This is a genomic window from Actinoplanes oblitus (genome assembly GCF_030252345.1).
GTDB classification, from domain to species: domain Bacteria; phylum Actinomycetota; class Actinomycetes; order Mycobacteriales; family Micromonosporaceae; genus Actinoplanes; species Actinoplanes oblitus.
The window spans coordinates 1,317,501-1,539,572 of record NZ_CP126980.1; the positions used below are offsets into that span (position 1 = coordinate 1,317,501).

Here is a 222,072-nt window from a genome sequence, read left to right on the forward strand (position 1 = left end):
GATCTAGCCTAAACCTTGCGTGTGTGATACCTGTCAGGGGTTGCACGTGGGGGGTCGTGGGACCTGCTTGAGGTTACTGACATGGCCTCGAAGAGTTACAAAGTTTGGTGTTAGTCGAATGGTGTGGGAAAGCCAGCCGTAGACGGTGAGAGCCCGGTAGACGAAAATTCCAAGCCTCTTTGCAGTGTTCCCGAGTAGCAGCGGACTCCTAGAATCTGCTGTGAATTTGCCAGGACCACCTGGTAAGGCTGAATACTTCCTGGTGACCGATAGCGGACAAGTACCGTGAGGGAATGGTGAAAAGTACCCCGGGAGGGGAGTGAAATAGTACCTGAAACCGTTCGCCTACAATCCGTCAGAGCCTTTCGGGGTGATGGCGTGCCTTTTGAAGAATGAGCCTGCGAGTTAGTGGCATGTGGCGAGGTTAACCCGTGTGGGGTAGCCGTAGCGAAAGCGAGTCTGAATAGGGCGTTTTTAGTCGCATGTTCTAGACCCGAAGCGGGGTGATCTAGCCATGGGCAGGTTGAAGCGTGGGTAAGACTGCGTGGAGGACCGAACCCACCAACGTTGAAAAGTTGGGGGATGACCTGTGGTTAGGGGTGAAAGGCCAATCAAACTCCGTGATAGCTGGTTCTCCCCGAAATGCATTTAGGTGCAGCGTCGTGTGTTTCTTGCCGGAGGTAGAGCACTGGATGGTCTAGGGGGCCCACAAGCTTACTGAAATCAGCCAAACTCCGAATGCCGGTAAGTGAGAGCGCGGCAGTGAGACTGCGGGGGATAAGCTTCGTAGTCGAGAGGGAAACAGCCCAGATCGCCAGCTAAGGCCCCTAAGCGTGTGCTAAGTGGAAAAGGATGTGGGATCGCATGGACAACCAGGAGGTTGGCTTAGAAGCAGCCACCCTTTAAAGAGTGCGTAATAGCTCACTGGTCAAGTGGTTCCGCGCCGACAATGTAGCGGGGCTCAAGCACACCGCCGAAGCTGTGGCATTCACACTTTGTGTGGATGGGTAGGGGAGCGTCGTGCAGCGGGTGAAGCGGCGGAGTGATCCAGCCGTGGACGCTGTACGAGTGAGAATGCAGGCATGAGTAGCGAATGAAGGGTGAGAACCCCTTCCGCCGGATGACCAAGGGTTCCAGGGCCAGGCTAATCCGCCCTGGGTGAGTCGGGGCCTAAGGCGAGGCCGAGAGGCGTAGTCGATGGATAACGGGTTGATATTCCCGTACCCGCAAAGAAACGCCCAAGACGAACCCATCTGTACTAACCACGCAAAGCAGTGGCGGTCTTCGGACCAAGACTGTGGAGTCTGGGACCTTGGGTGGTAGTAGTTTAGTGATGGGGTGACGCAGGAAGGTAGATGATCCCGGCCGGTGGTTGTGCCGGGGTAAGCGTGTAGGCCGTCATGTAGGCAAATCCGCATGGCTATAGGCTGAGACGTGATGCCGAGCCGTTCTGGTGAAGTCATTGATCCTATGCTGCCGAGAAAAGCCTCTAGCGATGTTTCGAGCGGCCCGTACCCTAAACCGACACAGGTGGTCAGGTAGAGAATACCGAGGCGACGGGTGAACTGTGGTTAAGGAACTCGGCAAATTGCCCCCGTAACTTAGGGAGAAGGGGGGCCGGACGCGTGAAGCCCCTTGCGGGTGGAGCGTGGTATGGCCGCAGAGAGCAGGGGGAAGCGACTGTTTACTAAAAACACAGGTCCATGCCAAGTCGTAAGACGATGTATATGGACTGACGCCTGCCCGGTGCTGGAACGTTAAGGGGACCTGTTAGCTCTTCGGGGCGAAGCGGAGAACTTAAGCGCCAGTAAACGGCGGTGGTAACTATAACCATCCTAAGGTAGCGAAATTCCTTGTCGGGTAAGTTCCGACCTGCACGAATGGCGTAACGACTTCCCCACTGTCTCAACCACAGGCCCGGCGAAATTGCAGTACGAGTAAAGATGCTCGTTACGCGCGGCAGGACGGAAAGACCCCGGGACCTTTACTATAGCTTGACATTGGTATCTGAATTCGATTGTGTAGGATAGGTGGGAGCCGGTGAAGCTCGGACGCCAGTTCGGGTGGAGGCGTTGTTGAAATACCACTCTGTTGGGTTTGGGTATCTAACTTGCGGCCCTGATCGGGTCGAGGGACAGTGTCTGGTGGGTAGTTTAACTGGGGCGGTTGCCTCCTAAAGGGTAACGGAGGCGCCCAAAGGTTCCCTCAGCCTGGTTGGCAATCAGGTGTTGAGTGTAAGTGCACAAGGGAGCTTGACTGTGAGACTGACGGGTCGAGCAGGGACGAAAGTCGGGACTAGTGATCCGGCACTTGCGTGTGGAAGCGGTGTCGCTCAACGGATAAAAGGTACCCCGGGGATAACAGGCTGATCTTCCCCAAGAGTCCATATCGACGGGATGGTTTGGCACCTCGATGTCGGCTCGTCGCATCCTGGGGCTGTAGCAGGTCCCAAGGGTTGGGCTGTTCGCCCATTAAAGCGGTACGCGAGCTGGGTTTAGAACGTCGTGAGACAGTTCGGTCCCTATCCGCCGTGCGCGTTGGATACTTGAGAAGGGCTGTCCCTAGTACGAGAGGACCGGGACGGACGAACCTCTGGTGTGCCAGTTGTTCCGCCAGGAGCATGGCTGGTTGGCTACGTTCGGAAGGGATAACCGCTGAAAGCATCTAAGCGGGAAGCTCGCTTCGAGATGAGGTATCCCACCACCTTGAGTGGGTAAGGCCCCCAAGAGACTATTGGGTTGATAGGCCGGAGATGTAAGCACGGTAACGTGTTGAGTTGACCGGTACTAATAGGCCGAGGGCTTAACCACCCTAAATTTTCTGCTTGCGTCCACTGTGTGATTCACAGCAAACGAACAACCACCCTGATATGCCGGTGACGGTATGACAGGTTGCTGGTTGGTTCTGCTGATGGCTGTTTCGGTGGTCATAGCGGAGGGGAAACGCCCGGTTACATTCCGAACCCGGTAGCTAAGCCCTCCAGCGCCGATGGTACTGCACTCGGGAGGGTGTGGGAGAGTAGGACGCCGCCGGACTCAACGTAAGAAAAGGCCCACCCCGTCATGGGGTGGGCCTTTTCTTTTTGTACCTGGAGAAAGGAAACACCCCGCCCGGGGAACGGGTGGGGTGTTTTTGTTTCGGGAGCTGATGGGCGTACGTCAATTGCGGGTTTGAATGGCGTTTCGCATTTGGCGCATCAGCGGGGCGGCTTCGGATTCGGGGCGGTTCGGGAACATCGCCAGGGCCAGGCTTCCGTGGTCGGCCCAGCCACAGACGGAGAGATCGCCGGTCTCGGTTTTGGTGGTGCCGCATTTCATGGTGCCGCCCAGGGGGCCGGCATCCACCTCGTGCAGGCCGGTGACCGCGCCCTGCTCGTCCGAGATCAGGCCGAACGACGTGTCCAGGTCTTTGTCGGGCGACCAGAACAGGGTGGTGCCGCCGAAGAACAGGACGTTCCTTTCCGGCGCGGCGGTGTAGACGGCGCCGACGGTCTCGTCGAGATCCACCTCGGCGGAGAGGGCGGTCCGCAAGTAGTCCGCGGTGTCCTGGGCGTTCTGGCCGCTGTCGAGGGTGAGGTCGCCGATCTTCGCGGGCAGGGTCAGTGTGGTGTCGCGCTGGGAGTGGATCTGCCAGTAGAACGTCGCCAGGGCGGCGGCGCCGGCCAGGCCGACGGCCAGCAGCGAGGCGAGCACGACGGTGCGGGTCCGCTTGCGGCGCGGACCGGGCGGGGCGGCCTCCGACTCCTCGGGGATGTCGTCACCGAGGAGGTTGAACGGCGCGTCCTGGATCTCGATCGGCTCGGCAGCCGCCGGCTCCGGCTCGAGGCCGGGGACAGGGGCGGCAGGCGGGGGATTCTGGGGGCCGCGGTCCGACATCCCGCGAGCCTACCGTTATCCACAGGTGGCAGTGCGAATGCCGGGGACCGCCGGGGAATCCGTAGACTTGCCGGGTGACCGATGCAACCGATACCCGCACTCGCGACAGCCGGCCCACCGGTGGCCTATCCGCTCAGTACCAGCCGGGCGACGTAGAGCAGTCGCGGTACGAGCGGTGGGTATCGGAGGGCCGTTTCACCGCCGACCCGAAAAGCGACAAGCCGCCGTTCACCATCGTCATCCCGCCGCCGAACGTGACGGGCTCGCTGCACGTCGGGCACGCGCTCGACCACACCATCCAGGACACCCTGGTCCGCCTCAAGCGCATGCAGGGCTACGAGGTGCTCTGGCTGCCCGGCATGGACCACGCCGGCATCGCCACGCAGAACGTGGTGGAGCGCAAGCTCGCCGAGCAGCAGCTCTCCCGGCACGACCTGGGCCGCGAGGCGTTCGTGGCCAAGGTGTGGGAGTGGAAGGCCGAGTCCGGCGGCGCGATCCTCGGCCAGATGCGCCGGCTGGGCGACTCCGTCGACTGGTCCCGTGAGCGCTTCACCATGGACGAGGGGCTCTCCCGGGCCGTCCAGACGATCTTCAAGCGGCTGTACGACGACGACCTGATCTACCGGGCCAACCGGATCATCAACTGGTGTCCGCGCTGCCTCACCGCGCTCAGCGACATCGAGGTGGAGCACACCAACGACGAGGGCGAGCTGGTCTCGATCCGGTACGGCGAGGGTGCCGACTCGATCGTCGTCGCCACCACCCGCGCCGAGACGATGCTCGGTGACACCGCGGTGGCCGTGCACCCCGACGACGAGCGGTACAAGCACCTGGTCGGCACCGAGGTCGAGCTCCCGCTGACCGGCCGGCGGATCCCGATCGTGGCCGACGAGCACGTCGACCCGGCGTTCGGCACCGGCGCGGTCAAGGTGACCCCGGCGCACGACCCGAACGACTTCGAGATCGGCCAGCGGCACCAGCTGCCCAGCATCACCGTGATGGACGAGCGCGCGGTGATCACGGTGCCCGGGCCGTTCGAGGGACTGGACCGTTACGAGGCCCGGCCGGCGGTGGTCGCCGCGCTGCGTGAGCAGGGCCGGATCGTCGCCGAGAAGCGGCCGTACGAGCACTCGGTGGGGCACTGCTCCCGGTGCAAGACCACTGTCGAGCCGCGGCTGTCGCTGCAGTGGTTCGTCAACACCGGCCCGCTGGCCAAGGCGGCCGGCGACGCGGTCCGCGACGGCCGGGTGAAGATCGAGCCGGCCGAGCTGTCGAAGCGGTACTTCGCCTGGGTCGACAACATGCACGACTGGTGCATCTCCCGCCAGCTGTGGTGGGGCCACCGCATCCCGGTGTGGTACGGGCCGAACGACGAGGTCGTCTGCGTCGGGCCGGACGAGGAGCCGCCGACCGGCGAGGGCTGGCGCCAGGACGAGGACGTCCTGGACACCTGGTTCTCCTCCGGCCTGTGGCCGTTCTCCACGCTGGGCTGGCCGGAGCAGACCGCCGAGCTGGAGAAGTTCTACCCGACCAGCGTGCTGGTCACCGGCTACGACATCCTGTTCTTCTGGGTGGCCCGGATGATGATGTTCGGGCTCTACGCGATGGACGGCAAGCAGCCGTTCGACGTGGTCAACCTGCACGGCATGGTGCGTGACCAGTTCGGCAAGAAGATGTCGAAGTCGTTCGGCAACGTGGTCGACCCGCTGGACTGGATCAACCGGTACGGCGCCGACGCCACCCGCTTCACGCTGGCCCGCGGCGCCAACCCCGGCTCCGACGTGCCGATCAGCGAGGAGTGGTGCCAGGGCTCCCGCAACTTCTGCAACAAGCTGTGGAACGCCACCCGGTTCGCGCTGATGAACGGCGCGACGGTCGAGGGCGACCTGCCCGCGGCGAGCGAGCTCAGCGCCATCGACAAGTGGATCCTGTCCCGCCTGCAGCACACCGTGGCCGAGGTCAACGAGCAGTTCGACTCGTACGAGTACGCCAAGGTCTGCGACACGCTGTACCACTTCGCGTGGGACGACGTCTGCGACTGGTACGTCGAGCTCAGCAAGCCGGTGCTGGCCCAGGACACCGCCGAGGCGGCCCGCAGCCGGCGGGTGCTCGGGCACGTCCTCGACCAGCTGCTGCGCCTGCTGCACCCGGTCATCCCGTTCGTCACCGAGGAGCTGTGGATCGCGCTCACCGGCGGCGAGACGGTGATGACCGCGGCCTGGCCCGCCGTCGACCACGCGTTGGTCGACGACGCCGCCGAGGAGGAGCTGGCCGCCCTGCAGAAGGTGGTCACCGAGGTCCGGCGGTTCCGTTCCGACCAGGGGCTCAAGCCGAGCCAGCGGGTCTCCGCCGCGCTGACCGGCCTGGGGAACGTCGGTATCGACACGCACGAGCCGCTGATTCGTTCGCTGGCCCGGCTGGACGCGCCGGCCGCCGGCTTCACCGCTACCGCCACCCTGGCGGTGACCGGTGGGATCACCGTCGACCTGGACACCCGCGGGGCGATCGACGTGGCCGCCGAGCGGGCCCGGCTGGAGAAGGACCGCGCCGCCGCCGAGAAGGAGGCCGCGCAGTGCCGGGCCAAGCTGGGCAACGAGGCGTTCGTCGGCAAGGCGCCGGAGGCCGTGGTCGCCAAGATCAAGGACCGGCTGGCCGCCGCTGAGGCGGACCTGGTCCGGATCGCCGCCGCGCTCGAGGCGTTGCCGGCAGCATGAGTTCAGCTGAGTACACCGAGGTGGAGGCCGCGCTCAACGAGCGCGGTTTCACCCGCATGGTCTTCGACATGCAGAAGATCCGGGACCTGATGGACGTGCTGGGCAGCCCGCAGCGGGCGTACCCGGCGATCCACCTGACCGGGACCAACGGCAAGACCAGCACGGCCCGCATGATCGACGCGCTGCTGCGGGCGTGTGGCCTGCACACCGGGCGATACACGAGTCCACACCTGGAAACCGTGCGGGAGCGCATCAGCCTGGACGGGGAGCCGGTCTCGGAGGAGCGGCTGGTCACCACCTATCAGGAGATCGCGCCGCTGGCCGAGCTGATCGACGCGCGCAACACCGAACCGCTCACCTACTTCGACATGACCACGGCGATGGCCTATGCGGCGTTCGCGGACGCCCCGGTGGACATCGCGGTGGTCGAGGTCGGGCTGGGCGGTGAGGAGGACGCGACCAACGTCATCGAGGCGGGCGTCTGCGTGCTGACCCCGATCGGGCTCGACCACACCGAGTGGCTCGGCGACACCATCGAGGACATCGCCTGGGCCAAGGCCGGGATCATCCACAAGGGCGCCACCGTGATCACCGCGGTGCAGGACGAGGAGGCCATGCGGCCGATCCTGGAGCGCTGCGCCCAGATGGGCGCCACCCTGGCCCGGGAGGGCAGCGAGTTCGGGGTGGTTCAGCGGACTCAGGCCGTCGGCGGCCAGGTGCTGGTCCTGCAGGGGCTCGGCGGCGTCTACGAGGAGATCTTCCTGCCGCTGTTCGGGGCGCACCAGGCGCAGAACGCCGCGCTCGCGCTCGCCGCTGTCGAGGCGTTCCTCGGCGCCGGGCCGAACAAGCAGATCGACATCGACCTGATCCGCGAGGGGTTCGCCCAGGTCGACTCGCCGGGCCGGCTGGAACGGGTGCGCAGCGCACCGGCCATCCTGCTGGACGGCGCGCACAACCCGCACGGGATGGCCGCCACGGTGACCGCGCTGGAGGAGGAGTTCAGCTTCCGGCACCTGGTCGTGGTGCTCGCGGTGCTCGGCGACAAGGACGTGACAGGGCTGCTCGACCTGCTCGAGCCGGTGGCCGCCCGGATCGTGGTGACGCAGAACAGCTCGCCGCGGTCGATGCCGGTGACCGAGCTCGCGCAGCTGGCGGCCAACGTGTTCGGCGAGGACCGGGTGAGTGTCGCGGAAACCATGCCGGACGCCATCGAGGAGGCCGTGGTGCTCGCCGAGGAGGACGCGTCCGGCGAGATGAGCGGCGTCGGGGTGCTGATCACCGGCTCGGTGGTGACCGTCGCCGACGCGCGGAAACTGCTGAAGCGATGACCGGTCCGGAGGAGGGCGCGATGCCCGCTGAGGGTGAGGCGGGTGCCGCGCCGCGGCGTTCCGGACTGAAGAATCCAGAAGCCGCCGTACGCGGTCTCGGCGCCGGAACACTGGCCCTCGAGGCGATCGTGCTGCTCCTGGCGATCCAGCCGATCCGCATCCTCGGGGTCGACCTGAGCGGCTGGCAGATCGGGCTGGTGATCGGGCTGGCGGTGCTGGCCGCGCTGCTCGCCGGATGCATGCGGCGGCGGTGGGGCTGGGGCGCCGGGACGGCGTTGCAGGTGGCGTTGCTGGCGAGCGGGCTGGTGGTGCACTGGTCGCTCACCGCGCTCGGCGTGATCTTCGGGCTGGCCTGGGCCTACGCGACGTACGTGCGGCGGTCGATCCTCGGCTGACGCCGGGGCGGCGGTCGAGCGGCGTGCGCCTGTGGTGCGTGGGTTGCCGGGCCGGGCTGGATGGGTGAGGCGTGACTGAGGGGGAGCCACCGACGTGGCTCCCCTCAGTCGTTTCAGGCTTCCGGGTCCGGGCGGACGGCTCGCCACTGGGTGATGGCGATGTTGTGGTTGTCCGGGTCGCGGAAGGTGGCGGACCAGAGTTCCAGCTTGTCGCCGCGGTTGACCGGGCGGGGGGAGTGGACGAACTTGACGCCCTTGGCCTTCAGCTCGTCGTGCACCGCCTCGATGTCGCCGACCTCCAGGTTGAGGTAGATCTGCCGGCCGGCTTCCGTCGAGAGATTGGGTACGGCGCGCAGTACCACCCGGGTGTCGCCGGACGCCAGCACCGAGGAACCGTCACCCGAGTCGATCTCGAAGAAGCCGAGCGTGTCGCGGTAGAAGACGATCGACCGGGCGAGCTCGGTGACCAGGATGGTGATGCCCACGCCGTGGATGGCGCCGGCCGGGCCGGGCCGGGCACTCGGGTAGGCGGTGATCACCTCGGCGGCTTGTTCGTCGGGCTCCGGACGACCGGAGAAGTCGCCCCATGGGCTGCCGGTGGGCCTCGGGGCCGGCTGACCCGGCGTCGGTTGAGCGGTCCGCGGATCCGTAGGAGCGTCGTCCGCCACCGGCTCGCCGGCCGTGGATGCGGCGGTCGGTGTGTTGTCGGCCGGGAGTACGGCGGTCGGTGTGTTGTCGGCCGATGGCTCGCCGGCCGGGGAAGCGGCGGGCGGCGCGCTGTCGGTCGGCGCCTGGCCGGCGGGGAACGCGGCGGCTGGTGCGCTGTCGGCCGGCGCCTCGCCGGCGGGAAACGCGGCAGCTGGCGCGGTGCCGGTCGGCGCCGGGCCGGCCGGGGAGGCGGCGGCTGGCTTGTTTCCGGCCGGTGGCATGTCGGCGGCCGACGTTTTGCTGGCCTGTGGCACGTCGGTCGATCGCTGGCCGGCCACGGGTTCCGCCACGGGGGGCTCCTCGGCCGGGCGTTCCGCAGCCGGGGGTTCGGCTGTCGGCGGTTTCTCGGTCGAGGGTTCGGCGTTCGGCGGGTCGGTGGGCGGGATCTCCTCGGCGGGAGGAGCGACGATGCCGGCGGCTACGGCCGGGGCGGCGGCCGAGGTCGACTCGGGCGGGGTGATCGGGCTGTCGTCGAGCGGGATGTCGATGTCGTCCGCAGGCGGTGTGGGGCCCGCTGGGCGCCCGGTGGTCGGCGCGGGTGCGGTGGGGAGCGGCCGGTCCGGGGCCGGCGCGGCAGGAGGTGGCGCGACCGGGGTCGGGGCCGCGGAACTGGTGGGTTCCGGACGCGGCTCGGCTCGGTGGGTGGTCGAGGTGGGCTCCGGCCGGGCGGCCGGCATCGGGATGGGGCCGGCCGCGGCGGACGCCGCCGGCACCTCGGGGCCGCCGGTGGCCGGGGTGGGCTCGTCCGGATCGGGATGCGGGTCGCCGGTGTCAGCTGCCGGGTACGCGCTGGTGGGGAACGCGATCGTCGGGTAGTCGGCGTCGCCCTGGTCGGCGGAAGTGCGTTGCATGGGCGCGGCCGGCCGGTACTCGGTGTCGCTCTGCTCAGGCGCTACCGACGCACGGCCGCCGGCGGTGGCGGGCTGGGCGGTCTCGGTGGGCTGGGCGACCTGGCTGGGCTGGGCGGCCTGGGTGGGCTGCGTGGGCTGCGTGGTCTGGGCAGTGTCAGTGGGCTGGGTGGCCTGGTTGGGCTGGGCGGTCTCGGTGGGCTGGGCGACCTGGCTGGGCTGGGCGGTCCCGGCGGGCTGGGTGGACTCGCTGGGCTGGGTGGACTCGCTGGGCTGGGTGACGAAGCGGGTGCGGCCGGAGTGGGTGGAGGCAGGCTCCGGGGTGGGGGCTTCCGGGGTGGTCACCGCGACGGCGGGCTTTGCGGGGGCCGGGTCGTCGAGGGGGATGTCGATCAGCGGGTCGCTGTCGTGGTCGTCGGCAGGGGTTCGCTGGGTGGGCGGGCGGCCGTAGCCCGCCGGAGTCTCGGTCACCGGTGGTGCGGAGACCGGCGTGGTGGCTTCCGGCTCGACCGTTGCCGTTGTCGCGGTGGTGCGTCGCTTCGGGCTGGGGCGGGAGCCGGGTGGCCGGGAGCCGGCGGTGCGTGCGGCGGACGTGGTGGTGCCGGTGGAGGCCGCAGTGGTGTGTGCGGCCGATGTGGTGGTGCCGGCGGGGGCCGCAGTGGTGTGTGCGGCTGATGTGGTGGTGCCGGTGGAGGCCGCAGCGGTGCGTGTGGCCGGGTCGGCGGCCGTGCGGGGAGCTGGTGTGACCGTGTCGGCGGTGGGGGCGGCCGGGCGGGAGGGCGAACCGGTGCCCGCGGTGGCAGCCGCGGCGCCGGCGGTCGCGGCAGCGGCCCCGGCGGTGGCGTAGGCGGCTGTCGGGCCGGTGCCGGACGAGGGCTGGTAGCCGGCGGTTTCGGAAGGGGCCGGGCGGGAGTAGTCGGCGGCGGCCCTCGGCGGTGGCGGGAAGTCCGAACCGGTTGGTGTCGAGGTGGCGTAGCCGGTGCTGCCGGGTCCCGGGGGAGGCGGGTAGTCGAAGCCGGCCGAGTAGTCGCCGGCCCCCGGGGGCGGGGGAGGCGGGAAGTCCTCGATGGCGGTGGTGGCCGAAGGGGCCGGTGGCGGCGGGAAGTCGTAGGAGTCCGCTCCGCCGGCCGCCGAGCTGGGTGTGGACGGGCCGGGCGGCGGTGGGTAGCTGGCCGAGGGCCAGGTCTCGGAGGAGGCGCCCGAGCCGGGCCGGTTGGTGGCGGTGCCGGGGCCGCGCTCCTTGGCGATGGCCCCGGCCTGGTCGGCGAGGTCAGCGGCGGGGCCCCCCGCCGCCGGCGCCCGCGACCCGGTGGCAGCGGACGAAGGTGTGGCCGCCGAGAAAGAGGGCGGCGGCGAGGCCGGGGCAGGGGAGGTGGGCGCGGAGGAGGCGGCCGCGGAAGACGAGGGTGCTGCCGAGGCGGGCGCCGGTGAGGTGGGGGTGGAAGCGGGCGGCGGCGAGGTGGGCGCGGCGGAGGAATCCGCGAAGGAAGCGGGCGCCGGGGAGGTGGGTGCCGAGGTCGCGGGGGAGGCGGTGGACGCCGGGCCGGTGGCGCCCCGGCCCGCGGCGGCGCGGCGGGGGAGGGTGGTGGCCTGGTCCTCGCCGCCGACCAGCTGGCCCTCGACGACCTTGCCGTGCGGGGTGTCGCGGACCACTACCGGGGTGGTGACGTGGTCCTCGGCGAACGCCGGCTCCTCGAGCGGGCTGAAGTCGGTGTCCTCGCGGCTCTCCCACGGACCGGGGGCGACCGCGCCGAGCACGTCGTCGTCAGCCTCCTCCTCGAGGTCGTCGCCCAGGTCGGGCTGGACCGGCGGGGGCGGGTCGCCGGCCGGGCCGACGTCCGCCGCCTCCTTCCAGTTGACCCGGACGCGGCGGGTGTCGTCGACGTCGACGGTGATCGGCACTGTCGTGTTGATCGCCGGCCATTTCGCGACCGGCACCCGGCCGTCCCGGATCACCTTGTCGAACGTGCCCAGGCCGGGGGCCACCACGATGGCCCTGATCTCGGCGCGGCCGTAGGCGCCGGCCACCGGTGGCGGGGTGATGTCGACGATCTCGGCGGTGCCGGCCACGGTGGCCCGGCCGCCGCGGCGCACGTTGCTCACCATGGCGAGCGCGATGGCGATCGCGAGCACGACGAGGCCGAAGATCGCTACTGGCCAGCTCGACATGCCGAGCCCGAAAACGATCACAAAGACCGCGAGCGTGCCCATGACCGCCGCCACCAACTTGCGTGCCGGGGCGATGGGCCGGCCGGTCTGGTTCGCCACTGTGGACCTCCCGTTGTTCCCGTCAGGTTATGGCCCGCCGGTCACTGAGCGAAAGTGCGGTAGTACCGACATCGTCGCTCGCCGTGTCGGAGGTACCGATAGGCTGAACCTCAGGCGTGTCGGCCTGTCGTCTTCCCGGAGGAACCACGTGTCCAGCAACACCGCACCAGCCAGTACCGAGCGTTCGCTCGTGCTCATCAAGCCTGACGCGGTACGCCGCGGTCTGCTCGGCGAGATTCTGTCGCGTTTCGAGCGTAAGGGGCTGGTCATCGAGGCGCTGGAGTTGCGCACGATGGACGCCGAGCTGGCCGACCAGCACTACGCCGAGCATGTGGACAAGGCGTTCTACCCGCCGCTGAAGGGCTTCATGACCAGCGGCCCGCTCGCCGCCGTGGTGCTCTCCGGGGACCAGGCGATCGAGGTGATCCGCGCCATGATCGGCGCGACCGACGGGCGCAAGGCGGCGGCCGGCACCATCCGTGGTGACCTGGCCCTGTCCAACCGGGAGAACCTGGTGCACGCCTCGGACTCGCCGGACAGCGCCAAGCGCGAGCTGGCGCTCTGGTTCCCCAAGCTCTGAGCTGAGCGGGCTGTCCGCCGCTGATCATTGGCAGCGGCGGACCGGCCCGATGTTCAGGACCCGTCCACCTCGGGGTCAACTGGGATCGATAGGCATCAGGGCATGACTTCGATCTCACGACGCAACCTGCTGCGAGCCGGGGTGGCCGGTGGCGTGGCCGGCGCCCTCGTCGAGGCTCCGGCGTTCTCCAGCGCCGGCAGCCGGCCGGTGCTCACCCACGGCGTGCAGAGCGGTGACGCCACCGCCGACTCGGCGGTGGTCTGGACCCGGGCGGACCGGCCCGGCCGGCTCTGGGTGCAGGCCAGCCGCCGCCCCGACTTCCGTGGCTCGCGAGTGGTCCGTGGCCCGCTCGTCACCCCGGACACCGACCTCACCGGCAAGGTGCGGCTGCGCGGGCTGCCGGCCGGCGAGAAGGTCTACTACCGGGCCCGGGTGGAGAGCCTGGAGCGGCCGGGACTGTTCAGCCAGCCGGTGGACGGCACCTTCCGTACCGCGCCGACCCGGCGTGGCGACATCAGGTTCGTCTGGACCGGGGACGTGGTGGGGCAGGGCTGGGGCATCGACCCGGCCTTCGGCGGGCTCGAGTTGTTCGACTCGGCGCGGCTGCGCGAGCCGGACTTCCTCCTGCACAGCGGCGACACGGTGTACGCCGACGGCCCGCTGGCGGAGACCGTCACGCTGCCGGACGGCCGGATCTGGCGCAACCGGCTCACCGACGCGAAGCTCAAGGTCGCCGAGACCCTCGACGAGTACCGCGGGCAGTACGCCTACAACCTGCTCGACGACGCGTACAAGCGGTTCACGGCGGCGGTCCCGCAGATCAACCAGTGGGACGACCACGAGGTGCTGAACAACTGGTACCCCGGGGAGATCCTGGAGGACGCCCGGTACACCGAGAAGCGGGTGGACGTGCTGGCCGCCCGGGCGCACCGGGCCTACCACGAGTGGGTGCCCGTCCCGTCGCGCAGCGGGCCGGTCCACCGGAAGATCTCGTACGGGCCGCTGCTCGACATCTTCGTGCTGGACATGCGCACGTTCAAGGACCCGAACACCGACGACACCTACGCCGACCCGAAGCGCGGGCTGCTCGGGCGGGAGCAGCGGCAGTGGCTGATCGACGGCCTGCGGCACAGCCGGGCGACCTGGAAGATCATCGCCAACGACCTGCCGCTCGGCCTGATCGTGCCGGACTCCCCGGCCGGCCAGGAGGGTGTGGCGCAGGGCGACAACGGCGTGCCGCGGGGCCGGGAACTGGAGTTCGCCGAGGTGCTGCGGGCGGCGCACCGGCACGGCGTGACGGGCATCGTGTTCCTGACCGCCGACGTGCACTACACCGCGGCGCACCACTACGACCCGAAGCGGGCCGCGGTGCAGGACTTCGCGCCGTTCTGGGAGTTCGTGTCCGGGCCGGCGCACGCCGGCGCGTTCGGGCCGAACACGCTGGACGGGACGTTCGGGCCGGAGGCGGTCTTCGTGCACGCGCCGCCGGTCGCCAACACCTCGCCGGCGCTGGGCTATCAGCACTTCGGTGAGGTGGAGATCGACGGGCACTCCGGAGCGCTCACCGTGCACCTGCGGGACCGCCAGGGCGCCTCGCTCTGGTCGACCACGCTGCACCCCTGACCGGCCACGGGGTCCGGGCGCACCGCGCCCGGACCCCGCGCCGGTGTGCCGGGGAGCGGCCCGGACCGGCCGGGATGGGCGGCGGTCCGTAGCCGGGACACGGCCCGGATGCCCGCCGGGCGGTCCGGACCGGCGGCGGACCTCGCGGGCCGCCACGGGACTTCGCCCAGCCGTACCGGATCAGGTTTTTGATCTTGATTTTCGGGGGACCGGAATGCGGATGAGGGAAGCCTTCCGGGGCCGGTATCGTTGAGCGGACGCAGGCGACGAACCGGCCATCACCGGGGAGCCTCCGGAAGAACCGGCTTTCGCGAGAAACGCCGTAGTAGAACCGGGCGGATCGGCACGCGCAGCAGCCGGCGAATGAGCGGGCGGGTGACAAACCCGCCAAGCGAGGTGGTACCGCGGGCGTGGAAATGACGCGCTCGTCCTCGCAGTCAGGTCATGACTGTTTGAGGAGCACCATGTATCCGAAGCACACCGACGCGTCGGGCGTTCCGGCCTCGCCGGACCTGCCGGCGGTCGAGCGCGCCGTCCTGAAGCACTGGGCCGAGGACAAGACCTTCGAGGCGTCCGTCGAGCGGCGGCCGGCCGGGGAGAACGGCGCCAACGAGTACGTCTTCTACGACGGGCCGCCCTTCGCGAACGGGCTGCCGCACTACGGGCACCTGTTCACCGGGTACGTGAAGGACGTGGTCCCGCGCTACCAGACGATGCGCGGCAAGCACGTGGAGCGCCGGTTCGGCTGGGACACCCACGGCATGCCGGCCGAGATCGAGGCGGAGAAGCAGCTCGGCATCACCACCAAGGCGCAGATCGTCGAACTCGGCATCGACAAGTTCAACGAGGCCTGCCGCACGTCGGTGCTCGCCTACACCAAGGACTGGGAGGGGTACGTCACCCGCCAGGCCCGCTGGGTGGACTTCGCGAACGACTACAAGACCCTCGACCCCAGTTACATGGAGTCGGTCATGTGGGCGTTCAAGACCCTCCATGACAAAGGCCTGGTGTACGAGGGTTTCCGCGTCCTGGCCTACTGCTACCGGTGTGAGACGCCGCTGTCGAACACCGAGACGCGGATGGACGACGTCTACCGGGACCGGACCGATCCCGCTCTGACGGTGAAGTTCCGGCTCTCCACCGGTGAGGACATCGCGGTGTGGACGACCACGCCGTGGACCCTGCCCTCCAACCTGGCGCTCGCCGTCGGACCCGACATCGAGTACGCGGTGTTGTCCGACGAGTCCGGGCAGAAGCTCATCATGGGTGCCGGGCGGGTGGCCGCCTACGCCAAGGAGCTCGAGGGGTACGAGCCGGTCGGCACGGTGCTGGGCAGCGAGCTCGTCGGCCGCCGGTACACCCCGCTCTTCGACTACCTGCGGGAGCCGGCCGGCGAGAACGCCTTCCAGGTGCTCGGCGCCGACTTCGTCACCACCGAGGACGGCACCGGCGTGGTGCACATGGCGCCCGCGTTCGGTGAGGACGACCAGAACGCCTGCACCGCGGCCGGCATCCCGACGGTGGTCACCGTGGACGAGCAGACCCGGTTCACCTCGCTGGTCCCGGACTTCCAGGGGGTGCAGGTCTTCGACGCGAACAAGCCGGTGATCGCCACGCTCAAGGAGCGCGGCGTGGTGGTGCGGCACGACGGGTACACGCACTCGTACCCGCACTGCTGGCGCTGCGACACCCCGCTGGTCTACAAGGCGGTGTCGTCCTGGTTCGTGGCGGTGACCAGGTTCCGGGACCGGATGGTCGAGCTGAACCAGGAGATCACCTGGACGCCGGCGCACATCAAGGACGGCTCGTTCGGCAAGTGGCTGGCGAACGCGCGGGACTGGTCGATCTCCCGGAACCGGTTCTGGGGCTCGCCGATCCCGGTGTGGAAGTCGGACGACCCGCAGTACCCGCGGGTGGACGTCTACGGGTCCTTCGAGGAGATCTCGCGGGACTTCGGGGTGGCGGTGACCGATCTGCACCGGCCCGGCGTGGACGAGCTGACCCGGCCGAACCCGGACGACCCGACCGGGAAGTCGACGATGCGCCGGGTTCCCGAGGTGCTGGACTGCTGGTTCGAGTCCGGGTCGATGCCGTTCGCCCAGGTGCACTACCCGTTCGAGAACAAGGACTGGTTCGAGCACCACTACCCGGGTGACTTCATCGTGGAGTACATCGGGCAGACGCGCGGCTGGTTCTACACCATGCACGTGCTGGCCACGGCGCTCTTCGACCGGCCGGCGTTCCGGAACTGCCTGAGCCACGGCATCCTGCTGGGCGAGGACGGGCGCAAGATGTCGAAGTCGCTGCGCAACTATCCGGACGTGTACCGGGTGTTCGACACCTACGGGTCGGACGCGATGCGCTGGATGCTGATGTCGTCCCCGGTGCTGCGGGGCGGGGACATGCCGGTCACCGAGACGGCGATCCGGGACTCGGTGCGGCAGGTGCTGTTGCCGCTGTGGAACGTCTGGTACTTCTTCAGCTTGTACGCCAATGCCTCGTCCTACGAGGCGACGTTCCGGACTTCGTCCGAGCACCTGCTCGACCGCTACATCCTCGCCAAGACGGGGGAGCTGGTCACCGAGGTGCGGCGCCAGATGGACGACTACGACATCTCCGGTGCGGCCGGAAGTGTGCGGACCTATCTGGACGCGCTGACCAACTGGTACGTCCGCCGCTCCCGGGACCGCTTCTGGGCGGGCGACGTCGACGCGTTCGACACGCTGGCCACCGTGCTGGAGACCCTCTGCCGGGTGGTGGCCCCGCTGGCTCCGCTCACCGCCGAGGAGGTCTGGCGCGGCCTGACCGGCGAGCGGTCGGTGCACCTGACCGACTGGCCGTCGGCCGACGCGTTCCCGGCCGACCACGACCTGGTCGCCTCGATGGACGCGATCCGGGACGTGGCCTCGGCGGCGCTGTCGCTGCGCAAGGCGAAGGCGCTCCGGGTCCGGCTGCCGCTGGCCAAACTGACGGTGGCGTCGCCGGCCGGCTCGCTCAGCGGGTTCGCCGATCTGCTCAAGGACGAGGTCAACGTCAAGGACGTGGTCTTCACCGACGACGTCGCGGCGTACTGCCAGCAGGTGCTCACCGTGGTGCCCCGGGCGCTCGGCCCGCGCGTCGGCAAGCAGGTCCAGCAGGTCATCAAGGCGGTCAAGTCCGGTGACTGGGAGCTCGTCGACGGCGCCCCGGTCGCGGCCGGGATCACCCTGGCCGAGGGCGAGTACGAGCTGAAGCTGGTCGCCGCGGACGCGGAGAACTCCGCACCGCTGCCGGCCGGTGCCGGCGTCGTCGTGCTGGACGCCGAGGTCACCCCGGAACTGGCCGCCGAGGGACTGGCCCGGGACGTGATCCGGGTGGTCCAGCAGGCCCGCCGGGACGCCGACCTGGACGTCTCGGACCGGATCACGCTGGTGGTGTCCGCGTCGCCGGCGGTCCGCGAGGCGGTCGAGGCGCACCGCGACTTCGTCGCGGGGGAGACCCTGGCCACGTCGCTGACCTTCGGCGAGACCGCCGGGTTCGCCGGCGAGGTCGGCGACGGGGAACAGATCACTGTCGCCGTCACCGCGGTGTGACATAACCGACTGGCCCGGATGTTCGCCTGACGCGGCGAATGTCCGGGCCGGCTTCAAGATCAATAGTCCATCGCGGCCCCGCGTCCGATAACCTCTCCTCACCCCTTGAACTTTGTTTGCCATGGTCTATCGGAGGATGAGTTGCCGCTGCTCTACTCGATCGGCAAGCTCACCGTCGGCAATGCGCTGATGGTGGGTTGGAAGCCGCGCATCGAGGGCCTCGAGCATGTGCCGAAGACCGGCGGCGCGATCTTCGCCGGTAACCACCTCTCGGTCGCCGACGAACTCTTCCTCGGCGCCGCGGTGCCGCGTCACCTGGCGTTCTGGGCCAAGTCCGACTACTTCGTCGGTAAAGGTGTGAAGGGTTTCTTCTCGCGGAAGCTGATGGAGGGCCTGGGCGCGATCCGGGTCGAGCGGGCCGGCGGGCGCGCCGCGCTCACCGCGTTCGACGCCGCCATCCCGGCGCTCAAGTCCGGCGACCTGGTCGCCGTCTACCCCGAGGGCACCCGCTCGCCGGACGGCCGGCTCTACCGCGGGCGCACCGGCGTGGCCCGGCTGGCCGTCGCGGCCGGTGTCCCGATCATCCCGGTCGGCATGCTCGGCACCGAGATCGTGCAGCCGATCGGCCGGCTCGCCCCCAAGCTGATGCGCGGGGTGGTGACCGTCAAGTTCGGCAAGCCGATCGAGACGATCGGCAGGTCCGACGACCGGACCTCGCTGCGCGAGCTCACCGACCAGGTGATGGGCGAGATCCAGAAGCTCACCGGCCAGGAGTACGTGTCACGGTACGCGCCCAAGCGCGCGGAGTGATCACGCTCCGAACTTCGGGGCGAGCAGCTCCCCGCGCAGGCGGGCGACCAGCTCGGCGCTGTCCGCGATCGAGCGCCGGGTGAGCAGGACGGTGGCCATGCTGCCGTGGTCGGCCCAGGTGCAGACCACGGTGGAGGTGCCGTTCAGCCGGCCGGTGCCGCAGCGTTCGTAGGCGCCGGACTCGTCCAGCGGGTAGTCCTGGACGTCGGTGAGCCCGACCTCGTCGGAGACCCGGTCGAGCTGGCGGGTGACGTCCGCGTCCGGGGTGAACCGCCAGCCGGTCACGCCGTACAGGGTGACGCGTTTGCCGTTGCCGTCGCCGTAGACGCCGGCGAACGCGGCGCCACCGGCCCCGGCGGCGCTCAGCTGGTCGGTCAGCCGGTCGAGGGCGCGCTTACTGGCCTGGTCGGCGCGGAGCCGGAGGTCGCCGACGCGGTCGGGCAGCTCGGCGGAGACCGGGAACTGGGCCAGGGCGGGCCAGCGGTCGTAGGCGAACGGGGCGCCGAACCAGAGGCCGGCCAGGATCGCGATGATCAGCAGCAGACGGCGCAGGCGCCGCCCGCGCCGACGTGGACGCGGTGGCCGGCCGGGACGGGCGCCCTCCGGCGGGCGCGGTGGCCATCCGGGGCGGGCGGCCTCCGGCGGGCGTGGCTGGATCGGGACGCGGTTCGGGGTCGCGGCGGGCGGGTTCGCTGCCGGCGTCCTCGCTGCCGGCGTCCTCGTTTTCGGCGTCCTCGTTTTCGGGCGGCGGAACCAGCCGGCTGCCTTCGGCGGGCCGCTCTCTTGCGGTACGGCCGGCAGCGTTCCGTTGAGCGGCGGGCTCTCCCTGGCCTTGGCCGCGATATCGTTCAGCAGTGCCCGGATCTTCCGCTCTTTTTCCGGCAACACCGCCGCGGGTCGCGTGCTCGTCGACGCGTCCAGCCGGGTCGGCGGCATCTCCACCGGGGGGAGCTGCTCGGTCGTCCAGACCGGGGTGTCCTGGCCGGCCCACGGATCCACCGCCGGCATCGTGGCCCAGTGCTCCGGTTCCGGCTCCCCGCTCACCCGCTCGACCAGCCGCTCCCACATCGACCTGCGCGGCACGGTGGCCGGCACCGGAGCCGCCCCGCTCCATCGGTCCGGGACGTGGCTGGTTGGTGGCTCGTCGGAGGAATCGGCCACGCGGGTCGGATCCGTCATTGCTTTCGATCTCCTTCCGCCGTCCGGTGGCGAGCGTCTTCACCCAGGTTAGGGACGGTGTGCCAACGGGACGACGGGCCCGAATCCACCCAGCACGCACGAATGCCGGACAACGAGGGCGATGTGCGGAACGCTGCGGAGTCGTATGGTTACCCGGATCCGACATCTCGGCACCCGGGTGATACCTCTCACCACGGTCCCACCACTCTGTGCACTGGGGAGGGCGCGTACCGCATGAGCAGCACGCAGCGAAACGCCGTCACGATGTCCGGCAACCAGTCCGGGCAGCCGATGCTGTTCGCCCACGGCTACGGGTGCGACCAGAACATGTGGCGGCTGGTCACGCCGGCCTTCGCCGACACCCACAAGCTGGTGCTCTTCGATCACGTGGGGAACGGGAAGTCCGATCTGTCGGCGTACGACGACGCCAAGTACGCCAGCCTGGACGGGTACGCCACCGACGTACTGGAGATCGTCGAGGAGCACGACCTGCGGGACGTGCTGTTCGTCGGGCACTCGGTGAGCTCGATGATCGGCCTGCTGGCGGCGGTCCGGGAACCGGAGCGGTTCGCCGGCGTGGTGATGGTCGGCCCGTCGCCGCGGTACATCGACGACGAGGTGGCCGGTTACGTCGGCGGGTTCGGCCGGGCCGACATCGAGCAGATGCTGGAGTCGCTGGACAGCAACTTCCTCGGCTGGTCCAGCGCGATGGCCCCGGTGATCATGGGTAACCCGGACCGCCCCGAGCTGGGCGAGGAACTGACCAACTCGTTCTGCCGGACCGACCCGGCGATCGCCAAGAAGTTCGCCCGGGTCACCTTCCTCTCGGACAACCGGCGGGACCTGCCGCGGATGCCCGTACCGTCGCTGATCCTGCAGTGTTCGGACGACGTGATCGCGCCCACCGTGGTCGGTGAGTACGTTCACGAGCACACCCCGCACAGCACGTTCGCCGCCCTGAACGCGACGGGGCACTGCCCGAACCTGAGCGCTCCGCAGGAGACGGTTGACGCCATCAAGTCCTGGTTGTAGACAGCGGGCATGATCGGCGGAGCACTGGCGTGAGTGAATCCGGTAGGCCGGACGTGACACAGGAGCTGCGATTGCCCTGGGACGACGATCCCGAGGAGCTGTACGAGCACGCGCCCTGCGGTTACCTGACGACGCTCCCGGACGGCACCGTCGTCCGGGTCAACCAGACGTTCCTGTCCTGGACCGGCTACCACCGTTCCGACCTGATCGGGCACCGGCGGTTCCGTGACCTGCTCACCCCGGGTTGCCAGATCTACCACGAGACCCACTACGCGCCGTTGCTGACGATGCAGGGCGAGGTGCACGAGATCGCCCTGGACGTGGTCTGCGCGGACGGCTCCCGGGTGCCCGTGCTGGTCAACTCGGTGCTGGAACGCGGCCCGGGCGGGGCGCCGCGGGTGATCCGGACCATGGTCTTCAACGCCACCGAGCGGCGCAGCTACGAGAACGAGCTGCTGGCCGCCCGGAACGTCGCGGAGGCCGCGGAGAAGCGGATCCGGGTCCTGCAGCGGATAGTGGCCGACCTGGCCGCCGCGCCCACCGAGGCGGAGGTGGCCGAGGCCGTGGTCCGGGCGCCGGAACAGGCGTTCGAGGCCACCAGCAGCAGCATCTACCTGGTCGATCAGGAGCGCGACCAGCTGATCGCGGTGTCCTCCACCGATCCGATGACCGGCAACTGGGACGACATGCCGCGCTCGTCCCGCCGCGCGGTGGCCGAGGTGGCCCGGCGCGGCGACCTGCACGTGGTGCACAACCTGGCCGAGGCGGCCGAGCACTTCCCGGACCTGGCCGAGACGATGACCCGGTCCGGCCGGCGCACCGTGGTGCTGCTGCCGCTGACCACCGGCCCGATCGAGGACCAGGCCGGGGTGGTGGTGCTCGGCGTGCTGGCGTTCAGCTTCGCCGACGAGCGGGTGCTGAGCCCCGGCGAGCTGCGGGTGATCCGGCTGCTCGGCCAGCAGGCCGGCCAGGCGCTGGACCGGGCCCGGCTCTACGACGACGTCCGCCGCCGCGAGGAGCGGGCGGCCTTCCTGGCCGGTGTCACCCGGGCGCTGGACGAGGAGCACCGGCTGTTGCAGCGCAGCCGCCGGCTGGTCGAGCAGGTGGTACCGGACATCGCGGACTGGGCCGCGGTGCGGTTGCACGTCGGCCCGGCCGGGCTGCGCGAGGAGGCCGGCGGCCCGCCGCCGGACCAGGAGCTGCTGGCCGAACGGATCGCCGGCGCCACCCACGCGGCGGCGCCGGTCTTCGCCACCGAGGGGGACCGGCTGGACTGCACGGTGCTGCCGCTGACCGCGCGCGGGCGGGTGCTGGGCACCCTGTCGCTGCGGATGGCGCCGGACCGGCGCGGCGCCGAGGCGGAGCGGGCGTTCCTGGCCGATCTGGCCGACCGGGCCGGCCTGGCGCTCGAGAACGCCCGGCTCTACGAGCAGGAACGCGCGATCGCCCAGTCCCTGCAGCGCAGCCTGCTCGCCACCGATCTGCCCTCCGGCGACCCGCGGTTCGCGGTGGAGACCCACTACCAGGCCGGCGGGCTCGACCTGGAGGTCGGCGGCGACTGGTTCGACGCCTTCCTGATCACCCCGAACCGGCTGGCCGTGGTGGTCGGCGACGTGGTCGGCAGGGGTCTCGAGGCGGCCAGCACGATGGGCCAGCTGCGCAGCGCGATCCGGGCCCTGGCGACCCAGGAGAGCGGTCCGGCCCGGCTGCTGGAGGGGCTGGACCGGTTCTGCCAGCGGGTCGAGTCGGCGCGGATGGCCACCGTGGTCTACGCCGAGGTCGACCTGGAGGCGTGCGAGCTGGTCTACGCCTGCGCCGGGCACCTGCCGCCGCTGCTGCACCAGCCGGCCGGCTCCGCCGAGTTCCTGCTGCAGGCCCGCTCCGGCCCGCTCGGCTCGCGTGCCGCCGACCTGCGCCGCACCGAGCACCGGGTGAGCCTGTCACCGGGCAGCCGCCTGCTGCTCTACACCGACGGCCTGGTGGAGCGCCGGGACCGGCCGATCGACAGGGGCTTCGAGGTGCTCAACCGGGCGTTCAGCCGGCTGCGTGGCGCCCCGCTGAAAGGCCTCACCGCCGGCCTGGCCGACACCATGGTGGGCCGCGAGAACGCCGACGACGTCTGCCTGCTCTGCCTGACGCTGGGCGTCGAGGAGCGGCTGGAGCGCTCGCTCGGCGCCGACCCGCTGCAGATCGCGCTGCTCCGCTCCGACCTGCGGGCCTGGATGATCGGGCAGGGCGTGGACGAGGATTGTCTGAACGCGGTGCTGCTGGGCTGTTCCGAGGCGGTGGCGAACGCCATCGAGCACGGGTACCGCAACGATCCGTTCGGCGTGGTGGACGTGTCCGCCACGATCACCGCGGACGCGGTGGAGGTCCGGGTCTTCGACCGCGGCAGCTGGCGCGGCCCCGGCCACTCGCGCGGGCGCGGCCTGAGGCTGATCGAGGAATCGATGGACGAGGTGTTGTTCGACAGGGCTGACGGGACCACGGTGACCATGCGCCGGCATCGGGGAGATGGGCTCTCATGACGGATCAGTGGGTGACGTTCTCCAAGATCGGGCCCGCCGAGGCGGTCCATCTGAAGGGTGAGATCGACCTGGCGAACGCCCACGCCATCGGCCGGGCGATAGTGGCCCGCACCACGGCGGCCGACGCCGTGCTGATCGACCTGACCGCCGTCTCGTTCCTGGACAGCGCCGGGGTGCGGCTGCTCGACCTGATCGTCGGCGAGCTGGACGAACGCGGCAAACCGATCCGGCTGGTGGTCGGCGAGCGCGGTGCGGCCCGGATGACGCTGCAGCTCTGCGCGTTCCGTACCGATCTGTTCGCCGTCGATCTGGACCATGCCGCTGCGGAACTGGCTGGCTAGACCCTCGCGTACGCTGGACACCCATGAGCGTGAGTTCCGTCTTCCCGCAGCTCGAGCAGCTACTGCCCCGGGTCAGCAAACCGATCCAGTACGTGGGCGGCGAGCTCGGCGCCGTTGTCAAGGACTGGGACGCCACCGTCGTCCGGTGGGCGCTGATGTACCCCGACGCCTATGAGGTCGGCCTGCCCAACCAGGGCGTGCAGATCCTCTACGAGGTGCTCAACGAGCAGCCGGACGTGCTGGCCGAGCGGACCTACTCGGTCTGGCCCGACCTCGAGGCGCTGATGAAGGAGAACGGGGTTCCCCAGTTCACCGTCGACGCGCATCGTCCGGTCCGGGCGTTCGACGTCCTCGGTCTGTCGTTCGCCACCGAGCTCGGCTACACCAACATGCTCAGCGCCCTCGACCTGGCCGGGATCCCGCTGGAGAGCAAGGACCGTACGGTCGAGGACCCGATCGTGCTGGCCGGTGGCCACGCCAGCTTCAACCCGGAGCCGATCGCCGACTTCATCGACGCCGCGGTGCTGGGCGACGGCGAGGAGGCCGTCCTGGAGATCACCGGGATCATCCGGGAGTGGAAGGCCGAGGGCTGCCCCGGCGGGCGGGACGAGATCCTGCTGCGCCTGGCGCGGACCGAGAGCATCTACGTGCCGCGGTTCTACGACGTCGACTACCTGCCCGACGGCCGGATCCAGCGTGTCGTGCCGAACCGTCCGGATGTCCCGTTCCGGGTGGCCAAGCGGACGACGATGGACCTGGACGCCTGGCCGTACCCGAAGAAGCCGCTGGTCCCGCTCGCCGAGACGGTGCACGAGCGGTACGCCGTGGAGATCTTCCGGGGCTGCACCCGGGGTTGCCGGTTCTGCCAGGCCGGCATGATCACCCGCCCGGTGCGGGAGCGGTCGATCACCACCGTCGGCCAGATGGTCAAGGAGGGCCTGGAGTTCTCCGGGTACAGCGAGGTCGGCCTGCTCTCGCTCTCCAGCGCCGACCACTCGGAGATCGGCGACATGTGCTCCGGGCTGGCCGAGCAGTACAAGGACACCAACGTCTCGCTGTCGCTGCCGTCCACCCGGGTCGACGCGTTCAACATCGATCTGGCCCAGGAGCTGTCCCGCAACGGGCGGCGCACCGGCCTCACCTTCGCGCCGGAGGGCGGCTCGGAACGGATCCGCAAGGTCATCAACAAGATGGTGACCAAGGAGGACCTGATCCGGACCGTGGTCACGGCGTACTCGAACGGCTGGCGCCAGGTGAAGCTGTACTTCATGTGCGGCCTGCCCAGCGAGACCGACGAGGACGTGCTGGAGATCGCCGAGATGGCGCACGAGGTGATCCGGGCCGGCCGCGAGGCCGCCGGCACCAAGGACATCCGGTGCACGGTGTCGATCGGCGGTTTCGTGCCGAAACCGCACACCCCGTTCCAGTGGGCGAAAATGGACACGCCCGAGGTCATCGACGGCCGCCTCAAGATGCTCAAGCAGGCGATCAACAGTGACCGTTCGCTGGGCCGGGCGATCGGTTTCCGCTATCACGACGGCGAGCCGTCGCTGATCGAGGGCCTGCTGTCCCGCGGCGACCGCCGGGTCGGCGCGGTCATCCGCACGGTCTGGGAGAAGGGCGGCCGGTTCGACGGCTGGTCCGAGCACTTCTCCTACGCCCGATGGGTCGAGGCCGCCGCGGAGGCTCTCGCGCCGTTCGGCGTCGACCTCGACTGGTACACCACCCGCGAGCGCGAGGAGGCCGAGGTCCTGCCCTGGGACCACCTCGACTCCGGCCTCGACAAGGACTGGCTCTGGCAGGACTGGCAGGACTCGATGAGCGAGTTCGAGCAGGACGACTGCCGCTGGACCCCGTGCTTCGACTGCGGCGTGTGCCCGTCGATGGACACCGAGATCCAGATCGGCCCGACCGGTAAGAAGCTGCTTCCCCTGACCCCGGTGAACGGACTGCGGGTCCCCGCTTAGGAGTTCGAGATTCCCCCGAAGAACCAGCCCGTGGGCGGTCAGGCCCCGGTCGTGCAGCGGATCCGCCTTCGCTATGCGAAGCGCGGACCGCTGCGCTTCACCTCGCACCGCGACTTCGCCCGCGCCTTCGAGCGCGCGCTGCGCCGCGCCGGTGTGCCGATCGCCTTCTCCCAGGGTTTCACCCCACACCCCAAGATTTCGTACGCCAGTGCCGCGCCCACCGGCGTCGGCAGCGAGGCCGAGTACCTCGAGATCGGCCTGCAAGCCGAGGTCGACCCGGAGCAGCTGAGGGTCGCCCTGGACGCGGCCCTCTCGCCGGGCCTGGACGTGCTGGAGGCGGTCCGGGCCGGCGAGGGCAGCCTGGCCGACCGGATCGACGCCTCCCGCTGGCGCCTGGAGCTGTTCGAGGTCGATCCGGCCGCCGCGCGCGACGCGGTGGCCGCCTTCCTCGCCGCCGACGAGGTGCTGGTCGAACGCATGACCAAACAGGGTCGCCGGTCGTTCGACGCGCGCGCGGCGGTGAATCGGTGCATGGTGGTAGGAGAGCCGGACCTACCTTCCGGGGCCGGTGGAGTACCGTGTGCGATAATCGACCTTGTCGTACGGCAGGTAACGCCCGCTGTACGGCCCGATGACGTCCTTTCCGGCCTGCGCGTGGTGGCTGGCCTGGAGCCGCCGGTTCCCCCTCGGGTAACCCGGCTGGCCCAGGGCACACTCACCGCGCAGGGGGAGATCGTCGATCCGTTGGAGGCGGATCGCGAGGCCGTCGGCATCGGCGAGCGCTGACCGGATTCCGGCCGGCGTTCATTGACAGACTTCGGCAGCCCGTCCGGCTCGGACGGGCCCGAAACACTTGCAGCGACCCTGCGTGGCAGCGCTCACCCGCGCCCGGGGCCGCCAGAACTGGAGAGCGCCCATGCTCGATAACGAGCCCCCAGCCAACCTGGGAGAACAGGGCGGCGAACGGGACGGGGCGGTCACGCCGCCCGCCGATGCCGCCACCGCTACCACCCCGGCCCGCCGCGCGCGGACCACGCGGCGAAAAGCGGCCGCGCCGCCGGCGGAGGCCGAGCCGGCCGCTGCCACCGCGCAGGGGGACGCGGGCGCCGAGCCCGCTGACACTCCGGCCCCGGTGAAAAAGGCCACTCGCAGCCGCCGCAAGGCGGTGCCCGCGGCGGCCCCCGCCGAGGAACCGGCTGCTTCCACCTCCGACGACTCCTCCTCCGTCGGTGCCGCCGCTTCCGTTCCCGCCTCCGCCTCCGCCTCCGCCGCGGAGCCGGTCGCGGAGCCCGCTCCGGCGCCGGTGAAAAAGGCCACTCGCAGCCGCCGCAAGGCGGTGCCCGCGGCGGCCCCGGTCGAGGAGCCGGTCGCGCCCGCCCCGGTCGGGGAGCTCGCCGCGGCCACCCCGGCGGAGGAGCCGGTCGTGCCCGCCCCGGTCGAGGAGCCGGTCGCGGCCGAGGAGCCGGCCGAGGCCGAGGAGGAGAAGCCCGCCGACGTTCCGGTGGTCGGCATCCTCCCGCTGGACGACGACTTCGTCGAGGAGCAGCCCGCCGGGCCCCGCCGGGCCCGCCGCGCCGCGCTGCCCCCGGCCGTGCTGTTCATGCCGCCCGAGGCGGAGACCCCGCCCGCGCCCGCGCCGGTGAGCCGGCGCCGCCGCCCGGTCGCCGACCCGCTCGCGCCGGTCGCCGCCGCCGAGCCCGCCGCGACCCAGGCCGCCGAGGTTGCGGCGGAGGCCGTGGCCGAGGTCACCGACGAGGCAGTGACCGAGGAGCCCGCCGAGGGCACCCGGCGCAGCCGCCGCCGTCGCCGGGGTGCCGCCGAGGAGCCGGTGGCCGAGCCGGCCGCCGTCGAGCCGGCCGAGCAGCCGGTGCTGGACGAGATCGACGAGGGCGCCGACGACGTCGAGGACGGCGCCGAGGACGACGACGACGAGGCCGGTGGCCGCCGTCGCCGCCGGCGTGGCCGCCGCGGCCGGGGCCGGGGCAAGGGCCCGTCCGACGAGGCCGAGGACGGCGACGCGGAGTCCGAGGACGAGGGCGACGCCGAGGCGTCCGCCGACGACGAGGCCGAGGACGAGGAGACCGAGGACGGCGAGGGTGGCGTGACCCGCCGGCGCCGCCGTCGTCGCCGCAAGGGTTCCGGCGGGGACGCCGAGACCGGCGGCATCGAGGACGGCGTGCACACCGTCGTCCGGGTTCGTGAGCCGCGCCGCACCGACGAGGTGCAGGGCGTCTCCGGGTCGACCCGGCTGGAGGCCAAGCGCCAGCGCCGCCGGGACGGCCGTGAGCAGCGCCGTACCCGCCCGCCGATCCTGAGCGAGTCGGAGTTCCTGGCTCGCCGTGAGGCGGTGGACCGCGTCATGGTGGTCCGGCAGAAGGCCGACCGCACCCAGATCGCGGTGCTCGAGGACGGCATCCTGGTCGAGCACTACGTCGCCCGGGCCACCTCCGGCACCATGGTCGGCAACGTGTACCTGGGCAAGGTGCAGAACGTGCTGCCCAGCATGGAGGCCGCCTTCGTCGACGTCGGCCGGGGCCGCAACGCGGTGCTGTACGCCGGCGAGGTGAACTGGGACGCCACCGGGCTGGAGGGCCGGGCCCGCTCGATCGAGCAGGCGCTGCGCTCCGGCGACTCGGTGCTGGTGCAGGTCACCAAGGACCCGCTCGGTCACAAGGGTGCCCGGCTGACCAGCCACATCGCGCTCTCCGGCCGGCACCTGGTCTACGTGCCGAACGGCAACGCCTCCGGGATCAGCCGCAAGCTGCCGGACACCGAGCGCAAGCGGCTCCGGGACATCCTGAAGAAGCTGGTACCGGACGGCGCGGGCGTGATCGTCCGGACCGCCGCCGAGGGTGCCAGCGAGGACGAGCTGGCCCGCGACGTGAAGCGGCTGCAGGCGCAGTGGGAGGACATCCAGGCCAAGGCCGCCGACGGTAACGCCCCGCGGGCCCTCTCCGAGGAGCCCGACCTGGTGATCCGGGTGGTCCGGGACCTCTTCAACGAGGACTTCCGCGAGCTGGTGGTGCAGGGCGAGCAGGCGTACGCCGAGGTGGAGAGCTACCTCCACTCGGTCTCGCCGGACCTGGTCGAGCGGCTGCACCGGCACACCGGGATGGCCGACGTCTTCGCCGAGCACCGGATCGACGAGCAGATCCTCAAGGGCCTGGACCGCAAGGTCTTCCTGCCGTCCGGCGGTCACCTGGTGATCGACCGGACCGAGGCGATGACGGTGGTCGACGTCAACACCGGTAAGTACACCGGCGCGGGCGGCAACCTCGAGGAGACGGTCACCCGCAACAACCTGGAGGCGGCCGAGGAGATCGTGCGTCAGCTGCGGCTGCGCGACCTCGGCGGCATCGTGGTGATCGACTTCATCGACATGGTGCTGGAGAGCAACCGGGAGCTGGTGCTGCGCCGGCTGACCGAGTGCCTGGGCCGGGACCGGACCAAGCACCAGGTCACCGAGATCACCTCGCTCGGCCTGGTGCAGATGACCCGCAAGCGGATCGGTGCCGGCCTGCTCGAGGCGTTCAGCGAGACCTGCGACCACTGCAAGGGCCGGGGCGTGCTGATCCACCCCGAGCCGGTGCCGGAGAAGCGGTCCAACGGTGGCGGCGGCGGCAACGGTGGCGGCGGCGCGAGCACCCAGGTGAAGGCGGTGGCGGCGGCCGCGCGTACCGAGGCCCCGGCACAGCCGGCGGCGGCCACCGGCCGGTCGCGGCGGCGCCGTGGCGGCGAGCCCGCGCCGGTGGAGCAGCCGGTTCAGGCCGAGCCGCTGGTCCAGGCCGAGCCTCCGGTGATCGAGCCGGCGCCGGCCCTGGAGGCCGAGGCCGAGCAGGCGGGTCCGGCGGCGGAGGTGGCCGAGATGCCACCGGCGCCGGAGGCTCCGGTCGCTCCGGTGGCCGGTTCCGGCGTGATCCGCTCCGGGGTGATCCGTGCGGCGCGGCCGGCGCTGACCACGTCGGACGACGACGAATACGACATGAGCGGTTACGACCTGTCCCGGTACGAGACGGCGGAGGCCGACGACGCGGATCTCCCGGACGACCAGGAGCCGATGCGGCTGGTCGGCGCGGACGACCCGGACGCCGCCGAGGAGGACGAGGACGACGACGGGGTGGGCGCCGGTACCGGCCGTCGCCGGTCCCGCCGTGGTGGGGCTCGTCGCCGCACCCGTCCCTGAGCTGAGGAAACCCGCCCGGGAAGTTAGCTGTAAAGAAGGTTAACTACCTGGGCGGGTTTTCCGTTACCCTCGGCGGGCCGATCCCCGTCCCCCGAGGAGATCCCTGTGCGACGTCACCTCGCGGCCGTTGCCGCTCTGTCCTTCGCCCTGCTCGCCGCCGGCTGTTCCGATGACGGCGAGCCGGGAACCACCACCACGGCTCCGCCGCGGGCCGCCACCGCGGCGGCGACCACTGCCGCGGCCGACCCCGCGGTGGCCGCCTCCGCCGACGCGGCGCTGGCGAGCGACACCAAGGCCATCTGCGCCCAGGCCGCCCGGACCGGGGAGAGCTTCGGCACCAACTTCGCCGCCGACTACCGGGTGTTCCTCGGCGCCAAGGCGCAGGGGGCCGAGGCGAGGGCCCGGGCCAAGGAGAAGGTCACCCGGACCGTGGACGGGTATGCGTACGCCCTGCTGGACATGTCGAAGCTCACCTCCGACCCGGGCCTGAAGAAGGCGCTCGCGTCGATGGGCGGCCAGGTGACCGCCCTGAAGGGTGATTTCGCCAGGATTGACGACAAGCGGCTCGCCGAGATCGACGCCAAGCTGGCCAAGGCCTGCGGCGAGAGCTAACCCCGTTTTGGCTCTCGGCTCGCCGATGAAGTAGGCTTGCCGACGGCGCTTTTTCGGCGCCTGTCTCGTGCGCCCGGCTCGGTCACCCCAATGACCGGCCATCCGCGCCGAGACCCCAGCAGTATCCGCCAGCAGCTTATGTTTCCGGCTGCGTAAGTCTCAGGGAGTCCGCGTCCTATGTACGCGATCGTCAAGACCGGCGGCAAGCAGTACAAGGTTGCCGAGGGCGACGTGATCGAGGTCGAGAAGCTCGTGGGCGAGCCCGGCGACGCTCTGACGCTCGCCGCGGTCCTCCTCGTCGACGGTGACAACCTGGTGACCGACGCGGCCAAGCTTGCCAACGTTACGGTGTCCGGCGAGATCGCCGAGCACACCAAGGGTCCGAAGATCCGGATCCACAAGTTCAAGAACAAGACTGGCTACCACAAGCGCCAGGGTCACCGCCAGCCGCTGACCCGCGTCAAGGTGACCGGCATCAAGAGCGGGAAGTAGGCGTAGACATGGCTCATAAAAAGGGTGCATCCAGCTCGCGCAACGGCCGTGACTCCGCCGCTCAGCGGCTCGGTGTCAAGCGCTTCGGCGGCCAGCTCGTCAAGGCCGGCGAGATCCTGATCCGCCAGCGTGGCACCAAGTTCCACCCGGGCGACCTGGTGGGCCGGGGCGCTGACGACACGCTGTTCGCGCTCTCCGCGGGCAACGTGCTGTTCGGCACCGCGCGTGGCCGCAAGACCGTCAGCATCGTGCCGGTCGCGGAGTAATACTGCCGAAGCGGGCCGCGGACCTCTCGAGGTCCACGGCCCGCTTTTGTTTGTGCCACAGCCGCCGATCAAGGGCGTGGGAAGACGGTGACCCTGGCCGGCGTTGGGCGAACAGGGACCATGCGGTCGCGAGCGGAGAAGCCGCGGGCCGGAAAAACGAGGAGTTGAGCCGTGACCACGTTCGTCGACCGGGTCGTGCTGCACCTGCAGGCGGGTGACGGCGGGCACGGCTGTGTCTCCGTGCACCGGGAGAAGTTCAAGCCGCTCGGGGGCCCGGACGGCGGTAACGGCGGCCACGGCGGCAGCATCACGCTTGTCGTCGACCCGCAGCAGCACACCCTGCTGGACTTCCACTTCCACCCGCACGTCAAGGCGAGCAACGGCGGCGGTGGCGCGGGCGCCAACCGGGACGGGGCGAACGGCAAGGACCTGGTCCTCAAGGTGCCGGACGGCACCGTGGTGCTGACCACCGACGGCGAGGTGCTGGCCGACCTGGTCGGCGCCGGCACCGAGTTCGAGGTGGCCCGCGGTGGCCGCGGCGGCCGGGGCAACCGGTCGCTGGCCAACACCCGCCGCAAGGTCCCGGGCTTCGCCGAGCTGGGCGAGCCGGGTGACCAGCTGGACGTGGTGCTGGAGCTGAAGAGCGTCGCCGACGTCGGCCTGGTCGGTTTCCCGTCGGCCGGCAAGTCGTCGCTGATCTCGGTGCTCTCGGCGGCCAAGCCGAAGATCGCCGACTACCCGTTCACCACGCTGGTGCCGAACCTGGGTGTGGTGCAGGCCGGCGAGGAGACGTTCGTCATCGCCGACGTGCCCGGGCTGATCCCCGGCGCGGCCACCGGCAAGGGCCTGGGCATGCAGTTCCTCCGGCACATCGAGCGCACCTCGGTGCTGGTGCACGTGCTGGACGCGGCGACCCCGGAGATCGAGCGGGACCCGCTGGCCGACCTCGACGCGATCGAGGCCGAGCTGAGCGCCTACGGCGGCCTGGAGGACCGGCCCCGGCTCGTGGTGCTCAACAAGATCGACATTCCGGACGGGCGTGACCTGGCCGACATCGTCCGGCCCGACCTGGAGGCCCGCGGCTTCCAGGTGTTCGAGGTGAGCGCGGTGACCCGGGAGGGTCTCAAGGAGTTCGGCTACGCGCTGGCCAAGGCGGTCGCCGAGTTCCGCGCCGCCAAGCCGGTGGTCGAGGCGACCCGGCTGGTGCTGCGCCCGCGCGCGGTGGACGACACCGGCTTCACCATCGAGCGGGACGAGGAGGGCGTCTTCGTGATCCGTGGCGCTCAGGTGGAGCGCTGGATCAAGCAGACCAACTTCGACAACGACGAGGCGATCGGCTACCTGGCCGACCGGCTGGAGCGGCTCGGCGTCGAGGAGAAGCTCGGCAAGCTGGGCGCCCAGGCCGGCGACCCGGTCCGGATCGGCACCCGCGAGTTCGACTGGCAGCCGAACGCGGGGGAGTACGTCTCCGGCCCGCGCGGCACCGACGCCCGCCTGGAGGAGCTGGACACCCGGCCCTCCGCGGCACAGCGGCTCGCCGCCCGCAAGGCCCGCCGGGTGCGCGCCGAGGACGAGATCGCCCACATGGCCGCCGACGGCACCGTCACCAGCGTCGCCAACTCGCAGGTTCCGGTGCTGGTCACCGACGAGGACGACACCGACGAATAGCGGACCGGCCAGTTCCGCGCAACCCGCAGGAAACGGTCATCACCTAGAGTCACCTGGGTGCTGATCGAATCGCGACCCGCCCTGGACCCCGAACTCGCCGCTCTCGTGGCTGCTCAGCAGCGCGAACTGGCCGAGGCCGGGGCCGGCGCGGGCGCGATATTCGAGCCGGACGATGACGTGGCGTATCTGCTGGGTGTGGTGAACGGCCGGGCGGTGGCCTGCGCCGCCTGGCGGGCCCGCGAGCACGGGACCGCCGAGCTGCTGCGCATGTACGTCCGCCCGGCGTACCGCGGCCGCGGCCTGGCCCGGCAGCTGATCGTGGCCGTCGAGGAGGAGGTCCTCGCCGCGGGCCGCCCGGTCATCCGGCTGGAGACCGACCTGCCCGCGGCGATCGCCCTGTGCCAGTCCTCCGGATACCGGCAGGTCGGCGCCGGCACCCGCTTCGAGAAGAGCCTCCCGGCGGTAGCGCCGGTTTCCTGACCGGACGGCGCTAGTCCGCCAGCAGGCCGATGGCGGCGCGTGCCCGGTGCACCGTCGCCGCGGCGATCGGGCGTACCCGCTCGGCGCCGGCCGTGAGCACCCGCCGTACGAAAGCCGGGTCTGCCGCGAGCTCGGCGTGCCGCGCGCGGATCGGCGCGAGCAGCGCCTCCACCGCGTCGGTGACCTCCCGTTTGAGCGCCGCGTAGGAGGTCGGGTCGGCCGGCGGCCGGCCGGTGCACGCGGCCAGGATGTCGATCAGGTTGCTCACCCCGGGCTGGTTCGCCCGGTCCCGGCGAACCAGCCCGAGGGTGTCGGTGGCGGCCCGCGCGACGGTCCTGCGGATCACTTCGGGCGGGTCCAGCAGGCCGATCCGGCCGGTCCCGCTGCTCTTGCTCATCTTGGCTGTCGGTTCGGCCAGATCCATGATCCGGGCCGCGGAGTCCGGGCGGATCCCGTCGGGCACCCGGAAGGTCTCGCCGTACTTCGTGTTGAACCTGACCGCGAGCGTGCGGGTGAGTTCCAGGTGCTGGGTCTGGTCCTCGCCGACCGGCACCTGGTCGACGTCGTAGAGCAGGATGTCCGCGGCCATCAGCACCGGGTAGGTGAGCAGGCTGAGCCGGACCGGACCGCCGGCCGCCGACTTCTCCTTGAACTGGATCATCCGGGCCGCCTCGCCGTGGCCGGCCACGCACTCCAGCAGGTAGTGCAACTCGGTGTGCTCCCGGACCTGGGACTGCAGCACGATCGGGGTGCGCTCCGGGTCGACGCCGGCAGCCAGCATGATCGTTGCCTGCTCCAGCGCGCAGGCACGGACCCGCGCCGGGTCGTGCTCGACGGTCATCGCGTGCAGGTCCGCGATCAGCGCGATGGAATCCGCGGCGTCCTGCGCCGCGATCAGCGGGCGCAGCGCGCCCAGCAGGTTGCCCAGATGCAGCTCGCCGGTCGACTGGAAGCCGGTGAGGCGGCGGGTCCGGGCCGGCGCCGCGGTCACGGTGGTGGTCATGCGAGGTCTCCGATCTTTACGGTACGAAGACCGCCCGTCCCCGGAGACACACCCGTCACACGAAAAACGGCCGCCCCGGAGTGGGCGGCCGCGAATGAGTCACATGCGCGTCGTGGTGAGCCGCCCGGTCAGGGCCGCCACCAGTTGTTCACGAACGCGCGCATGTACCGAAGCTAGCGCGGCGGCGGTGCCCCGGGCAAGTGATCGCCGACGTGCCCGCACGGGCGGACACGGGTACCGGCATGATTGTCGACATGCCGACCCTGACCCGTGCCGAGGCCGCCGAGCGGGCGTCCGTCGTCGACGTCGAGAGCTACCACGTCGATCTGGACCTCACCGGGGACGGTGACACCTTCCGATCCCGCACCGTGGTCCGTTTCCGGGCCCGGCCCGGCGCCGCGACCTTCCTGGAGTTCGAGCCGGTCGAGGTCGCCTCGATGACGCTGAACGGCAAGCCGGTCCCGGCCACGGCGGCCGACGGGGCCCGGCTCGCGCTGACCGGCCTGGCCGAGGCGAACGAGCTGGTCGTCGACGCGACGATGCGGTACTCGAACAACGGCGAGGGCCTGCACCGGTACACCGACCCGGCCGACGGCGCGGTCTACCTCTACCAGCACCTGTTCATCAACAACGCGGGCCGGGTGCTGCCCAGTTTCGACCAGCCCGACCTGAAGGCGTCGTTCCGGGTCAGCGTCACCGCGCCGGCGGAGTGGACGGTCGCCACCAACGGCCGGCTGGTCTCCCGCGACGGCGGCCGCTGGGAGTTCGCGGCCACCGAGCGGATCTCCACCTACCTGGCGAGCCTGATCGCCGGCCCGTGGCACGTGTGCGTCGACGAGCACGACGGCATCCCGCTGGCGCTGTACGCCCGGGCCGCGCTCGCCGAGCAGCTGGACGCCCAGGCCGGGGAGATCTTCGAGATCACCAAGCAGTGCCTGGACCGGTTCCACGAGATGTTCGAGATCCGCTATCCGTTCGGGCACTACCAGCAGGCCTTCGCCCCGGAGTTCAACTTCGGCGCGATGGAGTACCCGGGTCTCGTGGTGTTCCGGGACGACCTGGTGCCGCGCTCCGCGATGACGTACACCGAGCGGGAGTACCGGGCCAGCGTCATCGCCCACGAGATGGCCCACCAGTGGTTCGGTGACCTGGTCACTATGGCCTGGTGGGACGACCTGTGGCTGAACGAGTCGTTCGCCGAGTACCTGGGCTCCCGGGTGGCCGCCGAGGCGACCCGGTACACCGGCACCTGGACCACCTTCGCCCTGCACCGCAAGGCCTGGGGGCTGCGCGCCGACCAGCGGCCGTCCACCCACCCGGTGGCGCCGTCCGAGGTGGCCGACACCGACCAGGCGCTGCTCAACTTCGACGGCATCTCGTACGCCAAGGGCGCCTCGGTGCTCAAGCAGCTGGTCGCCTGGCTCGGCGACGAGGCGTTCCTGGCCGGGGTGAACGCGCACTTCGCGGCGCACGCGTACGGCAACGCCACGCTCGCCGACCTGCTCGGCGCGCTGGCCGAGGCCGGTGGACGGGATCTGTCCGGCTGGGCCGAGCTGTGGCTGCGCCGGGCGCAGGTGAACACCCTGCGGGTCGAGACCCGGCGCGACGGCGGGACCTACGCCGAGGTGGCGATCGTGCAGACCGCGCCGGACGGGTTCCCCACGCTGCGCCCGCACCGGGTCGGGATCGGGCTCTACGACCACCGGGACGGCGCCGTCGTCCGCCGGGAGCTGATCGAGGCGGAGCTGGACGCGACCGGACGGACCGTGCTGCCGGCGCTGGCCGGGCAGCCGGTGGCCGACCTGCTGCTGCTCAACGACGGGGATCTGGCGTACGGAAAGATCCGTCTCGACGAGGACTCGGCGGCTGCCGTGCCGCTGCTGCTGCCGCTGCTCACCGACTCGCTGGCTCGCGCGGTCATCTGGGCCTCGACGCTGGACGCCGTGGTCGACGGCGAGCGCCCGGTGGCCGAGCTGGTCGCCCAGGTGCTCACCGCGCTGCCGGTGGAGACCGAGACGGTGATCGTCGAGGACGTGCTGCGCGCCACCCGGGGGCTGGTCGACAGGTATGCCACGGCGGAGACCCGGCCGGCCGCCCTGGAACTGGTCGCCCAGGCCGCCGACCGGCTGCTCGCCGCCTCGCCGGCCGGCGGCTCCCGGCAGCTGGCCGCGGCGCGCGGGCTGATCGGCGCCACCGCCGACACCGCCCGGCTGCACGGCTGGCTGGCCGGCGACGGGGTGCCGGAGGGGCTGGCGGTCGACGCCGACCTGCGCTGGCTGATCCGCTACCGGCTGGCCGTGCTGGGCGCGACAGACCCGGCGGCGATCGAGGCCGAGCTGGCCGCCGACCGCAGCGCCAGCGGCGAGCAGTGGGCCGCCCGGTGCCGGGCCGCGCTGCCCGATCCGGCGGCCAAGGCGGCGGCGTGGGCGGCTGTCGTCGGCGACGCCACGCTGTCCAACCGGCTGGCCGAGCTGACCGCCATCGGGTTCTGGCAGGCCGAGCAGCGGGACCTGCTGGAGCCGTACGTGACGCGGTACTTCGCCGAGATGCCGGAGATGATGCGGATCCGCTCGGGGATGAGCGCCGAGAAGATCGCGATCGCGGCGTACCCGGCGGTGATGGTCGCCGAGCCGACCCGGGAGCTGGCCGCCGGCCTGCTGGCCGCGCCGGACCTGAACCCGATCCTGCGCCGGGTGGTGCAGGACCACGACGACGACATGCGCCGCGCGCTGCTGGCCCGGGGCCTCGGTATCTGACCGGAATTCCGGTTTTGTAGGCATGAACCCCGTAGCCTGGTGCTGCGGGGGTGAATGCGTGGAATGGTCCGCTGAATTGTCGCGCGGCCTGCTGCAGGCCGCGCCGGACGCGATCCTGGTCCTCGACGGCATGCGGATCGTGCTTGCCAACGATCGGGTCGCGCAGATGTACGGCTGGGACAGCGCCGACCTGGTCGGCCAGTCCGTCGACGTGCTGCTCACCGACGAGTCCCGGGCCCTGGTGGCGGGACGCCGGGAGCTGATCGGGTCGGCCCGGCCCGGCTCCATCAGCACCGTGGTGACCAGCGCCCGCCGGCGCGACGGCACCGAGTTCCCGGTCGAGTCGTCCGCCACCGTCGTCGAGGCGCCGCAGGGCCGGTTCACCGTCGCGGTGGTCCGGGACATCAGCGAACGGCTGCGCTCGGAGGAGGAGAAGGACCGGCTGCGCGCCGAGGCGCACGCCCACCGCAGCCAGCGGCTGGAGAGCCTGGGCCAGCTGGCCGGCGGCATCGCGCACGACTTCAACAACATGCTCGGGGTGATCCTCAACTACGCGAACTTCGTGATCGAGGAGGCCGAGGGCTCCGAGCCGGACCTCGCCGCGATAGCCGCCGACGCCCGGCAGGTGGTCCGGGCCGGCACCCGCGGCACCGACCTCACCCAGCAGCTGCTCGCCTTCGCCCGCCGGGATGTGGCCCGCCCGCAGCCGCTCGACCTGAACGCGGTGATCGGCGGCCTGGAGGAGACGCTGCGCGCCTCGCTCGGCGACCAGATCACCCTGCTCTACCGGCCCGGCCCGGATCTGCCCTCGGTCACCTGGGACGCCGGGCAGGTCGAGCGCCTGCTGGTCAGCCTGGCGGCCAACGCCCGGGACGCGATGCCCAACGGCGGCAACCTGGTGATCGACACCGGCAGCCTGGGTGACCGGGTCCGGTTGCGGGTCAGCGACTCCGGCCGGGGCATGCCGCCGGACGTGGTGGACCGCGCGTTCGACCCGTTCTTCACCACCAAGCCCAAGGGCGAGGCGACCGGGCTCGGGCTGGCCACCGTCTATGGCATCGTCACCCAGGCCGGTGGCGAGGTGAGCCTGACCAGTGAGCCGGGCCTGGGTACCACGGTCACGGTGGTGCTGCCGGCCGGTGAGCCGGTGCCGGCGCAGGCGGCCGAGGAGACGCCGGCCGCCACCCGCGGGCACGGCGAGACCGTGCTGGTGGCCGAGGACGAGGACGCGCTGCGGGACGTGGCGGGCCGGATCCTGACCGGAGCGGGCTATCAGGTGCTCGCCGCGGACTGCGGGCAGAAGGCTCTGGAGGTGGCCGCCCGGCACGGCGGCGAGATCGATCTGCTGCTCAGTGACGTGGTGATGCCCGGGATGCTGGGCAAGGAGCTGGCGGAGCGGCTGACCGACGTACGGCCGGCGACACGGGTGCTCTACATGTCCGGTTATGCCCAGCCGGTGCTGGCCTCGCAGGGCAACCTGGACCCCGGTGTGGTCCTGTTGGAGAAGCCGTTCTCCGCCAAAGATCTGCTGACCGCCGTCCGGAAACGCCTAGACGGCTGAGCCGCTCCCGGCGCTATTCTTCTGCGATGTCCAACAGGCGCGTCGGGATCATGGGTGGGACGTTCGATCCGATCCACCACGGCCACCTGGTCGCGGCGAGCGAGGTGCAGGCCCGGTTCGAGCTGGACGAGGTGACCTTCGTCCCGACCGGCCAGCCGTACCAGAAGGGCCGGGTCTCGCCGGCCGAGGACCGTTACCTGATGACGGTCATCGCCACCGCCTCCAACCCGCGCTTCCACGTGAGCCGGGCGGACATGGACCGGGACGGGCCGACCTACACCGTCGACACCCTGCGGGACATGCGGGCGGTCTACGGCCAGTCCGCCGAGCTGTACTTCATCACCGGCGCCGACGCCCTGTCCCGGATCATGTCGTGGCGGGACGCGCTCACCATGTTCGGGCTGGCGCACTTCGTCGGCGTGACCCGGCCGGGCTTCGAGCTCTCCGCGGCGAACCTGCCCGAGGACCGGGTGACGCTGGTCGAGGTGCCCGCCATGGCCATCTCGTCGAGCGACTGCCGGCAGCGGGTGGCGTCCGGTCTGCCGGTCTGGTATCTGGTCCCGGATGGTGTCGTGCAGTACATCAACAAGCGAGGGCTCTATCGGGACTCGGGGATTGTCGGACCCGCGTGAGAGACTTGACCTGTTGTTGAACCCGACCGAGTCGGACCTTTTGGCAGGAAGGGCCTCTTTTGCCCATTAATGAGCGCGCTTATGAGCTGGCGATGGCGGCCGCGCAGGCCGCCGCCGACAAGAAGGCGCAGGACATCTCCATCATCGACGTGGGCGACCAGCTCGCCATCACCGACGCGTTCGTGATCGCCTCCGCGTCGAACGAGCGTCAGGTGGTCGCGATCGTCGACGCCATCGAGGAAGCCCTGGTCAACCTGCCGGAGAAGGCGAAACCGGTGCGTCGCGAGGGCGAGCGGCAGGGCCGCTGGGTGCTGCTGGACTACATCGACATCGTGGTCCACGTGCAGCACACCGAGGAGCGCGAGTTCTACGCCCTGGACAAGCTGTGGAAGGACTGCCCGACCCTCGCGTTCGTGGACCGCGACATGGTCGACGCGGGTGCCGCCGGCGCCGAGATTCCGTGACCACCCGCCTGCTGGTCTGGCGGCACGGCAACACCGACTGGAACGCGGGCAGCCGCGTCCAGGGGCAGACCGACGTGCCGCTCAACGATCTCGGTCGCCGGCAGGCGGCGGAGGCGGCCGCCCTGCTGGCGGCGATGCGGCCGGACGCGATCGTCTCCAGCGATCTGCGTCGTGCCGCCGACACCGCCGCCGCGCTGGCCGCTCGTACCGGGCACCTGGTGACCCACGACGAGCGGCTGCGCGAGCGCTACTTCGGCGCCTGGCAGGGCCTCACCATGGCCGAGGTGGCCGAGCAGCGCCCGGCGGAGTATGCGCGCTGGACCGCGGGCGAGGACGTCGGCGGCGACGTGGAGGCCCTCGACGTGATGGGCAAACGGGTCGGCGAGGCGCTGCGCGACGCGGCCACCCTCGGTGACACGGTGGTGGTCGCCACGCACGGGGCGGCGGCCCGGCAGGGTATCGCGTACCTGCTCGGCTGGCCCCGCGAGCAGATCCGGACGCTGCGCGCGCTGCAGAACTGCCACTGGGTCGAGCTGTCCCACGACGAGTCCCGCGGGTGGCAGCTGGGGGCGTACAACGTGGGCGTCTTCGCCGAGCGGCCGGTCCCCCCACCGGTCTGACGGAACCGTTCATCACCCCGGAGCGTCTCACTGCCATGATCCGTCGCATCGTCCTTCCCACGGTCCTGTTCTCGCTGCTTCTCGGCGGTTGCGCGCAGCCGCGGGAGGAGGCCGGCTCGGCCGGCACGGCGCCGTCCGCGGCCGTGCCGTCGGCGGCCGTGCCGTCCACGGCGCCGGCCAGCCCCCGTCCGGAGCTCACCACCACCGGGAAACCGGCCGGCGGCACGACCACCACGATCACCGGCACGGTGGTCGCCGGGGTGGAGCCGGGGTGCCTGCTCCTGCAGGCCGCGTCGGCGACCCACCTGCTGGTCTTCGACGACGAGTCGCTCCGCGCCGCCGCTCCGGTGGGCAGCGAGGTGCGGGTCACCGGCACCCCGAAACCCGGCATGATGTCCACCTGCCAGCAGGGTGAGCCGTTCATCGTGTCCTCGGTCACGCCACGCTGAGGCCCGGCGGGCACACAATCAGTAGAGTTCGGGCATGACCATCGCGGTCGTCACCGATTCCACCGCCTATCTGCCCGCCGAGCTCGACGGGCGGTATGAGCTGACCATCGTGCCGCTCACCGTCGTGATCAACGGCTGGGACGGCCTGGAGGGCCTGGAGATCTCCCCGGCCGAGGTGGCGCGGGCACTCGGCGCGCGCCGCTCCGCGGTCAGCACCTCCCGGCCCGCTCCCTCCCAGTTCGTCGAGCAGTACCGGCGGCTGCTCGACGCCGGCGCCGACGGGGTCGTCTCGGTGCACCTGTCCGCCAAGCTCTCCGGCACCTTCGAGGCCGCCGAACTGGCCGCCGCCGAGGTCGGCCCGCGGGTGCGGGTGGTGGACAGCGGCACCGCGGCGATGGGGCTGGGCTTCCCGGCGCTGGCCGCCGCCGCGGTCGCGGCCCGGGGCGGGGACCTGGACGCGGTGCACCGGGCCGCCGTCGAGCACGCGGCCCGGGTCAGCACCTTCTTCTACGTCGACACGCTGGAGTTCCTGCGCCGTGGTGGCCGGATCGGGGCCGCGTCGGCGCTGGTCGGTACCGCCCTCTCGGTCAAGCCGATCCTGCACGTGGCGGACGGCGCGGTGGTGGTCAGGGACAAGGTGCGGACCGCCGGGCGGGCGCTGAGCCGTCTCGTCGACCTGGCGGTGGAGGCCGCCGGGCCGGGTGAGGCCGACGTCGCGGTCCATCACCTGGGCACCCCGGAGCGGGCGAACGCGCTGGTCGACGCGATCTCCATGCGCCTCGGTGACCGGCTGCGGGACTGTTACCTGACCGAGGTGGGCGCGGTGGTGGCCGCACACACCGGCCCGGGACTGGCCGGCGTCGTCGTGCACCGGCGCGCTTGACGCCCGAGGTCCGCTCCGGTCCGGCTTCGAGCCGTTCGACGGTACGGGTGGGCGTACCGGAAGCGGACGAGCGGCGAGCACGGACCGCCTCGCGCCGGACAGCGGTCAGCCGGGGTGGCCCTCGGCCAGGATCCGCGTGGCGCGGGCCACCACCTGGTGCAGCGGGTGATCGGGCGGCGCCGGATAGGGCACCGTGCACCCGTCCGGATCGCTGACGTAGGCCATCGGGGTCAGCGATCGCGGCGACCTCGCGTAGATCTCCTCGGCCTGCTCGAACAGCACCCGCAGCAGGTCGATGTCGTCCGCGGTGACCAGCAGCGTCCCGCGCTCCGGCGCGAAGGCCACCGGACGGCCGCCGACCTGCCCGGCGAGCCGCTCCAGCCAGCCGGGCAGCAGCAGGTGCGAGGTCCAGTAGGCGTTCCCGTCGTCGACGAACCGGACCACCACCGGCTTGTCCGCCGGGGTGCCGTGCAGCACCGCGCCGGAGAGGTTGGCCCGGGCCGTCGCGAACACCTGATCGACGCTGACGCCCCAGGTCAGCAGCTGCGCCGGAGTGACGTAGGTGATCGTCTCCGGATGATCGACCACCACGAACTCGGACAGCTCCGGCAACGCCGGGCGGCGCAACGCCGCCCCCGGCGCACCGCCGCGCAACACCGGACGCAGCCGCGGCGCGGCGTCCGCCCACGCCTCCGGCACGTCTCCGGTACGCAGGACGCCCGCCAGATAGTCGTCCAGCTCCCGGCGAGCGCGGCCGAGCAGCGGCGTCAGCGGCAGGATGGTCGGCTCGGTATCACCCGGAAGGGTGCAGCGGACCTCGAAACCGGCGCGGTGGTAACGGGCGCCGGGCACTCCGGCACGACGCAACCGCCGGATGACCCGGGCGGCCAGCCGGGCGCGGACGAGCCTGCGGAGGAGCCCCACGGCACTGCCTATCGTCTCGCGGTGATCACACGGGCGTCGAGATCATCGTCGGTGCTGACGGCGGACGTCAATCCATTCTCGTCGACGGCCGCGACGGCGGCGCCGGCCTGCGCCCCGGTGATCTCGGACAGCAGCAGGCCGTGCGGGGCCAGCCAGGTGCGCGCCCCGGCGAGCACCGCCCGGAACACGGCCAGCCCGTCGTCGCCGCCGTCCAGGGCGGTGACCGGTTCGTGGTCGCGGGCCTCGGCCGGCAGGAACGGGAGGTGCCGGGTCGCGACGTACGGGACGTTGGCCAGCAGCACGGTGATCCGGCCGCGCAGCTCCGCGGGCAGCGCGTCGAAGAGGTCGCCCTGGTGGACGTTCCCGCCCAGGTTGTCCCGCGCGCAGGCGACGGCGACCGGGTCCAGGTCGGCGGCGTGCAGCGTGATGCCGGGAAGCCGGTGCCGGACCGCCAGGCCGAGCGCGCCGGAGCCGCAGCAGAGGTCGACCACCAGCGGGTCGGGCCGGCCGCCGGCCTCGGCGACGGCGAGGCGGACCAGCAGCTCGCTGCGGATCCGGGGGACGAAGACGCCGGGGCGCAGCCGGACCCGGACACCGCAGAAGTCGGCATGGCCGACCACCTGCTCCAGGGGCTCGCCGGCGCAGCGGCGGCCGACCAGCCGGCGCATCGCGGCGTCGTCGGCTGCGGCCTCGGCCAGCACCGCCGCCTCGTCCTCGGCGAAGACGCAGCCGGCCGCGCGGAGCTGAAGGATCGCCTGTTCTCGGGTCACGCGCCGTCCTCGGGGTTGTCCACAGTGCCGGCTTGTCCACAGCGAAGCCGGTCTCGTGCGTGCGGAAGTCGCAGACTTCAGCGCCGTGCGAGAGGCGAAGGATACCGACGACGTCGTGGCGGCCCGGATGCGGGCGCTGCGAGACGAGGGGCCGTTGCGCTGGTCGGACATCGTGCCGGCCTGGTCCGAGTTCGACGATCCGGAAGGTGGTACAGCAAGTGACGGTCGTGGCCTGCCTGGCGGATCTGCGGCGGCCGGTGGGGTTCCGCTGCCTGCCGGGGGTGCTGCCGGTCCGGGTGCGGCGATGCCTGAGCCGCTGGCGCCGCCGGACTGGCTCGGCCCGTCCGGCGAGGAGTACGCCTGGCGGGTCGAGCGGGAACCGCCGGCCCTTCCGGGCAAGGGCGCGTTCGGCGGGGACGACGCGGAGCCACGGAGCTGGCTGCGGGCACTCGACCCGGGCCGGGCCGGGGTCCGGGCGCTGGCCGCTGTCGCCGTGGTGGTCGTCCTGGTCGCGGCGTTCCTGGCGTGGCGGGCGCGGCCCCGGGTGGAGCCGGTCGCGCCGGTGACCCCGGTCAGCAGCACGGCCGCCGCCGTCAGCGCGCCGGCCGAGGTGGTGGTCGCGGTCGGCGGCAAGGTCCGCGAGCCCGGGCTGGTCCGGCTCGCGCCGGGTGCCCGGGTGGCCGACGCGCTGACCGCGGCGGGCGGTGCCCTGCCGGGCGTCGACGTGGCGGCGCTCAATCCGGCCCGCAAGGTCACCGACGGCGAACTGATCATGGTGGGGGTGAGCCCGCCGGCGGGCGCCGCCACCGCGCCGGTGGCGTCGGCGGGACCGGCCGGTGGTCTGGTGAACCTGAACACCGCGACGCTGGCCGAGCTGGACACGCTGCCCGGGGTCGGGCCGGTGCTGGCGCAGCGGATCCTGGACGCCCGGCAGGCACAGGGCGGGTTCCGGGCGGTCAGCGACCTGCGCCGGGTGGACGGCATCGGGGACTCCCGGTTCGAGCAGCTCAAAGACCTGGTGACGGTGTGACCGGCCGGCCCGGGGACCCGGTGCGCCGGCCGATGCCCGATCTGCGGCTGGCCGGGTTCCTGGCGGGGGTCTGGCCGGCGGCCCTGGCGGCGCTCCACCAGCCGGCCCGGTACTCGGCCGTCGGCGGTGGGGTGGCCCTGATCCTCGCCGGTGTGGGCGCCCTGGCCGGGCGGGCTCCTCGTTCCCGGCAGGCCCGGACGGCCGTCCGGTGGCTCGGGGTGGCGCTCGCCCTCGGGGCCGGTTGCGGGGCGGTGGCGACCGCGGCGCGGATGAGCGTGCGGGAGGCGGCGCCGCTGGTCGCGCTGATCGAGGCGGGCGATCCGGTGGAGGTGGCGGCAGTGGTCCGGGACGACCCGCGGGCGCTGCGCGGCGGCACCGGACCACCCACCTACCTGGTCGCGGTGGACCTGGAGCGGGTGCGCGGGGTGGCCGGCGGCGAACCGGTGCGGCTCTCCGCGCGGGCGCTGGTGCTGGGTAGCGACCCCGGCTGGCGGGGGCTGCTGCCCGGCCAGCACCTGACGGCGATCGGGAAGCCGCTGCCACCCCGGCCCGGTGATCTGCGGGCGGCGGTGATCTCCGTACGCGCGGCGCCCCGCCTGATCGGCGAGCCGTCCTGGGCGCAGCGTGCCGCCGGGAAGCTGCGAGCCGGCCTGCAACGGGCCTGCGAGCCGCTCCCGGACGACTCCGGTGGCCTGCTCCCGGGCCTGGTGGTGGGCGACACCAGCCGCCTCGACCCGGCATTGGACGCGGACTTCCAGGCCACCGGGATGACACACCTGACCGCCGTCTCCGGAGCCACCGTTCGTTAGAGACTGTACTCTGTGGCCATGCGTGCCGTCATCTACTGCCGGGTCTCCAAGGACAAGCGGGACCGGGCGTCCGTCCAGCAACAGGAGGAAGAGGCCCGTCTAGCAGCCGCCGCGATGGGCTGGACTCTCCACGAACGGGTGTTCGTCGACAACGACGTCTCCGCCAGCCGGCACGCCCGCAAGAGTCGCCAGGAACACGGCGAACTCCTCGACCTCATCCGAAGCCGTGACATCGACGTTCTGATCCTCTGGGAGTCGTCACGCGGCGACCGGACACTGACCAGGTGGTCTGCCCTCCTGGACCTCTGCCGCGACCTCGGCGTGAAAATCCACGTCGTCGACCACCGCCGGACGTACGACCTGAACGTCCCCCGGGACTGGAAGACCATGGCCGACGAGGGCGTGAACAACGCTTACGCCAGCGAGGAGACCCGCGAGCGGATCTTGCGCGACGTCCGAGCCAACGCCATGAAAGGCCGGCCTCACGGCAAGTTGCCCTATGGCTACACCCGCACGTACGACGAACGGGGAGTCTTCGTCGCCCAGATCGAGCAGCCCGAACAGGCCGACGTGGTCCGTGAGTGCGCCCGCCGTGTCGGGGCCGGCGAATCGCTCTACTCGATCGCCCAGGATCTCAACAGCCGCGGCGTCCCGGCGCCACGCGGCGGCAAATGGCTGCCCAACCAGGTCAAGCGGCTCACCACACAGCCCCGCTACATCGGCCAGCGCGTACACCAAGGCGTCGTGATCGGCGACGCCCTCTGGCCCGGCATCATCGACGAAGCCACATTCGCTGAATGCGTCCGCCGGATGTCCGACCCCCGCCGGCACACGGTCCGGGACCGGTCGCTGAAATACTTGCTGACCGGCATCCTCAAGTGCGGCGCCTGTGGCGCGAAATGCCGCGTGATCAAGAACCGCGGCTACCACGCCTACTCCTGTTACGAGAAGTTCTGCGTCTCCGTGCGCACGACCCACGTCGAGGACTTCGTCACCGACATGGTGATCGCCCGCCTGGAGCAACCCGACGTGCTGGCCGGTATCGCCGCCCGCAGCGACCAGGTCGCCGCCGACCGCGGCGACGACGCCGACGAACTCCAAGGCCGCCTTGACGGCTTCTACGCCCAGGCCGCCGAAGGGAAGATCAGCCCCGCAGGACTCGCCGCGATCGAGGCACGGCTACTGCCCCAGATCGCCGAGGCGCGCCGAGCCGCGCAAGCCGCGCCACTGCCCCGGCTGATCCGCGACGTCGCCGGCCCCGACGCCCGCCAGCGCTGGGAAGCACTCGACCTGGGCCGACAGCGCGAGATCATCGACAAGCTGGTGGAACTGCGAGTCGCCACCACCGTGCGCGGCACCCGGTTCAGCTTCCACCGGCTCGGCGAGTCCCGATGGCGCGGCGACGAACGGACCTGGGCCGAGCACTGGGCCGCGGAAGGCATCTGATGACGCTTACTCGCACGCCGCGAAAAGAAATCGGCAATAGCGTATTGCCGATTTCCGAGAAGGAAGTTACTAGCGGTACGAAAGCGCAATTCAATCCTCTGTTTCGGGCGCTCTCCTCGCGCCCCGGTCATCGCAAATCGGTTGTCCCGCAGCGCTGCACGCTCTCGCATGCCAGAAAGTCCGCACACGAACTAAGTGTCCGATTTCTCGCCATAGCCCGTCCGCGGAAATAGTCAAGAAACGGCGCGCCGAAAGGACGGCGGCAAGGATTCAGGTTACGTTTCGCTCAACATCAAGAAGAACCCCGGCCAGCCTCTCTATTGGCGTAGTAGCCGGCCGGGGTTCCCGGACACCTGGACCGCTAGACGGAGCCAGGCGCACAAGTAGCAGCGGGTGTACCACCACCCGGCCTGCCACCGAGGACTGACGGTACCCCCGACACGGGGCACCGCGCACACCTACAACGGTGTGCACCACCGGTAGAGCGCCAGCCCCGTCCTGTGGTCCTGAAAGGGACCCCCAGTGGACACGAAGCCGCGCACCAGGAACACCAACCCGGAGCTCCGCAAGCTGACCGGCCTGCTCGGCCCGCTGACCCGCGACGGCCGCCACGCCGAAGCCGCCGCCGTTCGCGTCGAGCTGGACCGCGTCAAGCGCCTCGCCGCGATCCAGGCCGCCGCGAAGAACGCTCCGCCGCTCACCGCCGCCGAACTCAGCTCGATCGTCGGCATGCTCGCCGCCGTGAGCGTCCCGCCGGCCGTCGCGCCTCCCGCCCCGGTCGTAACTGCTCCCACCGCGCCGCGTCTCGCTGCCTAGACAGCCCCAGCAACAAGCCCCCAGGGACGCGAAACGGCGGCCCCGCCTGCCAAGACAAGACCGCCGTTTCGCGTTCACTCAGAACAACGTAAGCGTACCGGTTCGGTACGCAGAACGGGAACCGACGTGCGCACTGACGACGCACCAAACGGCCAGACCGGTAACCAACCGCCAGGGCAGTCAGCACCCCTCCCGATGCGCTGGGCGATCCAGCCCACCGCCCCGCTCAGCCGTGCCCGCCACGCGAGCCGGGCGGTGATCTGACATGGGATACCGGCTACGCCGCGAAGTACGCGACGCCATGCCCAAAGGCACGCTCACCCACAAGGAAGTACGCCTAGTCCTCGAACTCGCGGACTCCTGCAACGACGACACACGCGAAGGCTGGCCCGGCCTCGACTGGCTCGCCGACGTGTGTGACATCGGCGACCCGAAGAAGGTCGGCGAAACCCTGGGATCCATTGCCAAGAAGTGGCACGAACTTCGTGTACCCGTCGGCAAGGACAAGCGCGGCCTACCGACCTTCGCCCGAGAAGGCCAGCGCATGACTTTCCGCTTCCCGAAGCTCGCCGCCCGCCCGACCGTTACGGAACCCGCCCCGTCGAGCCCCCCTGAAACAGGGGACCTCAACACCGACCGAGCTCCCCAAAAACAGGGGACCTCCAGGTCCCCTAAAACAGGGGACCTCTCAAGCAGTCGAGCCCCCCTAAAACAGGGGACCCTTGAACTCAAGACCTCAATAAATCCTCCTCAACCGCGCGCCAACGAGGCAGTCACCTCAATCGCCGCTGCGCTCTCGATCGAGGAAGAAGAGGCAACCGCCGTCTTCCAAAAGATCCTCACCGAGAAGAAACCGGGCGCCCCGTCCCGCTACGTCGCGCACCTGATCCAGAACGGCGATATCCGGCAGTTCCACACCCAGCCCCGTCCGAAGCCGACATATGCCGGGCCCCTCTGCGACTACACCGACGACGGCCACGGCCGCTGCCACGACTGCGGCCTCCCCGCCGGAAACGCCCGCCACGCCAAGGCCGCCTGACCGCGGAAGGAGGAACCACCGATGACCTCGGACATCATCCGGAACACGGCCGAACTCGCCCAGCTCTGGCCGGCACTCGCCGACGCGTTGGCCCGCGACCACGCACCCGAGCACGGCGAACGCATCGCCGCCGCCGGATCCACCGAGCCCGGACTACCCGTGAACCTCGACGTCGCCGACGCGATCGACTACCTGACCCGTAACATCGCCGCCGCCGCAACCTACGCCCGCCACCTGCTCGACGAACCGGCCTGGACCCACAGCGTGCCCGTCCTGCTCGCCTGGGACATCACCCGCTGGCACGGCCGCCTGGTCGACCTCGGCGACACCGTCCACGCCGAGCACCTGGCCGCCGCCGTCGCCGACTGGCTCGGCCGGACCCGGGCCGCGCTCGGCTTCACCACCCCCGACCGCCACCTGGGCGCCATGTGCCCCGAACACGACCAGCCGCTGGTCGAGCTGGTCGAGCCCGGCGGATCCGCCACCCTGCACACCAGCCCCGCCGGCTACCGCATCACCTGGACGAAAGTCCGCGCCATCAAGTGCCGCTACTGCCGCGCGACCTGGACGCCCGGCCCCGACTACCTCGCCCTCGACCGCGCCCTGAACCGCGCCGACCGCCGCCGAGCAGGACACATCCCATGACCCGGCGCCTGATCCCCACCGCGTCCGCAGCGCTCGCCCTGGGCGTCACCCAGACCGCGGTACGCGTCCTCGCCCACCGCGGCCGCCTCACCCGCTACGGAACCGCCCAGCGCGCCCTGTACGACCTCGACGAGATCCACCAGCTACGCCCCACCACGGTCAAGACGACCCGCTCGACCGGACACGACCAGCAGGAGAGGAACGCCAACCCATGACCAACTCGACCAGCCACCACGGCCACACTCCCGGCCTGGACAACCGAATCACCGCCGCGATCCAGCACAGCGCCGCCGTCCAGGCCCAGATCGCCGCCGCACTGCACTCCATCAGCCACAGGCCGGCGCCAACGACCCGCCGCCGCGTCGCCCACCGCCACCCGTCCGCCGCGCACCTGCTCGTCCTCGGCCGCGCCCTGATCAGTTGGCGGCACCGATGACCCGCCTGATGATCGCCCGCCCAACCGTCGAGACCCTCCCGGCGCCGCGGCTGCTCACCAAGACCAAACGCCCCGACCTGCCGACGCTGCCCGGTACCAGCTGGCACAACGACGTCGCCGCGCTACGCGCCTGGATCATCGCCGTCAAGGCCGATCCGGACGTCGATCCGTACTGGGTCGACCAGATCACCCAGCCGATCAAGGAACAACTCGCCGCAGCCCGGCGCGTAAGCCCGGTGCGCGGCTGCGGGGGCCGCACACCGGAACACCGTCAGATCAAGGAAAGCAACCGATGACACTCGATCAGCACCAGAACCACATGATCGACCTGGCCGCGATGTCGCTGGTGGTCGCCGACGAACTCGACGGCCCGGTCCGGGTACGGCCCGCCCGCAATCGCGTTGCCTAGTGAAGGGATCCTCATGAACGAAGATGCAGACGTCAGTGCCTTCGACCCGAAATCCATCAGCGCTCTCGTACTGGACCCGCGCTTCAGCCACGGCGAGATCACCTACAGCGGCGGCGCCATGGCTGGCGAGGAAACCTTGCCGTTCCTCGGCTGGGTCACAGAGACCTACTGGTCCAGCAACCACACCGGATCTGACGTAGTACCTGCGTTCCTCGTCGATGCCGACGTCGTCACGATCCGCATGCTGAACAGGAGGTACAAAGCCGACGACGAGACCGGCAATGTCTACCTGACCCGCCTGGTCCGCGCCGAAGGCATGGCATCCCGCGACGGTAGTTGACCAACGTAACGGCGTTATGTAACGCTTTGCAGCGGATCACCACGTCTTCAACCTCCAGCGCCCGCGCGCCCCGTGCCGTGCGGGCGCTGCAGCGTTTCCGGGGGAGCCGTGAGCCAGCACAGCGAGCAGGGATCCAGGTACCGCCGCCTCCGAGCCACGTTCCTCGCTGGCGGCCCGGCCTGCTGGATCTGCGGACACTACGGATCAGACCAGGTCGACCACGATCCGCCACGTGCACGACACCGCGCCCCGCTCGACGTCTCGACTTGGCGGCCGGCTCACGGTACGGACCCCTGCCCGACCTGCGGGCGGCGCTGCAACCAGTCACGCGGCACTCGCGACGTAACGGCCGTAACGCCTGTGTTTGTGCCGAAGATCCGTCTCTGATCGTCGTCGACTCGCGTCGATCTTCGTCGCGGCTCGGATTTTAACGACCGGTGGGCCCGGAGACCCCGCGCCCAGTCGCCGTCTCTCTCTCCCCAGGCCGCCCACCAGGAGGTTTGTCCGTGCCCGACGCCACCGCCGCCGAGCGGAACCGCCGCTACCGGCGCCACAAGGCCGGAGACCACTCGATGTGCGACCCGGCACGGTGCGAGAGCAGGGCAAACGCCGACGCCGTAGAGGTCGAATCAGCGGGCCCGGACCGTGACGCCGACCAGGACGTCACGCCCGTAACGCCCGGCCCGGCCGGCGTAACGCGTGACGACCAGGCCGTTACGGACGACTCCCCCGGCCCGCCCCGCCTCGACGAGGCCGGCGCCGCGTTCTGGTCCGCGATGAACGGCGACAAGCTGGCCGGCGCCCCCCGCCAGCTGCTGGTGCAAGCCTGCCGATCCGTCGACCGGCTGGCCCGGCTGGACGCGATGCTCCGCGGCACGCACCACGAATGGATGCGCCTGGTCGTGAAGCTGTTCGACGACGACGACGACCGCGACGACCAGGACGTGACCGTCGTCGCCCGGGTCGACTCGATCCTGGCCGAGGAACGTCAGCAGGCCCTGGCGCTCAAGGCCCTACTGACCGAGCTGCGCGCCAGCGGCGCCGCCGACAGCGGGGGAGGCAGGAGCGCGCTTGAACAGCTTGGCGACCAGCTTGCCGCCCGCCGGGCGGCTCGGCAAGCAGACGCCGCGAGTATGTAGCCACCCGCCGATCGCGTACACCATGGCCGAGGAGGTCATCGACCTCTACGAGCTGTGCGCGAAACCGCTCGACCCGTGGCAGAAGTTCGTACTCCGTAAGGGCCTCGGCATGACCGCCGACGGCCGCTGGTCCGCGCTCAAGGTCGCGTGCTGGGTGCCCCGCCAGAACGGCAAGGGCGGCATCATCGAGGCCCTGGAGCTGGCCTGGCTGTTCCTGCCTGGCTTCCAACAGCGACTGATCACGCACTCGGCGCACCTGTACTCGACCGCGCAAGAGGCATTCATCAGGATCCGCGACATCATCGACGGCTCGGAAATCCTCCGGCCGATGGCCCGGGTCCGCGAGGCCAACGGCGAACAGGGATTCATCACCCTGGAAGGCCAGCGGCTGAAGTTCGTCGCCCGGACCAAGAGCGGCACCCGCGGATTCTCCGCGCCCCGCCTGGTGCTCGACGAGGCCCAGGAGATCGCCTCGGACATGATGGCGGCCGCGATGCCGACCATGGCCGCCCAGAAACACCCTCAAGTCTGGTTCTTCGGCACCCCGCCGACCGACCCGGCCGCCTGGTGCTACGCGCTGAAGGAGGACGGAGAGGCCGGCGCCCCCGACCTCTGCTGGTGCGACTGGGGAGACGACCTCGACCTGGCCAGCGCGACGCCGGAGGAAGTCGCCGCACGGATCCAGGACGTCGACCGCGCGTACGCGGCGAACCCGGCCATGGGTGACCCTGCCCTGGGCGCGCGGATCAGCGAGGAGTTCGTCAGGTCCGAGATGCGCCCGTCCGGCCTCGGCGACCGGTACGTGTTCGAGCGCCTGGGCATCTGGCGCCCGAAGGCCACCGGCGGCGCCGGAGTGATCGCCGAGGCCGCATGGGCCCGGCAGACCCAGGCCGACCCGCAACGGCCGACGGACTTCGTGATTGCGCTCGACATCAGCCCGTCCCGGACGAACGCCTCGATCGTCCTGGTCGGCCCGAACCCGGCGCACGAGGACGGCCTGATCGTCTCCCTGGTCGACTACCGCGACGGGACGGACTGGATCGTCGCCCGGCTCGCCGAGCTGCGCGACCGCTACAAACCCGTCGCGATCGCCCTGGACAAGAAAGGGCCGGCCGGCTCACTGCTGGTCGACCTGGCCCGGGTCGGCATCGTCGAGCCCGTCGACCCGGAGCACCCGAAGCGCGGCGACCTGGCGATCCCGAACGCCGCCGACGTGGCCGCCGGCTACGGCCTGTTCGTCGACGCCGTCCGCCAGGGCGCCCTGTGGCACTGCGACGACGCGCCGCTGAACCTGGCCCTGGCCGGCGCCCAGACCCGCCAAATGCTCGGCGGCGGCTCGGCCTGGGCGCGCAAGGGCCGGACGGACATCTCGCCCCTGGTCGCCGCGACGATCGGCAACTGGGCCTATGTGACCCGGGCCGAGCTGGTCAAGGCCGCCCCGTACGACGCCCTGGCGAACATCTGGTGAGGGGAGTCGACACATGACCCGTGGCGGAGCTCGAAAGCTCGGCGCCCGGATCGCCGGAGCAGTCGCCGAGCACTTCGGCCGCGCGCTGCGCACCCTGCCCGGCCTGGCCGGCGCCCTGCTGGTGTCGTTCGGCCTCTACCTGGCCTGGGTGCCGCTCGGCGTGATCGCCCTGGGCGCCTTCCTGCTGCTCATCGATAGGAGGGTGACCTAGTGGGTCTGTTCTTCGGAAGCCGTGCCGCTCCCCCGGCCGCCACGACCCGCGGGATCGCGCTGCCCGGCCGCCAGGGCGTGGCGCTCGGCACGCCGAGCTACAACGCCGTCGACGTGACAGCTGGTGAAACCGCGCTCCAGTCGGTCGCCGTACGGTCCGCCGTCCACCTGCTGTGCGGCCTCACGTCGAACCTGCCGATCGACGTCTTCAGCGGCAAGGGCACCGCCCGCAAGGCGATCACGAAGCCCGGCTACCTGGAAGACCCGGCCGGGGACGGCTACGGCCTGGTCGACTGGTCGTATCAGTACCTGGCGTCGCTGATCCTGCGCGGCAACGCGTTCGGCGACGTCCTGGCCCGCAACGCCCAGGGCGGCTATCCGACCCAGGTCGCCCTGTACCACCCGGACAACGTCCGCGGCCGCGTCGACGACCGCGGCCGGATCCAGTGGTCGATCGGCGGCCGCCCGGTCGACAACCCGGCCGATCTGCTGCACCGCCGGGCCTTCCCCGTGCCCGGCCGCGTCCTCGGCCTGTCCGTGATCGAGCAGCACGCCGCCCAGATCGGCCTGTCGCTGACGACGACCCGGTTCGGACTCCAGTGGTTCCAGGACGGCGCCCACCCGGGCGGCCTGCTCACGAACGAGCTGGAAGACCTGAACGACACCGACGGCACCAAGACCCGCACGATCAAGGACAAGTTCATGGCCGCCCTGCGCGGCACCCGCGAACCGGTCGTGATGGGCAAGGGCTGGAAATACCAGTCGATCCAGGTCGCCCCCGAAGAGTCGCAATTCCTGGAGACCCAGGGATGGACGGCCGCCGAGTGCGCCCGGATCTTCGGGCCCGGCGTCGCCGAAGTGCTCGGCTACACCGCGTCCGGCGGCGGCGGATCGCTGACGTACACCAACCGCGTCGACCGAAACGCCGACCTGCTCACGCTGACGCTGAATCAGTGGATCCGTGCGCTGGAGCGCGTTCTCTCGGACATGCTCCCGAAGCCTCAATACGTCCGCATCGACCGCGATGCACTGCTGGAGATGACCACTCTGGACCGTTACCGGGCGTACGAAATCGCGCTCCGCAACGGATTCCGCGTCATCGACGAGGTCCGCGACGACGAGGACGAGGGCCCCGTCCCCTGGGGCAAGAAGCCGTTCACCCTGCCCAAGTCGGCGACCGACGACGGCACGACTAAGCCCGCCGACGAGGAGAAGGACAAGGCCCAATGACGACCCCCACGATCACGCTCCCCGGCCTGCACGTGGTTCGGTCCACGCTGGCCCGTGTCGACCTCCGAGCAGCCGACGACGACGCCCAGGCCGAGCGCGAGGGCCTGGGCCTGATGGACGTGCGTTTCTCGCCGTTCAACACCTGGTATCGCATCGATTCCTGGTGGGAAGGCTCGTTCATGGAGCGCACCGTTCCCGGCGCGTTCAAGCGGACTTTTGCCGCCCACCGCCAAGCGAAGAACGTCGACGCCCACAACATCAAGACGATGTTCAATCACGGGCAGGATCTGACGATCGGTCAGAAGCTGCTCGGCACGATCGACGAGATCGCCGAGGACGCCGACGGCGCCCGGTCGAGCGTCTGGCTGTGGGACACGTCGTATAACCGCGACCTGCTCCCTGGGCTGCGTGAGGCCGCCTACGGGTCGTCGTTCATGTTCCAGGTGATCCGCGAGGAGTGGAACGAGGAGCCCGAGAAGTCCGACGACAACCCGGACGGGATCCCCGAGCGCACGATCCGCGAGGCCCGCGTCTTCGAGGCCGGCCCCGTCACCTGGCCGGCGTCCCCGACCGCAACCGCTGGCATGCGCTGCTGGTCGGACACCGAGACCTACTACGACCAGCTGGAGCGCAACGACCCGTCCCGGGTCCAGCGCATGCGCTCCCAGATCACCGCACTCCGCTCCGCCGGACCCGCCCAGCAGGGCACTCCGGCCGGTCCCGGACCCGCGACCGCACGACCGACCGACTCGGCGCGTAGCCACTCGGCAGGTCTCACGCCCGCGCAACGGCGCGAGCGTCTGTACCCGACCCTGAAGGGATAAGGCCGACATGAACCTGGCCGAACTGCGCGCCCGGCTCGACGCGATCAACACCGAGCGGCGCGAGATCCACACCGAGGCCGGCGCCGCCGACCTCACCGCCGACCAGCAGACCCGCTGGGACGCGCTGGACACCGAAGAGACCCAGGTCCGCGAGCAGATCACCCAGGCCGAGGAGAACGACGCCGAGACCCGCGCGGCCCGCGTTGCCGAGTCCCGGGCCCGCTGGGGAGCGACCCAGGTCCGCACCGGCCGCGACCCGTTCGACCCCGGCAACGGCGCCCGGGCCAGCCGCCAGGCCCTGGTCGAGTCCGTCATCCGCGCGAACGAGCACCGCGGCATCGACGCCGAGAATGAGCGGCACTTCGAGGCCCTGCTTCACCGCTACTCCAAGAAGGTCGGCGGCCGCGCCTGGGCACAGCAGCTGCTCGCCCGCTCCCGCCCGGAGTACGAGTCGGGTTTCTGCAAGGTCATGCTCGGCCGGTCCGAGCTGCTGGACGACGCCGAGCGTCGCGCGCTGTCCGCCGTGATGCTCTCCCAGGACGACGCCGAGGAGCGCACCGCGATCAGCGTCGGCTCGAACACCAACGGCGGGTACCTGCTCCCGACCCACCTCGACCCGACCCTGATCCTGACCAACAACGGCGCCAGCAACGAGATCCGCCAGGTCGCGAAGGTCGTCGAGCTGAAGCAGGGCTACACCGCCTGGCACGGCGTCACCACCGCCGGCGTGACCGCGTCGTGGGATGGCGAGCTGGTCGAGGTCTCCGACGACACCCCGACCGTCGGCAGCGTGACGATCCCGACGAACTTCGCTCAGGCCCTGGTCCAGGCGTCGATCGCCGCGTTCGAGGACATCTCGAACCTGGAGCAGGACGTCATGATGCTGTTCGCGGACGCCCGCGACCGGCTGGAAGCGGCCGCGTTCGCCACCGGCAGCGGCAGCGGCCAGCCGAAGGGCATCTTCACCGCGTGCGCCGCGTCCAGCGGCGTCCAGGTCGTCTCGACCACCGCGGCGACGATCGGCGAGGTCGACATCCACGCCGTCTACCGGGCCCTGCCGAAGCGCTTCCGGCGCCGGGGCAAGTGGCTGACGAACCCGCTCTACGCCTCGGCCGTCAAGCGCCTCGGCACCGCGGTCAGCTCTTCCTACTCCGGCGACCTGCGCGACCCGCTGGCCACGGTGTGGCTGAACCACGAGGTCATCGAGTCCGACGACGCCCCGTCGACCCAGACGACCACGGCCAAGGACGACGAGATCGTCTTCGGTGACTTCCAGAACTACGTCGTCGTCGACAAGCCCGGCGGCATGTCCGTCGAGTTCATCCCGCACCTGTTCAACACGGCGAACAACCTGCCGGACGGCCGCCGCGGCTACTACGCGTACTGGCGGACCGGCGGCGACGTCGCCAACCTCAACGCGTTCCGCGAGCTGGTCGACAAGACCTCCGCGTAACCCGCCGGCCGCCCCTGGGCGGCCCCTGAACCGGACCGGCCGGGGGCACCTTGCAGGGCACCCCGGCCGGTCCGTATGCCCTGCAAACTCTGCCCTGCAAGTGAGGAAGTCCGACCCGATGGACAAGAAGATCCTGCGAGTCAAGCCGAACAACGGCGACGGACGATCCGCGGTCTACGTCGAGGAGCTGGGCGCGCACGTCGTGCCCGACCCCGCCGTGGGGTACGCCGAGGACGACCCGATCGTCCGCGCCCACCCGTGGCTGTTCGTCAGCGACGAGGACACCGACACGACCCGGCAGCCTCCCCCGGAGTCCGTCCGGATCGAATCGGCTACTCGAGCACCTGGTGAGCAGCGCCGCTCGACCCGGCGCCCGTGACCGCGAACCGTACTGGCCGCTGCGCCTGCCCCGAGCAGGCCGCCGGCCGCCACGTCGGGGGATGCCTCGCCGTGGCGGCCGGCTCAGCAGTCGTCGGGTTCCTCGACGCCGGCCACTGGTCGGCCTGCTTCGGCCTGTCCTACCGCGACCTGCACCTGTTCGACGCGTTCGGCCAGCAGCGCATCGCCCGATCCGGCCGCGGCGAGATCCGCGCGCTGACCGGCTCCGGCGGGATCCCCCAGAACCGGAACAAGGTCGTCCGCGGATTCCTGAACGACACCCGCGGCGAGTGGCTGCTGTTCATCGACACGGACATGGGTTTCGAGCGCGACACCCTGGAACGGCTGATTGCCGCGGCGGACCCGTCGGCCCGTCCCGTCGTCGGCGGCCTGTGTTTCGCCGGAGCGCGAGCCCGGACCGGCAACGGCGCGACCCCGCTCTACGCCGAGCGATTCAAGATCATCCCGACCGTCTATGAGTACGTCGAGCAGGCCGACGAGATCGGCTTCCGGCCGATCCTCGACTACCCGCGCGACCAGGTCATGGAGGTCGCCGGGACCGGCGCCGCGTGCCTGCTCATGCACCGCTCGGCCCTGGAGACCGTCCGGGCCCAGCTCGGAGAGGTCTGGTTCGACCCGGCCCAGCACCCGAGCGCGCTCAACGGCGCCCCGCGCTGGTTCTCCGAAGATCTGTCGTTCTGCGTCCGGCTGGCCGCGTGCGGCATACCCGTCCACGTGGACACCTCGGTCAAGACCACCCACGAAAAAGGAATGGCGTTCCTCGATGAGGACGCGTTCGACGAACAGCTGGCGCTTGCCCGGCTGCACAAGGAGATGGAGAAGGTCTGATGGCTACTGGCGCGTATCCGACCTCGGTCAACGTCGTGACGAATGAGCTGGGATACGACGCCTCGGTTCTCCAGCCCGGGGACACCGTGCTCCAGGCCCTGGCGGACGCGAAAGGCGACCTGGTCGTGGCGACCGGCGCCGACGCGTTCACCCGCCTCCCGGCCGGGACGAACGGCCACGTCCTGAAGGCCGCCAGCGGCCAGTCGACCGGCCTGCAATGGGCGGCCCAGACCGACACGACCACGCTCCCCAACACCAGCGGCACCGCGTCCGCCGGGACGTCCCTGCTGGGCGCCCCGGCGGACCACGTGCACCCGGCGTCCGCGTTCGGCGCCGGAGATCACGGCCTACTCGGCTGGAACTTCGACCCGGCGCTGTCCATCGGCTCGACCATCCTGGGCGCGAACGGCACGCTCTACCTGGCCCGGATCAAGGTCCCCAAGGCGATCACCGTCACGAACCTGCACGTGCACTGCACATCCGTTGGTGCCACGCTGACCACCGGCCGAAATTTCGCCGCGCTGTTCACCGCGGCCGGCGCCCGGGTCGCCTCGACCGTCGACCAGTCGACCGCCTGGACGTCGCTCGGACTCCAGACGATGGCGCTGACCTCGGCTCAGGCGATCGCCGCCGGGGACTACTACGTCGGTTTCTACGGCAACGGGTCGACCCTGCCGACGTTCGCCCGCGGGACCAGCCTCTCGGCCGCGAACACCGGCCTGGCCGCGCCGAACTTCCGGTTCGCCTCGGCCGACACCGGCCTCACGACCGCGATGCCGTCCAACATCGGCGCCCAGACCGCGCTGTCCGTGGCGTACTGGGTCGGCCTGTCCTAGATCACACGCGCGGCCCGCTGTGCGCAAATCTCAGCCACTTTCACGGCCTCCCGAGGGGTACGGCCACCACGCGAAGGGAGCGCCGCTGTGACGGTTGTGAACGGCAAGCTGGTCACGCCGGTCGGGACGTTCCCGACGAACGGGACCGTGACGATCCAGCTGGTCGACTACGAAGACACCCCCGTCATCGGTTTCAACACCGCCGGGGACACCGAGGTCATCTCGACCTCGGTCGTCACCCCGTCCAGCTCCGGCACCTGGACGGCGAACCTGGTCGGCCAGGGCTCGATCGAGCTCGCGAACGGCGACTCAGCCACCGTCTACCGGGTCACCGAGTCCGGCGCCGGAGTGACGTACAGCTATCACATCGTCGTGCCGACATCGGACGATCCGGTCTGGGCCGGCGACTGCCGCGCCGACGTCGGCGAGGGCTCGATCACATACTTCGGAACCACGCTCTGGGCCGTCGCCACGTTCACCGGCGCCGAGGCCAGTACGAGCCTGATCGACGTCCCGGTCCCGATCATGTTCCCCCCGTCGGACATGGTCATCACCGCGGTCAAGGCGTCCCGGGTCGGCGGCACCGGCGCCACGATCAACGTCTTCAACGGCGACGACGCCGTCCTGAACATCGACCTGTCGATCACCAGCGAGGGCGCCCCGATCTCCGCCCCGGCGCTCCAGAACGTCGAGATCGCCGCGAATACGCCGCTGTCGGCTCAGGTCATGTCGTCCGGCGGCGCCCCGGACGCTGTCTGCGTCCAGGTCGAGCTGAGGATGGCCTGACATGCCTCTCCACACCATGACCCAGGCCCGGCCGGTCTGGCGGCCGCCGGCTACCTCGGACTGGACCGTCGAGCGGCTGACCGGCCCGAACCGGCTGATCGTCCGCGACCGCCGCGGCGTCCTGGCGACGCTGACCGAGAACGCCCGGACCGTGACCTACCGGAACCGGACCCGGACGTTCCTGGAGCAGAAAGAAGCGTTCACCGACGAGTTCCGGCGCACCTGGAACAACGGATTCGGATCGTCGCCCGGCGGCGGGAACTGGACCACCGCGAACGGCGCCGATTCGGACTACTCCGTCGCCCTGGTGAGCGATGAGGGCCGGGCCCGGATCCGGCTGTCCAGCATCGACAGCAGCCGCTACGCGACGATCCTGGACACCCTGAAGACCGTCGACGCCCGCGCCCAGGTCACCACCTCGGCAACCCCGGTCGGCGACTTCAGCTCGATCGCGCTGCTGTTCGCCTACGAGCACACCGGGGAAGGCGTCCAGAACCACAACCGCGCCAAGCTGACGTTTAACACCGACGGCACGGTGTTCGCCCAGCTGACCCGCCGGACCAATGGCGTCGAGTACCCGCTGACCTCGGCCGTCCAGATCGCCACCGGCTACACCGCCGGCCAACGGTTCTGGATCCGCGCGACCACCGACGGCGCCGGACATCATGCGATGTACGCGTGGCGCTCCGGCACCACGGAACCGGCCAGCCCGACCTGTTCGGCCACGGACACCTTCAACACGATCGGCCGGGTCGGCTTCCGCGCGATCGTCGGCGACACCTGGACCGGCGGCACGTCCACATTCGCGGACATCTACAGCCTGTCCGTCGTCGCGACCTGGCCGGCGCCCCCGGTCGTCACCCATGACACCTGGGGCCGTCTGCTCCCGGCGCCGTTCGACGGGACCTGGTCCAGGCGTACGCGGAACCTGCTGCGCCGCTGGACCGTCGACACGTCGCCGGACATCCTCAGCTACGCCATGGCGTACGTGTCCGGCGCCCTGGTCGTCCTCAACGCCGCCGGTACGAAGTGGTACACCGGCGCCGCCGGCTACGGCCCGCTGGACGAGTTCGGCAAGCGCATCGAGGGCGCCGACGCATTCGACTACGACGGGACCGACGTCACCTGGCCCGGCGACGACCCGGACGACCCGGCCGAACCCGCCGAGCTGCACTGCCTCGACTGCTCCGGCCTGGTCCGCCGCGTGTTCGGCTTCCACCTCGGAATGCCGCTGGTCCGCAACGACCCGACGACGTTCGACGGTCTGTCCATCCCTCGCCGGACAGCCGACATCGGCCCCCGCGGGCCCGGCCAGATCATCACCCAGGCCGTCGGCACGAAACCGACGCTCGGCCTGGAGCTGCCCTGTGACGTGATCTTCCACGACGCCGATCAGAGCGACCCCGAAGAGGGAACGATCGACCACGACGGGATCATCATCGGCACCGACGCGACCGGCGTGATCCGGTTCATCTCCAGCCGCAAGACGATCAACGGGCCGACGTTCTCCGACCTCGGCGGCCGGTCCGCGGTCAACGGCACAGGCACCTACCCGAACCGGCTACGCATCATCCGGAGGTTCTGAATGTCGTCGATCGTCCGCGGCACCTCGGCGACGCTGGAGTCCCGTTTCTACAGCTACTCGACGTCCGAGCTGGAGGACGTCACCGGCCTCACGGTGAAGGTCACCCGCACCTCGGATAACACGGTCGTCCAGGCCGCGACGTCCGCCGGGATCACGCACCCGTCGACCGGGACCTACCTGTTCGCCTGGTCGACGGACCCGGGGATGCAGCTCGGCGACTACCTGGTGTTCTGGCAGGGCACCGACGGCACCGCGACCCAGGCCGAATACACCGAGGTCGTTTCCCTGGTCGACGAGGACTCGACCACGCTCTACGCGTCGCTGGAGCAGTTCAAGGCGATCCGGCGGATCACGCACACCGACGACGACCTGGACCTGGAAGCGTGCCTCGCCGCGGCCTGCCGCCAGATCGACCAGAAGGCCGGACGCCGGTTCTACCGGGACTCGGCCGTCTCCGCCCGGATCTACGGCACGACCGGCCGGGTCACCCGGGACGGCCGGCTCATGGTCGACGACATCGGCAGCACGGACGGCCTGGTCGTCGAGACCGGCGCCGACCCCAGCTGGTCGACGGCCAGCGGCACGATCGGGAAGAGCCCGGACAACGCGATCGCCCGCGGCGTCCCGATCACCTCGCTGACCATCGGATCCGGCTGGTGGACCTCCCAGGTCCGCATCACCGCCCAGTGGGGATGGCCGGCTGTCCCGGACGACATCAGCCGCGCGGCGCTGATCCTGGCGAACCGGCTCTACATGCGCAAGGACAGCCCCCAGGGCGTGGCCGGTAGCGCCGAATGGGGAGCGATCCGGCTGTCCCGCTGGGATCCCGACGTCGAGGCCCTGATCAGCCCCTACACCCTGCATTCGTTCGCGTGAGGAGCGCTGACCGATGGATCTGACCGCTGTCCGCGAGGGCCTGGCCGACGTCGTCCGCGCGGCACTGCCCGAGCTGACCTGCTACGGCGACGTCCCCGACTCGATCAGCGAACCGGCCTTTCTCGCCGGAGAGGTCGACATCACGTACGACACGACGTTCGGGGACGACGACGAGATCACCGCCACGTGCCGCGTGCTGGTGTCCCGCTCGGACGACAAGGCCGGCCAGAAGCTGCTGAACGCCTATCTCAGCCGCGGCCCGAAGAGCATCAAACGAGCGATCGAGGGCACGCCCGGCGAGGCCCAGACCCTGGGCGGCGCGTGCGACGACCTTCACGTCCAGCGCATCCGGGGATATCGCTACTACCCGCACGGCGACGCGACGTACCTCGGCGCTGAGTTCGTAGTCAAGGTCATCGGCGGATCGGAAGAGGGGTAGGGCATGAGCAAGTTCGTACTCAAGGGCACGCGCCTTTTCGTGAACGCCGTCGATCTGACGTCGGTCAATAACAAGGTCGAGCTGATGGCCGAGGTCGACGAGCAGGAGTCGACCGCGTTCAACCCGGATTCAGCGACCGAGGTCTGGCGCGAAGTGCTCGGCGGGATCATCTCGTCCAAGTGCTCGGCCGAAGGCCAATGGGAGGCCGGCGACCCGGGCAAGGTCGACGATGCGGCCTGGGCGGCGCTCGGCGCGATCGGCCCGGTCACGATCTGCCCAGTCGGCGGCCCGGTCGCCGCTGGCGACCTGGCGTACCTGACGACCATGCTCGCCGGGGACTACCAGATCGGCGACCAGGTCGGCAACGTCGCCCCCTGGTCGCTGGACGCCACCGGATCGTCGCCGCTGGTCCGCGGCGCCGCGCTGCACCCGCCCGGCACCGCCAGGACGTCGACGGGCAACGGCACGGCCGTCCAGCTCGGCGCCCTGGCCGCCGATCAAGCGCTGTACGTGAACCTGCACGTCCTGTCCGCGTCCGGCACCACGCCGAGCATCACGGTCAAGGTCCAGTCCGACGACAACAGCGGCATGACCTCGCCGACCGACCGCGCGACGTTCACCGCGGCGACCACCCGCGACGCCCAGACCGCGAAGATCGTCGGCGCGATCACCGACGACTACTGGCGGATCGCCTGGACGATCTCCGGCACCGGCCCGAGTTTCCTGGTCATTGTGTCCGCCGGAATCGGCCCGGCCTGACGTGGCCGGCCGAAAGCGCCCCGACTGGCGTCGAGCCCGCACGATCGGCGCCTGGATCCTGCTGGTCGGCTCGATCATCGGCTGGCCCGTCTCCGCCGTGCTCTGGGCCCAGGACGAACCACCGTTCGTGCTCGGCCTGTCCTGGCTGGCAATCATCCTGACCGCCGCCGACCTGCTCGCGACCTCCCAGGTCCACGAGGAGCAGGCCGACGCCGGCTGAGTAACACCGCACCGCGTCCCGTCCGCCGCCCGGCGTCCGGGCAGTTCGTCATGCCCGAAGGAGGGCCCCGAAATGGCCAAGCGCGTACTCAAAGACTGCTACGTCTCGATCGACAGCAACCTGATCCACGGCTACTGCTCCAAGCTGGCCCTGAAGATCGAGGTCGACGAGCAGGAAGTGACCACGTTCGGATCGCTCGGCTGGAAGGAAGTCCTCGGCGGCATCCAGTCCGGCGGCCTCGACCTGGACCTGAAGCAGGACGCAGCCGCGGCCGCGCTCGACGCGATCATGTTCCCGCTGATCGGCACGGTCGTCCCGTTCGAGGTCCGGATCTCCCAGGCGTCGGTCGGCACCTCGAACCCGAAGTTCACGGGGAACGTGCTGATCAAGGAATGGACGCCGATCTCCGGCGGCGTCGGCGACGTCGCCGAGGTCTCCGTCTCGTTCCCGACCTCCGGCGCCGTGACCCGCGCCACGTCATGATCGAGATGGAGGTGGACGCCTCCGCCCTGAAGGCCCTCGGCGCCGCCCTGGGCGCCGAGGCCGACGGGAAGAAGCTGCGCCGCGACCTGGCGAAGGAGATGCGCGGCGCGCTCCAGCCCGCGGCCGCGGCCGCCAAGTCCAGCATCATGTCGATGGCGTCGTCCGGCCTCTACTCGACCGGGACTCCGCTGCGCGCCACGATCGCCCGCGGCGTCAAGGCCGAGGCCCGCCTCACCGGCCGTTCGACCGGCGCCCGGGTCAAGGCCACCAAGAAGGGGATGCCGCGCGAGTTCGCCAACGCGCCGAAGCGCACCAACAGCGCGAAGGGCTGGCGCCGCCGGGTCTTCCGTAGCGACACCTGGGTGGCCCAGATGGGTCGCCCCGACTGGTTCGACCAGCCCATGGAGCAGAGCGCCCCCGAGGCCCGCGCGGCCGTCGTGCGCGCCATGGGCGCCGCCGCCCGACGGATCACGAGGAGAGTCTGATGTTCGTCACGTACAGCCCGGAGGACGGCGACCAGCAGCGCTGGGAGTTCAACCCGGACCGCGTCCGGCAGTCCAAGGCCGAGATGATCGAGAAGCGCTACGGCGCCAACTGGGACCAGTTCCGGGCCGGCGTCCAGTCCGGCGACAGCCGCGCCCGGCGCGTGCTGCTGTGGCACCTGATGAGCATGGAACACCCCGCGATGCGGATCGAGGACGTTCCCGATTTCTGCATGGGTGAGCTGAAGGTCGAGCACTCCCGCGGAGAGCTGGTGATGCTGCGCGACCGGCTGGCCAAGGCGAACATTCCCGAGTCGGACCGCGAGCAGATGCTGACCGCCCTGGACATCGAGATCACGGACGCAATGGCGAGCGAGGCCGACGAGGGAAAAGCGACCTCGAACAGCGCCGACTGACCCGGCTCGGCCTGTTCGCGCATTACCTCGGAATCCGCCCCTGGGAAATCGAACAGCTGACCGTCGAGGAGTTCGACCAGCTGTGCGAGTTCGTCGACCAGGCGAATAAGAAACCAGACAAAGACGAATGACCGGCGAAAGGGGGCGGCCGCATGTCGAGCGATACCAGCCTGGTTTTCAACATTCTCGCCAAGGACAAGGCGAGTAAGACGTTCGACAAAATCAAGGGAGCGGCCGCCGTGGCCGGCGTCGCAATCGGCGCCGCGCTCACGGCCGGCGTCGCCCAGATGCTGGAGCAGTCGAAAACCTCGGCCCTGCTGGAAGCCCAGCTCGGCGCCGGAACACCCGCGGCCGCCCAGGCCGGTAAGGCCGCCGGGGACGTCTACGCCAGCGGCGTCGTCGGCTCGATCGAGGAAGCGAACGCCGCGGTCAAGGCCGCGCTACAGAACGCGCTGGTCCCGCCCGACGCGTCCTCGGCCCAGATCGACGCCGTCGCCTCGAAAATCACCAACCTGGGCGCCGAGATGGAAGAGGACGCCGGACGGGTCTCAGCGGCCGTCTCGCAGATGATCCGGACCGGCCTGGTCCAGTCTGCCGAGGAAGGCTTCGACCTGCTCCAGAAGGGCGTAGAGGGCGGCGTCAACAAGTCACAGGACCTGCTCGACACGTTCAATGAGTACGGCACTCAGTTCCGGGCCCTGGGCATCAGCGGGCCCCAGGCAATGGGCCTGCTGTCGCAGTCGCTCAAGGCTGGAGCTCGCGACTCCGACGTGGCCGCGGACGCGCTGAAAGAGTTCGTCCTGATCGGCGCGAGCGGAAGCGCCAAGGCCGCGGCCGGATTCAAGGCCCTGGGCCTGGACGCGAAGCAGATGACCTCGGACATCGCCAAGGGCGGCCCGACCGCCTCGGCCGCCCTGGGGACCGTCCTCGACAAGCTCCGCGCCATGCCGCCCAGCGCCCAGAAGACCGCCGCGGCGACCGCGCTGTTCGGCACCAAGTCCGAGGATCTCCAGGCCGCGCTGAACGGGATGGACCTGTCCAAGGCGTCGACGGAGATGGGCAACGTGGCCGGCGCCGCGGACCGTGCCGGGAACGCGCTCGAGGAATCCGCCGGCGCCAAGCTCGACGCGTTCAAGCGCCGCGCCCAGGGCGCCCTGATCGACGTGCTGGCCCAGGCCGTCCCGTACGTCGAGGCGACGTTTGGCTGGCTGTCGCGTAACAGTTCCTGGGTCGTGCCGCTGGCGACCGGCCTGGGCATCCTGGCCGGAGTGATCTACGCGATCACGACCGCGATGAAGGTCTGGACCGCCGTCCAGACCGTCCTGAACCTGGCGCTCTGGACGTCGCCTATCACATGGATCGTCCTGGCGATCATCGCCCTGGTCGCAATCGTCGTCCTGCTCGCCACGAAAACCCGGTTCTTCCAGACGATCTGGGCCGGAGTGTGGGGATTCCTGAAGGCCGTCGGAGCCTGGTTCGCTGGGCCGTTCGCCGGATTCTTCGTGTCCACCTGGCAGAAGATCACCTCGGCCGCGTCGACCGCCTGGACGTGGATCCGTACGAAAATCGCCGGATTCGTTTCCTGGGTCGGCGCTATCCCAGGCCGCATTTCCTCGTTGTTCTCGAATGGCTGGAATGCGATCCGCAATAAAGCGGCCTCCGCATTCGATTCCGTCCGGAATAAGGTCACCAGTTGGTATAACTGGATCGTCGGCATTCCGGGGAGAGTGAGCGCGAAACTGCGCTCTACGTTCGACGGTTTGGCCAGCAGCGCGCGAAGCGCGTTCAACTCCGTCGCCGGATTCTGGAACCGCACGGTCGGAAGCCTGGGTTTCCAGGCCCCGAGCTGGGTTCCCGGGATGGGCGGCAAGGGCTGGTCCGTGCCCGACATCCCGTACCTGGCGAACGGCGGCACGATCACCGGGGCCGGCCTGGCCATGGTCGGCGAGCGCGGCCCCGAGCTGCTGTCGCTCAACCGCGGCGCCCAGGTGACGCCGCTCAACCGGGCCGGCGCTGGCGGCGGCCGGTTCGTCCTGGAGATCGACGTCACCGGCCAGGACGCCGAAATGGTCCGCTGGCTGCGCAAGCTGATGCGTACGGCGAATCTCCTGCAAACCGCATGACGACCAGGGGGTGAACAATGCCGTTCCCGACCAGCCTGCTACCCGTATCGGTCTGGCTTGCTCCCGGCTCGAACCCGGTCGACCCGTCGACCTGGGTCTGGCAGGACATCACCGACGACGTCCGGATCACGGCCGGGATCAGCATCGAGGAAGGCCGGGCCGACGAGGGCAACAAGGTCGACCCGTCCAAATGCACGCTCACCCTCGACAACCGGTCCGGCAACTACAGCCCGCGTAACGCGCTCGGCCAGTGGTACGGCCAGCTGCGCAAGAACACCCCGCTCCAGGTCCGCGTCGACCAGGGCGTGGACACCTTCGGCCGCGAGGTCACGAACGGCTGGGGCACCTCGGACAGCGGCCACGAATGGGAAGTAGGCACCCCGTCGGCCTACCTGGTCGACGGGGCGGCCGGACTGGTCACCCTCGCAACCGACAACCTGGCCACCTACTCCCGGCTGGTCGACGGCGGCGCCCTGGACGTCGACGTCGAGTATGTCGCCTCGATCAACGCCGTCACGACCGGCGCGGCCTGGCGATCGGGCGTACTGGCCCGCTATATCGACAATGACAATCACTACCGGCTGTATACCGTTTTCGATCCGTCCGGAGAGATCTACGTCCGGATCGCCAAGGTGGTCAACGGATCGATCCCTGTGCTGGTGGGAGGCGTTCCGACCGGGGTCACGTACGCCAGCGGAACTAAGATCCGCACACGCGTCCAGGTCTCCGGATCCAGTCTGCGCATCCGCTGCTGGCTCGACGGCACCACCGAGCCCGGCATCTGGAACGCATCGGTCGAGGACTCCGACCTACCCCGCGGATCAGGCGTCGGCTTCTACCAGTCGCGCGTCGAGGGCAATACCAACTCCGGCGCGATGGCCGTCAGCATCGACTACTACCGCGCGGCCGCGCTGCTGTTCACCGGCACCGTTCCCGAGTGGTCCGTCCGCTGGGACAAGTCCGGCAAGAACTGCACTGGGCCGATCGTGGCGTCCGGCATCCTGCGCCGTCTCCAGCAGGGCGCGAGCCCGCTCCGGTCGCCGATCTACCGCCAGCTGACCCGCTACAACCCGACGGCCTACTGGCCGATGGAGGACGGCAACGACGCGACCACCGCGGCGTCGGGCATCACGCGCGGCGTCGCCGCGTCCGGGACCGATGTGTCGTTCGCCGGGGACGACACGCTCCCCGGCGCCGCCACCGCGGCCAAGCTCAACACGGCCGGGACGTCGAGGATCAGCGGCCGGGTCACCAACCCGGCCAACACCCCGAACGGCTACGCCGGCGCCGCCTACTTCAAGCTGGATAGCCTTCCGGTCACCGAGAAACCTCTACTCGAGTTCCGGGGCACCGGCCGGGTCACGCGCTGGGTCATCGGCTGCGCCCCCACGGCATTCACGATCAAGGGATACGACGCAGACGGCGACCAGGTCGACGCGGCCGCCGGCTTCCACACGATCGACCCGACGAAGTGGTTCGCGATGCAGCTGGAGACCCAGGAGGTCGGCGGCACGACCGAATGGGTCCTGATCTGGCACCAGGTCGGCGCGACGATCTTCTACGCGCTCCCCGGGGACTACACCGGCTCGGCGGACAGGATCATTTCGTTCACCGCGTACGCGCCGACTGATAGCACCTCGGTTGCCCACGTGTGGATCGGCGACAACGACCTCCCGTTCGTCGACGGGACGTTCATGAAGATCTCCAACGGGTACAGCGGCGAACTAGCCGCTGACCGGATTGCCCGGTTGTGCGCCGAGGAAGGCGTCCCCGTGCTGGTCGAGGCGGGGGAAACGAAGGCCATGGGACCGCAGAAGGTCGCGAAGTTCCTCGACCTGCTCCGGCTGGCCGAGGACTCCGACGGCGGCATCCTGTTCGAGCGCGGCGCCGGACTCCAGTACCGGCCCGGCCGCGCCCGGCTGAACCCGCCCGTCGACCTGGCGCTGGACTTCGACCTCGGCCACGTCGACGACGCACCGGAACCGACCGACGACGACCAGCAGATGGGCAACGACTGGACCGTGACCCGCGAGGGCGGATCGTCCGCCCGGGTCATCGACCAGGAGCACGTCGACGAGTTCGGCCGCTACGAGCAGTCGATCACGCTGTCCCTGGCCCGTGACCGCGGCCTACGGCACCAGGCGGCCTGGCGCGTGTTCCTCGGCACCTACGACGACATGCGCTGGCCGTCGATCAGTCTCAACCTGGCCCGGAACCCGTTCCTGGTCCCGACCTGGTCGAGCCTGGTGCTCGGCGCCCGCATGACCGTCGACCACCCGCCGGACCAGGTGGCCGGCGTCGACGTCGACGTCCTGGTGGCCGGACGCAAACAGGTACTCAAGCCGAAGCTGTGGACGGCCGAGCTCAACTGCGAGCCCGCCCGCCCCTGGGACGTCGGCACGGTCGTCGAGGGACCAGAGCAGGCCCTGACGACCGGCCGCGTCCAGACGAACGGCTCGACCCTGGCCGCTGACGTCGTGGCCGGCGCCGGATCGTTGTCCGTCGCCTCGACCGGCCGGCTGTGGACGACCAACGCCGATCACTTCCCGCTGACGATCGTCGTCGGCGGCGAACGGATGTCGGTCACCGCGATCAGCGGCCCGGCGTCGCCCCAGACGTTCACCGTGATCCGGAGCCTGAACGACGTCGACAAGGACCACGACGCCGGTACGCCGGTCGAGGTCTACCTACCCATCCGCGTCTGCCTCTGACCGAAAGGAGGGCCTGCCGTGGCGCTCAACGCTGGCCAACCGCTCACCCCGGAAGACCTCGACGACCTGGAAGCGGAAACGCTCACCCTCAGCCCGGCCGCCAGCGGCGGCGCCCTGCACATCACCCTGAACGAGGGCTACCAGCTGTACGCGGACAACCAGTCGACGATCGGCGCCGACAACTCCCGTGTCTGGCTGGCCGGTCCCAACGGCGGAGAGGCCGTCATCGGCCCCCGGGCCGGCGCTTCCTACTTCGACTCGATCCGGCTGCGCACCGACGCCACGACGTCATCGGACGCGAACGCCTACCTCGATTCGTCCAGCCAGCAACTCAAGCGCTCGACGTCGTCCCGCCGGTACAAGACCGACATCAATGACGCCGTGATCGAGCTGGACCTGTTCCGCCAGCTGCGCGTCGTCAGCTTCCAGGACCGGGCCGAGGTCGAGGCCCTGGGCGTCGCGGCCGCCCCGCATCACCTCGGCCTGATCGCCGAGGAAGTGCACGACCTCGGCCTGACCCAGCTGGTCCAGTACCGCGACACCGAGGACGGCCCGGTCCCCGACGGCGTCCAGTACGCACGGCTGACCCTGGGCCTGATCCAGCAGCTGGCCGACGCCGAGCGCCGGATCACCGCACTGGAAGCCCGGCTCGGCGACGCACCGCCCGACGGGTCGGCCGGCTGATGGACTGGGTCGACCAGCTCCCCGCAGGGATACTGCCAAACCTGGGCGCCGGGTCACTGCTGGCGCTGGTCATCCTCGGCATTCTGCGCGGCTGGCTGGTCCCAAAGAAGTCCGTCGACCAGCTGCTGACCGTCCAGGACCAGCGGCTCGCCGAGGCGACCGCCCGCGGCGACGAGTGGAAGGCCGCGGCGACCGCGGCCGCCGAGCGGAACGCCGAGCTGGTCGACCAGCTGGACCAGCTCCAGGAGGTCGGCAAGACCGCGGCCGCGATCCTCGATTCCCTGCGCAGCGCGTCCGCCGGCCCCCGGCAGGGTAGGCGATCGGCATGAGGTGGCCGTGGGAGTGGTGGCGCGATCGCCACGTAGCCGAGCAGCGTGCGCCGAACGTCGGCGACGTCGACCAGGCCGTGGCCGTCCGCGAGAGCGAAGAGCGCGGCCTGGCCGCCGACCGGGCAAGGCGGCCGGACGTCGCCGAGCTGGCCGAGCGGCTTCGGCAGCACCGACAGACCAACCACTTCGCCGAGCTGTTCCTGGGAGGTGAAACCCATTGAAAAACGTCGCTAATGTCATGGTGCTCGCCACCCTGGCTGGCGCCCTGACGTTCGTGATCACCTACGCCCGGTTGGCGCCCTGGCGCTCGACCCCGGTCGGCCGGAACGTGATGTCGCTCATGGCCGTGATCGTCATCGTCTCGACGCTGGCCGCGGCGAACCTGCTGTTCGGCCTCGACTGGCCGTACCGGGACACGATCCGCGCGCTGTCCTGGGGCAGCATCGCCGCGATCATCTGGCGGCGCGTCGCCCTGGTCGTCCGCGCCCAAACTTTGCCCGGCCGCCACGAACAGCGCTCGCTGGTGGCCGTTCGCCCGGTCGTGGCAGCACCGCCGGCCGAGCCCAGCCAGGTCGCCGCAGACGCCCGGAACCGTGCCTTCCGCACGTTCGTCCAAGGCCTGGGCGTCGACCTTGCCGTGGCCGTCGTCCTGGCGCTCGCGGCGAGCGCCGGAGATCTGGCGTGGACGCGCGCTTACTGGGCCACCGTCGGAACGCTGCTCGCCAAGACCGCACTCACGACCGCCGCCGCGTACGTGATGCGCATCTACGCTCCTCCGGCCCGGTGACCGGGCCGGGGGACCTGCGCTCGGCTGCTGGCCGCGTCGCCCAGCTGGTCGAGGGCCACCAGCTGGGCGAGGCGATCCGCTGCTGGCTGCGCGCGGCCGCCGACGTCGGCGAGCGGCTGGGCCAGGTCGACCCATATGCCGCGCACGTCGCCCGGACCGTCCTGGGATCCGCTCAGCCCGGCTGCTCGGTGGAGAACAGCCCGTTGGAGTGATAGCGGATCAGGACTTTTGAGTCGTCCGGATAGACCATGTATGCGAGCCCGCACATCGTGCCCCGGTGAGGCCAGGTCGCCTGCTGCGCGCACCGCCAGTAGCCGCCGGACCGGATGTGCAGCCCGTCAGCGCTGGTCGGCTGCTGGGTGTACCCGTCGGCATAGTCGGGACGATCCGACCGCGCGGCGTACGCGCCGCCGACTGTCGCCGCGACCGCGAGTAGCCCGGCCAGGCTGCGGAGGACGATTCTCATCAGGGAACCTTTCGGGGAATGCCTCACCCGGGCGCCAGGATCGCCGCCCGCGAAGCTCAGGCCCGCCCGGTAGGCCCCGGACGGCTCACCCCGCTAACGGCGCTCCTGGCCCGCACGCTTCGGCCCTTGGGCCCAGCGTCACGCCGCGGAGCGAAACTCGTCCAGGAACGAGTCGACCACCGCGTTCCCGCGGAACCGCCCGAGCTGGTTACCCAGCAGCCGGATCCGGTCCTCGGCCCGCGCCGAGTTCGCCTGCCGGGACAACCGGAACGCCCGCGACGCCGTCTCCGCCGCCCGGTCGACTTCGTTCGCCTGGATCAGCGATTCGGCCAGCCAGGACAGATACAGCGCTGTTTCCCGGCCCGTGGCGTCGCTGTAGCCGCTGGTCGCCCGTTCCAAGATCGGCACGGCCCGCAACGGCCGATGCAACTGCGTCCACACTCGTCCGGCCATGATCTCGATCTCGCCCTGGTCGAGCCAGTACACCCACACCGGATCGTCCTCCGGTCGCCGCTGGTCGTACTCAGCCTCGACCTGGCCGAGGGCCCGTTCGGCCCCCCGCGCCTCGCCGGTCCGGGCGTACGCCCACGCGACCCGCTCAGCGAGCAGCGCCAGCGTCGTAGCGCTCGCGTGATGCCTCGCTCCCGCGTACGCCGACCGGGCCAGTGTCGGCGCCGTACGCGGATCACCGGTATTGGCCAGCTGGTAGGCCAGGCTCGACAGGTTGTTCGCGGCCCCAGCGACGTCGCCGCCTGCGTTCGCCGCCCGCACACCGGCCAGGTAGACGCGCTCCGCTTCGGCCAGCCGACCAGAGTCCGACAGCACCCATCCGGCGACCTGGCACAGCTCACCGATCGCAACCAGCAGCCGCCGGCCGACGTCCTCGGTATACGCGGCGCCCTTCAGCAGCCCCGCCGTCGCCGTGAGTTCGCGAGTCACCATCACCCAGGTCTCGCCCCCGCCGACGTAATCGTCCAGCACCCGAAGCTGCTGGACACGCCGCTCCACCCGCTCGACGGTTCCGGCTCCGATCCTGCGTCCGGAACGCACCTCGAGGAGCTGGGGCGGCTCGGCGATCAGCCACTGGTGGGCCAGCTCGACCGCGTTCTCTGCGGTCGGCGTCTGCTGCGCGAGCGCGTCGACGAGCCGTTCGGTATCGCACGGCCGCCAAGGACCGCCATCCAGCGGCCACGGCTCAACGCACGCCCGCCGAGCCAGCTCGGCCAGGTGGCCGGCCCCGCCGAGCGCAGCGTCCAGCGCGGCCGCCAGCTGCGGCGTCGGCGTCCGTTTGTCCGCCTCGATCCGCGACAGGTGGCCAGGGTCCACATGGGCCCGCCGAGCGATCTCACGCAGAGATAGACCGGCGCGTAGTCGACGCGCGGCCTGCCCGAACGATTCCACAGACACCCCCTTCCGACGGGGTGTTGCCAGTGTTGCCAGACCGTTGTCGCACCTGCCTGGCAGCACGCCAGTTCTACCAAATCCGCAGCGTGGTGGGAACGCTACTTACATGGAATCCCACCGTCGGCGCAAGATGCCTTTCCGTCGGAACATGTGCACCTGCGGGCGCCTGTGGCCGTGTCAGGAAGCGCACGGCTGGCATGCCGGCGATCCGATTCCCGACGGGCAGTCCGCCAGCAGCCCGCCGTGGAATCAGCCGACGACGGCCCTACGTCCGCTGTCCGATCGTCCGGCCTACCAGGCCGGCCGTCATCGGCGCGGTCCGGAAGTCGAGCCGCAGATTGGTCGGGCCGGAAGGCTGACGCCAGGCCAAGATCACCGAGCCAACCGGGGTCGAGTCTGGTGAGTGCGGAGCACTTACCGAAACGGCCGGCCTGGGACTGTGACGCGTGCGGCCGCCCCTGGCCGTGCGATCCGGCACGGGAGATTTTGGCGGCTGCCTACGCCGGTTTCCCGGCTGGGCTAAGCGACTACCTGCACACCATGTTCGACCTGGCCGCCGACGACCTGGAGACGTCGGGCGGCCCGCCGCCTGATCTCTGGAAGCGGTTCCTGTCCTGGGCAGCGGCGACTGAACGGCCGCCGCGGCAACCCACCGAGCACAAGGAGACCCACCCCAATGTTGAGAAATGACCTTGTAGTCGCATTGAGCACCTTCGACAACGACACAGTCACCGTCGATGTGAATGGCATCCTGGTCGACGTCACCGGTGCTACCTCCGATCGAGGGAGCATCGTCGTTAAACTCGATCCCGAAGAGCTGACCAGCGCGATTAAGCACCACGCTGGCCAGCCCGACAAAGACTAATAGCAGGCCAGGCCGCGAACACCGAGGCGCCCCACCCCGACCGGGGTGGGGCGCCTTTCGCCGTTTCTGCCCGACTAACGCTGGCTGGCCGGGGTGTCTGCCTGCCGCTGCAGCTGCCGCGGCACCCTGGCCCGCGGTTGGCCGACTCGCCGCTCGACGTCAGCGGCGTCGACCCGCAGCTCGACTCGCTGGGTGCCGTCCTTATCGATGCGCCAGCCCTTGAGATAGAGATCGTCGTCCGGTACTGGCGGTGCCGTGTCGGAGGCCGGGTCGTACCCGTTCGCCTCGCACCAGCTGACGTAGTTGTTCACCAGCCGGCGGACCTTCACCGGCGCCATCTTGAGCAGCTGCGCAGCCTTCACCGGCGCCATGCCAATCGGCCGCGCCCGCGGTTTCCTGATCTGCTGCTGGCTGTCGGCGGCCTGCTGGTCCAGCTTCACGCGTATCGCACGTACGGACGAGGCGAGGGCACGCCGGTGCCCGTTGGGCATCCTGACGCCGGCCAGGTACCCGGACTCGATCCATCGGCCGATGGTGCGCGGCTTGACACTGAATCCAAGGAACCTGGCGGCTTCACCGGTCGACCAGGTTTCCTCACCGGGTGACGGAACGCTCATAGCTCCTTCTATGTCGATCCTTGGCTCGGCTGGCACCCAAACTGTCCGTCGTGGATCCGGCCAGCGAGAGAAGCCGAAAATAGGGCATGATTGCGTACGAATCAGGAGGTGAAGTGGACGATGTTCGTAGCTGACCAGGACACCAGAGACCGGAAGATCCGCGCGGTTCGCATGGCCGCCGCTTCGGCCGTCGGGAACGGTGTCGGCCCGGACGACGTCCGGGCCGCACTCGAGCAAGGGATTCAGGAAGCGTTCGACCTGGAAGACCGTAAGAGCCGTCCGCCCGCCGCGACGAACTCCGCCGCGGCGCCGCCGAGCTGGTCCGAATGAGCTAGCTACCCGATCTGCTGGGCGTACTTGGCCAGCACGTTGCGCCCGGCCACGTTGTAACCGATCGCGCCCGATTCCCGCAGTTCCTTCAGTAGGCCAGTGACCCGCGACCGGGCCGCGAACTCACGTCGGATCACCTCGCTGGTCGTCACACCTTCCGCCCCGGCATCCAGCAGCAGCGCCAGGATCTGCTCACGAGCAGTGTCCGGCACTGCGGTGGCCGGGGCCGTCTGCGGTCCGGCGACGGGCTGGCCGGCGCCCTGAACGACCCGGGGCCGGAACTGGATCACGTTTCCGCCAGCTGTAGCCGCCGCCGGGCTGTCCGGCGTTTCCGGCTGGGCGGCGGGGCCGGAGACGGCGGCCACCCAGCTGTCGAGCGCGCTGGTCGCCGCGCTCCCGGCCGGGGTCGTCACCGCGACCGGCTGGTCCGCCTGGTCGCCGATCTCCTCGCCGCGCATCGCCGCGAGCTTCACCGCGTACCGCTCCCACCGTGCGCTGTACGCGCGCCCGGCCGCTGCGTCGACCAGGGGCCGCAACCGGGCGAGCTCGACGGTCGGCTCTTTTCCTTCGAGCACGGTGCGCGCGGTCACCGCGGCGGCGACCGCCTGGCCGCGCTGGTCGAGGTCGGGCCGCAGCTGGGCCGTGGCGCGCGCGTGCCGCTCGATCCCGGCCAGGTCGACGTTGACCGTCCGGCCGAGCACGGGCTGGGAGAGCTCCGCCGTTTTCAGGTAGCCGGCGCCCATCGTGGCGCCCAGGTCGGTTTTCCCGGGGGAGACGCCGAGCACGTGGCTGTATTCGTCGTGCTCTTCCATACGCAGGCACAGGCGCAACGCGGCGTTGACCCGCAGTCCCTTATCGGTCAGGTCGGACGTACCGCGCAGCACGGACATGATCACGCGGACGCCTTCGGCCCGGCCGATCTGGGCGAGCCGGGTTACGCCCTTACCGGCCAGCTGGCCCAGCAGGCTCACGGCCTGGCGCACCTCGCCGCCTTCGTCGGTCAGGACGACGATCGCGGGCAGTTGGGCGTCGACGGGCAGGACGAAGCTGTTCGCGGTGCGCTTGCGCCGGGCCGCTTCCGGGTTCGTCTTCCGGTCGCGTGCGATCGCGCCGGCTACGGCCACCATGACCGCGGCTTCCGCTTCGTTGTCGGCGACCCAGTCGACAACCGGCCGGTCCGCGCGCCCGTTCGCCCAGGGGTTGACCCAGGGCTCCGCAACCCCGCCGCCGTTGAGGTCGATCACCCAGACCAGGGCGTCGGTGCACCGCGCTAGCCACATGATCAGGCGGTGCAGCAGGGTGGTTTTACCTGACCCCGTGGTACCACCGACGATCATGGAGTAAATCCGTAGGCAGATCGTCAACAGCTGACCGCGCGGGGTGGTCAGGATCGGGAACTGATCGTTGATCGAGGCCGCGCTGGTCGGCTCTTCGTGCACGTCTGGGCTGTCGTCGGCGAGCACGTTGCGGAGCATGACGTCGAAGACGGCGATCCCCTGCTGGTCGCCTTCGGTGACTTGGATCGCGCAGCCTTTCGGGAGCCGGGCCGCGGCGGCGAGCCGGGCCGGGACGCTCGACTTCACCAGGTCGTCGACGGTCGTCCCCTGCTCCGCCGGGAGCGCGACGACCAGCTGCAGCCCGTCGTCGGGGTTGTCCCACGGCCGCGCGGCCTCGACGACGACGGACTGCTTCGTCACGGATCGGAGCAGCTTTTCCCATCGGACCAGAGCCGGGTCGCGCCAGTCGACCGGCGGGGCTTCCGGCGTCTGGGGCGCGTTCGCGGCCGCCCAGGTGCCCTGGGCGGCCGGGGCCTGGCAGACCGCGCCCAGGAAGGCCAGCGCGACCGTTCCGCCCAGCCCGGACAGCACGGTCGCGCCGGACCAGCCGGCCACGTCGCACCAGGTCGCCCAGGCGCCGACGGCGAGCAGGACGGCGACCCGGTGCACGACGACGCGCGCCCAGCCGGGAGCGCCGTTCTCCTGCAGCAGGGTGATCACGACGGCGAGCAGGGCGCCGAGAACGGCCACCACGGGCAGCGCCAGGGCCGGGAAGCTGACCAGCGCCAGCCGGTCGGCGACGACCAGGGCGACCGCGAGCAGGGCGGCGAAGATCGGGACGAGCGGTGCGCGCGTCCCCTGTTCGGTGCTCATGGTGGCCTGTCCTCTCATGGCGTGCTCAGTTGTCCTGTTCGGCCGCGGCGACGTCCGCGCGCCGTTCCGCTGCCCGGCTGGTGCGGGGCGTGTTCAGCCGGTCCTCGTCGGTTTCGTGTTCCTGCTGGTAGACCGCGGGGACGGCGGCCGCGCTGCTGGACACGCCGCGCCACTCGTCGGCGGACGCCGCCCGTTCGGCCTGGGCGGCGACGTCTTCGATTTCCGCCTTCAGCCGGGGGCTGGCGGGCATGTCGCTTTCGCCCTGGGTACGGATCCGGCCCCACGTGTCGCGGAACCGGTCGCGTGCCGCTTCGGCCTGGGCGTAGAGCCGGGCGACTTCCTGGGCCGCAGCTTCGGCGCCGCTCAGGTTCCGGCCCCACCGCTGGAAGGACTGGTCGTCGTTGTGGGTCAGATGGTCGGTCATCGTGCTATCTCCGTTGTCGGCCTCGCCGCCGTGGCGGGGGTGTGGCGGTGTGGGGGGCGTCTGGTCGTTCTGGCGGGAGCCCGGCCGGGTCGTGCTGGCCGTCGGCCGCCGGGTCGTCGTCGGCGGGGTGTCGGCGGGCTGTCGTCCGGTGGCGGGGGATGGGCGCCGGCCGCCGCCGCTGGGGGGGCTCTTACGGTCGTACGCGGCCGCGCCGCGCTGGTATCCCTGGCGCCACTTGTCCCACCAGCTGCCGCCCCGGCGGCTGGTGGCGGAGCTCCGGCCTTCGCCACCGCCCCGGCTGGTGCGGTCCGTGTTTCGCTGACGGCGGCTGGGTCGGTTCTGGCGGGACCTCCCGCCACGATCGGATCTGGTGGCGGAGCCGGGCCCAGACGACTTCCGGCGGAAAAGGTTCCGCCAGCGGCTCGACCGGCTCCCGCTGGGGCCGCCAGCTGCCCCGCTGCCGCCCGTTCCCACCGTGGCGGATCTTCGGGCCTGGGCCGCCCGGCGGCGACGCTGCAAGGCGGCCAGGATGCCCCGACGCTGACCGCTTCTGCCCGGCCCGGATCCGGCGCCACCCGGCCCGCCGGCGGCCCGCCGGCCGAGTCCTCCGCCGGTCAGCCGGCCGAGCAGACCACCGCGGCGGCCGGTCGCCGAGCCGGGACCGATTCCGCCGGACCGGGCGCCGCCGGTCCGGCGGCCAGCTGCCGCCGTCCGCCCGGCCCGCGCTGCCCGGGCTGCCGCGATCCGCTGCCCGACCCGGGTCCCGGCGAGCAACTTCAACAGACCGGCCAGCAGACCACCGCGGCCGCGCCGATGCCAGGCGAACAGCAGCGCCAGGGCGAGCAACAGCAGCACGCCGTTGACGGCCAAGGCCCAGCGCCAGCCGAGCAGACCGAACGCCACCAGCTCGACGACCAGGACGACCAGGGCGACCAGGGCGACCACGACCAGGCCATGGCGTGCCCACCAGCTGGGTTCCTTGGTGCGCGGTGCCCGCGGCTTCTCCGGGGTGGCCGGCTGCGGCGCGACCGGAGGTGTGGGCTGAATCGTCATCAGGTCCTCGCTTCGTCACGTTCGGTAGGTCCAGGTCCGGGTCCAGTCCAGGGGTGGACTACGGGCCACCCAGGGCCGCTCACGCTGACCGGGCCTGGTCTAGGGGTGGAAGTCCAGGGGTGGACTGGATCAGGGGTGGACTGCGCGCACGGTTACGCCTTCGCCCGGCTACGGGGGGTGGCCGGCGCCTTGGCCGCAGCGGCCTGCTGGGCGTCACGGACCGGCTTCGTCCACCGCTGGACGTTGCGCAGCGGCGCGCCCAGCTTGTTGGCCACGTCCTGGCAGCTGCCGCCCAGGGCCACCAGCTCGACCGCGCGTAGGCGAAGCTGCTCGTCGGCCTGCGCCTGGTGCTCGACCTCCGCGGCCGCCTGGGCGACGGCCGACTGCTGGCCGCGCCGCTCTCGGATCGTGATGATGATCAGGTGCAGTACGGCCATGCCGACGACCGGCCAGGCCACGCCCCCGATCAGCGGGCACGCGTCGAGCAGGGGCCGCCAGCGGGCCGCCATAGACGGGTCGAGACTCGCCGCGTAGATCACGTTCCCGGCGATCGACCCGGCCGCCGATAGGCCGAACATCAGCCAGCAGTACGCCCGGACATGCCAGGCTGCGGCCTGGCAGAAGAAGGTCGCGATCAGGGCCGTGATGCTGAACGCGTCGAAGATGACCGGAACGCCCAGGCGGAAGCCAGGGGGCATCTTCGCGAGAGTGCCGAAGCCGTACAGGCCGTGGTAGCTCAGGACAAACGCCGTCAAGAAGACGGCCACACCGCCGCCTATCATGATCGGGAGGGACCAGGCCCAGCTGTCCCCGTTCGCCACAGTCCCGCCATGCTCCGGCCGGGCCTTGCCACGGTGCGCGATCCGCCAGTCGCGGACGACCTGGCGGAGGCTGCGCTGAGGACGATCGCCAGCGCGCTCCGCCACCTCTTTGATCTTGGCGAGGCCATGGTCGTCCAGGGGTGCCTGGGCCGGCTGGGCGACGCCTGCGGCGAGGGGAGTCGGGTGCCCGTTCGTCGGGCAGTCCGCCACCTGCTCGCCACGCTCCGCCACATTGTCGACGATCGTCGGCATACTCATCGGGCGCCACCGCCGCCGAGCCGTACGACCATCGCGTGCATCGCGCCGGCCCCCGGCTGACCGGACTGCCCGACAGCCCTCGCCATGCGGTCGACCGCCCGGTCCGGCCCGGCGACGAGTTGATGCCGCTCACCCGGCAAAGAGACAGATACGCTGGCCAAGATCGCACTCCTTTGCGATCGGAACCCGGGCCGGCCCTCACTGCCGCGCCCGGGTCACTCATATGTGCAGCGAACGGTGTCGGGCTCCAACGTCGCGATCATCCTGGGCGTGATCCTGTTCGTGACCCGGCGGACCGGGGCCGGGCCGGTGCTCTGCGCGGCGGTCTGCGGGGTGGCGCTGGCCGGCTTCGTGATCCTGGCCCGTCCGTCGCCGAGCGTGCTCCGGGCCGCCGCGATGGGTGCGATCGGCCTGCTCGGGCTCGCCGCCGGCCGTCCCCGGGCGGCGGTGCCGGCGCTGGCCGCGGCGGCCGCGGTGCTGCTGCTGACCGATCCGGAGCTGGCGGCCGACGCCGGGTTCGCGCTGTCCGTGCTGGCCACCGCGGGACTGCTGCTGCTCGCCCCGGTCTGGCGGGACGCGCTACGCGCCCGGCGCTGGCCACCCGGCGCCGCCGAGGCGCTGGCGGTGCCGGCCGCCGCGCAGGTGGCCTGCGGCCCGGTGATCGCCGGGCTGTCCGGGACGGTCAGCCTGATCGCGGTGCCGGCCAACCTGGTGGTGATCCCGGCGATCGCCCCGGCCACCCTGCTCGGAGTGGCCGCCGCGCTGCTCTCCCCGGTGTGGCCGGCCGGCGCCGGGTTCGCCGCCTGGCTCGGGCACTGGCCGGCCGCGTGGCTGGTGCTGGTCGCCCGTACCGGGGCCCGGGTGCCGGCCGGATCGCTGCCCTGGCCGGGCGGCGTGCCCGGGGCGCTGCTGCTGGCCGGGCTCACGATCGGGTTCCTGATCGCGGCCCGGCGGGCGGTGGTCCGCAGACTGGCAGCGGTGGTGGCGGCGTGCGCGGTGCTCGGCGCGCTGCCGGTCCGCCTGCTCAGCTCCGGCTGGCCGCCGCCGGGCTGGCTGGTGGTCGCCTGCTCGGTGGGCCAGGGCGACGCGCTCGTGCTGCCGGCCGGTGCCGGTCGCGGGGTGGTGGTCGACGCCGGGCCGGAGCCGGATCCGGTGGACCGCTGCCTGCGCCGGCTGGGCATCCGGCAGGTGGTGCTGCTCGCGGTCAGCCACTATCACGCGGATCACGTGGGCGGGGTGGCCGGGATCTTCCGGGGCCGGGCGGTGGGCGCGGTGGTGGCACCCGACTGGCCCGAGCCGGAGGCCGGCCGGGAACTGGTCGCGGCGACCGCCGGCCGGGCCGGGACGCCGGTGCTGGCCGTCGGGCCGGGCTGGGCGTACCAGGTGGGCGACCTGCGGCTGGCGGCGCTCGGGCCGGTGTCGGCGCTGCACGGCACCAACTCGGACCCGAACAACAACTCGCTGGTGCTGCGGGCGACGGTGGCCGGCCGGAGCGTGCTGCTGCCCGGCGACGCCGAGACGGAGGAGCAGACCGAACTGGTGGAGCGGCTCGGGGCGGGGGCGTTGCGGGCGGATGTGCTGAAGGTGGCGCATCACGGGAGCGCCTTGCAGGCGCCGGAGCTGCTGGACGCGGTGGACCCGGTGGTGGCGCTGGTCTCGGTGGGGGAGGGGAACGACTACGGGCATCCCAATGCGTCGGTGCTGGCGCGGCTGCGGCGGGACGGGGCTCGGGTGTTGCGTACCGATCGGGACGGTGACCTGGCCGTGCTGGCCACCGGGGACGGGTTGGCGGTGACCAGTCGGGGTGTCACGGCGCGTTGATCGGCCGGCCGTCACGGCGGGCCGGCCGCTGGGGTGTGACAGCGCGCCGACCAGCCGTGTCGGCAGGCTCTCCGTACGCTGCCCGAGATGGGCGACATGCCGTATTAAAGGGTAATTTTTGAGAACGTACGAAATAGGAGGCGGTCTGCGGCCGGGTCCCTAGGCGTGGGCGGCGGTGCAGGTCAGGCCGTGCGAACCATGGTTGCTGGTGGATATGTCGGGTTTCGCATTCAGTGATCGGTTAACCTGCGCCAAAGAGTGAGCCTCCCCGGAGTGTCGGCCGGACGTGCGACGATGTCGGGCGTGAACGCCGCGCCACCGCCCTCGTTGCTGCTCGTCCAAGGCGACGAGGAACTGCTCGCCGCCCGTGCCGTCACCGCGGCGGTGGACGCGGCCCGAGCCGCCGATCCGGGCGCGGACGTCCGGGAGTACGAGGCCGGTCAGCTGAGCCCCGGCGAGGTCGCCGAGATGCTCAGCCCGTCACTGTTCGGCGGGCGCCGGGTGCTGGTGCTGCGCGGCGGTCAGGACGCGCGCAAGGAGCTTGCCGCCGCCCTCCTGGCCTATGCGAGCAATCCCGATCCCGACGTCACCCTGATCGTCACCCATCCGGGCGGGGCCAAGGGCAAGGCGTTCGCCGACGGCCTGCAGAAAGCCGGCGCCACGGTGGTGCCGGCGATGAAGCTGAAAGGCGACCGGGAGCGCATAGCCTTCGTCCGTGACGAGTTCCGCCGGGCGGGCGGCCGCTGCGACGAGGCGGCCGCGTCCGCGCTGCTCGCCTCGGTCGGCAACGACCTGCGGGAGATCGCCGCGGCCTGCTCCCAGCTGCTCGCCGACACCGACGGCAAGGTCACCGAGGCGGTGGTGGCCCGCTATTACAAGGGCCGCGCCGAGGTCAGCGGGTTCACCGTGGCCGACGCGGCGATGGTCGGCGACCTGCCGGGCGCGCTGGAGGCGCTGCGCTGGGCGCTGCATGTCGGCGTCGATCCGGTGCCGATCGCCGACGCGATCGCCGACGGCGTGCGGACCGTGGCCCGGGTCGCGTCGGCCGGCAAGGGCAACCCCTATCAGCTGGCCAGCACCCTGGGCATGCCGGCCTGGAAGATTCAGCGGGCGCAGGAGCGCAGCCGCGGCTGGACGCCGGAGGGCCTGGTCGACGCGATGCGTGCGGCCGCCGACTGCAACGCCGCGGTCAAGGGCGGCGCCGAGGACCGGGGATACGCGTTGGAGCAGGCAGTCTTCGCGGTGGCCACGGCGCGGCGGGGCGGAGGGGCCCGATGACCCGCACGGTGCGTTCCCGGCGGGCCGGCGCCGCTCACCAGCCGCTCTACGCGCGAGTGCTGTGCCTGCGCCACCTCAGCCCCGGCGGGCTGCTCTGCTTCGTCTTCCTGGAGGGCGCGATCGCGCTCGGCGTCCTGCTCGCCCTGGCCGAGCTGGTCACCTGGTGGGGCGTGCTGGTGCTGCCGATCGCGGTGGCGGTGATGGTGAAGTTCAACGACCTGGTCGCCGGCTGGCTGGCGCCGCCCGCACCGGCGGCCGAGCCGGTGGCGGCCCGGGCCGCGGTGCACCGGGAGCGGCACACCCACCGGCCCCGATCCGGTGCTCAGGCGGCCGAGTGGCCGCCGCCGCGGGTGCGGACCCCGGTGGTGAACCCGCCGGTCGAGGCGGCCCGGTCCACCGGCGTCGTCTGGTTCCCGGGGGAGAACAACGGCTACGGCCGGACCGGCCGCCCCGCCGAGGCGGCGCCCGAGCAGAAGACGGCCGCGCCGGTGCGCCGGCCGTGGGCGGACGAGCTGGACGTGCGCCAGCAGATGGCCCGCCAGTCCGCCACCCGGCGTTACGAGTAACGCCTGCCGCCCGACGGTTCCGGTTGTTGCGCGGCTGGCTTTCCCGGGGCGCGCTCCGATGTCGCCGTGGGATCAGGCTTCGGCGGCGGTCGCCTCGTGTCTGTCGCCGCTGGACCCTGGGCTCCCGTGGATGGTCGTCCCGCGGCGTTTTCTCCACGGCCGATCAGCTCAAGGGATGGACATCACAGCTGTGATGAGTCCCGTCGAGTCGGATCACGCCGTGGATGTTGTCCAGCGGCCCTTCCCGATGCTCGCGGTCCGCGATGGGCGAGAAGTCCGGATCGTCATTGGCGGGTAAGTCACCTGGGCGCCAGGTCGTCCGGGCTGAGCCGGGACGGAACGCAAGGAGTCTCGGCCGTGTGGGGTCGGGCCGTGTGGGGCCGGGCCGATTTGTCGCCGGCGAGCTCGCCAGCCCGGGTCACCAAGACATCCGCGAGCCCGGGCAAACCGGGCAGCAAAGCAAACCGGGCACCGCGCGGACCGTGACGGTCCGGCGATACCCGGTTGTGCTGCTAACTGCCCGCCCGCCGGCGGGCGGAGCCGATGGCCGCGTCCGTGCGGCCAACGATCTGATCCAGCGGATCAGGCGGACAGCGAGGCGATCTTCTTGGCGATGGCCGACTTGCGGTTGGCCGCCTGGTTCTTGTGGATGACGCCCTTGCTGACAGCCTTGTCGAGCTGACGCGAGGCGTCACGCAGCAGAGTGGTCGCCGTCTCGACGTTGCCCGCGTCGCTCGCCTCGTGGAGCTTGCGGATCACGGTCTTCAGCGAAGACTTGACCGACTTGTTGCGCAGACGGGCCTTCTCGTTCTGCCGGTTGCGCTTGATCTGGGACTTGATGTTCGCCACGCGACAGCCTTGTCCTGACTAGAGCGGAAAATGGTCTCGACGAGTGGTCACCGCGCGGCCGTCTCACCCGGCGAGGCCGGTGCAGGAAACAACAGCGTGTCACCACACGCGAAGAAACAGATTACCAGCACGTCTCCGAGCCGCCAAAACGGCTCCGGCCCAGCGGCAGCGGCCGCTGCTCATCGTCCGCCGCGGCCCCACGATCGCCACGGCCGGGCGTGACCGGCGGGCCGGCCACCCGAAGCCCGTCTTGCCGGCCTCACCGGCTGGCCGGTAGCGCCTCTTCCTCGGAGGAGCGAGCCGCGCGCCACCCGACGGATGGCCGGCCGTCCCGCGGGGCGCAGGGCTGCTTCGGTGGCGGTGGTGAGCCGGCGGGGCAGGCGCCCTCGGCGAGTGCGGATCAGGCTCGGCCACGACGAGACGGCAGTGCTTCGGCGAGCGGAGGATCAGGCTCCGCCGCGGCGGAGCCAGCCGCGCTTCGCCGGGCCGCTCTCCCAGCCCCGGCGCTCGGCCAGCCAGGCGAGCGCCTGCCCCCCGCTGAACCGCTGGTGCTGCCGGCTGTGCGGGGAGGCGCTGCTCGGCCCGCTGCCGGCCGAGACCAGCCAATACCCGGAGAGCGCCGCCAGCGCGCCGTCCACCCCCTCGTCCGGCGCACCCCAGGCGCGCAGCACCGCGTCCGTGTCCAGGCCGCTGGCATACGCGCTGACCAGCAGCCGCACCGTGTCGAACCAGGGCGCCCCGAGGCACGGCCAGGTCCAGTCGCAGAGCCAGGCCCGGCCGCCGGTGTCGATCAGTACGTTGTCCAGCCGCAGGTCGCCGTGCAGCATGCCGTCCCCGGCGGCCAGTGCCGGCAGGGCCCGTTCCAGCCTGGCCAGGTCGGCCAGGTGGTGCGGGGCGACAGTCTCCCGGGCCGGTTCCGGCATCGGCTCGCGCCGCTTGGCGATCAGCTGCCACCAGGACATCTCGCCGCGCAGGATGTCCGGCAGCGCGGGCAGGCCGACGGCCAGCAGCGCCGGTGACGGATAGGCCAGCGCGGTCGCCGCCGCCGACCAGGCGCGCAGCGTCGTCTCCAGGTCGGCGGCCGGCCAGGGCAGTTCGGGGAGGCGGCCGTCGATCGCCTCCAGGCACAGCACGAACCAGCCGGCCTCGGTCATCGTCCAGCGCGGGCGGGCCGCGGTCACCTCCGGCGGGAGGGCAGCGGTGATCGCCGCCTCCCGGGCGTACCACTGCGAGGTCGGGTCGGCCAGCGGCGCCGCCTTGACGAACGCGCTGGTCCCGGCCTCGGTGTCGAGCACGGCCGCGAAGGCCCGGGTGAAACCGCCGCCGGCGCTGCGCGCGGCGGACACCGGGGAGCCGAGGCGCGCGGTGATCGCTTCCCGCACGGTCTCCGGCAGGACGGACCATTCCGGGCGTACGGCGGTGGCGCCGTACGGAACCTCGGGAAGTGTGATCGGCCGCATGTCTCTCATCCTGCCCGCCCCGTCACCGCCGAAAATGTCGGAGGGCACTGGCAGGATCCTCGGCATGCGAACCGACGATTTCTGGGCGGTCATCGACCGCGCGACCGCCGAGCGGCCGGCGTCCCCCGCCGAGGTGGCCGAGCGGGCCGTCGCCGAGCTGGCCACCCGCGATCCGGAGGAGATCGTCGCCTGGGCCCGTCATCTGGACCGGGTGATGGTCGCCTCCGGCACGGAGGACCTCTGGGCCGCCGCCTATCTGATCAACAGTGGCGCCGACGAGGCCGGCTTCGACGCCTTTCGCGGCTGGCTGATCGCGCACGGGCGCAAAGCTGTGGCCGCCGCGGTGCAGAAACCCGACGTGCTGGCCAACGTGGTGGTGATCAAGCAGGCGGCGGACACCGGCGCGGTCTTCGAGGCCGACGAGGTGCTCGGCATCGCGGCCCGGGCCTATGAGCAGGCCACCGGGGGCGAGCTGCCAGCGGGCGACGGGGCTCGGACCCGGCCCGAGGTCGGCGACCTGTGGGACTTCGACAACGAGGACGAGATGCGCCGCCGCCTGCCCAAGCTGTCCGCCCTGTTCCTGGAGCCCCCGGAGTAAGGGAGCGAGGTGGCCGCGCCGCGAGACGGTGGCGCTGGAGCGGGGTGGGCGCCGCCGGGCCGAGGGGGACGCCGTCGGACCGAGGTAACGGGCGCCGCCGGGCCGAGGGGCGCCGTCGGGCTGAGGGGCGCCGTCGGGAGGAGGGCGCCGTCGGGCTGAGGGGGCGAAGTCGTCGGGCTGGAGAGGGAGTTGGCGCGCTGACGGCGGGCGGTTGCTGGGCGGGAGCGGAAGCCGCCGGCCGGGAAACGGGGTGATCGGCCCCGCCATCCGGTTGTCGTGGAGCTTTCGCCCGGTCCGCGGGGGTCGGCCGGACCGCTCGCACGGGTGTGATCGGACCTGACCATCCGGGCGTGGGACGATAGGGAAGGCCCGGCGTGTCCGCCGGCGCCCCGAAGCCCACAGGGCAGCTCGAGAAGCATGCCAGCCCGAGAAGAACGGACGACCGTGCCTGGACCGCTCGACCCCGGCGTGAACGTGATCGGATCGACCGATCCCAGCCGCATCCGCAACTTCTGCATCATCGCCCACATCGACCACGGCAAGTCGACGCTGGCCGACCGGATGCTGCAGATCACCGGGGTGGTCGACCCGCGGCAGATGCGCGCGCAGTACCTCGACCGGATGGACATCGAGCGCGAGCGCGGCATCACCATCAAGTCGCAGGCGGTCCGCATGCCGTGGACCGTGCGCGAGGGGGACGGCAAGGGCGAGTCCGCCGTCCTCAACATGATCGACACCCCGGGCCACGTCGACTTCACCTACGAGGTCTCCCGCAGCCTGGCCGCCTGTGAGGGCGCGATCCTGCTGGTCGACGCCGCGCAGGGGATCGAGGCGCAGACCCTCGCCAACCTGTACCTGGCGATGGAGAACGACCTGCACATCATCCCGGTGCTCAACAAGATCGACTTGCCCGCCGCGCAGCCGGAGAAGTACGCCGAGGAGCTGGCCAAGCTCATCGGCGTCGAGCCCACCGACGTGATGCGGGTCTCCGGCAAGACCGGCGTCGGCGTGGACCACCTGCTCGACGAGATCGTCCGGCAGTTCCAGCCCCCGGTCGGCGACCCGGACGGCCCGGCCCGCGCGATGATCTTCGACTCGGTGTACGACGTGTACCGCGGCGTGGTCACCTACGTCCGGGTGATCGACGGCCGGATCCAGGCCCGCGACCGGATCAAGATGATGTCCACCGGCGCCGTGCACGAGCTGCTGGAGCTGGGTGTCGCCTCCCCGGAGATGGAGAAGGCGGGCGCTCTCGGCGTCGGCGAGGTCGGTTACCTGATCACCGGTGTGAAGGACGTCCGCCAGTCGAAGGTCGGTGACACCGTCACCGGCAACAGCCGCCCCGCCAAGGAGGCGCTCGGCGGCTACAAGGACCCGAAACCGATGGTCTACTCGGGTCTCTACCCGATCGACGGCTCGGACTACCCGGCTCTGCGGGACGCGCTGGACAAGCTCAAGCTCAACGACGCCGCGCTCACCTACGAGCCGGAGACCTCGGCCGCGCTCGGTTTCGGCTTCCGCGTCGGCTACCTGGGCCTGCTGCACCTGGAGATCATCGGCGAGCGGCTGGAGCGCGAGTTCGGCCTGGACCTGATCTCCACCGCGCCGAACGTGGTCTACCAGGTGGTCACCGAGGACGGGAAGGAGCAGACGGTCACCAACCCGAGCGAGTTCCCGGCCGGCAAGATCGCGGAGATCCACGAGCCTGTGGTGCGGGCCACAGTCCTGGTGCCGAACGAGTATGTCGGCGCCGTCATGGAGCTGTGCCAGAGCCGCCGCGGCAGCCTGCTCGGCATGGAGTACCTGTCCTCCGAACGGGTGGAGCTGCGCTACACCCTGCCGCTCGCCGAGATCATCTTCGACTTCTTCGACCAGCTCAAGAGCAAGACCAAGGGGTACGCCTCGCTGGACTACGAGCCCTCCGGCGAGCAGGTCGCCGACCTGGTCAAGGTGGACATCCTGCTGCACGGCGAGCCGGTCGACGCGTTCAGCGCCATCGTGCACAAGGACAACGCCTACTCGTACGGCACGACGATCGCCGCCAAGCTGCAGAAACTGATCCCCCGGCAGCAGTTCGAGGTGCCCATCCAGGCGGCCATCGGTTCCCGGATCATCGCCCGCGAGACCATCCGGGCGATCCGCAAGGACGTGCTCGCGAAGTGCTACGGCGGTGACATCAGCCGCAAGCGCAAGCTGCTGGAGAAGCAGAAGGAAGGCAAGAAGCGGATGAAGATGGTGGGTCGCGTGGAGGTGCCGCAGGAGGCCTTCATCGCCGCCCTCTCCACCTCCGAGGCGGCCGACCCGAAAGGCGCCAAAAAATAGGGCGGTTTGAGTTTTCGCGGGGTCGGGAACTCTGGGGCTCGACGGACGCAACCGACAAGCTCCACCCCCGAGGAGGAACCACATGACAGTCACCGGCATCATCACCGCGCTCATCGTCGGTCTGATCATCGGTGCCCTGGGTCGCCTGGTCGTACCCGGTAAGCAGAACATCCCGATTTGGCTGACCATGGTCATTGGTGTCGTCGCGGCGCTGCTGGGCACGGTGCTGGCCCGGGCGTTCGGTGTCGCCCACACCAACGGCTTCGACTGGATCGAGTTCTTCTTCCAGGTCGTGCTGGCCGCGATCGGTGTTGCCCTCACCGTTGGGGTGAGCGGCCGCCGTGGCCTGACCCGATAACGGACACCGTAAAAGCGCCGGACCTCGCTACGAGGTCCGGCGCTTTTGCATGTCGTACGCCAATCCGGTGTTGATTTTCTAATAGCGGAAACGCTGCTGGGCGCTGCGGCGGTTGACCCAGGCGGGCAGCTCGCCGCTGTGCTCCTGCCGCGGATGCCGCTCGGCCGGATCGTGGTTGGCGGTGATGTCCCGCATCGTCACGACCAGGCCACGCACCAGCCGGTCCTCGCGCAGATCCCGATAGGTGAGCTCGACCAGGATCTGGCCGCCGTCGGCCCGCTGCAGCGCGCAGTGCGCGGTGCCGTCGCCCAGCGACCGCAACGCGTTGCGGACCCGCGCCCGGTCGGCCGGGTGAACCAGCTCGTCCAGCGTGGTCAGCGGCGGCAGCTCGACCCGGCCGAGCAGCTCGCGCAGCGCCGGGCTGGCGTAACGCACCCGCTGGTCGGCGTCGATCACCACCATCAGGTCGGCCGTGTTGCGGATCACCGCGCGCAGGTAGAGATCGCTGTCCCGCCGGCCGATCGCCTCGACCAGGGTGATCCGGTCCAGGGCCAGCGCGGCCTGCCCGGCCAGCACCTCCAGGGCGTCGTGGCCGGCGACCAACTCCCGCCGGCGACCGGTGATGATCAGCGCGCCGCCGCTGGGCCGGGCCACGTCGAGCGGTTCCAGGCGCAGTGGGCAGACCAGGGTGCGGTCGTCCGGATCGGCAGCGGCCAGCCACCAGCCGCGCGTCGCCGGACCGGTCACCGCGGGCGGCTGCTCGGCGGGGGACAGCTCGTCGGCGAGCGACACCCGGCGCACCGCCTGCGGCGGCAGCAGCCGGGCGACCGCGGCGCGCACCGCGGCGTCGACGGCCGGCCGGTCCGCGGCGGCGACCAGGGCCGCCGTCGCGGCACGCAGGCCCCGCTCGCGGGTGAGCGCCTGGCTGTGCCGGCGGATCGCGTCGGCCAGCCGGGTGATGGTGAGCAGCAGGGTGAGGGCGCCGGTGATGGCGATCACCGGCCCGTCGTCGACCCGCCCGTGCAGGGACTCGATGAGCAGCACGACGGGCGGGCCGCAGGCGGACACCGTGAGCATCGCCGACCACCGGAACTTCCAGGGGCTGGGCCGGACCGTGGCCGGCTCGGTCAGCCGGACCATCGACGGGTGCAGCGCGGCCAGCGCCCAGCAGAGGTAGAGCACCACGTACGCCGACTCGGTCAGCGGGCCCTTGGCCAGCGGATAGCCGATGTCGCCGGTCAGCATCCCGAGCGCGCCGAGCAGCAGCAGCCACGCGGAGACGTTGCGCCGGTCGCCGGTCACCAGGCGGCCGGCCACCCCGATCAGCAGCAGGTCACCGATGACGTCGGCGGGCGGGACGGCGCCGAACTGCCCGTGCGAGCCGATCACGAAGACCCAGATGATCAGCAGCGCCGAGCAGGAGAAGGCGAGCAGGTCGATCAGCCGGGCCCGGTCGACCAGCAGCGCGCCGCCCCGGGTGAACTGCAGCAGGCAGAGCGCGACCAGGCCGAACATCACCAGGTACCAGGCATCCGCGACGTCCCGCAGGTGATACGAGTAGAAGACATCGCCCACCGCGAGCGTGACCAGCGACCCGGCGAGCAGCCACCAGGGCGCCCGCCGCGCCGGTCGATGGCGCCGCACACCGTAGGTGATCGCCCCGAGGCCCCCCGCTCCCAGCAGGATCCATTCGAGCGCTCCCCAGAACACGCCCTACTTAGTACCAGGGCGGTTGCGCAGTGTCCATGTCGATGTATACGCAGCGCAACCCAGGGATGCGGGCCAAGAACTACGGCATGTCACCGAAAGTTGCGGGGAGCGTCGTCAGCTGAAGACTTCGGCGACGACGCGGCCGTCATCGTGGGCGCCGGCCGTGGTTACTTGCTGCCACTTGCCGTCCGGGGCGTGCCACTCCAGGTTGCCGAAACGTACCCGTTCGAGGCCGGTCGCCGAGGCGTGCGAGACCAGCCAGTGCGCGTATCGCCAGCCGCTGTCCGCGGTGCTGACCGAGACCGTGAGACCGGCCGCCTCCGTGCTGGCGGCGTCCAGTTTCTTGCCCCAGTCGAGTTTGAGGCCGCGCAGCAGGGCGGTCGCCGCGGCCGCGCCGCGCACCACCGGGGAGCCGGAGACGGTGCACTCGACGGCGCCGGTGGCCCGGCCCATCAGCGCGCGGGCCAGCACCCGGGACTCGTCCGCCCACTTCTCGTACGCGTTCGGGTACGCCGAGCGCTGCACCCGCTGGGCGGCGTCGGTCACCCGCATCTGCTGCCAGCCCTTCACCTTGCGCAGCGCGGTGTAGAACTTGCCGGCGGCGTACCTCGGATCCTTGATCTGCTCGACGGTGCCCCAGCCCTGGCTGGGGCGCTGCTGGAAGAGGCCCACCGAGTCGCGGTCGCCGTCGTCCAGGTTTTCCAGCTTGGACTCCTGCAGCGCGGTGGCCAGCGCCACCACCAGGGCCTGCTCCGGCATCTCCCGGCGGATGCCGATCGCGGCGATGGTGGCCGCGTTGGCCATCTGCACCGAGTCCAGGGTCACCTCGCCGTCGGCGCGGACCGTGCACTCCGGGCCGAGCCGGGGCAGCTTGATGCCGCCCGGGCTCTGCCGGAGCACGACGATCACGCTGACCACGGCGATGAGGACGAGCGAGACGAGTACCCCGACCACTGGCTTAACCCGCACCGCACCTCCTCGTCATGGGACGCCAAGCCTAATCAACGAGCGCACGGAGATCATCGTGACTGCGCCGGAACCCAATTCGGATCGCGTTTCTCCCGGCGGGCGGCCACGCCCTCGCGGCCCTCGGCGGAGGTGAAGTATCCCGCCGATCGGTCACTGAGGTCGGCCAGTTCGGTGCGGATGGACTCCGACCTGGTACGCCGCAGCAGCTGCTTGGTGCCGGCCAGTGCCAGCGGGCCACCCTTGATCAGCGACGCGCAGTAGTCCGCCACCGCCCGGTCCAGCTCCTCGTCCGCGACGGCGGCGGTGACCAGCCCGATCTCGGCGGCCCGGGCGCCGTCGAAGACGTCGCCGGTCAGGTAGAGCTCGGCCGCCGCCCGCGGCGCCAGCCGGGGCAGCACGGTGGCACTGATCACCGCGGGGATCACCCCGAGCCGGACCTCGGTGAACGCGAAGGTGGCCGACCGGGCGCAGACCGCGATGTCGGCGGCGCCGATCAGTCCCAGGCCACCGGCCCGGGCCGGCCCGGCGATCCGGGCCACCACCGGTTTCGGGAACTCCCAGAGCGCGGCGAGCAGGTCGGCCATCAGCTCCACCGGCAGGCGCTCGCCCGGCCGGGTCGCGGCGGTCTCCTTCAGGTCGGCGCCGGAGCAGAAGACCGGGCCGGTGTGCGAGAGCACCACCACCCGGACCGCCGGGTCGGCGGCCGCGGCGCCGAGCGCGGTGAGCAGCTCGGTGATCAGGGCGCGGGAGAGGGCGTTGCGGTTCGCGGGGCTGTCCAGCGTGAGAGTGGTCACCCCGGCGACGGTGACGGTACCGACCAGATCCATGTCCGGCACCTTAACGCTTCCTTGGGCGCGGCCCCAGGAGATCCACGAGCGGTCGTCCCGCGGGGACCAGGCACACTTGGCGGATGGCCGGCGCACTCCCTGATGGCGAACCCGTTCCCGCGGACGGGTCGCTCCCCGACACAGCAACTCGCGAGGTGGGCGCGCGGGGCTTCGCGGTCTACGTCCACGTGCCGTTCTGCGCGAGCCGGTGCGGGTACTGCGACTTCAACACCTACACCGCGAGCGAGCTGGGCGGCGGGGCGAGCCGGGACGAGTACGCGGACACCGTCCTGAAGGAGCTGGAGCTGGCCGCGAAGGTGATCCAGCCCGGCCGGGTGGACACCGTTTTCGTCGGCGGCGGGACACCGACGCTCCTGTCCGCCACCGATCTCGGAAAGATCCTGGAGGGCGTCGACCGCACCTGGGGGCTGGCGGCCGATGCCGAGGTGACCACCGAGGCGAACCCGGAATCGGTGGACACGTCCTCTCTGACGGCGCTGCGGACGGCCGGCTTCACCCGGATCTCGCTGGGCATGCAGTCCTCCGCCGAGCACGTGCTGCGGGTGCTGGACCGCAAGCACACCGCCGGCCGCGCACCCCGGGCCGCCGAGGAGGCCCGGAAAGCCGGCTTCGAGCACGTCAACCTGGATCTGATCTACGGCACGCCGGGCGAGACCGCGGACGACTTCGCCCGCTCGCTGCGGACCGTCGTCGACGCCGGGGTGGACCACGTCAGCGCCTACGCCCTGATCGTCGAGGACGGCACCCGGATGGCCACCCGGATGCGCCGGGGTGAGCTGCCCTACCCCTCCGACGACGTGGCCGCCGACCGCTACCTGGCCGCCGAGGAGGCGCTCACCGCCGCCGGCTTCCAGTGGTACGAGGTGTCCAACTGGGCGAAACCCGGCGGCGAGTGCCGGCACAACCTGCGGTATTGGACCGGCGCCGACTGGTGGGGGCTGGGACCCGGGGCGCACAGCCACGTCGGCGGGGTGCGCTGGTGGAACGTGAAGCATCCGTCGGCGTACGCAAATCGTCTGAATGATGGGGTTTCCCCCGGTCACGGTCGTGAGCTGCTCAGTGCTGAGGACCGGCACGTCGAGGACGTGATGCTGCGGGTCCGGCTGCGCGAGGGGATCCCGCTGGACCGGGTGGACCCGGGCGGCGCGGCCCGGGCCCTCGGCGACGGGCTGCTGGAGCCGGACGCGTACGCCGATGGTCTGCTGGTTCTGACCTTGCGCGGCCGGCTGCTGGCCGACGCGGTGATCCGCGACCTGGTCTGAGCCGGTTACCGCAGGAACCTGCCGCTCATCGGATAGCGGTAGGGCTCGTTGTTGGCGGCCTTGATCCCGGCGATCACCCCGAAGATCGTGCCGGCCAGCCAGGCGAGCACGGTGATCGCCACCCCGATACCGAAGCAGATGGTGGCGTACCCGATCAGCGCGATGATCGACCAGAGCACCTGGAAGTTCAGCGCGCTGATCGACTCGGCGCGCACGGCCGGCGATCGGTCACCGCGAGCCAGCAGCGAGATCAACGGCGCCACCCAACCGGCGCACCCGCCGCCGACGAACGCGCCGGCCGCGCCGCCCAGGTGGGCGACCAGGATCCAGGCGCGATCCTCCGAGCCGAGGGCCGGATAGCCGGGCTGGTATCCGCCCGGCGGGGGAGTGTAAGGGGATCCGGGGGACGTAGGGTACCCGTCACCTGGCGGTCGAGGCGGCTCCGTCATGGCCGACACGCTATCGGAGACCGAACAACGGCGGACCTTTCGATCATCGCGTTGCCGCCCGCCGCGAAGTAGACTGGCACTCTGTCCGCGGGAGTGCCAGAGGGAGGGGTCATATGAGTCTGGATGACCGCAAGCTCGAGGTGCTGCGGGCGATCGTCGAGGATTATGTGAAAACTCGCGAGCCGGTCGGCAGCAAGGCGCTGGTCGAGCGCCACCAGCTCGGCGTCTCCTCGGCCACGGTGCGCAACGACATGGCCGTCCTCGAGGAGGAGGGCTACATCCGGCAGCCGCACACCAGCGCCGGCCGGGTGCCCACCGACGCCGGTTACCGGCTCTTCGTCGACCGGCTCACCCGGATCAAGCCGCTCAGCCCGGCCGAGCGCCGCGCCATCGAGCGCTTCATGATCGGCGTGGTCGACCTCGACGATGTGGTGCATCGCACGGTCCGCCTGCTCGCCCAGCTGACCCGCCAGGTCGCGGTGGTGCAGTATCCGAGCCTGTCCCGCTCCACCGTGCGGCACCTGGAGCTGGTCCCGATCTCCACCACCCGGCTGATGCTCGTGATGATCACCGACACCGGCCGGGTCGAGCAGCGCCTGGTCGAGATGCCCGGCCCGGTCCCCGACGGCGAGGTGTGGGACCTGCGCCGCCGGGTGAACGAGAAATTGGCCGGTCAGAAATTGGCAGACACCCCGCCCCTGGTGCAGAAACTCGTCGACGAGTGCGTGCCCGGGAGCCGGGGGAACATGGCGTGCCTGGCCACCGTTCTGCTGGAGACGCTGGTCGAGCGGAGTGAGGAGCGCCTCGCGCTCGCCGGGACGGCCAACCTCACCCGCGGCGGTGTGTTGGACTTTCAGGGCACGCTGCGTCCCGTACTCGAAGCGCTCGAGGAGGAGGTCATCCTCCTCAAGCTGATCGGCGACCTGGAGCCGAGCACCACCCGGGTCCGGATCGGCGACGAGAACGAGATCGACAACCTCCGGTCGGCATCCGTGGTCAGCACGGGTTACGGACCGGGTGCGACGATCGTTGGTGGGCTCGGCGTGCTGGGGCCGACAAGGATGGACTACCCCGGCACCATCGCTACTGTTCGTGCAGTGGCACGCTACGTTGGCGACCTGTTGGCACAGAATTGACGGATCCGCGCAGACATTGAGGACTCCAAACCCCGTGGCCAAGGACTACTACGGAATTCTCGGCGTGAGCCGGGAAGCCACCGACGACGAGATCAAGCGCGCCTACCGCAAACTGGCTCGGCAGTACCACCCGGACGTCAACCCCGATCCGGAGGCGCACGAGAAGTTCAAGGACATCAACGCGGCGTACGAGGTTCTCTCCGACGACCAGAAGCGGCAGATCGTCGACCTCGGCGGTGACCCGCTGGCGCCCGGCGGCGGCGCGCCCGGCGGCGGTCCCGGCGGGGCCGGCCCGTTCGTCGGCTTCCAGGACATCATGGATGCCTTCTTCGGCACCGCGGCCGGTGGCGGCTCGCGCGGGCCGCGGCCGCGCACCCGTCCCGGCGCCGACGCCATCCTGCGTCTCGAGCTCGACCTGGTGGAGACCGCGTTCGGTGTCGAGGCGCCGATCACCGTGGACACCGCGGTGCTCTGCACCCAGTGCTCCGGCGCCGGCACCGCGTCCGGCACCCACCTGGCCACCTGCGAGGTCTGCGGCGGCCGCGGCGAGGTGCAGTCGGTGCAGCGCACCTTCCTCGGCCAGGTCGTCTCGTCCCGCCCCTGCGCGAACTGCCAGGGACACGGCACGATCATCCCGACCCCGTGCCCGACCTGCGCCGGCGACGGCCGGATCCGCACCCGCCGCTCGCTGACCGTGAAGATCCCGGCCGGCGTCGAGGACGGCATGCGCATCCGCCTGGCCCAGCAGGGCGAGGTCGGCCCCGGCGGTGGCACCGCCGGTGACCTCTACGTCGAGATCCACGAGCGCCCGCACGACGTCTACTCGCGCAAGGGCGACGACCTGCACTGCCGGGTCACGCTGCCGATGACGGCCGCCGCGCTCGGCACCAGGATGACCATCAAGACCCTCGACGGCGAGGAGAACATCGAGGTCAAAGCGGGGACGCAGCCGGCCAGCACGCTGCGGATCCGGGGCAAGGGGGTGCCGCACCTGCGTGGTCAGGGCCGCGGTGATCTCTTCGTCCACCTGGACGTCAAGACGCCGACCAAGCTGACCGCGGACCAGGAGCGGATGCTGCGCGACTTCGCGAAAACGCGCGGCGAGGACATCGCCGAGCTGAGCAAGCAGGGCGGCTTCTTCAGCCGGATGCGGGACGCCTTCAACGGCCACTGATCGCCGGGTCATCAAGATCAAATTCACGGGCTTGATGACTCGGATCCGCGCTGATCACTGATCGTCGCTCCCGCCAGGGACCCTTGCGGGCCGGGCAGGACGCTGGCGCGTCCAGAACGCCCGGCCCGCCAGGGACCCTTGCGGGCCGGGCAGGACGCTGGCGCGTCCAGAACGCCCGGCCCGCAAGGGCGACGTCCGCGGGTGGTTGCGACGTGTCAACCCCCGGACCGAGCCGGCGGCGTCGCTCTCGCCGGGTGGTGGTGAGTGGGCGTCGCTCTCGCCGGGTGGTAGTGGGTGGGCGTCGCTCTCGCCGGGTGGTAGCGGCTTTCGTGAAGCGAGCGGCGCTGGTGTCGGCGTGTGGTCGCGGCTCGACCGTCACATGGTCGGTGCCGGTCGCCCCGGGTGCCGGGCGCCGGTCTCGCCCGGCGACCTCACCGGGGCAGCCAGCGCCAGTCCAGCTCCAGCGGAACCGGTGGCGGACCGGGCAACGGGCCGTCGGCGCGCAGGCCGTCGAGCAGCATGGTGAGACATCGCCGGCGCAGCTCGCCGGTGCGGCCCGGATCGGGGACGCGGATCGCCGCGCACATCTCCAGCAGCAGTGTCACGTCCGCGGGACCGACGCCCGGGCGCAGGTGTGGCTGGGCCCGCTCGACCAGGCCGGTGGCGAGCTCGGAGGCCCGGCGCGCGTCCTCGTTCATCTGCTCGGTCGGGGTGAACGTGCCGGCCAGATGCACGGTGAGCGAGTGCACGTCGGCCCGCACCACGCCGTGCAGGAACGTGGTTAACGCGGCCCAGTCGTCCGGCTCGCGGGCGGCCCGCTCGGCCTCCGTGATGAAGATCCGCAGCCCGTCGTGGCAGAGCGTGCGGAGCAGATCCTCCTTGCTCGGATAGCGCCGGTAGAGCGCGCCGATGCCGACCTTGGCCCGCTCGGCGACCGCGGCGACCGGCGCGCGCGGGTCGGTCAGGAAGATCTCCCGGGCCGCGACCAGGATCGCCTCGTTGTTGCGAACGGCCTGCTCGCCGCGCCCAGGTCGCCTCATGCCGACAAGCCTACCGGAACGGAACGAAGTATTCCGCTCCGCTTCGCCGAGTGCTACATTGGAACGGAACGAAGCATTCCGTTCCGTTCGAGCGCTCACTCCCCGAGGAGCAGGACATGGCCCCGATCCGCCCCTTCCGCATCGACGTGCCCCAGGCCGATCTGGATGACCTGCGCGACCGCCTCGCCCGCACCCGCTGGACCCCGGAGATCCCCGGCCAGGGCTGGACCCGTGGCGTCCCGGTCGACTACCTGCGCGGGCTGGCCGACTACTGGGCCGGTGAGTTCGACTGGCGTGCCGCCGAGGCGCGGCTCAACGAGTTGCCCCAGTTCACCACCGAGGTGGACGGCCAGACGCTGCACTTCGCGCACGTCCGGTCCACCGACCCGGCAGCCGTCCCGCTGCTGATCAGCCACGACTGGCCCGGTTCGTTCGCGCTCTATCTGCCGGTGGTCGAGGCGCTCCGCGCGCACTTCCACCTGGTCCTGGTCAGCAATCCCGGAGTGGGCTTCTCCGGCCCGCTCACCGCCCCGGGGTGGCACACCGCCCGCAGCGCCGCGGCGCTCAACGAGATCATGGCCCGTCTCGGCTATGAGCGCTATGGCGTGCAGGGCACCGGCGGCGGCGCCTGGATCGCCGTCGAGATGGGCCGGCAGGCCCCCGACCGGGTGATCGGTGTGCACGTCAACGGCCACATCACGTTCCCGTCCGGCGACCCGGCCGAGTTCGAGGGGCTCACCGAGGCCGAGCAGGACCGCCTGCGCCGTCTCCAGGAGTTCCGCGACGACCGGATGGGCTTCGCCGCGATCCAGTCGACGCGCCCGCAGACCCTGGCGTTCGGCCTGCACGACTCGCCGGTCGGCCAGCTCGCCTGGATCACCGAGAAATTCCAGGAGTGGACCGACCCGGCCGCTCAGCTGCCCGAGGACGCCGTCGGCCGCGACCTGCTCCTCACCAACGTCAGCCTGTACTGGTTCACCGGCACCGCCGGCTCCTCGGCGAACACCTACTGGGAGTCCGCGCACGACCCGTCGGCCTGGGCGCCGAAGGAGCGTTCCACGGTCCCGCTGGGCGTTGCCCTGGGCGTCACCGACATCACCATCCGGCGCTTCGCCGAGCGCGAGGCCCCGGTCACCCACTGGACCGAGCTGCCCGCCGGCGGCAACTTCCTCCCCGCCGAGCAGCCCAAACTCTTCGCCGACGACGTCACGGCGTTCTTCCGCTCATGACGGCTGGCCGCCCCTGATCACTTGCCGTCCCCGACCGCTTTCTCGCCGGCCCTTGACCGCGCCAGCGGTGAAAGATCCGGGTCCGTGGTGCGCTCCGGGGTTCGCGGTGCGCTCCCGGTCCGTGGGCGCCCCGGGGCGAGGTGCCCCCGGGTCTGCGGTGGGGCCGGGTTCGCGCTGCCCCCGGGTCTGCGATGGGTCCAGGTTCGCGCTGCCCCCGGGTCTGCGATGGGTCCGGGTTCGCGGCGGGGTCCGGGATCGCGGTGGTCCTGATCCGGTGCTGATGCCCTCGCGGGGTAGCGTGCGGGGGTGTCCGCGCCTCTGTTCCTGGTCGAGAGCCTGCCCACCGGATCGTCGTTCACGCTGGACGGTCCCGAGGGGCATCACGCCGCTACCGTGCAGCGGCTCCGGGCCGGCGAGGCGTTGATCCTCGCGGACGGGCGTGGAGGGACCGCGCGAGCCGAGGTCGTCGCCGTGGGCAAGGGCAGCGTCGACGTGGCGGTGCGGGATCGGGCTCAGGAGCCGGCTGCCGATCCGCGGCTGGTCGTCGTGCAGGGGATCGCCAAGGGCGACCGGGGCGAGCTGGCCGTGCAGGCGATGACCGAGACCGGCGTCGACGAGATCGTGCCGTGGGCGGCGTCCCGGTCGGTGGCGCAGTGGCGCGGAGACCGGGGGTTCAAGGCCCGCGACAAGTGGGCGGCCACCGCACGGGAGGCCGCCAAGCAGGCCCGGCGAGCCTGGCTGCCGTCGGTGGCCGGCGATCCGGACTGCTCCACCAAGCAGGTCGCTGCCCGGTGCGCCGACGCGGCCGCCGCCTTCGTGCTGCACGAGGAGGCCACCGAGCGACTGACCGCCGCGCCGCTGCCGGACGCCGGGGAGATCGTTCTGGTGGTCGGCCCGGAGGGCGGCATCAGCGACGCCGAACTGGACGCCTTCCGTGACGCCGGGGCGCTCCCGGTCCGCCTGGGCGACGCTGTCCTGCGCACCTCGACCGCCGGCGTCGCCGCCCTCGCCGTCCTGGCCACCCGCCTCGGCCGCTGGTGAGGCGCTGACCGGAGGTTTCGGCTGCTGAGTGGTGCCGCTGCCGGCGGGCTCGGTGTCGACGAGGACCGGCCGCTAGCGGTTTCGACTGCCCCGGTCGTCGGTGAGTCCGGGCATCGGCGGTTGGCGGTGGACCCGGCCGGTGGGAGACGCTCAGGGCCCGCGGTTCCGGCGTTGGGCGCGACGCCGGTGGGGAGACGCTCAGCGCCTGCGGTTCCGGCGTTGGGCGCGACGCCGGTGGGGAGACGCTCAGCGCCTGCGGTTCCGGCGTTGGGCGCGACGCCGGCAGGGGCGGCTCCCGGCGTACCGGGAAATTGCCGTGAGCGGCGGCGGACCTCGCGCGGTCAGGCGTCGTCCAGCAGGGATTTCAGGGTTTCTTCCAGCCAGGCCCGCTCGGCCTGGGACGTGGCGCGGGCGATCTCGAACATGCCGCGCCGGAACGGGTCGTCGACGTCGGCGGCCCGCAGGCGCTCGCCGCCACGGGAGAAGAACGTGGCCGGGGCCGCCAGGAAAGCCAGCCGGCGGCGGAGCACCTCGGCCTGCGCCGCGCGGTCCGGCAGGTGGCGCAGGAACGCCAGCACCGTGAAGTACCGGTTCCGGTCGGTGATCTCCACCTCGGAGGGGGTGCGGAGCCGCCGGAGCAGCTCGGCGCGACCGGCGTCGGTGAGCGAGAGCATCTGGCGGGGCGCTGCCGACGAGCCCGGCTCGATGCGGCGTTCCAGCAGGCCGGCGGTTTCCAGCCGGTTGATCGCGGGGTAGAGGGCGCCGTCACTGACCGCGCGCACGTGGCCGGTCAGGGCCTTGATCCGCTCCTTCAGCTCGTATCCGTGCAGCGGCTCGTCGTGCAGGAAGCCGAGAATCGCGAGCGCCAGCATCACTACCCTTTCCCGGTTGTTCGGTGCCGGGCCAGCCTATATCGTTCCGTGGTACCTCGATTAGAGGTACAACGAAACGAGGTAGCGATGGATCATCGGAAGTCGCTGGTGCGCCTGGCCGTGCCGAACTACGTGGCGCTGCTCTCCGGCGTGCTCACCGGCATCGTCGACGTCGCCTGGGTGGCCCGGCTCGGCCCGGCACCGGTCGCCGCGGTCGCTGTCGCCACCGGCGTGGAGAACGCGCTGCTCGGCATCGTTCTGCTGATCAACGGTGGGGTGACAGTGCGGCTCGCCGCCGCGCACGGGACCGGCGACCGGCTCGCCGCCCGGTCCGTGATCCGCGCCGGCTGGTCGCTGTACGCGCTGATCACCCCGCTGGTGGTGGCCGCCGGGCTGGCGCTGCGTCAGCCGCTCGCCGGCGCCTTCCTCGACGATCCCGCGGCGGCCCGGCTGGCCGCCGGCTACCTCACCGTGCTCTTCCCGGGCGTGGCGATCTTCTACGCGCAGCAGGTCGTCGACGCGATCTTCGCCGGTCGTGGCGACACCCGCACCCCGATGCGCCTGGCCCTGGTCGCCAACACCCTGATCCTGGTCATCGACCCGCTGCTGATCTACGGAACCGGCCCGCTCCCGGCCCTCGGCGTCACCGGCGCCGCCCTGGCCACCGTCCTCGGGCGGATCGCCGCCCTGCTCACCGGCCTGTTCCTGCTGCGCCGGTCGGGGAGAAGCCCCGGGCCCGGCCGGGGCGGTGCGGTGGGCGCGGTACTGCGGACCGGCGCGCCGATCGCCGGAGACTTCCTGGTACGCATGAGCGGCTCGCTGGCCCTGCTCGCCGTCGTCGGCCACTCCGGCGTCGCCGCCGTGGCGGCCTACGGCATCGGCCTGAAGGTCCTCTACTTCGCCACCATGGCCTTCTACGCCATCCGCAACGCCGCCACCATCCATGCCCCGCGCACGCTGGCCGTCCATCCGGAACAGCGCCCCGCCATCGGCCGCCAGGTCCTCGCCCTCGCCCTGCTCACCGGTGCCGCCGCGAGTGCCCTCTTCGCGCTGCTCGCCCCGCTGATCATGCGAGGGTTCACCGGCGATCACGAGGTCGTCGCGGTCGGGGTGCTCTTCCTGCGCTGTGTCGGCGGCTATCTGACGCCGATCGCCGCGGTCATCGCGGTGGCCGGGTTCCTGATGGCTGCCGGCCGGGGGCCCGCGCTCTTCGCCGTGACCGTGGCCGGCACCGCCACCCAGACGGCCCTGGCCTGGTGGCTGCCCACCCGTCTGAACCTGCCCGGCGTCTGGCTCGCGATGTCGCTGGCCGCCGTGCTGCAGCTGGCCCTGGTGCTGTGGCTGGCCCAGCCCTTGCCGGCCACCCGCGGCCGTCCACAGCCCGGTGTGGACACTTCGCCCCCCGGGAAAGATCGTCGCGCCTCTCCGCGCCGTTAGCGGAGTTGGCTGGTCGTCGGTTGCGCTCGACGCCGGTCACGTGGCATCCCGGGCCGGGGGTGCCGCTGGTCGCGGTCGCGGCCGCCGGTGCCGTTCGCTGGTGAAGCGGCCGATGCGGACGCGCTGCCGGTAGCGGTCCGCGCGCCGCTCCAGGCCGCGGTCCGCTTTCCGGTACGCCCGCAGCACCCGTCCGGGCAACCAGCCGCGCCCCGTCAAGATCAGTCCCAGCTGGTCCTGACAGTGGTATCCGGCGCGCTGACACCACCGTGAGCGCCAGCCCCGAGACCCGGGCTGGTTGTGGCGGTGGTCTGCGGGCTGGTGATACCACCGTGGGTGCCAGCCCCGGGGTCTGGGCTGGTTGTGGCGGTGGTCTGCGGGCTGGTGATACCACCGTGGGTGCCAGCCCCGGGGTCTGGGCTGGTTGTGGCGGTGGTCTCCGGGCTCCTGACACCACCGTGGGTGCCAGCCCGGGATGCTGGGCTGGTCGTGACGGTGGTGTTGGGACCGGGAGCGCCGGCGTCCAGGAGTGCGGGACGGTCAGGGGAGTTCGATCTCGGTGGTCTGGCGGGGATCGTCGAGGGCGTGTGCGGCGGTCACCGTGTACCGGCCCGGGATGGTCTGCCAGCCGTCGGACCAGACCTGGAAAGCGCGTTCCGCCAGGGGAATCCGGACCGTGACCGTCTCGCCGGGGGCGGCCTGGACCGAAGCGAAACCGGCCAGCCACTGCCGTGGACGCTCGACCGGGCACGGCGCCGACGAGGAGAGGTAGATCTGCACCACCTCGCGGCCGGTGCGTTCACCGGTGTTGGTCACTGTCACGATCGCCGCGTCCGGAGACGCCTTCACCGCGGTGTACGCCCAGGTCGTGTAGCCGAGCCCGGAACCGAATGCGTAGCGCGGCCGCTCCGTCCAGCCCCGGTAGCCGATGAAGACGCCCTCGTCGTACGAAAGGGTCCCGTCCTTCGGCTCGACGGCGAGCACCGGGCAGTCCTCCGCGCGCCGCGGCCAGGTGGTCGGCAGCCGGCCGCCGGGCTCCTCGGCACCGGTCAGCACCGCCGCGAGGGCCGCGCCCGCCTCCTGCCCGGGGAACCAGGTGAGCAGCACCGCCGCCACCTCGTCGGCCCAGGGCAGCAGCACCGGCGAGCCGGCGTTGACCACCACGACGGTCCGCGGGTTGGCCGCCGCGACCCGGCTCACCAGCTCGTCCTGCCGGCCGGGCAGCGCGAGCGTCGTGCGGTCGAAGCCCTCCGACTCGACCTGCTCGGTGGTGCCGACCACCACCACTGCCACGTCCGAGCGGGCGGCCAGCGCGACGGCCTCGGCGATCAGGCCGTCCTCGTCCGGGCCGGGCGGCCGGTGGCCGAGCGTGGTACCGGCCGAGTGCGCCGTCCCCGGCTCGAAGCTCTGCCGCATCGTGACCGCGACCGGCTCGCCGGCCGGCAGGGTGACGGCGAACCGCTGCTCGCGCGGGTGCAGCAGCAGGTCGGCGCGGCCGGTGCCGGGCGGGTGCAGGGAGCCCTGGTAGAGCTTCCGGTCGCCCACGGTCAGCTGGAACGTGCCGAACCCGGAGACCGCGAAGACGTGCTCGCCGCCGGCGGCCGGGGTGTAGGTGGTGGTCAGCTCCAGAAAGCTGATCTCCTCGACGGCCAGGCCGCCGGGCGGGTCACCGAGCCAGCGGACCGTGGCGGCCGGCACCTCGAACCGGTACGCCCCGATGTCGATCCGGAACGGCGACCAGCCGGGGCCCTGGGCCGCCGGCAGGAACGGGCGGGGGTCGGCGCCGACGGCGTAGGAGACGTCCGGGAACACCTGCCGGATCCCGTCCAGCGGCGAGATCACGTGCGGCGGGGCCACCTGGGCGCTGCCGCCGCCGAGCACCCGGGCGTCCTGGGCGAGCGCGCCGATGACGGCGATGTGCCCGGAGTTCCCGGGGCTCAACGGCAGCAGCCCCTCATTGCGGGTCAACACGAAGGAACGGGCCGCGACGCGAAACGCCACCGCGTCACCGTCCGCGGCACCGGGAGCGGCCGCGGAGCCGGAGCCGGAGCCGGCGCCGGGACCGGGAGCGGCCGCGGAGCCGGCGCCGGGACCGGCGAGCCGGCCAGGGGTGGACGTCGCGGGGGACAGCACGCCGACTCGCTCGGCCAGCCGCAGCACCCGCCGTACCTTGTCGTCGATCACCTCGATCGGCACGGACCCGGACCGGACCGCCTCCGCGAGTCGCGCTCCCCAGGGGTTGTCCATCGCCGGCATGGCGATGTCCAGGCCGCCGAGGGCGGCCCCGACCGTCTCCCGGGCGGCCCGCCAGTCGGAGACCACCACCCCGTCGAAGCCCCACTCCCGCTTCAGGATCTCCTCCTGGATGCGGCCGTTCCGCGCCATCGGCGCGCCGTTGACCCCGTTGTACGCGCTCATCACGCCCCACCCGCCGGCCCGCACCACCCGCTCGAACGGCGCCAGGTAGAGCTCGCGCAGCGCCCGTTCCGGAATCCGCACGTCGACGGTCATCCGGTCGGTCTCGAAGTCGTTCCCGACCAGGTGCTTCACCGTGGTCCCGACCCCGTGCTCCTGCACGCCGCGCACGAACCCGGCGGCGATCTCCCCGGTGAGCAGCGGATCCTCCGAGTAGCACTCGAAGTGCCTGCCGTTCAGCGGGGTGCGGTGCAGGTTGACCGTCGGGCCGAGCACCACGTGCACGCCCTTGCGCCGGGCCTCCCGGCCGAGCAGCCGGCCCGCCTCGGCGGCCAGCTCCGGATCCCAGGACGCGGCCAGCGCGGTCGGGCTGGGCAGGGCGACCGACGGGTCCTCCGGTGCCCAGCCGGTGCCCCGGACCCCGATCGGGCCGTCCGACATGACGAGCGAGCGCAGGCCGACGCGCGGGATCGCCGGGAGCGACCAGAAGTCCTGCCCGGTCAGCAGGGACACCTTCTCGGCCAGCGACAACTGGCCGATCAGGTGATCAATGTCGGTCATCTGAGAGCGCTCCCCACGAGGAAAACGGAATTCCGGGACCCATTCAAGCCCACTCGCGGCCCGCATAAGATCCGACGGGTGGACAACTCCTGCCTGTTCTGCCGCATCGTCGCCGGCGAGATCCCGGCCACCGTGGTGCACCGCACCGACACCACAGTGGCCTTCCGCGACATCGATCCGAAGGCCCCGACCCACGTCCTGGTGATCCCGGTCGAGCACCACGCCGACGTGGTGGCGCTGGCCACCGCGAACCCGTCGGCCGCCGCCGACGTGCTGGCCGTCGCGGCAGCCGTGGCCGAGGCCGAGGGCCTGACCGGCGACGGATTCCGGGTCATCTTCAACACCGGCCGGCACGGCGGCCAGGAGGTCTTCCACGTGCACGCGCACGTCGTCGGCGGGGCGCCGCTCGGCCCGATGCTCGCCGGCAACTGACGTGCCGTACACCCGGTACCAGCGGGCCGTCCGCAAGGCGCAGGCGGACGGCCGGATCCCGGCGCTCAGCGTCGCCCTGGTCCGCGCCGACCGCGAGCCGTGGCTGCTCACCGTCGGTGAGTCGGGCAACCCGGAGCACCCGCTCGGCCCGGACAGCCGGTTCCGGATCGGCTCGGTCACCAAGTCCTTCACCGCGGTGATGGTGATGCAGGCCCGCGACGACGGGCTGCTGGACCTGGACGAGCCGGTCGCCCGCTACCTCGACGTGCCGGCGCACGGCGACGCCACGATCCGCCGGCTGCTCTCGCACACCGCCGGGTACCAGCGGGAGCCGTACGGCGACGTGTGGGACACGCTGATCACCCCGGACGCCGGGCGGATGCTGGCCGAGCTGGACCGGGCCGAGCGGGTGCTGCCGAACGCCCGGCGCTTCCACTACTCCAACCTGGGCCTGGCCGTTCTCGGTCACCTGGTCGCCAAGCTGCGCGGCGGCACCTGGGCCGAGATCCTCACCGAGCGGATCCTGGCCCCGCTCGGTCTGCGGCACACCACCGTCGAGCGGCCGGCCGAGGCGGTGGTCGGTTACCTGGTCGACGCGTACTCCGACGCGGCCCGCCCGGAGCCGGCCTTCGACCTGGGCGGTGTCGCCCCGGCCGCGCAGCTGTGGAGCACCGCGGCGGACATGGCGACGTGGGGCGCCTTCCTGGCGGACCCGGCGCCGGGCGTGCTGGATCCGGCCACCGTCGAGGAGATGCGCTGGCCGGTCACCACCACCGACGAGTCGCTCTGGGCGGCCGGGTTCGGTCTCGGCCTGATCCTCTGCCCGGACGGCAAGCGGGCGGTGCACGTCGGGCACGACGGCGCCATGCCCGGTTTCCTGGCCGGCGTCTACGGCCGGCGCGGCGGCGAGGGCAACCCGGGCGGCCTGGGCTGTGCCGTGCTCGGCTCGTCGGGTACCGCCGGCGAGGTCAACGAGCTGGTCCACGAGCTGCTGCGGCTCGCCGTCGAGATCGATCCGGCGGAGATCCGGCCGTGGCGGCCGGCCGCTCCGGCGCCCCAGCCGTACCGGTCGGTGCTGGGCCGCTGGTGGAGCGAGGGCTCGGAGTACATCTTCGGCTGGCACGACGGGCGGTTGCAGGCCCGGGTGGCCGACGCGCCGGCGGGCCGGCCACCGGCGATCTTCCGGCCGCTGCCGGATCAGGCCGACGTCCTGCGGACGATCTCCGGGCGGGAGACCGGCGAGCTGCTCCGCCTGCACCGGGACGACTCCGGCACGGTGGTCCGGATGCACTGGGCGACCTACCGCTTCACCCGGGGACAGGAGGCCTTCGACGGCGGACTCGCCTCGGACGGCCCGTTCGGGGTGCCGGGCGGGTGATCCGCGGAACGGACTGCCGATAATGGCATCGGCGGGCGAGCGGGTGAGCGGATAGGATGGCACGATCCTTGAGCACGCCGCCCCGTCCGGGGACGACGCAGAGTATGAGAGCAGGTGGCGGAGGCCCCAGGGCCGCCCTATGACCGGTACGCCGAACCCTTCCAGCACGGGCTCGTCCAGCCCGGTGCGGGCGCAGACCAAGATCTCGGTGTCCGACCCGAAGATCATGGTGAACCTGCTCGGCGCCAAGGACGAGATCCTCCGCCTCATCGAGCGCACGGTGAGCAGTGATGTGCACGTGCGCGGCAACGAGATCACCATCACCGGCGAGCCGGCGGACAACGCCACCGCCGAGCGGATCTTCTCCGAGCTCATCGAGCTCATCGAGAAGGGTGAGACGCTCAGCGTGGACGCCGTCCGCCGCACCCTGCGGATGCTCGAGGAGAACACCTCGGAGCGCCCGGCCGAGGTGCTGACGCTCAACATCCTGTCCCGGCGGGGCCGCACCATCCGGCCCAAGACACTGGGCCAGAAACGCTACGTCGACGCCATCGACGAGAACACCATCGTCTTCGGCATCGGCCCCGCCGGTACCGGCAAGACGTACCTGGCGATGGCCAAGGCCGTGCAGGCGCTGCAGGCCAAGCAGATCAACCGGATCATCCTCACCCGCCCCGCGGTGGAGGCCGGCGAGCGGCTGGGCTTTCTGCCCGGCACCCTCACCGAGAAGATCGATCCCTATCTGCGCCCGCTCTACGACGCGCTGCACGACATGCTCGACCCGGAGTCCATCCCGCGCCTGATGGCCGCCGGCACGATCGAGGTCGCCCCGCTGGCCTACATGCGCGGCCGGACGCTGAACGACGCGTTCATCATCCTGGACGAGGCGCAGAACACCACGCCCGAGCAGATGAAGATGTTCCTGACCCGGCTCGGATTCGGTGCCAAGATCGTGGTGACCGGTGACGTCACCCAGGTCGACCTGCCCGGTGGCACCACCAGCGGGCTCAAGGTGGTCCGGGAGATCCTGCGCGACGTCGAGGACGTGCACTTCGCCGAGCTGTCCAGTTCCGACGTGGTGCGGCACCGGCTGGTCGCCGAGATCGTGGACGCGTACGCGCGGTTCGACGCCGCGCAGGAGCAGCAGCAGGCAGCAAATTCCGTTCATGCCGTGCCGGGCCGGGCCGCCAACGGCCGGGCCCCGCGCCGGCGCTGATTCGCAAGGGGTAATCGCACCACTATGTCCATCGAGATCGCCAACGAGTCGGGAGTCGAGGTCGACACCGACGCGATCCTCGCGGTTGCCCGGCACGCCCTCGACGAGATGGGGGTCAACCCCCTCGCCGAGCTGTCCATCCTGCTCGTCGACATCGACTACATGGCCGAGCTGAACCATCGCTGGATGGGCAGTGACGGGCCCACCGACGTGCTCGCCTTCCCGATGGACGAGGGCAGCGTCGACCACGGGCCCGGCGAGTCCGGCGCCGGTGAGCCGGCCCTGCTGGGTGACATCGTGCTGGCCCCCGAGGTGGCCGCCAAGCAGGCGGCAGCGGCCGGGCACACGCCCGCCGACGAGCTGCACCTGCTCACCGTGCACGGCGCGCTGCACCTGCTCGGCTACGACCACGCCGAGCCGGAGGAGGAGCGGGAGATGTTCGCCCTGCAGGCGAAGCTGCTGCAGAGCTGGCGTGCCGGACGCAAAGCCGGCTGACAGTGGATCCCGCCTCGGCCGGCCTGCCGGACCTGCAACTGATCATCTTCGCGGTCGGCCTGGTCCTGCTGGCCGGTCTCGCCTCGATGACCGACGCGGCACTGGCCACGGTCTCCACCGCCCGGGCCGCCGAGCTGGACCGGGAGGGCCAGCGGGGTGCCGGCGCGCTGACGGCTGTCGCCTCCGACGTGGTCCGCTACGTCAACCTGCTGCTCCTGCTCCGGCTGCTCTGCGAGCTGACCGCTACCACCCTGGTGGCGCTGGTCGCGGTGGACACCTGGGGGGTCGGCTGGTCGGCCGCGCTGATCACCGCCGGGGCGATGACCCTGGTCAGCTTCGTGGTGGTCGGCGTGGCGCCGCGCACGGTGGGCCGCCAGCACGCGTACGCGGTGGGTCGTGCCGCGGCGCCGCTGGTCCGCTGGCTGGGCCGGGTGCTCAACCCGCTCGCCTCGCTGCTGATCCTGATCGGTAACGCGGTGACACCGGGCAGGGGCTTCCCGGAGGGCCCGTTCGGCAGCCAGGTGGAGCTGCGCGAGCTGGTCGACCTGGCCGAGCAGCGGGGTGTGGTCGAGCACGGCGAGCGCGAGATGATCCATTCGGTGTTCGCGCTGGGCGACACCATCGCCCGCGAGGTGATGGTGCCGCGCACCGAGATGGTCTGGATCGAGGCGCCGAAAACCCTGCAGCAGGCGCTCTACCTCTTCCTGCGCTCGGGTTTCTCGCGGATCCCGGTGATCGGCGAGAGCGTCGACGACGTGCTGGGCGTGCTCTACCTCAAGGACGTGATCCGGCGCACGCAGAACGGCGACCCGGCGGCGGCCGCGCAGGCGGTGGCCGACGCGATGCGCCCGGCGACCTTCGTGCCGGAGTCGAAACCGGTCGACGACCTGCTCTCCGAGATGCAGGCGGCGCGCAACCACCTGGTGGTCGTCGTCGACGAGTACGGTGGCACCGCCGGCCTGGTCACCATCGAGGACATCCTCGAGGAGATCGTCGGCGAGATCACCGACGAGTACGACGTGGAACGTCCCCCGATCGAGCATCTGGCCGACGGCGCGGTGCGGGTCACCGCGCGCCTGCCGATCGAGGATCTGGGTGAGGTGTTCGGCGTGGAACTGCCCACCGACGAGGTGGAGACGGTCGGCGGCCTGCTGGCGCAGACGCTGGGCCGGGTGCCGATCCCGGGGGCCGCCGCCGACGTGGAGGGCCTGCACCTGATCGCCGAGGGCACCACCGGCCGGCGGAACCGGATCGACTCGGTGCTGGTGCGCCGGGTGCCGGAGCCGTCCCCCGACGAGAACGACGAGAACGTTGCCGAGAACGAGGAAAGACTGCCCGCCGATGCCTGACCAGACGTTTGCCGCCATCGCCGTGCCCCCCGTGGCCGGCCCCGAGTTGAGCGCCGAGGACGCCAAGCTGGTCACCCTGGCCCGCTCGTCCCGCGCCCGGGTGGGTGCGGCCGAGGGCGCCGCGGTCCGTGACCAGGACGGCCGCACCTACGCGGCCGCCTCGGTGACCCTGCCGAGCCTGACGGTGACCGCCCTGCAACTGGCCGTGGCCCAGGCCGCGGCCTCCGGCGCCACCACGATCGAGGCGGCCGCTGTGGTCACCGGGAGCGACGAGCTGGACGGTGCCGGTCACGCGGCCGTGCGTGATCTCGCCGCGGACGCCCCGGTGCACGTCGCGGGCCCGTCGGGCAAGCTGCTCGGCACGGTCACGGCATGACCGACGAGCAGCGCAAGCCGGACGAGCGCCGCCTCACCGCGGGGGAGCGCAACGAGCTGCGGCGCCAGGAGCGCCGGGCGGCTCGCCGGGCCGAGCAACAGGGCGCGGACCAGCGGGGACGCAAGGCGGGCGGCGCGCGGGGCGGTGCGTCGGGGGAGCGGGGCGCGGCCACCGGGTCCGGTTCCGGGTCGCGCTCGGCGCGAGGCGGCGGCTCTTTCGGTACGCGTGGCGAGCGCCCGACCGGTTCTTCCGGTACCCGTGGCGAGCGCCCCACCGGCGAGCCTGGTGAGCGTCGCGTGACGCCCGGCGGCACGGGTCGCGGCGTCGCGGCGGGGCGGCCCGGTGGGCGTACCGAAAAGGTGCACGCGCGCGCCGACGGCCGTACCGAAAAGAAGGCGGCGCCCAGTGAGCCGCGGCCGCAGCGTCGTCACAGGCACAAGGCGGCGTCGTCGGACCGCAGGGACGACGGGGTGTATCGCGCCGGTTTCGCGTGTTTCGTCGGGCGGCCGAACGCCGGCAAGTCGACACTGACCAACGCGATCGTCGGGCAGAAGATCGCGATCACCTCGAACAAGCCGCAGACCACCCGGCACGTGATCCGTGGCATCCTGCACCGGCCGGACTCGCAGCTGGTGCTGGTCGACACGCCGGGTCTGCACCGGCCCCGGACGCTGCTCGGCGAGCGGCTCAACGACCTGGTCCGCGAGGTGTGGAGCGAGGTCGACGTGATCGGGGTGTGCTTCCCGGCGGACGAGCCGGTGGGGCGCGGTGACCGGTTCATCTCGGCCGAGGTCGGCGAGCTCAAAGCCAAGATCATCGCGGTGGTGACCAAGGTGGACCTGGTCGACCCGGCGACGCTGGCGCAGCGGCTGCTCCAGGTGGCCGAGCTCTACGACTTCGCGGAGATCATCCCGGTCAGCGCGGTGTCCGGGCACCAGGTGGAGAACCTGACCGACGCGATGGTGCGCCTGATGCCGGAATCGCCGCAGCTGTACCCGGACGACGTGCTGACCGACGAGCCGGAGCAGGTGCTGATCGGTGAGCTGATCCGGGAGGCGGCGCTGGAGGGCGTGCGCGACGAGCTGCCACACTCGATTGCGGTGCTGGTCGAGGAGATGATGGTCGAGGGCAACCTGACCAAGATCTACGCGGATCTCTACGTGGAGCGGGACAGCCAGAAGTCGATCGTGATCGGGACCCGTGGGGCGCGGCTGAAGGAGGTCGGCTCGCGGGCGCGCGGGGAGATCGAGCAGTTGCTGGGGAAAAAGGTCTATCTCGATCTTCACGTGCGGGTGGCCAAGGAGTGGCAGCGGGATCCGAAGCAGCTTCGCAAGCTCGGCTTCTAGCTAGATAAGTAGACATTTCCTGACTATGGGATAGTTCACTGGGATTTGCGCTATTCGGCCCATTGCGGGTAACACCGTTGGCCATGCGCAACCGGTATCTGGACCTGCTCCGCGCGATCGCCACCGTCCGGGTGGTGGTCTATCACCTGACCGGCTGGACCGCGCTGACCATCGTCTTCCCGGCGATGTCGGTGATGTTCGCGCTGGCCGGGTCGCTGATGGCGGCGTCGCTCGACCGGTTCGGAACCTGGGCGGTGGAGCGGCGGCTGCGCCGGCTGCTGCCCTCACTCTGGTTGCTGACCCTGGTGATCGCGGTGCCGGCGATGCTGCTCGGCGGTACCCCGTTCGACGTACACCTGCTGCTCTGGGGTTTCCCGCTGGTCGACCCGGAGGCCACCGGCTGGTGGATGGCGGCGCTCAGCCACGCCTGGTACCTGCGCGACTTCCTCTGGTTCGTGCTGCTCTCGCCGCTGGCGCTGCCGCTCTTCCGGCGTGCGCCGCTGGTCGCGGTGCTGATTCCGTACGCCGGCCTGGTGGTCCTGGAGCTGACCGGCGTCCGGGTGGTCACCGTGGTGCGCGACCTCGCGCTGTACGGCGGGGCGTGGCTGCTCGGCTTCGCCCACCACGACGGGCACCTGCGGCGGATCCCGCGCAAGCGCCTCGCCGGGCTGGCCGCCGGGCTGGCCCTGCCCGGGATCGCCTGGGTGGTCACCCACCCCGGCCCGCGCGGGTACGACCTGAACGACATCCCGATCGGCAACGCCCTCTGGTCCGCGGCGTTCGTCCTGGTCGCGCTCGGCTGCTCGCCGATGGTCCGGGAGCACCGGGTGCTGACCGTGCTCAACTCCCGGGCGCTGAGCATCTACCTGTGGCACATCCCGATCGTGGTGGCGGTCACCCAGTTCGGTGAGCGGCACGAACTGCCGCTCACCGGGCCGGTCGGGCTGACCTGGCGGCTGATCGTGGTGTGCGCGCTGCTGGCGGTGGCGCTGGCCCTGGTCGGCTGGGTGGAGGACGTGGCTGCCGGGCGGCGGCCGGCGCTGCTGCCGGGCCGTCGTCTCCCGGTACCGGTCTCCCCGGCGCCGGCCGCCGGACTACCGGACGCCGACGGTCAGGTCGCCGCTGCGCGTGCGTAGGTCCAGCACGTTCGCCGATCTCGGGTCGTTGGTGACGCCGTGGATGTCCGCGTCGCCGGAGCCGGTGTGCTGGGTGATCCGGTAACTCCCGGTCGGCACCAGCAGCATCAGGTCGCCGCTGCTCACCTCGGCGGTCACCGAGGCCGGGCTGGTCAGCTCCAGGTCGAGGTCGCCGGAGGTGACCCGGGCGTCCACCGGGCCGGTGATCTCCCGGGCCGCGATGTTGCCCGAGGTGGCCTCGACGGTGACGCCGGCCGCGCGAGTGATGTCCATGTCCCCGGAGGTGGCCTTGACCCGCACCGGGCCGGTGGCGCCGTCGACCCGGACGTCGCCGGAGGTGAGGGTGACGTCCACGGCCCCGACGTCGGTCAGCGACAGGTCCCCCGAGTTGACCTTGCCGCGCACCTTGACCCCGGTGGGTGCCCGCACCTCGTAGGAGATCCGGCAGTCGAGACCGCAACTGGTCGGCAGGGTCAGGGTGGTACCGGAGAGCGCGTACGTCGTGCTCGAGCCGTTGCCGCCGCGGACCACCCGCTTGATCGTGGTCTCGGTGACGTTCCCAGTGGTCACCAGCACGTCGCCGCTGCCACCGTCGAGCACGATGTCGGTGACCTTGACCTTCTCGGTGTCGTTGAACGTCATCGTGGCGCCCACCACGCCGTCGCAGCCGGCCAGGGCGGCGACCGAGGCGGCGGCGAGAACAAGGGTGGCAACTCTGCGGCTCATGCTGTGCCTTCCTTCGGCATGCCCGGCTGGCCCTCGCCAGCGAGACCGCTGTTCGGTCCCGGTGGCTGCCACTCGGTGCAGTCGGTCATGCCGTTGACGCTATGCAGGCTCGGATTCCAGCACCATCGGTCCCGTCCCGGAGTCGACCCTGAGATCCGGGTCAGGGTTTGTCGTAGGCACGGGGCAGAATGGCGGGGTGCCCGCTGCCGGATACCGCCGCCACCTCTACCGCGACGACGCGGTGGTGTTGCGCGTGCAGAAACTCGGCGAGAGCGACCGCATCGTCACCCTGCTCACCCGCCGGCACGGCCGGCTGCGCGCGGTCGCCCGCGGCGTGCGCCGCACCACCTCGCGTTTCGGCGCCCGGCTGGAGCCGTTCGGGCACATCGACCTGCAGCTGGCCGGCTCGCCCGAGGGGGTGGGCAGCTCGCTGCACTCGGTCAGCCAGGTCGAGGCGCTGTCGCTGTTCGGCAAGAGCTTCCTGACCGACTACCCGCGATACACCGCGGCCAGCGCGATCTGTGAGACCGCCGAGCGCCTCACCCCGGTCGAGCGGGAGCCGGCGTTGCGGCTGTTCCAGCTCACCCTGGGCGCGCTGAAAGCCCTCGCGGCCGGTGAGCACGCGGCCACCCTGGTGCTGGACGCCTACCTGCTGCGCGCCATGGCCTTCGCCGGCTGGGCGCCCGCGCTCACCGAGTGCGCGGTCTGCGGCGATCCCGGGCAGCACGCGGCGTTCGCCGTCCCGGCCGGCGGCGCGGTCTGCCCGGACTGCCGCCCGCCGGGCGCCGCCCACCCCAACCCGGTCACGCTCGGCCTGATGGCCGCGCTGACCGCTGGTGACTGGTCGGTCGCCGACGCGTCCGCGCCCTCGGTGCGCCGGGAGTGCTCCGGTCTGGTCGCCGCCCACCTGCAATGGCACATGGAGCGCTCGTTGCGCTCGCTGCCGCTTGTCGATCGACGGGAGTTGAAACCGTGAGCCCGCGTCCGCCCACCCCGCACATCTCCGGCGCCCGGCCACCAGCGCTGCCGCCCGCCGCGATCCCACGGCACGTGGCGATCGTGATGGACGGCAACGGCCGCTGGGCCAAGGAGCGCGGCCTGTCCCGCACCAAGGGGCACGAGCAGGGTGAGCACTCGCTCTTCGACGCCATCGAGGGCGCCATCGAGCTCGGCATCCCCTACCTCTCGGCGTACGCGTTCTCCACCGAGAACTGGAAGCGCTCCCCCGAGGAGGTGCGCTTCCTGATGGGCTTCAACCGGGACGTCATCCGGCGCCGCCGCGACCAACTGGTCGATCTCGGGGTCCGGGTGGTCTGGTCCGGCCGGTCCGGCCGCCTGTGGAAAAGCGTGATCTCCGAGCTGCAGACCGCCGAGGAGATGAGCCGCGGCAACAGCACGCTCACCCTGCAGTTCTGCGTGAACTACGGCGGCCAGGCGGAGATCGCCGACGCGGCCGCCGCCATCGCCCGGGACGTCGCGGCCGGCCGGCTCAAGGCCGACAAGGTCAACGAGAAGACCATCCAGCGGTACCTCTACCACCCCGAGGTGCCCGACGTGGATCTCTTCCTGCGCCCGTCCGGCGAGCAGCGGACGTCGAACTTCCTGCTCTGGCAGTCGGCCTACGCCGAGATGGTCTACCTGGACACCCTCTGGCCGGACTTCGACCGCCGGCACCTGTGGTACGCGTGCGAGCTCTACGCCCAGCGCGACCGGCGCTTCGGCGGCGCGCTGCCGAACCCGGTGAGCCCCACGTGAGCGAGGTCCGGCACCTCTGGATCGCCCGGCACGCCTTCGCCAACGAGGACGAGTCCGCGCTGACCGGTGACGGCGAGCAGCAGGCCACCCTGCTCGGCGAGCGCCTCGCCGGGGTCCCGATCGCCGAGATCTTCCACAGCCCGTTGCCGCGAGCCGTGCAGACCACCGCGCTGGTCGCCGCCCACCTGCCGGGCGTCCCGGTGCGGGCCGCCGGGGAACTGGACGACCAGTTGCCCACCCAGGCCAACTCGGCCGCCATGATCGAGCGGTTCACCGGGCCGGCGCCGGCCGAGACGCACCAACTGGTGATCACACACGCGTTCCAGGTGGCGTGGTTCGTGCGGGACGCGCTGGAGGCGCCGGAGGACCGGTGGCGCGGCCTCAACTCGTGTCCCACCGGACTGACACTGATCAGGTACTTCCCGGGGCAGAAACCACGGCTGATCATGTTCAACGACGTGAGTCACCTGCCGGCGGCCCTGCAGTGGACGGGTTTTCCGCCGGAGCTGCGGCCGTAAGGCCTCCCGGGCCAGGTCCGGTGCCCGCCGGTGGTCGCGATCTCAGCCGGTCAGTGCCTTGATCGCGGCTTCCAGGTCGGTCAGGTCGGGGAGGACCACGTGGGCGCCGGCGGCGGTCAGCTCGGCGGCCGGGGTGGCGCCGGTGGCCACGGCGATCGCCACCGCGTCGTTGGCCAGCGCGGCTGTCACGTCGTTCACGGTGTCGCCGATCACCACCGGGCGGAACGGTTCGGCGTACTTCGCCTCGGCCCGCTCCCGGCAGCGGCGGACCAGGGTGGCGCGCACGCTGTCGTCGGTGCCGTAACCGCCCACCTCGGCGTCGAACGAGCCGGACAGGCCGAACGCCGCCACCTTCGCCGCGGCCACCTCCGGGACGTTGCCGGTGACCAGGGTCTGCACCACGTCCGGGCGGTCACCGAGGTGCTCGAGCACCGCACGGACGCCGGGCATCAGCTCACCCTGCTCGGCGAACTCGTGCCGGACGGTGTCGACGATCGCCACGTAACGCTCGAAGAACCGCTCCGGCGTGCAGTCGGTCACCCCGTGCGCGGCGAAGACCCCGTGACAGATGTCCAGGTCGGTACGCCCGCCGAAGATCGGGGTGTCCCGCCACGCGACCCCGGTCACCTCGGTGAACGCCTGCCGCCACGCCTGGGCCGCGACCCCGCCGCCGCGCAGCAGCGTGTAGTCGATGTCCCACATCACCAGGCGTCTCATGACTCGCCCAGCACCCGCTCGATGTGCTCCACCTTGGCGGTCAGCGCGCCGGTCACTCCGGGCCGGACGTCCGCCTTCAGCGACAGGCTGACCCGCGGTGCGACGGCGGCGACGGCGTCCACGGCCTGCTTGACCACCGCCATCACCTCGTCCCACTCGCCCTCGACGGTGGTGAACATGGCATCGGTCCGGTTCGGCAGCCCGGAGGCCCGGACCACCCGGACGGCCTCGGCGACGGCGTCCCCGACGGAATCCCCGGCCCCGATCGGCGTGACTGAGAAGGCAACCAGCATGCCCCCATCTTCCCAGCGCCGATGATCGATCATGGCGGGCCGGTGCGGGTTTCCTGCTCGGCGGTACTTACAAACTAGCAGTGACGGGGGCAAATCGGTATCGGGTGGCCGGACGAGGGCGATCGGCGCGCGGGTCGCCTACCGTCGCCGGGTGACTTCGGAACTGATGGATGCGGCAGCGGCGGGGACGTGGCGGCTCGGCGACCGGGTGGTCAATCGGATGGGGTTCGGGACGATGCGGCTCACCGCCAACCCGGACACCTCGGTGGCGATCCGGGTGCTGCGCCGGGCCGTGGAGCTGGGTGTCGACCACTTCGATACGGCGGCGTTCTACTGCTCGCCCGGCGGGATCATCGACGTCGGGCCGGGGCCGGTGCGGTACGCGACCGAGTTGATCCGGGCGGCGCTCGGGTCGTACCGCCACCGGGTTCTCCTCGCGACCAAGGTGGGACCGATGCTGCTGCCGGACGGCCGCTGGAGCGCCGCGGATTCGCCGGAGCTGTTGCGCGGGCAGGTGGTGGAGAACCTGCGGCGGCTCGGGGTGGAGGCGCTGGACCTGGTCAACCTGCGGATCACCCGGAACGTCGCGGTGCCGTTGGCGGAGCGGTTCGGCGCGCTCGCCGAGATGCGGTCCGAGGGGCTGATCAGGCATCTGGGCCTGTCCAACGCCGCCCTGGGCGATCTGAACGAGGCGGAGCGGATCGCGCCCGTTGCCGGTGTGCAGAACGCGTACTCGCTGGGGGTGCGCGGGGACGAGGAGCTGTTGCGGGTGTGCGGGGAGCGGGGCATCGCCTTCGTGCCGTTCTTCGCGATCGCGGGAGCGCGGCGGGAGGCGGGCGTGGCACTGCCCTCGGACCCGGACCTGCGGCGGGAGGCGGAGGTGCTGCGGGTAGCGGCTCGGCATGGTGTCAGCGAGCACCAGGTGCGGCTGGCGTGGACGTTGCACCAGGGGCCACACGTGCTGGCCATCCCGGGCACCGGGGACGTCGCGCACCTGGAGCAGAACGTCGCGGCCGCCGCCCTGCGGCTGTCCGAAACCGATCTGGCCGACCTCGGGCGGCCGTTGACGCCGGACGACGCATCAGAGTGATCGCACCGGCGCGGTCGGCCGGGACAGTGATCGTGACCGGAGCCGGACGCCGGCAAGCAGAAATCCCGCCGAGCAGAGCAGCGCGCCGGGCATGTAGTGATCTGTTGTCGCCGCCAGCATCGTCAGATACCCCATTACCGCGGTCGATACCTGCCGCCACGCCGGGAAGTCCTCTGGCAGGAGCGCGATCAGTAGCACTGTCCCCACCGATACCGGCAACCAGTAGTAGTCGACCTGCTGGGGATCAGTGGCCACGCGCAACAAGGCCGCCGTCAGTGGTGCCGCCGCCATCGCTACCGGCCGGCCCCGCAGAAGGTACGCCACCAAGGCGCAGCCGCCCGCCACCACCACCGCCTGCCCCAGGCGTGCCCACCAGGTCATCTCGTGCAGACCGAGCTGATACGGCACCGTCCCGGGCACCACCGGCCAGACGTGCCCGAACATTCCGAACCGCCCGCTCAGGACGAACGGCAGATAGCCCAGCACGGCGATCCCGGTGGCCGCGACCATGGTGCGCGCGGCTCTGACCGGCCCGGTGGCGGCGAGCAGGCACGGATACCCCAGCACCGCGAGTGGTGTGATCAGCGCGGAGACGCCCAGGGCGGCGCCGGAGGCCCACCATCGGCCTCTCTCCTCCGACGCGACCGCGGCCGCCCACAGGACGGGGATCAGAACCTCGGGGGGATGCCCACTCCACGGCACCGGTCCCAGCAGCCACAGCAGAGTCACGACAGCGACGAGGCCCTCGCGTATCGGTTTCCCGCCGCAGGCGGCCATCGCGCCGAGGGTCAGCGCCACATCCACCAGTACGCGGGGAAGCGCGGGCGGCATGCCGTCGTGGCCGCCGATGAGCACGACGGTGCTGAGTACGAGCTGCAGCGGCCCCGCCTGGGTGAACGTTCCCGCGTAGGCCTCATCGAACCGGCCGGCCAGCACCGTCCGGCCGAGGTCGGAGAACTGTACGAGATCCAGCGGCGTAAGCCGGTTGACCAGACCGGCCAGCGCGGCCAGTAGGCCGGCCAGCCAGCGGCGATGGCGCAGCAGGAAGACTCCGACGCCGGTCACGGTCACGGCCTCCCGTGGCGAGGACTTCTCACCTCGATACGTTCGGCGAGGTACGCCGGCCGGCTGAGTGGCAACCGCTGAGCGGCACCGCGTACGCCGTCGTCGCACTACTCGCGACGCGGCTCCGTCTCGTCGCCGCGTCGCACTACTCGCGACGCGGCTCCACCTCGTCGCCCACCCGGTGGCTGGCGAAGCCCGTTCCTCGACTGGCCGTCCGGGGCGGAGGGCGTACCGGAAAGGCTCGCCTGGCGGGACGGCGGGAGTGTTGTGCCGGTCACCGGCAGGCGGGTTCCTAGGGTGGGGCCATGACTCGTGCGCGACTGCCGCAACTGCTCGCCGAAACCCGTAGCGGGGTGCTGCTGTTCAGCGTCACACCGCCGAAGCGGAGCACCGCCGAGGAGCGGATCAAGGAGATCGCCGAGGTCACCCTGGAGCGGATCGGCGGGCTCGACCTCGACGGGCTGATCCTGTACGACATCGACGACGAGTCGGACCGGAACCCGGAGGAGCGGCCCTTCCCGTTCCTCGCCACCCTGGACCCGGCGCGGTACTACGAGACGCACCTCGGCGGCTGGACCCGGCCCGTGATCATCTATCGCTGCGTCGGGAAGTATGCCGAGGACGAGCTGCGTGACTGGATGCGCGAGGCGGACCCGGAGCGGGTGCTGAGCGTCTTCGTCGGCGCGTCGTCCGGCGGCAAGGCGGTCCACACCGGCCTGCGCCGGGCCCAGGAGCTGCGTGCCGAGGTGCGCCCGGAGCTGCCGCTGGGCGCCGTGGTGATCGGCGAGCGACGCGAGGAGCACCTGCGCATGCTGACCAAGCAGGAGCGGGGCGCGAGCTTCTTCATCTCCCAGGTGGTCTACCACGTCAACGAGACCAAGAACCTGATCTCCGACTACTACTACGAGTGCCGCGCGCGCCGGGTCCAGCCCCGCACGATGATCTTCACGCTGTCGCTGTGCGGCTCCCTCAAGACGCTGGAGTTCCTGCGCTGGCTCGGCGTCGACGTGCCCCGCTGGCTGGAGAACTCGCTGCGGCACGCCGCCGACCCGCTCACCGAGTCGTACAAGCACTGCCTGGACATCGCCCGCGACCTGCGCGATTTCTGCGAGCACCTGAGCGTGCCCTACGGCTTCAACGTGGAGAGCGTGTCGATCCGCAAGGCCGAGATCGAGGCCACCACCCGCCTGGCCGCCGACGTGGCAGCGCTGCTCGGCCGATAGCGGAGCGGGCCGCTCCGGTGCGGCTCAGCGATCCGGTGTAGCCACAGCCGCGATCCCCCGCGGTGCACCCGTTGGCGTCTCGGGAACGGTCAGTTGACCGAACCTGGCTCCGCTACCCACGCGATGGGCTGGCCGGTCACCTCGGCGACCTGCTTGAAGTCGGCGTCGTAGTGCAACAGCGCCAACCGGTGCTCCTCGGCGGTGGCCGCCACCAGCAGATCGATCGGACCCGCGGACCGGTGCTTGCCCCGGTCGGTCAGTGTCTCCTGAACGCCGGCTGCGCGCGTGTACACCCGGTCGGGTATGAGGACCCAGTGGTAAAGGCTGTCCAGCACGGACCGGAGCTCCTGGCGGTGAACCGTCGAGCGAGCGCTGAACATGATCTCCAACTCGGTCAGTGGGCACACCGCGACGATGCCGGCTATCAGGCGCTGTTCCCAGCGGGCGAACACCGTCTCGCTGCTCAGGAGCCGCATGAATGCGCTGGTGTCGACCAGATACCGCGTTGTCATCGCCGGTAGTTGCGCTTGTCGAGCAGCATGTCGAAGTCGCCTCTGGCCGCCATTTCCTTGAGGCGGAAATACGCTGCGAGCCGTCGGCGGACCGCAGCGATCTCATGCAGAGCCAGGTTGACGGTCTCCTCCGGGGTCGTGGTCCCCAACAAGGCCATCGCCTCGGCCAACGCCTCATCCTCGAGCCTGATCCGAGTTTCCGTCATCGCGGTTTCCATGGTGTGCGGAGCTCCTCTCCGGAGTGCGCCCCTGGGCTCAGGGAGGTGACGCACGCCTAGGGTAAGTCCGCGAAGTGATCGACTCAATCGAGGCTGTGGATAACCGTCTGGGGTGCGGGGACTGTGGAAAACCTCAGGTGAAACGGGTCCGGTCCGGGCTGTGGCGACAGCTCCGGACCGGAAGGAGCCGTTGTCAGTGGGTGGCGCAGCAGGGCGTCGGATCGCGGCGCTCGAACGGGATCAGCCGCCCGCCCGCGGCCGGCGTGGTGACCAGGACCAGCTCGCCGGAGCGGAACTGGGGCCGCACGAAGTCCCCGGTCTCCACGACCGTCCCCGGATCGGCCTGGCCGTCGCCGAGCACCTCCACCCGGGCGATCGAGCTGCGCTGCAGGATCTCGCTCACCGTGAGCGCGCCGGTCAGCCGCGCGCTGCCGGGAAAGAGCACGGCCCGCCCGGCCGTCCCGGCGGCCGCCGCCTCCGCCGCCACCCGCAACTCCGGGTCCGTGTCGACCGCTGCCGCGGTGAGCAGGCTGATCGCCACGTGCGGGAACGGCGCGGCGACCAGGTGGGTGCAGGCCAGCACCGGCGCCGGAACCAGCTCCCGGATCCAGTGATCGGCCTCGGCCAGCGTCAGGTGCCCCCGGGTGACCCCGACGATGCGGGCGGTGCCGCCACCCGGCACCACGGCGGCGCCCGCCACGGCGGCGCTCACAGCGTGCGTCATCGGGGCAGGACCCAGATGGGGTTGGTGTAGAACCACAGGTCCCCCCACGGATCGGCGTCACCCGCCACGTCCAGCTTCGGCCCGTACGGGTCGACCCCCGCCCCCATCAGCCCGGGCTGCGTACGGTTCCCGTCCGTGCCGCGCACCCGCACATAGAACGGCTTGTCCAGCCGCCCCAGGTCCAGGCTCAGCGCCACCGACCCGGTCCGCTTGCCGATCTCGAATGACGTGACCACCCGGGTGTCCGGGGCGGTGAAGGCGTCCCGGTTCGCCACCGGCCCGGTCACCGTGCCGACGATCACGTCGACGCGGGCGAGGCGGGGGACGAAGGTCGCCCAGTTCGGTACGTCCTGCAGGTCGATGTCGAGGGTCAGCTCGGTCGAGGTGCCCCGCTTGACCCGTAGCACCCCGCCGAGCGGCGTGCCGGTGTGCCGCCGCCGGTCGCCGGTCACCCGGACCCGGGCGTCCACCCCCTTGATCAGGCGGCCGTGGTCGACCCACACCCGGCCGGCGCGCAGGCCGTCCATGACCGCCCGGTAGGAGAACGAGGTGGCGCCCACGTTGGTCCGGCCGTAGTAGCCGGGCCAGAAGTCACCGGCCGTGGTCAGCGTCTTGCCGGTGTAGACCGGGTCCTGGTAGCGGCCGTTGGCCTCGAAGTCGCTGCCCGGCCCCTGGTCGGACTGGTCCAGGTAGACCACGTGCGAGTCCGAGTTCACCGTGATCCACGGCGGGAGTTGTCGGTGGGGGAGAGCTCACTGTCCGGGATGCTCGGATCGAGCGCTTCGGGAAGGTTGTTCCCGCTTGTCGTCGCCTCAACGAAATGATCGTGGCCGTGACCCATGAGGTGCAATCTCGCGACCGCAGGCCAACGTCCCCCCTCGCACCGATGGCGTCCCGGCGAACAGGTGTCAACCGATGATCGGCCGGACCGGACCGGGCCGGCGGGCGCGGAGCCGGACCGCGGGGTCAGCCGATGATCGGCCGGAACAGGCCGAAAGCGATCGTCGCGGTCAGGATCAGCGCGGACAGCAGCAGCGACATCACGACGAGCGCGGCGTCGGCCCGGGTGAACCGCTGCACCCGGGCGAAGGTCCGCGGCACCGCCGAGTCGAACCCGCGCGCGTCCATCGCCACCGCCAGCCGCACGCCCCGCCGCAGCGCCCCGACCAGCAGCGCGAACCCGGTCGACGCGAACACCATCGGATGCCGCCCGGTGTCGATCCCGCGCGCCCGCCGGGCCAGGGTCAGCATCCGCCACTCCTGCCCGAGCAGCGGCAACAGCCGGAACGCGGCGAGGGCGCCGATGGCGAACCGGGCCGGCGCCTTCGCATTTTGCACCAGCGCGTCAGCGAGGTCCGTCGGATCGGTGGTGGCGAACACCACGATCCCGGGCAGCGCCACCGCGAAGATCCGCAGGATCAGCCCGGCCGCGCTGCTCAGCACCCCGGTGGTGACGTCCACCGGCCCCAGCGCGACGAGCAGCGCGCCGTCCCGGTCGGCGGCGAACAGCAGCATGCTGACCAGCACCCCGAACGCGGCCACCAGCAGCGGCCAGGACCGCCGGGCGAGCACCCGGGCCCGCACCCCGAAGAACGGCAACGTGGCCAGCTCGACCAGCAGCGCGAGCCCCGGCGTGACCGGATCCAGCGTGGCCACCAGGGGCAGCGTGAAAAGCAGCGCGGCGCCGGCCTTGGCGACCGGATTGCGCCGCGCCAGCGGCGCCCCGGGATCCGCCACCGGTTCCAGCGGCAGGCTCACTCCGGACCGCCGATGGCCAGTGTCAGATCGGCTACGGTACGCACGAAGTCCTCGTCGTGGGTGACCGCCACGATGCCGTGCCCCTCGTCGCGCAGCTCACCGAGGAGCGCGACTAGCTCCGCCCAGGTCCGCCGGTCCTGCCCGAACGTGGGCTCGTCGAGCACCAGCAGCCGCGGGGCGGTGGCCAGCGCCGTCGCCACGCTCAGCCGCCGGGCCTCGCCGCCGGAGAGCGTGTAGGGATTCGCCGCCGCCAGCCTCTCCAGCCGCAGCCGGTGCAGCAGCTCGTCGACGGTCCGCCGGATCTCGTCCGCCGGGCGGCCCAGCCGGCGCGGGCCGAGGGCCAGCTCGTCGGCGACCCGGGCGGTGACGAACTGATGCTCCGGGTTCTGGAAGACCGACCCGATCCGCTGGGTCAGCGTGGTGGCCCGCCACCGGTGCGGTGGCCGCTCGTCGCCGAACCCGGTGATCCGCCCGGAACCCGGCGCGAGCAGGCCGCCGAGCAGCAGCGCGAGGGTGGACTTGCCGGCGCCGTTGGGACCGGTCACCGCGAGTACCTGGCCGGCCCGGGCGGTCAGCGACACCTCGGGGAGCCGGCCCGGGACGGTGACGCGCTCGGCACGCAGCAGTTCGGCGGCGGACGGGCGTACCGAAGCAGCAGTCGCGGTGACCGCGGACTGCCGCGCGGCGACCGGGCGGCCCGGCACCCAGACTCCCTCGTCGGCGAGTTCGTCGCCGCAGGCGGCGAAGATCGCCTCGGGCGCGCCGTCGGCCCGCACCCCGCCACCCGGCTCCACCACCACCACCCGGTCCACCAGCGGCAACGCCTCGGCCACCCGATGCTCCACGATGATCAGCGTGGTGTCCGGGCCGGCCGCGCGGCGGACCGCGTCCCGGATCAGCGCGGCGCCGGCCGGATCGAGGTTGGCCGTCGGCTCGTCGAGCAGCAGCAGCCCGGGTCGCGGCGCGATCACCCCGGCCAGGGCCAGGCGCTGCGCCTCACCGCCGGAGAGCGCGTGGGTGGGACGATCATTCCGGTACGGGAACCCCACGCGGGTCAGAGCGTCGGCCACCCGTGGCCAGATCTCGGCGGCGGGCAGTCCCCGGTTCTCCAGCCCGAACGCCACGTCGTCGCCGGAGCGGGCCATCACCAGCTGGGTCTGCGGATCCTGGAAGAGGATGCCGGCCCGGTCCCGGGCCTTGCGCGGCTCCAGCCCGTCGATCTCGATGGTGCCCTCGGCCTCGCCGGAGTCCTCCGGCAGCAGCCCGGCCAGCGCGGCCAGCAGGGTGCTCTTGCCGGCCCCGGAGGGACCCAGCAGGAGCACCCGCTCGCCGCGCCGCACGTGCAGGTCCAGCCCGCGCACCGCCCAGGCGCGACGGCCCGCGTGCCGCCACCCGAACCCGCGCAGCAGAACCTCACTCACCGGACGGACCTCAGATCAGCGCCCGTTCCCGGCCGGCCGGGAACCGGTCGAGGACGCCGGTCGGGGCCAGGGCCCGGACCACCAGCCAGGCGCCGGCGCCGGCCAGGACCGCGGCGCTGGCCACGGTGATCAGCGCGTAGGGGACCCGGTAGCTCCACAGGGCGTAGTCGTAGGTCCAGACGAACCAGTCGAAGACCGCGGCGACCACGCCGGCCAGCGCGCCGGAGAGGACGCTCACCGGCAGGTTGAACACCCGGTAGCGGAACAGGGCGAACGCCAGCTCGGCGCCGAGGCCCTGGGCGGCGCCCTGGAAGATCACCGTGGCACCCCACTTGTTGCCGAGCAGCGCCGAGATGATCGCGGCGACGGTCTCGGTGAAGAACGCCGCGCCCGGCTTCCGGATGATCAGCCCGCTCAGCACGGCGGGCAGGAACCACATGCCGTAGAGGACGGACTGGGCCGGCGGGAAGAACAGGAACGCGTTCTCGGTGGCGGCCCAGACCACGTCCCAGGCCCAGAAGATCACGCCGAACGCGACGGCGATGACCGAGGCGATCACGATGTCTATCGTGCGCCATCTGTTGAGGTTGTCTGACTTCATGTACGCCTCCCAGCGTGTACGCACCGGGAGGAGACGCACGCCATGCGTGGAACATGGCGCGGCTGGAGAAGACCGAACTTCCTGCGCTGGCATTACCCAGATCAGGTACGAGGGTCTGCGGCCAGGCCGCACTCTCAGCGCTGTGCGCTCCCCTGTCGGATCGAAGCGCGCCCGCGACGCGCGGTTCCCGCGGTCGTGAACTAGCTTCGGTGGATGTGCTTCGATGACGCTAACACCGAGGTGGCGATCCAGCACAGCGAGGGAGTGATCACATGCAGGTCAAGGCTCGCGGCCTGACGTTCGAGGTGACCGAGGGCGGTCCCGAGGACGGGCAGCCGGTGCTCCTGCTGCACGGCTTCCCGCAGGACCACCGCGAGTTCGATCTCCTGATGCCCCGGCTGCACCACGCCGGTCTGCGCACCTACGCGATGGACCAGCGCGGTTACTCGCCCGGCGCCCGCCCCGGCGACGTGCGCGACTACCGGATCGGCGAGGCGGTCGCCGACGTGCTCGGCGTGCTGGACGCTCTCGGCCTGGAGTCGGTGCACCTGGTCGGGCACGACTGGGGCGCCCAGGTGGCCTGGCTGGTGGCCGGCCGGCACCCGGAGCGGGTGCGCACGCTGACCGCGGTCTCGGTGCCGCACCCGCGGGCGATGATGCTGGCGCTGCGGGTCCGGCCGAGCCAGCAGGCCCGGCTGGCGTACTTCCAGCTGTTCCGCAGCCCGGTGGCGGAGCGGCTGCTGCTCGCCGGCGGCGCGCTGGTGCTGCGCCGGATGTTCGGCCCGATCGGTCCGCGCGCCGACCTGTACGTCAAGGCGATGCGCGAGCCGGGCCGGCTGACCGGCGGGCTGAACTGGTACCGCGCGTTCCGCACCGCTGACGTCGCCGACCTGGGCGAGATCACCGTGCCGACCACGTTCGTCTGGAGCGACCGGGACGGCGTGGTCGGGCTGACCGCCGTGCTGCGCACCGCCGACTGGGTCCGCGCCGACTACCAGCTGGTGGCGATCCGCGGGGTCAGCCACTGGGTGCCCGAGCAGGCGCCGGCCGAGCTGGCCGGCGCGGTGCTGGCGCGCATCGGCGTTTGACCATGGCCGGGACGGGGAATGCGGCAGCACCATGGCCCCCTCGTCCAAGGAAACCGCAAAACAGCGTTGGGACCGGAACTTCGCGGACCTGTTGCAGGAGCTGCGCGTCGCGCAGACCGGTGTGCAGATCCTCTTCGCCTTCCTGTTGACCCTGCCGTTCTCCAGCGGCTTCCCGAAAACCACGGCGTTCCAGAAGGACGTGTACATGGTGGCGCTGATCAGCGCCGCGTTCGCCACCGCGCTGATCATCTCGCCGGTGGCGTTCCACCGGGCGCTGTTCCGTCAGGGACGCAAGCCGGAGCTGGTCCGGTACTCGCACCGGATGGCCACCGGCGGCTTGGCCTGCATGCTGGTGTCGATGGTCAGCAGCGTCCTGCTGATCACCGACTACGTGCTGCACGCCCGCTGGGCGGTGATCCTCACCGTGGTGGCCGCCGGATGGTTCCTCACCTTCTGGGCGATCCTGCCGATCACCCACCGCAACTGGGGTGAGGACGAGGACAAGGACGGGTTCGTCCTGGACGACAGCCCGGTCGGCGTCACGTCCGGGCCGGGCGCAGACCGAGACGCCTGAGTTCCAGCTCGGCCAGCGCGTCGACGGCTGCCGTGTCCCCGTTCCGCCAGCTCTGTGCGATGTCCGGGCCCAGCCGGGTCAGCTCGCCGAGCGGGCGCGAGGCGAGCGCCCGCAGCGCCAGCAGGTCCCGGCCGGCCGGTTCGTCGCGGACCGCCACCGCCACCGAGGCGCGCCGGATCCAGCGCAGCCGCAGCGGCAGCCAGAGGAAGAGGACCAGGGCCAGCGGCAGCGCGATCGCCGTCAGCGGCAGGACCACCGCCAGCTTGTCGACCAGCTCCTGCTGCTGGTGACCGGCCTCGGCGATCGACCGGGCGGCGTCGGCGGCCCCGGTGAACGGCTTGGTGAGCTCGTCACCGACCACCGGCACCCGGCCGACCTTGCCGCCGGCGTCGGCGAGGTTGTTCGCGATCCCGCTGCCCGCGCTCTCCAGCTTCGCGCCGGGCGCGGCCAGTTCCCCGACCAGGTCGTGGATCCAGATCGCGACCCGGACCCACAGGTAGACCCAGAGGACGACGAGGAGATCGGTGATCAGTTGGCGGGTGGCGGTCGGGACGCGGTCGGCGTAGAGCTTCACATGCGGAAGCCTCGCACCCGGGCGTCGCCGGCGCATCCGGGCGCACTCCGGGATCACTCGGCCCTGGCGGCGCACTCCGGGCAGGTGCCGAAGATCTCCAGGGTGTGCGCGACGTCGACGAAGCCGTGCTCGCCGGCCACCTTGTCGGCCCACGACTCGACGGCCGGGCCGAGCACCTCGACGGTCCGCCCGCAGGTGCGGCAGACCAGGTGGTGGTGGTGTCCCTGGCTGCACCGGCGATAGAGGTGCTCGCCGCCGGGCGGCCGCATCACGTCCACCTCACCGGTGTCGGCCAGCCCCTGCAGCGTCCGGTAGACGGTGGTCAGCCCGACCCGCTCGCCCCGGTCACGCAGCATCGCGTGCAGATCCTGCGCGCTGTGGAAACCCTCGGCCTCGGCGAGCACGTCACGCACCGCGCTCCGCTGCTTGGTGTTGCGCTGGGCACTGCTTTCCGGGTTCACGATCGGTTCTCCCTCGCATGGCTGACGGCATCCGCGACGATGTGCGCGACGTGTTCGTCCACCAGGGAGTATGCGATCTCCCGGCCACGCCGGACACCCCGCACCACGCCGGCCCCCCGCAACACCCGCAGGTGCTGGGAGACCAGCGGCTGCGGGGCGCCGAGCCGGGAGACCAGATCGTGCACACAGCGTTCGCCGGTGCCGAGCTCGGCGACGATGGCGATCCGGATCGGGGCGGACAGCGCCCGCAGCAGCGCGCCGGCGGATTCGTACGCGTCGTAACCGGTGGCCGTCAAAGTCCTTTTCCCTCAAGCATGGAGCACCACGTCCGGAGGCTCGACCTGGGCCGGTACCCCGGCCCGGCGGCGGCGGTGCCAGAGCGCGCCGGCGCCGGTGGTGATCAGGAACGCGGCCAGGGCCAGCAGCACCGTGGTGGCGCCCGGCGCGGTGTCCAGGGAACCGGCGAGCACCACCCCGGCGCCGGCCGCGCAGATCCCGATCAGCATGGCCACCGCCATCGTGGACCGGAAGCCCCTGGTGATCTGCTGGGCCGCCGCGACCGGGACCACCATCAGCGCCGAGACGAGCAACAACCCGACGGTACGCATGGCGATCGTCACCGTCACCGCCGTGGTCACCGCGAGCAGCAGGTTGAGGGTGCGCACCGGCAGGCCGCTGACCCTGGCGTACTCCTCGTCGTTGCAGAGCGCGAACAGCGCCGGGCGGAACAGCAGCATGGCCACCAGCACCGCCGCGCCCAGCCCGGCGATCACCGCGATGTCCTGCGGCGACGTGGTGATCAGCGAGCCGAACAGGTACTGCATCAGGCTGGCGTTGCTGCTGTCGTCGGAGAGCCCGACCAGCACCACGCCGCCCGCGATGCCGCCGTAGAAGAGCAGCGCCAGGGCCAGGTCGCCGGAGGTGCGCCCGCGCTCGCGGACCAGCTCCACGGCGACCGCGCCGACCACCGACACGATCACCGCGGTGAGCACCGGGGACTGGTGGGTGAGCAGGCCGACGCCGACGCCGGTGAGCGCCACGTGCCCGATGCCGTCGCCGATCAGCGACAGCCGCCGCTGCACCAGATAGATCCCGAGGGCGGGAGCGGCCAGCCCGATGATCAGCGCGCCGGCCAGTGCCCGCAGCATGAAGGGATAGGTCAGAAGATCCACTTCAGTGTCCCTCGATCAGAAGGTCTTGGTCTCGGTCGGCGCCCACTCGCAGATGCCGGCCTTCTCCTCGTCGGCGTGCGGGTGCACGTGGTCGTGTCCCGGCTCGGCGTGGTGCCCGGCCGGCTCCGGCGGCACCCCCTCGTGCGCGATCCGGCCGTCGTGCACCACCACGGCCCGGCCGATCAGCGGCCGCAGCGGGCCCAGCTCGTGCAGCACCAGCAGGATCGTCCCGCCGTCCGCGGCGAACCTGGTCAGCGCCGCGGCGAACGCCTCCTGGCTGGCCGCGTCCACGCCGGCCGTCGGCTCGTCGAGGACCAGCAGGTCGGGCCGGCCGGCCAGGGCCCGGGCGATCAGGGTGCGCTGCTGCTGCCCGCCGGAGAGGGTGGCGACCGGGTCGCCGATCCGGTCGAGCAGCCCGACCGCGTCGAGAGCCGCCCGGACGGCGGCGCGGTCGGCGGTCCCGGGCGGCCGGAACAGGCCGCGGCGGGCCAGCCGGCCGGAGGACACCACCTCGCCGACGGTGGCCGGTACCCCGCTGCCGGCGCCGAGCCGCTGCGGCACGTAACCGATCCGCTCCCACCGGCGGAACCGGCGCTGCGGCGTACCGAAAAGGTCGATCTCGCCGCGGCGGACCGGAACCAGGCCGAGGACCGTGCGGATCAGCGTGGACTTCCCGGAGCCGTTGGCGCCGAGCACGGCGACCACCTCGCCGGCGGTGACGCTCAGCGTGACGTCCCGCAGGATCTCCCGGCCGTCATATCCGGCCGCCATGTGCCGGACCTCGATGACGCTCATGTGCCGCACCCCAATGCCGTGGTCAGAGCGGCCAGGTTGGCCCGCATCACCGAGAAGTAGTCCGCGTCCGGGTCGGTCAGGCCCTCGAGCGGGTCGAGCACCGCCGTGGTCGCGCCGGCCTCGCGGGCGATCGTCTCGGCGACCTTGGGACTGACCAGCGTCTCGAAGAAGATGGTGGTGGTGCCGCGCGCCCGGGCCTCGGCCGCGACCTGGGCCAGCCGGCGCGGCGACGGCTCCGCCTCCGGGTCCACGCCGGTGATCCCGACCTGGGTCAGGTGGTACCGGTCGGCCAGGTAGTGGAAGGCGGTGTGGCTGGTGACCAGCTCGCGCCGCCGGCAGGTGGCCAGGCCCGCGGCGAACTCGCCGTCCAGCTCGGTGAGCTGCCGGTGCAGCGTCGCGGCGCGGGCCGCGTAGTCGGCGGCGTGGTCCGGGTCGGCCTCGGCCAGGCGCCCGGCCAGGTGGTCACCGATCTCGGCGAGCCGGACGGGGTCGAGCCAGACGTGCGGATCGGTGCCGCCGTGCTCCCCGGCCTCGCCGCGCAGCAGGGGCACCGCGGTGGACACGTCGTAACCCTGCCGCCGCCCGTTCTGCGCTATCGCCTCGTCCACGGCGGGCTGGAAGCCGTGCAGGTAAACGGCCACCTCGGCGTCGACGATCCGGGCCACCTGGCGGGGGCTCAGCTCCACGTCGTGCGGCTCGGCGCCGGGCTTGGTCAGGTTCGTCACCCGGACCAGGTCACCGCCGATCCGCTCGCTGACGAACTGCAGCGGGTAGAACGCGGCGACGACCGGCAGCCGGCCGCCGGCCTCGGCCCGCGCGCCGCAGCCGGCCAGGGTGGCCAGCACGAGCAGCGGGGCGAGCAGGCGGCGCATCATGCCACCAACTGTGGGCGATAATGACAATGATTGTCAAAAGCGCATGCGTTCTACGCCATCGCCTTGCTGACCACCGCCACGGTCAACAGGGTGAGCAGCACCGCCCGGACCAGCCGGGTGACCGGCGACTGCACCGGCCAGGTGGTGAAGGTCAGGGTGGCCAGCCCGGCGGCGAGCAGGCCGAGCAGCAGCGCGCCGACCACGCCGGGGAGGAACAGCCCGGCCAGCAGCAGGACGAGCGCGGTGAGGAACGCCGTGGTCGGGTTCACGCGCGCGAGGCGGCGCAGGAAATGGTCGGACGTCGTCACCGTGGCTCCTGTCGGTGTGCGTAGGCTCGTCACATGCTGGTGCTCAACCGCTTCACGGTCCCGCCGGACACGCGGGACGGATTCCTGGAGCGGGCGCACGCCGCGCTCGCCGCCCTGGCCGGGTGCCCGGGTTACCTCTCCGGCCGGCTCACCCGGGCGCTGGAGGACACCGCCGCCTGGACCCTGGTGACCGAGTGGGAGTCGGTCGGAGCGTACCGCCGGGCGCTGGGCGCCTTCGACGTCAAGGTGCACGCCACCCCGCTGCTCGCGCAGTCGCTGGACGAGCCGTCCGCCTTCGAGACGCTGGCGAGCGCCGGGCCGGGGGAGCCCGTCAAGATCATGGAGAGTGACCGGGCCGCCGAGCCCTGGCGCTGAACACTAGGCTGGGATCCATGGCCTACGGTCAACCGCCCTTCCCGCCCACCTCGCCGGTCGCCCCGCCGGTCGCCGTGGCGCCGCCCGCGCCGGTCGCGCCGCCCCCGCCGCCCGGTCCCGGGGTGCACCCACCGTTCCCGGCACCGCCGGTCGAGGGGCGTGGCCGCCGGATCGGGCTCGGCTTCGGCGTCGGCGCCGGCATCCTGGTGCTGGTCTGCGGCGGCGGGCTGGCCGCGGTGATCGGCCTGGCCGTCGCGATGAGCAGCGCGCTCAACGAGCAGGCGCACGTGGTGGTCGGCGACTACCTGGACGCGGTGCACGACCGGGACTACGACAAGGCCTACGACCAGCTCTGCCAGGAGACCAAGAGCTTCGAGAGCCGCGCTCAGTACCGGCAGCGGATGGCCCGCGAGGAGCCGTTCGACGAGTACTCCATCGGTGACGTCAACCCGGTCAGCGGCCAGGTCCCGGTCGAGCTGACCTATCCGGACGGCGACGTCGAGCACGTGTCCGCGCAGCTGGGGCAGAACACCAGCACGGGCGCGTTCGAGGTGTGCAGTCTCGGAGAGTAATCTTCCAAGTCGTCCAACAATCACCGACACCCCCGCCGACACCCAGCCGGCGTAGGAGACTCATGCCTGCCGACCGTATCGATTCCGTTGTCAGCCTTGCCAAGCGCCGGGGCTTCGTCTTCCCCTCCAGTGAGATCTACGGAGGGACCCGCTCGGCCTGGGACTACGGTCCGCTGGGCGTCGAGCTGAAGGAGAACGTCCGCCGGCAGTGGTGGCGGACCATGGTCCAGCAGCGCGACGACATCGTCGGCCTGGACTCCGCGGTGATCCTGGCCAAGGACGTCTGGGCCGCCTCCGGTCACCTCGACGCGTTCGTCGACCCGCTGACCGAGTGCCAGTCCTGCCACAAGCGCTTCCGGGCCGACCACCTGGAGGAGGCCTACGAGGCCAAGCACGGCAGCCTGCCGTCCTCGCTGTCCGACCTGAACTGCCCGAACTGCGGCAACAAGGGCACCTTCACCGAGCCGAAGATGTTCAACGGCCTGATGAAGACCTACCTCGGCCCGACCGAGAGCACCGAGGGCCTGCACTACCTGCGCCCGGAGACCGCCCAGGGCATCTTCGTGAACTACGCCAACGTGGCGACCGCGGCCCGCAAGAAGCCGCCGTTCGGCATCGCCCAGGTCGGCAAGAGCTTCCGGAACGAGATCACCCCGGGCAACTTCATCTTCCGTACGCGTGAGTTCGAGCAGATGGAGATGGAGTTCTTCGTCGCGCCCGGCAGCGACGAGGAGTGGCACGAGTACTGGCTGCAGGAGCGCTGGAACTGGTACCGCGGCCTCGGCCTGTCGGAGAGCAACCTGCGGTTCTACGAGCACCCCAAGGAGAAGCTCTCGCACTACTCGAAGCGGACCGTCGACATCGAGTACCGCTTCCAGTTCGGCGGCAACGAGTTCGCCGAGCTCGAGGGCATCGCGAACCGCACCGACTTCGACCTGGCCACGCACTCCAAGCACTCCGGCGTCGACCTGTCCTACTTCGACCAGGAGAAGGGCGAGCGCTGGACGCCGTACGTGATCGAGCCGGCCGCCGGCCTGACCCGCGCGGTGCTGGCCTTCCTGCTCGAGGCGTACGACGAGGACGAGGCGCCGAACACCAAGGGCGGCGTCGACAAGCGCACGGTCATGCGGTTCGACCCGCGGCTGGCCCCGGTCAAGGTCGCGGTGCTGCCGCTGTCCCGCAACCCGGAGCTGTCGCCGAAGGCCAAGGGACTCGCCGCCGACCTGCGCAAGCGCTGGATCGTCGAGTTCGACGACTCGCAGGCGATCGGCCGCCGCTACCGCCGCCAGGACGAGATCGGCACGCCGTTCTGCGTCACCGTCGACTTCGACACGCTCACCGACGACGCGGTGACGGTTCGGGACCGCGACACCATGCAGCAGGAGCGGGTCTCGCTGTCCCAGATCGAGGACTACCTGATCAAGCGGCTGCCCGGCTGCTGATCGTCCGACGTCCGTGCAGGCGGGGCATGGCGTTGGCCATGCCCCGCCCTCGTGTCCGGACCGCCGGCGCTGATCGGACCGGAGGCCGTCAGAACTCGAAGCCGCCCGGGCGGCCGTTGCGGTCGGCGATCAGGCCGGCCAGGACCGCGACGGCGATCTCCGCGCCGGTGCGGCTGCCGATGTTGAGGCCGACCGGGCGACGGACCCGCGCGATCTTCTCCTCCGGCACGCCGAGCTCGCGCAGCGCCGCCACGTGCGGCCCCTCGTGCCGCGGATTGCCCACGATGCCGATCCACCGGGACTCGCCGGCCAGTGCCTCGCGCAGCAGCGGCCCGATCTCCGGCCGGTGATGGTCGGTGAGCAGCACGTCGGTGTGCTCGTCCGGCTCCGCCGCCGCCAGGTCGGCGACCACCCGATCGCCGTGCGGCCGCGGCGTGCCACCCAGCCGGGTCGGATCCGGCTCCACCAGCACGACCTGAAAGCCCAGCTCGATCCCGAACCGGGCCAGCATCTCCGCCACCGGAGACGCGAACACCGCCACCAGCCTGCGCGGACCCACCTCGTCAGTCACGCATCGACTCTGTCAGACGAACCCGGCTCCCGCATCGCCACGACCCGAGGCCGGGCGCCGGCTCCCGGCCCGGCATCGGGACGGCAGGCCCCGGTGTGGCTGCCGGGCAGTGGTTCTGATCTCCGGAACCACCCGCGGGCAATGAAGGGCGGGCTGATCGTCCTGGACGCGCAGCGGCCAGATCGGCCCGCCCGGCCCGCGCGGGAGCAAACGATCCGCACCACGGCGGACGTGCGGATAAGAGGATCTTGATTTCGATCTTGGCTTTGACTTTGGCCAGGCTGGCCAGCCACCCTAGAGCGCGTGACAGCACCGCTCATGCTCGGCAACCATGCCGTCAACCCGCCCGTCGTGCTCGCCCCGATGGCGGGGATCACCAACGTGGCGTTCCGGCGGCTCTGCCGGGAGCAGGGCGGCGGCGTCTACGTCTGCGAGATGATCACGACGCGGGCGCTGGTGGAGCGGATCCCCAAGACGCTCAAGATGATCGCGTTCGCCGAGGACGAGGGTTTCCGCAGCCTGCAGCTCTACGGCGTGGATCCGGACGTGACCGAGGCCGCCGTCCGGATGGTCGGCGAGCGCGACCTGGCCGACCACGTCGACCTGAACTTCGGCTGTCCGGTGCCGAAGGTGACCCGGCGCGGCGGCGGCTCGGCCCTGCCCTGGCGGCGCAAGCTGTTCGGCCGCATCGTCCGGCAGGCGGTGCGGGCCGCCGACGCCTACGGCCTCCCGCTCACCATCAAGATGCGCAAGGGCATCGACGAGGACCATCTGACGTACGTGGAAGCCGGCCTCACCGCGCAGGACGCCGGGGTGGCCGCCGTGGCCCTGCACGCCCGCACCGCCGAGCAGCGCTACTCCGGCCAGGCGGACTGGGACGCGATCGCCACCCTCAAGCAGGCCCTGGACGTCCCGGTGCTGGGCAACGGCGACATCTGGGAGGGCTCGGACGCGCTGCGGATGGTGGCGCACACCGGCGTCGACGGCGTGGTCGTGGGCCGCGGTTGCCTGGGCCGCCCGTGGCTGTTCGCCGACCTGGAGGCCGCGTTCACCCAGGGCGCCGGCTACCGGCCGGTGCTGCCCGCCCTCGGCGAGGTTGCCAAGATCATGTCCCGGCACGCGCAGCTGCTGGTCGAGGCGCTGGAGGACGAGCGGCACGGCTGCGCCGACTTCCGCAAGCACGTCGCCTGGTACCTGAAGGGTTTCCCGGTCGGCGGTGACCTGCGCCGCAGCCTCGCGATGATCTCCTCCCTGGCCGAACTGGACGACCTGCTCGGCAAGCTCGACCCGGCCGTCCCGTTCCCGGTCGAGTCGCTGGGCCAGCCGCGCGGCCGGGTGAACGCCCCCGGCAAGGTCTCCCTCCCGCACGGCTGGCTCGACTCCCGCGACGACGACACCGTCCCGGAGGGCGCCGAGACCGACGAGTCCGGCGGCTGACCGCGGCGGCGAACGAGATCACCTACCGGTCGGCGGTTGCCGGCAACCGGCTGGTGAACCGGTTAAGCTGACCGGCATGGCAACGATTCTGATCACCGGGTCCAGCGACGGCATCGGGCGGCACACGGCGCAGGTCCTGGCGGCGGGCGGGCACCGGGTGACCCTGCACGCCCGCGACGAGCGGCGTGCCGAGGACGCGCGCAAGGCCGTGCCGGCCGCCGCCGGCGTGCTGGTCGGTGATCTGTCCTCGCTGGCGCAGACCCGCGAGCTGGCCCGGCAGGCCGTGGCGGCGGGACCCTTCGACGTGGTGATCCACAACGCCGGGGTCGGCGGCGGGCAGCGTGCCCCGGAGCTCACCGAGGACGGGCTGGAGCGGATCTTCCAGGTGAACACCCTGGCGCCCTACCTGTTGACGGCGCTGATGCCGGTGCCGGCCCGGCTCATCTACCTGACCTCGGGGCTGGAGTCGGCCGGTCGGGCCCGCCTCGACGACGCGCAGTGGCGGGCCCGGCCGTGGGACGGGATGCAGGCCTACAGCGACTCGAAGCTGTACGACGTGATGCTCGCCTTCGCGGTGGCCCAGCGATGGCCCGGCACGCTGAGCAACGCGGTGGACCCGGGCTGGATCCGCACCCGGCTGGGCGGCCCGCAGGCCACCGACGACCTGCCGGCGGGCGCCGAGACCCAGGTGTGGCTGGCCACCTCGGACGAGCCGGCGGCCACGGTCACCGGGCAGTACTTCAAGCGCCGTACGTCGCTGACCGCCAACCCGCAGGCCTACGACGAGGGACTGCGGGAGCGGCTGCTCGCCCTCTGCGCGGAGCTCACCGGCGTCGCGATGCCGGCCTGACCGGTCAGCGCAGCCGGGCCTGGTCGGCGGCGGCGCGACCGGACTCCCAGCCCTCCAGGCTGTCGACGCGGCTGCCGCGGGCGCGCACCGTGCGCGGGAAGACCTTCTCCATCGCGGCGCGGACCTGCAGGTCGCGGTCGCGCAGGACGGGGAGCAGATCGCCGTGCCCGGCGTACTCGCGGTCGGCGGCCTGGCGCAGGCGCTCACCGATCCGGGCCGCGTAGGCGATCAGGAACGAGCGGCGGAACGCCTTGACCCTGGCCTTGCCCTTGGCCGGCTCGTCGCGGGTCATCGCCCGGTTCGCCTGGACCAGCAGCGACGTGTAGATCAGCTCGACCGCGTCGATGTCGGCGTCGAACCCGAAGATCGTGCTGAAGCCCAGCTCGGGTGACCAGACCGTGCGGCAGCTGTTGGCGCGCGAGACGGCGTCGAGCAGGCTGGCCTTCTCGTTCTCGTAGGGGTGGTCGACGCCGATCCGGCGGGCGAACGGCACGACGTCGACGGCCGGGGCGGTGACCTCCTCGATCCGGTACCGGGTGATCAGCTCCTGCGCCTTCGTGCTGTACGCCTCCGCCTCGGCCGGGAAGTCGGTGGCCTCGGCCTTGGCCAGCAGGGCCCGGACCCGGTCGAGGACCCGCTGGTCGGCGTGGTGGTGCACGGTGGTGGCCGGGGTGCCCGGCGGCGGGATGAGGATCTCGATGGCCGGCAGCAGGCGCAGCTCGGCGAGCAGGCCGAGGGAGGCGTCGAGCAGCGCGATGGGATCCGGCCGGCGGCCTTCGGCGACCTTCAGCTGGACGACCTGGGCCCGCCAGTCCTCGTCGACCGGCTCCTTGCCCGCCAGGAACGCGGCGGCGGCCTCGGCGACCAGCCGGCCCTGGATCGGATCACCCCGGCGGGCGATGGCCCGGTGCAGCTCCACCGGCTGCCAGCCGGTGCGGAACAACCTGTCGAACTCGTCGCCCAGCGCGGTCCGCAGCGCCCCGTCGACCTCGCCGGCCGGAACGCCGGTCAGCAGGTCGAGGGCGGTTTCGTGGTCGAGCTCTCCGGCCCGGACGCGTGCGAGGATCTCCCGGGCCGACATGCGGCAAATGCTAGTGCCGTGGGCGGGGAGGGTGGTGCGGACCCTCCCCGCCAGGGGTGGCGGTCACGGATTACCGGGCGCGGATCAGACGTCGAGCTCGTTCTCGATGTGGCGCAGCCGGTGCCGGGCCATCGCGAGGTTCGCACGGTCCCGGCGCAGCGCCACGTACAGGAACAGGCCCTTGCCCTGCCGGCTGGTGAGCGGCCGGATCATGTGGTACTGGGTGTCCAGCGTGATCAGGATGTCCTCGATCTTCTCGGAGAGGTTGAGCATCTCCATCGCCCGCAGCTTCGAGCGGACCACGTCCGTGTTGCCGGCCGCGGCGACCGTCAGGTCGAGGTCCTTGCCGCCGCCGAGGGTGCCCAGGGCCATGCCGCTGGTGTGGTCGACGAGAGCGACGCCGATGCAGCCGTCGATCTCCATAACTTCCTTCAGTGCGGTGTCCATGTCGGCCATGGGATTGGTTCCTCCGTTGTGGGATGGCGGGCCGCTGGCACAGCGGCGCCGGATGGATGCGGCGGGATGCCGCGGTGCGATCTGCCGGTCACCCGGCCGCCGTGCGGCGGCGCGGGGCGTTCGACAGGGTGGCCATCGGGGTCCGCCGGGCCAGCGGGATCGACGACGGTCCGGTCTGTTGCGGAATCTCCGGTCGCAACTGCTTCTGCGACGCGTTCTCCAGGGCCAGGAGCTTGACGATCCGGCGTACGCACCGCCGCGCCTCCAGATGCACCATGGCGAGGTTCGCGTCGCCCGAGGTGACCACCGTGAGCAGCGCGTTCGGTCCGGCGGTGTACGAGGTGATGTATCCGCCGTCGCACTCGACGACGGACTCCCGCAGCTCGCCGTGGTTCACCGCGTGCGCGAACCGGCGCGCCAGCGCCAGGTGCGCCGCGGCGAGAGCGGCCAGGGTGTCCGGTTCGATGCCGTGTGAATCGTGTGCGACGACCAGCCCGTCGGCGGTGGCGAGCACGCTGCCGGACAGCTCGGGCACCTTGCTCCGCAGGCGGCCCAACTCGTCCAGTACCGCCGGATCCACCGTCATCCTCGGACGCTCCTTGTCATTCTCGGGGGTGCGCGTGTCACCGCAGGGCCCGCAATGCGGTACGTATGCGTTTCAGCAGGACTTCGTCGGTGCCCTGATGCACCGGCGGGTTCTCGACGGCGAGTTCCTTGGGCAGCTTCGCCCCGGGTTTGCGCCGGGCCAGCCGGGGCAACCGGTTCGGCCCGGTGTTTCCCTCCCCGGGCGGCGGCGCCGGTGGCGGAGGTGCCGGTGGCGGGCCGCTTATCACCGGTACGGCCGGTGCCGGCTCGGCCACCGGCGGGGCGGGCCGGGTCACCGGCGCCGAGTCGCCCCGGTGCGGTGGGAGGCGGACGAAGTCCAGGGACTCCGACGCGCGTTCCTTCGGCAGCTCGATGAGGCCCAGCGCCGCGAGCCGGCGCAGCTCCTGGATGGTCGCGTAGCCCGCCCGGCCCAGCAGCAGCGCCAGGTCGGCGGGCGTGCGCTGCCCGTCCGCGTGGATCAGCAGCTCCCACTGCAGCGCGGTGACCGTCACCCGCTCCCGCGGCGGCCGGGCCACCGGGATCACCGGGGCCGTGTCGATCCGCGGGTTCGGGAAGATCTCGTCGAGGAGCGTGACCCGTCGTCGTACCTCGCGCCGCACCGCTGCCGCGTCGATGTGCACCACCGGCCCCAGCCAGTGCGTGGCGGAGGGCAGGAAGTCGACCGGCGCGGCGGCCGTGGCGAGCGCGAAGTACGCCGCGTCGTAGGTCGCCCCGAGCACGCACAGCTCCAGCTCACCCTGGGTGAGATGACCCTGCTCGACCAGCAGCCGGCCCACCCGGGCCGTCGAGGTGGCCTGGTCCAGCGCGTTCTGCCAGGTACGCCCGGCCAGCCGCCCGGACGAGGTGAGCAGCTCGCCCACCCCGGGCGCGGCCGGCGACTCGGCGTAGATGACCCGGCCCTCGAAGACGTAGACCGCGCCGCCGGGATGGCCACCCACCACCAGCGCTCCGGTCTGCCGCTCGTCGGCGACCTGCGTGAGCAGATCGCCGGGTGCGGCGGTCTTCGTGGGGGCCACCGTTACTCCTCGCTGGTGTGTGCGTTGGTCATGTCGCGACGAGCTCGTCGGTGAGGCGCTGCATCATGCGGCGGGCTACGGCGAGGTTGCCGCGCACCCGGTCCAGCCAGACGTAGAGCACCAGACGGCTGTCGAACTCGGTCTGGACGACGCGCAGGAGGTGGTAACCACCGGCGGTCGTGATGATCAGGTCTTCGAGCAGGTCGTGCGGGATGGCCGAGACGAACAGCGATCGGCTGTTCGCGGCCTGGACCACGTCCGCGGTCCCGGCCGCCGCGGCCTCGTGGTCCGCATTGGGCGCGGCTCCGGTCGTGGCGACCGGAAAGCCTGTGGTGTAGTCGACGATGCTGGCCCCGACCGCGCCGGGGATCGTCATGGCCTCCTGTAGGCAGTGATCGACGCCGGGCACTTCTCTCCTCAGCGCTGCTGCCGGGCTTCGTTTGCTCGGCCGTGTTCAGTTGAGTCGTTCGCCGGCGGCCGCTGGTCACTCGGCCACCACCGTGCGCCATCCTCCGGTGACACGGAGGAGACAGGTCGCACGGTTTGTGCGTCATGGTCCGGTGGCCGGGATCCGTGGCCGGGTGCGGTACCGGTGCGGGATCAGCAGCGGCAGCGTCCGGATCGGTGGCGGGGTGACCTCACCCAGCCAGTGCCGTTCCCCCGGGACGAACCGGGCGGGCGCGTCCGCCTGGCGCAGCAGCACGCGGGTGGCGCCGGCGATCGCCGCACGCACCCGCAGGGCCAGCTCGTGCTGGCCGAGCCAGCCGTCGCGCAGCAGCACCCGGCCGACCCGGCAGTCCGGGTGACCCTCCGCGTACGCCGACCGCCAGGTCCGCGGGGTCAGCCGGCCGGACCTGATCAGTCGCTCGGCCAGGCTCGGCGCGGCCGGCGACTCGGCGTACGCGATCCGGCCCGCCACCAGGTAGAACACCCCACCCGGGGTGCCGCCCACGTGGAGCGCGCCGGTACGCCCGGACTCGCCCAACTCGCTCAGCAGGCGCCGCATCGTGGCGGTCGCCGGTGAACCAGGAATCACGGAACGTCATCCTGGGCGCCATCGAGTGCCGTCGTCGCACGGCCGGTCCGCCGCGCTGCCGGGGTCACCCGTCGGAGTCGCGTAACCTGATCGCCACGCGTCGATCGCCGGGAGGTCACATGCCCAGTCAGTGGGAGCAGGTCACTGTGGACTGCGTGGACCCCGCCCGGCTGGGCCGCTGGTGGGCCGAGGCGCTCGGCTTCGTGATCGTCGACGAGGACGACGACGTGCTGGAGATCCGGCGGGCTACCGACGTGCTGCCCGGGCTGCTGTTCGTCCGTAATCCCGACGCCAAGCGGGTGAAGAACCGGCTGCACCTGGACCTGCGCCCGGACGACCAGGAGGTCGAGGTGGAACGGCTGGTCAACATGGGTGCCCGGCCGGTCGACATCGGTCAGGGCGACGTCTCCTGGGTGTGCCTGGCCGACCCCGAGGGCAACGAGTTCTGCGTGCTGCGCAGCCGTCAGTAACGGAATTCGCCGATCAGCGAGCGGATCTCGCCGGCCGCGCCGCTGACCAGCTCGGCCGAGTGCCGGGTGGTGTTCGCCCCCTCCGCGGTGTTCGCGCTGGATCGGCTGATGTGCGCCACGGTGCCGCTGATCTCGCCGGCCGCCGCGGACACCGCGCCCACGTTGCGGGCCAGCTCGTCGGTGGTGGCGGCCTGCTCCTCGACCGCGGCCGCGATGGTCCGTTGCCCGTCGTCGATCCGGCCGATCACCTCGGCGATCGCCTCGATCGCGCCGGCCGTGCCGCTGCTCATCTCCTGGATCGTCAGGATCTTCGCGGTGATGTCCGCGGTGGCCTGCGCGGTCTCCTGAGCCAGGTCCTTGACCTCGGTGGCGACCACCGCGAACCCCTTGCCCGCGTGCCCGGCCCGGGCCGCCTCGATGCTCGCGTTGAGCGCCAGCAGGTTGGTCTGCTCGGCGATCTTCGTGATCATCTGCACGATGTCGCCTACCTCCCGGCTCGCCTCGCTGAGCCGGGTCACCGCCTCCGCGGTCCGGTTCGCGCTGGTGGTCGCCTCGTTCGTGGTGGCCGCCGCGGACGAGGTCTGCTTGGCGATCTCCCGGATCGACGCGGACAGCTGCTCGGTGGCGGTCAGCATGTCGGTCACCGAGCCGGACACGTTCCCGGCCGAGCTGTCCGCGTTGCGTGCCTGCGACGAGGTCTCCTCCGCCGACCGGTCCAGCGTGCCGGCCAATTGCTGCAGCTCGGCGCTGGCCTCGGTGAGCACGCTCACCCGGTCGGCGGTGGCCGAGACGGTGCTCTGCAGCGCGCCGGTCGCCTCGTTCAGCGCGGCCGCCATCGCGCCCAGCTCGTCCTGGTTGAGCACCGGGGCGCGGACGGTCAGGTCCCGTCCGGCCAGGGCGCGCAGCGCCTCCAGCGTCCCGCGCAGCGGCCGGCGCACCGCGCGCACGGTCAGCGCGCAGGCGGCCGCGGTGATCAGGGCGGCCAGCAGCGCGGCCAGCACGATGAACCGGTTGCTCGACGAGGAGGCCTCCGAGCCGCCCGCGGCGGCGGCCTTGACCTCGGCGTACATCCGCTCGTCCAGACCGCCGAGCTTGTCCTCCAGATCCGCGTAGACGGCCAGGAAGCCGGGCAGTTTCCCGGCCGCGCTCCGGTGATCGGCGGCAGCCGTCGTCACCAGGTCGGCGGCCGTCTCGGTGTAGCCGACCACCGAGTCCCGGATGGCCGCGTAATCCGCCTTCAGGCTGTCCGGTGCCGATCGCGCGGCGTCGTCGTACATCGCCAGCATGGTCCGGCCGTGGTCGGTGACCTCGTCGACGGCGAGCTTCGCGCGCATGTCGGCGTTCGTGGCGTAGAGCGCCGACATCACGTCCGCCCGCAGCGCGTCGTGCATCATGTCCGCGTTCCACTGATCGCTCATCGCCTCGCTGACCGCGGCGATCTCCTCGTTCGCCGCCGACTGGTCACCGGCGTTGCGTACCGCGAATCCGGTCACCAGGCCGACCGAGAGCAGGCCGGCGGCGCCCATGACGAGCAGGCGGCCGACGATCGTGACGCCTCGGCGCCGGGAAACGGACTCCACGGCTAACCCATCGGCAACCGGGACAACTGGCTTAGGGTGATCACATGACGGCCGCTGACGCCCAGCGCTGGGCATCCGAGCCCGCCAAGGACAGTGGTTACGGCCGGACTCCGTACCAGCGGGACCGCGCCCGGGTGCTGCACTCGGCGGGCTTCCGCCGGCTCGCCGCCAAGACACAGGTGCACACCGCGGGCGTCGACGACTTCTTGCGTACGCGTCTGACGCACTCCCTGGAGGTCGCCCAGATCTCCCGGGAGATGGGCGCGCGCCTGGGCTGCGACCCGGACGTGGTGGACGTCGCCGGGCTTGCCCACGACATCGGGCACCCGCCGTTCGGGCACAACGGCGAGGCCGCCCTCGACCAGGTGGCCCAGCCCTGCGGCGGCTTCGAGGGCAACGCGCAGACCCTGCGGGTGCTCACCCGGCTGGAGGCCAAGGTGCCCGGCGCCGGCCTCAACCTGACCCGGGCCACGCTGGACGCCTGCTCGAAGTACCCGTGGTTCCGGCGGCCGGGCACCCGCAAGTTCGGGGTCTACGCCGACGACGAGCCGGTCTTCACCTGGCTGCGCCACGGCCGCGACGACGACCGCCGGTGCCTGGAGGCGCAGGTGATGGACTGGGCGGACGACGTGGCGTACTCGGTGCACGACGTCGAGGACGGGGTGCACGGCGGATACCTGGACCTCGGCCCGCTGCTGCACGACCCGGCCGAGCGCGCCGAGCTCTGCGCCGACGTGGCCGCCACCTACTCCGACGAGACCCCCGACCAGCTCGGGGCGGCCCTCGACCACCTGCTCGCCGATCCGGCGGTGGCCGCCGTCGGTGACTACGACGGGTCGTACGCCGCCCAGATCGCCCTGAAACGGATGACCAGCGTGCTGACCGGCCGGTTCGTCTCGTCAGCGGTCGGTGCCACGCACAGCCAGTACGGCACCGACCCGATGCGCCGCTACGACGCCGACCTGGTCGTCCCGCGCACCGTGCGGAACCAGTGCGCGCTGCTCAAGGGGATGGCGTTCCGCTACGTGATGCGCAGCCGGGCCGCCGAGCAGTGGTACGCGCAGCAGCGGATCATCCTGGTCGAGCTGGTGGCGGCGCTCGGGCGTACGCCGGAGAAGTTGGATCCCCTCTTCCGGCCGCGCCACGCGGCCGCCGCGTCGGAGGCCGAGGCCCTCCGGGTGATAGTCGATCAGGTGGCGTCGCTCACCGACCACGCGGCGGTGGCCTGGCACCGCGACCTCTGCTGACCGGCGCGCCCGGACCCTGCTGGCGGTGGCGGTGGCCGGCGAGGCAGGATGTATGCCGTGGCGGGCAGGGTTAAGGACGAGGACATCGCACTGGTCCGCGACCGGACGTCGATCGCCGACGTGATCGGTGAGACGGTGACGCTGCGCTCGGCCGGCGGCGGCAACCTGAAAGGCCTCTGCCCCTTCCACGACGAGAAGAGCCCGTCGTTCAACGTCGCCCCGGCCCGCGGCGTGTATTACTGCTTCGGCTGCGGCCAGGGCGGCGACGCGATCAAGTTCCTGATGGACGCGGAGCACCTGTCGTTCATCGAGTCGGTGGAGCGGCTGGCCGGCAAGGCCGGCATCCAGCTCCGGTACGACACCGACGGCGCCGCCCCGGCCGGCCCGCGCCCGCAGGCCGGGCAGCGGCAGCGGTTGATCGCCGCGCACGCCTCGGCCGTCGAGTTCTACCGTGACCAGCTCGGCTCGCCCGGCGCGCGCAAGGCCCGCGAGTTCCTCGCCGAGCGTGGTTTCGGCCGGGAGGCCGCGGAGAAATACGGCTGCGGCTTCGCCCCGGACTCCTGGGACGCGCTCAGCAAGCACCTGCGCCTGCAGGGCTTCACCGCCGACGAGCTGATCACCGCGGGCCTGTCCAAGACGGCCCGGTCCGGGTCGCTGATCGACAGGTTCCGCCGCCGGCTGCTCTGGCCGATCCGGGACCTGAGCGGCGACGTGATCGGGTTCGGCGCGCGCAAGCTGTTCGACGACGACGACGGCCCGAAATACCTGAACACCCCCGAGACGCCGATCTACAAGAAATCGCACGTGCTCTACGGCATCGACCACGCCAAGCGGGAGATCGCCAAGCGCGGCCGGGCGGTGATCGTCGAGGGCTACACCGACGTGATGGCCTGCCACGAGGCCGGCGAGCCGACGGCGGTGGCCACCTGCGGCACCGCGTTCGGGGTGGACCACATCGGGGTGCTGCGCCGGCTGCTGATGGACAGCGACAGCTTCACCGGCGAGATCATCTACACCTTCGACGGCGACGCCGCCGGGCAGAAGGCGGCGCTGCGCGCGTTCGAGGAGGACCAGCGGTTCGTCGGGCGCACGTTCATCGCTGTCAGCCCGGACGACATGGACCCGTGCGAGCTGCGCCTGGCCCGCGGCGACCTGGCGGTCCGCGACATGATCGCCGGCCGGGAGCCGCTGGTCGACTTCGCGCTGCGGCACACCATCAGCCGATTCGACCTGGACACGGTCGAGGGCCGGGTGGAGGCGATGCGCCGCGCCGCGCCGCTGGTCGCCAAGATCAAAGACCGGGAGAAAAGGCCCGAGTACGCCCGGAAACTCGCCGGTGACCTGGGCATGGACCTGGAGCCGGTGCAGCGCGCGGTGAACAACGCGCTGCGCGGATCCGACGCGGCCGAGCAGCGGGCGCCCCGGCCCGCCGCCCACTCGCCGCAGCGGCTGGTCGAGCGGGACGCGCTCAAGCTGGCACTGCAGGAGCCGGTGCTGGCCGGCCCGATGTTCGACGCGGTCGGCCCGGAGAACTACGGCGACCCGGTGCTGCGCGCGGTGCGGGAGGCGATCGACGCGGCCGGCGGGGCGGGCTCCGCGGTCAGCGGGGTGGTCTGGATCGAGAAGGTCCGCACCGCCTGCGCCGACCTGACCGGGCAGATCGCCGTCGGTGAGCTGGCCGTCGAGCCGCTGCTGATCGACGGCGTGCCGGACCCCAACTACGTGCAGGTCACCCTGGCCAAACTCCAGTTGCCCCGGGTCACCCAGGTGATCCGCGACCTGAAATCGAAACTGCAACGGCTCAACCCGGTCACCAGCAAGGACCAGTACCTCGCCCTGGCCGGGGAACTCTTCTCGCTCGAACAGCAGGCTCGCGCCCTGCGTGAACAGGCGGCAGGTGGCATGTGAAGCTCTTCCGACGACGGCCCGCGCTGCCGGCCGGCTCCCGGCCCCCGCTCGAGGCGGAGGAGCGGGTCATCGCCTGGTGCCCCTGCGAGCAGGGCGGTGTCGTGGTGGCCACCAACCGGGGGATCTGGCTGCCGGCCGCCGCCGACCGGCTGGGCTGGCACGAGATCCACAAGGCCGCCTGGTCCGGGCGGGAACTGCGGATCACCCCGGCCGAGGTGGCCGAGGAGCGGGACGGGTACGCCGTGCTGGTGGACGGGCCGGTGGCGGCCTTTCTGCTGCTGGAGCCGGGGGAGGTGCCCGACCAGGTGCGCTCCCGGGTGACGCGGTCTGTGGCGTACACCACACATCACGAGCTGGAGCGCGGCGCGGTCCGGGTGGTCGGCCGCCGGGTGACTGGTCAGGACGGCCTGAGCTGGGCGGTTCGCTACGACTCCGGCACCCCGGTGGACCAGCCGGAGGTCGTCCGGATGACCGACGAGCTGGTCGGCGCGGCGCGAAATTCTGTCGCACCCCCTCCGTAGTCTTCGGGGCGTGACTGCTCTCATCCACGCCCGCGGATTGATCAAGCGGTTCGGCGACTTCACTGCCGTCGACGGCATCGACGTCGACGTGCAGCCCGGTGAGGCGTTCGGCTTCCTGGGGCCCAACGGCGCCGGCAAGAGCTCCACCATGCGGATGATCGGGTGTGTCTCGCCACCCACCGGCGGCGTCCTGCGGATCCTCGGCATGGATCCGCTGCGGGACGGCCCGGCGATCCGCGCCCGGCTCGGCGTCTGCCCCCAGCTGGACAACCTGGATGTCGAGCTCTCCGTCCAGGAGAACCTGACGACCTATGCCCGGTTCTTCGGCATCCCGCGCGCCACCGCCCGCCGCCGGGCCGCCGAGCTGCTCGAGTTCGTGCAGCTCAGCGAGCGGGCCGGCAGCAAGGTGGAGCCGCTCTCCGGTGGCATGAAACGCCGGCTCACGATCGCCCGCGCGCTGGTCAACGAGCCCGATCTGGTGCTGCTCGACGAGCCCACCACGGGCCTCGACCCGCAGGCCCGGCACCTGGTCTGGGAGCGGCTGTTCCGGCTCAAGCAGCAGGGCGTCACCCTGGTCCTGACCACGCACTACATGGACGAGGCCGAGCAGCTCTGCGATCGCCTGGTGGTGATGGACGGCGGCCGGATCGTGGCCGAGGGCTCGCCCCGCTCGCTGATCGAGCGGCACTCCACCCGTGAGGTGGTCGAGCTGCGGTTCACCACCGAGGACCAGGGGACCTATGCCGGCAAGCTGGCCGGCATCGCCGACCGGGTCGAGGTGCTGCCCGACCGCGTCCTGCTCTACGTCGCCGACGGCGACGACGCCCTGGCCGAGGTGCACCGGCGCTCGCTGAGCCCGGCCTCCGCCCTGGTCCGCCGCTCCAGCCTGGAGGACGTCTTCCTCCACCTCACCGGCCGCACCCTGGTGGACTGACGATGACCTCCGCGGCGTACGTGTTGGAGTACCACCTCGTCAACTACCGGCGGACCTGGCGGTCGAGCGCCCTGTCCACGCTGGTGCTGCCGCTGCTGACGATGCTCGGGTTCGGGCTGGGCGTCGGTGGTTACGTCCAGACCGACATCGACGGCGCGGCCTATCTCGACTGGATAGTGCCCGGCCTGATCGCCTCGACCGCCGCGCAGACCGCGCTGGGCGAGGCCACCTGGCCGGTGCTGAGCAGCTTCGAGTGGATGAAAACCTACTTCGCGCAGGCGGCGGCGCCGCTCCGGGTGGCCGACATCCTCGGCGGGCACCTGGCGTTCATGCTGTTCCGGGTGCTGCTCGGCAGCACCGCGTTCCTGCTGGTGGCGGCCTGCTTCGGCACGCTGCACTCGCCGGCCGTGGTGGCCGTGCCGCCGCTCGCCGCACTGATCGGGCTCTCCGTGGCGGCGCCGGTGGTGGCCTACACCGCCAGCATCCGCAGCGACAGCTACCTGGCCATCCTGTTCCGGTTCGCGGTGTTGCCGATGTCGCTCTTCTCCGGGGTGTTCTTCCCGATCGAGTCGTTGCCCCCGCTGCTGCGCTGGGTGGCCTACGCCCTGCCGCTCTGGCACGGGGTGGACCTGACCCGGGCCGCCACGCTCGGCCTGAACCCCGGGGTCGCCGGGCTCTGGCACGTGCTCTATCTGCTGGCGTGGTGCGCGGCGGGCTGCTTCCTGGCGCACTGGCGGTACCAGCGGCGGCTGGTGTTCTGACGATGAGCCGACGTCCTCCGAGGGGTGTGATGGTGCCGTGCTGACCCTGGTCCTGCCGAAACTGGTGTCGTTCGAGGGCAGCGCCGGCCGGTCCGTGCGGGTCACCGAGCGCAACGTCAGCGCGCTGAAATCGGCGTACTGGGTGGTGCTCGCCGGCGGCCTGCTGGAGCCGGTGCTCTACCTGTTCTCCATCGGCGTCGGGGTGGGCGCGCTGATCGGCGACATCGCGCTGCCCGGCGGCCGGCTGGTCAGCTACACCGAGTTCGTCGCGCCGGCGATGCTGGCCGCCTCGGCGATGAGCGGCGCGCTCGCCGAGACCACCTTCAACTTCTTCGGCAAGATGAAGTTCATGCGGCTGTACGACGGCATGCTGGCCACGCCGATCCGGCCGTTCGAGATCGCCATCGGCGAGCTGATCTGGGCGATGGCCCGGGGCAGCATCTACTCGGTGGCGTTCCTCGCGCTGATGGTGGCGATGGACCTGACGACGCCACTGCGGGCGCTCGCCGCGTTCCCGGCCACGGTGCTGGTCGGGTTCGCGTTCGGGGCGCTCGGCATGACCACCGCCACGCTGATCCGCAGCTGGCAGGACTTCGACCTGATCGGGGCCGGGCAGTTCGCGCTGTTCCTGTTCTCCGGCACGTTCGTCCCGGCCGAGTCCTACCCAGCGGTGCTGCGCTGGCTGGTCGAGCTGTCCCCGCTCTACCGCTCGGTGGACCTGATCCGCGGGATCAGCCTGGGCGCGGTCGGCTGGATCCAGGTGGTGGACGTGCTCTACCTGCTGGCGATGCTCGTCGTGGGTCTGATCATTTCCGGTCGCCGGATGGGCAAGCTGCTCTGTAAGTGAGCGGCGCCGCCGGTCCTCGGGGCCGGCTCATCCCGCGCGGCCGGCCAGCTCGGGTCACCGGGCGCCCGGCGCCGGCCGGTCGCCCCGTGCTCGACCGGTCGGCGCCGGGCGGGTCAGCCCTGGCTCAGGCCGTGCTCCGAGCCCTTCTTCAGCGCGCGGGTGTCCCGCAGCTCCAGGAACGGCTCCTCGTCGGCCGGGTGGCCGGCGGCGATGGCCCGGCCGCGCTCCAGCTCGGCGTCCAGCTCGGCGCCGAGCATGATCGCCATGTTCGAGATCCACAGCCAGACCAGGAAGGCGATCACACCGCCGAGGGTGCCGTACGTCTTGTTGTAGTTGGCGAAGTTGGCCAGGTAGATCGCGAAGCCGGCGGACGCCGCGACCCAGAGCAGCACCGCGAAGATGCCACCCGGGCTGATCCAGCGGAAACCGCCCGTCTTGGCGTTCGGCGAGGCCCAGTAGAGGATCGCGAACATCAGGCTGACCAGTATCACCAGCACCGGCCACTTGGCGATGTTCCAGGTGGTCACGGCCACCCCGCCGAGGCCGATCTTCTCGCCGACCACGCGGGCCAGGTCGCCGGTGAACACCACGATGGCGGCGGAGGCGATCAGCATCACGCCGACCACGGCTGTCACCCCGACCCGGATCGGCAGGGTCTTCCAGATCGGCCGGCCCTCCGGCACGTCGTAGATCGCGTTCGACGCGCGCATGAAAGCGGCGATGTACCCGGACGCCGACCAGAACGCGACCAGCAGACCGATGATCGCCGCGAGCCCGGCGCTGCCGGTGCCCCGCACCTGGCTCAGCACGGTGTTGACCAGGTCGCGCAGCTGATCATTGGGGGTGATCTCACCGACCGCCTGGGTGACCGTGCGCTGCCCGGCCGGCCCGAGCATGCCGAGGATCGAGACGATCACCAGTGTGCCCGGGAAGATCGACAGCACGCCGTAGTAGGTCAGCGCCGCCGCCCAGTCCGAGACGTTGTCCTCGGAGAACTGCTTGAAGGTCCGTTTCAGCGCGGCGAAGATGCCACGCGCCCGCAGCTGGGAGGGCCGGTCCGGGCCGTCGTCAGGTCCGGGCGCGGCGAGATCGCGGGGAGTGGGGGAGTGACCCACCTCGGTGGTGCTGGCAGCGGCCAGATCGAAGTCCTCGGCGCCACGCCGGCGCGCGTCCGTGGCATCCGCGCCGGCCGGTGACGCGCCGGCGTCGGCATCGGCGCCTCCGGCGGTCACCGCGGCGTCGCCGGACTTGCCGGTCCCGGGCTGCTCGTCGGGGTCGTGCTGCCCTTCCGGGCGATGACGGAGTTTCATGCGGGGCTTCCCTTCGGTGAAGCGGCCGGTCGCGCGCGTGCCGCCCTCCCCGCTGCGACGTGCGATGACGACCTGCGAGGGGGATGCCCGGCGGACCGGGTTGCTAACCATCCCCGCACCGGCCCGGCACGATGAATGGGGTTGGTTGGTGCCGTGCCCCTTCGCGACTGCTCGTTGCCTTCCGCTCGTTGCCTTTCGCCCGCTGTCTTTCGCCCGCTGTCTTTCGCCCGCCACCCCGCTGTCCGCTGTCTCCCGTCCACCGCCCCTCCGCCCGCTGCCCTCCGCGCACCGTCCGAGCCTCACCTGAACAGCCTCTTGCGCGGTCCCCACCCCATCCGGGGGCAGACCACCCACAAACCAGCGTCCCGAAAAGTCGCGGCATCCACCGGCCGGCCTGTGTACAACCGGCCGCTGTGGATAAATACGGACGCCGAGCCCGCTCTCGACGTCGACCTTCCGTTGGAGCGGTCACGGCTCGCGCCGGGTCGCAGCGACCCTTGGGCCGCAGCCTTGGGAGCGCGTCCAGCGCCGGAGTTGGCCGCAAGATGGGCATTTGCCGCGTGCGGGGGCACGCGGCGTACGCACGGGCAGCCGACCATTGCATGTCCATTTCCGCAGATGATGCACGTGACTGATGATCCGAAAACGCTCTCCCAGGGCCTCGCCAAGTTTGCTACTCGCTGGTCACCCCACCGATGAACATAGTCGGTCGCCGATGGGTGCACCTCGATCTGATCATGAATCCGCCGGTCACGCTGTCGCACGGCAAGTACGCCGATGATCCGCATCGCGTCGCACGCTCGTATCGGAGGGCAGGACATTCCAGGATGGAGGCAGCCATGGCGTGCCGGCGGCTGGGTACTGGTGGATCAAGGATGGTGCAGCCGATGGTCCATACTGGAAGCGTCGGCACGAGCGAATGCACGTGCACCTGCACGGGTGGTCTCGTCCGGGGAGGAAACTGATGCGGCTGCGACATCCTTCCGGCCGGATCGTGCACCTCATCTGCGGCGTGAGTCTGACCGGGGCCCGGACCCTCACCGACGCCTTCGCGATCATCGATGCGACTGCCGCCGAGTTGCGCGCCGGCCTGCTCGCCGCTCGCGGTGAGGACCCCGGCCGGCTGGGCGTCGCCCTGCGCCTGCCCTACTCGCTCGCCGCCGCCCTCGTCGACGACGGGCGCGCCCGCACCCGGCTGCGTGCCGAGCTCGACGCCCGAGGCATCGAGGTCGTCACGCTGAACGGCGGTCCCGGCGCGGAGGGCGGCGGCTCACCCCCGCTGCCCGGCAGTCCTGATGCCGAGGGCAGCGGCCCGCCTCCACTGCCCGGCGCACCCGGTGCGGAGGATGCCGGCTCGCCCCCGCTGCCCGGTGGATCTGGTGCGGAGGGTGCTGATTCGCCCGCGCTGTCTGGCGGTCCTGGTGCGGAGGATGCCGGCTCCGCCCCGCTGTCCGGTGGGTCTGGTGCGGAGGGCGGCAGCCTGCCCCCGCTCCCCGACTGGAGCCAACCCGCCCGTCTGCAACACACCCTCGGCCTGGCCCGGATCCTCGTCGACCTGTTGCCCGACGAGGAGGTCCGGGGCGCGGTCAGCACCTGCGGGCTGGCTCGCCGCGCGGACTGGGACGAGGCTCACGAGAAGGCGGTCGCCCGGCATGTGGCCCGCCTCTCCGGCGGGCTCGCCGACCTGGCCTGGCGGGTCGGGCGCGCGGTTCGCGCCGGGTTCGAGCCCGGGCCGGGGCAGGTGCTGGACAGCCCGGAGGACACGGTCGCCGCGCTGACCCGGGTGGACAAGGACCGGCTCGGCCTCTGTCTGGACCTGGCCCGCGTGGTACGCGACTGGCCCGCCCCGCGGGACGGCGTGGACCGGCTCACCGACGCCGGTCTCTCGGTGATCACGGTGCGCGTCACCGATCCGTCGGTGGCCTGGCAGCCGGTGCTGCGGCACCTGCTCGCCGCGGACACCGCGCGTACCGAGTACATCGAGGTGGACGCGCCCGGCTCGGCGGCGGTGCACCTGGCGTACGTGATCCGGGAACTGACCGCCCTCGGCCTGGTGCCGGAGGGCGAACCCTGCAACGCGCCCTGACCACACGCTGAAGGCCGCCTCGCGCCGAGGCGGCCTTCAGCGTGTCACGGGGAATCAGATCCCGCTGCCGGACCCCTTGGCACCCGAGAGGGTGTCCGTCGGAGCCAGCAACTCGTCCGTGTTGCCGCTGGTGCCGGTGTCCTGGTGCGCCGTGCCGAGCTTCTCGCCGAGCTTGGACGACTGCAGCTTGTCCTTGCCCTCGGTGTAGAGCTTGTTGGCCTGCGCCTGCGCGACGCCGGCCGCCTCCTGGACGGTCGGATGGTCCCAGAACTTCTGAGCGTTCGCCCGGATCTCCTCATACTTCTCCCGGCCGGCTCGGCTGCCCAGGACGAAGCCCGCCGCGAGGCCGGTGAGGAACATCAACTTTCCGCGCATGATGGCGGCTCCTTCCGATCAGTGACGCCAACGCGTCTGGGGCGTGCATACCCATCCTGCCGCGCCGATATGCCCTCCATCCCGGTTTCACTCCTGTTGCCGGAAGTCGCAACGGCGACATCGCCCCCCACCGCGCGCCACGGGGTATCCCCTTCGCGCCGGGCCCCGGCGATCGTGTAATCTCTTCTCCGTCGCCAGGGAAACCCAGCGGCAGGCACGATCCCCTGTAGCTCAATTGGCAGAGCAGCCGGCTGTTAACCGGCAGGTTATTGGTTCGAGTCCAATCGGGGGAGCGAGCGTTCAGAGGCCCCGGCCCGCTGGTGCGGACCGGGGCCTCTCGCATTGCGGCAGCAGGCCGGCCGCCGCAGACCCCGCGATGCGGTGGTCGCGGCGCCGCGGAAACCTGCTGGCCCATAAAGATCTTTTTCCCGTACGTTCACCGCGTGCCGTTCTGGACCAGGCTCCGTGACCGCGCCCGCCGGCCGGGTCGCCCGTGGGCCGGCCGGCGGTTGTCCGTCTGGGTGCGGGCGGCGGGCTGTCTGGTGCTGTTCCTGTTGAGCATGTTGGCGACAGTGGTGTCCATGCGCGACGGAGCGATCGGCGACATTCTCACCGGGGCCTTCGGGACACTGTTCTTCGGTCTCGGAGTGGTGCTCGGCGTGCGGCAGCTCCGATCCGGCCGGTGGTTCGTCCAGCGGGTGACGCGGGTCTGGGAGTTCGCCGGCGTGGCTCGCCGTGAGCTGGATCGGATCGAGGAGATGGTCGGCTGGCTGCGGGAGCTGCCGCCGGACCGGGCGGCGGTGGAGCTGGCCGATCTGGGGCGGTGTCCCGGTCCGCTGGACGCGCTGTTCTTCCACGCCGGGCGGGGCGAGCTGACCGAGGCGCTGCTGATCTCGGTGGAACGGGTACGGGCGGGCTCCGGCGGGGTGCTGGACGTGGTGCTGGCCAGCCTGGACCGGGACGGGCGGGTGCGGGAGGCCGCGGTCCGGCGGATGGCCGCGGAACCGGCGCCCGGGCAGGAGTGGTTCCTGGTGGAGCGGGCGGTGGACCACGTCCCGGTGATCCGGCAGGTGGCGCTGGGCGCGCTCGCGGCATTGCTGGCCGAGCAGCCGGGCTGCTATGAGGAGCGCGTCTGGCGGGGCTTCGCGCGGGTGGCCGGGCGGGATCGAGCGGTGGGGCTGCGGGCGTTACTGGAGGGGCGGGCGGGGACCGACTGACGGCGGCCGGGGCGGCTGCTGTGGGCGTACGCCAGTAATTTGATCTTGGTTGTGGGTTTTTCGGGGCGCTTGTTCTTTCGCCCCCTTAGCCCGAAGTGCACGGTTACCCTGAGGCTTGCGTTGTTCGCTCTCAGTGAGGTGGTTATGTCGCAGCCGGTCGAGGTGGACGTCGTCATCGTCGGCGGCGGTCTCGCCGGGTTGTCCGCGGCCCGCCGGCTCGACCGTGCCGGGGTGGAATGGCTGCTCGTCGAGGGCGCCGACCGGATCGGCGGACGGGTCGCGACCGACGTGCACGACGGCTGGCGGATGGACCGGGGCTTCCAGACACTGAACACCGCCTATCCACGGCTGCCCGCGCTGGTCGACATCGACGCGCTGGAGATGAGGTATCTCACCTCCGGGGTGCTGGTCCGCCGAGGCGGCAGCCTGCACCGGCTGGAGAACCCGCTGCGCGAACCGCTCACCACCCCGCAGACGCTGCTCTCCGGGATCGGCTCGCTGGCCGACCGGCTGAAGTTCGCCGCGCTGGTCACCCGGTGCGCCACCACGACACCGCAGCGGCTGCTGAGCGCGCCGGAGACGACCACCCAGGAGATGCTCCGCAAGGCCGGCCTGTCCCACCGGATCATCGAGGAGGTGCTGCGGCCGTTCTTCTCCGGCGTCTTCGCCGACCGGTCGCTGGACACCTCCAGCCACGTCACAGCGATGGTGCTGCGGTCCTTCGCCCGCGGCCGGATCGGGGTGCCGGCCCTCGGGATGGCCGCGCTGCCGGCCGCGGTGGCCGGCCCGCTGCCCTTCCCGCAACTGCTCATCGGCGCCCGCACGCTGAGCATCGGCCCCGGCATGGTGGTCACCGAGGGCGGTGAGATCCGCTGCCGCGCGATCATCGTGGCCACCGATCCGGTGCACGCCGCCGAACTGCTTCCGCAGCTGCCCGCGCCGGACATGCACGGGCTGACCACCTTCTACTTCGGCGCCGACCACGCGCCGCTCGACGAACCCATCCTGCTGATCGACGGCGACCGGCGGGAGATCATCGCGAACACCGTGGTGATCAGCAACGCGGCACCCGAGTACGCCCCCAGCGGGCGCAGCCTGATCGCCGCGACAGTGGTCGGCATCTCCGCCCCGTCCAGCGCCTCCGAGGCGGTGATCCGGGTCGAGCTGGCCCGGATGTACGGGACACCGACCGACGACTGGGAACTGCTCAACGTGATCAGCCTGCCGAACGCCCTGCCCGCGGCCCGGGTGCCGCAGGCCGCGCTGCGCAAGCCGGTCGCCCTCGGCGACGGCCTCTTCGTCGCCGGTGATCACCGCGACAGCCCGTCCATCCAGGGAGCGATGGCCGGGGGCTGGCGGACGGCTGGAGAGGTCCTGGCGTCACTCGGCGCCCGGGTCGGGGTGTAGGTCCCTGTCTGGAGGCTTCAACATGAGCGACATCAACCCGGAGAATTTCGCCGAATTCACCACCCAGGACGACGGTGAGTCATGGAGCATCGGCGAGGAAGGCCTGCCGGCGGTGGTCGACCTGCAGCCGCCCGACATGGTGACCGACCCGCGGTCGCAGATTGTTTTGTTGCCACAGACGCTGGTGGAGCGATAGATCGCTAGCTGCGGGAGCGGGGCGCGGGTTACTATCGCCGCCGGTGTAGGGGGCGGTAGCTCAGTGGGTTAGAGCAGGGGACTCATAATCCCTCGGTCGCGGGTTCGAGTCCCGCCCGCCCCACCAGGCATCCCTTGGTCTTAGCCAAGATCAAGGGTGTACGGAAGGGTGTACTGGCAGGCCAGGGGACTGTCGGAAAGTCACCAACCGTTACCTTCGCGTTGAGGCCGGCGCAGTGCCTGGCCCATTCGGCTCGTCGCCTCTCGCTTCAGTTCCGTCGAGGCATCCAGGTACCCCTCAGTCACCTTGATGCTGGAATGCCGCAGGATCTTCTGCACCACGCTGGAGTCGACGCCCAAGGCGATCAAGAACGACGCGGTGAAGTGCCGGCCATCGTGCACCCGAAGGTGCACCCCAGCTTCAGCCTCGATCTCCTGGAACTCCTTCCAGTCGGCCTCGGGGCTGATCGGGTGGCCGAGCCTGTCGCAGAAGACGAAGCCACGATCGACATAGGCGTCACCGGCCATCATCTTCTCGAAGTCCTGGATTTCACGGTGGCGGCGGAACTCCTCGACGAGTTCAGCAGGCAGCGGGATCTCGCCGTAGCTGGAGCCCTTCGGAGGCTTAAGGATCAAACCCCCTTCCACCTGGATTTCACCCGCCTTCAACGGCAGGATCCGCTGCGGGCAGTTGCCGGCCCGGCGCCGGCCGCAGGGGGAGCCGGAGCACCCGTGCAGGAACGGGCGTCGGTGCAACTGCCAGTGGATCCGTGCTTCCGGCTGCTCGGAGTCAATGTCGAGCCACGGCCAACGCAGCCCCAACGCCTCGCCCTGCCGTAGCCCCAGACCGAATCCGCATCGCCAGCGAGTGGAGGAGCGGCGGTTGTCGGTCGCCGCAAGCACCCTGTCCGCCTCGCCCTTGGTCGGCGCGGCAAGGACCTTCTTCTTAGCGGTCGGCGGTGTAATCAGCTCCGCCAGGTTGCAGGTGATGACTCGCGTCCGGAAGGCCACCCGCAGCCCGCGAACGATGATGCGATGCACCTGAAGGACCGTCGTGTCTGCAAGCCCGCTACGGACCATGGCGACGTATACGGCGGTGACGTTCGATGGCTGTAGCCGATCCATCCGGATCTTCCCGGTCGTCGGGTAGGCGTAGCGGCGTAGTTTCTTGCGGGCTCCTTCGATCGTGGTGAGATCCATCGTGAGCGGTGCCACCGTCTCGAAGTACACCTCCTCGAACCACGCCTGGACCGTCGGCGCCCGGCCGGCATTCTGAACCTGACCGGTCCGCTTCTGAGCGAGCAACTCATCGACGCGAGCCTCCGCTCCTTCGTAGTTCTGGCGCTTAACGTGGCGCTGGTCGGGCCGACCGTTCGGCTTCGTTCCGACAGTCACCCAGGCGTGCCACTTGCCGTCGGCCCCCTGGCTGATCGTCGGGTAGTCCTCCGGTTTCCTCTTTTTTGGCATGCAGCAGCTCCTTCGGGATGCGGGCGCGCGTCATCGGCCGGTCCCGGAGTCGGCATGGGCTCACGCAGGGACCGGCGTGACGGTGCAGGGATGGAATCCGCGGAATCGCGGCGATGTGGTGCGGACGTTACGAGGTCAGCTAGCTTCAGGCTTGCGATGTGCCGTGGCGCGTACGTGGTTGGCGAGCACCTGCAACGACTGCACGATGAAGGCGCGATCCGCCGCGGACGTGTTCGGGTCGACGAGCTTGCGCAGGATGATCTGCACGTCGGCCGGGACGGGCATCTCCGGGGTGGCCTGCGGAGGCTCGCGGGTCAGGCCGAGTGCGGCCATGGCATCGTCGATCGGCGCGCCGACGACGCGGCAGAAGGCCTGGACCCTGTCCAGCTCGGGAAGCTGGGTCCCCTTGGCGTTGCGCCAGCGGCTCAGGGTGCTGGTGGAAATCCCGCTGAGTTCGTAGATCTTCCGATCGGTGAGCCGCTGCGCGGGGGGCAGATCGTGTGAGCGCACGGCGCGCAGCCAGCGGTCGACGAACAGCGCCCAGTTTGCCAGCGCCACCGCGGGATCGAGATCTGCCACGACATCACGGTAAGTCCCGTTCGCGGGACGGTTGTCCCGTGGACGGAGACTGTCCCGCGAACGGAGTCGGCCGGGTCGCCGAAAGTTGACCGGCCTGAGCCCGGAAACTCGTTTCTCTGCCCCGGAAGCACGTCTCTCTGCATGGAAGCGCATGGAATACATCGTGCGGATCGAGCGGTGTGATCGGAATCAACCGAAAGTATGAGTGTCTCCGCGAATGGAGACGCATACGGTTGTCTCCATGCACGGAGACAAACCCTCTACTGACTCCACGCACGGAACTTTCCAGCGTGGTGACGAGCAGATCGCCTACAGCGCGAAGCACGCCGGCGCCGTCCTCGACCTCAGCGAGCGCACCGTCCAGAACCTGATCGCGAACGGCCGGATCCGGTCCTTCCTGGAAGGCCGCAGTCGACGCATCTCCCGGCGGGCGCTGGAGGAGTACTGCCGAAACCGAGAGGCCGAGTCGGCGTGACGCACCCAGGCGGAGGGGGCGGCACTGGCCCCGGCGGCGGCAGTGGCACTGGTCCCGGGCGTCTGGAACCGCCGGACTGGTGGGAGCACTCGGCGGAGCGCTGGGTTGCCGCGCTGGAGGACCTCGCGGAGCTTCTCGACCGGCCGGGCTCCCCGATCGTGCTGTCGCCCTGGCCCAACCCTTCCTGAAACAGACGCGCGCCACCACGGGGTAGCATCCCGGGCGGCGCGCAGATCACCGGATCAACCCACCGTTCAGAAAGGCCATCCGATGACGAGTTCGACCGTACCTGACCGCAAGACCAAGCGCGCCGGCGAGTTGGAACGCGGCGACTGGATCGACCTCGACGGTACCGGCGGCGAGGCGTGCGGCCCGGCCGTCGTGCGCTACACCGAGTCGTTCAACAACGGCTACGACGGTGCCCGGGTGCTGATCGTGGTCGAGGGCTCCGGCGACCTGGAGCCGACCCCGGTCCGCTGGGGCGCCGCGAAGCCGCTGCGCCTGCTGACCGCCGAGGAGATCGAGAAGGCCAAGGCGGACGACCGCCGTAGCCGGATCGCTGTCCAGCTGGAGCAGCTGGCTGCGCTGGTCCGGCAGGGCCGGGTGCCGCTGCCCTCCGGCACCTCTGGTCGCCCCCGGTCGCTCGACATCGACTTCCACCTGGACAGCGCCGAGGAGGTCGAGCAGGCCGCGGCGGCGCTCGACGTGCAGGTCGCCAACCCGTTCGGCAAGTACCTGTGCGTGGACTGGCCGGGCAACGGCCGCCACGGAGAGGTCGCGGCCAGCTGGTCGTCCTACCGGAAGGACCCGGAGCCCAAGCCGGAGCCGGTCGCCGAGCATTACCACCTCAGCGGCCAGACGGGCGGTCCGGGTGAGTGCGCTGCGGAATGCGCGTGCGGCCTGACCTTCAGCGGCTTTGACACCCTCGCTGAGGCAGTCGCCCAGGTGGATCGGCACATCGCCGACCCGACCGGCGCCGCCTACCAGCGGGAGGCCGAGGACGCCGAGCTGGTGATCGGCCGCATCCCGCCCCGCTTCGAGGACGGCCGGAACCCGGGCGTCGCCGTTGACGAGCCGTTCCGGTCCGGCACGACGTGCGAGGAGCTGAGCGACGGCCCGGCCGAGCCGGTGGTCCGCTACTTCTCGTTCGGCGGCGGCCACACCGACCCGGTGACCGGCGAGCCACTGAGCGGCAAGTACGCCACCGTGGTCGCCCGGGACGCCGAGGCCTGCCGTGACGCGATGATCGCGAAGTACGGCAAGGCCTGGTCGTTCGAGTACATCCCTGGGACTCCGCAGGCCGTCGAGTGGATCCCGCGCTGGACCGAGCACGACCGGATCGACCTCACCGCCGTCGAGCCGACCTGTCCGGGTGGCTGCTGATGACCGCCCCGTGCGCCTGGGCGCTGCTGATCGACCGCCTGGAGGCCCTCGACGACGTCCAGCCGGTGGTGCTGCCGCAGGCCTGCGCGGCGCCGGCCAGCGAGCGCGTGCGGTTCGACCGCCCGGACCTGGGTGTGTGGTCGGTGCTGGTCGGCGAGGTGTGCGAGAGCCACGCCGAGTCCGCGGCCGGGCTCGGAGCGCTCCGGCTCGGCGAGATCCCCCGGCACTCGGCCGCCATCTCCACCTGATCCGGCTGCGCGGTGGCGGCCCCCTGTTCTGCCGCCGCGCAGCCCCTGCCGGCCCGCCTGCCCGGGCCCGGCAACCGGCCCGGGGCGCACGTCGTCCGCTGCGCCCCGGGCCACCGACTTCGCACCTGCTTCACATCTCGACTTCACAGGAGATAGCAGTGAGCCTCAACCTCGCCGACACGAGCGAGATAGCGGTCATCAATGCCGCCGACCTCGACCCGCACGAAACGATCACCCGACGCCTGACGCCCCCGCACTTGCGCCGTCCGCGGTTCTTCCGGGGCACCCGCCGGTGGACGCGGTCCCGCGCGCTGCTGGTCGCGGCGACCTGGCCGGGTGGTCTGCGGTGACCGCCCTGATCCCGAACGCCGCGTTGGCGTACCGCGTGCTCGACCACATCGACGCGCACCCGGAGACCTGGAACCAACGGAAGTGGGACTGCGGCACCACCGCCTGCTTCGCGGGTCACGCGGTCCGGCTCTCCGGCGGCATCATCCAGGGCTTCGGCAACTCCGACGCCGAGGTGGCCGAGGTCACCGACGATTCCGCCCGCTGGATGCTCGGCATGCACGCCCAGGAGGCGGCCTGCCACGTGCTCGGCATCCACCCCGACACCGGGGGCATGGCGGACGACCCGGAGACGGGCACGCGGCACTGGCTGTTCGACGCGGGCAACGACCGCGACCGGCTCGGCCGCCTGGTCGCCGCGATCTTCGGCCCGCGCCCGGAGGCTCCGCCGGTGGACCGCTGGTCGGCGATGGTCCCAGACCCGCATCCGATGGCGAACTGCGGTCCGCTCACCTTGCCATTGCCGCCCGGCACGTTGTGCCCGACGTGCGGCACGATCCCGCCGGTTCCTGGCGGTGTGTCGTGAGGCGCCAGCCGATCTACATCCAGAACGCCGAAGCTCCCAGCTACCGGCAGGTCAAACCGTTCTGGTGGGCCTGGACCGTCCGGGACAGCGCGACCGGCCCGGCTGTCGCCGAGGGCCACGCGCTCACCTCGTGGGGCGCCCGCCGCCGGATCGACCAGACCGTGCGCCGCTGCGTCTGCGTGGCCGGCGTGCACGACGCGGTTCGGCCGGTGCTGCACCCCGTTGTCGCCCCCGGAGGCCGACCGGCTGACCGCCCGGCTCCAGCGCGACGGCGTGCCGGTGACCGTCCAGACTCCCGCGCCGGGCGTGGTGGTGTTGTGGCCGGCGTTGGAGCTGACCGTCGCGCAGGAGGCGCACACGCTGTACCTGGTCTGCGACGAGACGGACGCCTCGGTGCGCTGGGCGGGTGTCGCATGAAGCTTCGCCACGTCACCACCAAGTACGTCTTCGACGCCTCCGAGCTCCCGGTCACCCGCGACGCCAAGCGCCGCAAGTTCAAGCCCGCGGACGTGATCGTCACGCACCGGTCGACCTTCGGCTTCTGGGAGGTCCGGGTGCACGGCTTCACCACCAACACGGCCTCGTACTCGACGTCGGTCATCTGGGGGATCAGGAACGACCAGGTCATGGAGAACAACGTCGGGGCGGCACCCGGATGGCTGAAGACCGCGGTGGGCCAGGCCGTGAAGTTGCACGCAGCGGCCGGGCTCAAGGTGGCGGGCGGTGACGCCCGATGAAGATCTTCCCCGACTGGCGCGCCGTGGGCCGCGCGATGCGGTGGGCCCGGAAGCAGGACGACGTCCGGCGTTCCGCCATCCGCGACGACCAGACCGGCCGCCTCGTCGAGATCGCCTGGGATCGGGCCGCTTACACCGACCTTGTCGCCCACACCTGGACGCCCGACGGCGGGCCTCACCTGTACGTCAACCTCCAGGACGGCCGTCACGTCGAGGCCGAAGAGCTGGACGCGCTGACCACGCTGCGGTTCCTCGCCCACCTCGACCTCATCCCCGTCGAGCTGGCCGAGCCCAGCAAGCGGTACGGGCGGTGCGTCGAGTGCGGTCGGGTGGCCGAGTGGGTCGAGCCGACCGCGCAGTTCGCCGGGCGCTGGTGCCACCTGCGCCCGGAGCGTCCGTACCACGTGCCGGAAGTGCAGGCGGAAGCCCAGGCCACCGGCTCCGAGTCCGACGCGTGGGAGCTGCTCGACGAGGCGATGGGGCCGGTGCTGCGTCAGGCGCTGGCCACCAGCCCGACGCTGTGCCGCTGCCCGTGGCTCGGCATCGGCACGCCTGAGCACGAGCGGTCCGGTCTCTGCCTGCCGGTGGTGAGCGCATGACGGCGCCGGCCAAGACCGCGGCCGAGATCATCCGGTGGGAGAACCCGCCGCCGCCGGCCCGGCCGGGCCAACACCTCACCGGCAGCCGCTGGGACGGGGTCGCCGAGATCCTGCGCGACGAGCGCGGCCGGTGGGCGGTCGTCTACGAGGGCGACGTCAACAACGCCAGCTCGATCGCCTCGGTGATCCGGATGGGCAACGTGGCCTGCTTCCGGCCCACCGGCGACTTCGAGGCGGTCTCTCGCCGCTCGTCGACCACAGGCCTGACCACGGTCTACGCCCGGTATCTCGGGGACGGGGGTAGGCGGTGAGCGCGCCGACCTTGCCGCCGTCCACCAAGGTCACCGGGCCGGGCGTCTACCAGCTCACCGAGGCCGAGTACCACGCCGATCCGGTGCCCGGCGGCTCGCTGTCGAGTACCGGAGCCCGGATGCTGATCGCCCCGTCGTGCCCGGCGCTGTACCGGCACTGGGCGGACAGCCCGCAGGAGACGACTGACTACTTCGACTTCGGCAGCGCGGCCCACCAGCTGGTGCTCGGCGTGGGGCCGGGCATCCACGAGGTGAAGGCCGACAGCTGGCGGACCAACAAGGCCAAGCAGGACGCGGCGGACGCCCGGGAGCGCGGCGAGACTCCGCTGCTGTCTCGGGACGTCAAGATCGTCGAGGCGATGGCCGCCCGGCTCCGCGAGCACCCGATCGCGCGCGCGCTGTTCGCGCCGGGCTCGGGCCGGGCGGAGCAGGCCATCGTCTGGCAGGCGGCCGGCCAGCTGGAGGACGGGCGCACGGTGCCGGTCCGGTGCCGGGCGCTGATCGACTGGCTGCGCCACCCGGGTGCCGGCCGCCTGCTGGTGCCGGACTACAAGACGTGCGCCAGCGCGGCCCCGGACGACGCGATGAAGTCCGTCGCCCGGCTCGGCTACCACGTGCAGGGTGCGTTCTACCTGGCCGGGCTGCGTGCCCTGGGCCTGGCAGACGACAGCGCCCGCTTCCTGCTGGTGATGCAGGAGAAGACGGCGCCATACCTGGTGACCGTGATCGAGCCGGACCAGACCGCGATGCGCCTCGGGGCGATGCGGGTCCGCGAGGCGATCGACATCTACGCGCGGTGCACCGAGTCGGGGCGATGGCCGGGCTACTCGGACGACGTCGTGATCGGCGAGCTGCCGCCGTGGGAGACCAAGGAACTGAACGGAGAGATCTGGTGACCGAAATCGACAGCTACCTGGTGTGGTCGAACCAGAAGACCATGTGGTGGCGACCCCGTAACAGCGGCTACACGCAGTACATCGAGGAGGCTGGCCGCTACACCCGGGCGGAAGCCGAGGAGATCGTCCGGAAGGCGACGGTCGACGGCCAGCTGAAGCACTGGCGGACCGACCCGGTCAGCGGCGCGAAGTACTGGTCGTTCGACGAGGTCCTGGTGGCCGCGCCCGAGGCGATCGAGGTGCCCTGGTGACGAACGCCCTCGACCGGCTCGCCGCGCCGGCGCCGATCACCCAGACCACCGCCGTGGAGCAGGCCCGCGCGGTGGCCGAGGTCGCCGCCGCCGTCCAGGTCGCCCAGCAGAATCCGCGCAACCTCGACCGGGTGTGGGCCGAGATGCGCGACGCGTGCAGCCGCTACGGCCTCGCGTCCCGCGCCTTCTACTCCGTGCCCAACCGCGGCAGCAACGCCTCCGTCCACCGCGCCCGCGAGCTCGGCCGGATCTGGGGCAACTTCGACCAGGGCGTACACGAGCTCCACCGCGACGACGCGGCCGGGCAGTCCGAGGTCAAGGCGTACGCCTGGGACCAGCAGACGAACTACCGCTCGTCGCGGACGTTCCAGGTACCGCACGCCAAGATGGCCGGCGGCCAGCGGCGAGCACTCACCGACCTGACCGACGTCTACCTGAACAACCAGAACGTCGGCGCGAGGGCCCTGCGCGAGTGCATCTTCGCCGCACTGCCCGCGGACTTCGTCGACGAGGCCAAGGACCTGTGCCGCAAGACGTTGGAGCGCGGGGACGGCAAGCCGCTCGACCAGCGGATCGCCGACATGGTCAGCACGTTCGCCGGGATCGGCGTGACCGAGCTGCAGATCGAGACCCGACTCAAGCGGCGACGGTCGCAGTGGACGCCGGAGGACGTCGCGGACCTCGGCGTGGTGTTCCGGTCGATCAAGCGGCGTGAGACCTCGGTCGGCGACGAGTTCCCGGCCGAGCGGGTCACGGCCGACGAGATCACCGGCCAGCAGCGCAACCCGATGGACCGGGACCTGCACCTGTTCGACGAGCACCAGACCGCCCGGGCGCTCGCCTCGATCGGCCAGCAGTACGTGCCCGGCAAGGCCGAATCGCAGCCGATCACCGAGTTCTGCGGCTGGGAGACGCCGGACGGTGCCTGCAACCTTCCGGTCGGCCACCCGGTCGGCCCGGAGCTGCCGGGCTACGACGGCCACGACGTGGTGCCGGGTGGTGGCCAGTGACCGCCGTCCTGCACTCGCCGTTCTACGCCGGCCACAGGTTCACCAGCAGCGACGCCGAGGACCTGGCGGTCGCGCTGAAGGCGGTCGCCGACCCGATGCGGCTGCGGATCCTGTCGCTGCTGTCCGAGCGCGGCCCGATGCGAGCTGCCGACCTGGTGCCGCTGCTCGACGCCAAGCAGCCGAACGTGTCGCACCACCTGACCGTCCTGCATCAATCGGGATTGGTACGCAATCAGGTCGACGGTCCGGACGTGCTGCGCGCCATCGATGTCGACCGCATGTCGCGGTTGGCGCTGCTGCTCGACCCGCACGGCGGCCGTCGATGACCCGGGCAGAGCGGGGACTCCTACTGGAGCTGTTCCGCTGGGCGCGCACCGAGGGCGTTCGGCGGGACGGCGCGATGCGCTGGACCAGTCCGCCGCCACACCGCTGGGGCGTCGACTTCTGGAACGGCATGGACGACCGCGACCTCCAGGTCTGGCGCGAGGGCCAGATGGTCGCCGCGAACTACCGAGTGACCTCGATCGCGGAGGCGGTCGACCAGCTGGTGGCGCTCGGCATCGCCCCGGCGAAGTTCTCCACCGCGTACCGGGCTGGCTACAACGCGGCGATGCGGGCGCACCAGATCGCGCGGTCGGTGCCGGACAAGCTGTCCAGCCCGCGCGGCTGGTCGGCTCCGGAGATCTTCGCGCTGCTGCCCGCGGCCGATACCGAGCTGGCGGTGGGGCGATGATCCGGCCGCTGCGCCTCGCCGCGCTCGACCTGTCCACCGCCGCCACCGCGATCGCCACCACCCACGACGCGTTCGGCGAGCCGCGGCTGGCGGTCCGCACGCTCGACACCGCCAAGCGTCCGTTGCACACCCAGACCGACATCATCGACGTCGCGGTCCGCCGGGCGTGCGGGTTCGGGTCCGGCAACCGGGCGCTGGGCGGCCGGGTCGACCTGGTCGTCATCGAGGGCACCTTCTCCCGCCAGTCCGCTTCGGACTACCCGTTGCACCACGTCCGGGCGGTCGTCACGCAGTGGATGGCCCGGCAGCGGATTGCCTACGTCGACGTCGCTCCGTCGACGGTCAAGGTGTGGGCGACCGGGTCGGGAGCTACGTCCGGCGAGAACAAGGTGACCAAGGACAAAGTCAAGACCTCGGTCGTCGCGACCTACGGCCGATTCCTGCACATCAACCCGGCCGACGACAACCAGTGCGACGCGGTGGCACTGCTGTCGATGGGGCTCGCCGCGTACGGACAGCCGCTCGCCGACGTTCCGGACGAGCATCGACGCGCGCTGAAGGCGGTCCGCTGGCCCGAACTGGCGGTGATGCGCTGATGTTCGGACTGGGGAAGCGCCGCGAGGTCGTGATGCAGACGATCGTCCCGCCGCACGAGCCGTCCGCCGACGCCCGGCGCGCCGCCGTCCTCGAAGAGCGGATCGCGGCGGCGGGCCGGCGGATCCACGTGGCGTTGCAAGCACAGTCCCGGTTGGAGGCCGACGACCGGAACGACGAGCTGCTTGATCTGGCATGGGATCTCCAGCTGGACCTTTGCCTGCGGGCGCCGGGCAGTGCGGAGCCGCCGGTCACTCCGGGGAGGTCCTGATGGATCACCCGGACAGGGTCGCGTGGGCGATGCTCGCGCTGGTCGTGCTCTGCGCGCTGTGTGCCGGGGGCCGGCGGTGACCGCGCCGCTGTGCCGCTGCGGTGACGAGCAGGAGGACCACAAGCGCAAGGCGGCCGGCTGCCGGGCGCCGGACTGCGGGTGCGCGCGGTACGAGCCGTGCGCACCCGCGCTCTCGGCCGACGCCTCGCTGGCGGTCGACGTCGACGCGCTGCTGGCCGAGGTCCGCGACGACGTCGACCGCGAAGCCGAGCTGCGCCGCGACCTAGCGGAGGCCGTGGCGGTCCGGGCGTCCGTCGAGGCGGAGCGCGACAACCTGCTGCGCGAACTGAACGAGACCAGCACCTCGCTCTTCCACGCTCGCGGCCACATGGAGGCGTACCGAACCCAGCGCGACCAGGCGACCGAGGCGATCGGCCAGCAAGGCACGCGAATCGCTGAGCTGGAGGCGCTGCTGGAGCAAGCCGAGCAGTACGCCCGCGACCTCCAGGACGACGGCTCCGTCTTGCCGGTCGGTCGGGTCTGGGACGAGCACGTCCGCTACCTCTGCACCACGTGCGGCAGCCGGTACCGGGAGTTCCACAACCACCCCTGCGGCCGGCTGGAGCCGGTCCGCGTCCGCATCACTCTGATCGAGGAGTAGCACCCGCATGAGCATGACCGTCAACATCTCCGGCACCTTCTCGGAGAAGCACCGGCCCGACAACGGCCTGGAGCGGGTTGCCGACTTCATGGACGCGAACCGGATCACTCAGGTCCCGGTCGTCGCGATCGTCGAGTGGCACGCCAACGGCGAGAACCAGAAGGGCAAGAAGATGGCCGTCTCGATCAAGGCGATCGAGCCGGGCATCGAGGGCGACGGCTCCGACCCGGAGGGCACCGGTCAGCAGATCCGCGACCTGCTCGACCAGCTGCGTAAGCGGCAGGGCCTCGGGTCGATCGAGGACACGCTGTTCTCCGCGCCGCGCGAGGCGTACGACTTCGACGGCGAGACCGGCGAGGGCGGCTCGCGAGAGCTGGACGGCCAGCTGGAGATGCGGCTCGGCCCGGACGGCGAGCACCAGGTGCCGGAGGCCTCGGCCGAGGAGCTCCTGGCCGAGCGCGAGGAAGCCAAGGCGGTCGGCGTCCCGGCGGCGGAGTTCTCCGGCGGTGCCGAGTGATCGGCCCGGACCACTACCGGCAGGCGGTCAGCATCATCGGCGGCATCGGCGCTCAGCAGGCCGCCGGAGACCCCATCACAATCGCGGAGGCCATCGCCGCCGCGCAGGTGCACGCCACGCTCGCGCTCGCCGCCGCCACGGCGCTCGCTGCGGCAGACAGCGGCATGCCCCGGGCGGACAAGGACCGCTGGTTCGAGGAAGCAAGCTCGGGTTGGGGTTCCGATGGCTGAGGTCGCCACCGAGATCGAGATCGCGCTGCTGCGTGACGTCGCCGCCGGCCGGGTCGAGGACGACGCCGACTTCACGCCGATGCTGCTCGTCGACGGCGAGCGCACCTCGGTCGCGCAGTCCATCTGGTCGATGGAGCGCCGCGACCTGGTCGTCCAGCCGTTCACGTCCCGCCGGTGGGCGCTGACCTGCAAGGGCCAGGCCCTCGTCGACGAGGCCGACCGGTGACGCGCTCCGTTCTGGCCGCTGCCGCCCTGATCGTTTTCGGGGCGGCGGCGGTCGCCGCGCTGATCGTCACGGCCCCGGCCGCGCCGACTCCGGCCACCACGCCGTCGCCGTACGGGATGCCGCTGACCGAGTGCGCCGACGGCTCCTGGTCGACGGCGGCCGGGCCGGACGCGTGCGCGCTACGAGGAGGTGCCCATCGTGGCTGAGCAGTCCAAGACCGTCACGTTCGACCTGGACTGGCAGGGCGACCGCTACCAGGACTTCGAGACCGGCCTCATGCTGGTGCGTCGCGACGGCCGAGTGATGTTCGGCTTCATGGGCGGCATGGGGGTGCTGCTGACTCCGGACCAGGCCGAGTCGACCGCCGCCAACCTCCTGGCCGCTTCGGTCGCCGCCCGGTCCGGCGACGGGCGGCACGGTCGCCGGAACCCGCACTGCTCGAACTGCGGCGACGAGCGCGGCGGGCCAGTCGGGCACGAGATCAGCGAGTGCACCTTTCGGCGGGGCGGTGAGCCCGATGCGTAACTTCCTGCGCCGCCGGATCGCCCGGCTGCTCAACCGGCTGCCCGGCCAGTGCTCCGTCGACCTGGCGCTGTGGGCCACCCGGAACACGACGCGCACTACGCCCTGGTCGCCGCGATCGCGCGGTTGTGAGGCGATGTGCGTGCGTGAGTCCTGCCGCTCGATGGGCGACCGGATCTCGGCCGAACCGCAGTCGGCGGTCCACTTCATCGGAACCGACATGGGCGTCACCTCGTGCTGCCGTCGGACGCCGTTCGAGCTGCCGCGTGGCGATCGGCTGACTGACGACCCGTGGGCCAGCACGTGCCGCACCAGCACTCGGGGAGGTGCCCGGTGAGCCGCGGCGGCAACATCACCACCCGGCTGGACGAGCCGTACGCGCAGCAGCCCGAGACCCGGGTTGCGGCCACCGCCTACCTGGAACGAACCGGCAACGCCGACCTGCTGGCGGTGCTCGGCCTGGCCGCCGAGCAGCCTCACCCGAAGATTCCGGCCGCTCCGGTGGCATCCGGGCTCTGCCCGCGCGGTCACAAGCTGCCGAAACACGGCGTGTGCCGCAAGAGCGAGGCATGCCGCGAGGCCGCCCGGGAGCGGGGGATCCGCGCGTGATCGAGGTGACCGACGAGATGGTGGCCGCTTCCCTCGATGGCGGCGACGTCTACATCGACGCTGGCGACATCCGCGAGGGCCTGGCGGCAGTCCTCGCCCTGGTCGAGCGCGACCACCTGCAGCCGACCGCCGAGTCACCACGGTGCTCGGACTGCGGCCGAACCGCGCGCGAGCTCCGGCCCTGGCACGAGACGGTAGGCGGCCGGCGCATGGTCGTCGCCCGGCTCGGCCCGACCTGCTGGCGCAAGCGGATGGACACGGGCGGCGGACGGCAGGCGCTGCCGATCGGCGGTGGGCGGTGACCCAGGAACCGCTCATCCCCGGGCCGCGCATGGACAGCCACACCGGCATCTGGTCGCGGCTCAAGGACGCGGACGGCGCCATCGACGCCAGTGCCTGGACGCACCACCTGGACACGAAACAGCACGTCGGGAAGTGCAGCTGCGGCCAGCCGCTGCACCCCGGCACTCCCTACAAGGTCGGCTCGCGCGACGCCTACCCGGCGGTGTGCGCGGGCCCCGGCCGCCACGACGCCGTCGCGTACGGCCCGCGGCCGGCGAAGAAGAAGATCCGCAACTGAAGACGGGACCGACGTGAGCGTCACCGAATCACCACCTGAGCAGCACCCCGTCACCCACCGGCAGTGGACCGAGATCCTCGGCCGCTGCCGGTTCGGCACCGTGAAGATCGCCGGGAAGAGCTACACCGCGCTGCGGATCAAGGCCGTCGCCGAACGTGTCGCCAGCTTCGCCGACGCCGACGGCACCCGCGTGCGCCCGGGTATCGCCCGCATCGCTGTCGACCTGGAAACGGACTACCGCACGGTCCGGGATGTCCTGTCGTACTTGCGCCGTCTCGGCCTCGTGAAGGTGGTACGGGCCGGCGGCGGCACCAAGGCGACCGAGTACCGGCTGACGCTGCCCGTCGACCTGCTCGACCGTGACGACATCGAGGTGTGGTCGCCGGCGAAACAGGCGCTCGAAATTCGGCGCGCCCAGGAGCGCCACCGCGGTCGAAGAACCCGCCGCGCGGGCCGCGCGGCAAGTCGAGATTGGGTCTGAGGACTCAGCATCCGACGGGGAGATGTTGGGCCCACAGACTCAGCATTGCCTGTGGATAACTCCGAGTTGTTGGGTCCTGAGGACTCAGCATCGGCCCCGGACGGCGGCGAAGTTGTTGGGTCCTCAGGGACCAACATTCGCGGCGATGTTGGGTCCTCTGGGACTCACATGTTGGGCCCACAGGACCCAACCACCACCCAGGACCAAGACACAACTACGACCACCCAATCCGGAGAACAGGTTGAAGTAACCGTCACCGTTTCGCGCGCTAGCGGCCCGGCGACGAACCCCGAACCTTCTCCTCGGCCTGAGCGATGCGATCACGGACTGCCCGCCGGACTCCGGGCCGACGGCCAACCGCTGTGCGCACTCTGCCGTGTCGCCGCCCGCCGACCGGCCGCCCCGGCGCCGCCCGCCGATACGCCCCTCGCCGCCGTCATCCCGTTTCCGACCCGGAGGGCCTCGTGAAGATCACCAGCACCAAGCAGGCCAACCAGGTGCTGCACACCCTGCGCCGGCTGGCCAACCTCAGCCGGCCGGGCCTGAGCCGGCGGCTGCACGTCAGCTCGCAGACCCTGCGCGACCGCGAGCAGAACCGGCGCGGGCTGTCCGTCGACGCGCTGGTCGAAACCGCGAACGTGCTGGGCTACGACGTGATCCTGCTCCGCCGCGAGACCGGGCGGCCCGCGTGAAGCAGACCTGCGTGCGTTGCGGCGCGTCCACGAAGGACGGCTACGTCTGCGCCCGGCCGTGCGCTCAGAGCCTCGCTGAGGATCTTGCACAGGCCGCCGGGCATGCGGAGGACGCCTGGACCGTGATCGCCCGGCAGACGCGCTACGGAGGCGGTTCCCGGGGCGGTTCCGTCGACGCTTCGCCCGGCGACTTCACCGCCTCGGCGAAGCTCGCCCCCATCGCGACCGCCGTCGGCGGCTGGACGCGCGTCGTCGCCGAGGAGACCGGGCGCCGGCCCGCCTGGCGCGTCATGAGCGGCCCGTTGTGCCCGCCCACCGGCCGCCGGTGCGCGCACGGCAGCTGCGAGGCGCTGCGCCGGCGCGAGCCACCACCCGCCCTCGCCCTGGAGCTCGCCTGGCTCGCCCGGCAGGTCGACTGGCTGCGCCAGCACCCGGCCGCCGACGAGGCGTTCCGCGACCTGACGCACGCCTGCCACCAGCTGACCCGGCTCGTCGACCGGCCCGCCGAGAAGGAGCTGGTGGGCGTGTGCGACTGCGGGAAGATCCTCTACGCGGTCGAGGGCCGCCGAATCATCCAGTGCCCGATGCCGACCTGCCAGCTGGTCTGGGACGTCGAGCGGTCCCGCGACATCCTGCGGCGCCACCTCGGCGACAAGCTGGTCACCGCCAGCGAGGCCGCCAAGCTCGCCGCCTACCTCGACGCCGATCGGACCCAAGAGGCGATCCGGAAGCTGATCGCGGCCCGGGTGCGCGACGGCCGGATCGTCGCGCACGGCCAGATCGTCGAGGAGGCCGATGAGGCGGAGATAGCCACGGCCGCCGAGGAGGACCGCGAGCCAGAGCCGGAGGTCATCCCGCTGTACCGATTCGGCGACGTCGCTGCGGCACTGGCCGCCACGCCGAAGCGGCAACGGCGCGAGAGCAAGGTGGCAGCGTGACGCACCGTACGCGTAGTTGCGGGACTTGATCACGCGCCGTACTATTCCGGCCATCCGGGACAGACGAACCCTGCCCGAAAGCTCCGACAGGCCCCGCCCGCCAGCGGGGCCTTCGTCGTATCCGGGGGTGTGCTGGTGCCTAGATCCCAGCACCGCAGCGGCCGGCCCTGGCGCACAGCGAAAGCCCTGATGCACGCCGCCTACGGGTACACCTGCCACATCTGCGGGCACGGTGGTGCACGGGAAGCAGACCACCTCACGCCCGTGGCCATGGATCCAGGGCAGCCCATCGACTGGCGTGCCATGCGCCCAGCCCACGGCAGCAACGCACCATGCCCCACGTGTCCACGCAGAGACGGCAAGCCCAGGTGCTGCAACCAGGAGCGTGGGACAAAGTCGATCGAGGCCGTGCGCGCCTTCACACCAGCCCAGCCCTGGTGACGTTGATTTTTTGCAAAATGGACATCTGGACGACCCCGCGCCCAGGCGCCCTTTTCTCCCCCCGCAGCGTCCCCGACCCCGCACGGAGGGCTACCGATGGCGTGCTGCGACCTCCACCCGATGGTCGATGGCCGGCCCCGTCCCCGCGTTGAGACGCACGCGCCATACCAGCTGAGCCGCGCCCAGGAGGCGATCGGCTGGGCGGCCAAGTGCGGGTTGCTCCCGGACACCTGGCAGGACGACAGCCTCGACCGGATCTGCGCCGTCAACACGACCGGCAAGTGGGTTCACTTCGAGTGCGGCGAGATCGTGCCCCGCCAGAACGGCAAGGGTTCAATTCTGGAGATCCGGGCGCTGGCCGGGCTGTTCGTGTTCCGCGAAGAGCTGATCATGTGGTCGGCGCACGAGTACAAGACCGCGATCGAGGCGTTCCGGCGCTGCCTGAAGTTGCTGCGCCGGGCCGGTACGCAGGTCGGCAACAACGAGAACCTGCTGCTGGTCGACGGCCACGTCGTCAAGGTGTCGAACACCAACGGCGAAGAGGGCTTCGAGGTCCTCAAGGAGACCAACACCGACGGCGAGCTGGTGCTGTTGGCCGCTCCGCGCCGGCTGAAGTTCATCGCCCGGTCGAAGTCGTCCGGCCGCGGCTTCTCCGGCGACTTGAACATCATCGACGAGGCGTTCGCGTACACGAACGAGCAGCATGAGGCGCTGCTGTTCACGATGTCCGCCCGGGCGAACCCGCAGATCATCTACACATCGTCGCCGCCACTGAACGGCATCACCGGCGACGTGATGTTCGACCTGCGGCTGCGCGGCGACCCGACCGCGCCTCGGGAGCTGGCGGACGGGCCGTGGACGCAGGACCCGAGCCTGGCCTGGCGGGACTGGGGCCTGGCCGGCGACCTGGAGAACCTCGACGAGGTCGACCTGGACGACCAGACGCTGTGGAAGGCCACGAACCCGTCGCTGGACGTGGTGCGCGCCGGTGCGACCGCGCTGAGCACCGCCAGCGTCGAGCGGGAACGCCGATCGTTCCGGAACAACCCGGCCGGCTTCGCCCGAGAGCGCCTGGGCGTGTGGCCGAAGCGGGCGCGGGCCAGCGGCGGCGTCATCCCGCTGGCACTGTGGGCCGAGCTGGCGACCACGCCGGACGCGCACGGCCGGCCCGCGCAGGTGATGTTCGCGATCAACGTCGCCCGGGATCGGTCGTTCACTACGATCGCCGCGGTGGGCGTGCAGGCTGACGGCCGGCTCCAGCTGGCGATCGTCGCGTACGAACGCGGCACCGAGTGGGTCGTGAGGCGGATCCGGGAACTCCGCGAGCGGTGGGACCCGTTGCTCTGGGCGATTGAGGACAAGGGCGCGAACGCGTCGCTGTGGGCCGCCGACCTGGACCGCGCCAACCTCGCCGCGGCTGAGGACCGGGACAAGCCGAAGCGCGGCGAGGTCGTGGCGCCCTGGGCGAACGACGTGGCCGCCGGCTACGGCCTGTTCATCGACGCCCTGGTCGACAAGCAGCTGGCGCACCTGCGGGACGCGCCGCTGGAGGCCGCGGTGGCCGGCGCCCAGACCCGGCCGATCAGCTCCGGCGGCACGACGTGGGACGACAAGGGCGCCGTCGAGGTGAGCCCGCTGAAAGCCGTCACGAACGCGTTGTGGGCATGGCACACGTACGCCGAGAAGATCCTGGCCGCCGCGAACCCGTGGGATCACGTCTACTGACCAAGGAGGTCACCGTGTCCGTCTGGACTCGCATGGCCGGCTGGTTCGGCTTCGGCCAGCGTGCCGCCCAGCTGGATCCGCTGGCCACCGCGCTCCAGGCCCGATACCTCGGCTTCGGCGGCACGCCGGTCAGCCCGGAGTCCGCGGCCCGCAAGGTCGCGGTCGGCGCCACGATCCGGCTCATCACGAACACCGGCCGGACCATGCCGGCGCACGCCTACCGCGGCGAGGGCGGCCAGACCAGGCAGCTGGACACGCCGGCGATCCTGCGCGACCCGGATGGCACCGGACGAGGCCTCGGCGACTGGGTCGCCCAGGCGCTGTGGTCGCTCGCGGCCCGCGGCAACCTCATGGTGCACGTGCTGACGCTGGACTCGTACGGCCGGCCGGAGACGGTGGAGGTCCTGAACCCGGACCTGGTGGCTCCGGAGGTCGACGGCGACGGCAAGCTGTGGTGGCGGCCGGCCAACGGGCCGCGTATCCCGGGCGACCGGGTCGACCACACTCGGCTGTTCCCGGTGCCCGGCGTGGTGCTCGGCCTGTCGCCGATCGAGGAGCACGCGGCCACCATCGGCGTCGGCATCGCGGCCGAGAAGTTCGGCGGCGACTTCTACGACGCGGGCGGCCATCCGACCGCGCTGCTGAAGTCCCCGGCGCCGTTGACACAGCCGCAGGCCGACTCGGTGAAGAGCAAGTTCCGGATCGCCGCGAGTTCGCGTGAGCCGGTGCTGTTGCCCGACGGCATCACTTACGAGCAGATCCAGGTCAAGCCGAACGAATCGCAGTTCCTCGACGCCCAGGGCTACAGCTCGGCGGAGTGCGCGCGGATCTTCGGTCCTGGGTTCGCTGAGACGCTCGGCTACGAGACCGGCGGCACCTACACCTACGCGAACGCGGTCGACGCCGACGTCAAGCTGCTCAAGTACTCCCTCGACCCGTACCTGGCGCCGATCGAGCAGGTGCTGACCAGGCTGCTGCCGCGCGGGCAGTACGTGAAGTTGAACCGCGACTCGCTGCTGCGCATGAACCCGCTGGACCGGCACCGCGTGTACGAGATCCGGTCGCGCATCGGCATGGACACCCCGAACGACCAGCTCGCTCTCGAAGACCGGCCGCCGGTGCCGTGGGGTGACAAGCCGTACGTCGTGGCGAAGCAGCAAACCTCCAGCGGCTCCGAGTCGCAGACGGGAGCCGAGAAGTGACCTCGCACCTCGACCGCCGCGCCCGGTTCAGCCGGTCGTTCACCGTCCGGGCCGAGCTGCGCGCCGGCGACTCCGGCAGCACCACGCTCGACGGGTACGCATCGGTGACCGGCTCGCCGTACTCGGTGCGCGACTGGCTCGGCGAGTACGACGAGACGATCGAGCGCGGCGCGTTCGCCAAGACCCTGCGCGAGAAGGACGACGTCCGGCTGCTGCTCAACCACGACGGCCTGCCGCTCGCGCGCACCAGCTCGGGCACCATGACGCTCGAAGAGGACGACCAGGGCCTGCGCGTCGTCGCCGAGCTGGACCGCCGTTCCTCGCTGGTCAACGACGTGGCGGTGGCCATGGAGCGCGGCGACCTCACCGAGATGTCGTTCGCGTTCTCCGCCACCCGGCAGGAGTGGAACGAGGACTACACCGAGCGGTTCATCCGCGAGGTCAAGCTCTACGACGTCTCCGTTGTCACCTACCCGGCGAACCCGGCCACCACCGTGAAGCTGCGAGCCGCCGACCTCGAAACCATGCCCGACGACGAACTCCGCGAACTCGTCGCCCGCGCCCAGCGGCGCCTCGCGCCGCGCCTCGACGCCCAGGCCCTCGCTGGCCTGCGCGCCGCCATCGACCTGGCCTGACCGCGATGAACTACGTCCCGGTTCAAGTGCCTGCGCCTGTGATTCGGCGCCCGCCGCGGCCTGATCGGCCGCCCAAAGTCCCACCGGTCTCGTCCGGCGCCAAGCCGAACTGACCAACCGCCACCGCATCTCCGCGTTGCGCCGGAGCCCGCGCCGGACGCCCACCAGGGCGCACCACCCGGGCCACCACCCGATGCCGAACCGCAGTGGCTCACCCATCCCGCTGACCCGAAAGGACCACCGCCATGTCGGCGCTGGAAATCCTGCGGCAGCGCCTGGAAGAGCTGCGTTCCCGCATCGACACCCGGCGTTCCCGCGGTACCGAAATCCTGTCCCTGCCCGTCGACCAGCTCACTTCGGAGCTGACCGACGAGGCGACCCAGCTGCGCTCCGAGCTGGTCGGCCTGCGCTCCCAGGAGGAGCAGCTCGTCGCCCAGATCCGCGAGGAGGAGGCCGTCGAGGCCCGCCAGGACGGCGCCCGCGCGGCCCGCGTCGCGGCCGGCACCACCGAGGTGCCCGAGGCCCGCAACGTCGGTGGCGCCCGCGTCACCCGCGAGGAGCGCACCTACAGCCAGGAGAAGAACCGGCGCGGTGAGACCTCGTTCTTCGCCGACGCCTACCGGTCGCAGATGTCCGGCGACGCCGGCGCGAGCCAGCGCCTGGCCCGGCACGCCCGCGAGATCGAGGTCGAGGGCGAGGCCGTCGAGCAGCGCGCCACGACCACCGCGTCGTACGCCGGCCTGGTCGTCCCGCAGTACCTCGTCGACATGTTCGCGCCGGTGCTGCGCAACGGCCGGCCGCTCGCGAACCGGGTCAACCGGCTGCCGATGCCCGCGCAGGGCATGACCCTGGACGTGCCGCGCGGCACCACCGGCGCCGCCGTCGCGGCGCAGGCCACCCAGAACAGCGCCTTGCAGAACACCGACCAGGTGTGGGCCGACCTGGTGGTGCCGGTGTGCACCGTCGGCGGCCAGCAGGACGTCTCCCGGCAGTCGCTGGAGCGCGGCACCCCGGGCATGGACACCATCGTCTACATGGACCTGGCCCGCGCCTACAACGCGGAGATCGACCGGCAGGTCGCCGCCGGGTCCGGCGCGTCCGGGCAGATGCTCGGCATCCTCAACACCTCGGGCATCTACCAGGCGTCGGCGTACACCGCGGCGGTCACCGCGGCGACGTTCTACTCCAAGACCGCCGGCGCCGTCTCGGCGGTGGCCAGCGCGGGCACCGAGGTTCAGCCGGACGCCTGGTTCATGCACCCGCGCCGCTGGTACTGGCTGACCAGCCAGCTCGACTCGCAGAACCGGCCGCTGGCCGTGCCGTACGCCTCCGGCGCGATGAACGCGATGGCGATCAACAGCAACCCGGGCGGCTACTCCGCCGACAACGACGCCAACCCGGCAGTGCCGGTCGGCATCTACCACGGGCTGCCGGTCTTCATCGACGCGAACATCCCCACCGCCGTCGGTACCGGCCCGGAGGACCAGGTCCTCACCCTGGACTCCTCCAAGGCCTACCTCTGGGAGGACAACGGCGGCATCCCGCGCCAGCTCAAGTTCGAGCAGACGCTGGGCCAGAACCTGACCATCAAGCTGGTCCTGTTCAACTACGCCGCGTTCACCGCCGGCCGCTACCCCGTCGCGTTCGGCGTCGTCGGCGGCAACGCCGGCACCGCGGGCTTCGGCCAGATCGCGCCGACCTTCTGATCCCAGCTCCGGGCTGGTCGTCTCCCCGTTCGGCCGGCCCGGCCTGTCCCCGTGCTCCGGCACAACGAAGAGAGAGGCGACCCCCGATGTCGCAGATCGACTCGGCGGCCCGAGCCGCCATGCTGGTCCCGGAATCGACCCGGACCAACTACGTCACCGAAATCAAGCGGGCCGCCGTCGCCCGCGGTATCTCCGTCGGCGCCGCCCGGACCGAGAAGGTCAAGGCGTGGCGCACCCAGCACGAGAACGACCCGCTGGGCGGCTGGAACGTCCTGGCCGACTGGCTGGAGACTGCCGACCTGGGCGCGTCCGACGCGATCGACCCGGCTGCCGCGGCGAAGGTGCGAGCGCTGGAGTCGGCGAAGCGCGACCCGGCCAACCCGCAGGCCGCGGTCCTCGATCTGTCCGACGCCGAGGTCCGCAACGAGGTTGACGCTGCCCGGATCGCGCTGGCCGCGCAGTCCTCGGCCGACGCCCCGGTCGTCACCAAGGACGGCACCGAGATCCCGGCCAGCCGCATCGACGCGGTCCTGTCCGGCGACGACAAGCCCGCTGACGTCAGGCCGGCCGCGGCGAAGTCGACTTCGAAGTGATCGTGCGGGTGCCCGGCGGCGCGAGGCCGGGCACCCGCGCCACTCGCGACCGCCCCCTGCGCACCGAGACCCGAGGAGACTGACGTGGCCACGTACGACCTGGGCGACGGGGTGCCGCTGGAGCACGAGGTCCGCAACGCGGACAACGTGCTGACCAACGCCACGGTCGCGGTCGTGCTGAACCGGCCCGACGGGACGACGTTCCCGGCGCCGACGATCACGAACCCGTCGACGGGCATCTACCGGGCCGTACCGGTTCCGGACGCGGTCGGCACCTGGATCGGTGCCTGGTCGACCTCCGGCGCGGTCACCTCCGTACAACCGTTCAGCTTCGCCGTCGGCGACCCCGGCCCGCAGGACTATGCCGCGCTGCCTATGGTCAAGGCCGCGCTCGGCAAGACCACCGCCGACGACCGCGACGACCTGATCCAGCAGGCCATCACCGCCGCGTCCCGGCTGATTGACCGCCGCTGCGGCCGCCGGTTCTACGCCGACAAGGTCGCCACCGCGCGCACGTTCCCGGTGTGCGGCCAGTCCGCGTACGCCGGCGTCGACCAGGTGATCCTCGTCGACGACATCGCCACACTGACCGGCGTCACCGTCGAGACCGGCACGACCGGGTCGTACACGGCCGCTTCCGGGTGGGAGGCCGGCCCCGACAACGCCGCCGTCTACGGCCGCCCCTACACCGAGCTACGCGCCGGCGCGGGCTGGCTGCCGGCCACCGGCCGGGTCCGGGTGACCGCCCGGTGGGGCTGGCCGACGGTTCCGGACGAGATCGCCCAGGCGTGCCTGCTGCTCGCCGCCCGCTTCTACCGGCGCAAGGACAGCCCTCAGGGCGTCCTCGGCTCGGCGGAGTGGGGCGTGGCCCGGGTGTCCCGGACCGATCCCGACGTCGAGGCGCTCATTGCGCCGTTCGTCATCCCCACCATCGCCTGAGGAGGCCCGTCGTGGACCAGCAGTCCAACTCCCGTGAGACCGTCACCCGGCTGCGCGCCGAGCGCGAAGCGGCCACCGACCCGACCGTGATCGCTGCGCTCGACAGCCAGATCCGGCTGCACTCCGAGCTGGCCGGCCCGGACACCGAGCCGGAGCCGGACACGAAGACGCGGCCGGCCAAGACCGCCAAGTCCGAAAGCTGATGCAGCTCGCCCAGGTCAAGGCTGCGCTGCGCGACGCGGTGGCCGCCGCCGAGATCCCCGGCCTGCAATGCACCGCGTACGTGCCGGCCGAACCGCACCCGCCTGCGTTCTACCCCGGCGAGGTGGTCTTCGCGCCGAACAACAGCTTCGGCCCCGGCCCGGGCGGCTACGACACCGTCGACATCACCTGCCGGGTGCTGACCAGCAACGCCGAGGACGCGGACGGCCAGGCGCTGCTCGACACGCTGCTGTCCCGGTCCGGTCCGTACTCGATCCGGCAGGCGCTGCTGGCCGCCCGCGGCGCACCCGGCCAGCCCGCGCTCGGGGGCCTCGCCGACGACCTGATGATCGTCCGGATCGACGGCTACCGCGAGATCCCCGGCCCCAACGAGGCGTCCTACTACGGCGCCCAGATCACCGTCCGAGTCGTAGGAAGCGGGAGCTGACCGTGGGCAAGTTTGTGCTGCTCAACGCCCGGCTGTTTCAGGCCGGCGCCGACCTGACCACGGTCAACAACAAGGTCGAGCTGAGCGCCGAGGTCGAGGAGAAGGAAGCCACAGCGTTCGCGCCGTCCGGGGACGTCTACAAGGAGGTCCTCGGCGGCCTCCGGTCGGCGTCGTTGCAGGCGTCCGGCCAGTGGGAAGCCGATGACGTCGTCCTCGGCAAGATCGACGACACGGCGTGGGCCGGGCTCGGCGCGATCACCCCGATGACCGTCTGCCCAGCCACCGCGGCGGTCGGCTCGCTCGCCTGGTTCTCCGGGTTCCTGCGCACCAACTACCAGCTCGGCGACGCGGTCGGCTCAGTCGCGCCCTGGTCGTCGAACGGCAGCGGCACCTGGCCGCTGGTCCGCGGCGCCGTCGCACATGACCCGGGCACCGCCCGGACCGCGACCGGCAACGGCACCGTCATCCAGATCGCCGCGGCGTCGCCGGGCGTTCCGGCCGGCAAGCAGCTCTACGCCGCGGTCCACGTCCTGTCCGTGGCCGGCACCACGCCATCCCTGACCGTGGCGATCCAGACCGATGACACCGCCGGCTTCGCCAGCCCGACGACCGCGATCACGTTCAACGCGGCCACCGCGAAGGGCGGCCAGATCCTGCGGGCGGCCGGGCCGATCACGGACAACTACGTCCGCGCCAGCTGGACGATTTCGGGCACCTCGCCGAGCTTCCTGTTCCTCGTGTCGGTTGGCGTCGCCTGACCCTCGCGCCCCGCGCCGTCCCCCGTCAGCCCTCCGAAATCCCCAAGCCGGAGGGCTTTCTCGTGCCCGAAAGAGGTAGATCCCCATGGCCAAGATGGTCCTGCTCGCCAGCTACCTGGCGATCAACTCGGTCGACGTCTCCGCCTACACCAGCAAGATCGAGCTCTCGGTGGAGGTGGACGAGAAGGACGTCACGACCTTCGCGTCGGCCGGCTGGAAAGAGGTGCTGGGCGGCGTCAAGTCCGGCTCGCTCTCTGCGACGTTCCAGCAGGACGTCGCCGCGTCCGCGATCGACTCGCAGATGTGGGCCCTGCTCGGCCAGGTGACCACGTTCGAGGTCCGGCTGGCCAACGGCGCCCGGTCGACGTCGAACCCGGGCTACACCGGATCGGTCCTGATCAAGAAGTGGGACCCGATTTCCGGCACGGTCGGCGACGACGCCGAGGTGTCCGTGCAGTACCCGACCTCCGGCGCGGTAGCCCGCCAGACCAGCTGATGGCCGGCGAGTGGCGGGTCACCGCCGACGACCTGCGCGACGTCGGCACGGCGCTCCGGCTCGAAGAGGACGGCACCCGCCTTCGCCGGGCGCTTACGAAGGAACTCCGGACCGCGATCGAACCCGCGGTCGCCGAGGCCAAGGGTCGGATCCTGGCGATGGGATCGGCTGGCCTCTCCCACCGCGGCGAGCAGCTGCGCGGCGCGATCGCCCGCCGAGTCAGGGCGCAGGCCCGCCTGGCCGGGAAAGCCGCCGGCGTCCGGGTGCGGGTCGGCAAGACCGGCATGCCGCGCGGCTTCGCGAACGCGCCGAAGCGCACCAACCGCCACAAGCCCTGGCGGCACCCGGTCTTCGGCAACACCAACACGTGGGTCGCGCAGACCGGGTCGCCCGGCTGGTTCGACGACCCGATGAGAGAGCACGCGGCCGAGTACCGGGCGGCCGTCGAACGGGTCATCACCGACACCGCAGACCGCATCCGAAGGGGAGCACGATGAAGGTCACGTACACGCCCGGCGAGGGCGACGTCCAGATCTGGGATTTCGATCCGGACCAGGTGCCGCAGTCGCAGGCCGAGATGATCGAGCGGCGCTACGGTAGCGGCCCCGGCCAGTGGGACGCCTGGGTGGACGACTGCCGGCGCGGCGGCGCCCGGGCTCGCAAGATCCTGCTCTGGCACCTGCTCCGGCAGACCCATCACACCCTGCGCTTCGAGGACGTGCCGGACTTCCGGATGGGCCAGGTCAAGGTCGAGCACTCCCTGGAGGAGCTGCTGACCATCCGGGACCGCGTACTCAAGTCGAACCTGACCACCGACGAGAAGGACGGCGTCCTCGCCGCGCTCGACCTGGAGATCACCGAGCAGATGGGCGACGACGCGCCGCCCGCCGACGTCGAGCCCGCCGAGGCCGGCTCGGGAAAAGCCTTGCCGAACTCCGCCTGACCCACCTGGCGCTGTTCGCGAACGTGCTGCATATCCGCCCCTGGGAGATCGGCTGCCTGCCGGTGGCCGAGTTCCTCGCGCTGTGCGACTGGCTCGACGACTACAACCGCCCAGCCGAGGAGGGGTAAGCCATGTCCGACACCTCGCTCGTGTTCAACCTGCTGGCGAAGGACTCCGTGTCCCGGGTCCTGGGCGTGATCGGCGGCGCGTTCCGATCGGCCGGCCAGACCGCCGAGGCCTCGATGGAGAAGGCGACCGTCTCGACCGCGCGCCTGGACCGGCAGATCGAGGAGACCGAGCGGGACCTGGCCCGGCTTAACGCCGAGTTCGCGGAGACCGGCGACAAGACCCTGTTCGGGAAGATCACCCGGGACCGTCAGCTGCTGGCTCAACTACGCCGGGTCCGTGACGAGGTCGGCCGGGCCAACGACGAAGTGCGTCGCAGCGGCGAGGAGGAGGGCCGGGCCGAGGGCCGCATGCGGGCGCTCGCGTCCGCGTTCTCCGGCGGCGTGTCCGCGGTAGGCGGCTTCGGCTCCACGCTCGGCTCGGTCACGTCCTCAGTGTGGGGCATCGTGTCCGCGCTGCTGGCCGCCGCTGCGGCGGCGGCGTCGATCGGCCCCGCGCTGGCGTTGGCCGGCGGCGCGCTCGGCTCACTGCCCGGCCTCATCACCGGCGGCGTGGCGGGGATCGGCGCGCTCAAGCTCGGCCTATTCGGCCTGGGCGACGAGTACAAGCGGTTGACGACCGCGACCGGCGGTGGTGGCGGCGGAGGGGGCGCCACCAAGGCGGCCAAGGACTTCACCGTGGCCAACCGGGCCGTCGCCGACGCGGTCAAGGCCGTGGCTCGGGCCGAGCGCGACGTCCGCGACGCCCAGCGCGACGCACTGGAGGCGCAGAAGGCGATCAACGACGCCCGGGAGACCGCCGCGGACCGGATCCGGGACCAGGCGCTCGACATGGAGTCGGCGCAGCTCGACCAGGCCGACGCGGTTAAGGAGCTTGCCGACGCGCAGGCCGACGTCGACAAGGCCAAGGCACTCGGCGACCCGACCGCGCTGGCTGAGGCCGAGGAGCGGTACAAACGGGCCGAGCTGGCGGTCCGGCAGGTGAAGGCCCGGCTCGACGACCTCACCCAGGCGACCAAGGAGAACACCCGCACCGGCGTCGAGGGCTCCGACGAGGTGGTCCAGGCGCAGAAGCGCGAGCAGGACGCCCGGCGCCGGGTCGCCGACTCGATCGAGGCGGAGAAGGAAGCCGAGCAGCGCCTGGCGGTCGCCCGCAAGGCACTCAAGGACCAGCAGGCGCAGGGCGCGTCCGGCGGAGGTGGCGGGGGTGGCGCCGGCCAGCAGATCACCAAGCTGGCCCCCGCCGCCCGCGCGTTCCTCAACACGATCCTGGCGCTGCGGCCGGCGTTCGAGGACCTGCGCCTGGACGTGCAGCAGGCCATGTTCGCCGGGCTCGCGCCCAAGCTCCAGCGCCTGGCCGAGGTGTGGAAAAACCCGCTGCACACGACGCTGGTCAACTACGGCAAGACCTTGAACGGGATCGCGAAGACCCTGTTCGACAGCGTCTCGAAGAAGAGCTTCGTCGACAACCTCACTGCGGGCGCCGACTCGGCGCGCACGGCCCTCGACCGGGTCGGCCGCGCGGTGGCCGGTCCGCTTGTCGACGCGTTCGGCCGGCTGGCCCGGGCGTCCGGCCCGTTCGTCGAGAAGCTCGGCGACCTGATCGGCCGCACGGTGGAGAGGTTCTCCGCCTGGATCAAGTCGGCGGACAAGAGCGGCAAGCTGGACCGGTTCTTCGCGGGCGCGGCGAGCACGCTGGAGAAGATCTGGACGCTCGGCGGCAAGGTCGTCACCGTCATGGGCAAGGTCATCGGGATCATCTACCCGCAGGCCAAGGCCGGTGGCGATTCTGCCCTCGACTCGGCCAACAAGGCGCTGGACAAGGTGTCGGCCTGGCTCGACAAGCCGGAGAACCAGCAGAAGATCACCAACTTCGTCGCCAAGATCGGCGAGTTCGGGTCGGCACTGCGGGACGTCGCCAGGATCGCAGGCAACCTCGGCGGAGTGGTGTCGGCCGCATTCGGCCTCGTCAAACTGAAGCTCGAAGGTGCCATCGGCACACTCCGGCTGCTCAAGCTCGCCTGGGACAAGATCTCGACCGGGGTGCGGTGGATCCGCGACAACGGCCCGAGCGCCTGGGCAAGCTTCAAATCCGGTCTGACCTCCGCGTACAACACGGTCGTCGATCGCGGCGGCCGGATCGTCAGCTGGGTGCGCGGCCTGCCGGGCCGGATCACGCGTGCGTCGCGCGGCATGTGGAACGGCCTGTGGTCCGGCTTCCGTGCCGTCGCGAACCGGATCATCGGCGGTTGGAATCAGCTGAACTTCACGATCGGCGGCTCGTTCATGGGGATTTCTGTCCCGTCCGCCAGCTTTGGCACGCCCGGCATCCCGTATCTGGCCAAGGGCGGCAACATCACCCAGGGCGGCGCGGCGGTCGTCGGCGAGGCCGGCCCCGAGCTGCTCAACCTGCCGCGTGGCGCGCAGGTCACCCCGCTGTCTGGCGGCGGCGGCCTCGGCGGCACGATCGTGGTCCGGCTTGAGTTTCCCGACAGCGAGTTCGGCCGGATGATGACGCACGCGGTCCGTACGCAGTCCGCAGTCCGAACGACGCTGGCTCGGCAGCTCAAGGTCGTGGTGACGGCCTGATGGCGTTCCCAGTCACCCCGTTGCCGCTGTACGTGGGCCTCGCCGCCGGCGCCGACCCGGTCACCCCGGCCACCTGGACGATCGACGACATCACCGCCGACGTCCGAGTCGGCCAGGGCGTCACCATCCAGGCCGGCCGCCAGGATGAGGGCGACGTGGTCGGCGCGACCACGCTCAACGCGACCCTGGACAACCGGGGCGGCCACTACTCGCGCGTCAACCCGCTCGGGCGGTGGTACGGCAAGCTCGACAAGGGCAGCCCGGTCCAAGCCCGCATCAGCCGGATCGCCGATACGTTCAGCCGGACCACCGCGTCCGGGCTCGGCACCGACCCGGTCAGCGGCATCACCTGGACCGGCAACACGGCGTTCAGCTGCACCGGGACTCAGGCCCAGGTGACCATCGGTACCGACAACTTCACCGCGACCACGATCGCCAGCCAGGTGACCGGCTACGACCTGGAGATCTCGTACACCAGCGCGGTGTCCGTGCTGCCGGTCGGTGCCTCCTGGGTGATGTCCGCCGTGTTCTGGTACGACGCCACGAGCCTCTCCTACTACAAGGCGCACACCGAGTTCCAGCCCGGCGGCGGGATCGTGGTCAAGGTCCAGCGCGTCGCCGCCAGGAACTACATCGACGTCCTCGGCATCACCGCGACCGGCGTCACTTACACCGCCGGCGCAAAGATCCGCACCAGGATTCTCGTCGTCGGCGGCGCGATCCTGGTCAAGGTCTGGCCGGCCACCGGCAGCGAGCCGGCCGCCTGGTCCGCCTCGGTCACCGAAACGATGCCGCAGTCCTCCGGCGCCGGGGTCGGCCTGGAGATGTGGCGGGTCGCCGGCATGACCAACGGCAGCTCGGTCGTCGCCAGCGTGGATGACTACCGGGTTGACGTGATCCGGGCGACCACCCCTGTGCCGGAGTGGCCGGTCCGCTGGGACCAGTCCGGCAAGGACGTCACCGCGCCGATTACCGGCTCCGGCGTGCTGCACCGCCTGTCGCAGGGCCAGGAGGCCCTCCGCAGTCCGATGTACCGGATGATCACCCAGTTCTCCTCGCTGGTCGGCCACTGGCCGCTGGAGGACGGCTCGGGCGCGACGCAGCTGGCCAACTCCGTCTCCGGGGGCCGGCCGGGGTCGTGCACGGCGAGCCTGACGCTCGGCGCCGACGGCGGCCCGGGTGGCGCCGCCTCGGTCGTGCAGTCGCCGATCGACTCGACGATGAGCGGCATCTTCCGCCGCAGCAGCGCCACCGCCGGGTGGCAGATCTCGTTCGGTGCGAAGCTGGCCACGACCGCGCCGGTGGCCGAGACGACCATGTTCACCTGGACCACCAGCAACGGCTACCTGTGGACCTGGGCGGTCAGAAGCACCACCTTCCGGCTCACCGTCACCCAGGACGACACGGTGCTGATGACCAACGCCGTCACGTTCGGCACCGGCTACTTCCCGACCAACTGGCTGGACTACCGGTTCAAGGTGTCGGCGAGTGGAGGGACGGTCACCGTCGAGGCCGCCTGGTTCTCCACCGACCTCGGCGCGATCGGCACCACGTGGACGTTCTCCGGCACCCCCGGCGCGCTGGCGTCCTGGCGCATGGCCACCAACACCGCCACCGCCGACGCGCTGTGGACACACATCTACGGCGTCACCGGGCTGGCCGACAACCTGCAATCCAGCGCCGTCCAGAACGCGTTCGACGGCTACACCGGTGAGCTCGCGGGCAACCGCGCCGCCCGCCTTGCCACCGAAGAGGGTATCCCCCTGGTCCTGATCGGCCCGGTCGGCACGAAGATGGGCCCGCAGCGGGCCGCGACGATCCTCGACCTGCTCCGCGAGTGCGAAACCACCAACCAGGGCGTGCTGTCCGAGCGCGGCGCCGGCCTGGCGTACCTGAACCGGGTCGGGCTGTACAACCAGGTGCCGGTGATGACGCTCGACTTCAACGTCGGCCACGTCGCCGCACCGCCCGAGCCGACCGACGACGATCTCCGGTTGAGAAACCGGATCCGGCTGTCGCGGCCGTCCGGGTCCGAGGTGACAGTGCAGGACGACACCTCGATCTCCCGGTCCGGGGTCTACGCCGACGACGTCGAGGTCAACCTGGCCACCGACCCGCAGCTCACCGACCATGCCTGGTGGCGGCTGCACCTCGGCACCGTCGACGAGCCGCGCTGGCCCCGGATCAGCCTCAACCTCGCCCGGAACCCGTCGCTGATCGGCGCCTGGTGCACGGTCCGGGTCGGCTCCCGGATCACCGTCGCCAACCCGCCCGCGACCTTCGCCGGCCAGTCGCTCGACCTGATCGTCGAGGGCTGGACCGAGCGGCTCGGCCCGTACTCGTGGGACGTCGACCTGGTGTGCTCCCCGGCCCGGCCATGGGACGTCGCCGTGTACGACTCCGCGGCCAGCCGCTACGACTCCCGGACCACCACGCTTGCGTCAACCGCCGCGGCCGGCGCCACCACGCTGGTGCTGACGATCACCAACCCGGCCGACGTCTGGTCCACCAAGGCGGCCAGCCAGCCGTACGACCTCGTGATCTCCGGCGAACGGGTCCGAGTGCCAGTCGGCGGGATGAGCACCGTCTCCGGCACGGGTCCGTACACGCAGACCATCACCGGCGCGACCCGGGCGATCAACGGCATCGCCAAGAGTCTGCCGGCCGGGTCCGAGGTCCACATCGCCACGCCCGGGCGCTACGCCCTCTGACCTGGGAGGTCCCGTGCCCAACGCCGGCGACATCATCTTCGCGTCCGACTTCGAGTACCTGGTGGCGCAGTCCAGCTCCACCAGTAGCTCAGCGGCGATCGGCACGACGGAGACCGTGGTGGTGACGCTGCCGTCCGCCACGTACCTGGCCGGGTGTGCCTACCGGGTCAAGGTCACCGGCGGCCTCGTCATGTCCACGACGACCGCCCCGGCCGGCTGGAACCTACGCAAGACCAGCACGGCGGGAACGGCCGTCATCCAGTGGCCGCGGTCCCCGGCCGTCGGTACCACCCTCGCCGTCGACATCGGCCTGTCCGAGCGGTACTTCGTCGTCGGGGCATCCGACGTGACCACCGTGCTGGTGCTGTCGACCGTCGCCACGGCCGGCGCGACCGTGACCCACGCGGCCAGCGCGCAGTACCCACGCGGCGTGGACATCCACTTCGTCGGCCCGTCATCGAAGTGGCCGAACGCCGTCGTCCTGAGCTGATCGGAGACCCTCATGGCCACCAACAACCCGGCGAACATCCTCGCGGTCCGCGCCCTGCTGATGAAGCCGCTCGGACTCAGCGCTGTCGAGCTGGGCATCAAGGGCAACGTCGCGCACGTGAAGTCCGGCTCGTCGTACCACCTCGGCATCGGCGACCTGCGCAGCGACTCGTACTCCCTGATCGAATCGAGCCGGGACGGCCGGTACGCCACCGACGACGCCGCCGCGCTCGACATCGGCTACTTCAACATCACCGTGCGGGGAAAGCGGCACACGCTGCGGACCTTCAACGCGTGGATGGTCCGCCAGCTCGAAGCTGGCACCGACGACACCCGGGATATCCGCGAGTTCATCTACTCCACCGACGGTGAGACGGTGCACCGCTGGGACCGGCTGAAACGGCGCACGACCGGCGACCTGTCGCACACCGGGCACTCACACGTGTCGTGGTTCCGCGACGCGATCAAGGGGGGCCGCGACCTCACCGCGGTGTTCCGCCGCTACCTGACTGAGATCGGACTACTGGAGGACGACATGCCCAGCATCGACGAGATCCGCAAGGTCATGCGTGACGAGCTGCACGGCTGGACCGAGGAGGACCCCGACTCCACCAAGAACCCGAAGGGGCAGGGCAGGGTCGGCGGCTGGATCCGGATGTTCGAGCAGCGCGCCCGCAACCGGCACGCCCAGCTCCTGGCGGCGATCACCGGCAAGGACGTCGACGAGCAGGCGGTGGCGGCCGCCGTGCTGGCCGGGCTGACGCCGGCCCGCCTCGGTGCCGCGATCACCGCGGCCGGCCTGACCCCGCAGACGCTCGCCGCGGCGATCCCGGCGGGGCTGGCCAGCGAGGTGGTCAACGAGCTGCGCGATCGGCTCGCGGCGTGAGCGTAGCCCAGCCCGGCTCGGGGAAGGGTAAGGCGTATGCATGAGCACACGGCGCACCTCTCGGCCACGTCGTGGACGCCCGTCCGGCTGGACGCTCTTCAAAGACATCACGGTCTACCTGGGCGGGTGGGGGCTCATCTGGCACCAGGCCCTGCTCGTCCGGCCGGCCGATTTCAATCTGACCCTGACGCTGGTGGGCGCGGCGCTGATCGGGGTGCCGGGCGCGAGCCAGCTGCTGGCCGCGCGTACCGGTGGCTCGCCGTCGCCGGATCCGCCGGAGGACTCGGAGCCGTCGCCGCTCTCATCGCCGAGCGGCTCGGGGGCTGACCGATGACCATCAACGAGGTCGACGCCCAGCGCCGCGGCTACTACTGGGTGGCCATCCTGGCGTCAAGCATGGCTACCGGTACCGCCGCGGTGGCGATCAGCTTGCACGCGCAGGCGGAGTCCGAGCGCAAGCTCTGCGGCATTGTCATAACGCAGGACGAGGCCTGGTCGTCTTCGACCCCGACCACGGTCACCGGCCGGCGGGTGGCCGAGGCGATGCGTCAGCTGCGGCGGGACCTAGGTTGTCGTGCGGAATAGCATTATTCGGACGGTGATAATGCTGCTGGCGCTGACCGGTCAGAAGCGAGCATCTAGCGAACTCGCTGAACGTCAACGTGTCCGATTTCTTGTTTTGATTCAGGCAAATCACGCATGCCGGGGTATTTTTTGGACTTGGCAGCTTCAATATTGTACTGACTGAATGCGTACTGCGTGGCATCATCTGCCATGACGGCAATTATCCGAAAGTGTTTCACCGCACCTGAAGATCCTTTTGCGTCGCCCACCCAGTACGGGCATCGGAAATCGCCGTCATCCGCCGGCGCACAGGGTCGGTCGCTCGGATGGTAAACGTTGCCGTCATCGATAGCCTGGGTCACGAACCAGAGGATTTTATCCTTAGGTGGATTGTGAACCTTTCCGGCGAGCATGATCTCGTGCGGTACGGGACCAGGGAGGGGGTTACTGATATCAATTCTCGGCTCATTGCCGAGCACTTTATCGATCTTCCCGCTCCACCAGGATTGGGATGCCATCGTGCTAATCAAGGTGACAACTGCAGTCAAGAAGGCGATGACCGCCGTCCGAAAATCCCACGCGGAGGACCGGTTCGGCGCTGCAGTGGCGCTGCTGGACTGGAGGGTAGTCATTGCATGATCCGCCTTATCGAAAGATCCTAGGGGCGGTCTAAGTAGAACACGGGAGCGCAACCAGCGCCTCAGTTGGAAGCTATCGGCGCTGCGCTCGGATGAATGAATGACCTCAGGCTGTCGAGATGAAAGGTTCTCATTCATCTTAGAAGCTTGTCGATCTTGCATCTGCTCATGACGGGTGGAAGAAACTCACCCCGGAACGGCACCGGCACCATTCCCATCACTTCCAGGAGGTCATCATGCTCGCTCGTGTCCGCAAGGCCGTCGTGGCTGGCGTCGGAGCCGGGGTCGCCGCCGGCGTCGGCGCGCTCGCCACCTCGGGCGCGCTCACCCGCGAAGAATTCAGTAAGGCGCTCGGCGTAGCCCTGGTCGCCGCGGGCGGCACCGCTTGGGCGACCTGGCGCGTCCCGAACGCCAAGGCGCCGGCGCTTCCGGCCGTCGCCGAGTGAGCGCCTGGACCTGGGCCTGGCTCGCCTGGGGCGCGATCTTCTGCGCCATCGAGGGCATGGCCCTGTTCAACAGCCGGTCCGGCGACACTCTGTCCGAGCATGCCTGGGCCTGGCTCGGCTACGCCGCCACCGGCCAGGGCCCGCAGGAGCTGCGGCGGCCGTCCGGCTGGACCCGGCTGCGGCGTTTCCTGCTGCTGGCCGGGCTCGCCTGGCTGGTTGTACACCTGCTCACCGGCGGTGTCTTCTAGAACCAGGCCCGCGCCTCAGCGGCTGCAAGCCGGGCCACATCGTCGACCGACAGCCGCGGCACGCCGTCCTCGTCGACGAGCGCCACCATCCCCTCGCCGGTCTCGCACCCGGCCCGTACCTGATGGTCGAGCACCGCGATCAGCCGCGCGGCGATCCGCGCCTGCAAGTCGTCCATCGGCCGACCGTACGCCGACCCAACGACAACGCGCCCCGCCTGTGGACAACCCACGGGGCGGGGCGCTTCAGCGTGTCCGCGGTCAGCCGTTGCAGTCCCGGACCGCTTTGCCGTACGCCGGGTCCGCCGCCACCTCGCCCTTCGCCGCCCGGTACTTCTTGCCGCCGACACCCCATCCGGCCGGCGCCCCGGTGCTGGCGTCTACCTGGTAGAGCACCGAGCCGTCCGCGCAGTTCGACGCGCCGACGAACTGGATCCCGCCGCTGGCGTCCTTGCAGCCATCCTTCAGCTTCGAAGCGTCGATGACGTTGCCCGGCACGAACACCTCCGCGCACGCGGGCGCTGCGTTCGCCGCGGCCACCGCTGACTGGACCGTCTGCACCTGCTGGCTGTCCGCGGCCGTTGGATCGTCGGACCGCTTGAGGAAGAGCCAGCCGGTGCCAGCCACCGCGATGATGCCGACGACGAGCGCGACCCAGAGAACCGGGCTGGTGCGGCGCGGCTGCTGGCCGGGCGGGCTGTCTCGGGGCTCGTATCGGCCGCTGTACCCGCTCGACGAGTGGCTCTCGTAGCCGCCCCCGCCGGGCGAGAACCAGCTACCACCCGACCCTGGACTCGACATCGTGATCTCCCTGACTCCGCGTCTGCTCCAGGTTTATACCGCAGCGCAAGGGGTTGCGGGGTCGAGTGTGGATGATCGGCGTCGATTTCCATCCGATCGTCTGATCAGGCAGGTGCATCCGTGGCATCGAGGACCCACTGGACGTAGGCAGGGTTCGCCGCGATCACCGGCAGGGCGATGATGCATGGGACGTCGTACGGATGGTGGTCCTTGGCGTAGTCGACGATGCTCGGCACGAGACTTGTGCGGGTGTGCAGGGCAACGCGGGCCTCGGGCTCGTCCTGGACATCGCCCTCCCATCGGTAAATCGACCGGATCTGGGTGACGGTCTGGCCGCAGGCCGCTAGGCGAGCTGTCACGAGGCCGCGGGTGAACTCGACAACCTGGTCCTCGGTCGGGCCGGTGATGATCACTTCGGAGATCTCAGTGTCGCTCATGCGTTGGAGCCTTCCCTTCTTTCAGCTGGTTGACCAGCGCGATGGCCTCATCCTCGGTGCGTGCCATGGCGCTCCACCCACTGATGATCGGGCCGTCGTAGCTGAGGCCCACCCATCGGCCGGTCATCTGGATGCCATGTTGGTGAAGAACGAAATACATCGTCCCCTTCGAGCGGACGGCGCCTTCATCCGCGACGTACCAGCCCATGAGGATCTCGTTGTCCCAGATCCTCATTTCGCCTCGCCAGAGGTAGCCGCCTTCTTCGAAGGCATGGGTGCCGCGTGTGACAGCGGCGATGTCGAGGGAGTCGCCAGTTTGACGGATGTGCGCCTGGTGCGAGCTCAAGATTTCACGGCCCTTGTTCCAGGTCTGCCAGCATGCCCACCAGTTGCCCGAGACGTCGACTCGCTGGGTCGGCTCGCCGGCGAGTTCGTCAAGGGAGATGCGTAGAGCCTTTGCGATGGCGTTAGCGATGGGCAGGGTCGGTTGTCCTTCGCCTGCCTCGTAGCGCCTGATCTGCCGCGTGTCTACGCCAGCGAGTGCAGCCAGGTCAGCCTGCGTTAGTCCCAGCTCTGCTCGGCGCTGCCGGATGATCTCTGACATCTCCACCCCCACATCCTCCGAGGCGGGGTGCGGGGGATTCAACGGGGGTCCGGACGGCTCCGAGCGGCCATAGGACGAATGCGTCCTTGACATAGGACGAATATAGCCGCATGGTGGGGACGGGAACGCCCTGTTACCGGACAAGATAGTCCTATGGGTGGCCCATCAAGCGCGGCGACGCGCAGGTGGTCAGGGTCCTCACTCCCGATCGCGAGGCCTGCCCGTCGTCGCCCTTAGCGCGGTGGCGGCCGGTACTCGATGTGATCACGCCCCTTATCGGGTGGCCGTCCGCCACCGCCTTGGATCCCGGAGCGGCTCAGGGCGGAGGCGATGGGTATGCGCAGCACGGTGATCGAGCACGGCCGGTGCCGGCGATGGCGGCGGTGCCGCCCGTGGGTGGTCGGCTGCCGATGCGGGGTGGACGCGTACCCCTGCCCGGCCGAGCGTCACCGTGCCCAGCAGGCCGGCCGGCTCCGGGTCATCTCCGTTCGCGGGTTCTAGGGGAGGATCGATGGAGCGACGTGACTATCCGGCCGGGGTGATCTTCCACGCGCCGCACTGCATCGAGGGAGGCAACTCCCCGGCGGTCGAGATCGACATCGCCATGAGGACGTACCCGTCGCACCAGCTGCACTTCTGTTTCGGCGGTGTCATCCCAGCGGAGCTGGAGGGCATGGCGCCGCAGGACATCGTGCCCTTTGTCACCGTCGAACAGGTCGAGTACGGCCGCCACGAGTACCAGCCGTCGGACCGGTGGCCGGACGACGCGGTCCGGGCGCTGTGCCGCGTGTGCCAGGGCACTCACGGAGACGCCGCACCCAGCGGGCCGGCGCCGCAGCCGCCGCTGCGCGGGCAGGTGGTCTGATGCTGCCTCGCTCCGGGGATGTCATCCATGTGACCAGGGCGGCGAGCGTTCAGTTCGCCGAGCCGATCCTGTTCCGGGTCATCCGGGTGCAGAACTGGTCGACGTACGAGGGCTGGGTGTGGCTCGACGGCTACGAGCTGAACTCGGCCGGCAACGCCCTAGAACGCCGCTCCATCTTCGTGCAGGTCAAAGGCCTTGTTACGGCGGGTTCGCGGTCAGTCAGCAGCCGCCACCCGCATGACGTCCGCTCGACTCGGGCGGCGGCCTGATGACCTCCGAGATCGACCGTGAGTCGCTGCTGTGGCGCAACCGGCGCCTCCAGGCCGAGCAGGAAGGCTGGCCACCGGAGCGCCTTGAGGAGATCGCCGACCTGGAGCGGCGGTTTCCGGACTGGTACGTGAGCTGGCGGGAAGGACAGGATGGCCGGCCCGGATGGGAGCAACCGGCCGGCTACTACATCCGGCGTCGCGCTCGGCGGGACTTCGAGCCGGCCGCTTACGCCGCCACGGCCGCCGATGTGCCGGCGGCGATCCAGGACTTCGAGGATCAACTGGAACGGGCGCGCTGGGAGGGGCGGCGACTGTGGATCGCTCGCTGACCTTGGTGGAGGTGATCGCCTCCGCGGCGTACCCGCTGGGGGCCGGTACCGCTCCGGACCGGTTCATCCGACGGCTGGCCGCGCTGGTGCCCAACTTCCTGGCAGAGGAGCCGAACAGCCCGGACGCGACCGGATCCCCGGACCTCTACTTGGCGGCGTCAGCTGCTCCGCGCGGCTCAGGAATGGGCTTCAGCGTCACGGTGGAGCTGCCAGGTGAGCAGGGGTACCGGCCGATAGACGAGTGGTGGGTGACCGGCAGCAGCGATAGCCAGGTCCAACTGGCACTGACGCTGTCTCACAACGCAGGCGAACCGGAGTTCGATCACGCGATCCGGCTGCTACGGGCGCACGGGGCGCTGCCGGGCAACGGCATGAGGGGCTACCTGGCGGCACGGCTTGCCGCCCTGCGCCGCCCTCTGGCTCGGTCAGTCGGCTGACACCATCGGTGAGCTGGCGCCGGTCGGCGATCATGACAGTAAGTATTAAGTCAAGGTCGTTAAGTAATCTCCGGAAACTTTGTCCGTTCGTACAGGCTTTCGACTCTTTTGTCGTTAATCACTCGACGTACGTACGGTGTCACTGCGAGGATTGTTCGCGTTCTCATAGACATCTCGCGATGTGGGGGTGTCCGGCTTTGATCCTCGGGGGAGGACACATGAGACGCGCGCTCATCTATGTGCCAGCAGGCTTGGTCGATGACGCCGAGTACGCCAACGATTGCATCGCCTACGCGCGTCGACGTGGATGCCAAGGGGCACCTCTGATCCTCCGCGACTGGATCGACGTGGAGAGTGCCATGTCGGCCGGCTGGTTCTGGTTGGTCGTCGTTGCCAGACGCGAACACCGAGCGGGTCATCACCTTGGGCAGCGCGCCGAGGTGGCGGGCGAGACCGTGGCCCCCGTCATCGACCTGGGGGAGCAGCGCGCCGTGGCGACAACTCGACAGATCATCTGCGCGCCCTACGTCGGGCGGCACCGAGTGGCTGCGGACGTGCAGCTGGCTCGACGTCCAGTGTCAACGATGACGGCGGAGCGAGTGCGGCGGATCCTCGCCGGTATTGAGTCGGCGCCAGCGGGAATTGACCCGCTGACCGTGGCGGCAATGCGATCCATCGCCGCTCAGCTCGACGGCCTCAATTGATCGTTACTCAGCGTGCAAGATCAAGGGTGTAGAAATGGGTGTACTGCATGGGGGTGCGTGGCGGTGCATGATCTACAGCGCCGCTGGTAATGCGCCACAATGCACCCCCGTGCAGGAACAAACTACCCACTCATAATCCCTCGGTCGCGGGTTCGAGTCCCGCCCGCCCCACCCTTTCTACCTCGGTCTTCGCTTCGGCCGCACGGCGTCGAAGGCCGGGGCGGCGTGATCAGTCCGCGAATAACCCGCATTCTCGCGGGTCGCGGCCTGGTCGAGACAGTCCGCGACCTGGTCCAAGTCGTCCTCGAAGAGGTCCGCGTAGACGTCGAGGGTCATGGCGGCGGAGGCGTGACCGAGCATGCGCTGGACCGCTTTGACGTTGGCGCCCTCTGCCGCGGCGAGGCTGGTCGGCCTGCTGGCGGGCTTCGCCCGGCATCGGCCGGCGCGCCGGCCGACTGCTTGCCTGCCGCTGATCCGTGGCTCGTGTTGCCAGGCTCAGTCAGTGGGTACGCTGCGAAGCTGCCGGTGGAGCTGCCCGGCCAGGTTGATAGCAACGGTGAACCGAAACACCTGGATCTCGTCGACGGCGAAGCTGCGGGTGATGACCGGTGGTGGTGCGTAGGCGTACACCTCGTCATCGCTCAGGCTCAGTCCCCGCCGGTGGAATGCGGCCATCGCCAGCGACCCCAGCAGGTACCGGTCTTGGCCCTCCTCTGTTTCTAGCTCAGCGATCAGTTGCGCCCGACTCGCCCAGCCATGCACGAGTTCGCCCTCGAACGTGTCGAGGAACCACCACGCGCCTTCTTCGTCCTCCAGGAAGACATCCCCGAATAGGGAGGTGAAACGGGGCGTCTTTCCGTGCGGCTCCAGCAACCACGACCACGACTCCAGTGCGGTGGCGTACTGATCATCGCTGAACTGCTTGGTGAGCTCCACGCGGGCATCTGATCATGACGAGGCGCGCCGGTCTAGGTGGGTGTGGAGCCACAGTTCTGGGTGGAAACTCGGTAGCGGTCGTAACGATCGCAGCTTGAGTTCCTCTTGACTCGGCATCCGGCGATCGCTGTCGCGCCGCTCCGCGGCTTGCCACTGGAGATGATGGTTGCCGCGATTCGCGTGCCGGCGGAGCGCAGGTCTGGCGCTGCTGTACGGCATTGAAGTACCGCAGCGCTAGCGGTCGCACCGGGCTGAGCGGATCTCCGTCAGCCCGTCTGACCTCGCATGACGCTTGATCCAACCTCGTCGCAGGTGATCCTTAGGTCCAGGATCCTGTGGGTTTGGTCGTTGTGGCTGCCGCTCTGCCTTGTGGACTGTCCTCGCAGCCCGTGGTCGCCGTGGGGGAAGCTCCGCCGGAACTGTCAGGCGCCGGCCAGGCGTGAGGAAGCGAGCGCGTTCAAAGAGACGCCTTGCTCGGCTGCGCGGATGGCCAGGCGGCGGTGGACCTCTTCGGGTACACGGACCTGGAACTTGCCGGAGTAGTGCCGGTCGGCGATAGCCACGGGCGGGGTTTCGCCGGAGGCTTCCATGTCGGCGACGATCTCTTCGGCGACGCGCTGGATGCCGATGAAGGCTCCCATGCGGTCTTCGGCGAGCCAGGAGACGGACGGTAGCTCGGCGACGGTGCCGACGTACTCGTCGTCTTCGGCTGACCAGTGGACTCGGTAGGTGTAGTGGTCCGCCACGCTCACGATCGTTCCCCCAGTTTCTCGATCGCGGTCAGCACCTGCTTGACCTGGTAGGGCTTTGCCTTGCCGCCCTTGTCCTGGATGTTGACCCGAGGGTCGCCGGGCCAGGGCATCTTGAACACGTAGTGCGATGTGCCTTGTGATCGTGGTTCCCCGAAGTAGTGCCGACAGACGAACAGCAGGTCCGCGAACCGGACGTTGTTCGGGTTCCGGCGCATCTCCGCCAAGATCGTCGCCAGTCTGTCCGCCACGTCGCCCATGATACTCGGATCAGTATCACCGGTGATACTACGAACTTGGAGGAGGCTGAGGGCCGGGACTTAGCTGTGCCGCACTGCTTCGCGGCTTGCCGCCGAATAGGGGGACGCCGTGGTGCCGCGGGTCGCCGAACGCTGGGACCAGCGGTCAGCGCCAGCGAGGCCGTGGGGCGGTGCGCAAGCAGGACGCACCCAAGATCGAAGAGTCCGCAATCAGTCCCACGAGGTCCGCAAAGACAGTGGAAGGCTGTCAGATCATGGCGAGCGTTTTTCGCAGTTCGGCGGACGTTTGTGCCAGTAGATCGACTGCGGTTTTCGATCTCATAATCTCCCGGTCGCGGGTTCGAGTCCCGGCCGCTCCACTTCAGGTCTGACCTGCGTGTTCGAGCAGGTCAAATGTGGCATTGCGCGAACCCGGGTCGCTCGGGTGTCGTCCTGGGCTGGATGTGGTAGATGGGTACATGTCCAAGAGTCGTGGTCGTCCCGCGGGACGAGGCAAGCCGAAGCGTCCGCAGCGCCCGGTGCGTGAGTTGCGGTTGTCGGACCGGTTGATGCGTGACGCGGTGACGATCGTGTCCGAGGACGGTGCGCTTGAGGTCGAGCGGTGGGCCAGTGGCTGGCTCGGTGCGGCGTGGTCGGCCGCTGGGCTCGGCGAGCGTGACCCGGAGAAGATGTTCCATCTGGAGGTGGTGGGACGGGCGTCGACTCGGCCGTCGCCGCACGGGCTGGCCGCGGTGGCGGCGTTGCGCCGTATTGCCGCTCCTGGCGAGTGGTCGATGCTGGACGGCACGCTGGAGATCTTGTCGGAGAGTCAGCCGGTGCCGGAGTGGTCGGGAGTGCCTGCCTTCGAGCCGGTTCGCGCGTGGCGGGCGGTGGATGTCTGGGACAGCGAGCACGTGCTGTTCGTCGAGTTCGACGGGCAGACGCCGCACACGGTGATGGCGCAGATCTCGCTCGCCGGCGGTGTGCTGGTTGACAAGCTGGCCGCGCTGCAGCCCGGAGCTGCGGAGACCTGGGATCGGCTGCGTGAGCCGGGCGAGGTGCCGATGCCGGCTGTCGAGTGCCCGGTCGAGGTTGCGTTGGCGGAGCTCGCGGATGCTTTGCGGACCACGGACATGACCTGGCCCCGTCACGATGACGAGGACTTCCTCGACTTGCGGGCGCTGGCGTGGTCGCGATGCCGGTCTTACCTGCCGGACTTCCGTGACTGGCAGCCGATGAGTGATGAGGAACGGGAGCACCTGCTGGACGGGTTCGCACCGGCGGACGATGCGGTCGCCAGGTCGCTGGCCGATCTGTTCCTGGACTACGGGGATGGCTACATGACCAGTGGCCCGCTGTGCTGGAGCCCGGGGCAGGTGGGTTTGTTCCTGGCCGACTGGCTGCCGCGCAAAGCGGCGCTGGACGCCGAGCAGCGCGCCGCGCTGCCGGAGGTGTTACGGCGCTGGACCCGGTATGCCCTGGAACGTCGTGCGGTTGATCCGGAATGGATCAGTCCAGTGGTCGAGGCTGTCGACACGTTCCTTCCGGCGTTCGAGGAGGCGTTCGACGACACTGCGACGTGGGGACCGGCCAAGCGGATCGCCGCAGAGTTGACGGCCCGCGGTATCGACCTCACCGACTCGGAAGCCGTCGAGGACGCGATGCGGGGCCTCAACGCCGAGCGCCTCGCTCGGCGTCTGATCGATTGATCACTCGAACGAGGTATCCCGTGTCGATGTCGTTCTGACGGCTCATAGGTAGGTGGCATGTCGATGGTTGATGCCGCGCTGCTACGACGGGCTGGTGACCTCAAGGGCGAGCTGGTGGCGTTCTCTCAGCAGCCCCGCTACGACCGGGCTGCGTCGAGTTTTCTGGCCGAGTACGGCAACGGCCTGGAAGACGCCGACGAGCAGCGGTGGATGCTGCTCTGGGATTGTTTCGTGCTGGAGCACCGGCTGGCTAACGGCCGGACGGTGGTGGAGCAGTTCGTGGACTCCCGGCCGGACCTGCCGGAGGCTGAACGGGAGATGGTGCTCTGCTGGCGCGATGTGGTGCAGGGCCCGTTCGAGGTGCAGCGCAAGGACGGGCCCGCGCTCCTGGTGGAGAGCCTGGTCGATGACCTGACTTATCGGGTCCGATCGAACATTGGCCCGGCCGTGTTCAAGCAGATGCCGCGCCGCTCGTTCATCATCGCCCGGCTGGTCGCGGTCGGTGACGAGTGGATGCTGAGCGGGCCGGTACAGATCCTGCGCGGGAGCGAGCGGGACATTGCCTATCAGCTCGCGTTGGACATGTCTTTGCGTACGCCGGAAGCGGTGTTCCGAAACCCGGACAAGATGGCATTGGCATGGGAACATCAGCGTGCTGACCGAGCACGGTTCGTCGAGTTCTTCGGCACCGACCTTCTGGTGATCCCGGGGAAACAGGCACAGGAGCGGCTCGACGGCTACTACACGCACTGCCGTGACGCGGTTCTCGGGCCGGACCCGAAGGGTGTCCCGCCTGCGGTGTCGATGTCGTTGCCGCCGGACCTGACCGATGCGGAAACGGTGGCGCTGATCTACGACGAAACGGACGGACTCGGCTTCTACGCGGAGTTCGGCCTCGTGGAGGAAGCCTTCGCGAACCCCGACCTGTTGCGGCGCCGCCGGTGGCGCGAGCAGACCCTGTCCTATCTCGAGGATGACAGCGTGGAGCCGATGGTGCTGCGCCGGCTGGCTGATCGGGATCCCGAGAAGGCGAGTGTCGTGTTCCGGCGGCTATTGAAACGGCCACGGTTCGACTGGAACCGGGACGGTGAGGCGCTGATGCGCGAGGTCAAGGCGGGCTATTTCGATCGGCCGGTGCGCCCACGGGTGAGTCCGCTCAGCGAGCGCTTGGCAGAGTTCGCCAAACGCCGCTGATCAGCAACGACAGGGCCGGCGGCTATTCGTAGTGGTATCGACAGGAGATGATGGTGATCTCGTTGGGCTCGACGGCGTACACCATGCGGTGCTCGTCGTCGATTCGCCGGGACCGGAGCCCTGCGAGGTTGTTTCGGAGGATCTCCGGTTTGCCGATGCCCTGGCCGTCGGGATCACGTTTGATGTCGGCGATCAGCGCGTTGATGCGTTTGAGGGTCTTGCGGTCCTGGGTCTGCCAGTACAGGTAGTCGTCCCAGCCGTGATCGGTCCAGCTGAGTTTCACTCCTCGGGCCCGAAATCACGCTGGGTGGCTCGGCCGGCTCGCCACTGCTCGACGCTCTCGGCGAGGTGCCTGGCGTTGGCAGGCGATCGAAGCAGGTAGTTGGTTTCCATGATCGAATCCCAGTCCTCCTTGCTCACCAGGACGGCGTTGCCACGCTTGGAGACGATCTCGATCGGGGTGTGGTCCTCGTTGACGCGCTCGATGAGCGGAAAGAGGGACTTGCGTGCCTCGCTGGCACTGATCGCTGAAGTCACGACGCCTCCCAAAGTTGTACCGGATAAGGTACCACTTCGGCGATGGCAATGCGCCGCTCCTGACACCCGTTCGGGCCGCCGACAGCGGCCCAGAACGCGACTACCTGCTACGTGAGCTGGTTAAACGTCCCGATAGTGGGCCACCGGGGATGACGGTGGGGTGGCTCGCATGATGCAACGTCCGGCCCAACTCGATTGCATGCGAACCACTTCCGGTGGTGGGCTGTCGTCGGTAGCTGGTGGAGGGCCGCAGGCGGTTCTATCCTGCGCGGGTGTCTCCACTCAGTGATGCCCGGCTCGATGCCTTGGTCGCCGAGGCGGTCGTTGATTGCTACGACGAGGATGAGCAGCTCAATGGCCTTTTCCTGATGATCGAGGAGAACCTGGCGCTGCCGTTCGGCACCGAGGTTCTCGGTGTGCCGGTGGTGGTCCGAAAGGTGGACCTGCGTTCGGCGGGGATCGTGGCGGTCTGTCATCGTGGCGGGCTGCGGCAGGTTATCGGAATCCTGGATCTGCCGTTGCCGGATCCTGCGCCAGACGGCGCGCAGTGGATCGAGGCGTACCGGTGGTGGGCGGCCGGTTCATGAGCGAGTACCAGTATTACGAGTTCGTGGCGCTTGATCAGGCGTTGACGGCGGAGCAGCAGGGCGAGTTGCGGGCGGTGTCGTCGCGGGGCCGGATCACGTCGTCGGGCTTCGTCAACGACTATCAGTGGGGTGACCTGAAGGCAGATCCAGCGAAGTGGATGGAGCGGTACTTCGACGCGCATCTGTATCTGGCGAACTGGGGCACACGGCGGATCATGCTGCGCTTTCCGAAGGCAGTGCTGGCGCCGGAGACGGTGGAAACGTTTTGTGCCGGGGAGTCGGCCCGCTGTTGGACGACTCGTACCCATGTGATCCTCGATCTTCGTAGTGAGGATGAGGACGGTGACGAGGAGTGGTGGGACGAGGAGCGGCGGCTGGCAGCGATCGTGCCGGTCCGGGCGGAGTTGGCCGGCGGTGATCGGCGGCTGCTGTATCTGGCGTGGCTGCTGGGTGTGCAGAATCGGGAATTGGATGATGACGAGCCCGAGCTCCCGGTCCCGTCGGGGCTGGCGAAGCTGAGCGGGCCGTTGCGGGCCCTGGCCGAATTCCTGCGTATCGACGACGATCTGCTCGATGCGGCGGCCGCGGCGAGCCGGCCGTTGACCGAAGTGGCGCCGTCGGTCGCCGATCTGCGCCGATGGGTGAAGGACCTGCCCCCGGCTGACAAGGACGAGGGGTTGCTGCGGGTACTGCGAGGTGAGGCCGGTCTGCTGCGGTCGGAGTTGCTGCGGCGGTACCACGGTACGGCGCAGGAGGACCAGACAGGGGAGCGCCGGACTGCCGGAGAGTTGCTCGCCGCCGCCGAGAATCGCTGGGCCGTGCGGCAGCAGCGGATCCGTGAATGTGAGGTGGCCGAACGCAAACGTCGTGAGGAGGCGGCCGCCGCAGCCCGCGAGCAGCGTCTGGACGAGCTGGCGCGGAACCCGGTTCAGGGTTGGAGCCAGGTGGACGAGTTGATCGCGACTAAGCGCCCGAAGGACTATGACGCGGCGGTGAGCCTGCTACGAGATCTTCAGGCGCTGGCGGTACGGGAGGGTGAGATCTTCGAGTTCGCGGAGCAGATGGCTCGGCTGCGGGAACGTCATGCCCGCAAGCCAAGCCTGATAGACCGTTTTGATCGGGCCCGGCTCGACTGACTCGGCTGTCGGGCTTGCGGCGACCGGCGTGTGAAGATTGGCCGGTGGTGTCCGTTGACGCGGTGACTGATGACGATGTCGCCCGGCTGCGTCGTGAGCTGGAGCGGTTACGGACGGAAAACCTTCGGTTGTCGCGACTGCTGGAGCTCCGGGGCCAGGACACCGCTCCAGCACCGGAGCAACTCGCCGCGATGGCCACACCCGGACCGGTCACGATGGCGTCGCCGGTGCCGGAGAAGTTGGCGCTCTACGTCAACCTGTTCCGGGCGCGACGGGATGCTTATGCGAAGCGTTGGGAGAACCACCGGCTGGGTACGGCGGGGTGGTCCCCGGCGGTGGCAGGTGGGTGGCGCAAGGGGATGGACCGGCGCACGGCAGCCTATCTGCCGCTCACCGCGGAAGTGGTTGCCGCCCATCTCGTCGGTGACGTGTTCATCGGCCTGTATCCGCTGCTCACCGACAACAGCTGCCACTTCCTGGCCGCGGACTTCGACGGCAGTACTGCGATGCTCGACGCGCTGGCCTACCGCAAAGCTGCCCGAGCCAGTGGTGTCCCGGCCCCCAGACCCACCTCACGGTGGGTGCGGGGGCTGTCCAGTCACGGTTTGACGTGGCCAGGGTGCCGTCGCACCGGTCGGGTGGCGGTTCGCAGCAGGTGTTTCGCGTCGGTCGCGGTGTCTTCCGCGGTGTGCTCGTGAGGCGGGCGGGCTGTCGTTTTCATCCTCCGGGCGCGCGGAGGATCCGGGGCGCATCCGCGGACCCGAACGCCAGCGACCCGATCGGCGCGGCCGCTTTCGGCTGTGGAGGGCCCAGCACGGCCAGGGCCTCGACCCAATAGCGGACCATCGCCCGGCTGGTGCTCTCCTCCCGGGAGACTCCCGCGTCGAGCCGGCGGCGGGCGGCCTCCGGGTCGGACAGGGCCAGGTCGGCGGCGAAGAGATCACCCCAGACGGCGGGCTTGTCGCCCAGTTCCTTCTGGCGGGCGGCCGACGGGCCGCGGTAGAAGGCGCCGGCGGTCAACGGCAGCAGCTGGATGCCGAGGACGGACTCCGGCTTGGGGTCGAACCAGGTCGCATAGTCGATCTTGGCGTCCCAGACGATGCCCGCGGTGGTGTGCGCGTATCCGGTCTGGCGGGTCAACCCCTCGCCGAGCCAGTACATCCGGGCCGTCGCCGCCTCCAGCGCGTAGTGGGCGATGCCGTACCGGGTCATCTCCGCGTTGTCACGGACGGTTCCCCAGCGGACCACGGCTTCCCAGGCCGCCACCGCTTCGCTGGACGACTCCTGGTTGTTGCCGTCCGCGAAGGGGGCGAACCCGGAGGCGGCCGAGCTGCCGAGATAGGCGTTGAAGGCCCGGAACGGCGGCAGCCCGTTCGCGGGACCGATCGCCAGGGAACCGGCGTAGTCGCGGACGATCAGGTCGACCACGTCGCCGTAGTCGCGGGCGAACGTGGGATCGGCCGCTGCCAGCACGGCTGCGGCGCGGACCAGGTAGCCGTACTGAAAGTGATGATCGTTGTAGTCCTGTGCGCCGAACTCGGCCGGCACCGCTATCAGTCCACCCCAGGTCCGGTCGTAGCCGAAGTAACGCTTGTCGGACGGTCCCGTGTAGGTCAGCCAGTCGGTGAGCTGCGGCCGCAACAGGTTGAGCGCCGCCGTACGCTGGGTGTCCGCACCGGAGGCGGCCGCGACCTCGGCGATGGTGGACAGCCGGCCGAGTTCCTTGAGCCCGAAGTAGCTGCCGCCCGTGCCGGGCGGATCGGCCAGGTCTCGGTCCAGGTCGGCCAGCACGGCTTGGTGTGCCGCCTTGCTCAGCGATACCTTCGGCATGGCGGTGAGCAGGCCGGGCAGCGGGGTCCTGACCTGCACCGCGTTGGCCGTGACCAGGGACATCGGCCCCCGCGCGTCCGGATAGGAGCCGGCCAGCGGCGCGGGCCCCGCGACCAGGCCGGCTTGGTGGTGCGGCAGCAGGGCCCAGGCACCGGCCCCACCGGCGGCCCGGCGTGCGGTCAGTGTCTGACTGACCGTTCCGGCTGCCGCGTCGTACGCCGTGGTCGCCGTGGTCTGCACGATCGGATCGTCGGTGCTGGCCTTCTCCCAGCTCGCCCGATCAGCGCCGGCCGGGACCCGGGCGACGGCGAGGTGCTCGCCCGACCCGGTGATGGTGGTCCCGGTCTGCGTCAGACCAGTACCGAGCACGTCCCAGCGCCCGCCCGCGATGTCGAGCCGGGCACGAGTGGGCGAGCTACCCACGTCGCGGAAGGTGCCGGTCAAGGCGGGTATCGCCCCTTCGAAGCGCAGCCAAACCACCGGGCTGCCCTGCGCGAGGGTGACATCGACCCGGCCGCCGCCGGCGAGCCCGACCCTCAGGACGACATGGAAGGCGCCGTAGCTGACGACGCTCACGGCGCCGGTGGCCGCGCCGACGGTGAGGGCGGGCAGAAACGGGGTGACGACGGCGTTCGCGGAGGCGGTGACCGACGCGCCGCTGATCTGCAGGCCGCCGGCGGCGGCCTGCACGGCCAGCGGGTGGGTCCAGATCGGCTGGGTACGGGGCCCGGTCAGGGCGGAACTCCACCACTGGTTGGTCGGCACCGCTTGGCCCGTAAGGTCGCCGGCCTGCGCGGGGGCCTTGGACGGGGCGGAGCCGGCCGGCAGCTTGTCGGCGATGCTGCCACGGCCGGTTACCACGGGCATGGTGAGCGGCGACGCGGCGGCGTCCTCCATGACCGTTCCGGCATTCCGCGCCGGCGCCGGCGGAACCCCGTCCGGCCGCCCGGCGTCCGGCGTGGCGGTGCATGCCGTCAGCACGGTGAGCCCCGCGATCGCGGTCACGGTCAGTCTGCGGCGGTTCATGCGCTGTTCACGGCGGGAGTGTTGCCGACGGCCGTGGTGGTGTCGACGACCACGGTGAACCGCAGCCCCGGCACCAGCGTCCGCACTGTCGCACGGGCCGCCGGGTCCGGCCGCAACACGACGGTCAGCTCGTCGTCGGCGCCCGGCTGCCGGGCGGTGTCGACCTTCGGTTCGACCTTCTCCAGCGTCGCCGTTATCCGGCCGGACAGGCCGGGGCCGGTCAGGTAGGCGAGCATCCCGAGCCGGAGCTTGCGCAGCTTCTCCAGCGGCACGTCGACCGCGAAGGCGACCTTTGCCGGGTCGTACAGGGTGACGATCGGCTCACCGGCGCGGGCGATCTGCCCGGGAGCGACGTTGATCTTGGTGATGATGCCGGCGGCGGGCGCCTGCAGTTTCTGCACTCGTCGCGTGTTCCCGTCCCCGTCCGCGGTCAGGGTGATGGTGGCCAGGACCGTGCCGGCGGTGACGCTGGTCCGCTCGGTGGTCAGCATGTCGGTGACGACGGCGGCGTCGGCCGAACCGACGGCGATCGGCTGTGCGATGAGCACGGCGGTGCCGGCATCCACCATCTTCCGTTCGGCGAGGCGCTGCCGCACGATGTGGGTGCCGCCCGCGCCGGCCGCCGCCAGCAGGATCAGCACCACCAGGCTGGTACGCGCGATCCGCAGCGCACCGCGTCCGCGGCGCTTCGGCGGCGGGGCCGCCGGCGGGGTGCTCTGGATGACTCGGGTCGAATCGTTGTCGTAGGTTCTGACATTGTCGACAGTGGCGCTCATTGTCGTACCCTCTCGGCCGTGTGGACGGGTCAGGCGGTCGCCGCGATCTGCTGCGGCCGGGTGGTGGGTTGTCCGCCGGCGGCCGGACGCGCGGCCTCCGGCGATCCGGCCGGTGGCTTCGCGCCTCGCCGGAGCCGGCCGCCGGTGACCGATTCGAGGATCATCCGGCCGAGGATCAGAACGATCATGGAGGCCCAGCCGACGGACAGCCAGGTCGGTGCCGGATCGGCCATGACGAGCACACCGACGACGATGGCGGTGATGTTCAGCGTCAACAGGGCGAACAGGGGCATGACCGCCCACAGCGACCGGGTGCCGTCGCCGCCGGCGGCGTTGGTGGCCTTCCACTTCGCCGGCCGGCCGAGCAGTACGCCGCCGAGCGCTCGCAGGTGTACCGGCGTCGCGCCGATGCTGGCCACGATCGCCGAGAGTTTGAACCCGCCCGACTGCAGCCAGGTGACCAGCAGCACGGCCGCCTGGAACGGCAGGTAGTGGGTCGCCCAGGCGAAACCGTCGGCGCGGATCGGGCTCAGCGCGAAGAGGAGGTAGAGCGCCGGGAAAAGCATGAAGGTCAGCATCGCCATGGACAGCAGATAATGCGTACCGCAGAACAGGTACTGCAGCCGCTGGTCGATGGTCAGGCCGATGCCGCTCTTGAACAGCCGCCCGCGCAGCAGCACCTCGAAACCACCGCTCGCCCAGCGCAACTGCTGCTTCAGATATGACGGGACATCCTGAGGAGCCAGCCCGCGGGCCAGCACCTGCGGGACGTAGATGGATTTCCAGCCGCGCTTGTGCAGCTCGATGGACGTCCAGATGTCCTCGGAGTTGCTGCCCGTCCAGATGCCGCCGATGTCGTCCAGCGCGGCTCGCCGGAACATCACGTTCGTACCGACGCAGAAGGCGGCGTTGAAGTGGTTCTTGCCCGGGCAGACCAGCTCATAGAAGATGCGCTGAGCCTCGCCGGAGCCGGTAGCGACCAGATTGACGTTGTTCGTGAAGAACTGCGGTGACTGGACGAATGCCACGTCCGGGTCGTGGAAGTGCGGCAAGATGCTGAGCAGGAAGCTCGGCTCGGGCACGTGGTCGGCGTCGAAGATGACCACGAACTCGCCGTTGGTGCGCGCCAGCCCGGCATTGACGTTGCCGGCCTTCGCGTGCGCGCCGCCCGGGCGGCGCAGATAGCCGATGCCCACCTCGTCCGCGATCTCGCGCAGCTCGTCGCTGTCGCCGTCGTCGAGCAGGAACGTCCGATGTGGCAGGTCCATGTCGCGGGCGGCGATCATGGTGCGCCGGACCAGCGCCGGCTCCTCGCCGTACGCGGTGATGAAGACGTCGATGGACGGGACTTCCGCGCCGGCCCGCAGCCGGTTGCGCCAGACCGTGGCGTCCACCGGTTCGGGCCGGTCGTCGTGGGCCAGGATGGTCCACCACGTGCCGATCAGGTGCAGGGCGGTCAGGCCTTCGGCGGCCAGCATGGCGAACCAGAGCCAGCCGGGCCCGCGGTACGCCGGGTTGAGAAGGAACAGCTGATAGAACAGCGTGGCGGCGAGCGCCGCGATGATGGCTACGCGTGTCGAGCGCTGCAGCGGCCGCCATGCCAGGCGAGCAGCCCGGGCCGGCGGAACTGGCGATGCCGTCATGGATGCTCCCGAAACGATCGATATCCAGCACCGTGGATTCGGTGCCGTAGACCAGGGAACAGGAAGATCTGCTGACGCGCGACCACTCGCGCCGAAAGTTTATATTCGGCACGGGTTACAGATTCATAAAATCGCCCTTTCGTACGCGGTATTATGATCTTCCTGCATTCTTGGGCATCGTCCCTGAGCTGGCATCACACATCTATGTGTGTTAATTATTGGTGACCTTTCGGTCTCTTTGGATTCACCATGAAACGTTGATCAGTGGGTGACGTCACATGGTGCGCCGACCAGATGGTGGGCAGCTATCGATGCTACCGAAACATCGCTGAAACGAGGTGGCCTCGATCCGGCGGGGAGTCGATCCGCCCGCCAGGTATCTGTCCCGCCATTCAGGTCTTGGCGCGCCCGAATGATCGAGACTTTCATTGATTCCGGGGCCTTGCCGGAACGGGAGCCGAAGTGGCCTGATGGCGGGTCGTCGCGGGGGTCTTCTACTTCGGGAGATCCGCTCCTGCGCGCCGCTTCCTCGGCTCCGCCCTGCCGGCCGGTTCAGCCTTCGCGGCCGCCGGAGGCGACTTCCGGACCGTCGCCAGGGTGGCGGCGTGGTCCGGCACGAACGTCTGCATGTCGCGTGGCGTGCGCTGGTATCCGCTCGACGGCGGCCGGGCCGGCAGCGACAGAGGCACCCGCCGCACCTCGTGGTACGGGATCGTGGAGATCAGGTGGGCGATCATGTTGATCCGCGCCCGCCGTTTGTCCTCGCTCTCCACGACGTACCAGGGCGCTTCGGGGATGTCGGTGTGCAGGAACATCTCGTCCTTCGCGCGGGAGTACTCCTCCCACCGGCTGACCGACTCGAGGTCCATGGGGGAGAGCTTCCACCGGCGCATCGGATCCTTCAGCCGGGAACGGAACCGCTGCTCCTGCTCGTGATCGCTGACCGAGAACCAGTACTTGCGGAGCAGGATGCCGTCCTCGATCAGGAGCCGTTCGAAGATCGGGCACTGGTGCAGGAAGCGCATGTACTCCGCGTTGTCGCAGAAGCCCATCACGCGCTCGACGCCGGCCCGGTTGTACCAGCTCCGGTCGAACAACACGATCTCTCCGCGGGCCGGGAAGCGCTCGATGTAGCGCTGGAAGTACCACTGCCCGCGCTCACGCTCGGTGGGCGCCGGGAGGGCGGCGATCCGGGCCAGGCGTGGGTTGAGGAACTCGGTGACCCGCTTGATGGTGCTGCCCTTGCCGGCGGCGTCGCGTCCCTCGAAGACCACGACCACCCGGGCGCCCTCCACCTTCACCCACTCCTGGAGCTTCACGAGCTCGCCTTGCAGACGGAACAACTCCGCCTCGTAGGCCTTCTTCGGTAGTCGTTCGACCCGCTCGTGCTTGGTCACCGCAGCCGCCCCCTCCAGAGTGTCCTGAGTGGGCATTGTTCTCGGGTGCCGGGCCGTACCGGCGGCGGTTCGCATGGTGCGACATCGGGCCCACGGAATCGGTGGGCCCGCGGGCCCCTTCCGGGTGACGCCTCGATCAACCCGTCAGGGATCCTGGGAGTCAGGCGGGACCGGCGACAGTCAGCCGCCGGCCGTGTCCGGTCCGGCCGCGAGGTCTACGGCTGCGCATCCTCGATGCGGGTACAACGCAGGTAGGCGAGCAGATCCCTCTGGTCGGTTTCGGGCAGCGCCCCGAACGCCCGGTATGCCACCTGTCTTGCGTGTGGTGTCCGCGCGGCCAGCAACGAGACGATCGCCGCCCATGCCAGGGACATCGCATGGATACGGTCGTCGCGGAGAACCGGAAGACTCGTCAGCTCACCCAGCAGGCTCGCGGCGTCGTTGTCGGTGGTGGCCCGGTCGCCGAGCTCGAAGACGGCCTTTCCCCGGTAGGGGCCACCGGCTCGGATGAGGTCGGCCAGCTCGATGTTGCTCATCTCCCGGACCGGCGGCACGGGAAGTCTCGGCGGGACAGGAATGGTCATGGGTTCTCTCCGAAGATCTTCCGGTACTCCTCGCGTACCAGATCCTTGAGCTTGGCAACCGAGTCCCGGTCGTTGATCGACTCGGCGTACCGGATCTCCTGCTCATAGGCGTGGACCTCGTTGGCATACCGCACGTGCGGGTCCTCGAACCAGCCTCGCATACCGGCCCACCCGGCGGCTCGGTCGTCGCGCATGTGCTGCATCTCGTGCAACAGGGCGCCATAGGAGGCGTCCGGATCCAGGATCAGCACACCGGGCCGGCCAGGTGAGGGGCTCGGTCCATAGGCGAGTCCGCCGGAACGGAACGTGATCTCAACTCCCGCGGCTTCCGCCTCACGGACCGCATCCTCCCACTCATCCGGATGCGTTTGGCGGGCTGGGCCCCAGCGGGCCAGTGGGTCGGTGTCGGAGTGGCGGAAGTACTGCTGGTGCTCGGCCGGGCCCGGCGTGGTGGGTTCGGTGCGGGCCAGGTCATGGGTGCGAGCGCGCAGCTCGGTGAAGATGTCGCCCAGCTTGTCCAGCATGGGGTGGAGGCGGCGGAGGCTGCTGAGCAGAGCCCGGACGAAGTGCTGGATCTTGTTGACCCAGGTGGCCACGAGGGTGGCCACCTGGCCGGCGACGACGGGGCTGGCGATGCCGAGGGTGAGTCCCTCCTCGGCGAGCCACTGGGGCAGGCGGGCGGCGAGCGTGCCGATGAATCCGGCGACCAGGTCGCGGACGATGCCGCGGACCAGCGCGACGAGCAGGCCGGCGCCTTCGACCGCGTACGAGAGGCCCCGCGCTGCGGTGGACAGGGCTTCCATGACGTTCAGGTGTGCGTCGGCGTGCCGGCGGTAGGCGTCACCGGAGGCGCCGAACCAGCCGGCGACCTCGGCTTGGAGGTGGTCGATGTACCGCTCGCGGGCCTGCGCGGTGAGAGCGGCGACGTTGGCCCAGGTGGCGGCGTGTGCGGCGACTTCGTCGGCATTGCCGGCGAGCCAGTCCAGGGCTTCCTTGAGGGGTCTGACGTGTTCCATCAACCAGGCGACGCCCCAGGAGACCAGGGTCCCCAGCGGGTCGACGGTCAGCGACAGCATGTCCAGGCCGGCGCCGACACCGCCGAGGGCGGGATCCACCCAGCTGTGGTCGCGGATGCCGCCGGTGATGTCCGCGGCGTCCTCGACGAGGCCGAGCCCGGTGTACCGGGTGGTCGAGTCGGCGCTCCGGGCCACCAGCGGGTCGACGGTCACAACGGCTGGTTCCCGGATCGGCCGGCGGGCTGACCGGTTTCGCGGATGCTGTCCGCGGCTGAGGTGTCGGTGCTGGTGATGGTGGTGATCGCGGTGCGGAGATGGTGTGCCGTCTCCCGTAGCGATTCACCGGTTTCGGCGAGTGTGCTGGCGGCCAGGGCGAAAATCGGGCTCAGCAGGCCGGGCAGGAACTGGCACAGCTGACCGTACGCCTGCGTGTCCATGGCAATCGCCGCCACGGCTGTTCGCGCTTGCTCGATGGCGTCGGCAACCGCGTCCGTGCTGGCGGCGTGCCGCTGCACGTCATCGGCGGTGAACTGGAACAGCTCACCGGGCACGGCGATCACGCTGCTGCTCGTCGGGTGGGGCCGGGAACCGTGTGGCGTACGAGTGGATCACGGCTTGTCCGGTCTCGGTATCCAGTCCGACGGTCTGGCGGACCTGCTCGGTGACTTGTGCCGACAGCTGTATCTGGGCCTGCCGGATCAGGTCCATGATCTGCCGGCTCAATTCCGCGCCGGTGGTCTGTAGTGCCTGATCGTCGATGTCCAGGGAGTCGAGCTGACCGGAGGAACGCACCGTTACGGTGATGGATCCGGTCCGGGTGCGTGCCGATCCGGTCAGCGCGGCCACGCGGTGCGACAGTTCCACGGTGCGAGAAGCCTGGGCGTCGACCGCAGCCACCCAGGAATCGAGCCACTCCTCGGCGGCATCAACGTTGTGCATAGACCTCAATCTATTTGTCGAGGCGTGAGTGCGGCAACGTGCTCGCAGCGGGAAGGAGCGGCCCGCTCAGCCGGCCGCGGCGCGGGGCCGGAGAACGCGCCAGGTGGCCGTGACGCTGGCGGCCACAGCCATGAACAGCGAGCCCAGGATCGCCGCGCCCACCACGCCGCCGCTCAGTCGCAACGAGACGTCCGTGCCGGTCACCTCGGACAGGCCCGCGGCCATCCCGGCCAACGGTGGCAGCGTCACCAGCAGACCCAGGACCACCCCGATCGCCGCGGTCAGGGCGGTCTCGCCGGCCACGAAAGTCATCAGCTGGCGGACCGTGCCGCCGGCGGACCTGAGCACCGTGAAGTCGGCCTTGCGGCCGTACGCCGCCATCGCCATGGTGTTCGCCACCGCCAGGCCGCTGTAGCCGACCGCCACCGCGATCAGCATCATCGCGAGGCTGCTGGTGAGGCGGGCGTCGGTGTCGTAGTCGGCCAGGGCGAAGCTCCGCGCGTCGTGCAGGGCGGCCCCCGGGGCGACCGTCCGCGGAGCGTGCGCCGCCGGGATGAAGACGGTGTCGGTGAGCGCGGCCCGGTCGTGCCGGCGGACCAGGGCCCGGGACATCACGAAGGCGCCGCGGGCCGGGTCGTCCGGGAGGACCCGGGAGACCGTGAGGGTCTCGCTCCGGCCGTCGACGAAGCGGACCGTGATGGTCTGCCCGGCGGTGACCCGGAACGTCGTCGCGGTGCTCTCGCCCAGCACGGCCTCGCCCGGCCGGTCCCAGCGCGGGTCGCGCGAGCCGAGCGCGTCGATCACGGTCGGACCGGCGCCCGGGCGGTCGAGGAAGATCCGGGTCGGCAGGGCCGCCTTGCCCACCGGGTTGTCCGCCACGACCTGGTCGCTGAGGCCGGGGGTGCGGTCCGGCGCGATCAGCACCTGGCCCGCCAGTTTCTTGGTCTCGCCGGCCGGGTAGGCGGTCCGCATCGTCTCCACCATGCCGCTGATCAGCACCGCGAAGCCCACCGCCGCGATGATCGGCGCCGCCGTCGAGGCGGTCCGGCGGGTGGCGTTGAGCAGCTCGGCGCGGATCAGGACCGGGGCCGCCGCGGCCGACCGGCGGGCCAGCGGCGCGGTGACCACCCGGACCACCGGGCCGATCAGGACCGGCGCGAGCAGGGTCGCCGCCACGATGAAGCACATCGCCGCGCCCATCGCCAGGTTGATCCGGTCGTCGGCGCCGGACCCGGCGGTCAGCACCGCGAGCAGCACGCCGAGGCCGAGCGAGGTGCCACCGGCCAGCCAGCGGCCCAGCGTCATCGGCCGCTTCTCCACCTGGGCGTCCAGCAGCGACTCCAGCGGCGCGACCGTCGCGGCCCGCCGGCTCGCCGCCCAGGCGCCGGTGACGGCCACCCCGACGCCGATCAGCGCCGCGGCCAGCAGCGGCCAGGCGGACACCGAGATGGCGAAGTCCGGCGCGGTGACGTCCAAGCTCACCAGGATCGCCTTCATGAGCGGCGCGGCGGCTACCGCGAGCACCGCGCCCGCCAGCGCACCGGCCAGGCCCACCCCGGCCGCCTCGCCGAGGATCATCCGGCGGATCTGCGCCGGCCGGGCGCCGATGGCGCGCAGCAGGCCGATCTCCCGCCGCCGCTGGGCGGTCGCCAGCGCCAGCGTGGCGGCCACCACGAACACCGTCACGAACAGGCCGAGAAGGGCCATCGCGGCGATCAGCTGGGTGCCGAGGAAGCGTTGGTGCGCCACGAACTGCGGTTCCAGCACGGCCCGGGCATCGCCGGTGACGACGGTGCCCGTGTCGCCCACGACGGCGCGAGCCCGGCCGGCCACGGCGCCGGCCCGGCCCGGGTCGTCCAGCAGCGCGGCGATGGCCCGTACGCCCGGATCGAGCCGCGCGGCGGCCACGTCGGTGAAGAAGAAGCCCGGTCCGTCGACCGTCCCCGACACGGTCATCTCCCGCGGCCCGGAGGCCAGGTTGACCAGCAGCCGGTCGCCCGGTCCGACGCCCAGCGCCGCGTCCACCGCCACCTCGCCGTCGGTCCGCGGCGCCGCGCCGGAGAGCAGCCGGTAGGGCGCCAGCCGGGTGCTGGACCAGCCGTGGCCGGCGTCCCGCGCCGCGTCGTCCGCCACCGGCTGACCGTCGCGGAACGCCTGGGCGTAGAAGGACCGGTCGATCACTGTCGCGCGAACGCCCTCGATCCGGTCCAGCCGGCCGGCCAGGGCTGCCGCGTCCCTCTCCGGCCAGGGCATCAGGTCGCTGGGGTGGCCGCTCTCGTTCGCCGCCCGCGGCGGGACCACCAGCAGCGGTGCCGCGGCCAAGCGGCTCTGCACCCGGGGGCGCGCCGAGTCGTGGACGAGCAGCGTGACGCCGATCAGGGCGACCCCGAAGGTGACGGCGAGGAAGGCGGCGGCGAAGGAGCGCCGGCGTTCGCGGAGGTTGGCCAGGGCCAGCATGATCAGTTCTCCAGCCGGGTCATGTGCGCGGCGATGAGCTCGGGGATCGCGGGGTCCGGCCGGCGCGGCGTCAACCGGCCGGCGATCTGCCCGTCCTTGAGGAAGACCACGACATCGGCGTACGAGGCGGCGACCGGATCGTGGGTCACCATGATCGTGGTCTGTCGTTCGTCGTCGACGAGTTTCCGGAGCAGGGCCAGCACCTCACCGGAGGTGGTGGTGTCCAGGGCGCCGGTCGGCTCGTCGGCGAAGAGCACGTCCGGGCGGGTGATCAGCGCGCGCGCCAGGGCGACCCGTTGCCGCTGTCCACCGGAGAGCTGGCCGGGCCGGTGCCCGGTACGGTCGGCGAGTCCGACCCGGGCCAGCGCGGCGTGCACCGCGGCGGGGTCGGGCCGTCGGCCGGCGAACCGCATCGGCAGTTCGACGTTCTGCGCGGCGGTCAGCGAGGCGACCAGGTTGCCGTCCTGGAAGACGAATCCGATGTGGTCGCGACGCAGGACGGTGCGGCGGTCCTCGTCCATCGCGCCGATGTCGTGTCCGGCCACCGTGATCCTGCCGGAGGTGGGATGGTCGAGCCCGGCGGCGCAGTGCAGCAGGGTCGACTTGCCCGATCCGGAGGGACCCATGATGGCGGTGAAGGTGCCGCGGGCGAAGCTGATCGAGATGTCGTCGAGCGCGGTCACCACCCGGTCGCCGGTCCCGTGGACCTTGCGGACGGTGTCGAGCTCCACTGCCGTGCCGGCCGAGGTCGTTGGCGTCGTCGTCATGGCGACCATTCGACAGCGGTGACCGGGTCCCGCACATTGACCGGCGCTGTAGTGCCGGAGGTAGAGTCCGCTCTACTGCGCCGCCGGTCCGCGATGTCCTACGGTCGTGAGGTGCGAAACCGGACAGCGTGGCAGGCGATGGCCCAGCGCCCGCTCGGCTTCCTGCTCTCGTCCTGGCCGTGGCGTGCTCTCGCGTACCTGATCTCCGGTGTGGTCGTCGGTGCGGTGACGCTCGGCGTCCTGGCCGCGATGATCGTGGCCGGGGTGGTGTCGCTGATCGTCGTGGTCGGCGTGGTGCCGCTGCTCGCGACGGCCCTGTCCGGGCTCCCCGTGGCCCGGCTGGAGCGCCGGCGGCTGCGGCTGGTCGACGCCGACCGCACCGACGACCCGCATCAGCCGCCGGCCGAGCCCGGCCTCCGCTCCTGGTTGCGCACCCGGCTGGCCGAGCCGGCGACGTGGCGCGAGCTGGCCTTCACCCTCATCTTCACCACCGCGTTGTGCTGGCTGGACCTGCTGGTCCTGGGGTTCGCGTTCGCGGTGCCGGTGATCCTGATCCAGGCCGTGCTGCAGGACCCGGCCGTGTGGCCGTGGGCGATCCCCGGCGGGCTGCTCCTGTCCGCCTGGCCGTACACCGTCACCTCGTGGGCCGGTGCCCGCGCCGCGCTCACCCGGATCATCCTGGCGCCCCGCGACCGGGAGCTCGGCGAGCGGCTCACCGAGGTGAGCCGGTCCCGGGCGCGGCTGGTCGGCGCGTTCGAGGCGGAACGGGCCCGCATCGAGCGCGACCTGCACGACGGCGCCCAGCAGCGGCTCGTGTCGCTCAGCATGCGGCTCGGGTTGATGCGGCTGGACACCGACCCGGAGTCACCGCTGCACCAGCGGATCGGCGAGGCGCAGGAGCAGCTCGCCACCGCCCTGGCCGAGCTGCGCGACCTGGTACGCGGGCTGAACCCGCAGGTGCTCGCGGACAACGGCCTGGTCGCCGCGATCGAGGAGAACACCAGCCGGTTCGCCATCCCGGTGACCGTCGACGTGCGGTTGCCCGGCCGGCTGCCGCAACCCGTCGAGCTGGCCGCGTACTACGTGGTCACCGAGACGATGACCAACATCGCCAAGCACAGCGGCGCGACCACCGCCCGGATCACCGGCCGGCACCACGCCGACGTGCTCACCCTGGAGATCACCGACAACGGCACCGGCGGCGCCGATCAGGGCGCCGGCACCGGCATGACCGGTCTCGCCGACCGGATCGGCGTCCTCGACGGCCGCATGCGGGTCTCCAGCCCACCCGGTGGCCCCACCCTGATCCACGTGGAGATCCCGTGCCCCTTCGGATAGTCCTGGCCGAAGACTCGTCGCTGCTCCGGGAGGGCCTGGTCGGCATCCTGAGCCGGTTCGGCCACGAGATCATCGCGGCGGTCGCCGACGCCGGCGCCGTGGTGACAGCGGTGCACGCCGACCCGCCGGACCTGCTGATCACCGACGTCCGGATGCCGCCCGGTAACGCCGACGACGGCCTGCGCGCCGCGGTGGCGCTGCGGGCCGCCCTCCCCGGCCTGCCGGTGCTGGTGCTCAGCCAGTACGTCGAGCAGTCCTACGCCGCCAAGCTCCTCGACTCCGGCGACGGCGCCGGGGTGGGATACCTGCTCAAGGACCGGGTCGGCGCGGTCACCGACTTCATGGCCGCCGTCGGTCAGGTGGCGGCCGGCGAGACTGTCGTCGACCCGGAGGTGGTCCGCCAGCTGCTCCGCCGCCGGCCGGATCCGCTGGACCGGCTCAGCCCGCGCGAGCAGGAGGTGCTGGGCCTGATGGCGGAGGGCCGCTCGAACGCCCACATCGGAGCGGCGCTGCACATCAGCGACGCCGGAGTGAACAAGCACATCGGCGCGATCTTCACCAAGCTCGACCTGCCGGTGGCCACCGACGGGCATCGCCGGGTGCTCGCGGTGCTCGCCTACCTGCGCAGCTGATCGCCCGCGAGGCCCGCGAGGACGGCCTCGGACGGTACCATCGTGGCAAGCGTCCGCCCAGTTCAGCGCACGTTCGTGCGGTACCGCAGGAGGAGTTTCCGATGTCCTACGCGGTGGACTTCGACACCGTGTCGACGGTCGGCCTGGAGTCGTCGCCGGTGGCCGAGGCGCTCGCCGGGCTGCGGGCCAACGAGGCCCGCTACTTCAAGAACAAGTACGGCCACGTCTTCACCGTCGAACCCGCGAGCGAGGCGGGTCCGATCATCGACTACGTGAGCCGGATCCTCGAGCGCGAGCGGGGCATCGTCATCGCCGCCCGGCCGCTGGAGGCCACCGCGTTCCAGGTGGAGAACATCAAGATGGCGTACGTCTTCTACCAGGACGGCCTGTCGATCAACGTGATGTACACCGTCGACGAGGGCGGGAAACGGGCGGTCGGGTTCAAGCTCTCCGATGGCATGGAGGTTCCCGGGGAGCTCGGCTCGTTCAAGTTCGCCCGCCAGAAGTCGAAACTGGCAGGCACCATCCGTGGCTCGTACTTCGTCATCAAGAACGAGTACTGACACCCGCTCGAGCCGGGGCGAGGAAGCGTAACGGGAGCTCGTCGGGACCGTGGGTGCCGATCGCCGGGCGCCAGGTCACCTCGGTCAGTTCGGCGTGGGCGAGGTCGGAGCCGAGACAGTAGTGCGGCCCGGCGCCGAACTGCGGCAGCGGGGCGTCGACGCCTCCTGCCTGTCGCACGTGTAGGAGGCGGATCCCCACGTGCCGGTACGCCTCGGCAGCCGTACGCCGACGTGTCGTCAACCTCACGCCGACCTGACGAAAATCGCTGTTCTCGCAGCTCGAGGCAGGTGGCCGGGGCAGTCGTAAAGGAACCTTGAAGTTCGGAAATCCAGGAAACACGGCAGGACCTGTCGATCGGTGGTCGTACACTCCCGGGCCACCCCTCGAACGGAGATCTCCGCGCATGAAGCGCTTCCTGGCCGGCACGCTCGCCGGCGTCACCGCACTGACCCTCACGGTCGGGTGCGCCAACCAGTTGCAGAAGCTCGAGCCGAAGCTGGAGATCCAGAAGGCGGCCGAGAACCTGGCCGCCGGCGGCAAGGCCGGTTTCACCCTCAAGGCGGGTGGCAGCGTCGACGATCTGATCGCGCTGGCCAAGAAGGAGTCCGGTGCGGGCGAGGGCGCCTTCACCGACGAGGACGCCGACATGCTCCGCAAGCTCTACAACTCCTCGTTCACCGTCGCCTGGGACAAGGCCGGTGACGGCGTGGCCGACGACAAGGCCCTGATCAACGCGGTGATCGACGGGGTCACCGGCCTGGAGATCCGGGTGGTCGACCAGGTCACCTACGTGAAGGCGCCGGTCAGCCAGCTGGCCACCAAGTTCGGCGCCTCGGCGGCCGACGTCGCGGCGATGCGCAAGGACGTCGGCGCCGCGGTCCCGGGCGTCGACGCCCTGATCGACGGTGGCTGGGTCTCGGTCGCGACGGCCGATCTGACGAAGCTCGGCCAGGGCGCCGCCGGCGTCGCGCCGAGCACCTCCCCGGAGCAGAGCGAGAAGATCGCCGCGGAGCTGAAGGCCGGCGCGCAGAGCCTGATCGAGAGCGCCCAGGTGGTCCGCGACGACAAGGACAAGACCCACCTGATCGTCACCACGTCCACGGTCAAGGCGTACGAGCAGGGCAAGCGCCTGATCGAGTCGATGGCGAAGATCGGCGGCGAGTCGGCGGCCGGCCTGCTCGACAAGTCACTCGGCTCCGAACTGGACAAGCCGCCGGCGGACAAGCCGATCGTCCTGGACCTGTGGATCGACAACGGCACGTTCCAGGCGTTCGAGATCAACCTGCTGCAGTTCGCCGAGGGCAGCACCGGCCGCGCGACACTGCGGGTCGAGGTCGCCGGCGGCGCCGACATCGCCGCTCCCGGTGACGCCACGAAGCTCGACGTCGCCAAGATCTTCGAGGCCTTCGGTGCCGGCGCCGCCGGCCAGGGGCCGGCCAACCTCGGCGGCGGCGGTGCGGAGACCTGGGCCCAGGTGCTCGGCTCGCAGGCGGTGCTGCTCGCCGTCGCCGAGGGCGGCAAGCCGGCGGCCCACCTGAGCGAGGCCGCCGACAAGCTCACCCTCCCGGGCGTCACGGTGAAGGTGGTCCGCCGCGGCGTCGCCCAGGTCACCGCGGACGGCAGCGTCGCGTGCGTGACGGTTCCGGCCACCAGCTCGGGCAAGCCGAAGGTCGTCGCGCACGCCTGCTGAGGTGGCCATAATGAAGCGATGAAGATCAATGTCATAGGCGCCGGGATCGGCGGCCTCAGCGCGGCACTGTCGCTGCTGGCCGCCGGTTTCGACGTGCGGGTGTACGAGCGGGCGACCGCCCTGAGCGAGGTCGGCGCCGGCATCCAGCTCAGCCCGAACGCCACCCGGGTCCTGCACGGGCTCGGCCTGGAGAAGGAGCTCGCGCTCACCGCCGTGAAGCCGCTGGCGTTCCACCAGCGCCGCTGGGACGACGGCCGGACGCTGCAGCGCGCGCCGCTGGGCGAGCCGGTCGAGGCGAGGTTCGGCTTCCCGTACTACCACATGCACCGGGCCGACCTGCTCGCCGTGCTGGCCGGCGCGCTACCCGCCGAGCGGCTCCACTTCGGACACCGACTGACCGGGATCACCGATCGCGGCGACCGGGTGAGCGCGCACTTCGCCGGGCACGCCGACGCCGACGCGGACGTGCTGATCGGTGCGGACGGCATCCACTCGCCGGTGCGGGCAGCACTGTTCGGGCCCGAGGAGCCCCGGTTCACCGGCTGCGTCGCGTACCGCGGGCTGGTGCCCGCCGACCGGGTGCGTCACCTGCCGCTCGAGGTGACGGTGGACGCCTGGCTCGGCCCCGGCCGGCACTTCGTGCACTACTTCGTCAGCGGCGGGCGGGTGCTCAACTTCGTCGCGGTGATCGAGCAGGACGCCTGGACGCACGAGTCCTGGACCGACCGCGGCGACCCGGCGGACGCGCTGGCCGCGTTCGACGGGTGGCATCCCCAGGTCCGCGAGATCCTCCGCGCCGTCGACGAGACGTTCGTCTGGGCGCTGTTCGACCGGGCGCCGCTGCACCGCTGGTCGCGGGGCCGGGTGACGCTGCTCGGTGACGCCTGCCACGCGATGCTGCCGTTCATGGCGCAGGGCGCGGCGCAGGCGATCGAGGACGGCGCCACGCTGGCCGCCTGCCTGGCCGGGGCGGGCGCCGACCCGGCCGGGGCGCTGCGCCGCTACGAGACCCGGCGGCTCGGCCGGACCGCCCGCCTGCAGGCCATGTCGGCGGCGAACAAGACCCGCTTTCACCTGCCCGACGGCCCGGACCAGCGGGACCGCGACGCGGGACTGGCCGCCGGCGCGACCGGCTGGTCGTTCGACGCGATCGCCTGGCTCTACGAACACCAGGCCGGCTAGCGTCCGGGCACCGCCGGGGTCGCGAGCGCCAGCACCAGCGACCCGTCCCGGAAGATCAGGCCGCGCCTGGCGAACTCGGCGAGCACCTCGTCGACGAACTCCGGCCGCCGCAGGCGCTGATGGATCGCGGACACCCCGGTCGGGCGCTCGACGCAGGCCAGGTAAACCTCGGCAATCGCCCCGTCGAACGTGTACGTGCCGGCGCTCGCCGGGTGCCGGCTGTCCTGGATCTCCAGCAGGCCCGGCGCCGCCCGGTACGTCAGTGCCGGCCGCGGCTCCCGGGACCAGGCCCGGGACCAGTCGTCCACCGCGGCTTCCAGCGGGGCGTACACCTCGTCCGGCAGGGCGTCGCCCGACTCGTCGTCGAAGAAGTAGGCGAGCCGGTCGAGGTCGAAACCGGCCGGGTACACGTACCGATAGCTCTTCTCCGGTGTTCTCTTCCGGACGGTCCGGAAGAGAGGGCTGAACCGTTCCAACCAGATCCGGCCGGAGCCCTCCGGCGGTCGCAGATGCGCCAGGTGCGGCACCACCGCCGCCTGCTCGGCGTAGTCAGCGGCGGTCTCGCCGGGGAAGCCCCAGAGGATGCTCCACGCCACGGTTATCCCGTAGTAACCGGCCCAGCGCAGCAGGTTCACGTTCTGTGCGGCCCGCACGCCCTTGTCCATCAGCCGCAGCACCGCCGAGCTGAGCGACTCCAGGCCGGGCTGCAGGCGGGTCACCCCGGCGCGGGCCAGCGACCGCAGCTGCTCCCGGGTCAGGTTCGCCTTTGCCTCGTAGAAGAACTCGTAGTCATGGCGCCCGTCGGCGATCGCCGGGAACAGCTCGGTGAGGTACCGCATGTCGAGGATGTTGTCGACGGCCTCGAAACGCAGCGTCCGATGCCGGCGGGCCAGCGTGTCCCACTCGGTCAGCAGCCGCTGCGGCGACTTGCTGCGGTAACTCATCGTGGTCGCGTTGAGACCACAGAACGTGCAGTGATGCTTGGCGCCCCACCAGCAACCCCGGGAACTCTCGAACGGCAGCCACACCTCGCGGCGCTGCGCCGCAGACAGCAGGCCGAGGCGCTCGGCGCGGGCGAAGTACTCGCGGTAGTCCGGCGGGGGCAGCGCATCGAGATCCTCTTGCGGGCGCGCGGCCGCCGTCACCTTCAGGCCGCTTCCCTCGCGGCGGGCGATTCCCGGTACGGTCGCCGCGTCCACGCCGTCGGACAGCGCGCGCAGCACCGCCGGGAACGCGGTGTCCGCCTCGCCGGCGACGATCAGGTCGATCGCCGTCACCCGGCGCAGCAGCTCGATGCCCATCTCGTCGTCGACACCGGCCCCGCCGAAGAGCGTGACCAGCCGCGGGTACGCCGCCTTCAGCCGCCGGGCCAGCGCGAACGACGCGGTGTTCTGCTGGAACGTGCAGGTGAAGCCGGCCACCTCGACCCGATCCCAGGGATGCGCCGCGACCAGGTCGTCGAGCAGCGCCGGCACGTCCTCGGCCCGGGCGCGCAGCAGCCGGTCCCGCCGCGCCCCGGTGATGCCTAGCTCGTCGAGCAGCCGGCCGTCCGGGTCGGGTGCCGCCGCGCCGAACGCCGCCGGGGCGAACAGCCAGTCGCCGAGCAGCGGGCCGCGCGCGTCGGCGACCGACCGGTAGAAGTCGGTGCCCACCCGGGCCGCGAAGTCCAGGTTGGCGTGCAGCGTGCCGACCGGGAAGCCGTGCGCGGCGCCGATCGCCCGCAGCAGGCCGAGCTGGATCGACGGGCGGTCCACGCTCATGAACGGCATGGCGATCAGCACGGTGCGCACGGTGGTGCCGGCCGTCAGCGGCCGATCTTCATGACGGTGACCCGGACCGTGCGGCCGGCCGCCGGCTCCGGGACGAACGCGGCCTCGAACTGCTCGTCGACCGAGTCCACCGCGTCGACCTCGACGCTCACGCTCACCCTGGCGTCCTCACCGACCGAAGCGCGGATCGCGGTGATCAGGGCGCGCAGCAGGTCGGGTGCGGGCAGGCCGCCCTGCTCGACGGCCTCGGCGAGCGCGTCGATGTCGGTACGGCTGACGACTACCTCGTCCATGTTCACCTCTCACGTGTCGGCCCGGGCGCGGACGGCCGCCGCGCCCGGATGGTCGATCAGGTCGAAGAGCCCGGCCGCGGACCGCCAGGCGTCGCGGGCCGCCGCGACGTCACCGGCCGCGTGGTACG

The 222,072-nt window shown here is 70.9% G+C and carries 244 protein-coding genes, 2 tRNA genes, 2 rRNA genes, 1 pseudogene and 1 riboswitch (2 of these 250 running past the window's edge); of the genes and pseudogenes, 174 read left to right on the top strand and 75 right to left on the bottom strand.

The window, feature by feature from the left end; all coding sequences use genetic code 11:
• Both Actob_RS05975 and rrf read left to right on the top strand, forming a co-directional pair.
• Positions 1-2,810, top strand: a 23S ribosomal RNA gene (locus Actob_RS05975); it begins 263 nt to the left of the window's first position.
• A gap of 108 nt (positions 2,811-2,918) precedes the next feature.
• Positions 2,919-3,035, top strand: a 5S ribosomal RNA gene (gene rrf / locus Actob_RS05980).
• A 123-nt stretch (positions 3,036-3,158) separates the two neighbouring features.
• Here the strand turns inward: rrf and Actob_RS05985 are convergent.
• A complete protein-coding gene (locus Actob_RS05985; RefSeq protein ID WP_284919048.1) occupies positions 3,159-3,875 on the bottom strand; it encodes a hypothetical protein in 717 nt (238 codons plus the stop codon).
• A 74-nt stretch (positions 3,876-3,949) separates the two neighbouring features.
• Between Actob_RS05985 and Actob_RS05990 the strand changes: the two genes are divergently transcribed.
• Genes Actob_RS05990 through Actob_RS06000 form a run of 3 tightly spaced genes read left to right on the top strand, consistent with a single transcriptional unit; the run spans position 3,950 to position 8,312 of the window.
• Positions 3,950-6,589, top strand: a complete 2,640-nt coding sequence (locus Actob_RS05990) for a valine--tRNA ligase (RefSeq protein WP_284919049.1) — start codon at positions 3,950-3,952, stop codon at positions 6,587-6,589.
• Complete coding sequence (locus Actob_RS05995) at positions 6,586-7,917, top strand: bifunctional folylpolyglutamate synthase/dihydrofolate synthase (protein ID WP_284919050.1); 1,332 nt, start codon at positions 6,586-6,588, stop codon at positions 7,915-7,917. Before Actob_RS05990 ends, Actob_RS05995 begins: the two co-directional genes overlap by 4 nt.
• A gap of 20 nt (positions 7,918-7,937) precedes the next feature.
• Complete coding sequence (locus Actob_RS06000) at positions 7,938-8,312, top strand: DUF4233 domain-containing protein (RefSeq protein ID WP_407653570.1); 375 nt, start codon at positions 7,938-7,940, stop codon at positions 8,310-8,312.
• 113 nt (positions 8,313-8,425) lie between these two features.
• On the opposite strand, the gene Actob_RS06005 is transcribed toward Actob_RS06000, so the two are convergent.
• Entirely contained in the window at positions 8,426-12,136 is a 3,711-nt protein-coding gene (locus Actob_RS06005; protein WP_284919052.1) for a VOC family protein, read from the bottom strand.
• A 148-nt stretch (positions 12,137-12,284) separates the two neighbouring features.
• On the opposite strand from Actob_RS06005, the gene ndk reads away from it, so the two are divergent.
• The 4 genes from ndk (at position 12,285) to Actob_RS06025 (ending at position 18,721) form a co-directional block, all read left to right on the top strand.
• A complete protein-coding gene (gene ndk, locus Actob_RS06010; RefSeq protein ID WP_284919053.1) occupies positions 12,285-12,716 on the top strand; it encodes a nucleoside-diphosphate kinase in 432 nt (143 codons plus the stop codon).
• Positions 12,717-12,818: 102 nt separating this feature from the next.
• Entirely contained in the window at positions 12,819-14,339 is a 1,521-nt protein-coding gene (locus tag Actob_RS06015; RefSeq protein WP_284919054.1) for an alkaline phosphatase D family protein, read from the top strand.
• Positions 14,340-14,803: 464 nt separating this feature from the next.
• Positions 14,804-17,911: an isoleucine--tRNA ligase gene (ileS, locus tag Actob_RS06020; RefSeq protein ID WP_284919055.1), complete on the top strand. Its 3,108-nt coding sequence runs from the start codon at positions 14,804-14,806 to the stop codon at positions 17,909-17,911.
• 141 nt (positions 17,912-18,052) lie between these two features.
• On the top strand, positions 18,053-18,721 hold the full coding sequence (locus Actob_RS06025; RefSeq protein ID WP_284919056.1) for a lysophospholipid acyltransferase family protein: 669 nt from the start codon (positions 18,053-18,055) through the stop codon (positions 18,719-18,721).
• On the opposite strand, the gene Actob_RS06030 is transcribed toward Actob_RS06025, so the two are convergent.
• Entirely contained in the window at positions 18,722-19,900 is a 1,179-nt protein-coding gene (locus tag Actob_RS06030; protein ID WP_284919057.1) for a hypothetical protein, read from the bottom strand. It abuts the gene before it with no gap.
• A gap of 234 nt (positions 19,901-20,134) precedes the next feature.
• Here Actob_RS06030 and Actob_RS06035 point away from each other — a divergent pair, with 234 nt between their 5' ends.
• From Actob_RS06035 to Actob_RS06085, 11 genes are all read left to right on the top strand, one after another.
• Positions 20,135-20,932 carry an alpha/beta fold hydrolase gene (locus Actob_RS06035; RefSeq protein ID WP_284919058.1) on the top strand — a complete coding sequence of 266 codons (798 nt, stop codon included), beginning with the start codon at positions 20,135-20,137 and terminating at the stop codon, positions 20,930-20,932.
• Positions 20,933-20,961: 29 nt separating this feature from the next.
• The gene (locus Actob_RS06040) at positions 20,962-23,460 is read left to right on the top strand and encodes a SpoIIE family protein phosphatase (protein ID WP_284919059.1); all 2,499 of its coding nucleotides are present in this window, start codon (positions 20,962-20,964) and stop codon (positions 23,458-23,460) included.
• A complete protein-coding gene (locus Actob_RS06045) occupies positions 23,457-23,801 on the top strand; it encodes an STAS domain-containing protein (protein ID WP_284919060.1) in 345 nt (114 codons plus the stop codon). Before Actob_RS06040 ends, Actob_RS06045 begins: the two co-directional genes overlap by 4 nt.
• Positions 23,802-23,824: 23 nt before the next feature.
• Positions 23,825-25,768, top strand: coding sequence for a TIGR03960 family B12-binding radical SAM protein (locus tag Actob_RS06050; protein WP_284919061.1), 1,944 nt, complete (start codon positions 23,825-23,827; stop codon positions 25,766-25,768).
• Between the two features lie 51 nt (positions 25,769-25,819).
• Complete coding sequence (locus tag Actob_RS06055; RefSeq protein ID WP_284922247.1) at positions 25,820-26,554, top strand: TIGR03936 family radical SAM-associated protein; 735 nt, start codon at positions 25,820-25,822, stop codon at positions 26,552-26,554.
• Positions 26,555-26,684: 130 nt separating this feature from the next.
• On the top strand, positions 26,685-29,951 hold the full coding sequence (locus Actob_RS06060; protein ID WP_284919062.1) for an Rne/Rng family ribonuclease: 3,267 nt from the start codon (positions 26,685-26,687) through the stop codon (positions 29,949-29,951).
• 105 nt (positions 29,952-30,056) lie between these two features.
• A complete protein-coding gene (locus Actob_RS06065; RefSeq protein ID WP_284919063.1) occupies positions 30,057-30,563 on the top strand; it encodes a hypothetical protein in 507 nt (168 codons plus the stop codon).
• A 177-nt stretch (positions 30,564-30,740) separates the two neighbouring features.
• A complete protein-coding gene (gene rplU / locus Actob_RS06070; RefSeq protein ID WP_014688346.1) occupies positions 30,741-31,055 on the top strand; it encodes a 50S ribosomal protein L21 in 315 nt (104 codons plus the stop codon).
• A gap of 8 nt (positions 31,056-31,063) precedes the next feature.
• On the top strand, positions 31,064-31,321 hold the full coding sequence (gene rpmA / locus Actob_RS06075; protein WP_189336223.1) for a 50S ribosomal protein L27: 258 nt from the start codon (positions 31,064-31,066) through the stop codon (positions 31,319-31,321).
• A 171-nt stretch (positions 31,322-31,492) separates the two neighbouring features.
• Entirely contained in the window at positions 31,493-32,989 is a 1,497-nt protein-coding gene (obgE, locus tag Actob_RS06080) for a GTPase ObgE (RefSeq protein ID WP_284919064.1), read from the top strand.
• A 57-nt stretch (positions 32,990-33,046) separates the two neighbouring features.
• Positions 33,047-33,469, top strand: coding sequence for a GNAT family N-acetyltransferase (locus Actob_RS06085; protein ID WP_284919065.1), 423 nt, complete (start codon positions 33,047-33,049; stop codon positions 33,467-33,469).
• 10 nt (positions 33,470-33,479) lie between these two features.
• Here the strand turns inward: Actob_RS06085 and trpS are convergent, their stop codons facing one another.
• Positions 33,480-34,472 carry a tryptophan--tRNA ligase gene (gene trpS, locus Actob_RS06090; protein ID WP_284919066.1) on the bottom strand — a complete coding sequence of 331 codons (993 nt, stop codon included), beginning with the start codon at positions 34,470-34,472 and terminating at the stop codon, positions 33,480-33,482.
• A gap of 254 nt (positions 34,473-34,726) precedes the next feature.
• On the opposite strand from trpS, the gene pepN reads away from it, so the two are divergent.
• From pepN to Actob_RS06125, 7 genes are read left to right on the top strand one after another with little or no spacing between them, the layout of a single operon-like run.
• Positions 34,727-37,228, top strand: a complete 2,502-nt coding sequence (pepN, locus tag Actob_RS06095; RefSeq protein WP_284919067.1) for an aminopeptidase N — start codon at positions 34,727-34,729, stop codon at positions 37,226-37,228.
• A gap of 58 nt (positions 37,229-37,286) precedes the next feature.
• The gene (locus Actob_RS06100; RefSeq protein ID WP_284919068.1) at positions 37,287-38,789 is read left to right on the top strand and encodes an ATP-binding protein; all 1,503 of its coding nucleotides are present in this window, start codon (positions 37,287-37,289) and stop codon (positions 38,787-38,789) included.
• Between the two features lie 26 nt (positions 38,790-38,815).
• Complete coding sequence (gene nadD / locus Actob_RS06105; RefSeq protein WP_284919069.1) at positions 38,816-39,421, top strand: nicotinate-nucleotide adenylyltransferase; 606 nt, start codon at positions 38,816-38,818, stop codon at positions 39,419-39,421.
• A 59-nt stretch (positions 39,422-39,480) separates the two neighbouring features.
• Positions 39,481-39,885: a ribosome silencing factor gene (rsfS, locus tag Actob_RS06110; protein ID WP_284919070.1), complete on the top strand. Its 405-nt coding sequence runs from the start codon at positions 39,481-39,483 to the stop codon at positions 39,883-39,885.
• Positions 39,882-40,505, top strand: coding sequence for a histidine phosphatase family protein (locus Actob_RS06115; protein ID WP_284919071.1), 624 nt, complete (start codon positions 39,882-39,884; stop codon positions 40,503-40,505). The genes rsfS and Actob_RS06115 overlap by 4 nt, the downstream gene beginning before the upstream one ends.
• Before the next feature lie 35 nt (positions 40,506-40,540).
• On the top strand, positions 40,541-40,954 hold the full coding sequence (locus tag Actob_RS06120) for a hypothetical protein (protein ID WP_284919072.1): 414 nt from the start codon (positions 40,541-40,543) through the stop codon (positions 40,952-40,954).
• A 34-nt stretch (positions 40,955-40,988) separates the two neighbouring features.
• Positions 40,989-41,837 (top strand): DegV family protein, encoded by an 849-nt coding sequence (locus Actob_RS06125; RefSeq protein ID WP_284919073.1) that lies wholly within the window; start codon positions 40,989-40,991, stop codon positions 41,835-41,837.
• Between the two features lie 105 nt (positions 41,838-41,942).
• Here Actob_RS06125 and Actob_RS06130 read toward each other — a convergent pair whose 3' ends face one another.
• Both Actob_RS06130 and Actob_RS06135 read right to left on the bottom strand, forming a co-directional pair.
• Positions 41,943-42,761, bottom strand: coding sequence for a hypothetical protein (locus Actob_RS06130; protein WP_284919074.1), 819 nt, complete (start codon positions 42,759-42,761; stop codon positions 41,943-41,945).
• Positions 42,762-42,769: 8 nt separating this feature from the next.
• On the bottom strand, positions 42,770-43,531 hold the full coding sequence (locus Actob_RS06135; protein ID WP_284919075.1) for a putative protein N(5)-glutamine methyltransferase: 762 nt from the start codon (positions 43,529-43,531) through the stop codon (positions 42,770-42,772).
• 304 nt (positions 43,532-43,835) lie between these two features.
• Here Actob_RS06135 and Actob_RS06140 point away from each other — a divergent pair, with 304 nt between their 5' ends.
• The 35 genes from Actob_RS06140 (at position 43,836) to Actob_RS06310 (ending at position 71,780) form a co-directional block, all read left to right on the top strand.
• Entirely contained in the window at positions 43,836-44,561 is a 726-nt protein-coding gene (locus tag Actob_RS06140; protein ID WP_284919076.1) for a ComEA family DNA-binding protein, read from the top strand.
• 32 nt (positions 44,562-44,593) lie between these two features.
• Positions 44,594-45,370, top strand: a complete 777-nt coding sequence (locus Actob_RS06145; RefSeq protein WP_284919077.1) for a ComEC/Rec2 family competence protein — start codon at positions 44,594-44,596, stop codon at positions 45,368-45,370.
• An 18-nt stretch (positions 45,371-45,388) separates the two neighbouring features.
• A complete protein-coding gene (locus tag Actob_RS06150) occupies positions 45,389-46,816 on the top strand; it encodes a recombinase family protein (RefSeq protein ID WP_284919078.1) in 1,428 nt (475 codons plus the stop codon).
• A gap of 522 nt (positions 46,817-47,338) precedes the next feature.
• The gene (locus Actob_RS06155; protein ID WP_284919079.1) at positions 47,339-47,632 is read left to right on the top strand and encodes a hypothetical protein; all 294 of its coding nucleotides are present in this window, start codon (positions 47,339-47,341) and stop codon (positions 47,630-47,632) included.
• A gap of 265 nt (positions 47,633-47,897) precedes the next feature.
• Positions 47,898-48,671 (top strand): hypothetical protein, encoded by a 774-nt coding sequence (locus Actob_RS06160; protein ID WP_284919080.1) that lies wholly within the window; start codon positions 47,898-47,900, stop codon positions 48,669-48,671.
• 21 nt (positions 48,672-48,692) lie between these two features.
• Positions 48,693-49,316, top strand: a complete 624-nt coding sequence (locus Actob_RS06165; protein WP_284919081.1) for a hypothetical protein — start codon at positions 48,693-48,695, stop codon at positions 49,314-49,316.
• Positions 49,313-49,531, top strand: a complete 219-nt coding sequence (locus Actob_RS06170) for a hypothetical protein (RefSeq protein ID WP_284919082.1) — start codon at positions 49,313-49,315, stop codon at positions 49,529-49,531. The genes Actob_RS06165 and Actob_RS06170 overlap by 4 nt, the downstream gene beginning before the upstream one ends.
• A complete protein-coding gene (locus Actob_RS06175) occupies positions 49,528-49,752 on the top strand; it encodes a hypothetical protein (protein ID WP_284919083.1) in 225 nt (74 codons plus the stop codon). Before Actob_RS06170 ends, Actob_RS06175 begins: the two co-directional genes overlap by 4 nt.
• Complete coding sequence (locus tag Actob_RS06180; protein WP_284919084.1) at positions 49,749-50,048, top strand: hypothetical protein; 300 nt, start codon at positions 49,749-49,751, stop codon at positions 50,046-50,048. The genes Actob_RS06175 and Actob_RS06180 overlap by 4 nt, the downstream gene beginning before the upstream one ends.
• Before the next feature lie 126 nt (positions 50,049-50,174).
• Positions 50,175-50,501, top strand: a complete 327-nt coding sequence (locus Actob_RS06185) for a hypothetical protein (protein WP_284919085.1) — start codon at positions 50,175-50,177, stop codon at positions 50,499-50,501.
• 506 nt (positions 50,502-51,007) lie between these two features.
• The gene (locus Actob_RS06190; RefSeq protein WP_284919086.1) at positions 51,008-51,640 is read left to right on the top strand and encodes a hypothetical protein; all 633 of its coding nucleotides are present in this window, start codon (positions 51,008-51,010) and stop codon (positions 51,638-51,640) included.
• 22 nt (positions 51,641-51,662) lie between these two features.
• On the top strand, positions 51,663-53,108 hold the full coding sequence (locus Actob_RS06195; RefSeq protein ID WP_284919087.1) for a hypothetical protein: 1,446 nt from the start codon (positions 51,663-51,665) through the stop codon (positions 53,106-53,108).
• Between the two features lie 13 nt (positions 53,109-53,121).
• Positions 53,122-53,319, top strand: a complete 198-nt coding sequence (locus tag Actob_RS06200; protein WP_284919088.1) for a hypothetical protein — start codon at positions 53,122-53,124, stop codon at positions 53,317-53,319.
• Positions 53,319-54,548 carry a phage portal protein gene (locus Actob_RS06205; protein ID WP_284919089.1) on the top strand — a complete coding sequence of 410 codons (1,230 nt, stop codon included), beginning with the start codon at positions 53,319-53,321 and terminating at the stop codon, positions 54,546-54,548. The genes Actob_RS06200 and Actob_RS06205 overlap by 1 nt, the downstream gene beginning before the upstream one ends.
• Positions 54,545-55,372: an HK97 family phage prohead protease gene (locus Actob_RS06210; RefSeq protein WP_284919090.1), complete on the top strand. Its 828-nt coding sequence runs from the start codon at positions 54,545-54,547 to the stop codon at positions 55,370-55,372. Before Actob_RS06205 ends, Actob_RS06210 begins: the two co-directional genes overlap by 4 nt.
• Before the next feature lie 7 nt (positions 55,373-55,379).
• A complete protein-coding gene (locus tag Actob_RS06215; RefSeq protein ID WP_284919091.1) occupies positions 55,380-56,825 on the top strand; it encodes a phage major capsid protein in 1,446 nt (481 codons plus the stop codon).
• 118 nt (positions 56,826-56,943) lie between these two features.
• Complete coding sequence (locus tag Actob_RS06220) at positions 56,944-57,204, top strand: hypothetical protein (protein WP_284919092.1); 261 nt, start codon at positions 56,944-56,946, stop codon at positions 57,202-57,204.
• A gap of 71 nt (positions 57,205-57,275) precedes the next feature.
• A complete protein-coding gene (locus tag Actob_RS06225) occupies positions 57,276-58,052 on the top strand; it encodes a hypothetical protein (protein WP_284919093.1) in 777 nt (258 codons plus the stop codon).
• Positions 58,052-58,888: a hypothetical protein gene (locus tag Actob_RS06230; RefSeq protein ID WP_284919094.1), complete on the top strand. Its 837-nt coding sequence runs from the start codon at positions 58,052-58,054 to the stop codon at positions 58,886-58,888. Before Actob_RS06225 ends, Actob_RS06230 begins: the two co-directional genes overlap by 1 nt.
• 87 nt (positions 58,889-58,975) lie before the next feature.
• Positions 58,976-59,674: a hypothetical protein gene (locus tag Actob_RS06235; RefSeq protein ID WP_284919095.1), complete on the top strand. Its 699-nt coding sequence runs from the start codon at positions 58,976-58,978 to the stop codon at positions 59,672-59,674.
• 1 nt (position 59,675) lies between these two features.
• On the top strand, positions 59,676-61,259 hold the full coding sequence (locus tag Actob_RS06240) for a hypothetical protein (protein WP_284919096.1): 1,584 nt from the start codon (positions 59,676-59,678) through the stop codon (positions 61,257-61,259).
• Positions 61,260-62,135, top strand: coding sequence for a head-tail connector protein (locus tag Actob_RS06245; protein WP_284919097.1), 876 nt, complete (start codon positions 61,260-61,262; stop codon positions 62,133-62,135).
• Positions 62,136-62,148: 13 nt separating this feature from the next.
• Positions 62,149-62,574, top strand: a complete 426-nt coding sequence (locus tag Actob_RS06250) for a hypothetical protein (RefSeq protein WP_284919098.1) — start codon at positions 62,149-62,151, stop codon at positions 62,572-62,574.
• A 3-nt stretch (positions 62,575-62,577) separates the two neighbouring features.
• Entirely contained in the window at positions 62,578-63,333 is a 756-nt protein-coding gene (locus Actob_RS06255; protein WP_284919099.1) for a hypothetical protein, read from the top strand.
• A 1-nt stretch (position 63,334) separates the two neighbouring features.
• Entirely contained in the window at positions 63,335-63,553 is a 219-nt protein-coding gene (locus tag Actob_RS06260; RefSeq protein WP_284919100.1) for a hypothetical protein, read from the top strand.
• 72 nt (positions 63,554-63,625) lie between these two features.
• The gene (locus Actob_RS06265) at positions 63,626-64,036 is read left to right on the top strand and encodes a phage tail tube protein (RefSeq protein ID WP_284919101.1); all 411 of its coding nucleotides are present in this window, start codon (positions 63,626-63,628) and stop codon (positions 64,034-64,036) included.
• Positions 64,033-64,521 carry a hypothetical protein gene (locus Actob_RS06270; protein ID WP_284919102.1) on the top strand — a complete coding sequence of 163 codons (489 nt, stop codon included), beginning with the start codon at positions 64,033-64,035 and terminating at the stop codon, positions 64,519-64,521. Before Actob_RS06265 ends, Actob_RS06270 begins: the two co-directional genes overlap by 4 nt.
• A complete protein-coding gene (locus tag Actob_RS06275; protein WP_284919103.1) occupies positions 64,521-64,934 on the top strand; it encodes a hypothetical protein in 414 nt (137 codons plus the stop codon). The genes Actob_RS06270 and Actob_RS06275 overlap by 1 nt, the downstream gene beginning before the upstream one ends.
• Positions 64,935-65,086: 152 nt before the next feature.
• Positions 65,087-67,057, top strand: coding sequence for a phage tail tape measure protein (locus Actob_RS06280; RefSeq protein ID WP_284919104.1), 1,971 nt, complete (start codon positions 65,087-65,089; stop codon positions 67,055-67,057).
• 17 nt (positions 67,058-67,074) lie between these two features.
• A complete protein-coding gene (locus Actob_RS06285) occupies positions 67,075-69,768 on the top strand; it encodes a hypothetical protein (RefSeq protein WP_284919105.1) in 2,694 nt (897 codons plus the stop codon).
• An 18-nt stretch (positions 69,769-69,786) separates the two neighbouring features.
• Positions 69,787-70,452, top strand: a complete 666-nt coding sequence (locus Actob_RS06290) for a tail fiber domain-containing protein (protein ID WP_284919106.1) — start codon at positions 69,787-69,789, stop codon at positions 70,450-70,452.
• Positions 70,452-70,781: a hypothetical protein gene (locus Actob_RS06295; protein WP_284919107.1), complete on the top strand. Its 330-nt coding sequence runs from the start codon at positions 70,452-70,454 to the stop codon at positions 70,779-70,781. The genes Actob_RS06290 and Actob_RS06295 overlap by 1 nt, the downstream gene beginning before the upstream one ends.
• Positions 70,778-71,002, top strand: a complete 225-nt coding sequence (locus Actob_RS06300) for a DUF7620 family protein (RefSeq protein ID WP_284919108.1) — start codon at positions 70,778-70,780, stop codon at positions 71,000-71,002. The genes Actob_RS06295 and Actob_RS06300 overlap by 4 nt, the downstream gene beginning before the upstream one ends.
• On the top strand, positions 70,999-71,568 hold the full coding sequence (locus Actob_RS06305; RefSeq protein WP_284919109.1) for a putative phage holin: 570 nt from the start codon (positions 70,999-71,001) through the stop codon (positions 71,566-71,568). Before Actob_RS06300 ends, Actob_RS06305 begins: the two co-directional genes overlap by 4 nt.
• On the top strand, positions 71,565-71,780 hold the full coding sequence (locus Actob_RS06310) for a hypothetical protein (protein ID WP_284919110.1): 216 nt from the start codon (positions 71,565-71,567) through the stop codon (positions 71,778-71,780). Before Actob_RS06305 ends, Actob_RS06310 begins: the two co-directional genes overlap by 4 nt.
• Here Actob_RS06310 and Actob_RS06315 read toward each other — a convergent pair.
• Together Actob_RS06315 and Actob_RS06320 are read right to left on the bottom strand one after the other, a co-directional pair.
• A complete protein-coding gene (locus tag Actob_RS06315; protein WP_284919111.1) occupies positions 71,741-72,034 on the bottom strand; it encodes a hypothetical protein in 294 nt (97 codons plus the stop codon). The two genes, Actob_RS06310 and Actob_RS06315, sit on opposite strands and share 40 nt — an antisense overlap.
• Positions 72,035-72,172: 138 nt before the next feature.
• On the bottom strand, positions 72,173-73,435 hold the full coding sequence (locus tag Actob_RS06320) for a helix-turn-helix domain-containing protein (RefSeq protein ID WP_284919112.1): 1,263 nt from the start codon (positions 73,433-73,435) through the stop codon (positions 72,173-72,175).
• Positions 73,436-73,978: 543 nt separating this feature from the next.
• Here Actob_RS06320 and Actob_RS06325 point away from each other — a divergent pair.
• Complete coding sequence (locus Actob_RS06325; RefSeq protein ID WP_284919113.1) at positions 73,979-74,128, top strand: hypothetical protein; 150 nt, start codon at positions 73,979-73,981, stop codon at positions 74,126-74,128.
• A gap of 13 nt (positions 74,129-74,141) precedes the next feature.
• Positions 74,142-74,303: a hypothetical protein gene (locus Actob_RS06330; RefSeq protein WP_284919114.1), complete on the top strand. Its 162-nt coding sequence runs from the start codon at positions 74,142-74,144 to the stop codon at positions 74,301-74,303.
• Positions 74,304-74,377: 74 nt separating this feature from the next.
• Here Actob_RS06330 and Actob_RS06335 read toward each other — a convergent pair whose 3' ends face one another.
• The gene (locus Actob_RS06335) at positions 74,378-74,956 is read right to left on the bottom strand and encodes a MerR family transcriptional regulator (protein WP_284919115.1); all 579 of its coding nucleotides are present in this window, start codon (positions 74,954-74,956) and stop codon (positions 74,378-74,380) included.
• A gap of 72 nt (positions 74,957-75,028) precedes the next feature.
• Here Actob_RS06335 and Actob_RS06340 point away from each other — a divergent pair, with 72 nt between their 5' ends.
• Positions 75,029-75,250 carry a hypothetical protein gene (locus tag Actob_RS06340; protein ID WP_284919116.1) on the top strand — a complete coding sequence of 74 codons (222 nt, stop codon included), beginning with the start codon at positions 75,029-75,031 and terminating at the stop codon, positions 75,248-75,250.
• 5 nt (positions 75,251-75,255) lie between these two features.
• Here the strand turns inward: Actob_RS06340 and Actob_RS06345 are convergent, their stop codons facing one another.
• The 3 genes from Actob_RS06345 to Actob_RS06355 all read right to left on the bottom strand — a co-directional run bounded on the left by Actob_RS06345 (position 75,256) and on the right by Actob_RS06355 (position 79,956).
• Positions 75,256-77,400: a hypothetical protein gene (locus tag Actob_RS06345; RefSeq protein ID WP_284919117.1), complete on the bottom strand. Its 2,145-nt coding sequence runs from the start codon at positions 77,398-77,400 to the stop codon at positions 75,256-75,258.
• A gap of 25 nt (positions 77,401-77,425) precedes the next feature.
• A complete protein-coding gene (locus tag Actob_RS06350) occupies positions 77,426-78,877 on the bottom strand; it encodes a hypothetical protein (protein ID WP_284919118.1) in 1,452 nt (483 codons plus the stop codon).
• A gap of 152 nt (positions 78,878-79,029) precedes the next feature.
• The gene (locus Actob_RS06355) at positions 79,030-79,956 is read right to left on the bottom strand and encodes a hypothetical protein (protein WP_284919119.1); all 927 of its coding nucleotides are present in this window, start codon (positions 79,954-79,956) and stop codon (positions 79,030-79,032) included.
• Positions 79,957-80,193: 237 nt separating this feature from the next.
• Between Actob_RS06355 and Actob_RS06360 the strand changes: the two are divergent.
• The 3 genes and pseudogenes from Actob_RS06360 to Actob_RS43865 all read left to right on the top strand — a co-directional run.
• Positions 80,194-81,777 (top strand): annotated as a pseudogene (locus Actob_RS06360) (ComEC/Rec2 family competence protein); the annotation flags it as partial.
• Positions 81,778-82,071: 294 nt separating this feature from the next.
• The gene (gene holA / locus Actob_RS06365) at positions 82,072-83,055 is read left to right on the top strand and encodes a DNA polymerase III subunit delta (RefSeq protein WP_284919120.1); all 984 of its coding nucleotides are present in this window, start codon (positions 82,072-82,074) and stop codon (positions 83,053-83,055) included.
• Positions 83,052-83,621 carry a hypothetical protein gene (locus Actob_RS43865; protein WP_328518415.1) on the top strand — a complete coding sequence of 190 codons (570 nt, stop codon included), beginning with the start codon at positions 83,052-83,054 and terminating at the stop codon, positions 83,619-83,621. The genes holA and Actob_RS43865 overlap by 4 nt, the downstream gene beginning before the upstream one ends.
• Before the next feature lie 582 nt (positions 83,622-84,203).
• On the opposite strand, the gene rpsT is transcribed toward Actob_RS43865, so the two are convergent.
• On the bottom strand, positions 84,204-84,470 hold the full coding sequence (gene rpsT / locus Actob_RS06375; RefSeq protein WP_014688364.1) for a 30S ribosomal protein S20: 267 nt from the start codon (positions 84,468-84,470) through the stop codon (positions 84,204-84,206).
• Positions 84,471-84,916: 446 nt separating this feature from the next.
• Positions 84,917-85,930 carry a phosphotransferase gene (locus Actob_RS06380; RefSeq protein WP_284919121.1) on the bottom strand — a complete coding sequence of 338 codons (1,014 nt, stop codon included), beginning with the start codon at positions 85,928-85,930 and terminating at the stop codon, positions 84,917-84,919.
• A 64-nt stretch (positions 85,931-85,994) separates the two neighbouring features.
• Between Actob_RS06380 and Actob_RS06385 the strand changes: the two genes are divergently transcribed.
• The 3 genes from Actob_RS06385 (at position 85,995) to Actob_RS06395 (ending at position 89,208) form a co-directional block, all read left to right on the top strand.
• Positions 85,995-86,528, top strand: coding sequence for a DUF4240 domain-containing protein (locus tag Actob_RS06385; RefSeq protein ID WP_284919122.1), 534 nt, complete (start codon positions 85,995-85,997; stop codon positions 86,526-86,528).
• Between the two features lie 417 nt (positions 86,529-86,945).
• Positions 86,946-88,850, top strand: a complete 1,905-nt coding sequence (gene lepA, locus Actob_RS06390; protein WP_284919123.1) for a translation elongation factor 4 — start codon at positions 86,946-86,948, stop codon at positions 88,848-88,850.
• Positions 88,851-88,932: 82 nt separating this feature from the next.
• Entirely contained in the window at positions 88,933-89,208 is a 276-nt protein-coding gene (locus Actob_RS06395) for a GlsB/YeaQ/YmgE family stress response membrane protein (protein ID WP_284919124.1), read from the top strand.
• Between the two features lie 78 nt (positions 89,209-89,286).
• Here the strand turns inward: Actob_RS06395 and Actob_RS06400 are convergent, their stop codons facing one another.
• From Actob_RS06400 to Actob_RS06410, 3 genes are all read right to left on the bottom strand, one after another.
• Entirely contained in the window at positions 89,287-90,918 is a 1,632-nt protein-coding gene (locus tag Actob_RS06400) for a PAS domain-containing protein (RefSeq protein ID WP_284919125.1), read from the bottom strand.
• Positions 90,919-91,032: 114 nt separating this feature from the next.
• Positions 91,033-91,887, bottom strand: coding sequence for a hypothetical protein (locus Actob_RS06405; RefSeq protein WP_284919126.1), 855 nt, complete (start codon positions 91,885-91,887; stop codon positions 91,033-91,035).
• A 50-nt stretch (positions 91,888-91,937) separates the two neighbouring features.
• Complete coding sequence (locus Actob_RS06410) at positions 91,938-92,714, bottom strand: enoyl-CoA hydratase-related protein (protein WP_284919127.1); 777 nt, start codon at positions 92,712-92,714, stop codon at positions 91,938-91,940.
• 83 nt (positions 92,715-92,797) lie between these two features.
• Here Actob_RS06410 and hemW point away from each other — a divergent pair, with 83 nt between their 5' ends.
• Positions 92,798-93,997, top strand: a complete 1,200-nt coding sequence (hemW, locus tag Actob_RS06415) for a radical SAM family heme chaperone HemW (RefSeq protein WP_284919128.1) — start codon at positions 92,798-92,800, stop codon at positions 93,995-93,997.
• Between the two features lie 5 nt (positions 93,998-94,002).
• Here hemW and Actob_RS06420 read toward each other — a convergent pair whose 3' ends face one another.
• The gene (locus Actob_RS06420; protein WP_284919129.1) at positions 94,003-94,446 is read right to left on the bottom strand and encodes a DUF4870 domain-containing protein; all 444 of its coding nucleotides are present in this window, start codon (positions 94,444-94,446) and stop codon (positions 94,003-94,005) included.
• Positions 94,447-94,559: 113 nt separating this feature from the next.
• Between Actob_RS06420 and hrcA the strand changes: the two genes are divergently transcribed.
• Positions 94,560-95,582, top strand: a complete 1,023-nt coding sequence (hrcA, locus tag Actob_RS06425) for a heat-inducible transcriptional repressor HrcA (protein WP_284919130.1) — start codon at positions 94,560-94,562, stop codon at positions 95,580-95,582.
• A 34-nt stretch (positions 95,583-95,616) separates the two neighbouring features.
• Positions 95,617-96,756 (top strand): molecular chaperone DnaJ, encoded by a 1,140-nt coding sequence (dnaJ, locus tag Actob_RS06430; RefSeq protein WP_284919131.1) that lies wholly within the window; start codon positions 95,617-95,619, stop codon positions 96,754-96,756.
• Between the two features lie 431 nt (positions 96,757-97,187).
• On the opposite strand, the gene Actob_RS06435 is transcribed toward dnaJ, so the two are convergent.
• Positions 97,188-97,796, bottom strand: coding sequence for a TetR/AcrR family transcriptional regulator (locus Actob_RS06435; protein ID WP_284919132.1), 609 nt, complete (start codon positions 97,794-97,796; stop codon positions 97,188-97,190).
• Between the two features lie 116 nt (positions 97,797-97,912).
• Between Actob_RS06435 and Actob_RS06440 the strand changes: the two genes are divergently transcribed.
• Together Actob_RS06440 and Actob_RS06445 are read left to right on the top strand one after the other, a co-directional pair.
• Positions 97,913-99,025, top strand: coding sequence for an epoxide hydrolase family protein (locus Actob_RS06440; RefSeq protein ID WP_284919133.1), 1,113 nt, complete (start codon positions 97,913-97,915; stop codon positions 99,023-99,025).
• A 306-nt stretch (positions 99,026-99,331) separates the two neighbouring features.
• Positions 99,332-100,066, top strand: coding sequence for a 16S rRNA (uracil(1498)-N(3))-methyltransferase (locus tag Actob_RS06445; protein ID WP_284919134.1), 735 nt, complete (start codon positions 99,332-99,334; stop codon positions 100,064-100,066).
• A 341-nt stretch (positions 100,067-100,407) separates the two neighbouring features.
• Here Actob_RS06445 and Actob_RS06450 read toward each other — a convergent pair whose 3' ends face one another.
• A complete protein-coding gene (locus Actob_RS06450) occupies positions 100,408-100,938 on the bottom strand; it encodes a PadR family transcriptional regulator (protein ID WP_284919135.1) in 531 nt (176 codons plus the stop codon).
• An 87-nt stretch (positions 100,939-101,025) separates the two neighbouring features.
• On the opposite strand from Actob_RS06450, the gene Actob_RS06455 reads away from it, so the two are divergent.
• The gene (locus tag Actob_RS06455; protein ID WP_284919136.1) at positions 101,026-102,375 is read left to right on the top strand and encodes an MATE family efflux transporter; all 1,350 of its coding nucleotides are present in this window, start codon (positions 101,026-101,028) and stop codon (positions 102,373-102,375) included.
• 537 nt (positions 102,376-102,912) lie between these two features.
• Here the strand turns inward: Actob_RS06455 and Actob_RS06460 are convergent.
• A complete protein-coding gene (locus tag Actob_RS06460) occupies positions 102,913-105,348 on the bottom strand; it encodes a beta-glucosidase family protein (RefSeq protein WP_284919137.1) in 2,436 nt (811 codons plus the stop codon).
• A 78-nt stretch (positions 105,349-105,426) separates the two neighbouring features.
• Here Actob_RS06460 and Actob_RS06465 point away from each other — a divergent pair, with 78 nt between their 5' ends.
• The 8 genes from Actob_RS06465 to Actob_RS06500 all read left to right on the top strand — a co-directional run bounded on the left by Actob_RS06465 (position 105,427) and on the right by Actob_RS06500 (position 113,076).
• The gene (locus Actob_RS06465) at positions 105,427-105,780 is read left to right on the top strand and encodes an HIT domain-containing protein (RefSeq protein ID WP_284919138.1); all 354 of its coding nucleotides are present in this window, start codon (positions 105,427-105,429) and stop codon (positions 105,778-105,780) included.
• A 1-nt stretch (position 105,781) separates the two neighbouring features.
• Positions 105,782-107,158, top strand: coding sequence for a serine hydrolase domain-containing protein (locus tag Actob_RS06470; protein ID WP_284919139.1), 1,377 nt, complete (start codon positions 105,782-105,784; stop codon positions 107,156-107,158).
• A gap of 139 nt (positions 107,159-107,297) precedes the next feature.
• The gene (locus Actob_RS06475) at positions 107,298-108,374 is read left to right on the top strand and encodes a PhoH family protein (protein ID WP_284919140.1); all 1,077 of its coding nucleotides are present in this window, start codon (positions 107,298-107,300) and stop codon (positions 108,372-108,374) included.
• A 24-nt stretch (positions 108,375-108,398) separates the two neighbouring features.
• Complete coding sequence (gene ybeY, locus Actob_RS06480; protein WP_284919141.1) at positions 108,399-108,869, top strand: rRNA maturation RNase YbeY; 471 nt, start codon at positions 108,399-108,401, stop codon at positions 108,867-108,869.
• The gene (locus tag Actob_RS06485; RefSeq protein ID WP_407653690.1) at positions 108,866-110,218 is read left to right on the top strand and encodes a hemolysin family protein; all 1,353 of its coding nucleotides are present in this window, start codon (positions 108,866-108,868) and stop codon (positions 110,216-110,218) included. The genes ybeY and Actob_RS06485 overlap by 4 nt, the downstream gene beginning before the upstream one ends.
• Positions 110,211-110,594, top strand: a complete 384-nt coding sequence (locus Actob_RS06490) for a cytidine deaminase (protein ID WP_284919143.1) — start codon at positions 110,211-110,213, stop codon at positions 110,592-110,594. Before Actob_RS06485 ends, Actob_RS06490 begins: the two co-directional genes overlap by 8 nt.
• Positions 110,595-111,064: 470 nt before the next feature.
• Positions 111,065-111,940 carry a GTPase Era gene (gene era, locus Actob_RS06495; protein WP_284922248.1) on the top strand — a complete coding sequence of 292 codons (876 nt, stop codon included), beginning with the start codon at positions 111,065-111,067 and terminating at the stop codon, positions 111,938-111,940.
• A gap of 83 nt (positions 111,941-112,023) precedes the next feature.
• Positions 112,024-113,076: an acyltransferase family protein gene (locus Actob_RS06500; protein ID WP_284919144.1), complete on the top strand. Its 1,053-nt coding sequence runs from the start codon at positions 112,024-112,026 to the stop codon at positions 113,074-113,076.
• On the opposite strand, the gene Actob_RS06505 is transcribed toward Actob_RS06500, so the two are convergent.
• Positions 113,035-113,802: a DUF4097 family beta strand repeat-containing protein gene (locus tag Actob_RS06505; protein WP_284919145.1), complete on the bottom strand. Its 768-nt coding sequence runs from the start codon at positions 113,800-113,802 to the stop codon at positions 113,035-113,037. The genes Actob_RS06500 and Actob_RS06505 overlap by 42 nt on opposite strands.
• Before the next feature lie 196 nt (positions 113,803-113,998).
• Between Actob_RS06505 and recO the strand changes: the two genes are divergently transcribed.
• Genes recO through Actob_RS06520 form a run of 3 tightly spaced genes read left to right on the top strand, consistent with a single transcriptional unit; the run spans position 113,999 to position 116,075 of the window.
• Positions 113,999-114,778, top strand: coding sequence for a DNA repair protein RecO (recO, locus tag Actob_RS06510; RefSeq protein WP_284919146.1), 780 nt, complete (start codon positions 113,999-114,001; stop codon positions 114,776-114,778).
• Positions 114,775-115,557 carry an isoprenyl transferase gene (locus Actob_RS06515; RefSeq protein WP_284919147.1) on the top strand — a complete coding sequence of 261 codons (783 nt, stop codon included), beginning with the start codon at positions 114,775-114,777 and terminating at the stop codon, positions 115,555-115,557. Before recO ends, Actob_RS06515 begins: the two co-directional genes overlap by 4 nt.
• Entirely contained in the window at positions 115,554-116,075 is a 522-nt protein-coding gene (locus Actob_RS06520; protein WP_284919148.1) for a histidine phosphatase family protein, read from the top strand. The genes Actob_RS06515 and Actob_RS06520 overlap by 4 nt, the downstream gene beginning before the upstream one ends.
• A gap of 42 nt (positions 116,076-116,117) precedes the next feature.
• Here the strand turns inward: Actob_RS06520 and Actob_RS06525 are convergent, their stop codons facing one another.
• Both Actob_RS06525 and Actob_RS06530 read right to left on the bottom strand, forming a co-directional pair.
• Positions 116,118-116,792, bottom strand: coding sequence for an HAD family hydrolase (locus tag Actob_RS06525; protein ID WP_284919149.1), 675 nt, complete (start codon positions 116,790-116,792; stop codon positions 116,118-116,120).
• Entirely contained in the window at positions 116,789-117,085 is a 297-nt protein-coding gene (locus tag Actob_RS06530; protein ID WP_185040012.1) for an MTH1187 family thiamine-binding protein, read from the bottom strand. The genes Actob_RS06525 and Actob_RS06530 overlap by 4 nt, the downstream gene beginning before the upstream one ends.
• 151 nt (positions 117,086-117,236) lie before the next feature.
• Between Actob_RS06530 and Actob_RS06535 the strand changes: the two genes are divergently transcribed.
• A complete protein-coding gene (locus tag Actob_RS06535; RefSeq protein ID WP_284919150.1) occupies positions 117,237-118,175 on the top strand; it encodes an aldo/keto reductase in 939 nt (312 codons plus the stop codon).
• Here the strand turns inward: Actob_RS06535 and Actob_RS06540 are convergent.
• Complete coding sequence (locus tag Actob_RS06540; RefSeq protein ID WP_284919151.1) at positions 118,167-119,240, bottom strand: hypothetical protein; 1,074 nt, start codon at positions 119,238-119,240, stop codon at positions 118,167-118,169. The genes Actob_RS06535 and Actob_RS06540 overlap by 9 nt on opposite strands.
• 305 nt (positions 119,241-119,545) lie before the next feature.
• Here Actob_RS06540 and Actob_RS06545 point away from each other — a divergent pair, with 305 nt between their 5' ends.
• Positions 119,546-120,463, top strand: a complete 918-nt coding sequence (locus Actob_RS06545; protein WP_284919152.1) for a 5,10-methylenetetrahydrofolate reductase — start codon at positions 119,546-119,548, stop codon at positions 120,461-120,463.
• Positions 120,464-120,552: 89 nt separating this feature from the next.
• On the opposite strand, the gene Actob_RS06550 is transcribed toward Actob_RS06545, so the two are convergent.
• The 7 genes from Actob_RS06550 to Actob_RS06580 form a co-directional block, all read right to left on the bottom strand.
• Positions 120,553-120,915: a PIN domain nuclease gene (locus Actob_RS06550; protein WP_284919153.1), complete on the bottom strand. Its 363-nt coding sequence runs from the start codon at positions 120,913-120,915 to the stop codon at positions 120,553-120,555.
• 56 nt (positions 120,916-120,971) lie between these two features.
• A complete protein-coding gene (locus Actob_RS06555; RefSeq protein ID WP_284919154.1) occupies positions 120,972-121,193 on the bottom strand; it encodes a type II toxin-antitoxin system VapB family antitoxin in 222 nt (73 codons plus the stop codon).
• Positions 121,194-121,386: 193 nt separating this feature from the next.
• Positions 121,387-121,917, bottom strand: coding sequence for a hypothetical protein (locus tag Actob_RS06560; protein ID WP_284919155.1), 531 nt, complete (start codon positions 121,915-121,917; stop codon positions 121,387-121,389).
• Positions 121,914-122,633 (bottom strand): hypothetical protein, encoded by a 720-nt coding sequence (locus tag Actob_RS06565; RefSeq protein ID WP_284919156.1) that lies wholly within the window; start codon positions 122,631-122,633, stop codon positions 121,914-121,916. Before Actob_RS06565 ends, Actob_RS06560 begins: the two co-directional genes overlap by 4 nt.
• Before the next feature lie 250 nt (positions 122,634-122,883).
• Positions 122,884-123,675, bottom strand: coding sequence for an energy-coupling factor transporter transmembrane component T family protein (locus Actob_RS06570; protein ID WP_284919157.1), 792 nt, complete (start codon positions 123,673-123,675; stop codon positions 122,884-122,886).
• Positions 123,672-125,096 (bottom strand): ABC transporter ATP-binding protein, encoded by a 1,425-nt coding sequence (locus Actob_RS06575; RefSeq protein ID WP_284919158.1) that lies wholly within the window; start codon positions 125,094-125,096, stop codon positions 123,672-123,674. Before Actob_RS06575 ends, Actob_RS06570 begins: the two co-directional genes overlap by 4 nt.
• A gap of 10 nt (positions 125,097-125,106) precedes the next feature.
• The gene (locus tag Actob_RS06580; RefSeq protein WP_284919159.1) at positions 125,107-125,697 is read right to left on the bottom strand and encodes an ECF transporter S component; all 591 of its coding nucleotides are present in this window, start codon (positions 125,695-125,697) and stop codon (positions 125,107-125,109) included.
• 60 nt (positions 125,698-125,757) lie between these two features.
• Positions 125,758-125,861, bottom strand: a riboswitch (TPP riboswitch).
• Between the two features lie 108 nt (positions 125,862-125,969).
• Here Actob_RS06580 and Actob_RS06585 point away from each other — a divergent pair.
• Together Actob_RS06585 and Actob_RS06590 are read left to right on the top strand one after the other, a co-directional pair.
• A complete protein-coding gene (locus Actob_RS06585) occupies positions 125,970-126,785 on the top strand; it encodes an alpha/beta fold hydrolase (RefSeq protein ID WP_284919160.1) in 816 nt (271 codons plus the stop codon).
• A gap of 31 nt (positions 126,786-126,816) precedes the next feature.
• Entirely contained in the window at positions 126,817-127,359 is a 543-nt protein-coding gene (locus tag Actob_RS06590) for a DUF6328 family protein (RefSeq protein WP_284919161.1), read from the top strand.
• Here the strand turns inward: Actob_RS06590 and Actob_RS06595 are convergent.
• Genes Actob_RS06595 through Actob_RS06625 form a run of 7 tightly spaced genes read right to left on the bottom strand, consistent with a single transcriptional unit; the run spans position 127,325 to position 131,643 of the window.
• Complete coding sequence (locus Actob_RS06595) at positions 127,325-127,933, bottom strand: hypothetical protein (protein ID WP_284919162.1); 609 nt, start codon at positions 127,931-127,933, stop codon at positions 127,325-127,327. The two genes, Actob_RS06590 and Actob_RS06595, sit on opposite strands and share 35 nt — an antisense overlap.
• A 53-nt stretch (positions 127,934-127,986) precedes the next feature.
• On the bottom strand, positions 127,987-128,394 hold the full coding sequence (locus tag Actob_RS06600) for a Fur family transcriptional regulator (RefSeq protein WP_284919163.1): 408 nt from the start codon (positions 128,392-128,394) through the stop codon (positions 127,987-127,989).
• Positions 128,391-128,690, bottom strand: coding sequence for an ArsR/SmtB family transcription factor (locus Actob_RS06605; RefSeq protein WP_284919164.1), 300 nt, complete (start codon positions 128,688-128,690; stop codon positions 128,391-128,393). Before Actob_RS06605 ends, Actob_RS06600 begins: the two co-directional genes overlap by 4 nt.
• 12 nt (positions 128,691-128,702) lie before the next feature.
• The gene (locus tag Actob_RS06610; protein ID WP_284919165.1) at positions 128,703-129,566 is read right to left on the bottom strand and encodes a metal ABC transporter permease; all 864 of its coding nucleotides are present in this window, start codon (positions 129,564-129,566) and stop codon (positions 128,703-128,705) included.
• Positions 129,567-129,581: 15 nt separating this feature from the next.
• A complete protein-coding gene (locus Actob_RS06615; RefSeq protein ID WP_284919166.1) occupies positions 129,582-130,361 on the bottom strand; it encodes a metal ABC transporter ATP-binding protein in 780 nt (259 codons plus the stop codon).
• On the bottom strand, positions 130,358-131,236 hold the full coding sequence (locus Actob_RS06620; RefSeq protein WP_284919167.1) for a metal ABC transporter substrate-binding protein: 879 nt from the start codon (positions 131,234-131,236) through the stop codon (positions 130,358-130,360). The genes Actob_RS06615 and Actob_RS06620 overlap by 4 nt, the downstream gene beginning before the upstream one ends.
• Positions 131,237-131,286: 50 nt before the next feature.
• The gene (locus tag Actob_RS06625; RefSeq protein WP_328518416.1) at positions 131,287-131,643 is read right to left on the bottom strand and encodes a DUF6703 family protein; all 357 of its coding nucleotides are present in this window, start codon (positions 131,641-131,643) and stop codon (positions 131,287-131,289) included.
• Here Actob_RS06625 and Actob_RS06630 point away from each other — a divergent pair.
• The 3 genes from Actob_RS06630 to Actob_RS06640 all read left to right on the top strand — a co-directional run bounded on the left by Actob_RS06630 (position 131,578) and on the right by Actob_RS06640 (position 133,933).
• Positions 131,578-131,919: an antibiotic biosynthesis monooxygenase family protein gene (locus Actob_RS06630; protein WP_284919169.1), complete on the top strand. Its 342-nt coding sequence runs from the start codon at positions 131,578-131,580 to the stop codon at positions 131,917-131,919. The two genes, Actob_RS06625 and Actob_RS06630, sit on opposite strands and share 66 nt — an antisense overlap.
• A gap of 17 nt (positions 131,920-131,936) precedes the next feature.
• Positions 131,937-132,491, top strand: coding sequence for a hypothetical protein (locus Actob_RS06635; protein WP_284919170.1), 555 nt, complete (start codon positions 131,937-131,939; stop codon positions 132,489-132,491).
• A gap of 62 nt (positions 132,492-132,553) precedes the next feature.
• Complete coding sequence (locus Actob_RS06640) at positions 132,554-133,933, top strand: glycine--tRNA ligase (protein ID WP_284919171.1); 1,380 nt, start codon at positions 132,554-132,556, stop codon at positions 133,931-133,933.
• An 88-nt stretch (positions 133,934-134,021) separates the two neighbouring features.
• On the opposite strand, the gene Actob_RS06645 is transcribed toward Actob_RS06640, so the two are convergent.
• Positions 134,022-134,504, bottom strand: coding sequence for an XdhC family protein (locus Actob_RS06645; protein WP_284919172.1), 483 nt, complete (start codon positions 134,502-134,504; stop codon positions 134,022-134,024).
• Positions 134,505-134,822: 318 nt separating this feature from the next.
• Between Actob_RS06645 and dusB the strand changes: the two genes are divergently transcribed.
• Both dusB and Actob_RS06655 read left to right on the top strand, forming a co-directional pair.
• Positions 134,823-135,941: a tRNA dihydrouridine synthase DusB gene (gene dusB, locus Actob_RS06650; RefSeq protein ID WP_284922249.1), complete on the top strand. Its 1,119-nt coding sequence runs from the start codon at positions 134,823-134,825 to the stop codon at positions 135,939-135,941.
• Between the two features lie 76 nt (positions 135,942-136,017).
• A complete protein-coding gene (locus tag Actob_RS06655) occupies positions 136,018-136,791 on the top strand; it encodes an SDR family NAD(P)-dependent oxidoreductase (protein ID WP_284919173.1) in 774 nt (257 codons plus the stop codon).
• A 4-nt stretch (positions 136,792-136,795) separates the two neighbouring features.
• On the opposite strand, the gene Actob_RS06660 is transcribed toward Actob_RS06655, so the two are convergent.
• The 6 genes from Actob_RS06660 to Actob_RS06685 all read right to left on the bottom strand — a co-directional run bounded on the left by Actob_RS06660 (position 136,796) and on the right by Actob_RS06685 (position 140,986).
• The gene (locus Actob_RS06660; protein WP_284919174.1) at positions 136,796-137,872 is read right to left on the bottom strand and encodes a DUF2786 domain-containing protein; all 1,077 of its coding nucleotides are present in this window, start codon (positions 137,870-137,872) and stop codon (positions 136,796-136,798) included.
• A gap of 84 nt (positions 137,873-137,956) precedes the next feature.
• Positions 137,957-138,328, bottom strand: a complete 372-nt coding sequence (locus Actob_RS06665) for a hypothetical protein (RefSeq protein WP_284919175.1) — start codon at positions 138,326-138,328, stop codon at positions 137,957-137,959.
• An 88-nt stretch (positions 138,329-138,416) separates the two neighbouring features.
• Entirely contained in the window at positions 138,417-138,914 is a 498-nt protein-coding gene (locus Actob_RS06670; protein ID WP_284919176.1) for a roadblock/LC7 domain-containing protein, read from the bottom strand.
• Positions 138,915-138,951: 37 nt separating this feature from the next.
• Positions 138,952-139,950, bottom strand: coding sequence for a DUF4388 domain-containing protein (locus Actob_RS06675; protein ID WP_284919177.1), 999 nt, complete (start codon positions 139,948-139,950; stop codon positions 138,952-138,954).
• A gap of 28 nt (positions 139,951-139,978) precedes the next feature.
• Positions 139,979-140,359 (bottom strand): hypothetical protein, encoded by a 381-nt coding sequence (locus Actob_RS06680; RefSeq protein ID WP_284919178.1) that lies wholly within the window; start codon positions 140,357-140,359, stop codon positions 139,979-139,981.
• Positions 140,360-140,500: 141 nt separating this feature from the next.
• Entirely contained in the window at positions 140,501-140,986 is a 486-nt protein-coding gene (locus tag Actob_RS06685) for a DUF4388 domain-containing protein (RefSeq protein WP_284919179.1), read from the bottom strand.
• A gap of 119 nt (positions 140,987-141,105) precedes the next feature.
• On the opposite strand from Actob_RS06685, the gene Actob_RS06690 reads away from it, so the two are divergent.
• Positions 141,106-141,456: a VOC family protein gene (locus tag Actob_RS06690; RefSeq protein WP_284919180.1), complete on the top strand. Its 351-nt coding sequence runs from the start codon at positions 141,106-141,108 to the stop codon at positions 141,454-141,456.
• Here the strand turns inward: Actob_RS06690 and Actob_RS06695 are convergent.
• Complete coding sequence (locus Actob_RS06695) at positions 141,450-143,036, bottom strand: methyl-accepting chemotaxis protein (RefSeq protein WP_284919181.1); 1,587 nt, start codon at positions 143,034-143,036, stop codon at positions 141,450-141,452. The two genes, Actob_RS06690 and Actob_RS06695, sit on opposite strands and share 7 nt — an antisense overlap.
• Positions 143,037-143,080: 44 nt before the next feature.
• Between Actob_RS06695 and Actob_RS06700 the strand changes: the two genes are divergently transcribed.
• Genes Actob_RS06700 through Actob_RS06725 form a run of 6 tightly spaced genes read left to right on the top strand, consistent with a single transcriptional unit; the run spans position 143,081 to position 149,254 of the window.
• Positions 143,081-144,283, top strand: a complete 1,203-nt coding sequence (locus tag Actob_RS06700; protein ID WP_284919182.1) for a deoxyguanosinetriphosphate triphosphohydrolase — start codon at positions 143,081-143,083, stop codon at positions 144,281-144,283.
• A 48-nt stretch (positions 144,284-144,331) separates the two neighbouring features.
• Positions 144,332-146,191, top strand: a complete 1,860-nt coding sequence (dnaG, locus tag Actob_RS06705; protein WP_284919183.1) for a DNA primase — start codon at positions 144,332-144,334, stop codon at positions 146,189-146,191.
• Positions 146,188-146,712: a hypothetical protein gene (locus Actob_RS06710; protein ID WP_284919184.1), complete on the top strand. Its 525-nt coding sequence runs from the start codon at positions 146,188-146,190 to the stop codon at positions 146,710-146,712. The genes dnaG and Actob_RS06710 overlap by 4 nt, the downstream gene beginning before the upstream one ends.
• A 10-nt stretch (positions 146,713-146,722) precedes the next feature.
• A complete protein-coding gene (locus tag Actob_RS06715; RefSeq protein ID WP_284919185.1) occupies positions 146,723-147,646 on the top strand; it encodes an ABC transporter ATP-binding protein in 924 nt (307 codons plus the stop codon).
• A gap of 2 nt (positions 147,647-147,648) precedes the next feature.
• On the top strand, positions 147,649-148,407 hold the full coding sequence (locus tag Actob_RS06720) for an ABC transporter permease (protein WP_284919186.1): 759 nt from the start codon (positions 147,649-147,651) through the stop codon (positions 148,405-148,407).
• A gap of 37 nt (positions 148,408-148,444) precedes the next feature.
• On the top strand, positions 148,445-149,254 hold the full coding sequence (locus Actob_RS06725) for an ABC transporter permease (RefSeq protein WP_284919187.1): 810 nt from the start codon (positions 148,445-148,447) through the stop codon (positions 149,252-149,254).
• A gap of 113 nt (positions 149,255-149,367) precedes the next feature.
• Here Actob_RS06725 and Actob_RS06730 read toward each other — a convergent pair whose 3' ends face one another.
• Positions 149,368-150,564 carry a YihY/virulence factor BrkB family protein gene (locus tag Actob_RS06730; protein ID WP_284919188.1) on the bottom strand — a complete coding sequence of 399 codons (1,197 nt, stop codon included), beginning with the start codon at positions 150,562-150,564 and terminating at the stop codon, positions 149,368-149,370.
• Between the two features lie 964 nt (positions 150,565-151,528).
• Between Actob_RS06730 and Actob_RS06735 the strand changes: the two genes are divergently transcribed.
• Positions 151,529-152,650: an apurinic/apyrimidinic endonuclease family protein gene (locus Actob_RS06735; RefSeq protein WP_284919189.1), complete on the top strand. Its 1,122-nt coding sequence runs from the start codon at positions 151,529-151,531 to the stop codon at positions 152,648-152,650.
• Between the two features lie 54 nt (positions 152,651-152,704).
• Here the strand turns inward: Actob_RS06735 and Actob_RS06740 are convergent, their stop codons facing one another.
• Positions 152,705-153,025 (bottom strand): hypothetical protein, encoded by a 321-nt coding sequence (locus tag Actob_RS06740; RefSeq protein ID WP_284919190.1) that lies wholly within the window; start codon positions 153,023-153,025, stop codon positions 152,705-152,707.
• 220 nt (positions 153,026-153,245) lie between these two features.
• On the opposite strand from Actob_RS06740, the gene Actob_RS06745 reads away from it, so the two are divergent.
• From Actob_RS06745 to Actob_RS06765, 5 genes are all read left to right on the top strand, one after another.
• Positions 153,246-153,318, top strand: a tRNA-Asn gene (locus Actob_RS06745).
• Positions 153,319-153,468: 150 nt separating this feature from the next.
• Positions 153,469-154,242 carry a hypothetical protein gene (locus tag Actob_RS06750; protein ID WP_284919191.1) on the top strand — a complete coding sequence of 258 codons (774 nt, stop codon included), beginning with the start codon at positions 153,469-153,471 and terminating at the stop codon, positions 154,240-154,242.
• A gap of 144 nt (positions 154,243-154,386) precedes the next feature.
• On the top strand, positions 154,387-155,649 hold the full coding sequence (locus tag Actob_RS06755) for an NAD(P)/FAD-dependent oxidoreductase (protein WP_284919192.1): 1,263 nt from the start codon (positions 154,387-154,389) through the stop codon (positions 155,647-155,649).
• Between the two features lie 22 nt (positions 155,650-155,671).
• Complete coding sequence (locus Actob_RS06760; RefSeq protein ID WP_284919193.1) at positions 155,672-155,845, top strand: hypothetical protein; 174 nt, start codon at positions 155,672-155,674, stop codon at positions 155,843-155,845.
• Between the two features lie 49 nt (positions 155,846-155,894).
• Positions 155,895-155,971, top strand: a tRNA-Ile gene (locus tag Actob_RS06765).
• 74 nt (positions 155,972-156,045) lie between these two features.
• Here Actob_RS06765 and Actob_RS06770 read toward each other — a convergent pair.
• Both Actob_RS06770 and Actob_RS06775 read right to left on the bottom strand, forming a co-directional pair.
• Positions 156,046-157,311, bottom strand: coding sequence for a tyrosine-type recombinase/integrase (locus Actob_RS06770; RefSeq protein ID WP_284919194.1), 1,266 nt, complete (start codon positions 157,309-157,311; stop codon positions 156,046-156,048).
• Positions 157,312-157,446: 135 nt separating this feature from the next.
• Entirely contained in the window at positions 157,447-157,890 is a 444-nt protein-coding gene (locus tag Actob_RS06775) for a helix-turn-helix domain-containing protein (protein ID WP_284919195.1), read from the bottom strand.
• 241 nt (positions 157,891-158,131) lie between these two features.
• On the opposite strand from Actob_RS06775, the gene Actob_RS06780 reads away from it, so the two are divergent.
• From Actob_RS06780 to Actob_RS07010, 47 genes are all read left to right on the top strand, one after another.
• Positions 158,132-158,365: a helix-turn-helix domain-containing protein gene (locus Actob_RS06780; RefSeq protein ID WP_284919196.1), complete on the top strand. Its 234-nt coding sequence runs from the start codon at positions 158,132-158,134 to the stop codon at positions 158,363-158,365.
• A gap of 270 nt (positions 158,366-158,635) precedes the next feature.
• Positions 158,636-159,748 (top strand): hypothetical protein, encoded by a 1,113-nt coding sequence (locus Actob_RS06785; RefSeq protein ID WP_284919197.1) that lies wholly within the window; start codon positions 158,636-158,638, stop codon positions 159,746-159,748.
• Positions 159,748-159,996, top strand: a complete 249-nt coding sequence (locus tag Actob_RS06790) for a hypothetical protein (RefSeq protein ID WP_284919198.1) — start codon at positions 159,748-159,750, stop codon at positions 159,994-159,996. The genes Actob_RS06785 and Actob_RS06790 overlap by 1 nt, the downstream gene beginning before the upstream one ends.
• Positions 159,997-160,154: 158 nt before the next feature.
• Entirely contained in the window at positions 160,155-160,346 is a 192-nt protein-coding gene (locus Actob_RS06795; RefSeq protein WP_284919199.1) for a hypothetical protein, read from the top strand.
• A complete protein-coding gene (locus tag Actob_RS06800; protein ID WP_284919200.1) occupies positions 160,343-160,870 on the top strand; it encodes a hypothetical protein in 528 nt (175 codons plus the stop codon). The genes Actob_RS06795 and Actob_RS06800 overlap by 4 nt, the downstream gene beginning before the upstream one ends.
• A gap of 222 nt (positions 160,871-161,092) precedes the next feature.
• Positions 161,093-161,287, top strand: coding sequence for a hypothetical protein (locus Actob_RS06805; RefSeq protein WP_284919201.1), 195 nt, complete (start codon positions 161,093-161,095; stop codon positions 161,285-161,287).
• The gene (locus Actob_RS06810) at positions 161,284-161,607 is read left to right on the top strand and encodes a hypothetical protein (protein WP_284919202.1); all 324 of its coding nucleotides are present in this window, start codon (positions 161,284-161,286) and stop codon (positions 161,605-161,607) included. The genes Actob_RS06805 and Actob_RS06810 overlap by 4 nt, the downstream gene beginning before the upstream one ends.
• Entirely contained in the window at positions 161,604-162,206 is a 603-nt protein-coding gene (locus Actob_RS06815; protein ID WP_284919203.1) for a hypothetical protein, read from the top strand. The genes Actob_RS06810 and Actob_RS06815 overlap by 4 nt, the downstream gene beginning before the upstream one ends.
• Positions 162,203-162,517: a hypothetical protein gene (locus tag Actob_RS06820; protein WP_284919204.1), complete on the top strand. Its 315-nt coding sequence runs from the start codon at positions 162,203-162,205 to the stop codon at positions 162,515-162,517. Before Actob_RS06815 ends, Actob_RS06820 begins: the two co-directional genes overlap by 4 nt.
• On the top strand, positions 162,514-163,413 hold the full coding sequence (locus tag Actob_RS06825) for a PD-(D/E)XK nuclease-like domain-containing protein (RefSeq protein ID WP_284919205.1): 900 nt from the start codon (positions 162,514-162,516) through the stop codon (positions 163,411-163,413). The genes Actob_RS06820 and Actob_RS06825 overlap by 4 nt, the downstream gene beginning before the upstream one ends.
• The gene (locus Actob_RS06830; protein WP_284919206.1) at positions 163,410-163,664 is read left to right on the top strand and encodes a hypothetical protein; all 255 of its coding nucleotides are present in this window, start codon (positions 163,410-163,412) and stop codon (positions 163,662-163,664) included. Before Actob_RS06825 ends, Actob_RS06830 begins: the two co-directional genes overlap by 4 nt.
• Positions 163,661-164,674 carry a hypothetical protein gene (locus Actob_RS06835; RefSeq protein WP_284919207.1) on the top strand — a complete coding sequence of 338 codons (1,014 nt, stop codon included), beginning with the start codon at positions 163,661-163,663 and terminating at the stop codon, positions 164,672-164,674. The genes Actob_RS06830 and Actob_RS06835 overlap by 4 nt, the downstream gene beginning before the upstream one ends.
• A complete protein-coding gene (locus Actob_RS06840) occupies positions 164,671-165,000 on the top strand; it encodes an ArsR/SmtB family transcription factor (protein WP_284919208.1) in 330 nt (109 codons plus the stop codon). The genes Actob_RS06835 and Actob_RS06840 overlap by 4 nt, the downstream gene beginning before the upstream one ends.
• Complete coding sequence (locus Actob_RS06845; RefSeq protein ID WP_284919209.1) at positions 164,997-165,407, top strand: hypothetical protein; 411 nt, start codon at positions 164,997-164,999, stop codon at positions 165,405-165,407. Before Actob_RS06840 ends, Actob_RS06845 begins: the two co-directional genes overlap by 4 nt.
• A complete protein-coding gene (locus Actob_RS06850) occupies positions 165,404-166,003 on the top strand; it encodes a hypothetical protein (RefSeq protein WP_284919210.1) in 600 nt (199 codons plus the stop codon). The genes Actob_RS06845 and Actob_RS06850 overlap by 4 nt, the downstream gene beginning before the upstream one ends.
• On the top strand, positions 166,003-166,272 hold the full coding sequence (locus tag Actob_RS06855) for a hypothetical protein (RefSeq protein WP_284919211.1): 270 nt from the start codon (positions 166,003-166,005) through the stop codon (positions 166,270-166,272). Before Actob_RS06850 ends, Actob_RS06855 begins: the two co-directional genes overlap by 1 nt.
• A 76-nt stretch (positions 166,273-166,348) precedes the next feature.
• The gene (locus Actob_RS06860; protein ID WP_284919212.1) at positions 166,349-166,933 is read left to right on the top strand and encodes a coiled-coil domain-containing protein; all 585 of its coding nucleotides are present in this window, start codon (positions 166,349-166,351) and stop codon (positions 166,931-166,933) included.
• A gap of 7 nt (positions 166,934-166,940) precedes the next feature.
• Positions 166,941-167,450, top strand: a complete 510-nt coding sequence (locus tag Actob_RS06865; protein ID WP_284919213.1) for a hypothetical protein — start codon at positions 166,941-166,943, stop codon at positions 167,448-167,450.
• Positions 167,447-167,680: a hypothetical protein gene (locus Actob_RS06870; RefSeq protein ID WP_284919214.1), complete on the top strand. Its 234-nt coding sequence runs from the start codon at positions 167,447-167,449 to the stop codon at positions 167,678-167,680. Before Actob_RS06865 ends, Actob_RS06870 begins: the two co-directional genes overlap by 4 nt.
• Complete coding sequence (locus Actob_RS06875) at positions 167,673-167,906, top strand: hypothetical protein (RefSeq protein ID WP_284919215.1); 234 nt, start codon at positions 167,673-167,675, stop codon at positions 167,904-167,906. Before Actob_RS06870 ends, Actob_RS06875 begins: the two co-directional genes overlap by 8 nt.
• A complete protein-coding gene (locus Actob_RS06880) occupies positions 167,903-168,112 on the top strand; it encodes a hypothetical protein (RefSeq protein WP_284919216.1) in 210 nt (69 codons plus the stop codon). The genes Actob_RS06875 and Actob_RS06880 overlap by 4 nt, the downstream gene beginning before the upstream one ends.
• On the top strand, positions 168,105-168,431 hold the full coding sequence (locus Actob_RS06885; protein WP_284919217.1) for a hypothetical protein: 327 nt from the start codon (positions 168,105-168,107) through the stop codon (positions 168,429-168,431). The genes Actob_RS06880 and Actob_RS06885 overlap by 8 nt, the downstream gene beginning before the upstream one ends.
• Positions 168,424-168,765: a hypothetical protein gene (locus Actob_RS06890; protein ID WP_284919218.1), complete on the top strand. Its 342-nt coding sequence runs from the start codon at positions 168,424-168,426 to the stop codon at positions 168,763-168,765. Before Actob_RS06885 ends, Actob_RS06890 begins: the two co-directional genes overlap by 8 nt.
• A complete protein-coding gene (locus tag Actob_RS06895) occupies positions 168,762-169,037 on the top strand; it encodes a hypothetical protein (RefSeq protein WP_284919219.1) in 276 nt (91 codons plus the stop codon). Before Actob_RS06890 ends, Actob_RS06895 begins: the two co-directional genes overlap by 4 nt.
• Positions 169,034-169,339: a hypothetical protein gene (locus tag Actob_RS06900; RefSeq protein ID WP_284919220.1), complete on the top strand. Its 306-nt coding sequence runs from the start codon at positions 169,034-169,036 to the stop codon at positions 169,337-169,339. Before Actob_RS06895 ends, Actob_RS06900 begins: the two co-directional genes overlap by 4 nt.
• Complete coding sequence (locus Actob_RS06905; RefSeq protein ID WP_284919221.1) at positions 169,336-169,617, top strand: hypothetical protein; 282 nt, start codon at positions 169,336-169,338, stop codon at positions 169,615-169,617. Before Actob_RS06900 ends, Actob_RS06905 begins: the two co-directional genes overlap by 4 nt.
• 100 nt (positions 169,618-169,717) lie before the next feature.
• Positions 169,718-170,098 (top strand): hypothetical protein, encoded by a 381-nt coding sequence (locus tag Actob_RS06910; protein ID WP_284919222.1) that lies wholly within the window; start codon positions 169,718-169,720, stop codon positions 170,096-170,098.
• Between the two features lie 464 nt (positions 170,099-170,562).
• Positions 170,563-170,790: a helix-turn-helix domain-containing protein gene (locus Actob_RS06915; RefSeq protein WP_284919223.1), complete on the top strand. Its 228-nt coding sequence runs from the start codon at positions 170,563-170,565 to the stop codon at positions 170,788-170,790.
• Positions 170,787-171,728, top strand: coding sequence for a hypothetical protein (locus Actob_RS06920; protein ID WP_284919224.1), 942 nt, complete (start codon positions 170,787-170,789; stop codon positions 171,726-171,728). Before Actob_RS06915 ends, Actob_RS06920 begins: the two co-directional genes overlap by 4 nt.
• 561 nt (positions 171,729-172,289) lie before the next feature.
• Positions 172,290-173,894 carry a hypothetical protein gene (locus Actob_RS06925; protein WP_284919225.1) on the top strand — a complete coding sequence of 535 codons (1,605 nt, stop codon included), beginning with the start codon at positions 172,290-172,292 and terminating at the stop codon, positions 173,892-173,894.
• Between the two features lie 14 nt (positions 173,895-173,908).
• Positions 173,909-175,096 (top strand): phage portal protein, encoded by a 1,188-nt coding sequence (locus Actob_RS06930; protein WP_284919226.1) that lies wholly within the window; start codon positions 173,909-173,911, stop codon positions 175,094-175,096.
• Positions 175,093-175,731: an HK97 family phage prohead protease gene (locus Actob_RS06935; RefSeq protein ID WP_284919227.1), complete on the top strand. Its 639-nt coding sequence runs from the start codon at positions 175,093-175,095 to the stop codon at positions 175,729-175,731. The genes Actob_RS06930 and Actob_RS06935 overlap by 4 nt, the downstream gene beginning before the upstream one ends.
• A gap of 245 nt (positions 175,732-175,976) precedes the next feature.
• On the top strand, positions 175,977-177,437 hold the full coding sequence (locus Actob_RS06940) for a phage major capsid protein (RefSeq protein WP_284919228.1): 1,461 nt from the start codon (positions 175,977-175,979) through the stop codon (positions 177,435-177,437).
• 86 nt (positions 177,438-177,523) lie between these two features.
• The gene (locus tag Actob_RS06945; protein ID WP_284919229.1) at positions 177,524-178,030 is read left to right on the top strand and encodes a hypothetical protein; all 507 of its coding nucleotides are present in this window, start codon (positions 177,524-177,526) and stop codon (positions 178,028-178,030) included.
• 84 nt (positions 178,031-178,114) lie between these two features.
• Entirely contained in the window at positions 178,115-178,969 is an 855-nt protein-coding gene (locus Actob_RS06950; protein ID WP_284919230.1) for a head-tail connector protein, read from the top strand.
• An 11-nt stretch (positions 178,970-178,980) separates the two neighbouring features.
• Positions 178,981-179,172 (top strand): hypothetical protein, encoded by a 192-nt coding sequence (locus Actob_RS06955; RefSeq protein ID WP_284919231.1) that lies wholly within the window; start codon positions 178,981-178,983, stop codon positions 179,170-179,172.
• On the top strand, positions 179,172-179,618 hold the full coding sequence (locus Actob_RS06960) for a hypothetical protein (RefSeq protein ID WP_284919232.1): 447 nt from the start codon (positions 179,172-179,174) through the stop codon (positions 179,616-179,618). Before Actob_RS06955 ends, Actob_RS06960 begins: the two co-directional genes overlap by 1 nt.
• A gap of 2 nt (positions 179,619-179,620) precedes the next feature.
• Entirely contained in the window at positions 179,621-180,376 is a 756-nt protein-coding gene (locus Actob_RS06965) for a hypothetical protein (RefSeq protein WP_284919233.1), read from the top strand.
• Between the two features lie 85 nt (positions 180,377-180,461).
• The gene (locus Actob_RS06970) at positions 180,462-180,872 is read left to right on the top strand and encodes a phage tail tube protein (protein WP_284919234.1); all 411 of its coding nucleotides are present in this window, start codon (positions 180,462-180,464) and stop codon (positions 180,870-180,872) included.
• Positions 180,872-181,369, top strand: a complete 498-nt coding sequence (locus tag Actob_RS06975) for a hypothetical protein (RefSeq protein ID WP_284919235.1) — start codon at positions 180,872-180,874, stop codon at positions 181,367-181,369. Before Actob_RS06970 ends, Actob_RS06975 begins: the two co-directional genes overlap by 1 nt.
• The gene (locus Actob_RS06980) at positions 181,366-181,815 is read left to right on the top strand and encodes a hypothetical protein (RefSeq protein WP_284919236.1); all 450 of its coding nucleotides are present in this window, start codon (positions 181,366-181,368) and stop codon (positions 181,813-181,815) included. The genes Actob_RS06975 and Actob_RS06980 overlap by 4 nt, the downstream gene beginning before the upstream one ends.
• 131 nt (positions 181,816-181,946) lie before the next feature.
• A complete protein-coding gene (locus tag Actob_RS06985) occupies positions 181,947-184,529 on the top strand; it encodes a hypothetical protein (RefSeq protein WP_284919237.1) in 2,583 nt (860 codons plus the stop codon).
• On the top strand, positions 184,529-187,240 hold the full coding sequence (locus Actob_RS06990) for a hypothetical protein (RefSeq protein ID WP_284919238.1): 2,712 nt from the start codon (positions 184,529-184,531) through the stop codon (positions 187,238-187,240). Before Actob_RS06985 ends, Actob_RS06990 begins: the two co-directional genes overlap by 1 nt.
• A 13-nt stretch (positions 187,241-187,253) precedes the next feature.
• Positions 187,254-187,730 carry a hypothetical protein gene (locus Actob_RS06995; RefSeq protein ID WP_284919239.1) on the top strand — a complete coding sequence of 159 codons (477 nt, stop codon included), beginning with the start codon at positions 187,254-187,256 and terminating at the stop codon, positions 187,728-187,730.
• A 12-nt stretch (positions 187,731-187,742) separates the two neighbouring features.
• Positions 187,743-188,615 (top strand): hypothetical protein, encoded by an 873-nt coding sequence (locus tag Actob_RS07000; protein ID WP_284919240.1) that lies wholly within the window; start codon positions 187,743-187,745, stop codon positions 188,613-188,615.
• Positions 188,616-188,655: 40 nt separating this feature from the next.
• The gene (locus Actob_RS07005) at positions 188,656-188,949 is read left to right on the top strand and encodes a hypothetical protein (RefSeq protein WP_284919241.1); all 294 of its coding nucleotides are present in this window, start codon (positions 188,656-188,658) and stop codon (positions 188,947-188,949) included.
• Positions 188,946-189,200 (top strand): hypothetical protein, encoded by a 255-nt coding sequence (locus Actob_RS07010; protein ID WP_284919242.1) that lies wholly within the window; start codon positions 188,946-188,948, stop codon positions 189,198-189,200. Before Actob_RS07005 ends, Actob_RS07010 begins: the two co-directional genes overlap by 4 nt.
• 53 nt (positions 189,201-189,253) lie before the next feature.
• Here the strand turns inward: Actob_RS07010 and Actob_RS07015 are convergent, their stop codons facing one another.
• Positions 189,254-189,811, bottom strand: coding sequence for a hypothetical protein (locus tag Actob_RS07015; protein ID WP_284919243.1), 558 nt, complete (start codon positions 189,809-189,811; stop codon positions 189,254-189,256).
• A gap of 242 nt (positions 189,812-190,053) precedes the next feature.
• Here Actob_RS07015 and Actob_RS07020 point away from each other — a divergent pair, with 242 nt between their 5' ends.
• Entirely contained in the window at positions 190,054-190,263 is a 210-nt protein-coding gene (locus Actob_RS07020) for a hypothetical protein (protein ID WP_284919244.1), read from the top strand.
• Positions 190,260-190,511: a hypothetical protein gene (locus tag Actob_RS07025; protein ID WP_284919245.1), complete on the top strand. Its 252-nt coding sequence runs from the start codon at positions 190,260-190,262 to the stop codon at positions 190,509-190,511. The genes Actob_RS07020 and Actob_RS07025 overlap by 4 nt, the downstream gene beginning before the upstream one ends.
• On the opposite strand, the gene Actob_RS07030 is transcribed toward Actob_RS07025, so the two are convergent.
• From Actob_RS07030 to Actob_RS07045, 4 genes are all read right to left on the bottom strand, one after another.
• Complete coding sequence (locus Actob_RS07030; protein WP_284919246.1) at positions 190,508-190,687, bottom strand: hypothetical protein; 180 nt, start codon at positions 190,685-190,687, stop codon at positions 190,508-190,510. The two genes, Actob_RS07025 and Actob_RS07030, sit on opposite strands and share 4 nt — an antisense overlap.
• Before the next feature lie 82 nt (positions 190,688-190,769).
• Positions 190,770-191,309 (bottom strand): hypothetical protein, encoded by a 540-nt coding sequence (locus Actob_RS07035; protein ID WP_284919247.1) that lies wholly within the window; start codon positions 191,307-191,309, stop codon positions 190,770-190,772.
• Between the two features lie 104 nt (positions 191,310-191,413).
• The gene (gene cutA, locus Actob_RS07040) at positions 191,414-191,746 is read right to left on the bottom strand and encodes a divalent-cation tolerance protein CutA (RefSeq protein WP_284919248.1); all 333 of its coding nucleotides are present in this window, start codon (positions 191,744-191,746) and stop codon (positions 191,414-191,416) included.
• Positions 191,733-192,350 (bottom strand): helix-turn-helix transcriptional regulator, encoded by a 618-nt coding sequence (locus Actob_RS07045; RefSeq protein ID WP_284922250.1) that lies wholly within the window; start codon positions 192,348-192,350, stop codon positions 191,733-191,735. Before Actob_RS07045 ends, cutA begins: the two co-directional genes overlap by 14 nt.
• A gap of 511 nt (positions 192,351-192,861) precedes the next feature.
• Between Actob_RS07045 and Actob_RS07050 the strand changes: the two genes are divergently transcribed.
• From Actob_RS07050 to Actob_RS07070, 5 genes are all read left to right on the top strand, one after another.
• Entirely contained in the window at positions 192,862-193,215 is a 354-nt protein-coding gene (locus Actob_RS07050) for an SRPBCC family protein (protein ID WP_284919249.1), read from the top strand.
• Positions 193,215-193,484: a hypothetical protein gene (locus Actob_RS07055; protein WP_328518417.1), complete on the top strand. Its 270-nt coding sequence runs from the start codon at positions 193,215-193,217 to the stop codon at positions 193,482-193,484. Before Actob_RS07050 ends, Actob_RS07055 begins: the two co-directional genes overlap by 1 nt.
• Positions 193,484-193,813 (top strand): hypothetical protein, encoded by a 330-nt coding sequence (locus tag Actob_RS07060; RefSeq protein ID WP_284919250.1) that lies wholly within the window; start codon positions 193,484-193,486, stop codon positions 193,811-193,813. The genes Actob_RS07055 and Actob_RS07060 overlap by 1 nt, the downstream gene beginning before the upstream one ends.
• Positions 193,798-194,250: a hypothetical protein gene (locus tag Actob_RS07065; protein ID WP_284919251.1), complete on the top strand. Its 453-nt coding sequence runs from the start codon at positions 193,798-193,800 to the stop codon at positions 194,248-194,250. The genes Actob_RS07060 and Actob_RS07065 overlap by 16 nt, the downstream gene beginning before the upstream one ends.
• A 218-nt stretch (positions 194,251-194,468) precedes the next feature.
• Positions 194,469-194,954, top strand: coding sequence for a hypothetical protein (locus tag Actob_RS07070; protein ID WP_284919252.1), 486 nt, complete (start codon positions 194,469-194,471; stop codon positions 194,952-194,954).
• Positions 194,955-195,449: 495 nt separating this feature from the next.
• Here the strand turns inward: Actob_RS07070 and Actob_RS07075 are convergent, their stop codons facing one another.
• The 3 genes from Actob_RS07075 to Actob_RS07085 all read right to left on the bottom strand — a co-directional run bounded on the left by Actob_RS07075 (position 195,450) and on the right by Actob_RS07085 (position 196,890).
• Positions 195,450-195,890 (bottom strand): hypothetical protein, encoded by a 441-nt coding sequence (locus tag Actob_RS07075; RefSeq protein ID WP_284919253.1) that lies wholly within the window; start codon positions 195,888-195,890, stop codon positions 195,450-195,452.
• Positions 195,891-196,312: 422 nt separating this feature from the next.
• On the bottom strand, positions 196,313-196,636 hold the full coding sequence (locus Actob_RS07080; protein ID WP_284919254.1) for a type II toxin-antitoxin system HicB family antitoxin: 324 nt from the start codon (positions 196,634-196,636) through the stop codon (positions 196,313-196,315).
• 2 nt (positions 196,637-196,638) lie between these two features.
• Complete coding sequence (locus Actob_RS07085; RefSeq protein ID WP_284919255.1) at positions 196,639-196,890, bottom strand: toxin HicA; 252 nt, start codon at positions 196,888-196,890, stop codon at positions 196,639-196,641.
• A gap of 467 nt (positions 196,891-197,357) precedes the next feature.
• Here Actob_RS07085 and Actob_RS07090 point away from each other — a divergent pair, with 467 nt between their 5' ends.
• Positions 197,358-198,587: a hypothetical protein gene (locus Actob_RS07090; protein WP_284919256.1), complete on the top strand. Its 1,230-nt coding sequence runs from the start codon at positions 197,358-197,360 to the stop codon at positions 198,585-198,587.
• A gap of 57 nt (positions 198,588-198,644) precedes the next feature.
• Positions 198,645-199,781 (top strand): hypothetical protein, encoded by a 1,137-nt coding sequence (locus Actob_RS07095; protein WP_284919257.1) that lies wholly within the window; start codon positions 198,645-198,647, stop codon positions 199,779-199,781.
• 22 nt (positions 199,782-199,803) lie between these two features.
• Here Actob_RS07095 and Actob_RS07100 read toward each other — a convergent pair whose 3' ends face one another.
• Both Actob_RS07100 and Actob_RS07105 read right to left on the bottom strand, forming a co-directional pair.
• A complete protein-coding gene (locus Actob_RS07100; RefSeq protein WP_284919258.1) occupies positions 199,804-200,064 on the bottom strand; it encodes a Txe/YoeB family addiction module toxin in 261 nt (86 codons plus the stop codon).
• Positions 200,061-200,318 (bottom strand): type II toxin-antitoxin system Phd/YefM family antitoxin, encoded by a 258-nt coding sequence (locus tag Actob_RS07105; RefSeq protein ID WP_284919259.1) that lies wholly within the window; start codon positions 200,316-200,318, stop codon positions 200,061-200,063. Before Actob_RS07105 ends, Actob_RS07100 begins: the two co-directional genes overlap by 4 nt.
• 272 nt (positions 200,319-200,590) lie before the next feature.
• Between Actob_RS07105 and Actob_RS07110 the strand changes: the two genes are divergently transcribed.
• From Actob_RS07110 to Actob_RS07120, 3 genes are read left to right on the top strand one after another with little or no spacing between them, the layout of a single operon-like run.
• A complete protein-coding gene (locus Actob_RS07110) occupies positions 200,591-200,905 on the top strand; it encodes a hypothetical protein (RefSeq protein ID WP_284919260.1) in 315 nt (104 codons plus the stop codon).
• Positions 200,902-202,041 (top strand): hypothetical protein, encoded by a 1,140-nt coding sequence (locus Actob_RS07115; RefSeq protein WP_284919261.1) that lies wholly within the window; start codon positions 200,902-200,904, stop codon positions 202,039-202,041. Before Actob_RS07110 ends, Actob_RS07115 begins: the two co-directional genes overlap by 4 nt.
• A gap of 47 nt (positions 202,042-202,088) precedes the next feature.
• The gene (locus tag Actob_RS07120) at positions 202,089-202,739 is read left to right on the top strand and encodes a TOTE conflict system archaeo-eukaryotic primase domain-containing protein (protein ID WP_284919262.1); all 651 of its coding nucleotides are present in this window, start codon (positions 202,089-202,091) and stop codon (positions 202,737-202,739) included.
• A gap of 19 nt (positions 202,740-202,758) precedes the next feature.
• Here the strand turns inward: Actob_RS07120 and Actob_RS07125 are convergent, their stop codons facing one another.
• The 10 genes from Actob_RS07125 to Actob_RS07170 form a co-directional block, all read right to left on the bottom strand.
• The gene (locus Actob_RS07125; protein WP_284919263.1) at positions 202,759-204,897 is read right to left on the bottom strand and encodes a glycosyl hydrolase; all 2,139 of its coding nucleotides are present in this window, start codon (positions 204,895-204,897) and stop codon (positions 202,759-202,761) included.
• Positions 204,894-205,673, bottom strand: a complete 780-nt coding sequence (locus tag Actob_RS07130) for an HlyD family secretion protein (protein ID WP_284919264.1) — start codon at positions 205,671-205,673, stop codon at positions 204,894-204,896. Before Actob_RS07130 ends, Actob_RS07125 begins: the two co-directional genes overlap by 4 nt.
• 29 nt (positions 205,674-205,702) lie before the next feature.
• Positions 205,703-207,316, bottom strand: a complete 1,614-nt coding sequence (locus Actob_RS07135) for a glycosyltransferase family 2 protein (RefSeq protein ID WP_284919265.1) — start codon at positions 207,314-207,316, stop codon at positions 205,703-205,705.
• Positions 207,317-207,810: 494 nt separating this feature from the next.
• The gene (gene ppk2, locus Actob_RS07140) at positions 207,811-208,713 is read right to left on the bottom strand and encodes a polyphosphate kinase 2 (RefSeq protein ID WP_284919266.1); all 903 of its coding nucleotides are present in this window, start codon (positions 208,711-208,713) and stop codon (positions 207,811-207,813) included.
• Positions 208,714-208,928: 215 nt separating this feature from the next.
• Positions 208,929-209,249 (bottom strand): hypothetical protein, encoded by a 321-nt coding sequence (locus Actob_RS07145; RefSeq protein ID WP_284919267.1) that lies wholly within the window; start codon positions 209,247-209,249, stop codon positions 208,929-208,931.
• Between the two features lie 44 nt (positions 209,250-209,293).
• Entirely contained in the window at positions 209,294-210,526 is a 1,233-nt protein-coding gene (locus Actob_RS07150) for a WXG100 family type VII secretion target (RefSeq protein WP_284919268.1), read from the bottom strand.
• A complete protein-coding gene (locus Actob_RS07155; protein ID WP_284919269.1) occupies positions 210,523-210,873 on the bottom strand; it encodes a hypothetical protein in 351 nt (116 codons plus the stop codon). The genes Actob_RS07150 and Actob_RS07155 overlap by 4 nt, the downstream gene beginning before the upstream one ends.
• Positions 210,854-211,210 carry a YbaB/EbfC family nucleoid-associated protein gene (locus Actob_RS07160; RefSeq protein WP_284919270.1) on the bottom strand — a complete coding sequence of 119 codons (357 nt, stop codon included), beginning with the start codon at positions 211,208-211,210 and terminating at the stop codon, positions 210,854-210,856. The genes Actob_RS07155 and Actob_RS07160 overlap by 20 nt, the downstream gene beginning before the upstream one ends.
• A 108-nt stretch (positions 211,211-211,318) precedes the next feature.
• Positions 211,319-213,709 carry an ABC transporter permease gene (locus tag Actob_RS07165; protein ID WP_284919271.1) on the bottom strand — a complete coding sequence of 797 codons (2,391 nt, stop codon included), beginning with the start codon at positions 213,707-213,709 and terminating at the stop codon, positions 211,319-211,321.
• 2 nt (positions 213,710-213,711) lie between these two features.
• Entirely contained in the window at positions 213,712-214,485 is a 774-nt protein-coding gene (locus Actob_RS07170; protein WP_407653571.1) for an ABC transporter ATP-binding protein, read from the bottom strand.
• An 84-nt stretch (positions 214,486-214,569) separates the two neighbouring features.
• Between Actob_RS07170 and Actob_RS07175 the strand changes: the two genes are divergently transcribed.
• From Actob_RS07175 to Actob_RS07185, 3 genes are all read left to right on the top strand, one after another.
• Positions 214,570-215,814, top strand: coding sequence for a sensor histidine kinase (locus Actob_RS07175; protein WP_284919273.1), 1,245 nt, complete (start codon positions 214,570-214,572; stop codon positions 215,812-215,814).
• On the top strand, positions 215,811-216,446 hold the full coding sequence (locus Actob_RS07180) for a response regulator (RefSeq protein ID WP_284922251.1): 636 nt from the start codon (positions 215,811-215,813) through the stop codon (positions 216,444-216,446). Before Actob_RS07175 ends, Actob_RS07180 begins: the two co-directional genes overlap by 4 nt.
• 101 nt (positions 216,447-216,547) lie before the next feature.
• Positions 216,548-217,009, top strand: a complete 462-nt coding sequence (locus Actob_RS07185; protein WP_284919274.1) for a phage tail protein — start codon at positions 216,548-216,550, stop codon at positions 217,007-217,009.
• Here the strand turns inward: Actob_RS07185 and Actob_RS07190 are convergent.
• On the bottom strand, positions 216,993-217,187 hold the full coding sequence (locus Actob_RS07190; protein ID WP_284919275.1) for a hypothetical protein: 195 nt from the start codon (positions 217,185-217,187) through the stop codon (positions 216,993-216,995). The two genes, Actob_RS07185 and Actob_RS07190, sit on opposite strands and share 17 nt — an antisense overlap.
• A 226-nt stretch (positions 217,188-217,413) precedes the next feature.
• On the opposite strand from Actob_RS07190, the gene Actob_RS07195 reads away from it, so the two are divergent.
• Positions 217,414-218,700, top strand: coding sequence for a hypothetical protein (locus Actob_RS07195; RefSeq protein WP_284919276.1), 1,287 nt, complete (start codon positions 217,414-217,416; stop codon positions 218,698-218,700).
• An 18-nt stretch (positions 218,701-218,718) separates the two neighbouring features.
• Entirely contained in the window at positions 218,719-219,882 is a 1,164-nt protein-coding gene (locus tag Actob_RS07200) for an FAD-dependent monooxygenase (RefSeq protein WP_284919277.1), read from the top strand.
• Here Actob_RS07200 and Actob_RS07205 read toward each other — a convergent pair.
• The 3 genes in view from Actob_RS07205 to Actob_RS07215 are tightly spaced (at most 23 nt apart) and all read right to left on the bottom strand, a layout consistent with a single transcriptional unit that may run on beyond the window.
• Complete coding sequence (locus Actob_RS07205; protein WP_284919278.1) at positions 219,879-221,663, bottom strand: RiPP maturation radical SAM C-methyltransferase; 1,785 nt, start codon at positions 221,661-221,663, stop codon at positions 219,879-219,881. The genes Actob_RS07200 and Actob_RS07205 overlap by 4 nt on opposite strands.
• A gap of 23 nt (positions 221,664-221,686) precedes the next feature.
• Positions 221,687-221,944: a hypothetical protein gene (locus Actob_RS07210; protein ID WP_284919279.1), complete on the bottom strand. Its 258-nt coding sequence runs from the start codon at positions 221,942-221,944 to the stop codon at positions 221,687-221,689.
• Between the two features lie 9 nt (positions 221,945-221,953).
• A protein-coding gene (locus Actob_RS07215) for an AfsR/SARP family transcriptional regulator (protein WP_284919280.1) crosses the window boundary here: on the bottom strand, positions 221,954-222,072 show its final stretch. 2,650 nt of this gene lie beyond the right edge of the window; only the last 119 of its 2,769 coding nucleotides appear in the window; the start codon falls outside the window, past its right edge; it ends in the stop codon at positions 221,954-221,956.

Excerpts from the sequence above, each read along its gene's own strand:
- Actob_RS05985 (WP_284919048.1), bottom strand. The coding sequence starts at position 3,875 with ATGTCGGACCGCGGCCCCCAGAATCCCCCGCCTGCCGCCCCTGTCCCC.
- Actob_RS05995 (WP_284919050.1), top strand. The coding sequence starts at position 6,586 with ATGAGTTCAGCTGAGTACACCGAGGTGGAGGCCGCGCTCAACGAGCGC.
- Actob_RS06000 (WP_407653570.1), top strand. The coding sequence starts at position 7,938 with ATGCCCGCTGAGGGTGAGGCGGGTGCCGCGCCGCGGCGTTCCGGACTG.
- Actob_RS06015 (WP_284919054.1), top strand. The coding sequence starts at position 12,819 with ATGACTTCGATCTCACGACGCAACCTGCTGCGAGCCGGGGTGGCCGGT.
- ileS (WP_284919055.1), top strand. The coding sequence starts at position 14,804 with ATGTATCCGAAGCACACCGACGCGTCGGGCGTTCCGGCCTCGCCGGAC.
- Actob_RS06030 (WP_284919057.1), bottom strand. The coding sequence starts at position 19,900 with ATGACGGATCCGACCCGCGTGGCCGATTCCTCCGACGAGCCACCAACC.
- Actob_RS06035 (WP_284919058.1), top strand. The coding sequence starts at position 20,135 with ATGAGCAGCACGCAGCGAAACGCCGTCACGATGTCCGGCAACCAGTCC.
- Actob_RS06045 (WP_284919060.1), top strand. The coding sequence starts at position 23,457 with ATGACGGATCAGTGGGTGACGTTCTCCAAGATCGGGCCCGCCGAGGCG.
- Actob_RS06050 (WP_284919061.1), top strand. The coding sequence starts at position 23,825 with ATGAGCGTGAGTTCCGTCTTCCCGCAGCTCGAGCAGCTACTGCCCCGG.
- Actob_RS06060 (WP_284919062.1), top strand. The coding sequence starts at position 26,685 with ATGCTCGATAACGAGCCCCCAGCCAACCTGGGAGAACAGGGCGGCGAA.
- rplU (WP_014688346.1), top strand. The coding sequence starts at position 30,741 with ATGTACGCGATCGTCAAGACCGGCGGCAAGCAGTACAAGGTTGCCGAG.
- rpmA (WP_189336223.1), top strand. The coding sequence starts at position 31,064 with ATGGCTCATAAAAAGGGTGCATCCAGCTCGCGCAACGGCCGTGACTCC.
- trpS (WP_284919066.1), bottom strand. The coding sequence starts at position 34,472 with ATGACCACCACCGTGACCGCGGCGCCGGCCCGGACCCGCCGCCTCACC.
- pepN (WP_284919067.1), top strand. The coding sequence starts at position 34,727 with ATGCCGACCCTGACCCGTGCCGAGGCCGCCGAGCGGGCGTCCGTCGTC.
- nadD (WP_284919069.1), top strand. The coding sequence starts at position 38,816 with ATGTCCAACAGGCGCGTCGGGATCATGGGTGGGACGTTCGATCCGATC.
- Actob_RS06120 (WP_284919072.1), top strand. The coding sequence starts at position 40,541 with ATGATCCGTCGCATCGTCCTTCCCACGGTCCTGTTCTCGCTGCTTCTC.
- Actob_RS06125 (WP_284919073.1), top strand. The coding sequence starts at position 40,989 with ATGACCATCGCGGTCGTCACCGATTCCACCGCCTATCTGCCCGCCGAG.
- Actob_RS06140 (WP_284919076.1), top strand. The coding sequence starts at position 43,836 with ATGCCTGAGCCGCTGGCGCCGCCGGACTGGCTCGGCCCGTCCGGCGAG.
- Actob_RS06145 (WP_284919077.1), top strand. The coding sequence starts at position 44,594 with ATGCCCGATCTGCGGCTGGCCGGGTTCCTGGCGGGGGTCTGGCCGGCG.
- Actob_RS06150 (WP_284919078.1), top strand. The coding sequence starts at position 45,389 with ATGCGTGCCGTCATCTACTGCCGGGTCTCCAAGGACAAGCGGGACCGG.
- Actob_RS06160 (WP_284919080.1), top strand. The coding sequence starts at position 47,898 with ATGGGATACCGGCTACGCCGCGAAGTACGCGACGCCATGCCCAAAGGC.
- Actob_RS06165 (WP_284919081.1), top strand. The coding sequence starts at position 48,693 with ATGACCTCGGACATCATCCGGAACACGGCCGAACTCGCCCAGCTCTGG.
- Actob_RS06170 (WP_284919082.1), top strand. The coding sequence starts at position 49,313 with ATGACCCGGCGCCTGATCCCCACCGCGTCCGCAGCGCTCGCCCTGGGC.
- Actob_RS06175 (WP_284919083.1), top strand. The coding sequence starts at position 49,528 with ATGACCAACTCGACCAGCCACCACGGCCACACTCCCGGCCTGGACAAC.
- Actob_RS06180 (WP_284919084.1), top strand. The coding sequence starts at position 49,749 with ATGACCCGCCTGATGATCGCCCGCCCAACCGTCGAGACCCTCCCGGCG.
- Actob_RS06185 (WP_284919085.1), top strand. The coding sequence starts at position 50,175 with ATGAACGAAGATGCAGACGTCAGTGCCTTCGACCCGAAATCCATCAGC.
- Actob_RS06195 (WP_284919087.1), top strand. The coding sequence starts at position 51,663 with ATGGCCGAGGAGGTCATCGACCTCTACGAGCTGTGCGCGAAACCGCTC.
- Actob_RS06200 (WP_284919088.1), top strand. The coding sequence starts at position 53,122 with ATGACCCGTGGCGGAGCTCGAAAGCTCGGCGCCCGGATCGCCGGAGCA.
- Actob_RS06210 (WP_284919090.1), top strand. The coding sequence starts at position 54,545 with ATGACGACCCCCACGATCACGCTCCCCGGCCTGCACGTGGTTCGGTCC.
- Actob_RS06215 (WP_284919091.1), top strand. The coding sequence starts at position 55,380 with ATGAACCTGGCCGAACTGCGCGCCCGGCTCGACGCGATCAACACCGAG.
- Actob_RS06220 (WP_284919092.1), top strand. The coding sequence starts at position 56,944 with ATGGACAAGAAGATCCTGCGAGTCAAGCCGAACAACGGCGACGGACGA.
- Actob_RS06230 (WP_284919094.1), top strand. The coding sequence starts at position 58,052 with ATGGCTACTGGCGCGTATCCGACCTCGGTCAACGTCGTGACGAATGAG.
- Actob_RS06240 (WP_284919096.1), top strand. The coding sequence starts at position 59,676 with ATGCCTCTCCACACCATGACCCAGGCCCGGCCGGTCTGGCGGCCGCCG.
- Actob_RS06245 (WP_284919097.1), top strand. The coding sequence starts at position 61,260 with ATGTCGTCGATCGTCCGCGGCACCTCGGCGACGCTGGAGTCCCGTTTC.
- Actob_RS06250 (WP_284919098.1), top strand. The coding sequence starts at position 62,149 with ATGGATCTGACCGCTGTCCGCGAGGGCCTGGCCGACGTCGTCCGCGCG.
- Actob_RS06255 (WP_284919099.1), top strand. The coding sequence starts at position 62,578 with ATGAGCAAGTTCGTACTCAAGGGCACGCGCCTTTTCGTGAACGCCGTC.
- Actob_RS06265 (WP_284919101.1), top strand. The coding sequence starts at position 63,626 with ATGGCCAAGCGCGTACTCAAAGACTGCTACGTCTCGATCGACAGCAAC.
- Actob_RS06270 (WP_284919102.1), top strand. The coding sequence starts at position 64,033 with ATGATCGAGATGGAGGTGGACGCCTCCGCCCTGAAGGCCCTCGGCGCC.
- Actob_RS06275 (WP_284919103.1), top strand. The coding sequence starts at position 64,521 with ATGTTCGTCACGTACAGCCCGGAGGACGGCGACCAGCAGCGCTGGGAG.
- Actob_RS06280 (WP_284919104.1), top strand. The coding sequence starts at position 65,087 with ATGTCGAGCGATACCAGCCTGGTTTTCAACATTCTCGCCAAGGACAAG.
- Actob_RS06285 (WP_284919105.1), top strand. The coding sequence starts at position 67,075 with ATGCCGTTCCCGACCAGCCTGCTACCCGTATCGGTCTGGCTTGCTCCC.
- Actob_RS06295 (WP_284919107.1), top strand. The coding sequence starts at position 70,452 with ATGGACTGGGTCGACCAGCTCCCCGCAGGGATACTGCCAAACCTGGGC.
- Actob_RS06300 (WP_284919108.1), top strand. The coding sequence starts at position 70,778 with ATGAGGTGGCCGTGGGAGTGGTGGCGCGATCGCCACGTAGCCGAGCAG.
- Actob_RS06315 (WP_284919111.1), bottom strand. The coding sequence starts at position 72,034 with ATGAGAATCGTCCTCCGCAGCCTGGCCGGGCTACTCGCGGTCGCGGCG.
- Actob_RS06325 (WP_284919113.1), top strand. The coding sequence starts at position 73,979 with ATGTTCGACCTGGCCGCCGACGACCTGGAGACGTCGGGCGGCCCGCCG.
- Actob_RS06345 (WP_284919117.1), bottom strand. The coding sequence starts at position 77,400 with ATGAGCACCGAACAGGGGACGCGCGCACCGCTCGTCCCGATCTTCGCC.
- Actob_RS06350 (WP_284919118.1), bottom strand. The coding sequence starts at position 78,877 with ATGACGATTCAGCCCACACCTCCGGTCGCGCCGCAGCCGGCCACCCCG.
- Actob_RS06355 (WP_284919119.1), bottom strand. The coding sequence starts at position 79,956 with ATGAGTATGCCGACGATCGTCGACAATGTGGCGGAGCGTGGCGAGCAG.
- holA (WP_284919120.1), top strand. The coding sequence starts at position 82,072 with ATGTCGGGCGTGAACGCCGCGCCACCGCCCTCGTTGCTGCTCGTCCAA.
- Actob_RS43865 (WP_328518415.1), top strand. The coding sequence starts at position 83,052 with ATGACCCGCACGGTGCGTTCCCGGCGGGCCGGCGCCGCTCACCAGCCG.
- Actob_RS06380 (WP_284919121.1), bottom strand. The coding sequence starts at position 85,930 with ATGCGGCCGATCACACTTCCCGAGGTTCCGTACGGCGCCACCGCCGTA.
- Actob_RS06385 (WP_284919122.1), top strand. The coding sequence starts at position 85,995 with ATGCGAACCGACGATTTCTGGGCGGTCATCGACCGCGCGACCGCCGAG.
- lepA (WP_284919123.1), top strand. The coding sequence starts at position 86,946 with ATGCCAGCCCGAGAAGAACGGACGACCGTGCCTGGACCGCTCGACCCC.
- Actob_RS06395 (WP_284919124.1), top strand. The coding sequence starts at position 88,933 with ATGACAGTCACCGGCATCATCACCGCGCTCATCGTCGGTCTGATCATC.
- Actob_RS06410 (WP_284919127.1), bottom strand. The coding sequence starts at position 92,714 with ATGGATCTGGTCGGTACCGTCACCGTCGCCGGGGTGACCACTCTCACG.
- hemW (WP_284919128.1), top strand. The coding sequence starts at position 92,798 with ATGGCCGGCGCACTCCCTGATGGCGAACCCGTTCCCGCGGACGGGTCG.
- Actob_RS06420 (WP_284919129.1), bottom strand. The coding sequence starts at position 94,446 with ATGACGGAGCCGCCTCGACCGCCAGGTGACGGGTACCCTACGTCCCCC.
- hrcA (WP_284919130.1), top strand. The coding sequence starts at position 94,560 with ATGAGTCTGGATGACCGCAAGCTCGAGGTGCTGCGGGCGATCGTCGAG.
- Actob_RS06435 (WP_284919132.1), bottom strand. The coding sequence starts at position 97,796 with ATGAGGCGACCTGGGCGCGGCGAGCAGGCCGTTCGCAACAACGAGGCG.
- Actob_RS06440 (WP_284919133.1), top strand. The coding sequence starts at position 97,913 with ATGGCCCCGATCCGCCCCTTCCGCATCGACGTGCCCCAGGCCGATCTG.
- Actob_RS06450 (WP_284919135.1), bottom strand. The coding sequence starts at position 100,938 with ATGCTGGCGCTCGCGATTCTCGGCTTCCTGCACGACGAGCCGCTGCAC.
- Actob_RS06455 (WP_284919136.1), top strand. The coding sequence starts at position 101,026 with ATGGATCATCGGAAGTCGCTGGTGCGCCTGGCCGTGCCGAACTACGTG.
- Actob_RS06460 (WP_284919137.1), bottom strand. The coding sequence starts at position 105,348 with ATGACCGACATTGATCACCTGATCGGCCAGTTGTCGCTGGCCGAGAAG.
- Actob_RS06475 (WP_284919140.1), top strand. The coding sequence starts at position 107,298 with ATGACCGGTACGCCGAACCCTTCCAGCACGGGCTCGTCCAGCCCGGTG.
- ybeY (WP_284919141.1), top strand. The coding sequence starts at position 108,399 with ATGTCCATCGAGATCGCCAACGAGTCGGGAGTCGAGGTCGACACCGAC.
- Actob_RS06490 (WP_284919143.1), top strand. The coding sequence starts at position 110,211 with ATGCCTGACCAGACGTTTGCCGCCATCGCCGTGCCCCCCGTGGCCGGC.
- Actob_RS06500 (WP_284919144.1), top strand. The coding sequence starts at position 112,024 with ATGCGCAACCGGTATCTGGACCTGCTCCGCGCGATCGCCACCGTCCGG.
- Actob_RS06505 (WP_284919145.1), bottom strand. The coding sequence starts at position 113,802 with ATGAGCCGCAGAGTTGCCACCCTTGTTCTCGCCGCCGCCTCGGTCGCC.
- Actob_RS06525 (WP_284919149.1), bottom strand. The coding sequence starts at position 116,792 with ATGAGACGCCTGGTGATGTGGGACATCGACTACACGCTGCTGCGCGGC.
- Actob_RS06530 (WP_185040012.1), bottom strand. The coding sequence starts at position 117,085 with ATGCTGGTTGCCTTCTCAGTCACGCCGATCGGGGCCGGGGATTCCGTC.
- Actob_RS06545 (WP_284919152.1), top strand. The coding sequence starts at position 119,546 with ATGACTCGTGCGCGACTGCCGCAACTGCTCGCCGAAACCCGTAGCGGG.
- Actob_RS06555 (WP_284919154.1), bottom strand. The coding sequence starts at position 121,193 with ATGGAAACCGCGATGACGGAAACTCGGATCAGGCTCGAGGATGAGGCG.
- Actob_RS06560 (WP_284919155.1), bottom strand. The coding sequence starts at position 121,917 with ATGACGCACGCTGTGAGCGCCGCCGTGGCGGGCGCCGCCGTGGTGCCG.
- Actob_RS06580 (WP_284919159.1), bottom strand. The coding sequence starts at position 125,697 with ATGAAGTCAGACAACCTCAACAGATGGCGCACGATAGACATCGTGATC.
- Actob_RS06585 (WP_284919160.1), top strand. The coding sequence starts at position 125,970 with ATGCAGGTCAAGGCTCGCGGCCTGACGTTCGAGGTGACCGAGGGCGGT.
- Actob_RS06590 (WP_284919161.1), top strand. The coding sequence starts at position 126,817 with ATGGCCCCCTCGTCCAAGGAAACCGCAAAACAGCGTTGGGACCGGAAC.
- Actob_RS06615 (WP_284919166.1), bottom strand. The coding sequence starts at position 130,361 with ATGAGCGTCATCGAGGTCCGGCACATGGCGGCCGGATATGACGGCCGG.
- Actob_RS06620 (WP_284919167.1), bottom strand. The coding sequence starts at position 131,236 with ATGATGCGCCGCCTGCTCGCCCCGCTGCTCGTGCTGGCCACCCTGGCC.
- Actob_RS06630 (WP_284919169.1), top strand. The coding sequence starts at position 131,578 with ATGCTGGTGCTCAACCGCTTCACGGTCCCGCCGGACACGCGGGACGGA.
- Actob_RS06635 (WP_284919170.1), top strand. The coding sequence starts at position 131,937 with ATGGCCTACGGTCAACCGCCCTTCCCGCCCACCTCGCCGGTCGCCCCG.
- Actob_RS06640 (WP_284919171.1), top strand. The coding sequence starts at position 132,554 with ATGCCTGCCGACCGTATCGATTCCGTTGTCAGCCTTGCCAAGCGCCGG.
- dusB (WP_284922249.1), top strand. The coding sequence starts at position 134,823 with ATGCTCGGCAACCATGCCGTCAACCCGCCCGTCGTGCTCGCCCCGATG.
- Actob_RS06655 (WP_284919173.1), top strand. The coding sequence starts at position 136,018 with ATGGCAACGATTCTGATCACCGGGTCCAGCGACGGCATCGGGCGGCAC.
- Actob_RS06660 (WP_284919174.1), bottom strand. The coding sequence starts at position 137,872 with ATGTCGGCCCGGGAGATCCTCGCACGCGTCCGGGCCGGAGAGCTCGAC.
- Actob_RS06665 (WP_284919175.1), bottom strand. The coding sequence starts at position 138,328 with ATGGCCGACATGGACACCGCACTGAAGGAAGTTATGGAGATCGACGGC.
- Actob_RS06670 (WP_284919176.1), bottom strand. The coding sequence starts at position 138,914 with ATGACGGTGGATCCGGCGGTACTGGACGAGTTGGGCCGCCTGCGGAGC.
- Actob_RS06690 (WP_284919180.1), top strand. The coding sequence starts at position 141,106 with ATGCCCAGTCAGTGGGAGCAGGTCACTGTGGACTGCGTGGACCCCGCC.
- Actob_RS06700 (WP_284919182.1), top strand. The coding sequence starts at position 143,081 with ATGACGGCCGCTGACGCCCAGCGCTGGGCATCCGAGCCCGCCAAGGAC.
- dnaG (WP_284919183.1), top strand. The coding sequence starts at position 144,332 with ATGTATGCCGTGGCGGGCAGGGTTAAGGACGAGGACATCGCACTGGTC.
- Actob_RS06720 (WP_284919186.1), top strand. The coding sequence starts at position 147,649 with ATGACCTCCGCGGCGTACGTGTTGGAGTACCACCTCGTCAACTACCGG.
- Actob_RS06730 (WP_284919188.1), bottom strand. The coding sequence starts at position 150,564 with ATGAAACTCCGTCATCGCCCGGAAGGGCAGCACGACCCCGACGAGCAG.
- Actob_RS06735 (WP_284919189.1), top strand. The coding sequence starts at position 151,529 with ATGCGGCTGCGACATCCTTCCGGCCGGATCGTGCACCTCATCTGCGGC.
- Actob_RS06740 (WP_284919190.1), bottom strand. The coding sequence starts at position 153,025 with ATGCGCGGAAAGTTGATGTTCCTCACCGGCCTCGCGGCGGGCTTCGTC.
- Actob_RS06755 (WP_284919192.1), top strand. The coding sequence starts at position 154,387 with ATGTCGCAGCCGGTCGAGGTGGACGTCGTCATCGTCGGCGGCGGTCTC.
- Actob_RS06760 (WP_284919193.1), top strand. The coding sequence starts at position 155,672 with ATGAGCGACATCAACCCGGAGAATTTCGCCGAATTCACCACCCAGGAC.
- Actob_RS06770 (WP_284919194.1), bottom strand. The coding sequence starts at position 157,311 with ATGCCAAAAAAGAGGAAACCGGAGGACTACCCGACGATCAGCCAGGGG.
- Actob_RS06780 (WP_284919196.1), top strand. The coding sequence starts at position 158,132 with ATGCACGGAGACAAACCCTCTACTGACTCCACGCACGGAACTTTCCAG.
- Actob_RS06785 (WP_284919197.1), top strand. The coding sequence starts at position 158,636 with ATGACGAGTTCGACCGTACCTGACCGCAAGACCAAGCGCGCCGGCGAG.
- Actob_RS06790 (WP_284919198.1), top strand. The coding sequence starts at position 159,748 with ATGACCGCCCCGTGCGCCTGGGCGCTGCTGATCGACCGCCTGGAGGCC.
- Actob_RS06810 (WP_284919202.1), top strand. The coding sequence starts at position 161,284 with ATGAAGCTTCGCCACGTCACCACCAAGTACGTCTTCGACGCCTCCGAG.
- Actob_RS06815 (WP_284919203.1), top strand. The coding sequence starts at position 161,604 with ATGAAGATCTTCCCCGACTGGCGCGCCGTGGGCCGCGCGATGCGGTGG.
- Actob_RS06820 (WP_284919204.1), top strand. The coding sequence starts at position 162,203 with ATGACGGCGCCGGCCAAGACCGCGGCCGAGATCATCCGGTGGGAGAAC.
- Actob_RS06845 (WP_284919209.1), top strand. The coding sequence starts at position 164,997 with ATGACCCGGGCAGAGCGGGGACTCCTACTGGAGCTGTTCCGCTGGGCG.
- Actob_RS06850 (WP_284919210.1), top strand. The coding sequence starts at position 165,404 with ATGATCCGGCCGCTGCGCCTCGCCGCGCTCGACCTGTCCACCGCCGCC.
- Actob_RS06855 (WP_284919211.1), top strand. The coding sequence starts at position 166,003 with ATGTTCGGACTGGGGAAGCGCCGCGAGGTCGTGATGCAGACGATCGTC.
- Actob_RS06865 (WP_284919213.1), top strand. The coding sequence starts at position 166,941 with ATGAGCATGACCGTCAACATCTCCGGCACCTTCTCGGAGAAGCACCGG.
- Actob_RS06875 (WP_284919215.1), top strand. The coding sequence starts at position 167,673 with ATGGCTGAGGTCGCCACCGAGATCGAGATCGCGCTGCTGCGTGACGTC.
- Actob_RS06890 (WP_284919218.1), top strand. The coding sequence starts at position 168,424 with ATGCGTAACTTCCTGCGCCGCCGGATCGCCCGGCTGCTCAACCGGCTG.
- Actob_RS06925 (WP_284919225.1), top strand. The coding sequence starts at position 172,290 with ATGGTCGATGGCCGGCCCCGTCCCCGCGTTGAGACGCACGCGCCATAC.
- Actob_RS06940 (WP_284919228.1), top strand. The coding sequence starts at position 175,977 with ATGTCGGCGCTGGAAATCCTGCGGCAGCGCCTGGAAGAGCTGCGTTCC.
- Actob_RS06945 (WP_284919229.1), top strand. The coding sequence starts at position 177,524 with ATGTCGCAGATCGACTCGGCGGCCCGAGCCGCCATGCTGGTCCCGGAA.
- Actob_RS06960 (WP_284919232.1), top strand. The coding sequence starts at position 179,172 with ATGCAGCTCGCCCAGGTCAAGGCTGCGCTGCGCGACGCGGTGGCCGCC.
- Actob_RS06970 (WP_284919234.1), top strand. The coding sequence starts at position 180,462 with ATGGCCAAGATGGTCCTGCTCGCCAGCTACCTGGCGATCAACTCGGTC.
- Actob_RS06975 (WP_284919235.1), top strand. The coding sequence starts at position 180,872 with ATGGCCGGCGAGTGGCGGGTCACCGCCGACGACCTGCGCGACGTCGGC.
- Actob_RS06980 (WP_284919236.1), top strand. The coding sequence starts at position 181,366 with ATGAAGGTCACGTACACGCCCGGCGAGGGCGACGTCCAGATCTGGGAT.
- Actob_RS06985 (WP_284919237.1), top strand. The coding sequence starts at position 181,947 with ATGTCCGACACCTCGCTCGTGTTCAACCTGCTGGCGAAGGACTCCGTG.
- Actob_RS06990 (WP_284919238.1), top strand. The coding sequence starts at position 184,529 with ATGGCGTTCCCAGTCACCCCGTTGCCGCTGTACGTGGGCCTCGCCGCC.
- Actob_RS07000 (WP_284919240.1), top strand. The coding sequence starts at position 187,743 with ATGGCCACCAACAACCCGGCGAACATCCTCGCGGTCCGCGCCCTGCTG.
- Actob_RS07005 (WP_284919241.1), top strand. The coding sequence starts at position 188,656 with ATGAGCACACGGCGCACCTCTCGGCCACGTCGTGGACGCCCGTCCGGC.
- Actob_RS07010 (WP_284919242.1), top strand. The coding sequence starts at position 188,946 with ATGACCATCAACGAGGTCGACGCCCAGCGCCGCGGCTACTACTGGGTG.
- Actob_RS07015 (WP_284919243.1), bottom strand. The coding sequence starts at position 189,811 with ATGACTACCCTCCAGTCCAGCAGCGCCACTGCAGCGCCGAACCGGTCC.
- Actob_RS07020 (WP_284919244.1), top strand. The coding sequence starts at position 190,054 with ATGCTCGCTCGTGTCCGCAAGGCCGTCGTGGCTGGCGTCGGAGCCGGG.
- Actob_RS07030 (WP_284919246.1), bottom strand. The coding sequence starts at position 190,687 with ATGGACGACTTGCAGGCGCGGATCGCCGCGCGGCTGATCGCGGTGCTC.
- Actob_RS07035 (WP_284919247.1), bottom strand. The coding sequence starts at position 191,309 with ATGTCGAGTCCAGGGTCGGGTGGTAGCTGGTTCTCGCCCGGCGGGGGC.
- cutA (WP_284919248.1), bottom strand. The coding sequence starts at position 191,746 with ATGAGCGACACTGAGATCTCCGAAGTGATCATCACCGGCCCGACCGAG.
- Actob_RS07045 (WP_284922250.1), bottom strand. The coding sequence starts at position 192,350 with ATGTCAGAGATCATCCGGCAGCGCCGAGCAGAGCTGGGACTAACGCAG.
- Actob_RS07050 (WP_284919249.1), top strand. The coding sequence starts at position 192,862 with ATGGAGCGACGTGACTATCCGGCCGGGGTGATCTTCCACGCGCCGCAC.
- Actob_RS07055 (WP_328518417.1), top strand. The coding sequence starts at position 193,215 with ATGCTGCCTCGCTCCGGGGATGTCATCCATGTGACCAGGGCGGCGAGC.
- Actob_RS07060 (WP_284919250.1), top strand. The coding sequence starts at position 193,484 with ATGACCTCCGAGATCGACCGTGAGTCGCTGCTGTGGCGCAACCGGCGC.
- Actob_RS07070 (WP_284919252.1), top strand. The coding sequence starts at position 194,469 with ATGAGACGCGCGCTCATCTATGTGCCAGCAGGCTTGGTCGATGACGCC.
- Actob_RS07090 (WP_284919256.1), top strand. The coding sequence starts at position 197,358 with ATGTCCAAGAGTCGTGGTCGTCCCGCGGGACGAGGCAAGCCGAAGCGT.
- Actob_RS07095 (WP_284919257.1), top strand. The coding sequence starts at position 198,645 with ATGTCGATGGTTGATGCCGCGCTGCTACGACGGGCTGGTGACCTCAAG.
- Actob_RS07115 (WP_284919261.1), top strand. The coding sequence starts at position 200,902 with ATGAGCGAGTACCAGTATTACGAGTTCGTGGCGCTTGATCAGGCGTTG.
- Actob_RS07125 (WP_284919263.1), bottom strand. The coding sequence starts at position 204,897 with ATGAACCGCCGCAGACTGACCGTGACCGCGATCGCGGGGCTCACCGTG.
- Actob_RS07130 (WP_284919264.1), bottom strand. The coding sequence starts at position 205,673 with ATGAGCGCCACTGTCGACAATGTCAGAACCTACGACAACGATTCGACC.
- Actob_RS07135 (WP_284919265.1), bottom strand. The coding sequence starts at position 207,316 with ATGACGGCATCGCCAGTTCCGCCGGCCCGGGCTGCTCGCCTGGCATGG.
- Actob_RS07145 (WP_284919267.1), bottom strand. The coding sequence starts at position 209,249 with ATGAGCAACATCGAGCTGGCCGACCTCATCCGAGCCGGTGGCCCCTAC.
- Actob_RS07165 (WP_284919271.1), bottom strand. The coding sequence starts at position 213,709 with ATGCTGGCCCTGGCCAACCTCCGCGAACGCCGGCGCTCCTTCGCCGCC.
- Actob_RS07170 (WP_407653571.1), bottom strand. The coding sequence starts at position 214,485 with ATGGTCGCCATGACGACGACGCCAACGACCTCGGCCGGCACGGCAGTG.
- Actob_RS07175 (WP_284919273.1), top strand. The coding sequence starts at position 214,570 with ATGTCCTACGGTCGTGAGGTGCGAAACCGGACAGCGTGGCAGGCGATG.
- Actob_RS07185 (WP_284919274.1), top strand. The coding sequence starts at position 216,548 with ATGTCCTACGCGGTGGACTTCGACACCGTGTCGACGGTCGGCCTGGAG.
- Actob_RS07195 (WP_284919276.1), top strand. The coding sequence starts at position 217,414 with ATGAAGCGCTTCCTGGCCGGCACGCTCGCCGGCGTCACCGCACTGACC.
- Actob_RS07200 (WP_284919277.1), top strand. The coding sequence starts at position 218,719 with ATGAAGATCAATGTCATAGGCGCCGGGATCGGCGGCCTCAGCGCGGCA.
- Actob_RS07210 (WP_284919279.1), bottom strand. The coding sequence starts at position 221,944 with ATGGACGAGGTAGTCGTCAGCCGTACCGACATCGACGCGCTCGCCGAG.